Genomic DNA, 186,721 nt, shown 5'->3' on the forward strand with positions numbered 1-186,721 from the left:
TGGCATCAGGATCGTCAGAAGTTGCTAAGGTATCAGAAGCTGCCAGTAAGACATCACTGCCTTTACCGTACATACCGTTTAGTTTACTTTCGATCTGAGCCAATTCTGCGGCTTTTTCTGGCTGGTTAGCAGGAGCAGGTAAGGTTAATGCTAACTTAAGTAATTTCAGTTTGCGGGCGACGTCTGCAGGTAGTTCTAGGCCATCGAATTTTGATGCGCCATTGGCTAACTCAATACCCAATAATTTGTAGTCTTCGTTAGCTTTGGCTTCGATGAATTGAGTGTCTTCAGTAATAAAGTTAGAAGCAACCCAGGCTGCTTTGGCAATGTATTCATAATTGTCTTCCAAACGCTTTTCTGCGTCTGCAACAAATGCTGCGGCGTCTTCTGCCGTTGGGCCTTTAGGGGCAACGGGTTTTTCGGCGACTTTTTGCTCTGGTTGTTGGCAGCCGATCAAAGCGCCTGCGACAGCACCAGCAATGAGCCAGCGGCTAACTGCATGTGTTGTTTTTTTCATAACTCACCCACTGTGATTGTTTTTAGCTTCGCAAAGATTAACGGCATCAAGGTCATACATCAAGGCAGTATTATGGATTACTTACTTCATCGGACCTTATCTGATGGAGTTTTAACCAGAACCGATGGGTTTTTCTGGCAAACTTTTGGATTGGCTATTCTATGGCTAATGGAGAGGGGGACAAACGTTGCGTTACAGTAACTGGATGGTTAGCATAGGTGCTTATTCTATATCGAGTTGGATCCCTGTATGACTTTGCCAGGACCTGTCATGTTGGACTTAAAGTCCACCGACATTAGTGCAGAAGAAAAAGAAAAGTTAACCCACCCAAGTTGTGGGGGTGTCATATTGTTTGCGCGCAATATCGCAAGCCCTAAACAGGTCAGTGAATTGAATCAATCGATCAGGAACTTGAATTCATCGCTGCTCATTGCTGTCGATCAGGAAGGCGGACGTGTACAACGCCTAAAAGATGGCTACTCTTTACTACCAGCGTTGCGTTTGCTGGAGCAGCAGGCTCAAGATCATGATCAAGCCTTGTTATGGGCTTATCATCATGGACGCCTGATGGCCTTAGAGGTAATTGCATCGGGTTTTGATATCAGTTTTGCCCCCGTTCTTGATTTGGCCAGTGAAGATAGCCGTGTGATTGGCGATCGTGCTTTTCATGAGAATGTCGAAGCAATTATTCCTTTGGCGCAGGCCTACATACGCGGTATGGGGGAAGCGGGTATGAAGGCGACAGGTAAGCATTTTCCTGGGCATGGTACGGTACATGCGGATTCCCACGTAGAAATACCCGAGGATGATCGTCCTTTTGAGACCATTATGCGTCAGGATTTGAGGGTGTTTGCTGAATTGTCGCCACAACTGGCAGCGGTTATGCCTGCCCATGTGATTTATTCTCAGGTTGATTCTCAACCCGCTGGATTCTCACCCCATTGGATTCAAGAAATATTGCGCCGACGCTTATCCTTCGAAGGGGTGGTATTTAGTGATGATCTGTCGATGAAAGGTGCTGAGACCGCAGGCGATTATTGTCAGCGAGCGGAGAGTGCGTTAGAAGCCGGCTGCGATATGGTGTTGGTTTGTAATCAACCAGAAGAAGCCGAAAATGTTCTAGAATTTTGTGAGCAATACCCTTTTGCCGAAGACTCGGCAAAAAGAATTCAGTCAATGAAAGCCTCGGGTACTAAACTGGCTTTGAGTCAGCTCGCTGAATTATCACCCATGTGGCGCGAAAGTCATCAAATATTGGCTGCACAATTCGCACTCTAGCAGAGCAATCAGTGGCAGCCTATACCCAAAGTATTTCAAGGTGCAGTAGGCGGCCAGCACTTCGAAATATGACGGATATATTTAGGGTGAGATGCAGCAAAAGTTAAATAGAAAAATGTTTGGTTAAACATGTCGGTGCAGGAGAGTAAGGTGGAAGTAATTACTAAATGGTTGTACGACATTCAGGGTGAGTCAGCCTGGATGACTGAGATTTTTATTTTGGTTTTGCTGACGCTGATTTTAAGCTTTAGTTGGAGTATTTTTAGTCGCAAAGTGAGCGAAAAGTTTGACCGGACCAAAAACTTTTGGGATGACGCTCTGATCCTTGCCATGATAAGGCCGGTTAACTGGGCCATCTGGGTGATCGGCGTGAGTTATGCCATTGAACTTTCTCAATCAAACTATCTACAAGAAATTATTACTTTTAGTTTGGCCGGAGAAGATGCTCAGGTCGAAATTCGTGATGTGATTTTAATCGGTTTGTTTGGCTGGTTTTTAAACCGCTTTATTCGCCAGGTCGAAAAAAACATGGTGGTCGATCAAAAAGGGCGAGAGCGCGACGATCGTATTGACGAAACCACTATTTATGCCATCAGCAAATTGTTGCGGGTATCAGTCACCATTACCGTCACTCTGGTGATTTTACAAACGGTAGGGATCAGCATCAGCGCTGTTCTGGCTTTTGGTGGCATTGGTGGTATTGCAGTGGGTTTTGCCGCAAAAGATTTGCTGGCAAACTTTTTTGGTGGATTAATTATTTATCTGGATCGGCCTTTTGCTGTCGGCGACTGGGTCCGCAGCCCCGACCGAAACATCGAAGGAACGGTGGAGTATATAGGATGGCGTCAAACTCGTATTCGCACGTTTGATAAGCGACCTTTGTATGTTCCTAATGCTGTATTTAACAGCGTGGCTTTAGAAAATCCATCCCGCATGTCTCATCGACGTATTTACGAAACCATTGGTATTCGCTATCAGGATATTGGGCAGATGTCTGATATTGTGCAGGCGGTTAAAGCCATGTTGTCGGAACATCCAGAAATAGCGATTGACCAAACTATGATCGTTAACTTTAATAGTTTTGCGCCGTCTTCTGTCGACTTTTTTGTTTATACCTTTACCAAAACCACTAACTGGATCCGCTTTCACGAAATTAAACAGGACGTGTTATTAAAGATTGCGGATATTATTACGCAGCATGGCGCAGAAATGGCGTTTCCTACTTCAACGGTGCACTTGCAGATGGAGCCAGAACAATTGGCTCAATTGGGATCTGAATCGTAGAGAAGGGCATAGATAGCACTAGTGCTATCTATGCTTGTAACTTTGGGTAGACGGTTTAGGCTTTGTGAGTGACAGAGTGAATGACTTTGTCGAACTCAAAATACACCGTAAAGTCCTGATAAACCCAACGTGTAATCGGTGGCTCACCGACTGGCTGAAGAATTTGAGCTGGCTCACCATATTGAGAGCGTACCGAATCCATCGAGATGCCATGGCGCGGCGTGGACTGTTGTTGCCCTTGAGAACCGACTGGAACCGGCTCAGACTCTTCTGCGATGGCTAGCATTGGACCAGCTGCGATGACAGCCGCAATAATCCAGTTTTTCATAGTGGGATCCTCTCTGGTTTTTCTCCAAGCCTTTGGGCTCGTAGCTGCCTGGATTGCAGGCGGGTAATATGTTTTATCAATTCATCTTGATCATGATGATCGATATCTCGAAACTCGGTGGCGATAAGAAAACTGCCATTGTCTGATTGGCAACTCACTACTTCTGCCAGCGAGCTGAAACTAAAACACTCTGGAAACAAAACAATTTTGAGTCCCAGATGAGATTTTTCAGCTAATGCCTCGGGGTGGCGAAAACGTATGCCACCGCCGCTTATATTCACTTTCGTGGTTTTGAGGCTCTGCCCATGGTGTTTCACAATATATCGGGCTATCAGCTCAATCTTTTCGTTTTGCATTTTTAAATAATGACCAACCGAGCGATTTTTCTCAAAGATACTGCTTAAAGTTTGCGCGTTTTCACTATCGAGTTGGCGCAGTTCTCGCAGCATTTGGAACTCGGGTGGCATCTGGTCGTCAAAGCTCTGTCGCTTAGGTTGACCCGCCGCTGCATCGACCGGGAAAATCTGTAGAGATATTTCGTCGTCGATGCGATAAAAATCGCGGCGTTCTTGCTCTTGGGCCATGGTGGTTTCTCGCAAATAATCTTTGCACTCCACGCAGGCTGTCGTTAGCATAGAGCGCCATTGGCATAGTTAACTATACCTCTTCACTCAGTTTGAGTGCGAGGAAAATCGCGTCAGACCTTATTCGCCAAGGGCTTTACAAGGCTTTGACGATCATAATGGGAAATCTTATCGCGTATTTGCTGTTCTGTTAATATAATAGCTTAAAAATCTGTGATAACTTACTCAAAATTAGAGAGTTTTGTAAATATATTATGAAGTTTCCATTTTCCTGGTTTGTGGGTTTTCGCTATACGCGGGCCAAACGAACCAATCATTTTATTTCTTTTATCGCATTAGCGTCGATTATAGGGATTGCACTGGGTGTTATGGTGCTGATCACCGTATTGTCGGTAATGAATGGCTTTGAGCGTGAGCTTAGAGAACGTATTTTAGGCACTGTACCTCATGTCACTGTGGGCGTCAGGGGCGAAGATTTTGCCAATTGGCAAGAGTTGGGCGAGCAAATTAAGCAGATCCCCGATGTGGTGGCGGTGGCTCCCTATATTGATGCCAATGCCATGTTCCGTAATATGTCCACCACAAGCTATGGCCAAATGCGAGGCATCAACCCTGACGAAGAAACCAAAGTGTCGATCCTCAATGACTTTATGGTGCTCGGCGGGTTCGAGAAGCTTGAGCCTGGTAAGTTTGGCATTATCCTGGGGAGCGGTCTGGCGGCTTCTCTAGGTGTTTCTATGGGCGATAAAGTGACCGTTTTAGTAGCCGATGGGGCGACGGTATCACCGGCGGGTATTGCACCTCGCTATAAACGATTTACGGTGGTGGGCATTTTTGAGGTGCGCTCAGAAGCCGATGGTCGGGTCGCCATGGTCCATATTAATGATGCTGCCAAGCTTATGCGCAAAGGCGACAAAGTTGAGGCGGTACAGGTCAAAGTTCAAAACGTTCTGGATGCTCATGTGGTGGCGTCGCAGGTACGTGCCGCATTGGGCTTTAACTACTGGGTAAGTGACTGGAATCGAGTGTATGGCTCTTTATTCCGAGCCATAAAAATGGAAAAAACCATGATGTTTGTGCTGCTGACTCTGATTGTTGCAGTGGCCGCTTTTAACATCGTATCGACCATGGTGATGGTGGTGACCGATAAACAGTCGGATATTGCGATCTTACGTACCTTGGGGGCTTCTCCGGGTACTGTGATGAGAGTATTTATTGTACAGGGCAGTATCAACGGCGTGGTTGGGACACTATTTGGCGTCTTGTTTGGTGTGTTACTGACCCTCAATTTACCAGATATAGTGCAATTTTTAGAAAGTACTTTGAGTGTGTCTGTGGTACCTGCCGATGTGTATTTTATTGGCTTTTTGCCAACCCAGTTAGAAGTATCTGATGTCGTTAAAATTACGGTATCAGCTTTGTTAATGAGTGTAGTAGCCACCTTGTACCCAGCATGGCGTGCGGCTAAGACTAAGCCCGCGGAGGCCTTGCGTTATGAGTAATACTGTCATTTTAGAAAGCCGCAATGTGACCAAAACCTATACCGACGCAGGCAAAGAAGTGGTGGTGCTACAGGGCGTTGATTTGGATGTTAATCAGGGTGACAGCATTTCTATTGTGGGAAGCTCTGGTTCTGGAAAAAGCTCGTTGCTCCATGTGTTGGGAGGGCTTGATGTTCCAACAGACGGCGAGGTGCTGATCCATGGCAAAAACATCCACGAAATGAGTGCTAAACGTCAGGGTGACTGGCGCAATAAGCATTTAGGATTTGTTTATCAGTTTCATCACCTGTTGGCTGAATTCACCGCGCTAGAAAATGTCGCCATGCCGTTATTAATTCGAGGTATGGATGCTAAAAAAGCGAATGAACAGGCGGCCAATATGATTGAACAGGTCGGATTGCGTGAACGTCTTGAACATAAACCCTCGCAATTGTCCGGTGGTGAGCGTCAGCGTATTGCGATTGCTCGCGCTCTGGTGACTCGACCTGATTGCATTTTGGCGGATGAACCAACTGGTAATCTTGATTCAGATAATGCGCAAATGGTTTATGAGTTGATGCTGGATCTCAATCAAAAACTGGGAACCGCGTTAATCGTGGTGACTCATGACAGGGATTTAGCCGCTAAGGCGAATCGTCAACTTGAGTTGGTCGATGGTGTCTTGAACAAACACTAAAAAGCGGGATGCTTGATAAGCCCTTAAAGCTTGATGTTTTAAGGGCTTTTTTTGTGCTTAATGAGAAGTTTGTTTGTTACGTTTTAAGCGATTCTTGATACGGGTTTTCCACTGGCTGGCAACATGGATACGCCAAAATACGCGCATGCCTACATAAGCCAGGGCTGCGGCAACGATGCCGCAAATCAAACAACCCAGCAAAAAGGGCTCCCAAATAGAAAGCAAACCATCGCTGAGCCATTCCCAGGTAAATTCATCAGGGAATTCACCACCAGTATCGCCTAGAATCCAGGTGCCAACCAAATAGGCAAAACCAAAAATGACGGGCATCGTGATAGGGTTGGTGATCCACACCAGAGCGACCGACAGGGGTAAGTTCGCGCGGAACAGAATGGCGATACCTGCTGCCAGTGGCATTTGAAAAGGAACTGGAATGAAGGCGCAGAATAAACCAATAGCAAAAGCGTTGGCGACGGAGTAGCGAGTCAGATGCCAGAGTTGTGGATCATGAAGTAGCTTCCCAAAAATTTTTAAAAAGCGATGGCTTTTTATGGTTTCTGGGGCGGGCATGACGCGTTTAATGATTTTCTTTGGCATAAGGCTCCGTTTCTACTAGTGCTACGACTGAAAACTTTGCTATTGTAGCCGTGATGGTCGGGCTATAAAAGTCTATTGTGAGGTTTTTAACCCGGGTTTCACTCGCTCTATAGTGGTAGGCTGTCAAGCAACCATTGTAAGTGAGTTGGGTTTGGGACTGCTAAGGCCTGTTGTTATATATCCCAAGTATTTCAAGGTGCAGGTAGGCGGCCAGCAAGCGAATCCCCTGAGCTTAGGCACACTAAGTGATTGGGGTGAGTGCGCGCAGCGCTGCAACTTGAAAGGCGACGGGTATAAGTATAGAAGCTCGACGAGGATGTCGGGTCGTTGTTATCAAGGAATCGATGATGCGCTTGTTTGGCGTTGGTCTGCTCGTGGGTTGCTGCGGGTTATTGTTTGTTCATTCGTTGTGGTCTGTGTTAAGCCTCTGGGTGATTGCCGCGACTTTCCTGTTTTTTCTCTTCGGTTGTTTTCTTTCCAAACATTACAGAGTCCTGGCAACTTTGTGGCTTGGTATCTGTATCGGAATTTGCTGGAGTCAATATCGTGCTGATGTGGCCTTATCAAGTCGTTTGCCAGTGGTAGAAGAAGCACTGCTGATTCGAGTTGAAGCAAAAGTATGCTCTTTGGTTAAACACTATCCAAAACTTTCCAGCTTTGAACTTTGTGTGATCGACTGGTTAAGTGAGCCTTTGCCTATAAAAAAGTTGCGAGTGCGATGGTACCACCCAGATGATGAGCTTGAAGTGGGAGAGACGGCCGAATTTCTATTAAAAATAAAAACACCCTTAGGGCGAATGAATCCTGGTGCAACTGACGAAGAACGTTGGCGCTTATTGGCAGGCTTGGATGCTGAAGGTTATGTCAGAGACATTAAGTTAAGGCGTCCACCTGTTTTGTCTTTGTTGTCAGTGCGAGCAGAGTGGGTGAGCTTTATTGAACGGCTGACTATCCACAGTGAATTTCAAGGATGGCATCTGGCGTTAGTAGTGGGTGAACGTCATGGTTTAAAAAGCGCAGAAAAAGAGCGGCTAAAACATTCGGGTACTGCGCATCTTATTGCTATTTCGGGTTTACACGTAGGACTGATTTACGGTTGGAGCTTTTTAGTTTTTAGTACTTTGTGGCGTTTACTTCCTGGTCGCTGGTTAATATGGCCTGCTCATTCGGTGGCAATGTGCATCAGTTTATTGCTGGCTGGTCTTTATGCCTGGTCGGCGGGTTTATCATTACCCACTCAACGGGCAATGATTGCATTGAGTCTTTGGGTCATCGTTCAGATGTTGGGATTGCAATGGTCGCTCTCTCGTTTATTAGCGGTTACAGTGAGTTTGCTGCTGTTGTGGGAGCCAATGAGTGTGATGAGCGAGAGCTTCTGGCTTTCTTTAGTGGCGGTTTCGTTAATTTTTTTGTGCCTTGCTTTGTTTAAGCTGAGAGGTTGGCGCTTTTGGCTCCTGTTACAGGCAGTGATGTCGTTAGTAATGTCATTATTTGCTGCTCTCTTGTTTGGAGAGCTGTCTATTAACGCATTTTTGTCGAATATTATTGCTATTCCTCTGGTGTCGATGGTGTTGTTGCCATCAGAGATGATTACAGTGTTAGTGGCTTGCTTACAGGAGTCTTGGGGAATGTCGTTGTTAGTGGTGAACGACGTCATCATCGAAGGACTGAATGGCTATTTACGACAGATGAATCAATGGATACCTGCCTATTCTCTCTCGGTTGCTCAATCGATTGGTATTGGTGTGGTTGCACTCTTGTTACTTGGTTGGTGGACGCGAAAGATTCCGGTAGCTTTTGCGTTGATAACATCTTTAGTCATCGGGTTAGGTGGATGGAGTTGGCAGCAGTCGCAAGATAAGGGATTTTCTTTGCACGTTCTGGATGTAGGCCAGGGGCTGGCGGTTGTTGGGATCAGTTCTGAGTTGGTGTTTGTTTATGATACGGGAGATGCCAGTGCTCACTGGAGTGCAGCACAAAAATATCTGTTGCCGTTTTTGCGCAGTCGAGGTGTTAGCCATATTGATTTCTTGTTTATTAGCCATCGAGATCGTGATCATCGTGGAGGTCTACAAGTACTTCTGGATTCATTTTCGGTAGGACGCATTATTGAGGGCGAACAAAGTGAATTGCTTAATGCAGAACCCTGTGAAGGGGAGCTCAATGGTGACAACATTCAACTAAGCTGGCGGCAGATGCCTGCCCAAAGTCGCAATAATGCTTCCTGTCTATTAAAAGTCAGTGTGGCTGAGAGGCAGTGGTTGTTGACGGGTGATATTGAACGGCCAGCCGAAAAGTATTTTTTGCACCATTTTGCTGACTGGATACGGGCTGATGTTTTGTTGGTGCCTCATCATGGCAGTGCGACTTCATCAATGTCGGCATTTATTGAGGCGGTGGCGCCCGAGTGGGCGATTGTTTCTAGCGGTTATGCGAATCGATTTAAGCTCCCCAATAAAAAAGTCATGGAACGCTATCGCCAGAATGGGGTCAAAACCCTGAATACGTGGCGTAACGGTATGATTTCTATAAAGATTGATGAAAAAGGCAGCATTCTGATAGGAACTCATAGAACCGAATCACAAAATTTTTGGAACCATTCAATGGTTAGCAGCAATTAACCAATGACTGTGATACATTACGGCCATCATTCGTAGTTTATCCCTTATCGCAAAAGGCTTATTTAAGCACCAAGGTTATAAGGGGATTGTTGATTGTCTAGGCTATAGATGCGTCTAATAGCTAAGCTAGGAGTTTTTTGAGTGTTATTCGATATTATTGTTAATGGTGGCTGGATCATGTGGCCGCTGGTTTTATGTTCTATTGTTGCATTAGCGATTTGTGTTGAGCGTTTTTGGACACTAAGAAAGTCTCGTATTACACCCAAGCATTTGGTAGCTCAAGTTTGGGGTTGGATTAAAAATAACCAACTGGATAAAAAGAAGCTTAAAAGCTTAAAAGACTCGTCTCCTCTGGGTGAAATTTTGGCTGCTGGCATTGTAAATCATGCTCATGGTCGTGAAGTGATGAAAGAAGCTATCCGAGATTCTGGCCGCCAGGTAGTGGTACAGCTAGAACGCTTTTTAAACACTCTGGGTACGATTGCCGTGATTACTCCGCTGATGGGATTGTTAGGTACGGTTATCGGTATGATTAAAGTATTTACCGTCATTACTTCGCAAGGTATTGGTGATGCTAATGCGTTAGCTGGCGGGATTTCTGAAGCATTGTTAACCACTGCTGCTGGCTTATGTGTTGCTATCCCTGCACTGATTTTTCATCGTTACTTTGAGCGCAAAGTCGATGAGCTGGTTGTTGTGATGGAAGAAGAAGCATTGAAGATGGTTGAAGTGCTTCATGGTGAGCGTGAAGCGGTAGATAAGTAAGGTTGTCATTGTGTTTCATCAACGAAGAAAAAATGAAGTATCTGTCAACCTGACACCTTTGATTGATGTGGTGTTTTTGCTGCTGATCTTTTTTATGGTATCTGCCAGCTTTAATCGCGATACTCAAATTAAACTAGAATTACCTGAAGCGTCAGGTGATCCTATGGAAGCCTTGCCAGAACTCATCGAAATCAGTGTAGACAGTGAAGGCCGCTATTTTGTGAATGCCAAACCGGTTGTTAACACTCAGGTGGAGACCTTGGTAAAAGCCATTCAGCTGGTGGGTAAAGGTAATGATAAAATTCCTGTGATGATCAGTGCTGATGCCGGTGCGCCGTTCCAGTCAGTGATGACAGCAATGGACGCATCGCGAAAAGCAGGCTATTTTAATTTCTCTATGGCAACAAAACATCCGCAATCAAAGCAGTAACAACAGGCTTGCCGCAACAATGAAAAAACAATCTGGCTGGGATATTTATAAACGGCTGTTAGGGTATACCCGAAAGCACTTATGGGTGGCTGTGGCAGCCATTATCGCCACCATATTTTACGCACTGATTGAGGTCGGTATTATCAGTCAGTTCGAAAAATTGATTGATAGCGTACTGAAACAAAATAGCTCTGAGTTGTTTGTCTTTTCTGCGATTGTCTTTGTGATTGTGATCTTGTTGCGAGGCATTGCGTCTTTCTTCTCTGTTTATTGTATGGAGTGGATTGGACGACAAATCGTCTATGCTTTGCGGCTTGAACTGTTCGCTAAATATCTACGCTCTCCCGTTCGTTTTTTTGACCAACAACCGTCCGGTGAGTTGGTCTCTAAAATTACGTTTAATGCTGAGACGGTTTCTCAAGCGACCACCCAAGCTATTTCTATTTCTGTTAAAAGCGTTGCCTCGATTGTATTTGCCATCGGCAGTATGATGCTGATCAGTTGGTCACTGACGCTTATCTTCTTACTTGCTGCTCCTATCATTGCATTTGTGGTTAACGTGACAGCAAAGCGCTTTCGTAAAGTGAGTCGTGGCATTCAAGACAGCATGGGCGATGTGACTCAAATTGCTACCGAAGCGGTAGAAGGTATTCGTGTCATTAAAACTTATGGTGCCCAAAGTTACGAGCAGCAGCAGTTTGATCATTCTGCCAATATCAATCGTCAGCAATATATGAAAATGACGACGACCAAAGCCGTCAGTTCTCCTTTTATCCAACTGATTGCAGCCTTTGGATTTTCGATTGTTTTTGCCATCGCAGGTTTTCAGTTTGTTGATGGTAAATTTTCGGAAGGGCAGTTTGTTAGTTTCTTCTTATTGATTATGTACTTGATGAAACCTTTAAAAGATTTGTCGAGTGTTAATAGCATTTTGCAGCGTGGTATCGCAGGTGCAGAAAGCATTTTTGAAATCATTGATCACGAAGATGAAAAAGACTCTGGCACAGAGGTTATTGAGTCCGCACAGGGTGAGTTAAGTTTTGAGCAAGTCAACTTTGCTTATGCAAAGGATGGCGAAACGGTTATCAAAGACTTTTCGCTAGACATTAAAGCGGGCGAAACCGTTGCGTTAGTTGGGCCTTCAGGCAGTGGTAAATCCACTCTGGCTCAATTGTTATTGAAGTTTTATCATCCAACGAAAGGTTGCATTCGTCTTGATGGCCATGATTTAGAAACCCTTGAGCTGCAATCACTGCGCAAACAGTTCGCATTAGTATCACAAAACCTGGTGTTGTTTAATGATTCGGTGAAAGCCAATATTGCTTATGGCGAACTAGGCGATAAACCCGAAGCGGCACTTAATGATGCGATCGAGAGCGCTTATTTAAGTGATGTGATTGACAGTCTTGAAGAAGGAGTAGAAACAAACGTTGGTAACGCAGGCGCTCGTTTAAGTGGTGGCCAGCAGCAACGTATTGTTATCGCTCGCGCGTTATTAAAAGATGCACCGATTTTAATTTTGGACGAAGCGACGTCGGCGCTGGATAACGAGTCAGAAAAGAAAATTCAGCAGGCACTCGATCATCTGATGCAGGATCGAACCACTTTGGTTATTGCACATCGTCTCTCAACCATTGAGAGCGCTGATAAAATCGTCGTTCTAAAAGAAGGACAATTGGTAGAGCAGGGAACTCACCAAGAGCTGATGGCAATGGATGGCGAGTATAAAAAGCTTTATCAGTTGCAGTTTTCAGAAGTCTGATATGAGTCAAAAAATCGAAAACTTCTGGTATTCAAACTCACTCTGGAAGTGGTTGTTGTGGCCATTACATGGGCTACTCTGGCTGCTTACCATGGGACGTTTTTATGCCTATCGCCAAGGCTGGTTTAAGCAATATCAAAGCGCTAAACCAGTGGTGGTAGTGGGTAATATTTCTATTGGCGGCACAGGCAAAACACCATTCATTATCTGGTTAGTGAAGCAACTTCAAGAGCAAGGCATTTCTGCTGCGATTATTAGTCGCGGTTATGGTGGAAAAGCTGAAAGCTACCCATTAACACTTTCATCCGATACACGCGTTGAAGAATGCGGCGATGAGCCTTTTATGATGTATCAGCGTTTACACATTCCTATTGTGGTTGATCCTGTAAGAAGCCGTGCTTGCCAATATGTTGAGCAGCATTTTGATGTAGATGTGATTATTAGCGATGACGGTTTACAACATTACGCCTTGGCTCGACAAGTCGAGATCGTGATGATTGATGGTTTTCGTCATTTGGGTAATCGATTGCTGTTACCCTTTGGGCCTTTACGAGAACCTGCCGCGCGCTTGAAGTCTGCTTCTCTGGTTTTAATGAACAGTGGTGAGCCACGAGCGGATGTTAATCAGCTGTCCATTGCACCGGTTGCTTTGGTTAATATGGTATCGGGCGAGCGTTGCACCATCGAACAGTTACCTTTTCAAGAATGCTATGGGGTTTGTGGGATTGGTAATCCAAAGAAGTTTGAGCATACGCTTAATCAATTGCCCATTACTTTTTCGATGAAGACTTTTGCCGACCATCATCACTTTGAAGCGCAAGATTTTGCTGACTTAACTGACCAACCGATTATAATGACAGAAAAAGATGCCGAAAAATGTCGCGCCTATGCGCAAGATGACTGGTGGTATCTTGAAATTGATTTAGTACCTAATGAACAAGCCAGAGTGGTAATTGAGCACTGGCTGCAAGAAATAAAGAAGCGAGTAGGGCTATGAAAAGAGCACTAATAGATATTCTGGTTTGTCCTTTATGCAACGGCAAGCTGGTGTATAGCAAAGGAACCAATGAGCTGATCTGTAAATTTGATAAATTGGCTTTTGCTGTGAAAGAACAGTTTCCAGACATGTTAATCGAAGATGCTCGTAAACTTGAGCTGGAAGAAGTTGAACAGTTAACTTAATTAACACGCGAGTTTAGAACAATGACTTTTCATGTAATCATTCCTGCTCGTTACGCTTCTAGTCGTTTGCCGGGCAAACCATTAGCGATGATTGGTGATAAACCAATGATTCAATGGGTGTATGAGCAGGCACAGGCATCGGGAGCACAGTCCGTTGCTGTGGCGACGGATGATCAAAGGGTGTATGACGCCGTGCTCGATTTTGGCGGTGTGGCGGTTATGACTCGTGATGATCATGAGTCGGGTACTGACAGAATTCATGAAGCTTGCCAGTCACTTGGGCTGGAAGAGTCGGATATTGTTGTTAATGTTCAAGGTGATGAGCCTTTTATCCCACCAGAAGTGATTAGTCAGGTAGCTCAACTTATGTCTGCTCCAGACAGTGTGATGGCGACACTTTGTACTCCGATTGAAAGTGAAGAAGAACGTACGAACCCCAACGCTGTTAAAGTCGTGTTTTCTGAACGAGGTAAGGCGTTGTATTTTTCTCGTCATGCTATTCCTTATGATCGAGATCAAAGTATTGATGCCGATAAGCTTAACCAACATTATTTTCGTCATTTAGGGATTTACGCTTATCGTCGTTCTTTCTTGCAAGTTTTCGCGCAGTTAAAACCTTCGCGTTTGGAGTCGATTGAAAAGCTGGAGCAACTACGCGTATTAGAAAACGGTTTTAGCATCGAAATTGGCGTGGCTTCGGAAGCACCATTGGCAGGAGTTGATACCGCTGATGATCTCGAAACAGCACGGGCTTATGCTAAAAAATTATCATCTTGATAAGGCTTAGCTCGTTCTGTAACCGCAGTGATGAATGTTTCTACAAAGATGCAAAAATAGTTAAAAAAATGTGGGCTTTATGAGTTGTTTATCAATTATCTCATCTATATAATGCCGCCCGTACTTAGAACGTTCTTTTTTAAACCTCGCACAAGTGCGAGGTTTTTTTGTTCTTCGTATATCAACAACTTTATTTAGCCCGTAAACTTTTTCTTACGGGCTTTTTTTATGGTTGTCGTTTTTAAATTCGGTCTTGTTATTTCAGTTTATATAACACCAAACTTTCTTTGATATCTTCCGACCAACTGTATCCTCTATCCTTAGTATATACCCTAAGCATTTCGAAGTGCAGGTAGGCGGCAATCGAATCCCCTGAGTTTAGATGTACTAAGTGATTGGGGGAGTGCGCGTAGCCAACACCGCTGCACTTTGAAAGGCGACAGGTACAAACTCCCTGCTATACGTATTTTTCGTTTGAGTTGACGTTTGATATTTTGAAAGTAGTCTTATTCTCTTGGGAGACAACAAGTTATTTATGAGTAAAAAGCGGGATTATCCAGTAAAGTCTGTTGGCTTTTTACTTCTATAGGCTGAATAGTTTTTCGTCGTATTTGATATTGCCTATGCTATAGTGGAGGCCTGTGCTGATGGCGCTCAGTATTTTTTAATATCGTGATCATTATGAAACAAGACAAAGATAAAATTGTTGATATTCGCTCCGCGCGATCGAAAACTTCACCAAGCGGTAAATCTTCGGGTATTTCCGATAAAATTAAACATGGTATTTTATTGGTGATTGTTGGGATAATCGTGGGGTACGCTTTCTATTCTTATGATACTGGAACGGCGGTTACGCCCATGCGCGAGTTGCAAGAGCCTAAAACGTCCAGTGAAGGCGAACAAACCGTTGTGACTATTGCAGCGGATCGACAAGGGCATTTTATTTTTAGAGGAAGTATAAACGGGCTTCCGGTTAATTTTTTGTACGACACTGGCGCATCGTTTGTTGCTATTCCTGAATCGGTTGCCAAGCGTATAAAGGGCTTGGTACGCGGAGCTTCTTATTATACGCAGACCGCAAATGGTGAAGCCTTGTCTTATCAAACTTTGTTAGACTCTGTAACCGTTGGTGGTATTGAACTCAATCAGATAGAAGGGTCTATATCGACAGGATTAGAGGGTGATATTATTTTGTTGGGAAGTTCCTTTCTTAAGCATCTGGATATAGAACAAAAAGAAGGTAGATTGGTTCTTAAGCACACCCGTAAATTACATTAGACGCTATGCTGAGGTAAGTTTTGAAGCAGATTAGCCAGTGGTTCCAAACAATTCTAAAGGGGAGAGCACCGTTGACCGATCCTAATCGTGTAAGCGTATTATTTGTATGTATGGGCAATATTTGCCGTTCACCTTCAGCAGAAGGCGTGTTTGAAAAAATTGCTAAAGATTACGGAGTGTCCGTGCATGTTGATTCTGCGGGTACGGTTGCTCATCATATCGGAGAGTCTCCCGATCCTCGCTCTCAGTCGGCCGCTAAAAATCGTGGTTATGATTTGAGTAAAATCCGCTCGCGCAAGGTAAAAGAGAATGACTATGCTCTTTTTGATTATGTGCTTGCCATGGATCATGACAACTTAAGGTATTTAAAAAAGCACTGTCCCGCTGAGCATTCTCATAAAGTCTCGTTATTTCTTGATTTTGCTCCTGGCTGTGAAACTGACGAAGTTCCCGATCCTTACTACGGTTCGCTGAATGGATTTGATCGCGTGTTGGATTTAATTGAGGAGGCAGCGAAAGGGCTGGCTTTGCATATTCGTCAGAACGCTTAACTGCATTCGTCAGGATCAAAAAAGCCAGCGATTAAGCTGGCTTTTTTGTATCGAAAAGAAGCGATTAAGATTTATCGTCTTCTTTAACGGCATCAGTAGTCAGTGATGGTTCTTCACTTCTATCTGCTGTAACAGCTTCGCTGGTTTCGGCAGTACTTGCAGTAACTGCTTCTGTCGCTAACGCTGCAGGTTCATTGCTCACTGGCTCAGCAGGGGCTGCCTGAGGTACCTCTGATGTTGGTTGAGCCGCGACTTTGGGCTCGGGAGCCTGAGTAGTTGCCACAGGAGCAGGTGCTGGTTTTGACATCGGACTAAAGCTCGATGTCGTTGCCGAATCAGCTGCTTCTGATGTGAAAGGACCGTTACCTAAGTCTGACTTAATAAACGCAGAAAAATCGCTAGAAACCAACTCTCCAACTGCTTCAGGCTTTGCCATAGGCGATGTCGAATGGCCGACAATATTTTTGGCTGGCTCTGGCTGAGTTGATGGAGCAGCGGCTGGCTCTGGTTTGCTTTGAGGCTGAGGCTTCTCTGCTTTAGCAGCTTCAGGAGCCTTAGCAACCGGAGGCTTAGCTTCAACTTTTTCTACCACTTCTGCTTTCGGCTTATGCTCAGCTTCGACTCTAGCAGGAGCGCTGGCTTCTGCGGGTTGAGCTTGTGGCTGTTCTTTAGCTTCTGGCTGGGCCGGAGCAGGGGCTGGTGCCATTGGTTTATCTTTTTGAGCCTTTTGGGCTTCAGGGATAACGGCTACTGACTCCTGAGGTGTAACAACGGTTTCTTGCGTTGGCACTACCGATTCTTTTTGTTGCTTAGGCTTCTTTTCTGCTTGAGGTGCCTTATTTGCCTGAGGTGACTCTTGCTTCACATCTTTGGCTTCAAACACCGCTGCTTCATGAGACTGTGCCTTTTGGTTCTTCTCCTGTTGACGCTCTCGTTCTGCCAGCTTGCGATTTTTAGAACGCGCTTTGCTTTGCTCTTCGGAGCGCTCTTTACGCGACTGTCGCTCGCCTCTTGGAGCTTGCTCTTTCGGCTGCTGTTGGTTACGGCGATTACGGTTGTCTTGCTGACGGTTTTCACCCGCAGACTCTGCGTTATCACGTGACTGATTGCGTTTGCGATTATTCCGGTTACGGCCCTTACGCTCTTCGCGTTGCTGATCACCGCCTTTATCATGACGTTCATTTTGCTCGCCAGAACGTTCGTTACGACCTTTATTGTTTGGACGTGAACCCGGGCCACGACGCTTGCGTTGGTTTTGGTTGCGTTGACGCTTGCGGTTTTGGCCTTTGCGTTCTTGCTGTTTTTTGCTCTTTTTCTCTTCTTCACTCTCGCCAAAGAAGAAGTTAAGGATACGTTTAATCAAGCCTGGTTTGCTGGGCTCTTTAGTTTCTTTTTCCTTTTTCTTCTGCCGTGGTGCTGGTGCTGGAGGAGGAGCAATCGGCACTGTCATGTTCTGAACTGCGGGCTCTTCCGACGCCTGACGCGCTGCTGGTGCAACGTAAAGCTTAGGTTTATCACCTTCACCTTCTTCTTTATCAAGCTTCAACTCAAAACTGCGATGTTCAGTAACGTCGTCTTCTTTCAGACGTAGAATTTCAAAGTGAGGCGTTTCAAAGTCTGTATGAGGGATTAAAACCACTTTAACTTTTCGACGTTTCTCAATTGCGGCGATGATCTTACGCTTTTCGTTGAGAAGGAAAGTGGCGACTTCTACCGGAACAAAAGCCTGTACCTGACTGGTGGACTCTTTGATCGCTTCTTCTTCTACCAGACGGAAGATAGATAAAGATAAAGATTCGATACCGCGGATACGGCCTACACCGTTACAACGAGGGCAGGTATGTTGACTGGACTCGCCCAATGAAGGACGTAGACGCTGGCGCGACATTTCGAGCAGACCAAAGCGCGAGATGCGGCCAATTTGGACACGTGCGCGGTCTTGCTTTAAAGCTTCTTTTAATACGCTTTCGACTTCTCGTTGGTGCTTAACTGGAGTCATGTCGATAAAGTCAATAACGATCAAGCCGCCGATATCACGTAAACGCAGTTGGCGGGCAATTTCTTGAGCGGCTTCGATGTTCGTATTCAGAGCTGTCTCTTCGATATCTGAGCCTTTAGTTGCGCGGGCTGAGTTAATATCGATAGAAATCATGGCTTCGGTTGGGTCGATTACAATCGAGCCACCAGAAGGTAACTGGACTTCGCGCTGGAAGGCCGATTCGATTTGAGACTCAATCTGATAGCGGTTGAACAGCGGAATTTCGCGATCGGTGTAAAGCTTGATGCGGTTGACGAAGTCTGGGCGAATACGTTCAATGGTGTACTTGAGCTTCTCGTAGGCTTCTTGTTTATCAACTATCAGCTCGCCAATATCTGGGCGTAGGTAGTCACGAACAGCACGGTTTAGAACATGGCTCTCTTGGTGAATCAAGAAGGGCGCAGGGTCTTCGGCTTTATCGCAAATGTCTTTCCACAGGCTGAGCAAATTGCCCAGGTCCCATTGAAGTTCTTCGGCACTGCGGCCAACGCCAGCAGTACGAACAATACAACCCATACCTTGTGGAACCGTCATGCTACGTAAAGCATCACGCAATTCTTCGCGCTCTTCACCTTCGATTCGGCGAGAAATACCACCAGCACGTGGATTATTAGGCATTAAGACAACATAACATCCAGCCAGGCTGATAAAGGTGGTTAACGCTGCACCTTTTTGGCCACGCTCTTCTTTATCGATTTGAACAATCAGTTCCTGACCTTCTTGTACGGCGTCTTTAATGTTTAAACGACCACGTTGAGAAGGATCTTTAAAGTATTCGCGGGCAATTTCTTTAAGGGGAAGGAAACCATGGCGCTCAGCACCGTAATCAACAAACGCCGCTTCTAGGCTGGGTTCGATACGGGTGATTTTTCCTTTATAGATATTGGCTTTCTTTTGTTCACGACCGGTTGTTTCTATGTCCAGATCGTAGAGTTTTTGACCATCAACTAAAGCTACTCGCAACTCTTCTTGTTGGGTTGCATTGATGAGCATTCTTTTCATAAGATTTTATCTCTTTTCCTGTATTTTATGTGTTTTAGCAGGCCGAGATAGGTTAACTTTGGAGGACTGGCAGGTATACCTACAATACAAAAGTGCACGCCATCAAGTAAATTTGAAGGCGATCAAAGGCTAGGTAACATGTTGTAAACAAACAATTTAATTAGTCCCTTCAGTAGAGTCCTAATTAACGTTATTGCTTCGCTTAACAATAACGATATAGATCCTGCGTATTCGTCCTGGCAAAATAGGGTTAACCGTTTCGGTTGTGCCAATTAACGTTCAAATTGTGGTGCTTGGGGGGGGCTGGTTCCTGTGCGTTTCGGACAGCCTTTTCACATACCTTGGTATGTTACTCCTACAGTCTCATTATTGGGGGAAAGCAAACGGCTTTCAGACTGCGTCATTGCTAGATTGTATTGATAGATAAGTCGTATAGACTTAAATGGCGCACCACAATACAAAATATAGCAGGCTTGCAAAGTCTCATCAATTTATTTGTAAAAAAATGGTACACTATCAACTGGTTAAGTCTCTGATTTGAATGAATTTTGAACAATTTTAATAAAGTACAGCTTGTGACTGTCGAAGATGACATGGCAGGCCAGCGAATTGACAACTTTTTAATGGCGCGCCTTAAGGGAGTGCCACGCAGTCTGGTGTATCGAATTATCCGCAAGGGTGAAGTCAGAGTTAATAAAAAACGCATTAAGCCTGAATACAAATTACAGGCTCAGGATGCGGTTAGAATTCCGCCTGTTAAGGTGCCCGAAAAAGACGAGGTAACTATTTCTTCTGCGGGTCTTAACAAAATCCAGCAGCTGGAGAAGCACATCATTTTTGAGAATGATCGTGTGATGGTGATTAACAAACCATCAGGCATGGCGGTTCATGGTGGCAGCGGTTTGTCTTTTGGTGTGATAGAAGCCATGCGCCAATTGCGCCCACAAAGTAAGTTTATGGAACTGGTGCATCGATTAGACAAAGACACCAGTGGCTGTTTGTTGATTGCCAAAAAGCGCAGTGCACTACGTTTTCTTCATGAGCAACTGCGTAACAAAAAGCTATATAAAGAGTATGTGGCACTGGTCGATGGCCGTTGGCCAAAACGTACACGGGTTGTTGATGCGCCATTAGACAAAAATCACCTGCGTTCTGGTGAGCGGATCGTCAGAGTGTCTGAAGCGGGTAAACCGAGCCAGACGGAGTTTTCGATTGAACAGAATTTCGCTCGAGCCACTTTGGTAAAAGCCATGCCTATTACTGGCCGAACACATCAGATCCGTGTTCATGCTCAATTTGCTGGCTGTCCGCTGGCGGGTGACCCTAAATATGGCAACGAAGAGTTTGACCAATTTTTGAAAGCTACCTATGGATTTAAGCGTTTGTTCTTGCACGCACGTCAATTGAGTTTTAAAGATGCTCCAGATGGTAAAAAGATTACTGTAAAAGCAGAATACGACGACGCTCTTGCGAATCTTTTATCTGCGTTGGATTAGGCTTACTTAATGAAAACCGATTATCAGTTTGTGGTATTTGATTGGGACGGAACATTAATGGATTCTGCTCCCCGTATTGTCTCTTCAATGAGTGCGGCGGCTCGTCAACTGAGTTTGCCGGTTCCTTCTGATGATGATATTCGCCACATTATCGGTTTGAGTCTGGACGAAACCTTTAATGCTCTGTTTCCAGAAACGAATGAACAGCAAAGGACTGAGTTATTTGAAGCCTACCGTGAAGAGTATGTTACGGGTAACCCAACACCCACTCCACTGTTTAGAGATGCTGAGCACATACTGAAATCACTTAAAGAAAGAGGTTATCGCTTGGCGGTGGCTACTGGCAAAGGACGCCAGGGACTCGAACGTGTTTTTAGAGAGTCCGGAATAGGGCACTGGTTTGATGATTCTATCTGTGCTGGTGAGGCGGAGTCTAAGCCTCACCCAGATATGCTGCTGCAGTTATTGAGCCGTAACCAAATTGATGCTGATGCTACTTTAATGGTGGGTGATACCAGCCATGATTTATCCATGGCCGCAGCGGCGAATGTGGATGCGGTCGGTGTGTCTTTTGGTGCTCATGGTGTTGAAAAGCTAACACCTCACCAACCGCAGTTGATCATTGACCATTTGTCTCAGTTGCTGGATTGGCTGCATCCAGTATCGGATTGACGCCTAATTGACGTAGCCCGTTAGCGACAGCTATTAAAGGAAGACCAATCAATGAGCTAGGATCCTGGCTCTGGATTTCTTCAAACAGGCAAATGCCTAGTCCTTCGCATTTAAAGCTACCGGCGCAATCGAGTGGTTGTTCAATAGCAATATACTGATTGATTTCTTGTTCGCTCAGTGAGCGAAACTTGACGCTCACAGGGTCCAGATGAAAATAGCTCTGCTCGGTCTGAGTGTTCAACATATAAAGGCCGGTAAAGAAGTGAGCTTGATTACCCGATAAAAGCGTGAGCTGTTGACGTGCTTTTTGTTCAGTCCCAGGTTTGCTGAGAACTTTGGGTCCACAACAGGCAACCTGATCGGCGGCAATAATAATGGAAGGTTTGTCTGCTGAGCGCAGTTGTTCATAGACTGCCATGCATTTTTCTTTGGCCAGACGCAGACTTAATGGCTCTGGTTGTTCCGAAATAAGCGGGGTTTCATCGATGTTGGGACTAATGCAGGTCGCAAAAATACCGATCTGTTTGAGCAGGTTGGCACGGTAGACAGATGAAGAGGCGAGCACAATTCGATAATTCACTTAAAGAATCCTATGTATATAACTGATTTTATTGGCAACTTTTTAAAGCTTAAGCGATAAAAAAAGCCATGTCGACAAACTCGGTGTTTTCAGTCTTAAAAATAACAGGATTTCTTTGACCTTTCAGGCATTTAGCTATAGAATTGCGCGCTTATGCGTAATACAGATATCACATGGTCAATCAATCCAGCGAAGTTGGCAGACAGTTCGGCTTATACCGAACGCCATCTCACTGTTGCCCATTTTAAACGATTGGGCGAATATCTTGCCGATGATTCGGGAGAGATTTTTGTCCGATTTGATGGATTGCGTGGTGATGGTGGTTCCGGCAGACGGTTATTAAAGTGTCACTTAAACGCCAAGTTGGCGATGGAGTGTCAAACCAGTTTCCGTGCTGTGCCATTCGAAGTGGAAAAAGAAATAGTGTTTTGTCCGGTTTATAATGAAGAGGCAATGGCCTCGGTGCCGGAAGAATACGAAGCGGTTTTAATTGATGATGAAGTGCTTGATTTGCTAACGCTGGTTGAGGATGAATTAATCCTTTCCTTGCCCATAGCAGTTCATGCGCCAGACAGCCCATCTTCGATGAGGTTTGGTCCGGAAATCATTGAGGAAACACCAGATAAGCCTAATCCTTTCACTGTGTTGGAAGGGCTTAAGGCAAAAACAGATTCTAAAGACTGAAATTAGGAGATACGGTAATGGCTGTACAACAGAATCGTAAAACTCGTTCGAAGCGTGACATGCGTCGTTCACACGATGCTTTAACTGGTCCAACATTGTCAGAAGACAATACAACTGGTGAAACTCACCGCCGTCATCATATTACTGAAGACGGTTACTATCGTGGTCGCAAAGTTCTGTAATTCGTCTGAATAATTTGGCTATTTTGACGTTATCATGCTGTTTTATAATGCGAATGCATTAAAAATCCAGTTCGATAACTTCTGTTATTGTCTGAATTAAGCAGAACTTTGAAAACAATCACGTTAGCGATCGATTGTATGGGGGGCGACTATGGCCCTCCTATCTCTGTTGGTGCTGCTCTTATAGCACTAGAACAACACCCCCACCTTCATTTAAAACTCTTTGGCGATCAAGATCGCATCAAGCAAGAGCTTTCTCGCAGTTCTATTAATCTCTCTCAACGAGTCACCATTTGCCCAACCTCTGATGTTGTGTTGATGGATGATAAACCGTCTGTTGCCCTTCGCAGTAAGCGTGATTCTTCAATGCGTAAGGCAATAGAAGCCGTGCGAGATGGAGAAGCCGATGCTTGCGTCAGTGCAGGCAATACCGGAGCCTTAATGGCGCTGTCTCGGTTTATTATTAAGATGTTGCCTGGTATTGATCGTCCTGCAATTATTACTGCCATTCCTACCGCCAATGGTCATACGCACATGTTAGATTTAGGTGCGAATATTGACTGTGATTCTGAAACCTTATTTCAGTTCGGCATTATGGGCTCGGTTTTAGCGTCTGCGATTCATAATATTCCACGACCTACGGTTGGATTGTTGAATATTGGTGAAGAAGAAATTAAAGGTAATGATCAGGTCAAACAAGCTGCGGTACTATTGCAGAGCACCTCACATATCAATTACATTGGCTTTATTGAAGGCAATGATATTTTTGCTGGTAAATGCGACGTTGTAGTGACCGACGGATTTACAGGCAATAATGTATTGAAAGCCAGTGAAGGGGTTGTCCGACTGTTAGCAAGTCAGTTGCGTTCGGTATTTGAGCGTAATCGCTTTTATAAACTGGTCGGGCTTATGATCAAACCCATTTTAAAAACATTTAAAGACGAGATCGATCCAGATAAATATAATGGGGCAACCTTGATTGGTTTAAAAGGTATTGTGATCAAGAGTCATGGCGGTGCATCTATTACCGCCACCGTTAATGCTATTAATGAAGCGATTACGGAAGTTGAAAAAAACGTACCTCAAAGAATTGCTCAAGAAGTTGAAAACCTATTAATCGACAGGAGCTAATTTATGTATAGTCGTATTGTTGGTACAGGTAGCTACCTGCCAGAAAAAGTTCTAACGAATAAAGAACTGGAATCCATGGTGGAAACCAGTCACGAATGGATTGTTGAGCGAACCGGTATTCACCAACGTCACATTGCCGCCGAAGATGAAAGTGCTTCTGTGTTAGGTGCAAAGGCAGCAGAACGAGCAATCGAAGCTGCGGGTATCGATAAGAATGAAATCGATATGATCATTGTTGCAACAGCAACTTCTGATCGTTTGTTCCCAAGTACAGCCTGTTTTGTTGGTAAAAAATTAGGCCTGGAAGGTGTTGCTGCATTTGACGTGACTGCCGCTTGTGCTGGTTTTGTGTATGGAATGAGTATCGCTGATCAGTACATTCGTACAGGCAACAAGAAAAATATTTTGGTTATCGGCACCGAAGTCCTGTCTCGTATTCTCGACTGGGAAGATCGTACCACTTGTGTATTGTTTGGTGATGGTGCTGGGGCTGTGGTAATGTCCGCGTCCGAAGAGCAAGGCATTATGTCGACACATGTTCATGCTGATGGTAGCTACGTCGATTTACTGTACTCACCGAATATTATTCGCGGTCAAGAAGAAGGTTGTGTTCGCCCTAAAGTATTTATGAAGGGTAACGAAGTCTTTAAAGTCGCAGTAAGAACTTTGAGCAGTATCGTAGATGAAACCTTAACTGCCAACAATATGACCCGTGAAGACATTGACTGGCTGATTCCACACCAGGCCAATATTCGTATTATCCAGGCAACCGCTAAGAAATTACAGATGCCGATGGAACAAGTAATGGTCACCGTTAACGAGCATGGTAATACCTCTAGCGCGTCTATTCCTTTGGCATTAGACAAAGCGGTACGTGCAGGAACCATTAAGCGTGGTGAAACCTTGTTATTGGAAACCTTTGGTGGTGGTTTTGCCTGGGCATCAGCCTTATTAAAGCTCTGATTTTAGTCATTAGTGTCTGTTTGATAGCGATACGCCTCACATCGCGTATCGCCGAAATATAGCGAGTTAATAATAACAATGAATGATCAATTAGCGTTTATCTTCCCTGGGCAGGGTTCTCAAGCCGTCGCCATGTTATCCAGCTTTGCTGATAGTGACGTTGTCGCAGCGACCTTTAAAGAAGCGTCTGATGCGTTGGGTTACGACTTATGGGCATTGTGTCAGGAAGGACCGGATACTGAGCTTAATAAAACGGATAAGACTCAACCTGCTTTGTTGACCGCCAGTGTTGCTTTGTGGCGCTTATGGCAAGAGCAAACGAGTGTTCAGCCTTCAGTGTTAGCGGGTCATAGCTTGGGTGAATACAGCGCGCTTGTGTGTGCGGGTGTTTTCTCATTAGCTGATGCGGTTCAGTTGGTTGAAGCTCGTGGGCAGTTTATGCAACAAGCGGTTGCTGAAGGCAGTGGCAAGATGGCCGCTATTATTGGTCTGGACGACGCATTAATTGTTGAAGCCTGTAATGAGGCCGCTGAAGGAGAAGTGGTTTCTCCTGTGAATTACAACTCCCCAGGACAAGTGGTTATTGCTGGTAATGCGGATGCTGTTGAGCGTGCTATGGTGCTTTGTAAAGAAAAAGGTGCCAAAAAAGCGATGCCGCTAAAAGTCAGTGTTCCATCACACTGCGCTTTAATGTCTCCAGCCGCCGAAAAACTGGCCGAAAAACTGGCGTCGATTGCTTTTAACACGCCAAATGTTGCCGTTATTAATAATGTGGATGTTGCCAAAGCTTCTAGCGAAAGCGATATTCGCGACGCTTTGGTCCGCCAGTTGTTTAATCCTGTGCGCTGGACAGAAACCGTGCAAGTTATGAAAGAGCAGGGAATCACCACTTTGGTTGAAATGGGACCAGGCAAAGTACTTTCTGGATTAAACAAGCGAATTTCAAGAGAGCTTACCAGTTACTCCGTCGGTGAGAAAGAAGCTTTCGAAAAAGTGATTGAAGAACTAAAATAATGTCATTTCGCATCATTTCGACGCAAAATTAAGAGTTTTTGTCACATATTAATTTAACAATTGTTCGTTAAATTAACGCTGCGTTGTCTTCGATGAAAGGCGTATAATCTCAGTTTTTCTGAAAAGCTGAATAGTTAAAAAGAATAGTTTTGGGGAACCAACATGTCCGAAAACGCAAAATTAGCTTTAGTAACTGGGGCCAGTCGTGGCATTGGCCAAGCCATTGCGCTTACTTTAGGCCGAGAAGGCCATACAGTTATTGGAACTGCGACATCAGCAGCCGGTGCTGAAAAAATTTCTGCAACTTTACAGGAGGCAGGTGTCAAAGGAAAAGGCATGGTGGTTAATGTCGCCGAAGCCGATTCTATTGATCAACTGTTAGCTGACATCAAAACTGAATTTGGTGGCAGCCCTGAGATTTTGGTTAATAACGCGGGCATTACCCGTGACAACTTATTAATGCGTATGAAAGACGATGAGTGGGAAAGCATTTTGCAGACCAACCTTACATCGATTTATCGTCTTTCTAAAGCCTGTATGCGTGGCATGATGAAAGCGCGCTGGGGACGCATTGTGAATGTAGGCTCTGTAGTGGGTACCACAGGTAATCCTGGGCAGACTAACTACTCAGCAGCGAAAGCCGGAGTGATTGGCTTTTCTAAGTCTTTAGCGAAAGAGATCGGTGCCCGTGGCATCACTGTTAATGTGGTAGCTCCAGGTTTTATCGATACTGATATGACCAAGGCTTTAGAAGAAGATCAGCGTAGCGTGCTACAAAATCAGATTGCTCTAGGTCGGTTAGGTGACCCATCTGATATTGCTGAAGCCGTTTGCTTTTTAGCCTCTGATAAGGCGGGCTATATCACGGGTGAAACGCTTCACGTTAACGGCGGAATGAATATGGCTTAGTGCGATATTCTTTGTGAATTTATCGTATTAAGTGCTTGATTTTTATGTGTTATCAGACCGATAATGGCTGCCATATCTGGTCTGACCAACGTTTTTTTATAGGTTGTAGCTTGCAACTTATTTATGAATCAATAAACTAGCAGCGCAGCGAAGGCTGTGAATTTGGAGGAATAATTCAGTCATGAGTACTATTGAAGAGCGTGTAAAAAATATTGTTGTTGAACAACTAGGTGTTAAAGAAGAAGAAGTATCTAGCGAGTCGTCTTTTGTTGACGATTTAGGTGCAGACTCTTTGGACACTGTTGAATTGGTTATGGCTTTAGAAGAGGAATTCGATACTGAGATTCCTGATGAAGAAGCAGAGAAAATCAGCACTGTTCAAGCGGCAATTGACTACATCAAAGCGAATGTAGACAACGCTTAATTTATCCTCGTAACGGCTTTTGTCCGTAAGTTGATAAGAAAAAAAAGACTGTTATGGAAGCAAAAATGCTTTCGCAACGGTCTTTTTTGCATTTGGGAGTTAAATAAGTGAACGGTAAAAGAGTAGTGGTTACCGGGCTCGGTATGCTAAGCCCGGTTGGATTAAATGTTGAAGATACGTGGAAAAATATTTTAGCGGGTCAGAGTGGTGTCGAGGCCATTGAGTCTTTTGATGCATCGGCTTTTAACACTCGTTTTAGTGCGTCTGTCAAAGGATTTGATCCCACTGATTATTTATCGCCCAAAGAAGCGCGAAAGTTTGATCCATTTATTCAACTCGGTCTTGCTGCGAGTATTCAGGCGATCAAAGACAGCGGTATCGAAGTGGATGAGAGCAATGCCCATCGTATTGGTACTTGTGTCGGCTCTGGGATTGGCGGTTTGTCGACAACAGAAAAAAACATTGCTGCACTGAATAAGTCTGGGCCTCGAAAAGTATCGCCTTTTTACGTACCTGGCTCCATCATTAATATGATTTCTGGCCAGTTATCCATCATGTATGGGTTAAAAGGACCTAACATCTCTATTGTTACGGCATGTACTACTGGCGTTCATTCTATTGGGCATGCGGCCCGAATGATTGCCTATGGTGATGCGGATGTGATGGTGGCTGGTGGCGCAGAGATGGCGACTTGCCCAATCGGGATTGCTGGTTTTTCGGCAGCAAAAGCTTTGTCGACTCGTAACGACGAACCGCAAAAAGCCAGCCGTCCGTGGGATAAAGATCGCGATGGTTTTGTGTTGGGTGATGGTGCCGGTGTTTTAGTACTCGAAGAGTACGACATGGCGGTAAAACGTGGCGCAAAAATTTATGCCGAAGTGACAGGTTTTGGTATGAGTGGCGACGCTTACCACATGACATCACCTCCTGAAAATGGTGAAGGTGCAGCGGCAGCGATGCGCAACGCATTAAATGATGCAGGCGTAAACGCCGATCAAGTGGGCTACATCAATGCGCACGGAACTTCGACCAAAGCGGGCGATATTGCTGAATGCATTGCCATTAAATCGGTGATGGGAGAACATGCCAATAACGTGATGGTGAGTTCTACCAAGTCTATGATCGGGCATTTGCTGGGAGCAGCTGGAGCGGTTGAATCTTTATTTAGTATTTTGGCCATCCATGACGGTGCTATCCCGCCAACGATCAACTTAGACAACCCTGATGATGGTTGCGATTTAGACTTTGTTCCTCACGAAGCGCGTCAGCAAGCTGTGCAACATGTGTTGTGTAACAGTTTTGGTTTTGGCGGCACAAATGGCTCATTGTTGTTCAGTAAAGTTTAAAATCAGTTCTATTAAATGAACATTATTTTTTCTGATCAAGAAGAGGGAATAAGCCCGCTGGATCGTGGGCTTATTTATGGCGATGGTTTTTTTACTACGATGCGTATTCAAAACCATCGTCCATTATTTTGGGACGATCATATCTTTCGCATTCAAACATCTGCTCACCGATTATTATTTCCTGAACTAGAACTTGAGTTCCTGCAACAGCAATTGTTCCCCAATTTACCCAAAGAAGGGATTTGTCGATTATTATTCACGCGAGGAGATGGTCCCAGAGGTTATGCCATTCCCGCAGAGCCTAAGCCTAACTGCATCGTGATGTTAGCTCCCTTATCGACACAGTTACATTCAAAGGATATGCGCCAGTTAAAGGCGATGATTTGTCAAACCAGTGCAGGTATTAATGCCAGTTTGGCAGGTATTAAACACATCAATCGGCTAGATAATGTATTAGCTCGAACCGAAGTAGAGCAGGCTCTCTGCGACGAAGGATTGATGTTTGCTGGTGATTCTCTGGTTTGTGCCACTCAGGCCAATGTTTTTTGTGTTCGAGGTCAAGAGGTACTGACACCTAAGCTGCATCAGTATGGTGTTGACGGAATCATGAAAAAAAACATTTCGCGTTGGCTACAATCACTACAAATCCCCTTAATTGAGACTCAAATCACACGACAAATTCTTGAAGAGAGCGAGGAAGTTTTCCTTTCCAATTGTGTCTCTGGCATAATGAAGATTGCTCAATTAGAACAACTGGATTTTGAACAGCGGGTGGCCGAAGCGTCATCGGTTGCTCTTCAATTGCATCACCATTTCTTAAAGGCGTTATCAAATTTATGAAGTTAATGCTTCGTTATGCTCTTGGCATTATTTTACTCGGCTTGCTGTTGGTAGGAAGCTGGAGTTATTTTTCTTATCAGCAATTTATTGCTGAGCCTGTTGCTATTCAACATCCGATGACCTTTAAGCTTGCCAAAGGCGATAGCGGTTATCGAGTAATCAACAATTTGGTGAAACAAAACATTATTTCTCAACCGCGCTGGGCCAAGCTGTATTTGCAGATCAGTAAGAAGAATGGCCTAAAAGCGGGCACCTATCAGCTTCAGTCGGGTATGACGTTTCCGCAATTAATTGAGCTGTTTATTGACGGCAAAGAAATTCAGCATCAACTGACATTTATTGAAGGCTGGAATATTCATCAATTGCGACAATTTGTTAGCCAACAACCGACGCTAACTAAAGTGACCACTGACTGGACTGACGAACAATTACTGGAAGCCATTGGCGCGACAGAATCTCATTTGGAAGGTTTGTTTTTTCCTGATACCTATCATTTTCCAGAAGGCTATCGAGATATCGATTTGTATCAACGAGCCTATCAACGTTTAACACAAACCTTGGCCGAAGAATGGCAGCAGCGAGAAGCTGAGCTGCCCTATGAAAATGCTTATGAGGCCCTTATCATGGCATCCATTGTTGAAAAAGAAACCGGACGTGCCGAAGAGCGAGCTACTATCGCAGGCGTGTTTGTTCGACGCATGCAGAAACGTATGCGACTGCAAACAGACCCAACGGTTATTTATGGTATTGGTGCTGATTTTGATGGGGATATTAAGCGCGTTCATCTAAGAACCGACACGCCATACAATACTTATACCCGACATGGATTACCGCCGACGCCCATTGCGATAGTTGGTCGAGAGTCCATTCATGCGGCATTACATCCTGCGCCAGGAAAGGTGTTATACTTTGTGTCTCGAGGGGATGGTAGTCACCATTTTAGTGAAACTCTGCAAGAGCACAATGCAGCCGTCAGAAAGTATCAATTAAAACAAAAATGAAGCCTGGACAATTTATAACAATTGAAGGTGGTGAAGGCGTTGGCAAAACCACCAATATTCAGTTTGTAGAATCCTTATTGCAACAAGAAGGAATCGAATATCTCCTGACCCGCGAGCCGGGTGGAACTCCCTTCGCCGAAGAAATTCGCGAATTGCTGTTGGCTAAACGAGACGAAAATGTCAGCAGTGACGCTGAGCTGTTGTTGATGTTTGCTGCTCGTGCTCAACACGTAGCAGAAAAAATAAAACCAGCGTTAGCTAAAGGCTCCTGGGTTATCGGTGACCGATTTACTGATGCCAGTTTTGCTTATCAGGGCGGCGGGCGTGGGATTGATTGGGCGCGTATTGAACAGCTCGAACAATGGACTCTGCAATCTTTTAAACCTTGTTTTACTTTACTACTCGATGTCGATCCTCAAATTGGAATGCAGCGAGCGGCTAACCGTGGTGAGCTTGACCGGTTTGAGATAGAAAATCTCGAATTTTTTAATCAAGTCAGAGCGGGTTATCAACGTCGAGTTGCAGAAGATCCGGAGCGTTTTGCTTTGATAGATGCCAGCGTGTCATTAGAACAGGTGCAAGAGCAAATAAAAACGCAACTCTTGGCTTTTATAAAGCGTTCGAATCAGGATTAGCATTCATGCAATATTTTCCCTGGCATCAGGCCTCTCACCAACGATTAGCTGAATCTTATGAGCAGCAACGTTTACCTCATGGTTTACTTTTAATTGCGCGAGAGGGCAGTGGTAGTGACATCTTTGCGCGCCACTGGGCGGCATGGCTATTGTGTGAAGCTGAGCAGAAACCTTGTGGTCGTTGCAAGAGTTGTCAGCTGATCGAATCGCAAACTCATCCTGATTTTCATTGGTTGGGGATCGAAGAAGGCAAAAAGTCCATTTCTATTGATCAAGTTCGTGAACTGACCGTGAAGCTAAAAGAAAGCGCCAGCTTGAATCATTGGCGAGTTGCTGTGATTTATCAAGCTGAGCGGTTGACGGTTAATGGCTACAACGCTTTGCTAAAAACTTTAGAAGAGCCGGGCGGACATACTCAACTGCTATTGGTGGCAGGTGATAAGTCCCGTATACCCGCGACTATTTTGAGTCGTTGTCAGTTAATGGATATTAATGCTGCTCAAGATCAAACAACCGTCAACTGGTTACAACAGCAATGCCCACAAGCAAAAGAAGAAGACGTTCAGTTGGCTTTGGCCCTAAGTTATTATGCACCCTTAAAGGCGCAAGCCATCATCGAGCAGCATCTTCCTCAGTTCTTTGCGTTAACCGAAAATCTCGAAGCGATTTTGCGTCGACAGCTGCCGCCTATGGCCTTAGCGGAATTAAAAGAGTTGGATCCCGAGTCGCTACTAAGTTGGTGGGATTTTTTGATATGCCAGTTGCTGCGCAAGGGCATTGATGGCTCGTATAGCCAACAATATTCGTTAAATCGATGGTTTCAGCTTGCAGAAATCGTCTCGGAAAAGCTATTATTTCGATTAAGAGATGAATTGTTAGCTGTATTAAAAGAGGTTCAGAGTGGTGTAGCGCTTAACATGCCTATGCAACTGGATCATCTGGCCTCACAATGGATGCAGTGTGTAAAGAAGTGATTCGTGCTGATATGAGAAGGTTTAATGACTATAGTTGTTAAACGCATCAATGAAAGCGACGTGTCAAATAAGGTGAATAGTTAATAATGTCGACTCCTCCAAAAGCTGCACCTCGTCATGGGATTCTGTCTTTAACCATTAAAGATAAAGCAGTGCTTTATGCGGCCTATATGCCGTTTGTGCAAAATGGCGGCTTATTTATTCCTACCCATAAGCATTACAAGCTGGGTGACGAAGTCTTTATGCTACTGTCCTTGATGGACGAAAAAGAAAAGCTGCCCGTTGCCGGAAAGATTATCTGGGTAACGCCTAAGGGAGCACAAGGGAACAAAGCGGCAGGTATCGGCGTGCAGTTTTCTACGCAGGATAATGGTCAGGCTAGAACCAAAATAGAAACCTATTTGGCGGGCGCGTTACAGTCGGATCGTGCCACCCACACCATGTAAAACATCACTTAATTCTTTTTTATCTAATGTAAATCATCAGAACGAGCACACCTCCCCATTTTATTGAGGACTGCTTGTTCTGTTTGTTTTTGAATCTACTGGAACCTACTCCTATGATACTCGTCGATTCTCATTGTCATTTGGATCGTATTGATTTAAAACCCCATGGGGGCTCTTTGGCGAACGCCTTAAATTTTGCTCGTAGCCGTCATGTTGAACACTTTCTTTGTATTGCCACCGATCGTGGTAATTATTCGGAGGTGAAAGCCATCGCTGATGAACACGCCAATGTCCATTGTACTGTTGGTTTACATCCATTGTCTGAAGACCTCTCTACGGAAGAACTGTACGATTTTTTAGTGGCCGAGGCTCAGGCAGACAAGGTGGTTGCGATTGGTGAGACCGGACTCGACTATTTTTATGCAAAAGATACTGGAGCTGCTCAGGCTGAGAGCTTTAAGCTGCACATTGAAGCTTCTCGAGCGGCTGATTTGCCATTGATCATTCACACCCGCGAAGCGAAACAGGACACCTTGGATATGCTTGCTGGCGAACAGCGAGATAAACCCGGCGTTTTGCACTGTTTCACCGAAGACTGGGACATGGCGAAGCAAGCCATGGATATGGGTTTTTATATATCGATTTCTGGCATCGTGACTTTTCGTCAGGCCGATAATGTTCGAGAAGTTGCACGACAAGTACCGGCTGATCGTCTGCTTATAGAAACTGACAGTCCTTATCTTGCGCCTGTCCCTCATCGAGGCAAAAAGTGTGAGCCTTCTTTTGTGGCAGACACGGCTGAGTTTATGGCAGAGCTAAGAGGGGAGTCGGTTGAGCAATTGGCCGAGAACACTACCCGAAACTACTTTGAGCTGTTCAGTAAGATTTCGTCCGCACAATAAAAAAGGCTCCTTTTCAGGAGCCCCGCACTTGATGTGGGAATTGAGATTAACGACGTTTCCGGTAAGCCGCTAAACCAGCAATTCCCGACAGCAGGATGAACAAAGAACCAGGCTCTGGAACCGGAGTGGCCTGATACAACCAATCCATAGCGTTGTGATGGGTCAAATTCCAATTGCTGGAATCATTGGATTGAACAAAATCCATCGTAGCCGACAACCAACCAATGCCAACCCAGGGCCCACAACCAGCATGACCGTTACAACGGTGAGAATCGTCATCTAAGCGTCCCCCCATGTGCTCAACAAGGCCAATTGAGCTGTTCATATCAGACAAGTTGTCGCCGTTGAGGTCAACATCACTGAGTAATGTCAGCAGACCCCAGTTCGCTGTGTTATCGCCGCCTGAGTCACTGACTGACCAGCTACCATCTGGGTTAACGATGATATTGTCTGAATAAAGAAAATCTACATACCAGTCATATTCGGTAGGACGGGTGGGGCCAGTATCGATGCCGCCGTGCAGGGTACCGTAGATGTGAGCGGTACCGAGCGTCGTATCGACATCCATCCTCATATTATCAAAGGTGAAGGTCCATTCGGTGCTGCTGCCTGAACCAAACAAGCCGTCTAATCTTAAACCGTAGGTAGGTAATGCCTGATTACCATCAGGATGATCGGCGAGATCGAAACTGACAATAGTGGCGTGAGAGGAGATGGAAGCGAAAGCTATTGCGCTGATTGCCAGAAGTTTTTTCAGATTTTTTATCATCTTTTTACTCTCCGTATATTGTATTGAGATTTATGCGCTTTTTATGCCACTAAAAGTAAGTGTTTGAATATTGAGATATTTTGAGCGGCCTTATTAGAGCTCAAAAAACGTTCTGTTAAAAAAGCTGACAGGCCTATGTCTGATTGATTAGCAAGGATTTGATAAACATTTATCAATGGAGCAAAAGAGAGTAAGATTTTGCTAACTATTTGAAAATACTGACAATTGATTCTATTTAGACCCTGCTTTGCCCTTGTTTTTAACTGCGTCTTTTCCTCAAGCAGGGTAGTATGGAATCGTTATTTTTTGGTTGATGCGTTATCAACTGTTGCCGTAAGGCTTTTTATACCCGTCGCCTTTCAAGGTGCAGCGGTGTTGGCTGCGCGCACTCACCCCAATCACTTAGTCTATCTAAGCTCAGGGGACTCGCTTGCTGGCCGCCTACCTGCACCTTGAAATACTTTGGTTATATCTTTAAGTACATGTTGTGCAAGAAATGCAAGGAGTCGAGTTGTGAGTTATCAAACCCTTATTGGTCTGGCCGCCGCCGTATTCATAGGTACATCGGTTCAGGCACATGAAGAGCAGCGTAATGCAAACTGGTGCCCGAACGGGCAAATTGTGGAGTTAGCACAGATGGATATTCGCTATGCTTTGCTCAAACGTTTTGCTGAAGATGCTGGAGCCTGTGTGGTAGGGCCGCGCAGTTGTGGCCAATTTGATGATGATTATCTGGCAGCATTTGCAGCAGCTGATCATTACTGCCATGGCCTTAGAAGTGCCTCGGTTGTTGGTGAGTTACGCGCTACTTTTAATGCGCCTGCTTCGTTCAAACATCGCGAAACCCACCATCAGGACTACGACATCAGAGCTGGGCTTAACTTTACCTGTTCTGTCTGTGTCGAAATTGTTAGAGACACCATCCCCCCAGAACCGATTCATGAAGAGCGTCAGGTTCGTCAATAAAAGGGCAGAGGGCAGTCGTCTTTAGGCTAGAGAGCGTGTACGGACACTCTGCATAAACTCGTCGAGCTTATGTTTTAATCGACTGCGGTCGTCATCGGGCAATTCGCAGTGTGAGAGTATAAAGTGGCCTGTTCGTACCACTTCTCGCCAGCGTGGTTGCTTGGGAAGTTTATCCAGGTTCAGATAACGATCCATGGCGCGGGTGCGTAAACGGCCATCGTCGACGGTGACGCGCCAGATACCGGATTGCTCTGCCAGTTCGATGCGGGTTGTATTCGTGGTTTGTTCCCATAAGCTCACGCAAGAGAACATAAGGTCCACCAGATCAGCCCGAAAGTTCTGTTGCAGCGAGTCCGGTTGCACTCGCTTGTTCAGTTTTTCTAGACTCTGCTCAATGGTGGTCATTTCGTCTTTAATCGATGCATCGATGGTGAAGTTTTCTGGAGTGGCCTGGGCCAGTAACTCGTTAAGACGAGTCAGGGCTTTTTTGCCTGCATTCAGTTGCTGTAAAAACACTGGGCTTTGTGCCGATTTCTTTTGATTGAGTTCGCACAGGGTAAGAACCCAGATTTGCTGCTCAAGTTCTACCGGGGTTAACCAGGCCTCACAGGCCAGTTCTTGCTGTTGTTTGTGTTGGATATTGAGCTGTTCAATATGCTGCGGATCGCTATCTTCTGGAATCAACCCCGTCTGTTTATCATGTTTTAACCAATGAGAGAGTTCTTGTTGAACCAGCTCTTCAAAGCTATAGCCTGTTAGCTCGCACAGAGAGTGATTAACAAAGAGCACCTGTCCGCTGACATCCAGCGCCATTAAAGCTTCATTGCTGGTATCAAGCATAAACTGCAAGCGTTGTTGAGTGGTTCTTAGTTGATGTTCTGCCTCTTTGTGGTAGTCAACCTGATGTTGTAGCTCGTTGAGTTTTTGTTGGCTCTCAAACGCGCGTTGCTGATTACGGCGATGAAAATACCAGGCGACAAATGACAACGCCAGAGTCGCGCCTAACACAACGCTCAGCATAAGCCAGCGTTGTTGTTCTAAATGCAGATTATGAATTCGATTTTCTTGTTCTAGAGTACGGATGGTGTTTTCTTTTTCTCGTAACTCTAGTCGATTGCTGAGCTGAGCAATTTGTTTGTTATAGCTGGCTTCTAATTGCGCTTTGTAAATCACCTGATATTCTTCGGAGCGTTGCAGTGATTCTTCGAGCAGTCCCTGGGCTTTCAGCACTTGGATGAGCAGGGGATAGGCTTTCAGTAGTTGTTCGCGGTTTTCATGTTGAGTGTTGGCCGTTAGCGTACTCTCGAGATAGCGTTTGGCTTCATCGAATTGCTGTTGCTTGATATAGGCTTTAGCAAAAACGATATTGAGCGCGCCTTGTAAATGAGCATTGGCCAGAGTAGCTACTTGGTTTTGAGTGATTCTTAAAGTGGCAAAGGCTTTATCCAGATACCCATAATCGACATAGAGTTCTGACAATTGAGTCATTAGTCGGCTACTGTCGGCTAATGAAGGCAGCGACTTATAAAGCGCATTGGATTTTTTCATTAAGGCTTCAGCTTTATCGAACTGCTGATTGGCGGCATGTAACAGAGCAATGTTTTCTTGTGTATGGGCAATGCGACTTTTGTCATCTTGTAATAGATATTTTTGCAGCGCTCGTTGGTAATACTCCAGTGCTTTATCGTCATCTTCCATAATGCGAAAAACGTTACCAATATTATTCAATGTAACGGCGACTTTTTGTTCGAGGCCCAGGGCTTCCTTCTTTTGTAAACTTTGATAGAAAGCACTTAGCGATTGTTCAAAATCACCCAGCTGGCGATAGACGTTGCCAAGGTCGTTATAGGAATTGGCCAGCCATTCCTCATTTTCTTGTTGCTTGGCGAGTTGTAATCCCTGGTTAAAATGGTGTTGTGCATCGATGAACTGACCTTCACGATAGGCCAATATGCCAAGGCGGCGAGTGACTAAATATTGAAGTTCGTTATCTTTTTCGAATTGCTCTAAATGGGTGATGACTTCTAAGTAATTTTTGGCTTTGGCGTATTGGCCCTGGCGACGATAAGCATCGCTGAGTGCGACATTGAGTTCGACCCAGATTTTGGGATGAGTTTGCGCCGATGTTTGCTCGAGTTTTGCCTGACAGATCTCAAGCCCTTGCGCCAGTCGTGATTTGGTTAACGCTTTTTTGCAATCGGCAATACTGTTATCTGTATTGGCGTAGAGCCAATTTAAACTTGTGAGCAAATAAATAGTTATTAAAAAACGCATTGATAACCAGGGAATAGAAACCTAAAGGGAAGAGCTATTGTAAAGTTCCAAAAGAAACTTACAACGACAAAGTTCAGAATCTAGATAAAAAAACACCCAGGCCCTTTCGGGCGTCTGGGTTAGGGGAAGTTTGATTGATGGCCTCTCGCCATTTGATAATATAAAACTAGAACATACTGGGGGAAATACAAGCAATTTATACTCAAAAAGTAGAGATTTTTTAATTTTGTCGCACTGGCTCGTATTAGGTCTCTGGTTCTGCCCTGCAAATATCTATACGGTGAGTTATTTAATAAGGTTTAAAATTCTATTTTGAGATTTTGATTTTCACTGGTTTACGCTTCCTATCGATTTAAAGTCCCCACAGATTTGCTTTTCAAACTTCGCGCTTTTTGTATCGCTCTTTTATTTTGCCCGTTCAATGCTCAAGGAATCATCGTCATTGGCTAGCAAACCATCCTGATTCCAGGGCAGCTGGCGATAAGAGGGTTTGTCTTTGTCGCCCCAGAATGGAAACTTGATGATTTTAAAGTAGGGTGAGTAATCGAAATCGGCAGGAACAAATAAATTGGTATTACGTTTTATCAACTCAACCCGACCTTTACCCAGGGTTCTAAAACTCGGCAGTACGGGATATTGCACCGTTGCAAAGGCTTCGGCGAGCATGGATGAACAAACAGTACGGGTTGGCTCACCTGCATGATGACGGAAAAGCGAAGAGCGCCAACGTCGCGGGACGATAGTCCAGGGAAACATCAATCGAGCCAAATCGAGTAATTGGCGTACATTGTATGGGGTGCCCAGGCGGTCAATGGCATATTGAATGACTTTCTGAGCATCATCATGAGACAACTGTGCAGGTCGGCAGATGCGCAGGTTATCCTGCTGATAGATGGACAGAGGATTTACAATCGTACCCTGACCCAGTAGTCCTTCGATCATCCACTGGGTGGGACCGTCTTCGCAGCCTGCGGCGAGCAATTGTTCTCGCGCCTTAGGATCCTGTATGTCATGCAGACGGCCGATATAGAGAGCTGCGTGAGTCCAACGGCTCTGGGTAATGAGCTTGATGACCTCAGAGACTCGACTGCGTCCCTCTACTAATATGACGTCTCCAGGGCGTAGTCCGTAGCTTAGTTGTTCAAAATTACAATTGGTGAATTCGGGGTTAGGCGCTTCCTTATTCAGCCATTGTTCTGCCAGTTGTTTTAGTTTATTCAGCATATTTGATTAAATATCAGTAGGTTAAAATTCAGTCCCTTCAATAAATTATAGCTTATCCTGGTGAGAGTATGGATTCTGATAAAGAGCCTCTTGAGGTCTAAGATAGTGCCCGCAAAGACATAGAAATTTACAAAACTCCTTCACAAATTTTCAACTGCATCTTGAAAAATTCTCGATAACATAGCATATATACTCTATGTACTTGATTGAGCTGACATTACTGCTTAATTCGTAATCCCTGAAAAGGAGCAAAAATCAGGGAATTTTTGATAAAAATTAATCATCTTCTGAAGTCTTAGCTTTCCATCAGAGCATGCTCAAAGTGTGTGTAGCGTCTAAACTGGAGGTTAAGGGGGAAGGTGAGAAGTCCATTGAGCAGTATATTCTGGCTTTTTATCGTGTTCTCAAGCGCTGTATGAAACAAAGGTGCTATTTTGATGTCAGAGTTTGAGAACTGTGTTTTATAACGAATTCAAAAGATTATAGGATGTTTATGAAGTTTCATTTGCTAGCTATTGTTTCTTTGGCCGGTGCTTTGTCAGCATCTTCTCTGGCAGGCACGTCTGATACCCAGGCTGATGTATTAGCCAACGAAAAGTTGAAACCCGGCAAAAACCACCAAACTTCAAGTCGCTATATTGCTCACTTTTTGAGTGAAGGGCACTATCTAAAAACCCCCATTAAGAATAACGACGAGTTATCTGGCAAAATTCTGGATAAATACATCGAGCGTTATGATCCTAACCGCATTTATTTTTATCAGCAGGATATTCGGTCTTTTGAACGCTATCGACTGATGATGGATAACGTCATTGAGTCCGGTAATCTGCAATCCGTCTATGATATTCATTCTGTCTATAAGCAACGCCAGTTAGAGCGGTTTGATTTTGCAATAAAATTGCTCGACAAGCCTTTTGATTTCAAAAAAGATGAAGAGTTTATCTACGACAGAGAAGAGTTGGACTGGCCCTCTAGCGAAGCCGAAATGAACTTACTGTGGAAGCGTCGAGTGAAAGCTGATGCTTTGGCGTTAATGTTGGCCGAGAAAAACTGGGACGAAATTAAAGAGATATTAAGCAAACGCTACAATATGGCTAAGCGACGTATGGAGCAGATGAAAAGCGAAGACGTTTTCAGCGCTTATATGAACGCTTATGCGTTAACCATTGAGCCTCATGCTTCTTATTTGTCGCCTCGTGATGCCGAAAACTTTGATATCGAAATGAAGCTGTCTTTAGAAGGCATCGGCGCAATTTTGCAGGCAGACGATGTTTACACCAAAATCACCAAACTGGTCACTGGAGCACCTGCTGAAAAATCCAAGCAATTGAAGGAAGGTGACCGCATTGTGGGTGTTGGCCAGGCCGATGGCGAAATCAAAGATGTGATTAGCTGGCGTTTGGATGATGTGGTTTCTTTGATCCGTGGTGAAGCCGGCTCTGAGGTGCGTTTACAGGTATTACCTAAAGATGAGGTCATCGCTGGTGAAACCAAATTGGTTACTTTGGTTCGTGAAAAAGTAAAGCTGGAAGAACTATCGGCCAAATCCAAGGTGATTGAAATCGAGCAGGATGGAAAACCTCTGAAAATGGGTGTTATTTCTATCCCTAAGTTTTATGTCGACTGGGATGCAAAATTTGCGAATCGAAGCGACTACAAAAGCACCTCCCGAGATGTGAGAAAGTTTATTAAGCAGCTAGAAGCCGAAAACATCGACGGTCTTATTATCGATTTACGTAATAATGGCGGTGGTGCTTTAGACGAGGCGGTTGAGCTGACTGGATTGTTTATTGACTATGGCCCTGTGGTACAGCAACGTGATCAACGTGGTCGTATTACTGCTTTTTCTGACAGCGACCGTGGCGTTGCTTACAAGGGGGAGCTGGCCGTGTTGGTTAATGGTAACAGTGCCTCTGCTTCCGAAATTTTTGCTGGTGCGATTCAGGACTATGGCCGCGGAATTATCGTGGGAGAGCAAACCTTCGGTAAAGGAACCGTTCAATCTCTGGTTGACCTAAATCGTTTTCGTGGCGCTTCGGAAGGCAGCCTAGGTAAAGTAAAGTGGACGACTTCGAAGTTCTATCGAGTTTCTGGTGAAACCACTCAACATCGGGGCGTGGTACCTGATATTTCATTCCCTTCGGCCTTCTCTCGCGAAGAATACGGCGAGAGCGCTTATGACAATGCGTTAGTGTGGGATACGATTTCTGCCGCCAGCTTCAATAAAACGGGCAAACTGACGCCTTTTGTGGCCCAGCTAAAAAGTCGTCATCAACAACGTGCTAAGCAGAGCCTTGAGTTTGGCTTCCTGGCTGAAGATATTGAAGAGTTCCTTAAAAAGAAAGAGCGTAAGTCGGTGTCTCTTAATCTGGAGAAGCGTAAAAAGGAAATCGAAGAGAACAAATTGAGCCAGCTGGAGCGTGTTAATTCTCGTTTGAAAAAGAAAGGCATGAAACCTGTTGAGTCGCTGAAAGACTTCGATGATTCTGTGTTCGAAAAAGACGACTTTAGACTTGAAGAAACCGGCAATATTTTGGCCGACTTCATTACTCTAAAACATCGCAAAAAGCTTGCTGAACTTAAATAGTTGTCTACACTTTGTTCTTAAGATGTAGAAAAAGGAGGTGTTAAACACCTCCTTTTTTATTGTCTTCATAAATCTAAATGGATGACCTTTTGTGCGGCAGTTTCACAGCTGATCTTTATTTTAGTTAAAATTGGGTTAGCGAATGAGCGAAACATTTATTACCAGAATCTACGCAGATATCTTCTTTATTTTAGGTATCGCGGCGTTTTGTGCCATTTTTCTTCGTTTTAGCTATCGACTTAATTACCGTTTCTTAAGACTCTTTGCTCACAGCCTTGTTTTTGTTGCTCTGTATGTAGCCGCTGGATTGGCTGAAGCGCTCTTTGTTGTACAAAACAATGACCATCAAGCCATTCATGTCATTAATTTCTTTGGGCAGATGAGTTTGTATTTTCATCTTGCTTTGCTCCTCGCTGGTATCTATCAAATGAAGCTGGAGCGTAATATTGAGTTTTCATACATCAAACAAATTGTCTGGTTGGCCTTAGGTGTGAGTTTTGTGTGTGTAGTGCCTTATGCTAACGATCCTGATGGTGAGCTTATTCGGCGTGGTTTTCGTATTTTGGCACCAATGCTGTTGGTTGGCATTACCTTAATGGTGGCGTCGGTGCTGATTAAGTCTGATGATGTAGATAGTGATGTGACAGGCTTACCCTTGGTTAAGCTCTCACTGTTTGTGAGTGGGGTGGTTAAAGTCGCGACGGGCGGTATCGCCATGCTGTTACCTGGTGCCGCAGTGATTGCACCGTTATTTCAGGTGCTTAACTATCTTAGCTTGATTCTGGTGATGCTGACTGGTGTTGGTCTCATCATTTGGTTACTCGAATATCAAAAAAAGCAGAATGAAGAAGCGGAATCTAAGATCAATTTTTTAAGTTATCACGATCAGTTGACAGGCTTGTTTAATCGAAGCACTTTTATTAGTCGTCTGGGCCTGGCGATTTCTAGCTCTCCCGCGAAAACCTTCAAAACCATGATTGTGCTGATTGGTATTGACCAATTTAAGAGTATTAACGAGAGTCAAAATATATCGACAGGCGATTTGCTTTTGGTCTCTATTGCTGGACGGTTGCAAACGCAATGCCCAACGGCAACCAGTATCGCCCGAATTGCTGGCGATATTTTTGCGTTGATGTTTGAGCGCATTACTGAGCAGGAAACCTGCGAGCACCTTCTAGCTAAGGCACAAAAGGTTTTTGAGACACCTTTTACGCTTGATAGCAAACAGTATGCATTAAAAGCTTCTTACGGCATGGCCTTATATCCAGAACATGCTAATCAGGCAGAACAGTTGATAAAATGTGCCGAGCTCGCTCTATACAATGCGAAACGAGAAGGAGGGGACCAGTGCAGTGTCTATTTTGACTGGATGATTTCGGGGGCAGAAAAAGAATATGAGTTACAAGGCGAAATCATGCAAGCTTTCGAAAACGATGAGTTTGTTTTGTATTTTCAACCCATGCTGAATTTATCTTCCGACAGTATTCAGGGATTTGAAGTGCTGATTCGCTGGATGCACCCCAAACGAGGGCTGATTCCACCGAGCGAATTTTTGCCGTTGATGGAACGTTTAGGCATATTATCCAAGCTTGATAAGTTGGTGCTGAATAAGGCGATGGAAAGCATGTCAATTTGGAAGCATCAGTATAATGTCGATGCTTATGTGGCGGTTAATCTATCGCCTGAGCATTTTCAAAGTGATATTTTGATCAATGAATTGAGGCAATTACTCAAGATCCACGCGTTACCGGCGGATTCTTTGCAGCTTGAAATTACCGAAAACGCGGCCATTGTAAATATTGAATCGAGTATCATCGTTCTTCAAGCGTTACATGACATGGGTATCCTGGTGGCTTTGGATGACTTTGGTACGGGTTACTCGTCAATGAGCTATTTGCGTCAGTTGCCTGTTAACAAGATAAAAATTGATCGAACCTTTATTCAAGCGGTAGAAGAAGATCCTACCGCTGCCAGCATTGTTAAGGCCATTGCTGCCTTGACTTGTGGTTTAAATAAATACGTTGTCGCTGAAGGAATAGAAACGGAACAACAGCTTGAGTTTGTGAAAAAAACAGGTTGTTATGAGGCCCAAGGTTTTGGTATTTATAAGCCCATGGAATTTACTAAAGCAACCGAGTTATTGATGTATGAAAAACAGTCAGCTAAAGAGGGTTCTCAACTTTCTTCGCAAACAAAATAACCTTCTTTGGGGTGTTTGGTTGATAGCACTCAGTGGGCTAGCTAGTGCAACAGAAGTAAGGATTAAAACTAACTACGGCGATATTGATGTTCGTTTGTATGAAACCAAGGCACCCGTAACGACCAAAAACTTTCTTCACTATGTAAAAAGCGGGTTTTACGACGGTACCTTGTTTCATCGAGTAGTAAAAGATTTTGTTATTCAGGGTGGTGGTTATACCAAGACAAAAGACTACAAAGAAACCAGTCCTGCAATTATCAACGAAGCTAAGAATGGTCTGCGCAACTTACGTGGAACTCTCGCTATGGCTCGGGAATATGAAAAAGACACTGCGACTAGCCAATTCTTTATCAACTTAACTGACAATCAACATTTGGACCATCGTAGCGAAACTAATAGAGGATTTGGTTATAGTGTATTTGGAAAAGTGATAAAGGGCATGGAAGTGGTCGATAAAATTGCTGCTATCCCTACCGGAGCATCGGATCCCTTTGATGAAGAGTTTCCTGTATACCCGGTTATCATCCAAAAAGTGACAGTAAAACCAACAAGTTCAGAGACTAAATAATGGAGTGGAAGTACTGGTATAATAACTGGAGATAATTCATGGATGAATGCGGTTTTATGACACCTAAGCTTAACCTATAAAGCAGAAAGTAATATTTCAACAGAATGGCATTTTTGTTGTGCTTAAATGCTCTCTTACTAATGTGATAGTCGCATTCTATTACACTTAGAGTTTTTGCAAAAACAACGGTTTAGACTACGCTCTAATATGAATAAGTAGGGAATTGCAGGTCTCAACGCACCAGCTTTGTATGCTCGAGTCATCATCAGTTTACAGAGAAAGTTGAGCCTTTATGAATGGACATCTAATGTGTTGATTCTTAATTCTCTGAACAAACTAAAGTGAATTCATAGCAAGCCTTAGTGGGCGAGAATGGATTCACTTAACCGTGCCAGATTCAATGACAAACTTAAGCCATCAAACAATCAATGAGACCTCTACTGAAGCGCAAAAAGCCCTCAGGGTTTTGACGGCACTTTCGTTCAGTCCCATGTTGTTTCTTGATGATGACCGTTGCGTTGTTGAAGCAAATGAGATTTTATTGCAATGGTTGGGATATTCATCGGATGATCTTGTTGGCAAGTCTATCGATGAGTTTGTTAGCCCATCCTGTTGCGAGAAACTGAGTTGGTCATCTAATGACAGTTGCTTTCTTGACCCTGAAGAAGTGCTTCCTTTCGACCATATAAAAACCAAGAATAATAAGAAGGTTCATGCCATTGGCAAGCGTTCTATTGTTGATGCAAAAGGGCAAAGCTTTCTCGCTTTAACCTTAGAGCCTTTGAATAAAAAAAATGAAAGTGAAGTTGTATTTCAAGACTTGTTTTTTGAGCTACAACGACTTGTGCCTTTTGGTTTCGTACTTGTTAGTAGCAATGGCAGTATTAAAGAGGTAAGTCCCAAAGCAGAGCGCATTCTGGACTATGGCAGAAAGGACTTATTAGAGCAAAATATTGAGATTTTATTACCGGAGCATGTACGAGAAGAAAAGTCAGAGCTTCATCGTTGCTTTCGAGAGCTTAGCCAAAGCTCCGACGGAGATTATCGATGTGGAGAACTGGTTTTTCGTAAGAAAACGGGCGATCACATTTTTGCTGATGTCTCAATTAAGGACATTATTATTGGAGCTGCTCCTTATCTGGTTTTGTGTATCAGTGATATTACTCTGCGTAAGCAAAGTGAGTATCAGGTAACACAGCGGGGTGCTCAGTTAGATGATATGTTTGACTTAGCGCCTAACGCTATGATTATGATTGATGACAAAGGATTGATTCAACGTGTTAATAATATGTGCGTTAGTCTGTTTGGTTTTAAACATGATGAGTTGGTAGGAGAGCCTGTAGAAGTATTAGTTCCCGAAAAATATCGTGACCGACATTATGAGTTAAAAGAAGGCTATTTGCAGAGATCATCATCGGAACGCGGAATGCAGGCACGCAAAGTTAATATTTTGACTAAAGCTGGAGAGACAAAAGAAGCCGAAATTACTTTGTCTCCAGTCGAAATCGAAGGACTTATTTTTACGATGGCTTCTGTCGTTGATGTATCTGATCAGCGGCGTTTAGAACGTGAGGTCAGAAGCCGTACAGAAAAGCTTGACAAGATGGTCGAGCATTTAACCCATTCGAATCAGCAGTTGGAGCAGTTTGCTTTTGTTTGTTCTCATGACTTGCAAGAGCCTATTCGAATGGTTCAGAGTTTTAGCCAGTTATTAGCATCTCACTTAAAAGATCTGGATGAAAAAAGCGAGAAGTATTTGCACTTTATTGTTGATGGTGCCGAAAGGGCCCGCAATATGGTCAATGATGTTTTAACTTTCTCTCGTTTAGAGAAAGAGCAATTGCAATATGAAAAAGTACCTCTCGAAGAGCTTTTCCAAAGAATTTATCGTGTTATTTATGCATCACTTGAGCAAAAAGGTGGTGAGCTATCCTGGTCTGCAGAGCCTCCTGTTGTTGTAGGGGTTGCGACACAACTTGAGCAGCTTTTCCTTAACTTAATCTCAAATGGATTAAAGTTTAATAGTAGTAGCAAACCTGAAGTGTGTATCAGTGTCGTCTCGCAAGGAGATTATTGGAAAATAACAGTGGCTGATAACGGTATCGGTATATCCCCTCGCTATCATCAAAAAGTGTTTGAAATTTTTCAACGAGTCAACAAAAAGTCTGAGTTTCCTGGCACGGGTGTTGGCCTGGCTATTTGTCAAAAAATTGTTGAGCGCCATCATGGTGATATTCAAATTGAGTCAGAGGAAGGTAAGGGCACTAAGTTCCATATATTGTGGCCAAAGCGATCTGAAGCGGAAAATTTGACTTGTTCTGAGTCAAGGGGAGGAAAACAATGAACTCTCATTCTAAGGCCGTTAAAAACTCCGTCAAACTTCTCTTAGTAGAAGATAATCCTGGTGATATAGAGTTAGCTCGCCATGCATTCGAACATACTAATGTCGATATTGATGTCTATGTCGCCGAAGATGGTTGTGATGCCGTTGATTTTTTGCGTAAGGGAGAGGTGAGTTCATCGATACCTCGACCGGATTTAATCTTGCTTGATATTAATTTACCCAAAATGAATGGGTTTGAAACCTTAGAAAAAATTAAGAGTAACGAGAGCTTTAAGAGTATTCCTGTTGTGATGTTAACTTCATCCAGTTCTGTGAAGGATGTGAAAGCCAGTTATCAACGTCATGCAAATAGTTATTTAAATAAGCCTGTTAACCTGAGTGATTATCTTGGTATGGCTAATGAAGTGAGTGAGTTTTGGTTCAAGATCGCTCGGCTTCCAAAGAGTGAAAGTGATAAAGGGCAGGTCGCGTGAACAGTAGCATAAAAGATACGTGGTTAGCATATAGTTGCTTAGTAGACAGGCTGCCAATAAATGAAGTTCTTTATCGCGGGGATTTAAGTATTGGTTATATGTTGTTGCAACTATTCAAGGTGTCGTCAACCATCTTCATTGTCACAGATAATTTGGAGTTTAGAAGTGGTACGACAGTTATTTATTAAAGACAGTCATTGAGTACAATGTCTAGTAGTGAGCCGTAAGATATGGATAATGACAATACACACACACAAGTAACCTCTAGTTATTCGCATCTTGACTGTGCGGGTAAGAGTGACGATGCTCTTCAGCAGTTGATCTATTCTTTATCTCACGATTTAAGCGCGCCTTTGCGTCAAGTGAGTGGGTTTAGTGAGATGCTAAAGAGCACCTACACCAATGAATTAGATGATAAAGCGGTTAAGTGGTTTTCTTTTGTTATTGAAGGCAGCGAGAAAATGCACAGTATGCTTGACGCGCTGCTCATATATTCACGTATTTGGACGCAAGACTCTGTATTTGAAGAGATTGACTTAAAAAGCTTAATCGAATCGGAGTGGGCACGGTTAGCGGTCAGCTTTCGAGACAGAGACCGAGAGCGTAGTTTACACATTGATGACAATATGCCATCGATCATTGGCATTCGTGCTCAATGGAGTCAGCTGATATTTCATCTTTTGAGTAATTGTTTGAATTATACGCCACGTGACTATGAGTTAGTTATCGAGGTTAAATTGCTTCAAGATGGAGAAAATATCGGTATTGCTTTTGATGACAATGGCAAGGGTATTGATGCCAGGAAGCATGACCGCTACCGTCAATTATTTGCTCGGGGTGTTTCTGATAAAGAGTGTGCAGGTTTAGGAATGGGGCTGGCTTATGTCAGTCGAATTATCGAGCGTCATGGCGGAGAGCTGGTTTTAGACACTAGCGCAAATGGTGGGTTGTCAGCACAGTGCTGGTTAAAATCAGAATACAAAGTGGCTAAATAAATAGAATAATGATGACAAAAGAAGAACAGCTCTTTGAAGAGACTGACGATACATTTTTGATGGTGGAGGATGATCCTGCTGATGCGGAGCTATTTAGCTCGATGCTCAGTCGTGCCATGGGAGATAGTTGTAAAGTTGATTGCGTTGGCTCGATGCATCAAGCCTTAGATGTATTAAGCGATAGCCATTACTCTGCTCTCATTTTAGATATGAGACTACCAGATGGTGATGGCGTGGAGAACATCGAGAGAATACTAGACTGCAATCCGCACATTCCTATTGTAGTGCTGACGGGAGTAGATGAACCCAAGTTAGCATGTGATTCTTTTCAGTTAGGAGTTCAAGATTATTTACCGAAAGCAGACGTGACTCCAAAAAGTTTTGCTCGAGCGATTCGTCATGCGATGGAACGTAAAGATATTGAGTTGAACTTAAAGTCAGAGTTAGAAAGAAGCAGCAATAAAAACAAGCAGCTTGAACAGGCAACCAAGTATGACTTTTTAACTGGGGTTGCCAATCGCAACTTTTTTTATGAAGAGGTCGAAAGAGAGTTAGCCAGTGCCCAGCGACATCATCAGTACTTTGCTGTTTTGTATTTTGATTTAGATGGTTTTAAGCCAGTCAACGACCATTACGGTCATGCACTGGGTGATAAACTATTACAACAAGTTACCATGCGTACTCAAGCTGTTTTGCGGAAAGGTGACTTGTTGGCTCGGCTAGGTGGGGATGAGTTTGTGATTCTTTGCCGTCAGCTTGTCGAGCCTCCTAGCGCTTATTCGGTAGCAAAAAAAGTTTACTCAGCGCTATCTGCTCCTTTTATTATCGATGACCGTCATATCAAGATTGGTTGCAGTATTGGGATTGCTACATTTCCAGAAAGCCAGTCATTGTCAGAGCTCATGCGCCACTCAGATATTGCAATGTATGAAGCGAAACATAAACGAGAGCATTATATTCATTTTTATACTCAACGCTTAGATAAAGAACATACACGCAAGTTTGATGTTGAACGTTGCCTGGCAAAAGCCAATGTAGAACAAGAGTTTTATGTTGAGTTTCAACCTATTTTTGATGTTAAAACGGGGCGGGTTGTAGAAGCCGAAGCATTGTTACGCTGGTGCAGTCCTGAGTTAGGTATGGTGAGTCCTGTTGAGTTTATTGCCATCGCTGAGTCCATGCCCATTATCTATCCATTAACTGATTTAGTAATTGAAAAGGTTGCGACACTTTATCATAAACTCAAATCGGATAACGATCTTTTACGCTTTGCTATCAATTCAGGGAACCGTCAGTTAACGCATCATGACTTTGTTGACTATTTTGTTGGGCAGCTTGATGCTCATAGACTACCTCGGCAGTGTGTTTTTCTTGAAGCGGCTGAGCATCAAATGGTAGAGAACTTATGTACTACTCGCAGCCAAATATTATCTTTGCAAAAACTCGGGGTTTCGGTGTCTCTTGATGATTATGGTACGGCACTTTCTTCCATTTCTTTGTTGACCTTATTGCCTATTGAGCAGGTAAAGCTTGATCGTAGCTTGGTCAAGAACATTCATAACAACCAAAAGAATCAAGCAGTAGCGGCGGGCATTATTGAGATTGCTAAACGATTGGATATTACAGTGGTTGCAGAAGGCGTTGATAACCAGTCAGATCTTCGCACTTTGGCCGAGATGAACTGCGCTATGATTCAGGGATTCTTTTATGGAGCACCCGTCTCCGCAGAAGAAATTATTGATAACTTTGTTCAGTGCGAGCCTTTATTAGAGCGTCAAGACGTTACTCAATAAGCTGAAGCTTTTCTGATATAAAAAAGTCATATTTTTGTCACTTAGTCTATTTAATATTAACAATAGTCAGGCTTAATCCAACTATTGGAAATGAAAATGAATAGACGTGTTGTTATTACTGGCATGGGCCTTCTTAGCCCTCTTGGTGAAGGTGTTTCGGTAAACTGGGAGGCTTTGTTAGAAGGGCGGTCTGGAATAAGTAATATCAGCAAGTTCGATACTTCTGAGTTTCCCATCAAAATAGCTGGAGAGATTAAAAGTGACTTATTGGATCACTTTAGTGTTAAGGATAAAAAGAAAATTGATCCCTTTATTCAATATGCTCTCGTTGCAGCGAAAGAGGCGATAGCCGATGCAAATTTGACGCAAAAGGAAGGAGTGGGGGTTATCATTGGTTCTGGCCAGGGGGGAATTAATAATATTGAGGAACAACAGGCCAGAGTGCAGAGTGGTCGTTATAATCGAGTCACTCCCTATTTTATTCCATCATCGGTTATTGGCATGGCAGCGGGGCATGTATCAGCACACTTTGGTTTTGATGGTCCGAGCTATGGGGTCAGTTCGGCTTGTGCGACATCGGCTCATGCAATTATCGATGCCTGCAAAACCATCCGTCTGGGCGAAGCTGATGTCATGATTGCCGGTGGCAGTGAAGCCACTATCACACCTTTGTCCTTAGCGGGATTTGCTCGTATTAATGCATTGAGCCACCAGTTTGATACTCCAGAAACCGCCTCTCGACCTTTTGACCGTGAGCGAGATGGATTTGTTTCCAGTGAAGGTGCTGGCATCTTGGTTTTGGAAGAACTCGAATCAGCACTCCGTAGAAACGCGCCCATCTATGCCGAAATTGGCGGTTATGGTATGAGCTCAGATGCGTTTCATGCCACGGCACCTCATCCCGAAGCTCATGGACAAATTAAAGCGTTAGATAAAGCCCTGCGTTCTTCGAACACAAATGCCAAGCAGGTGGATTATATCAATGCGCACGGAACATCAACGGCTCTTAATGATCGTATTGAAACCAAAGCGATTAAAAAGACCTTTGGTGAGCACGCAAAAAAATTATCCATCAGTTCTACCAAGTCTATGACGGGGCACATGCTAGGGGCTGCAGGAGCAACGGAACTTATTTTTTCGGCGAAGACCATCGAAAAAGGAATCATTCCACCAACCATTAACTTGCATAATGCTGATCCGGATTGTGATCTGGATTACACACCTAATGAAGCTAAAACAAAAAACGTGGATGTGTGCTTATCAAACTCATTCGGATTTGGTGGTACCAATACTTCAATCCTCTTGAAAAAAGTATCTTAAGGATTCTGTGCTTTGCCAAATAGAAACAATGACTAAATATTTAACTTACCGCCCACAGCCTGTATTGGCACTTGCGAATCTTTGGTTGATAACCAAATAGCAATACCTATTTCTTGCGCTATGCTGGCGTCATATTTTGGTAAATGCATTTGCAACTCGAACTGATTATTTGTTCCTTTGCGTGTGGTTTGGCGTTTTTTAGCAATTTGAACAAAGTCATGCTCCAATGTGCGGCCATGATTTTCTCCAGCAGTGATATGATTTTTGATTCCAAAACCCAGAATGGCAATGTGAACGTCTAATTGAGTGGCCTGTATGTTTTGCGGAACAAAAACGATGCTTGCCTGATTACCTTTCAGATGCGCGGTGAGTGTGCCGACTTCTGGTAGTTCTAGTTGAGGTAAGGGGCGGCCACGAAAGAAGCCTCGCCATTCGTGACCTGCAAACACGATTCCTGGAGTATATACCGAATTGATCTGGCCTTGTTGTTTGTATGTTCTTTGGCGATTTGAATTTGCCCGGCTGGCTAAGGGATCGCGCCAGCCAATGTAATCCCAATAATCAACATGAAAAGCAACGGGAACATAATCGTGCCAAAGATTTTTATCCAGCTTTAAAAGACTGAACCAGCGATCAGCAGGAGGACAACTACTACAGCCTTCAGAAGTATAGAGCTCGAGTAAGGGTGTTTGCACAACCGTACTTTTGAGTTCTACAGCGTTCACGGTTATTGCTGATAGTAAGGACATTAAGACAAAAGGTTTTAGCATAGGTATGCAACTCTGTTAAACAATCGCTTTGTAATCTAGAGTCGCGTGATAAGGATTTATTACAGAATGAAGCCAAAACCAATGAATCGGACTTCATTGGTTTTGGTCGGGACAAATTAGGTAAGTGGAATTAATCCGCTTTTCTTAATTAACTTATGGCCTGCACGAGAACGCAGAAAGCGCAAGAAGAGGGTGTCGGCTTTTGAGCTGAGTTGATTTGCTTTGTTGTAGTATAGATTATAAGTTCGAGAGAGAGGATAACGACCACTGACCGCAGAGCGTGCGTTCGCATCAACAATCTGACCATTTATATTAAGGCTAACCGCTTTAATCTTGCTGTTCTTAAAATGCATTGGCGCATAGCTGATAGCTAATTTATCTTGTGCAACGCTATTAACCATTTCTGGAAAGCTAAATAATTCGATGGCAGCAGTAGAGTATTGGCCTTTGCACATGGCTTTCTTGGCAAACAATCCAGAAGTCCCCGAGGAGCTATCTCGTCTTACAGCATTGATGTTGCCACTGTAACCAATGTTTAAGTCATCCCAACGGCGAATGGTTGCTGTGCCACCACACTTAAGCTCATCCGAAAAAATGGCATCAATTTCTTGAATGCTAATACTATCAATCGGGTTACTGGCATTAACGATGATTTTGATAGGATCAATTGCCACACGGAATTTGGTAGGAGGGCTCTTATGTTGATCGATAAATGCCTGAGTTTCATCTGAGTTCATTACACGACTCATAGCCGCGATGTGAGCTTCTTGAGCCGTAAGTGCGATAGGACCGTGTTTTGACCCTTTTTCTCCAACTTGAATGGTTACATTGGGGTAGAAGCATTTGAACTCTGCAGCAGCTGCTTTAAGCAGTTTTGCCATGCTGTCAGAGCCTTCAATGATGACAGTGTCTTTAATAGAACCATTAATTATGTCACTTTTATTACAGTTAGAGTATACTGACAGTGACAGCAATGATCCGGCTAGTAAAGCGAAGTGTTTAAACAACAATTTGGTTATCATTAAACGTTACCTTTTACTACCAAGTGGGTATGAGTCTTAAGTCAAAAGCCGTCTTCAAGCAAACAAACTGACCTCTACTTTGGCATTTGTGGCGTAGTGCCGCCTATTCTATATGCATAAAGTATAGTCAAGCTTCTCTTTTTATCTCAGAAAAAATGTGCTTTTAGAAAGCCTCGCTATTTTGTGGGGCCGCGCAGGGTAACATATTGATCTTTTATAATAAAATACCGATGAGAGTGATAAATTAACAGTCATCGCCTGTTTTCTAACTTACAATACTCAAGGTGTGATTTTAATCACACTTTAAGATATCTCCATAAAAATCCTTAATTATCAAATAGCTAAAAGTAAGTCTGTAAAGTGTCTATTAGAGTTCTGTAATTGCAAGCTTATATGCTTCGCAAAGCTAACTTAGTGAACCGCTCAAGGTGTTAATGAGGAAATTAATATCTCAATTTATAAAGAATTGATCGCTTGTTAGTGAATGATATTGATAAATTCTGATGAACTCGATTATATACAGACTAGATTTGTAATATCGATGGTCATCAATATTTAAGAAGGAGTTGTGATGGATATTTTAGCTGGTCCTATTGTTAGGCGTGTTACGCAGAATCGAGTTTGTATCTGGTTGGCTACTAATACTACTGATGATTTGTCTTTAAAAATTTATCAGGGGCAGGATCAAGTGTGTGGTGTATCGGGTCAAGACGCCATTCAACAGTTTAAGGTCAGCGACAACCTAACTGTTTGGCTGTTGCAAGCTCGTCCAGTTAATCAACAAAGTTTTCCAAAAGACGAAGTGTTATTTTATGCCATTGAGCAAGATGAAAAAGAGATTCCTCTGGATGCTTTAGCGCTCAAAGGATTTTCTCGTCCTTCTTTTTTTATTGCCGAAAAAATGGAAACTTTTGCTCATGGTTCTTGCCGTAAACCTCATGGTGAAGCCTTTGACGACAATGACAATCCCGTTGCTTTAGATGCCTTGTCTCTGTTGGCAGGTGAGCTGGATGATACAGCAAATAATTTAGCAGAACGACCAGCGCTGATTTGTTTGACGGGCGATCAGGTTTATGCCGACGACGTGCAGGGCGATCTGGTGCGTTTGTTAGCGCAAAAAGCAACGGAGATCATGGGGACGGCTTTAGGTGTCCCCGGCATCATGAACCCTTCTGAGTTAGAGGTTAACGGGCGCATCAATCGACTCAAATCATTAACTACTGACGCTGGCCACAATCACCTTATCGGACTGGGTGAGTTTATCGCCATGTATCTATTTGCCTTTGGTAATGCTCAACAATGGCAGCTACCTTCTACTCAATTTGCCAAGGTTGAACAGGTTAAGCATTTTATTCAGGGGCTACCCGAGGTGCGTAGAGCCTTAGCGAATATTCCTGTTTACACTATTTTTGATGATCACGAAGTCACTGATGACTGGAACCTGAGTCGACGCTGGTATGAGGCGGTACGTGGCAATCCTACCAGTCGTCGTTTGGTATCTAATGCCTTAGCTTGCTATTGGTTGTTTCAGGGGTGGGGGAATGATCCTGATAATTTCCACAAAGATTTTTTTCAGTCTATCCGTTTGCATCTGGATAATCCAAAAGATGAAATTATTGGCGAGCGCTTTGATTTGCACATGTGGAAGTCGCGCGGATGGGGATATGCAGTTCCTACTGAGCCTCCCATTATTGCGGTTGATACGCGCACCCAAAGAAACTACATAGGCAAACGCGATCATGCCTGGTTGTTGGATCGTGTCGGCGCTGATGCAATGCGTATGGAGTGGACAAAACTGCAAACGCGCGCATTAACCAGTCCGCCGATTTTGTTAATCGGTACACCTGTCATGGGATTTCGTCCTATCGAATTTATTCAGGATGCAGCTTATCTATTGGGTGTCAGTAAAACAACGTTGGATATGGAGTCCTGGGTCGCCAATAAAGATGGCTTTGCCTATTTTATGGATACACTGTTGTTGCGCATGGGGTTGAATTCGGCCACCTTTATAGCTGGAGATGTACATTATTCATTCGTTAATAAAGGCTATTACGAGGCTGATGGAAAACGCCTCAACTGCATTCAGTTAACCAGTAGTGCCTTACACAACAGCCCAAACAAAGGTAAAGTTTTAAAATGGTTAGCGCATCCCGAGAAAGGTAAGCGAGAAAGTCATAAAGGATGGCGTCCTGCTTTTCAACCGGGGATTATTAAGCGCTGTATGTTACCTCTTTGCCAAAACACCAGTACTTATCCTATCTGGAAGTCAGAGGTAGAAGCTTTGCCCATGAGTCATAACGAAAAGGCCAAGTACATTACCAGTGTTCCTAATTTTGCTCTGATCAAAATTAATAAAAATAACGGTAAACCTGAGAGTCAGATTTTGATATCGGGCATGGACCGAAAGCAAAGGTTTGTATTTAATCTTCAGTGATCTTCATCAAGTTAATACGCTTGTTAATAGCAAATTGAAAATAGACTTAAAGCATTGAGTTCCTTGCTCAATGCTTTATTATTCAGTAACTATCTTTTTATTGTTTTTCCTCTGATATGACTGAACACAAAAAAGCCGTTATCTACGCGTTAACGGTGTTGGTTCTTGCTAGTTTTGCAGGTGTTACTGCCAAGTACTCTCTTAATAGTGTAAGTGCCATTACCTTTCTTTGGCTTCAGCTCACGATTGGTCTTGGATTGTTAACCTTCTATACCTTTGGTGTTCGAAAAGAGGTTTTTCCTCGCAAGATGGGCTTGAAAGTCTGGCTCATGGTTATTTTAATCGGTGTGGCAAACTTTACCATTGTGCGCACGTTTTTTATGTTAAGTCTTGAGTTGTTGCCAGTGACGACTCATACGTTTTTAGTCAATTTTGTTGGCATTGTGACTATGTTGATGAGCATTGTCATTATGAAGGAGCAACCCTCTCGCTGGCAGTGGTTGGGAGCGTTGTTAGCCTTGTCGGGTGTGTATCTGTTTTTGGGCGATGTTGCCGTTGCTGATAGTCGACTGGGCTTAGTTTATTTAGCGATTGGCGTGTTTTTTCTGGCATTGACTAATAACATCACCCGCAAATTGGTTAACGATCAATCTCACTCTTTATCGAGCCTAATGATTTCAACCATCGCACTGTGGATTGGGGGAGGGCCTGTTATCATCTATGGAATGATTATGGATGTTGATTCCATTAATCTGAGTTTAGAAAACTGGGCCATTATAGCTTTTAATGGATTGGTGAATATTGCTGTCGCATTGACGGTCTGGAATCACATACTCAAAACATTACGATCCTATGAGGCGAGCATTTTGGCCAGTTCTAGTATTATTTTTACGGCTCTAATGGCAATGCCCATATTAGGAGAGTTTCTGAATCTTTATCAAATTATTGGCGCTTTGGTGATGATGTCTGGCTTGTGGTTGGCGCAAATTCGTCGCCATAGCAAAGCAAAGTCAATATCTAAGGGCTAATAGAGTTATGTCTTCTCGTTGGTTGGTTTATGTAATCGAGTCTAGTGACGGTAGTTACTACACGGGCATTACCAATAATTTGCGGCGCCGATGGCAGCAACATACGAGTGGTAAAGGCGGTGCAAAGTATTTTCGTGGCCGACAGCCCAAAGCGGTTGTGTTTATTGAGTGGCAACAAGATCGCAGTGCTGCGAGTCGGCGAGAATATCAAATAAAGCAACTCACCCGCGTACAAAAAGAGAGCCTGGTTGAGTTGCAACAAGTGCCGGGGCAGGCGTATATACAATCATCAATGTTCAAGGTGTGTTTAGAGTGAGTTTTTTGCAACAGTTATCTTTGAGAGTGCAGGAGGCAAGAGCATTTGCAGTACAGCATCATGGTGAGCAACGCTATGGCTCGAGGCCTTATGTGTATCATCTCGATCAGGTGGCTTCGTTACTGGAGCCCTATGGAGACGATGCGCAGATAATTGGTTACCTGCACGATATTGTGGAAGATACTGATGTGAGCCTGCAAACATTAGGTACTCGATTTGGCGCGTTGATTGCGGAGTGTGTTGATATAGTGACAGACAAGCCGGGTCGCACACGCGCCGAAAGAAAAGAGCTAACCTATCAAATGATGGCGCAGGTGCAAGGTCATCATGAGCTGGCTCTTATCGTTAAGGCTGCTGATCGCTTGGCTAATGTAAAAGCCAGTGTGGCTGCACAACGTCTTGATCTTATGCAAACCTACTATGATGAAAGTTCTGCTTTTAAAAATGCTGCTTATCGTAAAGGTTTATGTGATGCTTACTGGCAACAACTCGATGACTTGTATAAGCAAATTGAAAGGGTTTTGGGAGTGAAAACAGATGGCTAAAGAGATAGAGCGAAAATTTTTGGTCGATATGGCGTTGCTTAAGACACTGCCGCAAGGCAAACGTATTGTTCAGGGCTATGTTCCTACTCAAGATCTGACGGTCGTAAGAGTACGCATTATGGCTGATCAAGCTTTTCTTACTCTTAAAGGCGCTAATCAAGGAATGACGCGAACTGAGTTTGAGTATGCTGTTCCGGTAGAAGATGCAGAACAGATGCTGGAGCAGTTTTGTCAGGGACAGATGATCGATAAAGTCCGCTATTGTATTCAGTTTGGCCAACATATTTGGGAGCTTGATGTGTTTGGCGGAGCCAATCAAGGGGTGGTGGTGGCAGAGGTAGAGTTGCAGTCTGAGACTGAAGAACCTGATTTGCCGGAGTGGGTGACTACTGAAGTGACCGGTGATCCTCGTTATTATAATTCTGCGCTGATGGAGCATCCCTTCTCTGAGTGGTAACTCTCGTTCATTACCCTTCGAATTCTTCTCATTTTTTACTGATATATCGACATTGAGGCACTGACGAAGGTGAGTGCCTTATTTCGCATTGCTATAAATTGAATTAAATATATTGTATGCAATATATTTAGGGTGTATTGTTTGAATCATGAACAGTCGCTTTTGCATTTAGCCTATGGGGGATCGGGATAAAAACCGATAGGGCATTGGCTAACAGGGTTGTTCATATCAAAGCAGGGCGAGGATAAGAACTTAAAAGTCGATACCCTTGAATTGCCCTGAAATAACAATAAGACTCACTTCCGAGGAGAAATAAAATGACGTTGCGTATTAAAGCAACGCATCTGCTCTCGTTATGCTTGTTATTTTCGAGTTTACTGGTGCAGGCAGGTGCATTTCATGATCAATCCATCTTAAAAAATACCCGAATAAAACAGAGTTCAATTAAAAAAACATCTTTGATAGCGCACAAAGTTGATATTGGAAACGTGTGCGGCACAGATAATAATTTACAGAACTGGTCTTTAATTCAGCAAGAGCATAAAGAGTTGCTTGCAAACAAACACAGTTTTGCCGCACAGCTCTTATCAGGACTAAAGTCTCGTTCACAAAAGATAAAGGCGATGGGTGATGGCGTTCCTGGACGCTATTATATTCCGGTGGTTGTTCATGTTTATGGTAATCATTTTAATTGCAACGGCGGTGGCGCTTGTTTAACTGACGAAAAAATTCAGGACGCATTAACACGCACTAATGAAGATTTCTTGGGGCTCAATACTCAGGATGGTCCTATTGCTGCAGAGTTTCAGGCTATTCGAGAGAATTTAAGTATCGAGTTTGTGTTAGCCAAACGAGACCCTGATGGCAATGCGACCAATGGCATTGTTCGTTATAACCGTGATCAATCGGGCTATGGCAATGGTTCAGGTTACGATACACAAATCGCGGCAGACGCCTGGGATAACTTTAAATACATGAATGTATTTATTATGCGTGATTTGTATGCCAATGGAGAAAGCAATAACTCTGGTGTGGCATGGTATCCACAGGTGTCAATGTCTCAGTCGGGTACCGCTCGGGTTGTGTACAACGGAAATTATCTTGGTTCTAATACCAATGAAAACTTTCGTTCTGTGTTAACTCACGAGTTTGGACATTGGCTGAATTTGCCTCATGTGTTTGATGGTGATGTCTGCTCTGTGCATCAAGAAGCATTTTGTGCAGCCACGGGTGATCGAGTTTGCGATACACCACAAATGAGTAGCAGTATTTTGCAAAACAATGCTACTAACTGTTTGGGACGAGCAACGAATACCGAAAACTTTATGCATTACTCTGATAACTATGCCATGTATACCCAAGGGCAAGTTAAGCGAATGGTCGCCGCATTGCACGGACCTGCGCGTGCTACTTTGTGGTCGAATGAAAATTTGATTGCTACAGGTTTGGCCGACCTCACCAGTGATGCCGATCATCCGTGGGATGGCTCTGGAGTTGATACCGTACCAGAAGGAGAAGTGTTAAAAACTGTTGATGGTATTAGTGGAAACAAAGGTGACAATGAAACTCATACCATTGATTTACCTAGTGGAACGGAAGCCGTTGCTTTTTATCTTGATGGGTATACTCAAGATCCTGATATGTATGTATCCAAAGGTTCTGCTCCCATAAAAGAAGGTGATAACTGGATTGCTGACTTTATTTCTTTTAGAGCCTCAGGACAACCCGAACTCGTTACCGTGACTGCGCCGTCTTCTAGCGAAACCTATTACACAACTATTGATGCTTACTCTGATTTTTCTAACGCCAAGCTGCAAGTGATTAGCGCTGACGATCCTACTTTGTGCGAAGGATGTGAACGCATATTTTTGCTGGAAGAAACCGGATTGTCTGCGCCGAAAGGAGAAGACCCTAAACGTTTTCAATTTGAAGTTCCAAGTGATGCACAAAAACTGATCGTAGTTATACCTGGAGGTTACGGAGGAGATGCAGACGGTAACAATGGCGACCCAGATTTATACGTCAGCATGAATCAGGTTCCTACGACGGATAATGCTGATTGTGGACCTTTTGCCGCACCTAAATTAAGTGAGTATTGTGAACTAGGTGCCGGGGGAGGGACTGCACATATTATGATAGTTCCTTTTATCGAGTACAGTGATGTTACTTTACAGGTCTATTATGAGCGTAGTGCTCATTCGGGTATACCTGTTGCAGAAGCTAATGGTCCTTACTCAGAGATTGTGAATCAGCCCATCAACTTTAGTAGTGCTGGCTCTGATGATAGTGATGGTGTTATTTCTGTTTATCATTGGGATTTTGGCGATGGTCAACAAAGCAATCAGCAAAACCCTGTACATACTTACACTGCGACGGGGGATTATGTTGCGACCTTAACGGTTACTGATGACAGTGGTTTAACTGCCAGTGATACAGCTCAGGTAACCATTGTTGCAGACAACTTGCCTCCCACTGCAAACGCAAATGGTCCTTATAATGCTTCTGTTAATCAAGCCATTAATTTTAGTAGTCAAGGATCAACGGATGCAGATGGTAGCATCGCAGAATATCATTGGGATTTTGGTGACGGTAATAGCAGCAACCAAGCCAATCCTCAGCATGCTTATTCTCAGGTTGGACAATTTCAGGCAACACTGACCGTGACAGATAATCTTGGCGCTACTGATATTAGTATCGCGGAAGTCAACGTTAGTGATATTGAGTATTGCACAGTGAGTGGCAACACGCGCTACGAATGGATCGCAAAAGTAAAAAGTGGCAGTTTCGAAAACTCGTCTGACAAAGAAGGTTATGGTGATTTTTCTTCAATGACTATGTCTTTAACCGAAGGCAATAACACGATTGAGCTGACCGCTGGTGGTAGCTATAGCGAACATTGGGCTGCCTGGATTGATCTTAATCGAGATGGTGAGTTCGATGCAGAAGGCGAAAAAGTTCTGGTGGATTTGTCGGGGCGCGATACCGTTGTGGGACAATTATTCTTGCCTGATGGTTCGGCAGGTATCACCACTCGAATGAGAATCGCGATGAAATATCACAGCGAAGCGAACGCTTCTTGTGGAGATATTGGAGACGGTGAAGTGGAAGATTATACCGTTTCTATTTCAGCGAGGATCAACACGCCGCCTGTTGCTAACGCCAATGGACCTTATACCGGTGTTGTTCAACAAGCGTTACGTTTTTCTAGCGATGGTTCGCATGATCCAGATGGGAGTATTCAAACCTACTTGTGGGAGTTTGGTGACGGTAATCAGAGCAATGAAGCCAGCCCTGAATACCGTTATGCCTCTAGTGGCAGTTTCACATTACGTTTGACTGTTACTGATAATGAAGGTGCCAGTCATTCGCAGGAAACAATGGTAACCATTAGTGATGGTGTTGCAACTTTGCCGAATGCATGTGCTGATCAGCAACCAATCACGGGAGGTCGTTTAACACCCGGTCAAGCTGCGTGTTTGGGTCAACAGGAAGTTATCTGGCTTTCGATCCCTGAGGTAAATCAGCATCAGAACATCGCCATTAGCACTGGGCATGGTCAGGGTAATCTGGACGTGTTTTATAAAAACGGTGGTTGGCCAAGCGAAACCGATTATGATGCTTCGTCAACCAATGCTGGGAATATTGAGTGTATTTATCGAAGTGCAGGTTCTCAATATTGGTCTTATTTAAAAGTTAGTGGAGTGACAACAGGGGCAACCATTTTGGTGGAGTTTGATTCTCCTGCGTGTTGACAATAAGGGCTTGAGCAGGTTGCAATCTTAAGTGGTTGCAACCTGTTTTTTACTCTATCGATTCCAATGTTTTTGCATTTCAATAAAAATAAAAGATGCCGTCCAGGTGATGAGTACCAAGCCTGTAAGTGCTTCTAATCCTGCCAGAAAACGCAGATTGCCTATGGGCGCGATATCACCAAAGCCTAGTGATGTGTAAGTCGTAAAAGAAAAATAAGCACAATCGAGCAGGGAACCATCAAAGGCTCCCGTTAAGTTGCCAAACCCACCATGTTGCATCATGAAGTAATAGCCGGCTGCAAACAGCCATACCTCAATGGCATGGGCACAGAGGCTCATAAGCAGGATGATGACGATAGCAAAACGAGAGGTGCTAACGTATTTGACCAGCAGGTTAGAGGTTCTGTTGAGCAGTTCGTAATGGACGAGTACCGCTGATGTGATGATCAAGCAATTGAGGATGATGGTTGCGAGCATCGTTGATTAGACTCCCGTCGTGCCATGAGCTAGGTAGAATGGCAATTCTTTTTATAAGGTAGTGTTCTTTTTAGTATATCCGCTTAAGTAGGGCAAACCTAGTTAAGTTGCTGGATTTTAAAGCAATTTGGTTGCTTACCGCTCAGCAATGTCATTAAATAGTAATTTATTGATTTTATTAGTTGACAACAACCGCTGGCATCAGCATAATTGCGCCCACTTCGCGCATGTAGCTCAGCTGGATAGAGTACCTGGCTACGAACCAGGCGGTCGGAGGTTCGAATCCTTCCATGCGCGCCAATTTAACAAGTTGATTTAGCTGAATTTTCTTGTGCTAGTGATTTGCCAAGGGGCATATTAGGGGCGGTAACCCCATTCGTTAATGTGTCACCTTTGCAAATTACCTTTTCTTCTAAAGCTTCACTGAATACATTATCAAATCTTGGCATATCCTTATTTATAATTTTTCCATAGTGTTTTCTTAACATTCTTTCTGAAGAATGACCCAGTTGATTAATGATCCAATTTGTTGGAAGTCCGTGTGTAATGGCTTGGCTTGCAAATGTGTGTCTGCCATTATTAAAACCTCGATGCCGAACTCCAATTCGCTTTAAAAAGCGGCCCCACCAGTTTCTTAAATTTCCTTCAAAGCAAGGTTTGTTTGTTCGAAAATTTCTGAACACTAATACACGCTTCATAACTTTTGGTTTATCTGTTGCTAATCGTTGTTTGACTACACAAGTTTCAGGAACATCATCAAAAGTGTGATTCATTTGCTCTAAAATAAATTTACGAGCAAGTGTAGGTATTTGAATAACTCGTTGTCTCTTTTTTACTTTAGGCACTCTCCATTCTTCTTTGTCGTTACGAATAACTTTTATTTCAGCAGTCCATTTTAGAAAGTCTATGTCTTCGTAAGCTAGGCCACTGGCTTCTGAAACAGCAAGTCCAGTGAAACACATAAAGCCAAATATGTTGAGTTCTTGTTCACGGTCAGGTGTTCTACTTTCTAAAATACGATTCACTTCATCCATGTCAAATGGATCTGGTGGCTCTTGATCATATTCTGGTACTTCCATTTCATGTGTTGGAACCTCTGAAATTACTTTTTGCAACAAAGCCTGTTCAAACACAGTTTTGGTTAAAGCAACAATACCATCTTTCGTTTTTCCTGCGAGATGTGCAAGCCCTCCATCTTCTTTAGCTTCAGTGAGCCACTTCTTTAACATCAATGGTTTAATATCAGAAATTTTTTCTTTTCCGAATCGTCGTTCCAGGTAACCTAGTTTGTATTCATAGTCTTCAAAGCTTGATTCTGATATCGTCGTTTTAATGAGGTCTTTATACTCCTTTATCTCTTCGTTGAGCGTTTTATCTTTGTTGTTAGTTTTGGACTCGGATTGAATGACTAAATCTTTTGGCTTAGAGTTTGGAAAGTAGTCATTCCAAACAAATGAGCCATCAAAGATCTTTCGCTTGGAAGTGGGTGCAGAGCCAATACTCTATGGCCTTGATGATATTGATGAAGATTGCACTATCATCGTAGAAGGAGAGATGGATAAGCTTGCACTGGAGGTGGCAGGATTTACAAATGTGGTTTCTCCGCCTCACGGTGCACCGCAACCGGATGCAAAAAACTATTCGAGTAAATTCGATTTTTTAGAAAACGACTTAGATACTATTCGCTCTGTTAAGCAATGGATTATCGCTGTTGATAACGATGAGGCTGGAAACAAACTTGAATATGAGCTGGCTAGAAGGTTGGGGCGAGAAAAGTGCCTAAAAGTTTCTTGGCCAAAGGGAATTAAAGACAGTAATCAATGCCTCGTTGAAAAAGGGATAGATTCACTTATTACAATTATCTGTGACGCGAAGCCATACCCTCTTCAAGGAGTGTTTACAGTCGAAGATTTATCCGATGAAGTTAACACGCTTTATAAACAAGGGCTACAGGGTGGTGTATCAACGGGTTATAGAAATCTCGATCAATTCTATACGGTCAAATTAAGTGACTGGACTGTAGTAACGGGAGTGCCAAACTCTGGAAAGTCAAATTTTGTTGATGCAGTCTGTATGAACTTGGCAAAGCTACATGGTTGGGCAATCGCGAATTTTTCACCAGAGAATCAACCTATTGAAGACCATATTGCTCGTATGTGTGAAAAGTATGTTGGGAAACCATTTAATAATAGTCGGGCGCAACGAATGACACATGATGAATTGGAGCAAGCGAAGGCATTCGTTAACGAACATTTTTTTTGGATACTGCCTGATGATGATAAAGACTGGACGATTGAACAAGTGTTGAAAGCGGCTGAACTGCTGATTTATCGAAAAGGAATAAAAGGGTTAGTCATTGATCCTTGGAATGAGCTGGAAATACCACCGAATAACCAGCTTTCTGAAACACAGTATATCAGTCAATCATTAAAAAGGATGCGTCAATTTGCGAGAAAACACGACATACATCTTTGGATAGTGGCTCATCCGCAAAAGCTTTATAAAGATAAAAATGGTAAATATCCAGTACCGACGCTTTATGATATATCGGGTTCTGCTCATTGGCGAAATAAAGCTGATAACGGAATAGTTATCTATCGTGACTTTGAAAATGACAACTTTATAATCGAAGTGATTGTTCAAAAAATACGATTCAAACAAGTGGGCAGATTAGGTACTGCTTACCTGGAATATAACCCCTTAACATCGTGTTATTCAGATAATCCGAGAATACCTATAAAAGAGGGTGGATTACATCGTCAGTATCATTAAGGAGGTGATGTGTTGGGATAAGTGTTAAAGGAACTGGGTATATGGGCGAAAGGAGGCCAAGGGATTATGCGCTGGCGCTTTATCAGTTGAGTGACAAGGAGATGAAAGAAGTTGCAGGGAAATTGAATATTCCACCGGAGTTAAAGCCTCTCGTATGGAAACATATTCAAAATTTTAGGAGAAACCAATGCCGAACGCATTGATAGTTGTTGTTTGTTTAATGGGAATGTTAATGGAAAAGGAACTAATGGGCTTGCTTGAGTCGAAACTAAAAAAACACGACTGGAGCTATATGTTTTCTGATGATAGGAAAGCCTATAAAAAAGGTCGTGAAGAGTCGATTGAAATTCAAAGTTTAATTCAAAAAACAGGAGCCGAAGGAAAGGAGTTGTTTTGTCAATATCAAAGGAGGTTTTGGCATTAATGGGCAAGAGACAGGAAGTCGAGTCGCAGCATCAACGTACCGTTATTGAGTGGGCTGACTTGGCAACTATTCAAGGAGTGAAAGTCGGAGAACATTTATTCGCAATACCCAACGGTGGACACCGACATATAGCCGTTGCTCGCAAGTTAAAGTTGGAAGGTGTGCGACCAGGAGTGCCGGATTTATTTCTGGCTATTTCAAAAGGTGGATTTCATGGATTGTTTATTGAAATGAAAGCACCCAAACCTCACAAGTCTACTGTTAGTCAATATCAAGTCGATTGGCAAGTGAGGCTAACAAGTCAAAACTATTGGGTGGTTGTGTGTTATGGCGCTGATGCAGCCATTCAGCAAATAAAAGATTATCTACAATTAAAGGAGTAATGATTAATGAATCCAGAAAGCATTTTAACGAAATTATCACAGCAATGTGTTTCTATCGAAGCACGAAGCGCAAATGGCGGTGGTGATGTTATTAGCCGTTCGGAATTTGCTTTTTGCATGGGCAGATTGCCTGAGCATGTCGATGCTATTTTGCGTTCCCGTTATTTACTGGAACAGTCTGACGATTATATTCAGGTCATTTCTGATGCCCTTTTTAATATGTTAGTCGAGGAGTTTTATGCTGAGCCAAATGAGCCTATTGCCAAACAACTGTGTACGGTAGTCGCTCATGAATATTTGAACCCTTTACGTTGTAATCGATGTAAAGGTAGGGGGAAGGTTCAAGGACGTGGCGGGAAGAAACATGATTGTAACCGTTGTAAGGGACGTGGCTTTAAAAAGCTGAGTATTGAACAAATCAAAGGTGAACTGGGGATTAAGCGTTACAAATGGGATATACAGTATAAAGAGATATATTCTGTGCTGAGCCGACAAATCGCCGCCTGGGAAACAATCGGGCTTTCACACATTAGCGAAAGACTTCATTAATCAAGGGCCAGAGTAATCTGGCCTTTTTTAAACGACCTCTAAAACTTTCTTTTTCATTCTAAATTCAATCAATTACCACTGTAGTAATAATGGTTAATGAGATTTGTGTATCGCATAATCTCATAAAACATGTATCTCAATTTAGGTAGCAAGTACGGTTGTTTTGATATTTCTCAATCATTAAAATCTCACTCGATTGCACACTGAATATAGCAATCACATATACATTATTCGCTTGGTCTACGCGGGAAATAATGAAGAGACAAAATTTAACTGAACTCTTAACGGAACTTTGTAACGGGGCTTTTTAATTAGGTTCAGTTATGTCGTTTTTTTGTCCTTAATATAGATTAAATGGAATTTTGGAGATTAATTAATGACACTATTTAAACGTGGGCGCACGCTCGCCTGTATGTTGGGGAGTATTGCACTGTTTTGTCAGTCGATGACATTCGCAGCCAATGTAACCGAAAGGAATGGAACGAGGGTAGAGGTCAATAAGACTTCTGAAAGCTACAGTCTAAATGTAAAACCAAATCTAAAATCAGTCGGGGATATTCAAAATCCAACCGTTCAAGATGTGATGGCATCAGGGCAGCTTGGCGGTATCCTTCATCCTAATCAAGATGCAAATCAAGCATCCCATTCATTAGAATTAACAGATAGTTTTGCCGTTCAAAATAGCGCGTTTGCTAAAGCTATGGACGAGTGGAATCTACACAATTATAAATACGCTTATTCTATGATGGATGAATATTTGCGGCGTTATCCTGATGGACTATGGGCTGGTGAAGCCGACTTGCATATGGGATGTGAGGCACGATTTAACGGTCGATATAGAGAAGCCAATGAAAGGTTTTCTCGCATTGTAAAGAAGTACGAAAATAACCGATTTGAAGGTGCTAGAAAGATAGCTGAAAAAGCTAAGAGTCGTTTAGCAGTTTTACGAGTGATGGAAAACAATCTTCCTGCCGCCGAAAAATTATTTGAGGAATTGTATAGTGATGGCAGTGATTGGCGACAACGGACCTATGCCAGCCAGTGGGTGCAGCGTATTGCTCGACTAAAGCAACAAGGTAGAAGTTTAGCCGACTGCGGAACACAAGCTTTAAGCCATGTCCTAGCGCAAAAAGGGTTAGAAAGTGAAGCTCAAACGGTTAAAGCTATGAAGCCTGAAGAGAATGAAGGCTTTACCATTCAGTCACTAAAAGACATTGCAGGAAAATATCAACAACCATTGACTGCCATGCATATTAAATCGTCAGATATAGAACGATTGCCATTACCTGCTATCGCTCATATTGATAGGCAAGACACCGGAGGTCTAGGCCATTACTGGATTATTGAGTCAGCCAGTGATAGTGAGGTGGTGGTTTACGACAAACAAAAGCAGCGTCGATTTAAACAAAGCTTGGAGGAGTTTGACCGCGAGTGGTCTGGACGCATGTTGGTTTTTGCCGAAGCAAATGGATTGCCTGGTACTGAATTGTCCTTTGAAGAAGCGTTAAGTGCTTATGGTGGCTGCTGTGGGATTCAACGACCAGAAGATGAGTTAGGGCCTCACTGTAAGTTTACCGCTCGCGGCTGTCCTAGATGGAGTGTTAACCCTGTTAATATGAACCTGTATGTGGCTGATACACCACTTTGGTACGAAACGCCTTATGGGCCTGATGTTGAAATCACAGTCAGCTACAATGCACAGTCTGCACTTGCTCAACATGAGCCAGTTGGCAACAAATGGATTCTTAATCTAAGTTCCTATGTAGTTGAAGACCCCGGCAATACCGTTACAGTCTTTATGCCCTCTGGTGAACGTAAGACTTTCACAAAAAATCACGACACTGGTAAGTATGATGCTGCTATTGGTGATTTAGAGGCTTTAACTAAAATATCTGAACAGCATTATCAATTGCGTTTTCAAGACGGTACGACTTATCACTATGCCATTCCATCTGGCACCCAATCACAACAACCTTTGTTAACGAAAATAACGGATACTCATGGCTTTTCATTGACACTAGGGTATAACGCCAGTATTCAATTAGTTTCATTGACGGATGCTCAACAGCGGGTAACAACTTTTGAATACAATGGTTCCGGTAAAATTAAGAAAGTAACGGACCCATTCCAACGCAGTGCTTTATTTGGTTATTCAAATGACGGTGACTTAACATCAATAACCGACATGGGCGGTTACACCTCTACACTTGAATATGATTCTAATAAGTATGTGACTTCAATTGACTTTCCAGACTTAGGGAAATATCAATTTATTCATGAGCCTTCTGATGGTGATAGTTCAGGCGGTACAGTTTACTATCCAGCGCCAGGAAAGCCAATGTGGGCGGCATACCGCTTAACCATCATCGACCCTGAGTTGAAGAAAACAGAATATCACTATGATGGTAATAATAAGTGGTGGATGGTCAAGCCAGAGCATTATATTGAGTATGTGGACGCTAATACAAACAATGAAAAGAATCCCAATCGAGTGCTTTTTGATGTGTCCAAGTTAAGTGACAGTCAGTCAGAAGTCAGTGCTCGTCGATATCCAGATAGCAGCAATTCTGGTCGAAGATTTGATAACAAGGGTAGGGTGATAGCAAACTGGCAAGCAGCAGGTGTGCGCCGTGATTATGAATATAATGCCAACAATCAAGTGGCCGTTATTCAGCGAAATGAGAATGAAGATACCAAGATTAATATAACTTATGCTGATGGCTTTTTGAATCTCCCTGCCACCATAACCTATCCAGTGAATGAGCATGGATATCAGCGAGTGGTTGAGTATGCTTATGATGCCAATTTCTTTATCGATACCATCACCGAGAAAAGCATCAAAGGTTCAAATGTAGAGAGTCGTGTCACGGATTTTACCGTCAATAATAAGGGGCAAATCATATCAGTCGATGGTCCTCGAGATGATGTGCAGGACATTACTCATATTACCTATTACGACTGTTCTCAGGGCGCTGCTTATTGTGGTCAAATTGAAACCGTCACAAATGCATTAGGTCATGTGACTCGTTTTTCTAACTACACACTGGATGGTAAGGCACAACTTATAGAGGAACCTAATGGTTTAACCACCCGCCTAACTTTCGATAATTTGGGACGCATTAAAACCTATACCCAAACGGATGCGACTGGAAACAATGATACACTCACACTCGCTTATCATGGTGTTAAGCGCATAAAGAGCATTACACATTCCAGTGGCCTTTCCATGCAGTATACCTATAAGGCTAATGGTGATATTGATACCATTACCAATAATGCGGGTGAGAAGATCGCTCTCAGTATAGATAAAAATGGCAATGTGACGGATGTCGATTTGTTTGATGCCTTGCATGTCAAAGTAGGTAAGCTTAAATATCAATATGATAACGGCGATAAGCTTCAATCTGTAAAGCGAAGTGATTCCCCTGGCGACACTCTAGAATATGATGGTTTTGGAGCTTTTGATGGATTAACGGATGCTCTTGGTAATCGTATTAATGTTGTTGTTAATGGCTTGAATCAAATTACAGAGTTTAATGTAGACTTTAAGGAAAGAATTGAGTTTAATTACGACTACACCGATAACCTGGTATCTGTATCCGATGGTGAAGGGCATTATACTGAGTACACCTACAATGGGTTTGGTGAAATTATCATACGACAAAGTGACAACACTGGAACAACTCTCTACCAGTACGATGCAGCAAGCAATCTAATTAATGTCACTGATGCACGAAACACACAAGCAATATTTACCTATGATGCCCTAAATCGAATCACGAAAGCAGACTATCCTGGGACCGCAGAAGATGTTGTTTATACATGGGATAACTCTGACAACGGCAACTATGGTACTGGACGATTGACATCGATTCAAGATGAGTCCGGTGATCAAGCTTTTGTTTATGACTCTGTAGGCCGTATGATTAAGCAAAGCCATACATTATATGGTGTTACTTTATCGACTCAGTACGCATACAACAATAAAGGACAACTGGAAACCTTAACTTATCCCAGTGGTACAGAAGTTCAGTTTCACTATGACGCATTAGGTCGCGTAGAGTCCGTTAAAAAAGGTAATCAAACATTAGCCAGTGATATACAATATCTACCTTCTGGTCCAATGAAGTCACTCACCTTTGGTAATCAACATACCTTTAGCCGTAACTACAACATTGATTATCGTTTAGAAGGGCTGACGCATTCTGATATCAGTGCTCAAAGTTTTGCTTATACCGCCAGAAATAACATGGTGTCAGTTAATGACTCTTTGAATGCAGCTTATAATCGTCATTTTCATTACGATGTTATGCACAGGCTGACGGGTGTTGAATATCCCAATCATTTTCAATCGCTGCGTTACAATCAAGCAGGCAATCGTTTAGGCATAGCAGAGTGTTTGAAGAACAGTTCAGATATGCAAACGTATCAAAACTGTCTTGAATATTTCAATACTCAGTTTACCAAATGTGACCAGTCCGGTTCATGTGTTGCAACACCTCGCTGTGACACACAAAATGATCCAAGTTGTGGTGGTGGAGATGGCGGCTCTGGCGGCGGAGATGATGGTTCCGGTGGTGGTGATCCTTCTCCAGATGATGTTTGTCCTAACCTGGATAATTTGTGCAGTATCATGCCTCCTGATGTTTGTCAGTCATATCGAGATTTTTGCGCAGCTAATGGTTATTCAGCAACGACTAACCCTGCTATTAGACTCATTGAAAAGGCGAATGCTCAAAGTGGTGTTACTTCGAGTCAGTCTACCGCAGTCAATCATCAATATACTCATTATGACTATGCTTTTGATGGGCAAGCGTTGAGTGCGGCCAGTCAAAACCTGATGACTTACGATGCTTCTGGCAACCTTCTTACTCGTGACAACGAAGTGTATGAATACAATCATCATGGTCGTTTGCGAAAGCTAACAACAGGTAGTGGTACATCGGAGTTTATTTATAACTCTCAAGGGTTACGAACGGTAAAAGTCGTTAACGGAGTTGCCACACTATATAGTTATGATTTAAACGGAAAACTGCTGGCAGAATATGATTCACAGGGGCAGGTAATTAAAGAGTACGTATACTTAAACAATGAGCCTTTGGGGTTAATTCAGAGTGATCAAACCTACTTTTATCATAATGACCATCAAGGAACGCCCATTGCTCTGACCAATCAGCAGAAAGGCGTTGTATGGCAAGCTCAATATGATGTATTTGGGAGTGCTAATATCTCAAATAATGGGATTGAAAATAATCTGCGATTTGCGGGACAATACTTCGATAGTGAGAGTGGGCTGCATTATAACTGGCATCGTTACTATGACCCTAAGTTGGGGCGCTACATAACGAGTGACCCTATCGGCCTTGCGGGTGGTATTAACACTTACGTTTACGCCTTAAATAATCCAGTTATGAATATCGATCCCACAGGTGAAGCTGTACCACTAATTCTGTGGGGGCTTGGTAGTGCTGCCCTGGACTTCGGAATTCAGATGGCGACTAACGGAGGGAATATTAAGTGTGTTCGTTGGTGGGAAGTAGGTCTGGCTGGTGCTATGGGAGCTTTTGGTGGAGCTTGGCATCGAGGATTGTTCAGGCATTCTGTGAGTGGCAAAAAATGGTTTGATTCGAGTAATGATTGGAATGCCGTTACTCAGCGATACCGCAGAGTGCAGGAAAGGATTAACAATAACCCAAGTGCAGACTGGGACGCGCATCATTGGCTAATATATAACAATGGTCGAGTAGCTAATGGGTTGCGTAGAGTTTTTGGTAACAGAGCTGATTATGTTATTAATCATCCCATAAACTTGAAACCTTTAGTTAGAAGGACTCATGAGCTAATTCATGGTACTGCACCAGGAGGTGCACAGTATGGCGGTTTAATGAGGTGGTGGCATGGAACACCTGAATGGGCAAAGATCGGTAAGTTGTCACTTGCCAGCGGAATATCCGCAGATTTGATTACTGATAAAAATGATTGTCAATGTAACTGACAAGGGGAAAGGAAAAATGAATTCATCGCAGATAAAAACACCATTTTGGGCACATGACTCCAAATGGTCATGGCTCTTAAATGATGTTTCAGAATTGAAAGAACCAGAAGAGTCATACTTAGACTCTGGTGAAGTTAGTCGAATAAAGATAATTGATAGTAATCTAAATCAGTATGAAGTCTCTGAAGTTTCTATAAAAGGCAAGTCTGGAATATTTGGGTGGAAGCCAGGTTATAAAGGACGCTATTTAAAAGTGGAGTTAAATCTTTCCCTGTGTAAGCGGTTACAATTAGACGAGGCAAAAGACTATATGATGAAGTTTGCTTCGCAGCATCCGGAAGTTTATTCGTCTGGTATAGGGATAGATGAACTAGCAAAGAGAATTAGAGAATCAAAAGATCCTAAATCTTTACTGTCTTCCTTTATATAAGTAGATAGAGGAAGTTGGTGCCTACACTCTGTGGGCACTTCAGGAAATATTAGCTATTGTTGGTAAAAGGCTAGGTGGTATTTATATCACCTAGAACTTTTACTGAGCTGATTAACTGGATTTTAATTTATCGTTAGTTCACTTGTTATCTAACTCTAGACAAAAGGAATGTCAAGAGTCCTAAGTTATTCTGCATTGCATAAAGGAATGTGCTCTTAATTGAGCGTGGATATGCTATTGCCAAAAAAATGTGATTGTATGGAAATTATTATGATTAAACACTTTTATTCTTCAAAAGAGTGGGAGCGACGGGTCGTACCTAAAGAAACTCAGTTACCTTTGAAAGCATCAGATGTGCAGGGCTTTTTGCTATCAGCATTGCCACATAAGTTTGGACCTTACTCTGTGATTAGTAGCTACTTTACTAGTATAAGGAGTGGGCCGGATTACTATAATACGCTCTGCGAAATAAGCCTGTATGAGTTAAATCAAGAGCGTGATGGTGGTGTTTTTCAGTTTTTCATTCGGTCAAAGAAGTTGACTCCAAGTTTAAAGCTAAATGAACTTAATGATAGCAATGAGGCTTTAGTAATAAATGGTTTGATTAGTTTGCAAATTTTTAAAAACTACCGGGGTGCAACTATCCCTCCAACACTAAATATTGTTGACAGGGTAGTGCACAAAAAATCTAAAGAAGAAATTTCTCATATTGAATACTATGAAATTTTTCGGGCGTTGCGGAGGGCAAAGGATGCTTACGTGAGAAAGCATAGAGATAAAAAAGTTAAGTCGTCAGAATGACTCAATAGGATAATGCCGTGTTCCATATAAATGTAATGATAGTGTTAATCGTCCTACTCGTTGTACTGACTTTATTAAGCGGGTTTAAACGTACTGTTTTCGTGTTGGGGTATGCCTATTTTCTAGCGTATTCGTTTGCATTTTGTCTTGATCGATGGGGTAGTGAGTTCGGAATGTTAAAGGTCGCTGCCTGGTATTGTGTGTTTGTTTTAGTTCAGGCTCTAGGCTACTGGCTGTGGCAATACCTTCAATATCGAAAGAAAATAAAACAAAGTAATACACGTCATAGACGTTAATTAATCTGTAAGGCTAAAGGTTCTTAAACATGCCTCAAGGACGAGGTTTTTATTACGCCGTGTGTGAATAAATACGATATGATGATTCTCGTTTGAACCAAACAGTGAATCTGGATATAGTCTCGCTATTGGACTGATCACACAACGGAAAATAATAAGGATAAATGATTGAATGAAAGCAACTATACATATAATAGGAGTATTGACGGGGTTACTCTTTTCATTCTCGTCACTAAATGCTCAGACACCTAACGAGTCAGTTTCTGCCAAGCTGTCCAAAGAATTAAGCGCAGCATATCGCAAAGGTATTTTTGAAGGAACCATAATCATTGCATCGAAAGGAAAGGCTGTTATTAAATCATCTTATGGCTTCTCTAACAGAAAATCTAAAGTACCTAATTCAGCGGAGACGATTTCTGATATTGGCTCTATTGCAAAAACATTTACCGCAGCGGCAATTTTGCAACTGGTATCAGAAGGAAAACTTAAGTTAAGCACAACTATTGGCGAAATACTCCCTAATGCGCCTAGTGAAAAACGGTCAATAACCATTAATGGATTACTGTCTCATCAATCAGGTTTTGAAAACTATCATACTGATAATGACTTTGATGATATGACTAAAAGCGAGGCATTAGAAAAAATATTTGCACTATCACTGCTTGCAAAAGAGGGGGAGAAAGTCGCTTACTCAAATGCTGCCTATACACTGTTAGCTGCAATCGTTGAAGAAGTGACTAGCATACCATTTCAAGAATACGTTCATAAGAGCCTACTGGCTCCACTAGGTCTAAAAAATACAGGGTTCTATGGTGATAGCTCTCTTTCAAAGAAAACGATTGCTAGAGGTTATGGCGGTTCAGATAGTGGAGAAACAACTTTTGAAAAAGGATTGTCCTGGGCGCTGATAGGACAGGGCGGTATGGTCGCATCCGGCAATGATTTATATCAATGGTTTTCTGCACTTTTAAATGGGAGGGTTTTTCCTGGTAACTCTAAAAATTTAGCGCTTATGAAGGCCAATGAAAAGTGGTTACTTGGCAATATCAGGCATTTCGACTCATGGGGAGCATTGAGCTATGTAGCTGGTGGTAGTACTGATTATGGTTACACATCACTCGTACAGTATCTTCCTGAAAGCGATACGGTCATCGTTCTACTTCTCAATAGCTATGGTCGAAAATACCGCAATGCGACTCACCAAAAGCTAAGCAAACACCATATCATCCCCTTACTGTTGTAAGACTAGCAATATGTAGAAAATGAAGTAACTCCATAGCTATAAACTCTTTGGGAGATATTTAAGGCTCATTTATCGACAGTTTGAAGATTTCTGCTAATCTTTTTAATTAAAGGGGGGAAGTCTAATGAAATTTTCACGGATTGTTGTTTTATTTATTTTGTCTCTTAGTTCGTCTCTGGCTTTATCCTATCAAATGTTCGCTGGCTTTGATGAGTTTTGCGGCTTACCTGTTATTGTTGGCCCTGATCCTGGTAGTGCGTCAGCTCGAAGAGATGCCTATGGAAATCCCATTATTCATGTTGACCCAAAGGTAATGAGTAACTGGACGATGTCGCGGCGTTTCGTAATTGCACACGAATGCGCGCACCACTTATTAGGACATACGAGTCAATTAGGAGCTTTGAAAAGATACTATGGCGGAACTAGGGAACAAGAGCTTGAGGCAGATTGCTGGGCTGCTCAACGTCTTTCAAAAGAAGGGTTTAATGTAGATATTGGAAGAACTGCGCTTAAGTATGCAAGTGAAGGCCATTTTTCGGCTGGAGGGTATCCTTCAGGTACAGAGCGAGCAATGAACATTTCTCATTGTGCCTCCATTGATGATGACGATAATTGGAGAAAGACTAGTTCGTGTCGATATCGAAGAGTCGCTGAAGAGTATCAAGATTATGAAGTGCGAGTACAAGCGGTGCAAGTGCCTTGTTCTCATTGTGGTTACAATGCCTGGGGCTACTATAGTTGCTATCATCCGTATGATATTATGAATCAACAGGTTCAAGTACCTGTCACAAAAACAAGAGTAGTTAGGAAGAAGGTTTGTGATTGACTTAGTGTTCGTTTTTCAAAAAGAATGACTCTCTAACTTAGAAGTTAACTTTGGCTCTAGATTATTGGAGGTGTAATGACTAGTAAAGTCGATTTTGAAAGCGTTGTTAATGATTTGTCCAAGCAAATAAAGATTTTAAATGGAATGGAGGATGATTATAAAAGAAGGATTGAAGAACTGGAAAGTAAGCAAACTGAACAGCTTCGAGCAATTGAAGAAGCCAATAGGAAAGCTAAAAGAGCGGAAGCGTCAGCTAAGGAAGCTGCAGAGAAATTAGAGTTAGCAAAGGAGTTTCAGCGTAAGCAATATGACTCACTTATTAAGGACCTTTTCAGTGAACCACAAAAAGACCTTGAAAATAGCATAAAAAAGCAATCAGCCATATCTACGAAAGTAACTTGGGTAACAGCATCGGTATCAATTATCATTACTGTAACTGTCTCCATGTTGTTTCAAGCTATTAATTCGTCATACGCCGACGACAGCAACGAAGAAATAAAATTGTTAGCTAGTGGCGTTACAAAACAAAATGAAAAATTAGAGAGTACCATTGCAAAGCTAAACGAAGAAATTGGCTCTGCTATTGAGCAAACAAAAGATAAAGTGACAGAGCTTTCAGAGAGTTCCGGTGATGGAAAAGTATCAGTTGAGAGTATCGAGGATATATTAAGTGTTGTTAGGAAGTTTGAAGAAGAGAATGGTTCAATAAATTCATTAAATGATGTTCGTCTTTTATATAAAATGAGGCTTAATCACTATAAGATTAAATATTATGAGCTTAACTACATATTGAGAGAGTCAAATATAAGAAGGCAATTACTTCCCAAGCTCAACTACTATTCTATCTGGGATAAACAGTTAGTTAGTTTATACAGCACCTGGTTAGTAAAGCTGGAGCCATTAGCTCACGATTTAACTGCCAACGAATACATGTATTATAGTCACTATAAGGAAAGTGATGACGCAACAGACTATGGTGGTTGGCATTTTCAAAGTGAAACTGTAGGCACTTTGAGGTCCAGATTGAAGCGTGAAAGGGCGAGAGTTTATCTAAGATTATGCATTAATGATGTCAAATTTGAAGGGAGCTTGCTCACTTGCCTTGGTATTAAATAAGAAAGCCTGGAATGATCAATAAACGAATTATTATCAGCTTTATTGAATCGACTCTTTAGAGTCACTAAAGAGTCGCGTAACTAAGTTACTAGGGACTACTAGCCATCACATTGTGGATTGCTTTCTGTTCCTGCTGGAACTTGCAAAGTGTGCTCGCGGCGTACCAAGGTAAAGGTATAATGTGGATTACCATCATCACCAGTAGTGACTCTAGTTTCCATATCGTATGAGTACCATATATAAGTATTCGTAGTATCTAAAAACGTTTGACCATGACAGCCTTGCCAACCATTACCAGCTCCAAAAGCACTTTGATGATCGCCAAAAGAGACTTCAAAACCTAATGCTTTAATGGCATCTTCCAGGTCTTTAAGTACGCATGGATCAGTTATTATATTAGAAGTATTGTTTGGAACAGTTCTGCCCCCTTGAGAGGTAAAAAAGCGTGACAATGGTATATTCGCACTAGGATTTGGATGTGCTCCAGCACCTACTGTACTTAGTCCATAATTTAAGACAGGAACAAATCCCCCACGAGGTTGAGAACGCACTAAATCAAATATTAAGCGACCGCCGTTACCAAAATAAGCAGTGGCAGTACCAGCTTCTTCATTAAATACAATATTAACCCCTAAACTGCCTCCCAATGGAACGCCAATACCAGCCGTAATACCTTGAACACTCGAATCAATTCCAGGCTGGTGAGCATTGGCCCTAGCTAGCATGTCTGAATCTATTTGGCCTCCAACTACTGACCTAAAATAGTCAAAAGGTGAACTGTAGTCATTGTTTAGATCACCACAAGAGCCATTAACTACAGGTTGGTAGTTATCAAATTTAAGCTTGGCTTTCTCAGCGGTGTAGCCTGTTATTTGAGCCAAGCTATCATTGATGTCAGCTCGCATTGCCTTTACCTGGTCACGCAAGGTTTGCATCTGACTAAAGTAAGTTCTGGATTGAGGGGATACAAATAAACTGTTTTGAATATAGGCTTGACGGTTTTTGGTATAAGCCATCACGACATATCCTTTATTGAAGCCTGTGCCTGTGTAATAGCTATAGAATGTAGTGTGAGAGGGTTCGCCTCCTTCTTCACTCATACAATCGTTTGCATCACAGTACAATCCTTTAAAGTCTGATAAAGCGCGGGCCTTAACAGTGTTCAAGTTGCAATCCAAGCATGCTGTAAACACCTTATCTGCGGCCCATAAAGAACCACCAGTAAATAATAGACACAGTAAAGTTAGATTCCTAATCATATTTTTCATTTTATATAGACTCTTTAAATTTAATTAAATGTATATGCAAATGCTCTATGTAGTGTGCTTTTGCTCTTTTTCCTAAAGAACTTATTTCTTAATGTCCTTTCCTTAAGGGGGGTAATAATATCAATGTGAGAATAGGTTCTCTATGCCAAGTTTGAGATAAATTAAATAAAAATAAAATTTTTTATAAGGATATGAAAAGCAGAGTAAAGTGCCTGGTGTTTGACCAAACTTCCTAGTTGATATTTTCTTTCTTATTGCTAACAAATTAATTGTTGATAAACTGTTCAAGCATACAAGTAGGGAAATAAGGTTATTTAACAGCTTTATCGCTTTAGATTATTAATTAGTGGTATTTAAGTAGTAGATAGCCTGTTTTTAATGTATGCACTACCGTTAATTAATAGTATGGAGAGAAAAACAATGAAAAGAATTGCTAGTGTTTTAACGCTTACTTTTATTATTTCTGGCTGTGCATCAATTGATTTCAACGTAGATTCAGAGAAAGATAAAGAAAAAGGTCTCGTATATTATGAGTCAAAACCTTATCTACTCTATTTAAAAACGGAGAAGTGCGAAACAACTGTTTCAGTTGTTTCAGTACCTGGAACAAAAAAGAAAATGAAGTTTAAAACAAATATGTTTGGTTCATCAGAGCACTCTGCCAAATTTTCTAATGGAATTATTACTGAGATAGGTCAAACGTCTGATAGTAAAGCATCAGAGCTTTTAACCTCTATAGCAGGGCTGAAAACTGCTGGAGTTCTCTCTGACCCAGGGCAAATGAAATGTGATCCAGTGGCAAGGATGATACCGATTAAAGATGGTGTCTTGGATGTGGATGATAATGTTGACATCATAAGCAAAATTATAAATAACCCTTAGTATAGTTGTAATTTTTCATGTTAGAGATTACTTCTTTGTCGAAATGAAAAAGCCCCTTTGCAGGGGCTTAGCATTAATTTAGTTTTTGTATCGCAGACCAGCCTTTTTCACTCCAGCAGACCTGAGATACACTTCGCCTGTGAATATATCCGTGTTGTGAAGCGCGATGAAGTATTAGGTTTTGTTCGTTAGTAAATAAACCACGACCGTTAGCTATCTTCATCGCTTCGGATAATTGAGCAAACTCATCATTTGTGAAGTCTGGTTGATTAAATACAACTTCCCACGTTAAAGGCCAGTCAGGGTGTATTGACTCAAAAACAGCTTTTTGATCATCCAAAGCTACACATCTGGCTTTCAAGATTCCACCAACTCCACTGGGAAAATAAGCAAATAATCCTACTCTAATTTCTTCAACGGTTAACTGTCGGTGATCCAAATGGGTCATTCTATGTAAGTTTAAAGTAGCCATTATTTATCCCCCAAAGTTGGCAGTTCAGGGACCACAACAATATTATAACGGTTGCCTACTGGTACATTCGGCTCGCCATCTTCTGACACGGTGTACCAATGAGCCTGTTTATCTTCGTCATAAACAATCACGAATAGTTCAGAAGTTTCTAGATTTTCGTAAATTCTACGTCCAGAGTCTGCATCATAAGCGTGAGGACGAACACCGATATTATCAGTGTGTCGTTCGTCTAACCTGGAGATTAAATTCAATGCTTCTTTATAAGATTTTACTTGTTCAATGGTGCATTCGTCTCCGCAAGTAAAGTGCACTTCATACTGATAATTTTCTATTGGAGTGATAGAGGTTTTGCCTTTTATAAATGTTGTTGAAATCATTACGCAACCTCCTGAGTTCTAGCTGGTAAAACGCGAAAATCTTCTTTCGGCAACTTAATTAAACCATCCGTTTCAGGGTTCGTTCCATAAATATAATCATCGTTTTCTGCTTCAATAATTATCTGGTAAGCAGGTAATTTAACATCTGAAACTTTTGGAATTGCACAGTGAATAAAGTTCATTTTTTAATCCTCTTAATTTGATTTGTTTTTTACATTGAGCAAGAGTGATTATAATGAAGAGAATCAGAGTGTCAAATAAAATATCCAATAAATACAAGGGGTTAAGTTCATTTTGGCAGTGTTAAAGCGGTGCGTTCGCAGTGTTGCCGCGACAAGATAAAGAAAGAAGTTAGAAGGTTAAGATAGAAGTATGAAGCTAGAAGATAGAAGTATGAAGCTAGAAGATTAGGGAATATGTAACATCCTACTCTGTACTTAAGATCATAACTAATTAAAAAACATCTAATACCTGCGAATCGAAAAAAAATGGAAAATGACAAAAAATATTGTTGAAGCTTTCAAAGCAATTGTGACAACGACAAAAACATTTTAAGACGATGATGCAACATAAACAAAATCGTTGAATACAGAGCAAAATAGAACGGTTACAAAGTGAATTTAAACAGCAACACAAATACATCAACCAATAGCCGCAAATTAAAATAAAAGCTGTATGATTGTTGATCAAAATGATTAAATATTTACATTGAATCCAGCTCCCCATCTGAAAGATGCCGGAATTTTTACGAGCGCGCGGGAGGCTGACCGAAAAAAAGGGAAAGATTTTGCCATTTTGACAGTAGGGAATTTGTTCTGAGAGTGAGGGAGAGTGCGGAGCGGGATGAATTGAAAAAGTTCAGAGTTGCCAAAGGGGGTACGGCGGGACCAGCAGGCGAGGGGTGGGGGCGTCTATGGAATATGGTCTTGTCAAAACGCAACTCATTTTTTAGTAACTATTCGTTGTGTTTAAGAGGTGCGGTGATATAATGGTTTTGCAAATCCTTTTATTTAGGTTTTTGCATTGAGCAGGGCCGGATTACTTAGGTAGTCTGGCCCATTTAATTTCTGGTTTCTGAAAATTTTTCCCGCCTAATTTTTTATCTTCAATTATACAGTTTTGTTATAGACTTTTATTGCTGCGGCCCAATGTGCAAATATGCACACTGCTTTCCAAAGCTTAATCAGAATAAATGTTTTTATTTAATTTTTAAATTGGGTATTTACAATTTCGACAAGAAGTGTCAAACTACTTCCCAAGAATCGAAAACTATATCTGATTCTTTCGCAGGGAAAATCCTGAACAAGCAAAAGCTCTGATGTTTCATAACTTCGGGGCTTTTTTTTCGCCTTCAAAAAATGCCAAATCAACAAGACTTCTTGAACAAAATGCTCAGCGATATTGAGCAGGAACGCTATCGCTCGGACAAAGATCGTCAGCGCATCACCACGCTAGAATCTGACCAAAAACACATGATGAAAGATTTACACGCCGTCACCAAGCGGCTCGATGCGTTAATTGAAGAACAGAAGCGAACGAATGAAGTATTAACCCGCTGGTAAGGACTGAGCGCGGGGATTGTTATTATTACGAGCGTGCTTTGGAGCGTTGGATTAACCGCCTATAAATTAATTTCAAAAGGATAATTATTTGATTTCGTTGAAGGACTCGACTGTCAAATTGACAGGGATGAGTTGCCAAACTGTGTTTGCGATTGTGGTAGCAGGGAGTATCTACCAAAGTTTTGATAAACCGCTTGTCATTACCAGTGCTAACGACGGGCATCATAGTAAAAACTCGAAACATTATAGGGGCGATGCTATCGACATTCGTACTCGGCATTTAACCTCAGAGGAAGAACAGGAAATTGTAACGCAATTACGTCATTGTTTAGGGAGGGATTACGATGTCGTTCAAGAAAGCAATCACATTCATATTGAATACGACCCTAAAAGGAGAGACTAAATTGAAGGATGATTCACCCACTAAAAAGCCGTTGCAATCGAAAACGATTTTAGTGTCACTCTTGCTCGCTGCGTTAGGAGCAATAGAATTAAAGTTCCCAATGCTGCGAGATTTGTTAGGCCAGTATTACGGCGTGTCTTATATGGTGATTGGAGGTGTAATGGCTTACCTTCGTAAAATCACTAATAAGCCGTTAGCTAAATGATTGTAGAAAAGGACATTGATGAGTCAAAAGTTTATACGCTGGATTGGTCAAACGAACTAGGGAATGACACCATAGAAGAAACGGACTTCGATGTAGGCAGTGAACTTAAATTGATGAATCAATGGCACAGCAATACTGAAACTAATGTGTTACTGGAAGGAGGGGCGGCGGGGAATATTTATCCCGTTGCCGCTCAAGTTTCTACAGTAGCCGGACGAGTTTTAGAAAAAGTCTTATTTGTTCAAGTGATTAAAAAGTAATGTCTAAATATAAACCAAAAACCACTTACATAAAGGAAGTGGCCGCAAAGATATGTGAGTTAATCGCTAATGGTGCAACGCTGGTTGATATTGATAAGGATAAATCACTACCAGCGCGCTCCACTATTTTCACCTGGCTTAAACAACAACCGGAGTTTGAAGCTATGTATGTTCGAGCGCGAGAGATGCAATCTGAATATTACGTGGATGAAATTGTCAGGCTAGGGGAAGAAGCCGAACAAGCCACATTGATTGATGAAAAAACCGGACGCGAAAAAGTGGACCACGGATTGGTCCAAGCGAAAAAGCTGCAAATTGATTCACTCAAATGGATTATGTGCCATCGAGCACCTAAAAAATTCGGACCTCGTGTGGAGGTGGAGCATACGGGTGATGTAAACGTGGGAATCATAGAGCGACTGGAACGCGCTAAAAACCGGAAGAAAGAAGAAACGGATTGAGCATGACGCTCATGAAAACATTAAACAAAAGTCAGGAGTAAAAACACCGATGCAACTTATCCCTTTTGAATTTGATGACCATAATATTCGAGTCATTGAGCAAGATGGCGAACCTTGGTTTGTTGCGAAAGATGTTGCAAGCACACTGGGGTATTCTAACCTGAGTCGTGATATTGCAAGGCACTGTAAGTCATTGAAAATATTAAAAAGTACCGAAACGGTACTTTTAGATATTCCGCCAAGAGGCTTACAAATTATTCCTGAGCGGGACGTCTATCGTTTAATCATGCGTTCAAAACTACCCAGTGCAGAAAAGTTTGAAAACTGGGTGGTATCGGAAGTATTACCGAGTATTCGCAAAACGGGCGCGTATGAAGTGGACCCCGCCAGTATTGATTATGAGAAAGCGCTGGAGATTGCATTGGATGCAACCCGAAAAGTGAAAGCTTTGGAACATCAGGTTGAAGTAGATAAGCCTAAAGTTCGTGCATTCGATCAGTTGGTTGATGCGAAAAACACATTAACCTTTCGAGAAGCTGCAAAGCGCTTAAGCGTTCGACCGAAAGAGTTAAAAATTTGGATGCTGAATAATGGTTGGATCTACCTGCACTCTGGTAGTGTTAAAACTGCGTACCAAGATAAGTTGAATGCGGGTTTATTGGTACACAAGTCTTACACAAAACTTGGCGCTCATGGTTACTGTGAAGTGTATTCGCAAGTCCGGGTGACTCCAAAAGGATTAGCCAAGTTATCACAGCACGATATTGCCAAGGAATGGGCGGTTGAGTGGTGGGATGAGCTTCAGGCCAGTTAAAGGAGTTTAGGCAAAGGATTGCCGAAAAATAATAAGGATATTTATTGAACTTAACCCCCGCTGATTATGAAAGTCAGTTGATTGAAACTATCGGAGAAATGTTCTTCGATCCTTACGCTTATGTGATGTTCGCGTTCGATTGGGGCGAGGGGGAGTTAGCAGAGTATGAAGGACCAGACGTTTGGCAGGAAGAATTATTAAAAGCCATACGTGATGGACTCATAAGCACCGATGAGGCGTTACGTTTTGCAACGTCAACGGGACACGGCGCAGGGAAATCTGCTCTAACCGCATGGATCATATTATGGGCCATGTCGACTCGCCCCAATCTGTCTGGGATAGTCACCGCAAACACAAAGAGTCAGCTCGAAACAAAAACATGGCGAGAGTTAGCGCTTTGGCACAAAAGAGCGATCAATCAACACTGGTTTAAGTGGACGGCAACAAAGTTTTATCACGCTGATCATCCTGAAACTTGGTTTGTTGCTGCGGTTCCTAATAGTGAACAAAACAGTGAGGCATTCGCAGGACTTCACGCTCGCTATGTGCTGGTGATTTATGATGAAGCCAGCGCAATCCCCGATAAGATTTGGGAGGTCACGGAAGGAGCCATGACGACCTCATGGGCGTTATGGATAACGTTCGGAAACCCAACTCGAAATACAGGACGTTTTCGAGAATGCTATGGACGGTTTGGGCATCGCTGGAATGGACGCAAAGTTGACACACGGACGTGTGCGATGGCCGACCAACGGCAAATCAGTCAATGGCTATCGGATTATGGCGAAGACAGTGACTTTTTCAGAGTACGTGTACGCGGGGAGTTTCCAAGAGCAGGCAGTAATCAATTTATTGCCACCGACTTGGTTGAAGCGGCCATGCTCAGATGTGTGCCGAAAGAGGTTTATTTTAACTTCCCTAAAAAAATCGGTGTGGACGTTGCACGATTTGGAGATGACCGAAGCGTCATTATTCGTCGTCAATGTGCAAAAGTTTGGGAGCCGTTAACATTTCGCGGTATCGACACAATGGAGCTGTGTGCCTATGTGGTGGACGAATTTAACCGCTGGGGTGGAGACGCGATTATTTATGTGGATGGCGTGGGGGTTGGAGGTCCGGTAGTAGACCGTTTACGTCAACTGGGATTACCCGTTGTCGATGTGCAGGCTGCGTCTTCATCCACTGAACGAACGCGCTATGCCAATATGCGAGCGGAACTGTGGGGACGATTAAGAGACTGGTTTCAGGATGAACCAGAACTACCTAATCTACCGGAACTCAAAGAGGATTTGATTGGCATTGAGTACGGCTTTAATAATCGAATGCAAATTCAATTAGAGCGTAAAGCCGATATGAAAAAGCGGGGGTTAGACTCTCCTGATATTGGGGATGCGTTAGCGGATAGCTTCGCTCCTGATATGCTTATTTCAGGTCGTGTCGTCGCACAGCCTATCAGACGAACTGCAAGAAGAGGATGGACTTAATTTAATGAATACTCAACAAGTGGACGTGAGTGATATTGTCAATAAGATGCGAGGGCTATTGTCTCGATTTGCAGCACCTCCTATTAAAAATGCAGATCAAGCTCATTGTTATTTTGAGAATGTAAAGGTGCAATATTCATCTCATTCGTCCGTCGTTGATTTTAGCTTTGAAACACAAGATGGATTGGAAGTTTCAATTGCCCTGGATTTTAACGAAGTGTTTAAAGAGTCCAGTTACATTGAACGAACGATGCAAAAACTTGTTTTATGTTTGGAGGATGCAAGGCGCAATTCTCAAGAGCAATCTAGAATAGTTCTTCACTAAATGCCAGGGCTACTACAAGTAAAATCCAACGCCGAGTTGGACAAGGAAGCGCAAAGCGCTATCGATTCGAAACTGAAAGCAGAGCAACCCACCGAATCCATTTCTGCATTGTCTGCTCATATACAACACGCATGGGACCAAAACAAGCGAGCGAAACACAGTGTTGAAAAACGTTTATTGATGTGTCTGCGCGCTCGCAATGGTGAATATGACGCAGCAACGAAAAGTGAAATTGATTCAATGGGTGGTAGCGACATTTACATGTTGCTTACGGCGACAAAAATTAGAGCGGCCACCAGTTGGGTTAGAGACATCATTCTTCCATCAAACAGTGACCGTCCTTGGGGATTGTCACCGACTCCAATTCCTAATTTACCGCCTACTGTTTTAGCATCGATTCGAGATCGTTTGATTGCTGAAATCGAACAGGAGTTAATGGGAGCAGAACAGCAGGGACGAGCCATTGAACCTGATGTGATGAAGCAACAGGTGATGCAACGTGCGGCGTTAATCATGGAAGACGTGAAGAAAGAAGCCGATAAACAAGCTCAAGTCGCCTGTGACAAAATGGAACTTCGCATTGATGACCAACTGAAAGAAGGAGGTTTCAATAGTGCATTGGAGCAGTTTGTTGATGATTTTTCCACATTCCCCACGGCGTTTATAAAAGGCCCCATCTACCGAAAAAAGAAAAGGCTTAAGTGGGGTAATGACCATCAACCCATTGTTGAAGATGAAGTCATTCCAGAGTTTGAACGGGTAAGTCCGTTTGATTTATATCCATCGCCTTATGCTGAAAGTATTGATGATGGTGAGTTAATTGAATTGATTCGCTTCTCACCTAAAACACTGTATGGATTGATAGGCGTAGAAGGATATAGCGAAACCAATATCAGGCAGGTGTTGGATAATTTTGGGCGCGAAGGATTTCATACACACTTATGGACAGACACCGAAAGAGCTGAGTTAGAGGGACAGGGGACGTTATCCCGTCAGGATGAGCGCACCATTGAGGCGCTTCATTACTGGGGAACGGCACAGGGACAAGTGCTATTGGAGTGGGGAATTGATCCTGAGTTGGTCGATGACCCAGTGGGTGAGTATGATATTGAAGCCATTAAAATTGGTCCTTACGTTATTCGCGCACAAATTAATCAAAACCCACTAGGTCAACGTCCGTATCAGGGTGCCTCGTTTCAAAATACGCCGGGTTCAATATGGGGTGTTGGCATTCCTGAGCTTATGGAAGATATACAGAGAGTATGCAACGCAACAGCACGCGCTTTGATTAATAACTTAGCTATTTCATCGGGACCACAAGTGATGGTACTGGCGGATATGATTGCAGAAGGTGCAGACGTCACCGAGATGTACCCCTGGAAAATCTGGCAGATGCGCTCTAATCCAATGGGGGGCGGCGCGCAAAACCCTATTCAATTTTTTCAGCCTAGCAGTAACGCGAATGAGTTGTTGAGTGTGTTTAAAGAATTTGAACTGCGGGCTGACGATGCGACCAACATTCCGAGATATACCTATGGCAATAGTTCAGTATCAGGGGCAGGGCGTACCGCCAGCGGATTATCCATGTTAATGGAGACAACGGGTAAGGGCATTAAAACTGCTATTGCTCATATTGATGTCAATCTTATTCGCCCACTGCTTACCAAGCTCTATAACGACAATATGATGTACGACTCTGACCCTGATATAAAAATGGATGCACAGGTCGTTGCGAAAGGAACAACAGCTTTGATTGCGAAAGATCAAGCTCAAGCCCGCCGGATGGAAATGCTGCAAATCACTGGTAATGATTTAGATATGCAAATTCTGGGCGTTGAAGGTCGAGCTAAAATCTTACGTGATTTATTTAAACATATGGATATGGAGGATTTCATACCGAGCGAAGAAGAGGTAATTAAAAAACTAAAAGAGCAACAACAAGCACAAGCCAGTCAGGTTAGTGAACAAGAGTTAAAGCAAGCCGAGTTAGAGTTGAAAGCCAAAGCGATAGAATCTGATAACGCGCTCAAAGCGAAAGACATCGACACGGACGCGAGGTTAAAAGCGCGAGAGTTAGAATTAAGACGAGAAATCGCATTGATTCAGAATGAACGGAGAGCGAAAGACTGATGGACGCTGCTAAATTGACAGAGCGCCAAAAACAGGCGTTACACCGACTGGTTTATAACGACGATTTCAAACTATTTTTAACGGCGCTGGAGGAAGACTTCCAGCGTCAAATTGAAACTTTATTGATAACGGATACCGCACAAGCAGGGAAGGGACAAGGCTATTGCTACGCCCTAAAACGGATTTTAGAAGTAGCAGAACGTTATCAAAAAACTGGGTAAATCCCTCTGCTTACCCATTATCGAATCCCAATACGTTCAATCACACAGTACTGAACGATTGAATCGACCTCTACAGGAGTTTAGATGAGTTATCCCCAAAGTGTAAGGAAGCAAGGCGAAGAATCAGAGCGCATTCAGCAACAACTATTAGGTGTGCCACAGGAAGAAAAAGCGGAAGCCGGAGCCGATAAACCCGATCCATCTTCTTCCAATGAACATGACCCAAGACAGGAAGACGCAACCTACTGGAAACATCGGTTCAGTGTGATGCAAGGTAAGTACAATGCAGAAGTGCCACGTTTGAAGCGACAGATTGAGCAATTAGAGCAGTCTGTGCAAAGCCTCAAAGAGTCGCCGCTATCGCAGTCACAAGCAAAGCCTTCACCTACTGAACCTTTGTTAACAGAGGAAGAACGTGAAGAGTACGGCGAGTTTGCTGAGCTAATTGATAAAGTCGCTGGCAGAATATCAGAGCGACAACCCGCGACCGTTCCACATTCAGAAACAGAACAACTTAAAAGTGAGTTGGAATCTCTGAAAAGTCGAACGGAGCAAAATGATATTAGTGACTTCTTCAAAGATGTTGAACGTGCCATACCTAACTGGGAAAGTGTCAACAATGACACTCAATTTCACCAGTGGTTGCAAGCGATAGAACCTTATACTGGACGCACTCGACAAGCCTTACTGGAAGAAGCACAACACAATCTGGATTCTGTGCGAGCCATCTCCTTCTTTGAAAACTTTTTAAGCTCTCAATCATCAACACCGATGTCGCCCTCTCGTGAAAACCTTCTACAACCTCAACGGTTAGCGAACGGTCAATCAAAGGGACAAGAACCTGTGATTTGGACCAGCGAGACGATTAATCAATTTTATTCTGACGTCAGACGAGGACAGTATCAGGGACGAGAGGATGAGCAACGGAAAATTGAGCAGGATATCCATTTAGCTTATACGCAAGGGAGAATCCGCTAAATACTAAACATTAAAAGGAATTTTAAATGCCAATCCCACTGGATACGGGATATGTCAATTATTCGGCAGAGGGAGCGAATAATGACAGTAAATTCATCCCTCAATTGTGGTCAGGAAAATTGGTTACCAAGTTCTATGACCGAACCATTTTTGGATCAATCGCTTCAACGGATTATGAAGGCGAAATTTCAGGCTACGGTGACAAGGTATTCATTCGAACCACTGCTGATATTGTTATCAAAGATTACCGAATCGGACAGACCCTTGATTACGAAACGCCTGAAAGTCCGAACATTGAGTTAAACATTGATCAAGCGAAATATTTTGCTTACAAATGTGATGATATCCATCGCCATCAAGCCGATATCAATCTGCTGGATAACTGGGCAGGTGATGCGTCAGAGCAAATGAAAATTGCTATCGACAAAGATATTTTGGCGTATGTGCCAACAGAAGTTCATGCGCACAACTCAGGCAACAGTGCAGGGCGTATCAGTGGCAACGTAGAAATGGGCGCGATGGATGGCAGTGGTGCAAGTGCCGTTCAACTCACCAAAGATAACATTGTTGAAAAAATCATTGATATGGGACTATTGCTTGATGAGCAAAGTGTACCTGAGTCGGGACGTTGGTTAGTGTTGCCTGCCTGGGCTTGTGCGTTGATCAAAAAGTCGGAGCTGAAAGATGCGAGCCTGACCGGAGATCGAGTCTCGATTGCACGTAACGGGCGAGTGGGCATGATTGACCGATTTCATTTGTACATGTCAAACAATGTGAGTTCTGGAGCCGATGGCTCTGTGACCGTATTTGATTTAATTGCAGGTCATAAAGCCGGACTCACCTTTGCGTCACAAATGACCAATATGGAAAGTCTGAAAAACCCTAATTCATTTGGTCAACTCGTTCGTGGTCTTAATGTTTATGGTCGCAAAGTGCTGAACGGGAAATACCTCGTTCACATGGTGGCTAGAAAATAATGGAAGGCCGGACATGTCCGGCCAAGTCAAAGGAGGTTGAATGCCACAGTACTTAAAAAGTATGGATACAGGGAAAATATTCAGTTTTTCCGAAGAGCGCGCCAAATTACCTAATATGCAACTCATTCATGAGTTTGACGAATTAAAAGGATTATCGAATGACTCTATTGAAAACTTAAGTTATTTATCGAAATCGGTCACGGAAATGACTAAACGAGAGTTGATTGCGTTTGCGTCTCATGAGTTTCAAGTGGTGTTAGATGGCGCTGATCCCAAAGCGGATTTATTAGAGCAAGTCACTCAACTGATGCAAGCGCGTGAAGCCAACGGATGATAGCGGCAGACATCATTGTCAGAGCAGCTCGATTGTTAATGGATGAGCAGTTTGAGGTGTTTTCCATTGGGGAATACCTCACCTATATCTCTGATGCACAGCGTACCATTCATAAACACCGACCGGATGCTAACTCAGTGAACATGGTCATGCGTTTGATTCCAGGCGCGAAACAGTCCATACCCACAGATGGTTATCGGCTGCTACGAGTCACACGCAATATGGGTGCTGATGGCAATACAATGGGAAGTGCGATTATCGAAGCGTCAAAAGCAACGTTTGATGCCGAGTTACCTCACTGGCCGACGATAACGGACAGTCGTATCCAACATTTTCTATTTGACGATATTGACCCCAAATCTTTCTATGTGTATCCCGCTATCGCTCAAGATGCATCTCACTATGTTGAGCTTATCTACTCTAAGACGCCAATGGAAATAGGGAGCACACGGCAATCATTAGAACTGCCGGACGAGTATGCCAATGCAATACTCAATTGGGTGCTATATCGCTGTTATACAAAAGAGAGTGTCGCGGCTCAAAATCTACAAAAAGCTCAAAGCTACTATCAACTTTTCGCCCAGGAGGTGAATGGCTCATTACAAATAGAGTGGGCAACGTCCGGCGAGCAGAAAACTTCTTAATTTATCATGGCTGATTTAATTGAATTAATACCGGATATTAAACCGGATGTTCCCACTGCGCCGGATTTGTCTATTCAGCGTTATTTAATCTTGAGCGCGATTGAATTTTTTAGAGAGTCGGAAGTTTGGAAAGTGGACCTAGACTCAATCGCGTTGGTTGAACATCAAAGTGATTATACGTTAACGGTTCCGAAGGATACGAGAACAACACACTTAAATAGTGCTGTGTTTGATGGAAGACGAAAACTGACTCACGTCACTAGTGAAAAGCTGAAAAGTTATCAACGATTAGCGAGCAGTCATGCGGCTCCATTGCTTATCAGTTTGAATGGCTCCGATATTTCATTATGGCCTACGCCGGATAAATATGTAGATGGAAAGTTTTTACAACTCACGGTGACGATTGTCCCCAAGTACATTACAGTCTCTATCCCTGATGAATTGCTGGAAGAATGGCGATTAGCATTAACTTATGGAGCGAAAAGCAAACTATTTCTATCACCGAAAAAAGAATGGACGGATATTAACCTTGCACAATACTACCAACAATTGTTTCGCTCAGAAATTCAGCGTGCCAAAGCTAAATCGATTGATAATGGGGGCGTGGGTGTTCGAGTCTCGAATCGATTCTTTTCTGGCTCTCGTAGACGAGTAAAAATGCATTCATGATAAAGATTGTAAAGTTTGTGGGTGTTGTTCCCCGTGTTGATAAGCGATTATTGACGGATAATCATGCTCAGGTCGCAGAAAATTGTCGGTTACTCTCAGGTGCGTTGGAAGCATGGAACGAACCAAAACTATCAGCAACCATTCAAAGTGCGGCCTCAACGATATATCGTTATCAGGACCGTTCATGGTTCGAATGGAACAAAACTGTAGATGTGGTTCGTAGTCCGGTGAATCGAGACATTTATAAACGAGTCTACTGGACAGGGGATGGCGAACCCAAGATGACGGTGAGTAATATTGCCGACAATAGTTCTGCACCATATCCTAACAATAGTTTTCGGTTAGGTGTTCCAAGCCCGTTAAATCCGCCAACGGTAGAGTTAGTCAATCCACAAGTTGATTTGCCCGCCGCCGATGCTGCCAAAGTTGAGGACAGGTTTTATTTATATACCTTTGTTTCAGCCTATGGTGAAGAAGGACCACCTAGCCGACCCTCTGCATTGATTGAATGGAACGAAACCAAAGATGTTTGGTTAAGCAATCTGCAAACGTCAATTTCAGGCGATTTCAACATAGCCGCCATTCGTGCTTATCGTACTAACGAAGGTCAGTATCAGTTTGTAAAAGAAATTCCTTTCGGACAAGCCACATCAAGAGACTCAAAGCTCTCTCAAGACTTGGGCGAATTATTACCGTCACTGAATTGGCTAATGCCGCCAGCGGATCTGGAGGGGTTAACGTCGATGAGTAATGGCGTGTTAGCAGGTTTTCGTGATAATCAGATTTGTTTTAGTGAACCGTTTCAGCCTCATGCTTGGCCAGAAGATTATCAACTCAGTGTCGATTTTGACATTGTGGGCTTAGGCACATTTGGCAATAACCTGGTCGTACTGACAAACGGATTTCCTTACGTCATTACAGGCAGTCACCCCAGTTCCTTTATCACAGAAAAAATAGAAGTGGCTCAAGCCTGTGTAAGCAAAAACAGTATTGTTTCAATGGATGCAGGCGTGATTTATGCCAGTCAGGACGGTTTGGTCAATGTGTCGTTTAATGGAACTCAGTGTTTTACCAAATCACTCTTTACCAAAGAAGAGTGGAGTAAGCTTAATCCATCTTCTATAAACGCTGCTTGGCATGATCAAAGATACATCGCTTTTTTTGAAAGTAACCAGGGCAATAAGGGGTTGATTATTGATCCTAAAGATCCGCAAGCGCTGACGTTTGTGGACGATTTTGCTCAAGCGCTTTTTCTCGATATCACACAAGACACGCTTTACTTTGCTCAAGCTAATGGAAATCAGATTTATGAATGGAATCATGGAGAAAACAAAAAACAATACCTATGGAAGTCGAAAGAATTTGTGCGACCTTATCCGGTTGCTTACTTTTTTGGGCAAGTCGATGCACAGTCTTATCCGTTAACGCTGCGGATTTATCAAGACGGTCAGTTAGCGGTAACTAAAGTGATAAAGGACTCAAAGCCTTTTCGACTGCCAGTTAAAAAAGCGACAAGGGCATGGGAGGTTGAAGTCAAAGGGCAGGCGACAATCAACACAATCTACTTAACGGAAACAATTAACGAACTCCAAAGGATGTGATGAAGCAAAACTATCGCGGTATTCCCGCGCTACCCACGTCGATATCACAAGATATACGGCGACCGCTTGAAGCGATTAAAGCGAATATGGAACGCATTACCGGGCAAGTCGGTAATAATCCCGTTGTGACGGTCAGGGACTTGCAAGACGTGACCACTTTTATTGGTCAAAATAATTTTCCCTTTAGTTCCTTCGAAGAAGCCTGGGAAGATAAAACCGCCGCCGATTGGATTCATCGAGAAGGGACTGGGCAACTATCATTCCCAAACAGTGGCATTGTTGGAGGACGAGTACTAAGAGCGGAAGGTTATTGCTGGCGAAGTGGTCCACGATTACTGCCCTATAATCCTTTGGGTTTATATACCCTTGAAGCACGAGTCAGAATGACTCAAGCACCGACGGATGGAACAAGAGATAAAGTGTATATCGGTGTCGAAGGTATAGCGTCTGATGGTGTGACACTGATTAATGCCAGTGGTGCAAATTCTTATACTGGTCAGCACTACATTGCGGCGGCTGGTTTTGAACTGGACCAAGTGCCTCTTGGTGAATGGGTCACATTGAAAGGTTACTTTAGTGGGTTAGGCGTTAGCGTTCGTTCGCCATCCATAAACCAAAACGAACCGTCACCTTTGTTTAATAGTGTTGTTTATTTTCGGCCCGTCTTTATTCTAAACGCCAATGAAGGCGATGGCGTGATGGAGTTAGACTATCTATCGGTCGGCTCCAATGCTCAAGGTTCGAGCGTTAACTTTAGTTTTTACCAAGATAATGAACCCGTTGGTTTTAATGTGGGTGATATCTGGTTTGATACGGACGATGGCAATCATCAATATTATTTTAATGGCTCAATATGGGTTAGTGTTCAAGACCAGAAATTGATTGAAGCGTTATCGGCGGCGGCTAATGCGTTGAGTGCCGCTGATGGAAAAATCAAAGCTTATTATCAAACAACACCGCCGAAAAATCCTGATGATAATATTGATGAAGGGGATTTGTGGTTTGATACGAATAACGGCAATCATATTTATCGTTGGGAAGCAAATACCTGGATAGATGCGCAAGACTCCAGTATTGCCGCTGCCATTTCATTGGCTAATGATGCACAAACCACTGCTGATGGAAAAGCCATCATACACTATGAAAGTGAAGCACCTTCGGGCAAGTCGATTGATGACCGTGGTGACCTTTGGGTTGATATCGACAACGACCATCGTGTGTATGTGTGGGATGGTTCAAATTGGCTTGTAGCTCAGGATTATATTGAAGCCAAAAATATTGCGACTCAAGCATTGGCACAAGCGGCTAATGCACAATCGACCGCCGATGGAAAAATCGTTACCTATTTTCAGGACTCCGAACCCGGTGATGGCAGTGTCGGTGATTTATGGTTTGATACGAACAATGCAAATAAAGTGTATCGTCATAATGGGAGTCATTGGGTATCAAGTGACGACAATCGTATTGCCCAAGCGATTAGTGATGCGCAAAGTGCTGTCACTATCGCGGATGGAAAAGCCATTGTGCATTATCAAACCACTGCACCGGGAGGGAAGAATGCATCCGACCAAGGTGATTTGTGGGTTGATACCAATGATAGCTATAAGCTTTATGTTTGGAAAGGGGCGCAGTGGGTTTTGTCGCAAGATTGGAGTGCTGCGAATCAAGCGGCTCAATCAGCAGCCACTGTTTATACTTTTAATACCCCTCAACAATTACCTCGTAATACCGATTATTCAGGCGCACTTAAATACCAATTTAATCCAGGGGATGAAGTAGGAACTGGATATTTAAGTGTAAAACTCGGTGATGCAGAAAGTGGCACACGAGTCAGTTTTAACGGACAAGAATTAGAGGGGTTTTCCAGTCCCGATAATGCAGAGCTTTGGTTTACCTTTCCCATTCAAGTCATTTCTGGAACAAATGAGGTTGCTCTTTGGTCAACAACGAATGATCTCGCTGTGTTAATCAGTATCGTAGTGACAGTGGGAGGTATTGGCGATCCACAAGCCATACTGGACGCACAGGCCGCACGAGCCATTGCGAACGATGCGTATACTCAGGCACAACAAGCGTTAGCCAACGCCGCGAATGCTCAAACCACGGCAGATGGGAAAATTGTTGCTTACTATCAAAGCTCTGAACCCACTAACGCGAGCATAGGTGACTTGTGGTTTGATACCGATGATGGCAATAAAATTTACCGCTTTGATGGTTCCGTTTGGTTATCGGCGCAAGATTCACAAATTGCACAAGCGATTAACAATGCACAATCGGCACAGACCACCGCTGATGGAAAAGCTAAGGTTTATTATCAAAATTTTGCTCCAACAGGTTTAATGCCTAGTGATGAAGGTGATTTATGGGTAGATCTCGACGATTACTTAAAACTATACGTCTGGAACGGAACAAATTGGATACTAGCGCAAGATTGGTATGCCGCATCGCAAACCGCCAATTGGAACCAAATTAACGGATTGCCACTGGACTGGTTGACTCAAAACTTACTGGATCTCAGTCAATGGACAATTGGACAGCAAGGCAATCATGGAGCGTTTCAATCCATCGGTTACAGCTCAGAAAACAAAGTGATTTTAGGCGTTGGCCCTTATGGACACTCAGAACCTCTGTGGCAATGTGGTGTTGATAGTCACAATGACGCTGATGGTGGCTGGAATCATACGGTTGATCGTTCACAAGGTTTTGATCCAAAGAAATCTTACCGCCTTACGGTATGGGCTAAGCAAACGAATAGTAACGGCAGTATATACATTGGGTGTGGTGATTCGTCCACCACTTATCTCAATGGCACAGATAATACCAATCCCTATTTTTGGTATGGTGATTTGCCTCAAAATAATAAATGGTATTTGTTAGTCGGCATTGTTCATGGTGAGGACTATACTGGCCCAGCGTCAGGTATTACCGGTGTCTATGATCCGGTTAATGGCCAAAAGGTACTCAGTGGCACTGAGTATATGAATAAATCTGGCGTTTCCTCTCAGGTGCATCGAGCGTATCTTTATTATTCTACCGATTTAACAAACTATGCCTGGTTTGCTCGTCCTCGAATGGATGTTCTGGATGGGAATGAACCCACACTTGAAGCATTAATGACAGCTAATGCCACCTTGAATATTCATCAAGACTGGAATGACATTAGTGGTAACGGATTACCGGATGATAACGCTACTCAGAATCAGATCTATCGGCAAGCCACTGCGCCCAATGGAACAACGGGTGATTTCTGGTATGACACAGATGATAGGTTGCTTTATGAGAATCAAAACGGTCAATGGTTTTTAATCGCCAACAGTTTTGATAGAACGAGTGATTTAGTTGATGATGCAGGGTATGCACTATCAGCACAATGGACGAACTTAACGGGTAGACCCGCTGATGGTTTAATCATGAATGCGCTTCAACAGTGGAGTGACGTTCAAAATCGTCCCGCCGATAACAACATTTTAAACAGTGTGGTGGAGGCGCGGTTAAATGCGTCTGTTTACTATCAATCAACGCAGCCAGGAAGCGCAAATATTGGTGATGTTTGGATTCGTTCATCGACAAGCCAAATGTATGTGTATCGCTCTGGAGGCTGGCACGCGGTGGGGGCTTCTCTTGCGATTACCTCTGCGAACATCGCTACCTTTATTGCTAATGGTGCGATAGGTAATGTGCAAATTGGGAACGCGGCTATAGGTGCGGCGAATATTCAGGATGGTTCCATTGTTCGTGCGAAAATAGCCAACGCTGCCATTGGCAACGCTCAAATAGATAATGCAGCGATTAACAACGCAAAAATTGCCGACTTAGCCGTATCCAATGCGAAAGTTGCCAGTTTATCCGCAACCAAGTTGACCGCTGGAACCATAGGCGCGCATACTGTGAATGTGGGAGATTCACGCATTGCGTTGGATGGTGCCAATAAGCGAATTGATATTCGCGACACAGCTAATCACCTGCGAGTTCGGTTAGGGAACGATGGCTCTGATTTTGGTCTGGAAGTTTTTAACAGCTCAGGACAAAAAGTTTTTGATGCGGATGGGATGATCACGCAATACGCACAGAACCCGACCTGGATTGCACATTATCCAACTACTAATAATATCACCTATCAATACGGGTATGTTTATCGAAGTACGCCGACTGGCCCCATTGAGGCGAAGTTAGGCATTAAGTTTGTTCGAGATAATGTAGGGAAAAATTATACGATTGCGTCCGTTGAAGGCAACGTTGCGGAACTAAAATCATCAGGAAGTAAAATATCCAGTTTCAACACTCAAATTTTCTACGATATCGAGAGTGCTGCTGCCACTCAATATCATATGTTTCGTATTTCGCAAGTGCCTAAGTTGACGGTGCGTAATGATCGCGTTGATTTCTCTGTACCTGCTAACTACACCTCGTCGATGCGTTATAAAAAACATTGGTTACCTTTAAGCAATGCGGAAGAGTTGATTTCTAACATTGAAGGCGGGACTGCAAAATGGCGAAGCCAAAAAAGAGGGCATGAACGGTTTATCTGCTTTAAAGCAGAAGAGGTAGCGAAGTACGAACCGTTAGCCGTAGGCTTTGATGAAAAAGGACGTCCTGACTCTATTAACTATAACGCCATTGTGGTTGCACAAAATGAGGTCATAAAAAAACAAAAGGAAAAAATTGAGGATTTGGAAAAGCGATTACAAAGGATTGAACAATGCCTAGTGGACTTACAACAGGCGGCATAGATTTAGACGACATCTTTTTGCCGTATACCAGTGGGCCTAAAGCGAGTCAAACGGGCTATCAAGTCAGTGGCTCGGATTTAGCCAATCGTTATGCGCCTTATACCAGTGGCGAAAAAGCGAGTGTTACCGGTTATCAAGTTGCTGGCAATGACCTTGCTAATATTTTTGCGAAATATGTTGAGGTTGGATTGAAAGGTGGGACCATCAGAGTCATTCGTTTTATGGGCAGGGCGCTCGGCAGTTGGATATTTAAAACTAACGGTGAGGTCGAAGCTCTCGGTGGTTTGGTCAATCCCCATGAAATTTGGCTACCATCAGGAAGCGCCAGTGATTATGACATTCGATTTACTCATTTATCAGGCAATACACCATCCGGTGTCTTTAATAGTTGGATGAATTTATCGAGAACACGGCGATTTACTTTATCAACGAATGGCAGCCACAAGACTTGTTCAGTGAGAGTGGAAATCAGAAAGGCTGGCGCAAATACGGTGTTGGTATTCAATGATTATCATATTCACGTAGAAGCGGCCCCCGCATAAGGAGAGTTATGAAGTTTACGGAAGTCCCCATCGAAGAATGTTGGGATGATATTAGGGAATGTGTCGAAAAAGTACAGAAAACCATTAACGCCAACTGGTCAAGTGATGATGTATTTGACTATTGCTATGAAGGTCACGCCGCTGTATTTGTTTGTGACGATGGATTTATTATTTTAGAGCCGAAGCTTGAGCCGTTTACGCACAAAAAGCAGCTCTTGTTATGGATAGCCTATGGTAAGAAAGGAAGGATTAATCTGACAGAAAAGTATGCTGATGACATTATGGCGATAGCTAAATCCATTGGTGCTGACAGTGTTATTGGTTGCAGTTCTCGTGCTGGCTGGTCGAAAAAAGCGATTGATGTAGGATGGCACTACTGCTATTCGGTTTATGAAAAGGAGGTGACTTAATGGGCGGCGGAGGAGGCGGTAGCGCTCGAATTGATGAAACGCCGGAAGAACAGAAGCTCGCTGAAATCGCGAAACAAAAATGGATAAGATACAAAGAGGAGTTTAGGCCGTTTGAAGACAAACTCTATTCAGAGCTGCGTATGGATGAAAGCGATCACAGAACAGCAAAAGGGATAAACACCGCGCATTTAAATCAGCAATACAATCAGGTTCAGCAACAGGTACAAGAGCAGCAACGAAGGCAGGGGACAAATCCCAATTCAGGCCGTTATAAAAAAGCGTTGGATAAAGTGTTTAATGCTCAATCCCAAGGAACCGCTTTTCAACAATCACAAACGGATTTGGATGTTGAAAATCAGCATTATCTGGGGTTGCAAAAAATGGTCAATATTGGGCGGGGTATTCAAGACGATTCCGAAGCCGGATTAATGACGGTCACGAATGATGCAGCTAATCAAGCGGCTCATCAGGCTGGGCTCGCCAGGAAGCAAACCAACAACAACGCATCCGGTTTTGGTCAGTTCGCAGGGATGGCAGCATCAGCCTGGGGGAATCTACGACAGAGTGAGGAGCAGTGATGCCTATTAATGACTGGGAAACTCAGTTCAATGAATGGAGTCGCGGCGATGACTTTCGTAACTTTATTTATAACAACACGAACAATGGAAGTTTAGGCGGTGGTGGTGGAATTCAGCCGCCTTCTATTAATCCGGTTAACGAGCCAGAAAACGAAGAAATAACGATGCAACAAATACTCAGTTATCTGGATAATCGTCTGGCGAATAACCCTGATAATGTTGGATATACCCCCACAGGAAACTATCAAGGAGAAAACTATTTTCCACATATTAATCCCAATGACGATGATTATGCCTCGAAAATTAGAGCGAACATTGCCGAACAAGAGTATCACGATTATCTGCAACGTTTTAAGCCGATGGAGCAGGAGTTGATGTGGTCCGTGGATAATCCATTGTTAAAAGCTATTGATCAATATCGAACCACATCGAATGTGCATTCGGCATATCTGAATACTAATGCACAAAAGAAACGCACGATGCAGCGTTATGGGTTGCAAGTGGATGGCACCAGCGTAAAAAACAATGTTATTGCTCGAAGTGCTGCGCTGGCTAAAGCGCGCAATGAAACTCGTCGAGCAGGCAAGCAAAGAGACATTAATATTATGGGAGGTGGACTCAATGCATCGGCATCGACTCGACTCACACAAGAAGGAGGCAGTTAATTGGCAGGATTAACCGGTTATGGACGACATACAGCGCAACAGTCCACACGCATGTGGGACCATTTGTCTAAAATGGAAACGCAGCGAAATCAACAAAATGAGCAAATAGAAGTCGCGGAAGATATGGCGAAACAGCAAAGTGTATCGACGGGTGCAGGCATGGGGGCGACGGTTGGCGCTTCAATGGCAACAGGTGCAGCTCAGGGTGCGCAGTTTGGGATTTATGGAGCGGCCATTGGTGCAGTCGTTGGGCTATTGGCCTACGAATTATTTTAAGGAGGTAATGTGGCAGGGTTTATGGATGGCTTTATGCAGGGCTATGAATTTACCGAAAGACAGTTTGACCGATATCGACAAAGAGAGCGACAAGATCAACTCGACCGCGAACGTCAGGAAGATCGGACGTTTAATAAAGATATGGCAAGCAAACAGCTTGGCCTACGGCAACGACAGGTTGAGTCTTCTGAAAAAAGTGCGGAAGTGAATCGCCAGTTAGGTGGCTTGCAGATGAAGCAAATTAATCAAAAAATGGAACATACCAAAGAAGATAGAGAGCGAGGCGATAAAAAGCGCGAGCTGGAAGCATCGATATACCGTGTACAATCGGCAGTGCAGGATTTAAAACAGGGAAAGCAAACCTCTTTAGATGAAAAAACGCTCGATACCTTACGCCCCTATTTGGATAAGGGCCGTTTTCAAGAAATGAATGAATTATCGAGTCGATTGCAAAACTTAAACTCCTTCCAAGATATTAACCAGCCGGATGTGTTGGAAGCCATTAACAAAAATACCACCTATGCCGAGCAAATTAAAAGACGTATCGGAAAAGATTTGATCGGTGAAGAAGGTACGATAGAAGATGTAGTGATTTCCAAAATTGTTCCTGGCTCTAAGGAAGGGACGGTAGGCTTTCAGTTAGATGTATTGGCGAAAAAGAAAGATGGGACAAGGTTTCAGACGCAAGTGTCAGCCACCAAAAATGGTGAAGTCTTAGAACTGCCCATTGAAACCGTAATGAACGATATTAAAGGGCGAACGTTGTTGCCAGTAGCTATGCGTGAAATGATGGCTGAATACATTGAAGTAGGGGGACAACTCCCACAGTCTCAAGGCCAGAAATGGCATTTAAAAGATGGTTGGTTTTTTGATGAAAAGTCAGGACGGCGAGAGTTTGTTGGCATTGATGGCAAAGGTGGTCAATCCAGCTCACGAGGGGGAACGGATAAGTTGTCAGGTAAAGCCGAAGAGTTAGCTTATCTGTTGTCAAAAGGATTGCCACTCGATGAAGCGATAAACAAAGTTTACACAGAGAGGGGACCGCATTTTCATGATGTGGTTTTAAAACGACTGAAATCTATCGGTCAAGAAAATGAATTGATGCCCAGTGATCAAAAGCTCTCACAAGACGAAATGTTAGGTATGGCCATTAAACAGGCTGAGCAAATTATGGCTGATCGCGAACCACAAGAGTCAACCGAATCAGATGGTGGGTTAACAGTTCCTCAAACTCAAAGACTGGAACAAAGAAAGCCAACACTTAAACATTTAAAACTCTTGCGAGCGAACCCTAAACTGCTACCTAAATTCATTGAAGCGTTTGGACTGAGTCAAGTACCCAAAGATATTCCTATCGGTCAATACGCGCCACAAACATATTCTGGTCTACCGACTAACTTTTAATTTAATCAGGACGAAATATGACAGAAAGACAGGATGAGTCTGTTCAAAATAAGGTTAATAACTATGTATTGGATGAACCCAACCCCTTTTTAGAATCCCAAGAGCAATACAACCCATTTCAAGATCCACAATACGATGATCCTGACCTCGATAAAATGAGTACGGGTGAATACTTTTCATTTTTGGGTGATCAGTTTTATGCTGGAATGCAGGATCATAAAGCGCGCTCACACTTTAGTTATGCACAAAGCCTTGTCTCCGATAGACCTATGAGTCTTGAGCAACTTAAACCTTACACACAAGATGGATATCTTACAGATCCAAAACTCCGTAAGTATGTAGATACGATGATGGTAGGCGAAGCTGATAATGAAACTCTTCATCAGCTATGGATGGATTTTGCACGAGACGATATTCTCAAAGCCGCTAGCAAAAGTTTAAATAAGGCCAGAGAACATCGAGCTATTGCTGCGGAGTACCCTTCTAGTAAACAAGCTCAAAATTTATTAGCGACTGAGGAGTTTTCTAAATCTGTCCAACAACTTGTTGAGTATCCTGGGTTAGTTGGAGAGGTTGGATCTCGTAGCGGATACACCTCAATAGTCACCGCTTTAACTGCCTTACCTGCTGCGGCAGTGCATCCAGCGTTAGGTGCAGTTGTGATGGGGGGGAGTTCGGCTAAAAATGAGTACACGAGCACAATTATTCAGGAGTTGGAAAAAAATGGTATTGATCCATTTAACTTGGAACAATTACAGGCGTCGCTAGATAATGAAGAGTTAATGGAGCCGATAATTAAAAAAGCAGCTATTCGAGGTGGTTTAGTTGGTTTCTTTGACGGTGTTTCTTTCGGTTTAGCCGGAAAAACGATGGCTCCAAAAGCTTTGGCAGGAACGGTTTCTGGAAAAGCGATTAATTTGTTTAATCAAATGGCTGTTCAAGGTTCAATGGGCGCAGGAGGTGAGTTATTTGCTCAATTAGCCACAGAGGATAAGGTCAAATTTGGACAGGTTGTAGCGGAATTTGCTGGGGAATATGTTACAGCACCGATAGACGTTACCATTGCGACTGCTGGCACCATTATACATGGGTTAGAAGAACAGGAGTATCGTGCTTTTGAGAAGTTAATGAATGATCAAGAGCTATCGAAAAATGATGAGCAAGTATTAAGAAATGCCATTCAGCGTGGTGTGAAAAAAGCGAATGTTCGTGTTGAGCCAACATTAGGTGAAATGGTTGTTGATGCCGATGAGTTGACTAACGAGTCTAATTTATCAGAGCCAGAGCAAGCATCATCATCCACGAAAGAAAACATTGAGCAAACAAAAACAGAAACAGAAACAGAAGCTCCAAACCCCATTGTTGAAGCAGTTGAAAAAGAAGTTGTATCGAGTGATGTTGAACTGAACAATAATTCAGAGCCAGAGCCAGAGCCAGAGCCAGAGCCAGAGCCAGAGCCAGAGCCAGAGCCAGAGCCAGAGCCAGAGCCAGAGCCAGAGCCAGAGCCAGAGCCAGAGCCGGAAGTCTATTCCGATGCTCAAAGCTTTTACCTAAAAGAGCTAGGTCAAAAAATCCCTTCGAAATCTAAGCTAAAAAAACATTTTCATTTAACAGCGGATGAAGTGAAGAATATTAGTGTTGATGACTTGAAAAGCAGAGTTGAGCAAGTTATCAAAACTAAGAAGCCGCTTGATTTATCTGATAATGTGAATCGAGCAATCAGTGAGCACTTCTTACAGTCTGGAGTCATAGAGCAAGATGTGTATCGAGAATCGCTTGCTGACTTAGAAGAGTCGAAAGTAGATTTAGATGATAGAAGTGATCTGGAGAATCCTGGCTCTGTGATAGCACCAGAAGTCGAGTTTTGGAAAAAGGAACTCGAAACCAATATCGGCAAAATAGATCGACATTATATTAATAGAAAGCTAAAGGAGAGGTCTAATACAAAATATCCTAAACCTGTTACTACCAACGAGGTAAAGGCGGTGCAGGAAGCTATTGAGGCGGGGTTAACTCATATTGGAAGGAATATTGTCGAACAAGGAAAAAGCCGCGAAGAGGTCTTTAGCAAGCTACTTAAGTTGATGGATGAACAGCCTAACCTTAATATCCGAACGACGACTTCGATAAAGAATCAAGCTTATTCAACGCCTTTACCTTTGGCCTATCTGACAGGCGTGTTAGCAGGGATTGATCAGTCAAAGTCTGTGATGGAGCCGACTGCTGGCAATGGCATGTTATTGGTTGCGCGTGGTAACAAAGTGAAAGGGATAATCGCAAATGAAATAGATTCAACACGCTACAAGCATTTACAGCATTTGCAGTACCCTGCTTCTCGACAAGATGCTTCGCAGTCATTTCATAAATCTTTTCATAAAGCATTCAGAAGTGTTGTGATGAATCCGCCTTTTGAAAAGTTAGAGAAGCCTGTGAGTATTGATGATTTCGAATTTAATAAACTCGACCACCTCATTGCCGCTCGTTCATTAGAAACAATGAGGGACGATGGCCGAGCTTCCATGATTATAGCGGCTAATAAAAAAGAAGGAAAACCCACAGGGCAAGATCGTGTCTTTTTTAACTGGTTATATTCAAATTACAATGTTGTTGATCATTTTGAAGTCAATGGGGAGCTGTATAAAAAGCAAGGCGCAGCTTGGCCACTGAGAATTATCTCTATTGAAGGACGACAAAAATCTGAGCGTTACTATCCTGTTAATCAAACCGTTCAACGCTATTCTGATTGGAATGAGATATTTGAACATGTCAATGATATTGTGCAGAAAAGGGAGGTTGAGCAGACTAAAACTGATTCTAGCGAAAGGAAGGAGAGTTTAAAGTCTAAGTCAGATAATAAAAAAAGTGATAACCAAGCTTCAAAGAAAAAGACACAACCCACACCGGAAAAGCAACCAACAACGGCGAAAGCGAATAAAGGGGTTAACAAGTCCCGGTATCAGGAAAGTTACCAGTCAAAAAGCGAGGGTGCTAATCAAGCGGTATTAACACCCACGGCAATGGCAAGCTCTATTCAAAAAGCGCTCTCTGAATTAGAGTTCCGAGTGGGAAATTTGGATGAGTTCGTAACGAAAGAACTGCAATACGATTCAGTCAATGAGACGCACCAGTATTTTATGGCGTTACAAGTCGATGCAATAGCAGCGTCAATTAATGCCATTAAAAACGAAAAAGCCGTGATCATTTCGGACCAAACAGGTATTGGGAAAGGAAGACAGGCCGCAGCGATTATTCGTTGGGCAAAGCTAAATGGATATGTGCCAGTTTTCGTCACCCAAAAACCAAATCTCTACACAGATATGTATTTCGAAGTGCAAGACATAGGCGATGAAGTAAAGCCGTTTATTTTGAATGATTCTGTAGGTATTTCAAAAAATGATGAAGTGATTGTCAAAAAAGTGTTTCCAGGCTCTAAAGTCAAAGAGCGGGATATGAGTCATATCGAAGATACTGGCTTTTTACCGGAAAGATTTGACTCTCTGTTTATGACCTACGACCAAGTAAAGCATCCTAGCTCAACAAAGCGCCGAAATATTTTAAGGAAGGTCGCACCGAATGCGGTTTTTGTTCTGGATGAGGCGCATACCGCTAGTGGTGAAAGTCAACTAGGTAAACTTTTTATGGAAGCATTAAGTGAGTCTAGAAGAGCGGTTTATTTGTCAGCAACCTGGGCAAAAAGACCAGACAATCTCCCACTGTACTTTTTAACCGATATCCAAGATGCGACTGATTCAATTGATCAGTTAATCGATGCTGTAAAACAAGGTGGACTGCCCCTGCAAACGGTCATATCGGGCGGGTTAAGCCAAGTTGGACAACTCTTTCGTCGTGAACGTGATTTGAGTGGAATAGAGATTGTAACCGAAGTTGATGAAAAAAATACTGAGCAGCATGAAGGGTTAAGCAATAAAATCAATAATGTCTTAAGAGCCATTGTTCAGGTGGACGAAATGGCAAGCGATGTATTGGTTGATGTCGTGTCGAAACAGAAAAATGGCGAAGACGGTCGAGGCGGCTTTGATATTAGCGGTGCTAAAAATAATATGCAGGTGCAAGTCGAGCATGCTCAGTTCAGCAGTCAGGTTCATAATTATGTTAAACAGATGTTGCTACTACTGAAAGCAGACGCCGCAGCCGATAGAGCCATCGAAGTTCATAAGAGAAATGAAAAGCCTGTTATTGTTCTGGATAATACAATGGGCAGTTTTCTACAAGACTATGTGAATACGCATGGCTTAAGTGTCGGTGATGTGATTGAAGGGATTGATTTTAAAGATGTGCTTTTTAATGTACTTCATAAAACTCGCAGCGTGAGTGTCAAGGAAGCGAACAGTAACAAGAGTCAATCTGAAGCAGTGTCCCTTGACTCGCTGCCCAAACATCTTCAAAGCGTCTATAAGGATATAGAGAAGAAAATCAGGCAAATCGATCTAACAGATTTACCCGTTTCACCGATAGACTGGATAAAGCATCGCTTACAAAAAGAGGGAGTGTCAGTAAAGGAGCTGACGGGTAGAACACACCGAATTGATTACAGTCAGACAGAAGCGGTTTACGATAGCCTCGATGCAGAAGAAGTGGCCAATCGTCGTCAATCAATCGATGAGTTTAATGATGGGGCATTGGATGCGCTGATTCTTAATCAAGCAGGCTCGACAGGATTATCAATACATTCTAGCGAGCGCTTTAAGGACCAGAAAGTTCGCCATATGATAATCGCGCAGGCTGCCGCCGACATAAATGTATTTATGCAAATGTTGGGTCGAGTCAATAGAACTGGACAGGTTGTACTACCGAAGTTCACACGATTAGAGCTTAATCTGCCTACTGAGATACGACCAGGAGCGGTACTGTCAAAGGCATTATCATCGCTGAATGCGAATACAACGGCTGATACTCAGTCATCTAACAGTGTGAAAAGTGAAGATTTTTTGAATCCTTATGGGGATATCGTCGTTTTCAACTACTTGAAAGAAAATGAGGAAGTGACTTATCAGTTAGGTTTGTCGAGTGTATTAAAACAAAAAAGTCCTGAGCGGGATTTAGCAAGGCGAGCAACGGGGCGCGTTCAATTGTTACCTATTTCTCAACAGAGGGAGTTTTATCAAGTCGTCGAGCAATCTTACAAGGAAGAAATTGAGCTTCGCAATAAATTAGGGACCAATGAACTAGAGCCGAAAACATTGAAACTGGACGCCAAAATCATTTCATCAGAAACCATTTATCAAGGAAAAAATCCTAGTTCGGTGTTTAGAAAAGATGTTGTTTTGCATCTGGCAGATGTTAAGAGATTGGGGAAACCACCCAAGCCGGAGGATATTCAAAAGGAACTCAATAAACGACTAAAGGATACTACTCCAGAACGAGAGCTAGATAAGTTCCAGAGTCAAATGGAAAGTGACTTGAGCTATGAAAATCTACTTAAAAAACGTATTGATAAGGCCAATCAAAAAGTTGAGGGAAAAGATTCTACCAAACTAACGGAAAAGGGGCTGTCTACTCTGCAAACTACGGTTGCACAAGCTGAATCAAAGCTAGCCACCTATCGAAAGAATAAAGCCGAAATTAATCAGCGACTAAAATCATCGACCATTGGGACTCATTTGAATATCGAAGTGGAAGGAGAGATATTAAACGCGATTATTTTAGATGTGAAATATACTCATAAGAAAAGTAAAGGAAACCCGTATTCGACAAGTAAAATCAAGTTCCGGTTGATGATTAACTCAGGTGCTCGTGAGCTTCATGTATCTTACAGTCAATTGTTTCCCCAGAGCGGTTTTGACCGTGAGGCGTTATGGAAAGGTACACTTAAATCGTCTGGGCTGGAAGCATTAGACGAGCTGTTCGACCCGGCTTTATCGGAGAACCTACGTGAAAAACGTTACATTGCTACAGGTAATCTATTGGCGGCGATGACCAGTGTGAAAAAGTCTGGACAAATTACACACTTTACAACCGCCGATGGCAGAACGATTCAAGGAGTGTTGTATCCGAGAAGTTTTAATCAGAAAACCGACCTTGCAACCAGTCGTCCGGTACGAACAGCGATAGAAGTGAGACGCATACTGGATAAAGTCAAAGGCACAGAGAATGCAAAGGTAGGGGTGGCTTCTAGTGGTGGTAAAGTGCGCTTGTCCTACAACCGACAAAATGAGTTTCGGATTTCTCTGAAAGGACAGAAGAAACGGAAGATGGAGATAGCCGAAGATGTAATTTTGAAGGACTACATTCAAAATGAGTTTGCTGGCAGTAATGGTGTTTTATCTGCCATAGTCAAACCTGAGTTTGAAATGGATGCTATCAACCGCATGCTCGAGCTTGAGTCTTTTTCGGTTCTTAAGTCGATTGATGAAGGGGAAAAGAAAACCATTAAAATCAAAGATTGGTATTTATCCAAATCACATATTGACAAGAAGCCTGATAAACCAATTGACAGACAAGTAGTTGAGCGAGTCGTTGAGGATTTTAAAAAGAAATACCAGGGAACGGCAAAAGTTAGAGTGGAAATTAAGAATAATCCAGAGCAAGTGTTTGGTGAAGAAGCGAGGCACGATATCATTCATTCCGCGTTTAACCCTAATCAAAACAAGCTTGTCATTTTTTCTGAAAACATCGAGAGCAAGCGCCATCTAAGACAGGTTTTGCAACATGAGCTGATAGTTCATTACGGGTTGAGGCAGCTTTTACCTATGACCACGTTCAATCGTATCAAGAGTCATATTTTAAAAAGTGACTTATTATCGGTTAGACGATTGTTACGGGAAATTAATTTCGACTATCAAGGGCTGACGATGAATGAGCTAGCAGAAGAAGCGTTAGCACGCTTGGCAGAGTCAGAACAAAGTCAGTTACAACAACTTTTTAATCAATTAGTTGTGACCATTCAAAAAGGTTTACGAAAAGCATGTGTTCTACAAGCACCTATCACACTGACTGAAATGAAGCAGTTAATCACACAATCTGCTGAACAACTCACGCAACCTGTGAATCTTTCTGAGGCCATTAGCGAGCAGCCAGTTATGATGAGCCGCAGGCGTCTGCGACAGCTTACTAAGAGTGGTATTTTTGAGTTGTCTAAGTCTGCATATCAAAATACTCTAAAAGCCGCTAATGAAATTAACCAGGCTCAAGTTTGGGCAAACATTCGCGATCAACATTTGGCCTTGGTTCCTACTCGCTATTTAAAAGACTATGCTCATAAAGATACGCATGGTATTGCGAGCTACATCAACGTTGAGCAAAAAATGTCAGGAAGACGAAGTGAGCTTCAACGACGAGCAGACAAAGTAGTTGATGGTTGGCATCGCTGGGCAGTTAAAAACGAAGAACAGCAAAAGTTACTGGCTGATTTAATGACGAAATCAACGATAGCTGGCGTGGACCCGTCAAAGCCGTATCAACCACTTTCTGATTGGGAAACCTTTAGAAGTCTCGAAAAAGAACTCAATGCAGATATCGAAAAATTTAAGAAGCTTGCAAAAGCCACACAAGGGAGCGAGCGCCAGCGAGAGTTTTATATCAAGATAGAACAAGCTGGAAAGAAATTGAGGGATGAAAAAGCGAAGGTCTTTCAGGAGATGAAAAGGGCCAAAGCAAAGCCTTTGATTGACAATCAATGGCGCTTATTATCTAAAGAGGCTCAAAACTGGTACACGACTGTGCGTGACGCTTATAAAAATCATGTCAATGAAATGCAGGCGGCTTTAGAAAAACGCATCGAGCAGGAGTTTATCGACGAGGAGCAGCCAAAGAAGTTAATTGACCTTCGAGCACTCTTTGAAAATTCTCGTGTCCAGGAGCCGTATTTTCCTTTGCCGAGATTTGGTGACTATTGGGGACTCACTCGCCAAAAAGTATTTACTGATGAGGGTGTCATGAAACCCGGACCAATCATTGAGTTTCAACTGTTTGAGAAGGAGTCGGATTGGAAAAGCTACATTGATGCGCAATCTCTCAATAATGAGGTGATTGTGGATGGCGGGAAAAACACTGAAGCACTTAAGGTGTTGGATAAAATCGACCCTGAGTTTGTTAAGACAGCGATGAATATCATTGATACCAAAGTTGGTAGTTTGGATGATAAAGCGAGAGCACAGGATGATATATGGCAACTCTACTTGATGACACTGCCAGACCTTTCAGTGCGAAAACATTTTATTCACCGAAAGAAAACCCAAGGGTGGCATCAGGACCAGATTCGAGCTTTTGCTAAACAAATGTTCCACGGCGCACATAATATCAGCCGCATTGAATATGGTGCGACATTGCAGAAGCTTTTGAAAGTTGCTCGCGAAGAACGAACGAATGTGCCGATTAAAGAACGGCCAAAATATTCAGGTGTAGTGACCGAGTTAATTAAACGCCATGACTGGATCATGAGTCCACGAGATTCCAGCTTTTCAGCGTTTGCTACGTCTGCGAGCTTTCTTTGGTATTTAGGGTTTAGTCCCGCAGCAGCCATGCTCAACATTACTCAGAATTTCTTAACAGGCTTGCCTATATTAGCGGCTAGAACACAATCGCTAATGAATGGCACTTCAACTGTTAAAGCTTGGGGGTTAGCTTCAAAAGAAATATTAAAGGCAAGTGGTCAGTTTGTCAGAGGTGCGCATGTTGATAAGCATTTGTCAGGAGATGAGCTTAAGGCGTTCAAACGTGCAGAAGCATGGGGGATTATTGATAAAACTCAATCAATGGAGTTGGCGCAGATAGCAGAGCATGGAGAAAGCTTCAATCAGAAAACTAAGCGAGTGATGGAATGGGCAGGCTTTCTGTTCCACCATGCCGAAAGGTACAATCGAGAAACGTCATTTATTGCTGGCTATAGGTTAGCTCGCCAAGCAGGTCGTAGTCACGATGGGGCTTTTGCGTTTGCAGTTGAGTTTGTTCAAGACAGTCACTTTAATTACTCAAACTCTAATCGCCCTCGAATAGCTCACAAGGACTCGCAAAAGTCGCATTTATTTTTAGACAACACTCTTTGAATATGGCCTACCGTCTTGCGCGTGATTTCCATAAAGCCATTCGAAAAGCGGATTACTCAAAGGAAGAGCGACAAGTTGCTAGACGTCAATTGACAGGTATTCTACTGATGCACACGTTAACGGGTGGCATTCGATTTGGGTTGCCCGTTGTATTTTTTGCGGCATCAATTATCGTTGAGGCATTTATGGATGATGAAGACGATCCTTTTGACCTGGAACATTGGTTGCGCTGGTTCCTAGCTCAAAATCTAGGTGAGTCAGGTTCCAGAGCAATAATGGATGGTGCAGTAAACTCAGCAACGCCTATTGATTTAGCATCACGAGTCAGTTTATCGAACCTGTGGCTAATGGACCATGAAAAGGAATCAAGTAATCGAGAGAAGTTTTCTGATTATTCGACACAGCTTCTTGGCCCCTTCTTTGGCATTTTCCAGCGTGCAGCGACGGGGCTTGATATGTTTGGTGAAGACAATTGGAGAGCAATGGACTATCTAACACCAAAAGCTGTACGAGATTTAAGTAAGGCCGCACGATTCGATAGTGAAGGCGTAACCAATATGAGAGGGGATGACATCATCTCTGATGAAAAAGTGACAGTACCGTTTTTAATCTCTCAAGCGATTGGTTTTACGCCCAGTGATCTAAGTGCTCAATACCGGGAAAATCAGTTTTTGAAAAATATTGATATAAGGTTGGCACGACGAAAGCGAAATTTATTCTTACGTTTTGCTGATGCTTTAGAATCTGGTGATAGCAGTGATTATGATTCAGTAATAGGTGATATCCAGGCATTCAATCAAAAGAATCCTGATATTCAAATTAGTGCACGTCAATTGCGTGTATCTATTCGTAACAAGCTGAGGAGCCATGCAACCCAAATGAACGGTGTATACGCAAATAAAAAGCTGTTAAATAGACTACGAAATGTGCAGTACATAGACTAATTTATTATTCTATAGCAATAAGAGTTGTAATAAAGATGGCTCAAATTCTGACTAATAAAGTGGTTTCGAATTTTGCTCATGTTCAAGAGGACTCTGGATGTCGAAGTTAAATAAGGTGGTTGGCAGTAGCATTTTTTGGGTTTTGTTAACGGGGTATGCCTATGCAATAAGTACGGCTAAATATCACGGTTATCTATCTTTGATGAAGCTAGACACAGATGTGATGGCAAGAGACTTCCACCAGATAGTATACAACGGGTTCGTGTTGAATTTTGGTTGGTTGTTTGGTTTTCTCTTAATGTATTATCTATTTAGTCCACTATATATGTTTGTGTTTTACCCGCTTATGGTTCGATATTCTTTCAAGCGAAAGCAAGTATATATAAGAAAGGGGTTAAGGTGGTTTTGGAGTGCAAACCGAAAGGAATATCCTCTTATTATAAATAAAGTTAGCGCGAACTCAATTAACTTGTTATTTTCAATTATTGCCCTTGTTTTTGTGATATCAATTCTTAAGTTTGAAAAGGAAGGTAAAGAAAGTGCAAGAGAAATGATGTGTTATTATTATGCTGCGCCCGAAGCAAGGAAAAATTTGAAGGTGGTCATCAATAATCAGCCTAAAGAGCTTGCAACTTTGGGGTGTGGAGCAAAAGTCTGTGCTGGCATTCACTGGGATACCCAGGAAGTCGAGTATTTCCCTAATGTAACTGGCGTTTATCACAGAGCCGATATTTTTGACATTCTAGGAAAACTTCATACAAGTAATAACGATACTTCACGCAAGAAAAGACAGGAAATAGCAGATAAGTATGAGTTGTGCATAAAGAAAAGTGTAGAAGAAAATTAAGTGCCATCAAGGAAGGCAACAATATTGTTATGTCATTTTCTCGGGGTGAACCCCTGTATTTATGGGTAAGAGTTGTATTTGCTAATATCATTTGGCATTTTCATAATACTTAGAGGTGGTTTGTTTCAAAGCTTTATGTTTCACTATGCACATGTCTGTTGGTGCAAGCAGTATCTTGTAAAATATCAAAATGGGATGTTGTTAGGGCTTGTTTTATGGAGGATTGTATTGTGGACATTTCGCAAGCTTCTTTATCAAATTTTTTAATCGAGAGAATCCGTGAGCGGTGTAAAGATTTAGCTAATTCTAATGAGGGGGAAGATTTTAACGGCCTTGCTAAAATCTTTCCAGTAGCTAGTCCCAGTGACATTCTGGAGTTAGAGCGAGATCTAGGGTTCGATATTCCTCACTTTTATGCTACGTTACTTACCGAAGTCGGAAATGGAGGTTTCGGGCCGGGATATGGTTTAGCTGGTACTAAAGTAGGAGCAAAGTCGGAGGACTACTATATTGCTGAACTCTATCATTATTTTCGAGAAAAGCCAGATGATGATCCTGGTTGGAGTTGGCCAGAAAAACTAATCCCAGCAGCGCATTTAGGTTGTGGGATGTATTGGTGCATTGATTGCCGTGATGAAAAAGGTAGGGTTATTTGGTTTGAGCCAAATCCACGCGAAGTAGACATGCCATTAAGTGAGTTTTTAATGCCCCTAACAGATTCAATTGAAGAATGGTTTCAAGGTTGGCTCAATGATATTGACTTTATGGAACCAGCCTATGAAAAATATTTTCCGAAGCATTATTTTGAATGATTTTTAATCTATAACAGCATGGTTAATGAAGGATAGTTAGGTAATGGGGATTGGATTCAATATGGATAGCTCAAAAGTCGTCTTATGAATTTATTATTGAGTGGAAACTTACTAGCTTCTTAGCTAATGATTTTAAAAAGAGGTGGTGTTTTGAAAGTAAGAGTATTATTTTTCGCATTGGTTGTTAACTTAGCGCATGGAAATGAGCTTTGTACATTGGTAAAAGGAGCTAAAATATTTGCTCAGGATAGTAGGCAAACTTATTTAGGCGACATTTCTAACGGATATCAAAGTAAATCGATTTTCAATGACTTCGGGACTTATGGCAATGAGTTTAGTTCTGAATCTATATGGAATGAATTTTCCAAGTTTGGTAATGAATTTAACCCTTATTCGCCATTTAACGAGTATTTAAGTGCGCCGCCTGTGATCATTAAAAATGGGGAGCTTTTAGGGTTTCTTTCGACAAACGAAAATATGAAAGGGGCCGTTTCTCCTAGTGTACTGAAAGCTTATTGTGAAGAGAAACTATGACTTTAGCACTTGACATTTTATAGGTGAGCTATAGTGCATTAGAGCTGTCTTGATGATCCTAGTAGAGCATCATCAAGATCATGTTGTTACTAAATTATCTAGGTTGTGAGAATGGTTTATAAGATTCTGATCCGATATTTCTTTGTGGTTGTGGGTGCAGTTGCTCTGTCAGTAGGTTCTTTTTTACTAGGAAAGACTTATCAATTTGTCGAATTCTCAGTAAGAACACAAGGTGTTGTCGTAGAGCATATCAAAGCGCATCGTGGCTATGCTGTCACCCCCCTTGTGGAGTTTCACTCTGATAGTGGGGAAAAAATTCGCTTTCAGGCAGGCGCGGCGTCTAGTCCACCGGCCTTTGATATAGGTGAAAAAGTATTAGTAATATACCCGTATCATCAGCCTGATAATGCAAACATTGATAGTTTCCGCACCTTATGGGTGGGACCTCTTGTTCCATTTTTTCTGGGGATTTGTTTTTTTACTGTAGGCATTCTGGCTGTTCGGTTTATGCAATGAATACTGATATCTCTTGAAAGCTAGCTCAAACAAGGTTTGATGTACTTTCAAGAAAATTCAAATGTTAGAAATTCAGCAGTTTAACTTGATATCCAGATAATCTAACAGTACTTTGTTCACTGCGGGAAATCAGTTGGAATTAGCTATGAGGTGACAATGAAGAAGGTTGAGTTGAACTTGCTGGATAATGCTGTGGATAGCCTGAATGAAGCATTGTCAAAGTATCAGCAGGGAAATGATGGAGACTTGAAAGCATTCAAATTTTCTGTGTTACATTTTTCTCATTTTTTTGAACTTATATTAAAGTATTACGTTTCATTATCTCATGAATTATTGATATACAAAAACCCGTTTTCCAAAAAAATATCAAAAGAAAACACGATTGGTATTTGGGATGCTGTACAGTTTTTGAAAAATGAGGGGCATGAATTTGATAGAGAGTTCATGGATGATCTGAAATGGTTTAAGGAGCTTAGGAATAATATTGAACACCATGAGTTTTCTCTTGATGTCGATTTGGCTAAGAAAGTGTTAGGACGATTAATGCAAACATTTAATGAGTTTGACTCGATCCTCGGGGAGGTTGATCTAAAGAGTAAAGTCACATCTGAGCTAATGGAACAATTTGATATTTTAGCTGACGAGTACAAGGCGAATGTTAGACGTGCTGTTGAACAAGCGAAAGAAGCTGGAGGCTTAGAAGAAGACTATTATTGCTCAGGGTGTGACCAAGCCGGTACATTATCCCTTAAGAATGGTATGTACATATGTCATTTTTGTGGGGAGGAATCAGTAGAAGTAGATTGTTGTGTATGTGGTGTGAGCTTCCCCAAAGATGAGTTGATGGTTTGGAATGATGATTCCGAACAGTATGTTGACTATATCTGTCAGGGATGTGAGAGTAGAATTCAAAATATGTAGCAGTATTCAGAAGGCAGTAATTCTGTATAGGGAAGTGACGACTAATTCAATTATATGGCATTTTTTGAGCCTTGGTATAGTGGAGTGTACGATACTTAGTTTTTTTATGGAGGCACTATATATTGTGTCAATGTCGACATATATTGCAATATATGTTACAATGGAACCCTACTGGTTGGGGAGAAAGCCCCAACCAGTAGGGTTCCAACAGATTTCAAACACCTGTTTAAAAAGTTCGAAAGCACTAATTTAAGTCCAGCTACAAAACAATTGATTAAGTTTTTCATTTCTGTTCTCCTAAGAAGTTTGGTAAGGGATTTAATTTTCGATTATATTTTACCACATTTTCTCATGTAAGTCATTGAATAATAAAGATTAAGGGGTGGTTTAAACCCCTTAAGGGAGCTGTGTTGGCGCATGCTTTTCGCTTAAAAAATTGTGCCAATAATCAAACACTTTTCCTTGTTATCAGTTCGTTATCAATTTAACGATTCTGCGAACTTACAAATAACAGGATTCGATTTTTCCGATTGTTTTAGTGGTTAAGATTGGGAATGCTATGTGCTTGTACCAGTAGTTATTTAGGGGCAGTATTAGGGGCAACTTAGGGGTACACTGAGGCATAAGGGGAAATAAGCTGAAATGGCTAACATATTGAATTTATTAGAATTAGGACACCTCCATGTGCCCTAATATGTCCTCATAGTCAATTCACGCAAGGTTCGAATCCTTCCATGCGCGCCATATTCTAAAAACCGGATATTCTTATCCGGTTTTTTTATGCCCAGGGTTTGGGTAAGTGGTTGATTGTTAAATTGAAATTAGGATGCATAGGCTTCTTTTATAGTATTTAAAGCCCTCTTTATTGCGCTTATTAAGTTTGATTCTATCTTGTACAGGTTAAAAGCGCTGAAAACCAAAGATGAATGCTGAATTACTAATGAGGGCTATTTTCTTGCCTGATGCTGGTATGAGGATTGTACAGTCAGAGATTGCATTATTGATTTCAAGCCGACAGTCATTCAATGGAAGGACATAAGTCGATTGTAATGGTAAAAATAGACTAAGTGGCGGTGCGCAACATGAGACGAAGCAAAAGACTCGAAAGAAGAAAGCTCTAGAGAAAAGTTGATCGATTCAGAGACGTTAAGCAGGATCGACTAGAAAACGTAATTCTCATCATTTCTCTTGTACCTCTGTCAACGAAGTTTTTTATTGATTTTCTTTATGATTTGTTTCTAGGGGATTTATTGATTGCAGTTATTGGAGTGATCGTTGTATTCAATGCGATTAAGAAACTTATCGAGATTAGAAAAATACTAAAGTCTATAGAGACAGGAGAATTTACGGAGAAAAAGGGGGCGGAAGGTGTTGCTGATTCGCGGGCTATGGATGTAGCCGATATTTGGGAGTAGCGTTTTGAGTGTTCTGGCAGCGTTCAAAAATTATTTTCTTAGGTTCTCTATTAAAAGTGGGAATGCGACCATAAATTGACTAGAGTTTAAAGCCGCTAAAAATATTTTTTACTCATAACAGTTACAAAGAGTTTTGCACAGAAACTGATGAGTCATAGCCCATGGTAGTAATCTACGGACACTCCGTTCATTAGAGGCTAATAAAGGCTTCAATAAGTAATCTACTAAGAATAAAATGGCTTCAGTTATTTAGTTGAATCGCCAAAAGTTTAATCCTGATATGTAGGCTATTGAGAAGTTGGGAAGAGAGTTTTCTACTGGCGATGAAATACCTTTCGCATAGGCGAAATAAAGATTTTTCTGAACTGGTTTAGTTGTAAAGCAGTTTGGCTGAACTGATACCCTGCAAACAACGTCGATAGAGTTTTTTGGCTCGTTGTCGAATGAGTTCGACAGGACCAATGACTCTACAGTAACGACTTTCCAAGGAATGAAGTTGTGTTAACCAATGATTGGTCTGTAGGTTGAGTCGTTCAAGCACAGCTTGAGTATCTTTCGGTATGGAAGCTTTATTGGGATGAACTAAGGCCTTGCCTGCCCATTCGACCAGATTGATGTAGTCCCTGTTCGATATGTTCTGAGTTATGTGTTTTACAGAGCCTGAAACAGGAAGTAAAGTTTCTTCGAGCGATTTGTCACTGGTTATGTCATTAAGTCGCTGTTTGATGGAAGTATGATGGGATTCCTCTAGCTTCTGAGTGATTTTTGCTCTGACCGGGTTGAGGTCCACATAGGCCATGCAGGAGAATACCGCTCCTTCGTCCAATAGGGCTTGAGAGGTATAACGAGACTGCCAGAACTTGCCATTGCAGTCATCTTCTTGATTACTGAGCTTAGCTAAGGGTTCATTCAATCGACTCATAAACCAGGAGAGGGAGCCGAGTCGTTGTCGATAGAGAGCGAGTGTTTTGGGTGAGTTCAAGATGGCCTGTTTTCGAAGAGTTCTTCTGAGGTCAGTTTTACTGGGATAAATAGCAAGCCAACGTTCAGCGACCTCATCATCGGTCAGTTGTAAAGGAGCTAATGGGGCGAGATACAACACAATATGATAATGATTACTCATGACGGCATAAGCATAGATATCCACAGAGAAGAGGGTGCTTAATTCGTTGATTCTCCTTTCAATCCAGTCTTTTCGATGGGAGTAGTCTTGTCCTGATTCTTCATTTATTCCACAGAGAAAGGCTCTGCGAACACAACGGGTGGTGCAATGATAAAATCCGGGTGAGTGGGTATCTACCAGTTCCTTTCTGGCGACGGTCATCCATGAGTTCCTTTGTTCTTATAAAGTCAGTGACATAGTGTCGAACCAAACTCCTTGAAGCTAGAGGAGAATATCGACTCATGTTGTAAGAGGAATCTTAATCTGGCTTGAGTTAAGTGCTATAGTTGGAGTGTCTGATAATTTTTTTACTTCTCCCAAACTAACTCATCCCTATTAAAGGAAAACCCCTGTTTCTCTAATGTGCCAACTAAGTGCTTATTGCCTTGAAATAAGTTTTCTTGAAGTGTTATCGAATCTATTCCTGCTTGATTACACATATCGCGGAAGTGAATTAAACTAAACTTTAGGCTTGGTTTAGCTGGTGGCTTTTTAAATACAAGAGAATTCAGGTGTTCCAAAGGGTCTAATTCTCGTAAATAGAGTGAAAAATTATTCTGCGTAGTGCTTCTTAAAATTCCATAAGCCTTATACCCATTTCTATAAGCATGAAAAAAAACACTTTTTTGATTAATGTCTCTTACAATTATTTTTAATAAATACAGCTGTCTTATGATATTTTCCTCAGCTTCTTTGATGAAGTATTTGATTTCAGAGACAGGGTATTCGTCACATATTAATATTTCATCAGAGTCACTTGGATATAAAATGCCAGAACTGAAAAATGCACCGTACAGCGAATATAATTCGTAATCACTTAAGGACTTGTACTTTTTCTTGGTTGCTTTGTAAAGAGTAAAGTTAACGCAGTTTTTACCTAGAAAGCTGTATATCTGAGAGGAAATTTTATCGCCATGTATGCTAATTGCAGAGTTGATTTGGCGAAGAATTTGATTACGTTCGTATTTAGTATAAAGCTTAGACATAGAATACCTCATATCGTTAGTTCATCTCGACCTTTCCTCTGCTCTAGATCGACGATATTCGGTTATCAATTTTGAAGTTAGATATTTATCAAGTATTTATAGTGCATTAGTCCACAAGGACTTTTGCCGTAGCAGAGGGCACCAGGCGTACACATCACCTCGTGGCCATGCTAAATCAATGCTCAATTAAAGTCAACGGTATAGTGTTGAGCCTAGCTCTTTTGAAGCTAGAGGAGAATATCGGGAGTTGGTGTGAGGGAGAGTTTAATGTGGCTTGAAAAAACCGTTATAGTTTGGATGTATTATGCCTTTGGTTTTCTTTTCCTTAAGCAGGTAGTAAAGTGGGGCTGTACATTAATGCATTTTATCTATGTGATTACTTAGGAAAAATAAAATGAATCAAGAAGATGCAATGAATTTATTACATCAGTTTCTACTAAATCCTGATCATGGCCATGGTGCACAATACGGATACGAGCTATATCTTCCCACTTTGTTGAGAAACCACTTGGAAGCAAATGGTGTGCAACAAGGACCAGATGTTGAACACCGAATAAGCCAATGTATTCCTGCTCTATATAGTGCTGCGTGGGAGTTTTGCCGTAGAGGAATAATAAGACCAGGAGTCAAAGAATTTAGGGGGCAGGCTACGGATGATGGAAATGCTGGTAATGGTTACTCTATTACTCCATTTGGAAGACAATGGCTAGCGGATGAGCAGCAAGATATATTCGTTCCGACAGAGCCTGAGCGATTTGGGCAACTATTAGCACGATTTAGAGAGAGTTTTGGTGAGGGATTTCATCAAAGAGCACAGCAAGCTGTTAGATGTTACGGAGCTCATGCCTATTTAGCGTCTTGTGCTATGTGCGGAGCTGCGGCAGAAAGCATTATGCTCAAAGTTGCTATAGAAAAAACTAATGCTGAGAATAAAGTATTGAAGATATATAGTAGAGCAAGAGGTCGAACAAATATCCAAAATATAATTATTGGAAAATTGAACAAGCCTATACAAGAACAATTTAAAGCTTTTACTGGATTACTTAATTATTGGCGAGATGAGACTGCACATGGTAAAGCATCAGAAATTGATGCAGATGAAGCTTTCACATCTTTGGCACTTCTCTTAAGATTTTCTCTCTTCGTGGAAGATGAGTGGGAAGATTTAACTAGAAATGAAGAGTAAGGATATCAGCAGACACTCCGTTTGCTAGTAGTTATACAGGGCTTCTTATTGTCAGATCCCTAATAAAAAGTAGGTTATAGTTCTTTCAAGAGACTGTTTATTGTTGGTAGGACTCTATTAACTCGGGAAGAGTGTTTTCTTTGGATGATAAGAACTTATTTAGCTGTAAAGCAACTTAGCCGAGCTGTTTTTTTCTGGCTGCGTCGATAAAGTTTTTGGGCTCTTTTTCGAGTCTGCTCGAACGGAGCCGTCGCTTGACAGTAAAGGTTTTCCTATGGAGAGTTGGTCGGTGAAACTGATATTCCAAATTCTCAAGAAGGATATGCTTCGTGGAAAAAAGAGTATGATACTGGTAATGCTAGAGTTTTTTCTATATCTATCGGGCAGTCTATAGAATATATGGAGCGTACGCTAAATAGTTAGGCGTACTGTCATTACATTTTGAGGAAGGGAAACAATGAGCATCAAGTAAGCTAGGTATGTTAATATTGGTTAAAATCAAAGGAGAACTTATTGAAAATTAAACTTGTAGCATTTCAACTGGATTTATTTTACGCATGGAAGAAGTATTTTGAAGGTGTTAACAATATTGAAGTCATTGATGGCGATATCTTAGAGTAAGAAGCCGATGCCATCGTCAGTCCTGCAAACAGTTTTGGCTATATGGACGGTGGGTTAGATCTTAAATACAGTCAGCATTTTGGTTGGGAGCTTGAGTCCAAAGTAAGATATAGACTAGAAAAAGAATACTATGGTGAAATACCCGTCGGTAACGCAATCATTATTGAAACTGACAACTCTCAAATTCCATTCCTTATTAGCGCTCCTACAATGCGAGTGCCTTCTGATGTAAGCAATACCGTAAACGCCTATCTGGCCTTTAAAGCCATTCTTCAATCGGTTAAGCAACATAACCAAATGAGCGGTAGAAAAATTCAAAGCATTTTATGTCCTGGCCTCGGTACTGGAGAAGGAAAAATGCCAGCGGAACTGTGTGCTAAACAAATGTATTTGGCCTATCAAACCGTTATTGGTGGAAATATCCTTAAAACAGGTGGGTTGGCAGGTGCTGTAAACCATCATTTAGAATTGTTAGGGGAAGTTAAAGGCGCATGAAAAATAGGGGTACTGGTGAGGTTTCGGACTCAGTTTTAACCTCTGTTGATCTCCTAAGGAGAGTCATTCAATTAAATCATGAAATTAGATAATTAAGCTGAAACTTAACTTCTATTCCCGTTACTAAGGCAGCGGCTGTATAAGGCCAGTGTCTATTAATCAATTTAGAAGTGTGAATATGAAATCAATGATTCAATTTTGTTTGTCCTATCTAAACCAATCTACCTATTGGAACAAAGCTGCTTTGTTTTTGGGTGTATGTTTTTCGACCAGTGTTTTGGCCGATCCTCAAGAGATCAATATTGATGAAATCAATACCGAAGAAGGATTGATAGAGTTAGCAACTAAGCTAGCACCTCAGTATCGTTTCCATCCTTATGAATACACATTCCCCATCTCTATGGAAGAGTTGCTAGAACACAGTGAAATCGTGTGGGATTTTGATAATTCTGTTAGTACCAATCCTACTCTGGAGCATCTAACCGGTGAGAAAGGAAAGAGTCTAAATAAAAGAAGTGACAAAGATTTCATGCGTTTTAAGCCAAGTGTTTTCGAGCATCGGCCCTTTGAAGCTGGACGTATAAAAAACACGCCTATTTATTTGACTACCAGAGAATCTGCTACACGACTTTACCTGGTTTACTCTATGTTAATGCCATTTAGTGATTGCCAGATTTTCCGTGCTAGAATTTTTAAGAAGTTTGAGGTTAATCATAATGCACGACGTCGCAACTTTGAATGGTGTAATGCAGCCAGACATTATGGAGACTGGGAAAACGCGGTAGTGGTTATCGACAAAACTTATCCTGCGAAAATTCTTGGCTTGGTCACATCGGCACATGGTCATGAAACCTTTACACCCTATGAGAAGCTAAACTGGTACCACGGTGATGGTGGCCATCATCCACGCATTCACGTGGCTTTAAATTCTCACGCTTTATACCCGATGGCCCCAGAGGGAACTCCTCAGGTACCTTTCCACTACACTTCTAAAGCGTCTGTTTTTAAACAGGTTGTCGATCTTTACAACAGTAACTCTGCTAGCCAACCTGTCTGGAAAATTGACTGGATGCAGACTATAGATTTGGTCACGGACAACGGTCAGTTAGTGAAATTCAGAGAGCCGCTGTACAAAAAAAATGGTGAGCCTGCGGTGATCTTGTGGAATTCCTGGAGAGAAAGCAAAAACAATCGTATTGAGTTGCTCGAAGATCGTAATCTCGAGAATTGGGAAGGTCGTTGGGGTCAAACCCGTCGTGTAGAAACCAATATGGGAAATCCCAGCGGTGATATTCCACATGTTGATGATGGTGCACTAAAAAGAACGGCTGATGATTTAAGAGGCCTCGTTAATTTTTATAATAGTGGCAATATTTATAAGGATGTTGAACTGCCTCGATACACATCGCCAAATTCACCTTGGGATTCTGGTTGGGCGAAGAAGAATGACTTCGGAAACGATTTTGCATTGGCTGAAGATAAGTATTACGCCGATAATGATGCACGAATTAAAACATTAACCATCGAAGTTGAAGATAGCAGTGATTTAATACTAAATGTTAAAAAACTCAAAGCCATTGGACAAAACAACTTGCACAAGTGGTCTGTGGCAATTCACCCTGACAGTTCGCGTTATCAAGGAAAGCATATTCGCCTTCAGCTAAACTCAAAGCTTTGGAACGACAACACTAATAAGTCTTTTGGTGGATTAATTGAAGGTCCTAAAGTAGGACTCAAGCTAGATGCACCTAAAACTAATACCGCGATAACGAAAGGCCGATTAGCGTTTAGACGTACTAATGGCGTTAACACTCTCGTTTATGTTAGAGATGAGGCTGATCTTAAAGGTGAGCACGACATCGTTTATCTTCCTATCATCAAACGTGATGGAACTGAGGTGACATATCGATTGGTTTACATCTTCAAGTCCTAATTATCCTTGATTATAAGAGGAGAGTTTCTTATTTTCCTTGTAAACCTCAAGCTCCCAGTCTTGCAAAAGGCTGGGAGCTTTCTTTTGTATCGCTCATTCTGCGACTTTCGAATCTGTAGATAATTTCTCCTATTTCCATACATAAATTGAGTCTTTAATCTGTCGCTCATATCAATTAAAAATAATGTCTTAATAGTTTTCCCTTCCTGAAATAGCCGTTGTGACTCCATCGAGAGCAACAGAGAGTGAAGATTAGAGCTCAAGTAAGCCTCATTTTAAAGCTTAATAATATCAATAGCTTAGGTTTGTCTTAACCTCGATTGGCGAAATAGTGCAAAAGATTGTCTGAATGGTGATAGTGGGCGCTCGTAACTTTTCTATAGACTTCATTGCTGTTGACAAAAGATGGGATTAGTCACTTCCATCGTCCTATAAATCTAAATTATTGATGTTCTTTTTTTGTTGTTGGCTAACGAATTTATCGTGATTAAGTTCGGATACTAAAGAATTAGGAAAGTGTATGTTAAAAAAAATAAAACAACTCTGTTTAATATCATTTATTTGTTTTAGCCCGGTGTTCCCCCTTGGATTATCCAGTGCCTGGGCTTTTTCAGATTGTCCCGAACCTTTGGCATTCTCTCCCGGTGAGCAAACAACAAAACAAAAGGCTCAATTAAAAAGTGGCAAAATCCAAGCCTTTTCCAACTGCAACAGTACACCGACAGAACCGACTAACATTTCTTATCCTGCTACCAGTAATAGTGGCAGCTTCACAGTTTTTTGGGATCCAAGTACCAGTTCGGTCAGTGAGTATCGACTAGAAGAACAAAAAAACAGCGGCGCCTGGGTTCAGGTTTATGTTGGCTCCACCTCTGTTAAAAACTTAACTGGTCGTAGTGACGGCAGTTATCGCTATCGAGTTAAAGCGTGTAACGGAGCCATTTGTAGTGGCTTTAATACGGGCACAACAACACTCACTGTAGGTAATACGCCAACTATTCCTGCCAGCCCAGCAAGTATCAACGCAACGTCAACCAGCTACACAGTTTCTTGAACAAAACCTTCTGGAACAGTAACCCACTACGACCTACAGGAGCGAGTGTCCAATGGTAGTTGGAATACCGTTGCCACTGGCACGACAGCCCTAAGCAAAAGCTTTAGTGGTAAAAGCAATAACACGAGTTATCAATATCGAGTAAGAGCCTGTAATCAATATTCCTGGGCATGTACCGATTACAGTGTACCTAATAGCGTAAAAGTAGAGTTAAAGCCAAGTGTGCCTGCGAAGCCCGCAAATATTAATTCCACCGCAAACAATTATACTGTGTCATGGACCAAACCAGCCGGGACCGTCACTTTTTATGATCTACAACAAAGAATCAATGGTGGAAACTGGTCAACGGTTGTGGTTAATACAACAGCGTTGTCAAAATCTTTTAGCAATAGACTTGATAACACGCTTTATGAATATCGAGTCAGGGCTTGTAACAGTTATACCTGGTCTTGTTCTGAATACAGTTCATCGAATACCGTTCGAGTAGAGTTTGTACCTTCGGTACCTGCAAAGCCTGGCGATATCAACTCTACTTCAACCAGCTATACCGTTAGTTGGACCAAGCCTTCTGGAACTGTTAACTACTATACATTACAAGAAAGAGTGGTTGGAGGCAGCTGGTCAACGATTGAAAGTAGTACGACATCTACTTCGAAAACTCTATCTGGTAAGGTTAATGGTACTGATTATGAATACCGTGTTTTAGCCTGTAATAGCTATTCTTGGTCTTGTTCTGCTTATAGTTCATCCAACCTTGTTAGAGTTCGATTAAAACCTTCGGTTCCGGCGGCTCCTGCTCGCCCATCAACAAGTACGGGCAGTGCCGTCATAAGTTGGAGCAAACCGGCTGGGTTGGTGTCTTACTATGATCTACAGAAACGCCTAAACAATACTGGCAGTTGGTTAACGGGTTCTAATGGCGTAACGACTACTTCGAGTACTTTGTCTGGTCTCACTGATGGTGTTTGGGATTTCAGAGTTCGAGCCTGTAACGATTTTTCCTGGGCATGCTCCAACTATAGTACTGAGTCGGCTGATAGCACAGTGCGGGTAAAGCCTTCTACGCCATCAGCGCCAATGGCTCCTTCTACTTCAACAGGAAATGCCATAGTAACCTGGAGTAGTGCAACGAATGCCACTTACTATGATCTTCAAAAACGAAATAACTCCGGCAGTTGGGTAACCGCAAAGTCAGGTGATACCGGGATCAGTGAAACCCTATCAGGACTAACCGATGGTAGTTGGGATTTTAGAATCAGAGCCTGTAATGGACACAGTTGGGCGTGCTCGGAGTACAGTAGTGCGTCGGCAAAAACGACGGTACGGCTTAGACCTTCTACGCCATCGAAACCGAATGATGTTAATTCTATTTCTACCAGTTACACAGTTTCATGGAGCAAGCCATCTGGTACTGTTACCTATTACGATTTGCAGGAGCGAGTAGCAGGCGGTAGTTGGTCAACCGTTGCAGGTCCAACAGCAGCCATTTCTCATTCGTTCTCTGGCAAAGTCAATGGGACTAACTATGAATATCAGGTTCGCGCTTGTAATGGGTTTTCGTGGTCATGCAGTTCCTATAGTCCTGCTAACAGCATTAAAGTTCGATTAAAACCTTCGGTTCCTGTTGCCCCTACACGCCCATCAACCAGTACAGGCAGTGCTGTCATCAGTTGGACTAAACCTGCTGGGTTAGTTTCTTATTACGATCTACAAAAACGTTTAAACAACACAGGAAGTTGGTTAACGGGAAGCGGTGGTGTAACAACCACGTCGAATACTTTATCGGGTCTAACCGATGGGGCATGGGATTTTAGAGTTCGTGCCTGTAATGAGTTTTCCTGGGCGTGCTCTGATTACAGTGCCGAGTCAGCTGATAGTACGGTGCGAATAATTCCTGCCACACCATCCGTGCCTATTGTGCCTGCTACTTCAACAGGCAGCGCTACTGTAAGTTGGGGGAGTGTGAGCGGAGCAACTTATTATGATCTTGAAAAACGTAACCGACTAGGCAGTTGGGAAACAGCTAAGTCACAGGCGATCGGAAATTCTCACAGCATATCTGGATTAACCGATGGTAACTGGGATTTTCAGGTAAGAGCTTGTAATGAGTTTTCCTGGGCTTGTTCGAGTTTTAGCGATGCGTCTTCAAAAGTCGTTGTATGGTTGAAACCTTCTACGCCGTCGAAGCCTGATGATATCAACTCAACCTCAAGCAGTTTTACGGTCAGTTGGACTAAGCCTGCTGGTACTGTCACCTATTATGATTTGCAGGAGCGTGTAGCGGGTGGTAACTGGAGCATGGCCGCTACGAATACAATCGGTTTAAGTAAAGTTTTAAGTGGAAAATTAGATAATACACTTTATGAATATCGGGTACGTGCCTGTAACGAACAATTCTGGTCTTGCTCAGAATACAGTGCACCAAATCAGGTGAGAGTTGAACTCAAACCTTCAGTACCAGGAAAGCCAACAGATATTAATTCTACGTCAACGAGCTATACCGTCAGTTGGAGTAAACCTTCGGGTAGTGTTTCTTTTTACAACTTACAAGAAAGAGTTAATAGTGGAAGCTGGGCAACCGTTGAGAGCAATACCACCAGTCTATCAAAAGCCTTCTCGTCAAAAGCTGATGGCAGCGATTATCAATATCGAGTACAGGCGTGTAATTCAAATTCTTGGGCGTGTTCTGACTATAGCTTAGCAAACACCGTTAGAGTTCGTTTAAAACCTTCTGCGCCCAGCGCGCCAACGAGCCCTTCAGAAAGTACGGGCAGTGCTACTATCAGCTGGACTAAACCCGCAGGCGTCGTAACTTATTATGATGTAGAAAAACGCTTAAATAATACTGGGAGCTGGTTGGCTGGAAGCAATGGCGTTGCGGCTCTTTCAAGTACCTTAACCAATTTAACCAATGGTGTTTGGGACTTCCGAGTCAGAGCCTGTAATGAATTTTCATGGGCGTGTTCCGCTTATAGTTCTGAGTCATCAGATACTATTGTTAGATCAATTCCTTCTACTCCAGCAGAACCGATAGTGCCTGCCACTTCTACGGGGAGTGCAGGAGTTGGCTGGATTGCTGTTACCAACGCGACTTATTACGATGTTCAAAAACGTTTGAACTCTGGCAGCTGGGAAACTGCAAAGCTGGGTGAGACAAATAACAGCGTCACTCTATCGGGATTAACAGATGGTCGTTGGGACTTTAGAGTCAAAGCCTGTAATGGAAACAGCTCTGCTTGTTCGAGTTACAGTGCTGCTTCGCTGCAAGTTGTCGTGCGGAGTCTTCCATCAACACCTGTCGCTCCTACCAGTCCTGCGACTAACACAAGTGGCAGTTACACCATCAGTTGGGCGAAGCCTGCTGGAACCGTAACTGTTTATGACTTACAAGAACGAAAAGATAATGGTGCTTGGACTGTTATCGACAGTGACACCACTTCTCTAAACAAAACCGTTTCTGCTAAGAGCAGCGGTAATTATGATTACCGTGTTCGAGCGTGTAACGAATTTGATTGGGCTTGCACCAATTATAGTAGTGTATCTTCCGACACTCAGGTTCGACGCATTCCTGCAACACCATCTATCAATCAACCCGCTGGCAGCGAAATGAGTTCTAATAGTTTTGTTGTCGCCTGGAACAGTATTGCAAAAGCAACCTACTATGAGCTTCAACAAAAAGTTGATAGCGCAAGCTGGACAACTTTAGCTGCGAATGAGACAAGCACCAGCTTTAGCGTTAATGTTGCGGCTAATGGAACTTATGAATATCGAGTCAAAGGGTGTAATGAGTTCAGTTGGTCATGCTCGAGTTACAGTGCTATTAAATCTATTTCAATAGTTTTATCTCCAGATTGGGCATCGAAAACGCCAACTGTTGTTCCTGACGCAACTTTCGTTGAACCCACTGTTCCAGCCAATGAAATTGTTGGTGCTGTTGAAGGCAGCGGCGGTGTTTCTGGTGGCTCAGCGTCTTACTCTATTCCAATTGCTATAGCACCAGGCCGAGCGGGCATGCAGCCCAATGTTGCTTTGAGTTATTCGTCTCGTGGTGGAAACGGTATTGTTGGTGTAGGTTGGTCTTTGAGTGCTGGTGGTGCTATCAGCCGTTGTTCTGCAACGGAAGCGCAAGATGGTTATACGGCTGCTCCTCAATACGATGCCACACGTGACCGTCTGTGTTTGAACGGTCAACGATTAATGAATGTAAGCGGAGCTTATGGTGCAAGTGGTACTGTTTATCGTACAGAAATCGATAGCTTTGCTCGAGTGACTCAATCTGGAAACATCAATTCGGCTAGCAGTTCATTTGTTGTGGAATACAAAAATGGCCGCAAAGCTTATTTTGGTACTACCAGTGATTCTCGTCACAGTGCAGATGGCGTCACCGAAGTAATGACCTGGGCAATTGCTAAAGAAGAAGATCCTGCGAGCAACAACATTACTTATCACTACGCTCATCGAGGAGAAGGGGAGTACACCTTAAACAACATTAAGTACACAGGATTTAATGGCAGTAGCGGTGATCGTTCAGTGGTCTTTGATTATGAAGACCGAAACAATGACTACCGAACTTTTTACACTGCAGGTGGTAAAACTCGTAGCACATTACGTCTTAAAAATATTCAAACCTATTATGGCGTGGAGTTAATTCGTCAGTACAACTTGAGCTACGGTGCGAAAAGCTTATCCAGTGGCCGTACTTTGTTACGCAGTGTAGAAGAGTGTGGTTATCTTGAAAGTGTTGCTCACTGCTTACCAAGCACTACCTTTGAGTGGCAGGAAGCGGCGCCTAAATATGTACTTGAAAAAGTGGAGTTCAACGACGGCGGAACTACTCATGCTGCTCATAACGCAGAGCTTATTGCCGATATTATTCCAAAAGCAGACATTAATGGTGACGGCACTAAAGACTGGCCAGCCAAAGACAGCAATTTCGACGGCGTACTTGATCAACAAGGATTTATGGTGAATGCCGAGTTGGGATTAAAAGCCAGACACTTAGAAGAATTCGGTGGTTGCTTCCATAAGTCATTGTTGAGTTTTAATCGCACTTGTATGGCTGCGGACTTTAATCAGGACGGAAAAACCGATGTCTTTAAGATCGATGATGGAAACTTATTGCTGCGCTATACCGGAACCACTCAATGGATAGACACGGGTATTGATCTGCCCCACGAAACAGAAAAAGTGATGAGCTTTACTGATTACAATGGTGATGGTTGGCCAGATATTGTAACTTTTGAAGCGGATGTTCAATGGGGAAGCCCACGGGTCTATTTATATCTTAATACTTTAAATTCCGCAGCGCCTTATGTGGCCAATAATGGTATTTACTTAACAACTTTACCAATTTTTACACCACCAGGCACTTTCGGTAGCAACGACTTTACTCGCACTATTGAGGAGGTCGGAGACATGGATGGTAATGGTACGCCTGACCTGATGATCTCTGCGACTTTAAGAAACGTGCAAGGGATGCCAAGGCCCTATCAATTGTTGTTGTCACAATCACAGACTAATGGCGGAATTACGTTCGATACCTATGAATTTAGCGGTTTCCATGGCACCAATGGGTTCGCTGTTTATGGTGAGGCCTATTTCTTCCATGACATTAATGGTGATGGGCTTCCTGATTGGATCAATGCATCTGCACCCAAGCTAAGTTATAAACTGAATTTAGGAGGGACGTTTGAATCGTCTTGGACTGATTTAGACATTTCGTTACCGACGCGTGATTATGCTTATGAGCTCACCATAGGTGAACCAAACTATTATTCATTGCCGAATATTGAAAAGACCGCGATGATGGATTACAACGGAGATGGCAAAGCAGAGTTGCTTTATGCTGACTCTGTAGTGGCCTCTGCCTGTTCGCGAGTGACTCATTATGGACACTCTGGATTAACCACTGAGTGGATGTGTGATGAAGAGTTATGGGGCTTGGCAGTTAAGCAGTCAATGACTCAAATTCCAGAGCCTATTGATGGAGCTCGTAAAGACGTTTCCGCGAGAAAATATAAAGCCATTTATTTTGATGAAAATGTTGATGGTAGCATCACAGCAAAAGTAAAAGAAACAGATATCATTGCGGCGCCAGTTGAGAAGTCAGTAATGGATGCTAATGGTGATGGACTGGTGGATATGGTCACTACTTTTACCTGTAAATTGGGTGTGAATAATTGCCAATTTAATAGCGATGCAAGTGATAATGGTGGCTCTCAACAGGATGCAAGTATTCTAGGAAAAACGGTTTACATCAACCGAAACATAGGGGCTTCTGCCGATGCGGAGAGCTATGAAATAACGGATGTTATCAAGACTGTGAGCAATGGATTAGGGTTTAAAAATCAATGGACTTACAAACCCTTAAGCAGCGACGCTTTTAGCACTAATCTTGAAGCTTTCTATAATGCGGATCACGATTACACCAACAGCATTTTGAACGCTAATGATCACAATTACTTCCATTTTGGATCATCGATGACTGTGGTTGCTGAGCATTGGGAGAGTAACGGAATTGGTGAGAGCTTAAATGCCACTCAATATAGGTACCGTGGCGCGGTTTACAACAATCAGGGGCGAGGCTTTCAGGGCTTTAGAACCGTTATCATGGATGGTCCAACTGGTGTTCGAGCGGTAACCGACTTCCACCAGAAGTTCCCGTTAACAGGGGCCGTTCAACGCGTGAAAACCTGTGCGAAAACGCCAGGGGATACCAATTGTTCTAATGGTTTACTCTCGGATCGTAATAATGGTTATTACGTAGTGGAGCCTGTAACAGGATCGACCTATTGGCCGATTGCTGCAAAAACTACCAACCAGATTTATGAACTTAATAGTGGTGGTTGGTTGTCAAAATCCATGAGTTATGTGGGATTAAGTAATCCAGGCAATGACTTATCTAACCTCTCACTTGCTAGTTCGGCTTACGATAGTTACGGGAATATTTTATCGTCGAGGAGTCGGTTAGATACTCGTTATGGTGTGAGAGCCAGTAAAACAGAATATGTCTATGATAGTCATGATATTAGTAACTGGTGGATAGATAAGCTTAAGACAACCAAAGTAACGACCGCTAAACTGAAAGGAGACAGTCGTTCGGTTTATGATGCCTCGTTAGATCGTAACAGGGTAGTGATAACTACTGTTGACTCATATGATACAAATACGCGAAAGCCTTCTGAGGTGACCGTTAAGCCTGGCTTTGGAAAGGGCAGTGTTGTAGAAACCATTTACAATGGTTACGGATTGCCAGTTTCCGCTTCCTCTAAAAATGAAGCGGGTAGCGAAGCTCGTCAGATCACCATGACTTACTCCTCTGATAATTATTTCGTCGAAACGATTACCACAGATATTGGCAAAAAAACTGTGATTACTGATGAGAAGTTTGGCAAGCCCTTAGTAATTACTGATGTGAATATTCTAGATCAGACTTTTGAGTATGATGCGTTCGGTCGATTACAAACCACAACTCGAGAAGGCGTGCCAGATTCCCATGTACGTTATGCTGTTTGTGATAACTGTGATGGTATTGGTAAACCCGATGTGGTTTACAAAGTCACTACCTATGCGGCAGGTTCTCCTCAAAACACCGAATATCGTGACAAACTAAATCGTGCCTTATTGATTTGTACTGAGGTATTTAATGGCTCGGAAGTTTATGCCCATGTAACCTATGACGATTTGGGGCGTAAAACCTTTGAGTCGGTACCCAGCGTTTCCACCTCGACTGTACTAGGAACCCGGTATACTCATGACATACTTGGCCGAACTACTAGCAAAACAACAGACCAAACGGTAGATCAGTCATTGCATACTGAGTATGAATATGGTTATGGAAATAACCCTCACCGTACTCGTATTAAAGTTAATGGTGGTGAGCAATATTTATATCGATTTTATAATGGAGCAGGGCAGTTAGTTCAAACCACCGATGCCCTTGGTGGCATTACACAGTATGCCTACGATGGTGCAGGTAATCCGATTGTATTGCAGGATGCTAATACAAAAGAGATTAAAGCCACTTACAATGACCTAGGGCAAAAGTTATGGGTTGAAGACCCTAATATGGGACGTACAACCTTTACTTATACCGATTTTGGAGAATTAGATACGAAAACCGATGCGTTGGGCAATATGACCGATTTTGATTATGATGGTTTGAGTCGTATTAGGAAAAGAGAGGTCTCTGGACCTAACGAAAACTCTATCAGTCAGTTTGAATATGACAACCCAACATTGGCAAGCGATAAGTGTTTAGGTTTTCCTTCGAAGGAATGGAAAGGGAATGAATTTGTACGCTCCTATCATTACAACAATCGTTGTCAGCTGATATCAACTAAAACAACCATAGATGGAAGTGATAGTTTTGAAGTGAAAACTCAATACGACAGTCACTATGGTAGGCCAAAAGCGATTGAATATCCGTCAGGACTAACAGTCGCCTATGAATACAGCAACGAAGGTTATTTGAAGCGTATTTATAATGCGGCGACGAATTATACTTACCAAGAAGTCACTGCTGTTGATGAGTTAGGAAATTGGACCCATACCAATGTAGCTGCGGCTAACGCAACCTTTACGCGGAGTTTCCATCCTGCTACTGGTCAGATGAAAGATACCGAATGGCTAAATGCTTCGCTCTCATATCAGAAGTTAGCTTACGCCTACAATGAATATGGCGACCTGAAACAGCAGACTGTGATTAATTCTGCAAATGAAGTATCAACAGAGTCTTATGTCTATGATGATTTACATCGTTTGATCTCAACATCCAGAAGTATACCAGGAGCACCGAATACACTAGATTATTTCTTTGCTTACGATGCCGTCGGTAATATTAAAAAGAAAACGGACTTTAGTGCCGATAGTGCCGATGCTTATTCTTACAATGTCGAACCACGAAGTGCTACGAATGGCTGGGCAGGACCTAATGCTGTTCGAACAGTAATGCTGGCTAATGGTGCGGGAGCTCGAACCTATAATTACGATAAAAATGGTAATCTTGTGAGTGATGGTATTCGCGCTATTTCCTACAATGCCTTTAATAAACCCACTCAAATAGAAGTAACAACGGGTACCATTAATACGGCATTGGATACGCAACCAACAAGTAGTAGTAGTGCCTCCATATTCTATGGCTCTGATCAAATGCGTTATAAAAAGGTCAAGTCTTTGAATGACGAGACCACGACTCATATCTATATTGATAAAATCTATGAGCGTGTTGTCAAAACAGTAAGTGGCGCTACGACAACGGAGCATAAAAGTTACGTTGGTGACATTGCGATAGTAGCAGAAATAGTAGATGGCAACGCAGAGACCAGTTTTGAAGCAACTTATTTCCATCGTGACCGCTTGGGGAGTATGACTGCAGAGTTAGATGAACTAGGGAATTTAAGAAAATCTCATAGCTTTGATGCTTTTGGTCGTCCGAGAAGTGAAAACATGAGTGATAAAACGCCGTTGCAACAATTACTTGGTGCCAGCACTAATCGTGGCTTTACAGACCATGAACATTTAGATGAGAGTCAGCTTATTCATATGAATGGACGAGCCTATGATTATAATCTAGGACGCTTCCTGAGCGTGGACCCTGTTATTCAGGAACCTGGTAATAGCCAATCGATGAATCCTTACTCCTACATTATGAATAACCCTCTATCAGGAACAGATCCTAGTGGCTATTCTGCAATGAAAGCACAAAAGGTTTGCTTTAATGCTTCAGACTTTATGTGCAAGTCGGTTGTAAGTGGGGTTCCTATTGTTGTTAAATTTGAAACTGAAGAAAGTAATGGTTCTACTGTAACAGCTACTAAAGAGCCCCCAAGTGAAGTAAGTAAGCCTTCGGAAATTAATAGTCCATCCGAGATTGCTAGTGAGAGCCCTACCGAACCAACAAAAGTTGAAGAAAAACCGAAAGAGAAGCCAAAAACAAAAGAGAAAAAGGAACCACATGGAAAAGTGATGAGAGACAATCCTCGAACGGAGGATGAAGATAAACAAATTGCAGATCTCAATGAAGAAATAAAAGCGTACGAAGAGTTGAGAGATCTTATTGTTAAACAAGAGAAAGCAATGACTCAAACGCTTCGTGATGATATGGATGAGCAAAAGATGGATGTTTTAAGTGATTCAACCTTGAGAGATGTAGAGCTGCCTGATCCTCTAGATGTCCCCTTTTTCATGGAGAGAGCACTAATGTTAACGATGGAATTTACATTTGATGAGCGAGTTAAAGGCATGCTGTATGAAGTTCGCAAGGGAATTGAAGAAAATCATATTCGGCCATTAATCGACAAGCGACTCGAGCTCAACTCTATAATTAGTGATCTGAAAGCTAAAAAGAGAGAGATAGCTGGTAGGTCTTTAGAGCGTTATAAACAAAGACGTAAAGAAAGAGGAAAGAGAATACAGGAAAAGCTTGATAGAATTTTAAAGCGAAAGAATAAGTCGAATTGACTTTAATTTTCTGAGTCAGCAATAGTTGGTGGCAATAGCACTTGCCGAAGTGTTGTTGCCACTTTACTCGCTAAGATAGTAATTTAGTAAACTTTCTAAGCGACTGAGATTCTAAGTTGAAGGGTATTTGAGGCTTTATAAGTGAAGAGCGGAACGAGTAAGAGCTTTTTTATGAGCGAATAACCAAATTATTATGGACAGTGAGCAGATACGAGTGCAGAACTCTATCTTAAGCACTGATTTTTTTCGATATGACCAAAAACAAAAAGTTCACCATTCCTGAATCTGATAGTCCATTTCTTAGTGGAATACTTTCTAGTATCGAAAAACGACGAAAATCTCTGAGATACAACTCTTGGTCGATGTCCCTTGAGCGAGTTGTTGAAGTTTATGAAGAAGGTAAGCTAGAGAAATTGGAGTTCAAGATTCAACCGTCAAGTCACAACGCCTGGTTGGAGGCAAGTCTGTGGGAGGACAGGTTTATTACTGTCAATTGCTGGGAGCGAACAAAGCAAAATAAATGGGATTGGTATCATGAAGGAAATCTGTTGCCCTTATTTGAGCCCAAATCTGTCATTGAAGCCATTGAGAATACTCGAAATGGCTTCAAATTGATGGGAGATAGATCTGAGCCAAATTTTTCGTCAATTTGGGGGTCTATGTTGGCTTCAGGACTTAAGTTAGTTTAATTATAATGGCCATCTGCACATCATATTATTAAGCATAAGAAAGGTACTGGGATGTTTACGAAAGAGAATATGGTCCCTGGGTTCATGCAGTTTTTAGAGAAGAAGGGGAAAAGGATAAAATAACTTGATAAGTGAGTTCTCAGAAGCGGATTTTACTGGCAACCAGGCCGATTTTGACTATCTTTTATTATAGGCAAGTAGAAGTTGCTGTTTTGGGACCCATCAAAGGAGTTTGACCTTGAAATTACTACGGTTTTTTATGATTGTGTGCGCTGTATCAGTGAGCCCTTTTTCTGCCGCAGATGCTAATGAAAAGCAATTGGTCGAAAAAGTAGCAAGCATTATGATTGAGAGTCATTCTCGTTATATTAATATTAACCTGCTATCCGAAATTTGCGCCTTGGATACCTCTTTGAATATCGACACCAAATCCCATGTTTTTGCTGAAGATTTAGACAATGCGCTGATGAATACCGCACGTGCGACTGGTGTTAAGAAGTTCGATGCTAACAAAGTGAAGGCACAAGCAGTAGAGCAGTTTGAGTCATTTATGAAAGGTCTGCGCTACGGAGGCTCGATTGCTGATAACTTTGTAAAAAGTAGAAACGTAAAGCTGTGCCCCAATGAAATCAAAACCATCGTGCTCCATGGCATTCATGATTTGCAGCAGCAACCTATGTATCTGGTGGATATAGAACAATAGTTTATCCTTCTTAATTATTCGAATACTAGCCCTATACAAATGTTATGGGGCTTTTCTTATTTACTGTAAGTATTCCATAATCTTTACTTGACACCTTCTCTGTAAATAATCCTTCTTGGTAGCCAATGAATCTTTTGATAGGGTGCTATCCAAACATGTAGCATTTCGTTATGTAGGGGTAAAGATGAAGTTGGGATTTTTGATGGCTATCTTAGTTCTGGGGAGCTCAGGCTCTTCGGCCGTTACGTTTCAAAAAATAGCTATTGAACATGAAGTAACATACAAAGATATAGTCAAGTGTGAACGAATGGGAGAAGATTCGCTTTCAGTCACTTTTAATAAGCAAGGCGTTGCAAAACTCAATCAACTTTTCTCTGAGTCTGGAAAAAAGTTGAATTTGGTCGTTGATGATAAGGTTGTATCCTCTGTGATGATTCAAGGCGTTATAAAGGATACTAAAACACTAACCTTTACAAGCAGCGTTAATACTTTATATAAAAGGTTTGAATGCCATCGATTTTTATAACGTAATGGATAAGTAATTAGTGACGTTTAACGACTTTGACTTATACAGTGCTAGCAGGGCCAACTTTCCGCAGGAAACTTTTGTCGACTTTAAAGTTGACTCTCTAAAGCTGGCAAAGCATTTAGATATCACGGATAGTTTAGGTATGCTATCTGTTGACCCTAAATACGCTAGGCAGTTGCTTCTAAAGGAACCTTCAGAGTTTCTGTCAGGGAGGGTTCCACTCTATGTTTGTGCCTGCTGTGCTGATTTATACTGCGGAGCTGTCACCGTTGCGGTAGAGCTGATTGATAATATGGTCGTCTGGAAGAACTTTGGATGGGAAGACCCAGACTCTCAGGATATTTCACAATCTGAATATATGGAACACACAGGGCCTTTTTATTTTGAAAAAAAGCCATATCGAAACGTTCTTTATCCTTATACTCGTTCCTGAAAGTATTCATTATCTACTGTCTGTTTATAAAAAGGAGTGCTCCTGTTTATGCTCAACAATAAAGAAGAAGCTTATCAACTACTGTCGTCTCTCGGGGCTCCTAAAGCGTTATTATTACATGTTCAACTGGTAGGAGAAGCGGCTGATATTTTGCTATCAGAATGCGCGAAACTACAGGTTCCACTCGATCAACAACTCGTTGAAGTCGGAGTGGCAATTCACGACGCGGGAAAAATACTTCATTCTAACGAGTTGAAAGAAAAAGGCGGTGAACATGAGCCTGCTGGTGAGAGGCTAATGCTCAGCAATGGCGCTTCTGTTGAACAAGCTCGTTGTTGTCTGTCCCATGCTCGCTATCAAGAAATGTTTGTGTCGTTAGAAGAGCTATTGATCGCTCTTGCCGATAAATTATGGAAAGGCAAACGAGTCGAGGAGCTTGAGCTGCGAGTTATCGATAAGATAGCAAAAACACTTGATAAAACACGGTGGGATATTTTTGAGCAGCTGGATAATTGTTTCGAAAGCATCGCTGCAGACGGTCTTGAGCGTCTTGCAAGAAGCCGAGTTTAAATTCATATCCAACAAGTAGTCACCCTAAGTCGTTTGGATACAAAGATGGCTTCAAAACTAATCGGCCACCATAACGAGCTTGGACTCAATCACAATTTCACTTAAACTCTCTGGCTTTCGATCTTCTGGTGGTTAAGGAATCTTAAATATGCCCACCCAACACAATCAATCCCCCTTGTATTTTATCCCTGGAACTCTCTGTGACGAACGTTTGTGGACCGAGTTATGGGAAGTGTTGGGAGACGATTATTCTTGTCATTCATTAACCATACCTTTGCTAGACAGTATCGATGATATTGCTCTGGGGTTAATCGACCAATTGCCATCTGAGCCTGTTGATTTGGTTGGGTTTTCTTTAGGTGGGTATCTGGCGGCATTAATGGCGGTAAAACATCCAGAGCGTATCCGTCGGCTGTGTGTATTATCCAATCACCCCGCAGCGCTGAATTCTATGGAGATCCGTCAACGAGAATTGAGTATCCAATATGCTAAAGCAGGGCAGTATCAGGGATTGAGTGACAAAAAGATCAAACAGTTAATCCATCGTTCAAAGCATCAAAATCTGGGAATTATAGACACCATACGAGCAATGGAGCAGCGAGCGGGTGTTGATACGCTTATCGGGCAACTGACCATTACCACCTTGAGGCCCGATTTAACCGCTGAATTATCCGGCAGCCAACACCCCATTCAATTTGCTTTTGGCGATCAGGATCCTTTGGTTCAACACTCTAAGATTAGTCGCATATGTGAGCAGAATTCTCAGATACAGATGGACATAGTGGAAGATACGGGCCACATGCTACCACTTGAGCAACCCTCAAAAACAGCCAATATTTTACGTAAGTTCTTTGTATAGCTATCAGGGTGGTGTTAGCTATTCTTCAATATTATCAATAGCTTGTGTATCACTTCATGTTATAGACTAAGCTATTATAGGTAGTGCGTAGCATCCAGGCTTTAATCGCTTGCGAATATCTATTTGATTGGCATCCAGAGCAGATTTTAGCTATCTTTTAGGTGAGTCATTCCGCGCCCACTTAAATACAAAAAACAGGAGCTTGACGTTGAAATTCTTAAAACCCTTACTAGCGGCTGCCGTTATCGCTGGATTTACAGTCCCTGCTACTGCGTCAGCGAATGATGAGCTGGCCAAAAATGTCGTGAGCATTATGATCGAAAACCACTCTCGTTTGATTAACATTAATCTGTTGTCAGAGATCTGTGCGATAGAAAAATACCTCGGCGTTGATGCGAGCTCTGATGCATTTAAAAAGCAGCTGAGCAAAAAAATTGCTCAAACGGCTGAATTGACTGGCGTTAAGAATTACAACGCAGATAAAGTAAGCGTCATGGTCACCGCGCAATTTCAGTCTTTTGTGAACGGTGTTCGTTATGGAGGCTTTATCGCAGACAATTTTATTAAAAGCAAAAATGCCAAAATTTGCACCAAAGAGATAAAAACAACGGTGATTGAAGGCATTAACACAATGCAAAAAGAGCCCTTATATCGATTGGAAGATGACAGCTAGGCTTTGATGAAAACAAATCATTAAGTTGTTTGTACTGCATGAGTGGTTTGAAAACACTGCTACAGCAATGGGACAACAAAGATCTCGACGTGTTGAGTGGTATTTACGCTGAGTATCACTCCTCATCACGCTTTGTTAGCTCATTGCTCAATTACCTGTCCGAAGGCTCGCTGCAAACAGCGGCTTCCTGGCTTTTGCTACATCATTTAGCGCAGGGGGCTAACCTTTCTAAAAAGCAGTCGCTTAAGTTATTTGAACAGATGAGCCATCTAGCACACTGGCAGTCCTGTTTGCACGTCTTACAAAGCATTCAATACCTATCCATTCCGTCAGATGGGGAATCGTTACTTTACTCCTTCGCTCGTGCTCAATTGGATTCCCCCAATAAATTTGTCCGCGCCTGGAGCTATGATGCTTTGATTCGTTTGGCCGATATCGAGTCAGACTATCGAGAAGAAGTTGCCTCCTTTGTCGCAATGGCGAACAGGGATGAAGCCGCATCGGTAAAAGCTCGAATTCGGCAACTGACAAAAGTTTGCCAATGGTGTGTGACGTCGGAGTAAGAATTTTTGCAGAGTCAAAAATCAACAAAAGCCTTACAATATAAAGCAATAGAGTAACAAAGTGACTTCACAAACGTCTCTTTAGCAACAAAAGGATAAATACACTAACTAACATTGAATGATACTTGCAGTTAAAGCGAGTTATCTTGGGGACATCGATGAAAACCTATCCATTCTTGCCACTCAAATTCACTACCTATTCAGAAAATCAGATGTTGGAACGCGCTAAAGCCTTCTATGAAAAAGTCAAACAACGTCGAACGGTGCGGGAGTTTTCGCCCGAGCCAATACCCCAGGAAGTGATAGAACAAGCTTTGTTGGCTGCAGGTACTGCGCCTAGCGGTGCCAATATGCAGCCGTGGCATTTTGTTGTTGTGAGTGACCCTGACAAGAAAGCACAAATAAGACAAGCTGCCGAAGCCGAAGAAAAAGAATTTTACCAACGTCGTGCATCTCAAGAATGGCTTGATGCACTTGCACCGCTAGGTACAGACGAACATAAACCATTTTTAGAAACAGCCCCGTACCTTATCGTTATTTTTGCCAAAAAATTCAGTTATACAGAACAGGGTGAAAAACGAAAAAACTACTATGTTTCTGAGTCTGTGGGGATCGCAACCGGGCTGCTCATAACGGCATTACATGAAGCGGGAGTGGCAACCTTGACTCACACTCCCAGCCCAATGAAGTTTCTAAACGAACTGCTGGGGCGTCCTGATACCGAAAGACCCTATATGATTCTGGTCGCGGGGTATCCTGACAAAGAGGCCAAAGTTCCTGACATCAGTAAGTTTGCTTTATCCGAAGTGGCGACCTTCGTATAGTCTCTTTGATGAGTTAGGTCGAGCTATCAAGAAAGTCGGCAGACTAGAGATGATTGGCCTAAACTCTTGTTAAGTAAGCCTGATTGAGACGTCGTCATTGGTCCAGAGAGTTCTCTGCTATTGCATCATTTTTCTGATCACTGTGTTGCTGAGTCAAAACTCAGCCGCTGATGAAGTGGTGGTTTCTGAAGCCCGTTTGAATCTGCAACCTTACCTCGAATATTACCGAGATGATGCTGGCGATGTTTCTTTAGGGCAAATCAAACTATTGCCTGATGAGCAGTGGGTGCAATCTAATCAGGAACGCATTAATATCGGTTTTGATGACTCAGTCTATTGGTTTCGTACCAAGCTCGTTATCAAGAGCGCTCAAGACCACATCCTTGTTATCAGCTATCCATTGTTGGATAACGTCGAAATCTTTACGTTTTACACGCACCGCACTTCGTCTCAACTCGCTGGCCACGCGCTGATGGGCGATCATTTGCCCTTTGCAGATCGTAGCATAAAGCATCGGCAGTTTATTACGCCACTAGGTGGAAGGCCAGGCGATCAAATTGATGTTTTTATCCGAGTACAAACTTCTGGAGCACTGCAGTTGCCGTTGTATGTGTGGCAAAAGGAGGCGTTTGTTCAGCAAGATAGTGTGACCTCATTAGTATTTGGTTTGTACTTTGGTGTGGTGCTGGTGATGGTTTTGTATAACTTCTTCATTTACGTGTCACTTCGAGATATTAGTTACCTGTATTACATTGGCGTGGTGGCGTCAACGGGGCTCTTTCAGTTTTGTTTTCATGGCTTTGCTTATCAATACTTTTGGACTGAATCGCCTCTTTGGCATGCTTATTCGGTCGCGATTTTCTCCATTCTCTCTACTTTGTTTGCCATGATGTTTGCACGACAATTTTTACGAACCAAAAGACATCATGATTGGGTGAATACCTTGTTTAATTGGGTCTTGATTCTGGTATTCATCATGTGTCTGCTTAGTCCGTTTTTGCCTTACAGTGTGAGCATTCGAATGTCACTAGTGGTTGGCTTCGTTGTGCCCTTAGTATTGGTCGTGGGTGGGGTAGTCCGTTCGTTGCAAGGAAATATCGCCGCTCGATATTTTACGGTGGCCTGGTTAGTTTTTGCCATTGGCACGGTGACTTTAGTCTTTGTGAAGCTAGGCTATCTAGAAAGTAACTTTGTGACAGAAAATTCGAGCCAAATTGGTTCGCTCATTGAGGTGATCTTGTTAGCCTTGGCTTTAGCACAGCGTTTTGCAGACGAGAGAGCAAAACGTTACGAAGCCCAGCAACAAGCTTTAACCAACGAAATTAAAGCCCGAGAAGCCAAAGAAAAAGCATTAACTATCCAGCAACAAACCAACGAAAAACTCGAAGTTCGAGTTAAAGAACGTACCGTTGAGTTAGAAGACACCATGAAGCAATTGTCTGAAGCCAACACTATGTTACGTAATTTAAGTGTCAAAGATGGATTAACCGGGATTAACAACCGCCGAGCATTTGATGAGCGATTTGAACTGGAATGGAAACGGGCTGTTCGCTCTCGTACTGATCTTTCTGTCGTCCTTATTGATATTGACTGGTTTAAGAAGCTCAACGACACCCATGGTCATTTGACGGGCGACGAGGCCTTAAAAGAAGTCGCCGACATGATCAACAGTGCTACCCGACGACCGGGCGATTTTGCTGCTCGATTTGGTGGTGAAGAGTTTGTCGTGTTACTGCCAGATACACGAGAACATGGTGCTGTGCATCTGGCGGATCATCTACGCAAGCGAATCGGCGATCTGGTCATCAGACACAACGATCTGCGCTTACAGGTCACTGTGAGTTGCGGTTGCAGCTCGGTACGACCAAGGGTAGGAGAGAGCGCTTCTTCATTGCTGGAGTGTGCCGATAAAGCGCTCTATGAAGCCAAGGAAAAAGGCCGAAACCGTGTGGAGTACCTTCCTTATCGACAATACAATGATTCAGCAGACACCCCGGCGAGCGACTCCGCTAATTGATGCTTCGACGGACACCCCGGTGAGGGGGATTCAGTTATCTATTGAACTAACAGACACCCTGGCGAGAGATTCTGCTCATTAACCGTTTAATTGGTGCATTTAGGGGCATTCAGCAGGTGCAATTGTGTTGTTTTCGATTTATTATCTCTTTACAAACAATTAGATGGCCGTAAAAGTTCTATCCTGATCGAGCTTTGAGCGATAGGGTGCCAGCTGGCGGTTTTGGGCTGCTGGCTCCATACAGGGACATGTTATTTACAGGTCATAAAAACAACAGGACATACATTTATGAAAACTCGCGCCGCTGTTGCCTTTGAAGCCGGAAAGCCGCTGGAGATTCTTGACGTTGATTTAGCTGGACCTAAAGAAGGGGAAGTATTGGTTCAGGTGGTTGCTTCGGGTGTTTGTCATACCGATGCTTATACACTGTCTGGTGCTGATCCTGAGGGGATTTTTCCATCGATTCTAGGGCATGAGGGCGGCGCTATCGTTGTTGAGGTAGGTCCTGGTGTTAAGAACTTAAAGCCTGGTGACCATGTAATCCCATTGTATGTTCCAGAGTGCGGTGAGTGTAATTTCTGTCACTCTAACAAAACCAACCTCTGCCAGTCGATCCGTACCACGCAAGGGCGGGGTGTGATGCCTGATGGTACATCGCGTTTTTCATATAAGGGTCAAACCTTGTTCCATTATATGGGGACTTCGACCTTTTCTGAGTACACCGTACTGCCCGAGATTTCATTAGCAAAAATTAACCCTGCTGCACCGCTGGATAAGGTGTGTTTGCTTGGTTGTGGTATCACCACTGGTATTGGCGCTGTGCAGAACACGGCAAAAGTAGAGCCCGGCTCAACCGTGGCGGTATTTGGCCTTGGTGGCATTGGTTTAAGTGTGATTCAAGGTGCTGTGATGGCGAAAGCCGAGCGCATTATTGCCGTTGATATTAATCCCAGCAAATTTGATATGGCCAAACAGTTAGGCGCGACAGACTGTGTGAATCCTAAAGATCACGACTTACCGATTCAAGAAGTACTGGTCGAGATGACCAACGGTGGCGTTGATTACTCCTTTGAGTGTGTCGGCAATGTCGAGTTGATGCGCTCTGCGCTCGAAGCCTGCCACAAAGGTTGGGGCACCAGCGTAATCATTGGTGTGGCTGGTGCAGGCCAAGAGATTGCGACGCGGCCATTTCAGCTAGTGACAGGCCGTACCTGGAAAGGAACGGCATTTGGCGGTGTTAAAGGACGTTCTCAGTTGCCAGGGTACGTTGACCAATATATGTCGGGTGATATCAACATTGATGATATGGTGACTTATACCATGCCATTAGAAGACATCAACAAAGCCTTTGATTTAATGCACGAAGGTAAATCGATTCGCTCGGTTATTAAGTTTTAATTGCGGTTGTTGAAAGAGAACTCAGAACCTATGAATTTGTTGTCAAAGATAAAGTGCTTTGAAGGCCATTGGCATCGTTATCAGCATGCTTCGCAGTCTTGCCAGTGCGACATGACCTTTTCTATTTTTTTGCCACCTCAAAGTGAACAGGGCAAAGTGCCGGTCCTTTACTGGTTGTCTGGATTAACCTGCAGTGATGAAAACTTTGTACAAAAAGCTCATGCGGAGTCTATTGCTGCCGAACTAGGTATGGCTATTGTTGTCTGTGATACCAGCCCTAGAGGGTGCAACATTGAAGGCGAAGATGATGACTGGGATTTTGGTAGTGCTGCGGGTTTTTATTTGAACGCAACGCAAAAACCTTGGTCTAATCATTACCGCATGTATGATTATGTGGTCGATGAATTGTGGCAACTGGTTAATGAACATTTTCCTGTGGATGCTAACCGCGCAGCGATAGCGGGTCATTCCATGGGAGGCCATGGCGCGCTAACCATTGCGCTAAAAAATCCGCAACAATATCGTTCGGTATCGGCTTTTGCTCCTATTTGCGCACCCATGGAATGTGCCTGGGGCGAGAAGGCGTTTACAAACTATTTGGGGCCCGATCGTGATAGTTGGAGCACCTATGATGCGTGTCAGTTAATAAAAAGCGGGCATAGGGTAGATTCGATGTTGGTCGAGCAAGGCGAAGCTGATGGTTTTCTGGCTGAACAACTGCTTCCAGAAAAATTGCAGCAGGCCTGTGAATCGGCACAGATTCCATTAAAGTTAAACCGTCGTGAAGGCTACGATCACAGTTACTTTTTTATAGCGAGTTTTATTGAGTCGCATTTTCGTTATCATGCTGCACAACTAAGTGCTTAACAACAAGAGTTATTTGTATGAAATTTGGTTTATTCATTGCTTTATTAAGTCTCAGCATTAAGGGATTTTGTGATGGTCAGGTGGTTATTCCTGAGCAATTTAATTTGTTAAGTATTAATGAACAGCCTTACGAGCAGGGGCTGTTAGAAAAAAACAAAATGTTGTCGTTTACCAGCGGTACACACAAAGTCACTTTGCAATACGAAGTGGTTATTGAGATTGACTCTGATGAACACGAGGTTGTTAAATCACAGCCCTTTGATGTGAAGTTTCGTATTGAAGACGGCAAGCGTTACGTAATTCATTCTCCTTACCATAGTGAACTTGATGCTGCTCAAAGCTTTGCAAAAAAACCGGACTATCAGATTCGAGTAGAAGAAATGACTCGCCAAGAAGTTAAAGCTATTGAAAAAGTTAATGAGATCCCTACGAAAGCGTTGGATAACTTGAAACATTGGTGGTTACAGGCGTCAGACGCAGAGAAAGCTCAGTTTAAGAAATGGATGAAGAAAAGTTAGTAAGTTTCTGCATTGATTATCATCTTAAAAGCCGATCTTAGATCGGCTTTTTTATAAATAACTATTAAAAAGTCCAACTATTTTGTGATAGAAAAACTATCATCTTCTACAACGCCTTGTACGTTCTTTTACTTCAAGTAAGCCCTTCCTGATTCTATATTGTTCTAAAAGAACAACTTTTCATCTCTTTATGTTACTTAAGTAATACACAAACATTAAGTTTCTAAGGAGGTTAGTTGTTATGCCTATTAATTTTTCATTGTTAGTCGATGAATATGCTGAACTTGCAAATATAGATACGATTCAATGGCAGCAGGGCAGCCACTTCTCTTTATCAGCAGAGAATATAGAGATTAATGTTGGTTTTATTGAAGAATCTAACAAAGTTGTTGTTGTTAGTTATCTTTCTGTATTTGCGAATGAATCGATTTACAAGAAGCTGTTGAAAGCGAACTTCGCTCTTCAGGACATTGAAATCGGATGTTTAGGTTTAACGCCACAAGGAGAGGTGACTCTGAACATTAAACAAGATGCTTCTCATTTAGATGCCGCAACTTTCGACCGCTGGATAACCCAGATTACTCAAGAAAGTCATCGTTGGAGAGAGTTATTGTCTCTACCGCAACTTATTGATGACGAAACTATTGTGCAGCAAGGCGACTCTTCCTGCGAAAACTTATTAAGAATATAATTAGGGAGCTATTAATTATGCAAATTTCAGTTGATTATAAATCGGTATTATTGTCAGCACAGTCAGAACAGACTTCTGTAAAAGAAGCGTTAAACCTGCCTCAAATGACCAGTAGCAAATCCATCAGAGAAAACTTTGTCGGCTCATTAAGCAACGACTATAAACTGGATCAAAAACTGACTTCTCAGTTTGTTGAAAGCGAAACGCCTCTGACAATTAGCTCAGCAAGAGAATTTTTCAAAACGGCGGCAGGGACTAAGAAAACGTCTCAAAATCTGGTTCAACCCCAAATTAACTTGAGCCCTAAGCCTAAATTTATACCTCAAAGTGAACCTAAAGCCGATATTGTGAAAGCTCAGGTTATTTTAGACCGATTTGATGAGAACTCTCATGATATCCCTAATCATTTACAATTTCGCTCATATAATGATGTGTTGACGTTAGTTAAAACCCTTCAGTTAGCACAGGATAAAATTGCATCCTTAGACAGCTCAGTTAAGCGATTGGAGCAGTCAATCGAATCCGAAAAATCTTATTACCAAGATAGGATTAACCGAAACAAAGAAGCAAAAGATCCTTTTATTAAAGGTTTGGAAAGAGATTTAAGCTTACTTAAGTTCGAAAGAAAACAGTTGATTCAAAATACACCGGATAAGAAAAAATCAAAGCAAAGCTATATTCAAAAGCGTGATGATTACAACCGAAGAATCAAAGATACAAGTGCAAAGTTAAGTAAGTTAAAAAACACCATGCAAAAAGAAAATGACAAGTGGGCAGATATTTGTAACCGCAAAGTATCTAAGTTACAAGTTAATTTAAGATCACAGATGACTGAACGAACTCGAATGGAGGCTTTAGTAAAACGAACCAATGATGCATTTGATAATCATGGTATTAAAGAAAATCACTTGAAAGCTGCAAAAGAGTGGAATGAGCTAAGCTACAAAGGTCATTTATTCACAGCGCCTATGATTATGGGAAGTTGGCATCAACATCTTCAGCCTCTTTACGACCCAACTGGAGACAGCGACAATGGGGTAGTGTCCACCAGCAAATATCAGAAGCAGGTAGATTACTTGTCAAAAGATTCTGTTGTAAATGGTCCAATTTTGAATATGCCCGATGAAGACTGGTCAGAGATTGGAAATCAGGCCTGGTTACAGGGTGCGTATAATCGAGGCAATATGTTTGTTATTAAGTCTCACTTAGAGCCCGAGATTGTTGAAGCTCATAATAAAGCGGCACTTTCTGGTAAAGATGAAGACTTAAAAGCTTATTATGACTTGATCATCAAAAGTGATAACACCGCGCTTTCTAAGCCTGCATCAGGAGGAAAGTTGGCCGCAAAGGGACTGTTAGTTCAAGACTCCGTGAAGAAAGGGCTATCGTTAGAGGGTGCATTACTTAAATTGAATGACCAGACGCTCGCAGATAAACTACGTAACAACAGTGATTTTTGTAACGCTTATAGGTTGGCTTTAGATGAGTATCAAAAAGTTGCTTCTAACGTTGGTCATGACCCAAAAGACTATATCGATCCATCAAATACTCGAGAGCAGGAAATTGAGTCTGATTTGGGTTTCAGTGGTGACTTCCAATCGAAGTTTGATGATTTGACTCGCTGGTTGCAGAGAGTTCCTGGTACTCGCTCTGAGTCTCTGGAACCGACATATTCCGCGATGGAATTGATCGATGCTGCTAAGCACGGTTACATTATTAATGAAACTTCAGGGGACCCTTCTGTTCAGTCAGAAGAAAATAGACAGACTTTGATGCCGCAGATAAAGTCATCTATCAATAAAGAAATTACTCATTAGTGAGCTATCAATCAGAGTTGAGTTATTCAACTCTGATTTTTCTTTATTAAAAAGCGAAAGTTATTGCTTAGGATCATCCGGTGTTAAGTCCAGATTCTCTTGCCAGGTGAGTCCTGGTGTCATCAAAATGGGAGCAGGGAAGTCAGCTAAAGTTGCCGAAAAATCTTCATCGGTTAATAGCATTGCGCCAACAACGGCGGCACGATCCAGAATGCGGCTTTCTCCTACACGGCCTCTTTGCCCCCAATCAACAACGTTAGTACCACTAGCAATAATGCCTACATCTGCCTGAATTTGATAACGGTGCTGCATCATGAATTGTTCAAACAAAATGGCGAAGTCTTCACGAGCGGTAAAAAAGCTTTTAAACAGCAAGCCGTTGTCTGGCTCAAAGAAAGGAATGATATCAGTGCTGGTGTAACCGCGCTCTAACTCTGTTGATGAGTTGCCCGCAAATTTAACACCAGCTAGTCCCTTCATGGCTGTCGAGGTAAGCTCTGTTAATGTTTCATTGCCTGACGTGACGTTTAACGAAGCCTGATGAACGGTTTGATCGCTGTCTAATGTTGCCCAAGTGCTAGGGGGAAAAGTGTCATTGGCATGGGCAAACTGGTGATAAAGTACTGGCGTTATGTCATGACGATAAAAATTTAATGGGCGAGCCTGGCGGAAGTTATACGGCCAGAAGAAGGTAACAAAGTCGTCGTTTTGCGTATAACGTGTCGGCATAAAAAATTGCAACGAGCCACCAAAAGCGGGAACGTTTTGTTCGAGTAAGGTGTCTCGCTCAGCAGGATTGCGCCACAAATCAGAAGGATCAAGATAAAGTGCGCCCGTATAGGACCAATAGAAAGATGGCTTGATATCGTAAGATAACACGATAACAGTGGCGGCTCTTGCCAAACGCTTAAAATCGTTTTCGGTGTCTTCGAGCTCTAAAAATTCTTTAAACGCATCACCCATCCATTGATGAGAAACCACCACCCGATTCATGACATCATCCAGCGTTGGGATAATAGTGTCTTGTCCTAGTAGAGGCAGATCGTTGAGCTTGCAGGACTCAATGAGTACATTGGAGTAAGCACAACCCACCAGCTTGTCGGCATAAGGCCCCGTTGGATTGTAAGGGCGAGTGTTGGCTGCCACTTTACCTAATGCTGCAGGAAACACCCCTTGATCATCAATCGTGATGTTTTCTACTAACACAAAAACCTGATCAGTGGCTGTGTTTTCGTCAGCATCTGTTACCGTGACTTCAAAAGTCAGCAGGGCATCCTGCTCCACTTCTGGCGAGACAAACTGCAGTACGCCGGAATTACCAAAAGTAATTTCTGCACTTGGCCCAGATATCTGCTGCCAGCTGTATGTGATACCCGCACCATTAGCAGAGTCAAAAGCTCGAATACTGCCCTTGGTTTGCTCAACCATCGCGTGATCAAGTCGTGCGTTAACGGTTAACGGCTCGGCAGCCACATCAAAGGCTTCAAAAGTGTATTGCTTGCTGTATTGATTATCTTCGCTGTCAGCGAAAGTTAGTTGGATGGTATGAATACCTGGCTCTGTCACATCAAAGCCAATGGCTTTCCTTTGGCTGGCTGCAATGTCCAGTTCGCTCAGGCCAGTAAGCTGTTCCCATCGAATATTTTTTACGGTTAAGCTGGGTGCTTCTAATACGAGCCCTACTGATTGACCGACATTCACCTGATTGTCTGCTGGTCCCGTGATTTTAAACGTTTCTACGGGGGGAGGGGGCGGTGGTGGAGGTGTCGGGTCATCGCTGTTGCTACAAGCTTGCAACAGAACGAGTAAGGGGGCCATCAGCAGTATTCGCATAACTTCACATACCTGTATTATTATTGAGCACTTTGCTTACGCTTTCTGGGTGTATTGCCAGATCCGCTCTGAGTGCTGTTATTTATTCCAAATCTATTGCTTATTGTAACGCGATTGGGGCAAAAATAAGAGTGTAAATTAATGATTGGAGCGGGTCTGAAATGAGGATATTGAGAATTACGCTACAGCGATAGCAAAGGAGGGTATCGCAGGCCTAGATGGTACGAGGCCTGCGGGGTAGATTAGCGTTCAAGCTTTTCTATTTTATTGGGTTTTCCGTCCCAATCTGCGGCATCCGGTAGTGGGTCGCTTTTTTCCGTAATGTTCGGCCAGGTCTGCGAAAGCTCTTCGTTGATTTCGATAAATTGTTTCATGTTATCTGGCACGTCATCTTCTTCGAAGATGGCTTCTGCCGGGCACTCAGGTTCGCACAGAGCGCAATCGATACACTCATCTGGGTTGATCACCAAAAAATTAGGGCCTTCATAAAAACAATCGACCGGGCATACCTCTACACAGTCAGTATATTTGCATTGAATGCAGTTATCTGTGACGACAAAAGCCATGAATATTATCTCCGAACTTCTTGTAATTGTTGCTGCCATTGATAGAGCAGGTCGAGTGCGTCGCGTGGACTCAACTGATCGATATCAACGGAGGTTAATTCCGAAACCACTTTTTCGTGGGTCAGGTTTTTCACGTTTGCCATCAATTGCTCGGCTGGGGTCGCAGATAGCTGAGCATGATGGGCGCTGTTTTCCAGTTGTTCCAGCTGAAATTTGGCGGCGGCAATAACGCTGGCAGGCAATCCTGCCATTTTACCGACCTGAATACCAAAACTCTGGCTGGCTGGTCCCTGGTGAACGCTGTGATCCAGTATAAAATCGTCGCCGTACTCTTGTGCGCCAAAATGAAGATTGATCACGCCGTCTTGTGAATCGGCTAGTTGTGTCATTTCAAAATAATGGGTCGCAAATAAAGTAAAAGCGCCGATGTTCTGATGAATATGTTCGGCAGTCGCCCAGGCCAGAGAAAGGCCATCAAAAGTGCTGGTGCCACGTCCAATTTCATCCATCAACACCAGACTATTTGGTGTTGCGTTATTCAGTATATGCGCTGTCTCGGTCATTTCAACCATAAAGGTTGAACGGCCACTGGCCAGATCGTCTGATGCGCCAATACGCGTAAAGATACGATCAATAGGCCCTACCTGTGCACTGTCAGCAGGCACAAAACTGCCGATATAGGTCAGCAGAGTAATCAGTGCTGTTTGCCGCATATAGGTCGACTTACCGCCCATGTTAGGGCCGGTAATGATCTGGGTGTTCTGGCTCTTATTCAAGTTAACGTTGTTGGCAATAAAAGGCTCAACCGTGTTCTCGACGACGGGATGGCGTCCCTGACATATATTAATAACTTTGTCAGATACCAGCTCAGGGCGCACATAGCGTGAAGTCAGGGCTTTGTCGGCAAAGCTTTGCAACACATCGAGAATCGCTACGGATTGAGACGATTCTTGCAGCTGGGCAACGTAAACTTGAATATCGGCAATGAGTTGCTGATAGAGTTCTTTTTCGAGCGCTAAAGCCTTCGACTTGGCCGATAAGACTTTTTCTTCGTATTCTTTGAGCTCAGGGGTGATAAAACGCTCGACATTTTTGAGCGTTTGTCGGCGAACGTAATGGGTGGGAGCTTGTTCACTCTGAGCACGAGAGATCTCGATGTAAAAACCGTGAACTTTGTTAAAGCCAACTTTTAAGGTGTGTAGGCCAAGCTCTTCTTTCTCGCGTTCTTCAAGCTTAACCAGAAAGTCATCGGCGTTAGCCGAGAGGGTTCTTAGCTCATCTAAATTGTCATTAAAGCCTGCTGCAATCACACCGCCATCGCGAACGACCACCGGTGGGTTTTCGATAACGGCTTTTTGCAGATGTTGGTGCAATTCTTCTAAAGCGTGAATCGACTGGTTGAGCTCACCGATATGTGGGCAATCGATTTCAGAAAGCAACAATTTGAGGGCATAGATTTCGACCAAACTATCGCGCAGGCGAGCCAAATCTCTTGGGCGAGCCGAACCGAGTGCAATACGAGTGGTGATACGCTCAATATCCGAAATCGCTTTGAGCTTTTCTTGAATCATCTCAAGCGAACTGGATTGTAAGCGCGAGACGATATCATGACGCTGGCGTATTTCGTTTTGATTGGCCAGTGGTTGATTCAACCAGGATTTTAACAGGCGCTTACCCATGGGATTGCAGGTATGGTCAATCACTTCAAACAGTGTATGAGTTTCGCTGCCTTGCAAGTTTTGCGTCAGTTCCAGATTGCGTCGTGTGGCCGAATCGATGCTGATGCAATCGTTTTTGGTATAGGGAATCAGACGGCTGATGTGGGGCAGAGCACCACGCTGAGTTTCTTCGGCGTATTGATAGATAGCACCTGCGGCTCCTATACCAACGCTAAGTGCGTCGCATCCCAAAGCAGCCATATTGGCGACTTCGAATTTACGACATAGAGTTGTGCGATTTTCATCGATATCAAAATAGTAATCCGGCAGAGCTTTACAACTATAGGGCAGATCATCCAGCTCGGTTTTTTCTGATGTTAACAATTCGGCTGGTGATAAACGCGCAAGCTCATTGAGTGCTTCGTCGATATGCTCACATTCACTCACCCAAAAGCGACCACCGGCTAAATCGAGCCAGGCTAAGCCAATGTTTTTCTTGGTCGGTAGGATAGCTGCCAACAACTGCACGTCGTGGCTGTCGAGCAGGGCTTCGTCGCTCACGGTCCCTGGTGTTAGAACACGTACAACTTTACGTTCAACTGGGCCTTTACTGGTGGCCGGATCGCCAATCTGCTCACAAATAGCAACGGATTGCCCCAGCTTGATTAAGCGGCTAAGGTAGGTATCGACCGCATGAAAGGGGACACCCGCCATTGGGATGGGCTCACCCGCTGACGCACCGCGCTTGGTGAGCGTGATATCGAGTAAATCGGCGGCTTTGATGGCATCATCATAAAACAGTTCATAAAAATCCCCCATCCGATAAAATAGCAATTCTTCGGGGTGAGCTGATTTGATTCCGAGATACTGTCGCATCATCGGAGTATGGGCTTTGGTTTCCGCCATTGTAGGAGCTTGTTCTGTTTTCATGGCGAGGATTGTAACTGAATCTGAACAGGGGTCACCACCCAAATTCACAATAAAATAAATGAGTTGCTTAAATGATGGACAAAATAGAGGATCTGGTCGAAAGCCTTGCACAAATAGCCGTCAATCGATCCATTCGAGTCGCGACCGCAGAGTCTTGCACTGGTGGCTGGATCAGCAAAACGTTAACAGATAGAGCAGGGAGCTCCCAATGGTTCGAATGCGGATTTACCACTTACAGCAATGAGGCAAAGCATGGAATGCTAGGAGTGGACTCTCAACTCATCGAACAATACGGCGCGGTATCAGAACCCGTGGTAGCAGCAATGACGGCGGGTGCATTAGCACGCTCTAACGCCACCATTGCGGTCGCCGTGAGTGGGGTCGCTGGTCCAGAGGGAGGAAGCCCGCAAAAACCCGTCGGGACCGTCTGGTTTAGCTGGCAAATCCAAGGCCAACCTGCCGAAACTCAACGCATTTTGTTCGATGGAGATCGAGAATCGGTTAGAAAACAAACGGTTTATCGGGCAATTGCTGGAATTGTCGAGAGAATTGCCGATTAGGGCTACCGTCACAGCAGGATTTTTGAAATAATTGGCCAGCCCCTGCAATCAATTTGTTAATACTCAAGTTTCCGCCATAGTGTGAACCATCAAACGATCTTGAGTTAACACCAATTTTATACAATATAATTTGGAGAAATAGATGGACGATAGTAAGAAGAAAGCGCTCGGTGCTGCCTTATCTCAGATTGAACGCCAATTTGGTAAAGGTTCAATCATGCGAATGGGTGAAGAGCAGGGGCCTCGGGATTTTGAAGTGATTTCGTCAGGCTCTATCAGCCTGGATATCGCACTCGGTGTGGGCGGCTTCCCTAAAGGCCGTATTATCGAAATTTATGGACCAGAGTCTTCTGGTAAAACCACCATTTCTTTGCAAGCCATTGCCTCTTGTCAGAAAGACGGCGGAACGGCTGCCTTTGTTGATGCAGAACATGCATTAGATCCTGTTTATGCCGAAAAGCTCGGCGTTAATCTAGATGACTTATTAGTCTCTCAGCCAGACACTGGTGAGCAAGCATTAGAAATCACCGATATGTTGGTGCGTTCTGGTGCGGTTGACCTGGTCGTTGTTGACTCGGTAGCGGCTTTGACGCCAAAGGCTGAAATCGAAGGTGATATGGGTGACACTCACGTTGGTTTGCAGGCACGACTGATGTCGCAAGCTTTACGTAAGTTAACTGGTAACATCCAGCGTGCTAACTGTACCGTTGTCTTTATCAACCAGATCCGTATGAAAATTGGTGTGATGTTTGGTAACCCAGAAACGACTACGGGTGGTAACGCACTTAAATTCTACTCTTCTGTTCGTTTGGACATTCGTCGTACAGGTGCGATTAAACAAGGTGATGAAGTGGTGGGTAACGAAACCCGCGTTAAGGTCGTGAAAAACAAAGTAGCACCTCCATTCCGTCAAGCTGACTTCCAGATTCTGTATGGTGAAGGCTCTTCATTAGAAGGTGAAATCATCGATCTGGGTGTTAAAGAGAACATCATTGATAAATCTGGTGCTTGGTATAGCTACAACGGCGATCGCATTGGCCAGGGCAAGATGAATGTGACTAATTTCTTAAAAGAAAATCCAGAAATTGCTCAGGAGCTTGAAGCGAAAGTGAGAGCTAAGTTGATGCCGAATTCTGCTGCTGCACAAGGTGAGGTAGCGGAAGAGATTGAAGGCTAAAACTCAACCAGACAGTGCTCGCCATCGTGCGATTGGGTTATTAACCCGGCGCGAGCACTCTCGTCGAGAACTCCATCAAAAGCTGCTACAAAAAGGTTACGTTGCCGAAGAGATTCAGTTAGCACTGGATGATCTGGAGCAACGTAATTGGTTAAGTGACGAGCGTTTTGCGGAGTCGTGGATTCGTTACCGAGCTGGACGATTGTATGGCCCGGCAAGAATTCGCATGGAATTAAAAGAAAAGGGCGTTGATAGTGCCATTATCGACGCTGCTTTTGCTGAGTCTGAAGTCGACTGGATCGAAAACGCAGTGCGAGTAAGAGAAAAAAAATACCGCAACGCGCCCAGTGACTGGAAAGAGAAAGCAAAACAACAACGATATTTGCAGTATCGTGGATTTTCCAACGATATTATCAATATTGTATTTGAAGAATATTAACTGAGTATTTCAATGGGGCATTATCGAGCGAGGTAATGTCGAGTTGTCATACTCATTTTTATAGTGACTGTATTTATTAAAATAAGGTGAAGCATGAACTTCATGACGAGCAACGAAATTAGAGAAGCATTTCTGGCCTATTTTGAAAGCAAACAACACACACGTGTTGCCAGTGCCTCTTTGATTCCTGCCAACGACAAAACGTTATTATTTACCAACGCTGGTATGGTGCCTTTTAAAGATTGTTTCTTAGGTACTGAACAACGTGGTTACACTCGAGCAACGTCATCGCAACGTTGTGTTCGTGCGGGTGGTAAGCATAACGATCTAGAAAACGTTGGTTACACAGCTCGTCATCACACCTTTTTTGAAATGTTAGGTAACTTCAGCTTTGGCGATTACTTTAAAGAAGACGCGATTCGTTTTGGTTGGGAGTTTTTAACCAAAACATTAGGTTTGCCCGAAGAAAAACTATGGGTAACCGTTTATAAAGACGATAAAGAAGCCGAAGATATCTGGTTCAACAAGATTGGCATCAATCAGGAACGTTTTTCTCGCCTGGGCGAAAAAGATAACTTCTGGTCCATGGGTGATACTGGTCCATGTGGACCCTGTTCCGAAATTTTTTATGACCACGGTGAAGATGTAGCCGGTGGTCCTCCAGGTTCTCCAGATGAAGACGGTGATCGTTATATCGAAATCTGGAATCTGGTATTCATGCAATTTAACCGCAGCGCTGATGGCAAAATGACACCATTGCCTAAACCTTCCGTCGATACCGGAATGGGACTAGAGCGTATTGCCGCGGTGATGCAAAAAGTTCATAGCAATTACGAAATCGATATGTTTGATGGTTTAATTAAAGCCATCGCTCAAGTGTTAAGCCTTACGGATACTGACCACAAATCTTTGCGAGTTATTGCTGATCACATTCGTTCTTGCGCATTCCTGATTATTGATGGTGTTGTACCAAGCAATCTTGATCAAGGTTACGTGTTACGTCGCATTATGCGTCGTGCAATTCGCCACGGTAACAAGTTAGGTGCCAATGAGCCTTTCTTCTATAAGCTCGTTAAACCGTTGGCAGAGCAGATGGGCGCAGCCTATCCAGAGCTGAATGAAAAATGCGAGCTGATCGAAAAGACGATTTTGCGCGAAGAAAAACAATTTGCTCGTACATTAGCAAATGGCTTAAAAGTGCTAGAGAAATCGTTGGAGACAATGGAAGGTACAGAAATTTCCGGTGAAGTACTTTTCTTGCTAAAAGGAACTTACGGATTCCCAGTTGATTTAACGGCTGATATTGCTCGTGAGCGTGGTTTGACCGTTGATGAGAAAGGCTTCTTAGAAGTTGAACAAAAAGAGAAAGATAAAAACGCTCAAAGTGAAGCGGGCGATAAGTTTGACGTTGACTACAACGATAATCTTGATCTGGATATCGAAACAGAATTTACGGGTTATGCAGCACTTGATGGCAACGCTAAAGCTGAGTTCTTACAAATGAACTCAGAATCCGTTGATTCTTTGTTAACGAATGAAGAAGGTTTGTTGTTTACCTCTCAGACTCCTTTTTATGCCGAGTCGGGTGGTCAGGTTGGCGATACCGGAAAAGTTACCTGGCAAGGTGGCGAAGCTTTGGTGTTAGACACAACCAAAGTCAATAAAGCCTTCGCTCATAAAGTAAAAGTATTAAGCGGTGAGTTAAACGTTAATACTGAGATTCATTTTAAAGTTGATGATGCAAAACGTGCAGCAACAGCAGCGAATCACTCGGCCACTCACTTACTACATGCTGCCTTGCGCAGTGTCTTGGGCGAGCATGTCACTCAGAAAGGTTCTTTGGTAGACGCACAACGTTTGCGTTTTGACTTTTCTCATCCTGAGCCTGTCACTGCCGAAGAAATGACGAAGATTGAAACTTTGGTGAATGCTGAGATTCGTAAAAACAATCCGGTGTCTGCTGATGTTATGTCGATGGATGCCGCCAAAGATAAAGGTGCCATGGCACTGTTTGGCGAAAAATACGGCGATGAAGTTCGCGTGTTAACCATGGGCGATTTCTCTATCGAATTATGTGGTGGAACTCACGTCGAGCGCACCGGAGATATTGGTACCTTCCGTTTGCTGTCTGAGACTGGTACCGCATCGGGTATTCGTCGTATTGAAGCCGTCGCGGGTGAGGGTGCATCGGAGTTTACCTTGCAACAAAACGATGCACTGCAAACATTAGGTGCTCAGTTAAAAACCGATGCGGGCAGTGTTCCAGAAAAAGTCTCTGCGCTACTCAACAAAAATAAAGACTTAGAAAAGCAAATTGAGCAACTGAAAGGCAAACTGGCGTCGTCGCAAGGCAGTGACTTGCTGAGTGAAGCTCAAGATGTACATGGTGTAAAAGTACTGGCAAAAGTATTGACCGATGTCGACAGCAAGTCGTTGCGCGACTTGATGGACCAGCTTAAAAACAAATTAGGTTCTGGTGTGATTGTGCTGGGTGTAGAAAACAACGGCAAAGCGAATCTGATTGCTGGGGTGACCAAAGACATTACTGCTCAAGTTAAAGCGGGTGATGTGATCAAAGTGGCCGCCGAAGTGGTAGGCGGACGCGGCGGTGGCCGTCCTGATATGGCTCAGGCTGGCGGTAGTGAACCAGAAAAATTACCTCAGGCGATTCAAGCGGCAACAGAGTATTTGGGCGAACAACTGAGTAACGCCTAATGACGCTGATCGTACAAAAGTATGGTGGTACATCGGTAGCTGATGTTGAATGCATTCAACGCGTTGCAAAACGCATTTTAAGCGCCTGTAGCGATCATCAGGTCGTTGTGGTTGTGTCGGCGATGGCAGGTGAGACCAATCGCCTGCTTGATTTGGCTCGGACCCTTCAGGAGCCGCCAGATTTCCGCGAGCTGGATGCCTTACTAGCCACAGGAGAGCAAGTGTCTGCAACCTTGTTGGCTTGTGCGTTGCAAAGCTTAGGGCAGCCAGCGCAAAGCCTTAATGCTTATCAGGCGGGTATTCTGACCAACAACGAGTTTGGTAAGGCGAAGATAGAGAATATCGATACCCAAGCCATCAGAAACGTGATTGAGGCCGGAAAGGTAGCCATAGTGGCGGGTTTTCAGGGCTCTGACTCCGACGGCAATGTGACTACACTAGGCCGTGGAGGCTCTGATACAACGGCTGTGGCATTGGCTGCCGCTCTTAAAGCTGATGAATGCCAGGTTTATACCGATGTGGATGGTGTTTACACCAGCGATCCACGAATAGTTAGCGATGCGCATCGTCTTGATCAGATAACTTTTGAAGAAATGCTTGAGTTGTCGGCGGTCGGTGCTAAAGTTTTGCAGACAAGGGCTGTAGAGTTTGCTGGTAAATATCGCGTACCGCTAAGGGTCTTATCTACTTTTGAAGAGGGACCAGGCACATTAATTTCTTACCAGGGCACTGATTTAGAGTCGCCCATGGTATCGGGGGTTGCCTTCCATCGCGAGCAAATTCGCGTGAATTTGACCGGTGTTATGGATAAACCGGGGCAAGCCGCCTTGATTTTGCGAACTTTTGCTCAACATAATGTTGAACTGGATATGTTAATTCATCACGCCAACAATAAAGGATTTACGGATTTCTCGTTTACCGTATCTCATGCGCACATTAACGAAGTGCCTGCTATTGTTGAATCACTGAAAGAGCATCTGGGCGATATTCAACTGAATATAGACCCGGGCATGTCAAAGGTGAGTATTGTGGGGGTGGGGCTACGTAGCCATAGCAATATCGCAGAAAAAATGTTTTCGACACTGGCTGACGAAGGCATCAATATTGAAGCGATTTCAACGGCAGAGACCAAGGTTTCGGTTGTTGTGTTGCAGAAATACTTAGAACTGGCTGTACGAAGTTTGCACTCGGCGTTCGACCTTGATGCAAAATTTGTACAAAATGTTCGAAAAAGCGTTAAAACTGAACAATAATAAAACGAAGTATTATATAATATCTCGTTTACATCAAGTGCTGTGAAATTGCCCCTTGTGTTGGGGGTAGGAGAAAGGAGAAATAGGATGCTAATTTTAACTCGTCGAGTCGGCGAAACTCTGATGATCGGTGATGACGTTACCGTTACTGTCTTAGGCGTAAAAGGTAACCAGGTCCGCATCGGCGTAAATGCCCCAAAAGAAATTTCTGTTCACCGTGAAGAAATTTATTTACGAATTCAACGTGAAAAAGAAATGTCTGGTAACGCTCACGAGTAATTTATTTGCTCGTATCATCCGGTAACTGTTCAGACGGATGGCTTCTTGTGAATGGATTTGTTTTGGACATGTGTCATTTTCTAACCGTTAGTGATCACTGTTTATACAAGTTTGATAGCAACTGGTAATAAGCTGAACAGTTCCAAATTTTTTTTAAGTTTTTTCTTGCATTTATAATTCAGTACGGTATTATTGCCGCCGCTGACGAGGAGAGATGGCCGAGCGGCTGAAGGCGCTCCCCTGCTAAGGGAGTATACGGTTTGTCCCGTATCGAGGGTTCGAATCCCTCTCTCTCCGCCAGTCTTAACAGACTGGTCCTCATCAGATTATACGATGCGCATGTAGCTCAGCTGGATAGAGTACCTGGCTACGAACCAGGCGGTCGGAGGTTCGAATCCTTCCATGCGCGCCATCTTCTAAAAGCCCTGTGTGATTCACACAGGGCTTTTTTTATGTCTGAATGAAATCCTATGGATGGAAAGTTATTTTGCTGCTACGAGGGGGTAAAGTAGACCCTTGTTAGGTCTTCAGATCGCTAGTCAAAGACAGATAAGAAATAATTATGTTTTATCTTGATGAAGTTTTTGACATCGATAAATCTATTGGCAGTATTAAATAATGTTTACCAGTCATCTTTCATTGCGAGCCAGTCGTATTTAACTAATATTTTATTACTAGTTTATAAAACCTCTCAGAGAACAACATGAACCTTATTTGCTCTAAAGCAGCCATGCTATTGGTTTTGTTTTTATGTATTGGTTGTAGTACTTCAAAGAAAAATTCAGCCCCTTCATCTCATGGGCTTGATGTTGTTAACTTAGGCGAAGCTTTAGGAATGTTAGATTTCTTTATCATTTCTACAAAACAGAATATCGACTCGTGCTGAACGCATTAGGTAAGGAGTTTGAACAGACCTTTGCTGATTGGCTTATCAAGGATGAGAAAGTTGTTAAAGCACTTAACCAAGCTCTCTCGCAACGTCCAGTTGGCCAAAATGACAAAGTTGTTTGGTTAAAGAGGTTCTGCAAACGCTTTTTTGAGGATTCTTTTAACCAATTAACAGATGAGTTAAAACTGGAGCATTGCAGAAAAAAAATAACTGAATTAAAACTAGGTAAAAGGCGAGAACAAATACCAAGAGCTTTTTATTTTTTAGATAATTTTGAAAACGATTGAGTTGTGGTTGAACTCTAAATAATCAATAGACTGGTAAATCTCTATTTGAGTTCATTGCTTTCCTGCAAACCTGTTCTCTTTTCATACAATAATGCCCATGCTAGTATAAAACTCGCTGTATAAATAAGTCTAATAACTATAATAATGTTGCGTGTATTACTCATCGATGACGACCAATCTTTATCTGATCTTCTAGCTCAGTATTTCCCTCAATATGACATTGAATATCACTACGCGTCTAACGCTAGTGAAGGCATCCGCTTGCTGCAAGCGAATGACTTTGATGTGTTAATCCTTGATATTATTTTGCCTGATCTGGACGGATTCAGTGTGTGCAAAAAAATTCGAGACTTATCGGATATTCCTATCATTATGTTGACGGGAAAAAACGAGCTTGTCGATAAAGTGGTTGGGTTTGAGCTAGGGGCTGATGATTATCTTACCAAACCCTTTGAACCCAGAGAGCTAGTGCTACGAATCAAGTCACTCAGTCGTCGCAAAGAGGGTGCACTAACAAAAGAATCCGCTCTTATTTTTGAGGAGTTAGAGATTTATCCGAATACCCTGGATGCTCAAAAAAAAGGCCATTCTTTAGAGTTATCTTCTATGGAATGTAGGACATTAGTATTCCTTGCAAAAAATTTAGACCGTGTGGTTTCTAAAGACGAAATTTCTGTTCATATTAAAGGATTCAAAGACAGTCCTTACTCCCGTTCGATTGATGTGCTTGTCAGCAGGTTAAGAGCAAAACTTCAGCGCCAAAATATGGATGCTAATTTAATAAAAACTGTGAAAGGCATTGGCTATAAGTTTACTGGCACGCCAGCAAGTTAAAGGGATAAGTCTTGAAGGTTGCTCTAAGAATTACATTAATATTTTTGGTCACACTGATAACGGTGATGGTAGTTTCTGTTGTTGTGATCAAAAATCAGGTGATTGGCAGTCAACGTCATCAAGAGCTGTTGCAGTTTTTGGCTCACTACACTCAGGTTATTGCTGACGATAAGGAAAGCTACCAAGAGTTACTTAACAAGTTTGGCAGTATCAAAGGGATTCGCTTGTTGTGTATAGAAGGGAATGAAGCCTATGCCTGTGGGGAAAGGGATAAAAGCGTATTATCATCATTGCACTTTACTAAAATAGAAAATACTCGTTCTGCTTATGCTCGAAATAGAAACGATATCTATTTTAGTGTTAGCAGAGGAGAGCACAATGTCTATTTTGAACTTAATGTTAAGCCAAGTGTACAGCCTGCGGTAATATTGGGTTATCTGTGTTTTCTTGTGGTTATGATTGGTAGCTGTTACTTCCTGGTTATGCGGACACTTAATCCGCTTAAAGGCCTCCACAGGGGGAGTGTCGCTCTTGGTGAAGGCAACCTGGATTATCGCTTCAACGAGCGCTCTGTCGGTGAGTTTGGCAAGTTAGGAAAAACCATGAACTGGATGGTCCAACAGTTCAATGAACTGCTGGTGGCTCGGCTTAATGTTTTGTTAGCCGTCAGTCATGATTTACGTGGGCCTATCAGCCGCATTAGAGTGGCTGCAGAGATGGTTGAACAAGATGGGATGCGTAAGGCTTTGGTCAAAGATGTTCGCCTGTTGGACGAGCTATTGTCTCAAATGATTGATAAGGAAAGACAGAAGGTATTAAGTAAAGATTTACGCTTTAAGCCTTCTGATATATCGAGCTTGATTCAACAAGTTATCGAATCGGAGTTTTTCGATCAAAAAAGTAAAATTTTGCTCGAAGTTCAATCAATCGAGCCTGCGGATTGGATCGTTCAGCTGGACGAAGAACAGATTCAAGTCGTTGTGAGAAATCTGCTTGAGAATGCGATTCGTCACTCGAATGATAAACCTGTTGTTATTCGACTGAATAAAGAAAGTGAATGGGTAAAAGTGGCTATTATAGACGAGGGCCAGGGTATCCATCAGGCTGATGCTTCAAAAATATTTGAAGCTTATTATCAAGGAAGTCAGGAAGACGTTGGTACAAGCGGCCATAGTGGAATGGGACTATTTTTATGCCACTCTATTATTAAAGCTCACAATGGAGACATTGCTGTTATCAGCGAGAAGGGAAAAGGCGCTCACATTACAGTGAAGCTTCCGGTTAACAGGCGTTAATAACCTTATAAATACTATTGTTTAAATTACACAAAAGATAGGTTTAACGAAACTATGTAACACTATGTTACATGACATTATTGCTCGAATGGTGTTTATTTTTTAGTAACAATTTTAAAGAGATAACACCATGAAAATGCTCACCGATAAACGACGTTTTTTTGTTCTAATTATTTTCATTTGCTTTACTTCTGGATTGCCAGCGATCCAGAAGGATCAATGGATGGAAACCGTATTTGAAGGCCGCGCAGATATCGCTCTTAATCAAATTGTTATGCCGGGTACCCACGATAGTGGCAGTTACCTGATCGGAGAGTACAACGAAGCGTTTGATTTGGTGGATGAGGAATGCAATGACTCCTTTTGGAGCGATTTCGCGATGGAGCTGGCTTTTTGGGTCACTAAAAACTGGGCTATTACGCAAACAAAAAGTTTTAAGCAACAGCTAGAAGGTGGGATTCGATATTTTGATTTGCGTGTAACAAGCGAAGATGGTGAGCCTTGGCTTTTTCATTGCGCACTGAGTATGCCGCTAGATGATGCTTTGGATGAAATTGAGTTGTTTGTTAGAAACCATCCTAAAGAAATTATCATTCTTGACTTTCAAACCATAGCCGCTGGTGACATGATCGATAATGTCCATGCTATGCTCCAAAATCGTTTTGAAAGTCTGCTGTTACCTAGTCACCAATTCAATCCTGCTTCTCGCTTAGAGAGTCTATGGAGCTCAGGTAAAAGTGTCATTGTTATCGCGAACGACAAAGACGGTGATAACAAGCCTGGACTACATACCTACGCATCGAATCGTTATTGGAATCGTAAGCAAACCTTAGAATCTAAGTGGGCGAACACCGACAGCGTCAGTCGCTTACAAGACAAAGTGACTCTGGCGATTAAGCAACGAGACCTTAACAAATTATCTGTGGCTCAAACGGTGTTGACTCCCGAAGGCGACGACAGTGACGTTCTATCGTTTGACTCGCTCATCGGTGATTATACCTTGCGTGATATGAACGATAAGGTGAGTGATAAAGTTCATCAATGGATGGGGGAGTGGAACTGCGAAGGTCTCCAACAAAACATCGTTATGGTTGATTTTTATCAAGATACGCAAATGGTGGAAACAGCTATAGGACTAAATAGTGAACTTGGTGATTATCTGAGTCAAGCACTAGCAGGCAGTGCAGAGAGCGATGATCAATTAGGTCATGCCCTTGCCAGTGGTGATTTCAATAATGATGGATATCAAGATTTGGTAATAGGCGTTCCACGAGAAGATATTGGAAGCATTCTTGATGCTGGAGCCATCAACATAATTTACGGTGGTAGCGAAGGTCTAGCCAATCGTGCTGGACAATGTCAAATCATTCATCAAAACAGCTCTGAGGTTGCGGGCTCTTCAAAGGCTGGCGATTATTTCGGTCATTCGTTGATTAGCGGTGATTTTAATGGTGATGGTTATTCCGATTTAGCCGTCGGTGTACCAGGCAAAGATGTCAGCGGATATTCAGACTCTGGTGCAGTGGTTATTCTTTTGGGCAGCGCTTCTGGTTTAGGTGGCAGTGGTTCGAAAGAAATTTATGAAGGGAGTATTGGTTTTTCGGGAAGCGTGAGATCGGGTGATCAATTTGGATTCAGCCTAACCAGTGCGGACTTTAATCGTGACGGTTATGGAGATTTGGCAATAGGAGCTCCTTATGACGACAGTGCGTTAGCCGATTCTGGTAGAGCTTTTGTGCTGTACGGTTCTCGTCATGGTCTTTCTAATTCTGCCGATAGCTGGTCTCAAGGGGTTGCTGGCATCAACGGAATGACTGAGTCCGGTGATTTGTTTGCTTATGCTTTAACAACAGGGGATTTTAATGGCGATGGATTTGATGACTTGGCTGTCGGTAACCCAGGAGAAGGAATTGGCTCAAAGAATAACGCGGGTTCGGTTAATGTCCTATATGGTAGTTACAATGGAGTTAACTCGATTAACGATCAAGACTGGCACCAGGACTCGACAGGCGTTCAAGGCACGGCAGAGTCAGGAGATCATTTTGGCCATGCCTTAAGCAGTGGGGATTTTGATGGCGATGGATTTGATGACTTGGCCATTGGAGTACCAGAAGAAAATGATGGTGAGGGATTGGTTCAAATTCTTTATGGACAATCTCAGCGGTTGAGCTCTGCCCGCAATCAAAAATGGCATCAAGATGTGAGTGGTATTAAAGGCACTGCAGAAGATGGTGACCGCTTTGGTTTTGCGTTAGCATCTGGCGACCTGAATGGTGATGGTTATGATGATCTGGCCATTGGTGTACCTTACGAAAACATTTCTAAAGCAGATAATAAAAATGAAGGAGAAGCTGCGGTACTTTATGGAACTAATACCGGCCTACATGAACAGGATGATCAAGAGTGGAATCAAGATACAAGCGGCATTAAAGGAGAGGCAGAAAAAAATGATTACTTTGGTTTTAGTTTGGTAATTGCTGACTTTGACGGTGATGGCTATGTCGACCTTGCTGTTGGTAGCCCCGGAGAAAATCTAGCTAAACATACAGAAGAAGGCTTAGTAAGCGTTATATACAGCGATAGGGCTGGTCTCACCAAACGAGACCAACTCTGGCACCAAAAAGAATAGTTCTTACGGGAGTTTGCTCTCCCGTACTCACCCTTATTTTACACTGCGACAGTACTAAGAATTTGCTCTGGGGCTTTGCTATGTCAAAAATAATTGTGAACCACAAAGCTCATTAACAAAACTCGACTGACAAAGTGTGAAAGAAGAGGCAATGCAATCAGGTGGTATGAATTGGCTCTAACAATGCCTGCTTATGCAGGGTAATAGTACTTTTCTATTAGGAGTTGCGTTATGAGTAATATTAGCTTTAAGAAGATTCTTTACGGGCTTGTCGTGACCATTGGATGTTACCAGCCGTTACAGGCTGCTACAGTAAAAATGGATGACGGCAATTCAATTAATACAGCATCCTGGATGACTGATACATTTATCGTTCATAACAAACCAGATGTTCCATTAAGAGAGTTAATGATTCCTGGCACACATGATAGCGGAACCTCTCAAGTCGCCGTTTTTAATGGGGTGACTGCGGTTGATGATTGTGACTCAGCTATCCTAGCTTATGGGCTCGAAATAACAACTCGATGGGCGCAGGCTCAAGATACAAGTGTATTGACTCAATTAAAAGACGGTATTCGCTACGTTGATTTACGAGTGGCCTGGGATGAAGATGATGAGTCCACGTGGATTATCCATTGTTATAAATCCGTAAGGCTGACGGCAGTTTTAGATGATTTAAAAACTTTTTCCTTAGATCATCCAAATGAAATCGTGATCGTTGATTTTCAATCTATCAAGATTGAGGAATCAGAAATGGGACAGTTTTACGATGAGTTGAAGAGCGTTTTCCCAAGTAATGAAACACCTCAGCTGCTCATTGATTCAAGCTCGGGGGTTAATAAGGGCAGTACCATAAAAGAGTTACAGGGACAGGCTGGCAATTTGCTCTTTCTAATGGGAGAGAAAGATGTGTCTGACTTGGACTCTCGATACCACTATAGAAAAGACTTTTTGAAAGATAAGTACGCGAACAGCTCTGACCCGAGTACCGTACAGGAAAAGGTTGAAGGTATTTTAGAAGAGTATGATTTGTCGAAGCTGACCAAAGTTCAAGCCGTATTAACTCCTCAAACTACAGATATTATTATGGGACTAGTAATATCTGATGAAAGTACTGCAGTAGTATGTTCAGCTTTCATTGTGTTTTGTCCTGAAGCTGCCATTGCATTAGGGGTTTACAAAGCTATCAAGTACTTTAAACCCAGCATTACTTTTCCCGATTCTTTAGAAGAATTAAGCGATGTCATCAAGAAAAAGGTCGTGAAGTGGGTTAAGGATTATCGTAAGAAAGGTTTGCGAACCAATATTGTAATTGCCGATTATTTTGAGAAGACGCACCTGGTTGAATACGCGATCCAAACCAATTACGGTTCGAACAATAAGAATGGAACACGCTTGGGAGATAAAAACGAGTACTTGAGCTCGGGTAGCAGTGGAGACTTCGATGGTAATGGCATTGACGATCTTGTTGTTAACGGTGGTTTAGTGGACGTTGATGGAAAAATCTATGCCGGTGAAGTAAGAGTGCTTTATGGTAAGTCTGGAGGTTTTGAGCAAGGGCAATATGATGAGCATGTGATTAATCAAGACACTTATGGAATCCCGGGGTTTGCCGAAGCCTACGATCATTTTGGCACTTATACTGCCAGCGGTGATTTTAATCACGATGGTTACGATGATCTGGCGATATCCATTCATAGTGAAGATCTAAATGCCGATATCGAAAATAGTTATCAAAGTCTGCTCGATTTAGGTTTGGAGCTGGGAGATATTGACGAATTAGATACCATTGATGACATCGATGGCAACTGGGTGATGGATTACGCTGAAGAGAATTATTTCCCCGATTGCGAAACTAACTCACTCAGTGAAGAAGACTGTCAGGACTATATTGAGCAACAAACGGATAGCCTGCTTGTGGCGATACAATCATACATCACCAAGAAGTCAGGCGCTGGTGCGATTGTTGTTGTCTATGGCAGTGAGTTAGGCTTAGACACCGAGACTAGCCAGCTTTGGCATCTTGATTCACCTGATGTTGTCGGTAGCACGGATTCAAGTGATAAATTCGGCAGCTTTCTTTCATCCGCTGACTTCAATGGCGATGGTTTTGATGATTTGGCAATCAGTGCTGAAGGTCGTGACGTAAAGCTTAACGATGGGACTACCTCATGGCGATCAGGGGCCGTGTTTATTCTTAAGGGTAGTTCTCAAGGTATAACGGGTGTAGGTAGTCAAGAATTACACTTAGGCGATACTGACAATGGGCTAGCAGGAAGCGCTGAACATGTTTCCTACATGGACGAAACAGGAACTGGTGACTTTAACAATGATGGTTATGATGACTTGGCTATTAGCGCCTCGTTTTATAACAGCGGCGGTGTATCAAAAAGCGGAGCCTTCGTTATTGTGTATGGTAGCCAGTCTGGGTTAGATGAAGGCAGCAGCTTGCTGGTTGATAGAGCCAACTATGGTGGATACATAGAGTCCGATTACTTCGGCGGAAATCCTGTGGTGGATGATGTTAATGGTGACGGCTTTGATGATTTAGCAGTGCGTAGCTTCTACGATTCGTCAGATAGCAAGAGTGGCGCCATTACCCTTATTCATGGTTCTGCAAACGGTCTGGATCTGAATAACTGGGGAGAATGGCATCAGGATGTATCTGGCATCGAGGGTGTCGCTGAACATGAGCAGGAGTACTTTGGCAGTGCGGCTCATTTAGTTGACATCAACGGTGATGGTTTTGCTGACCTGGTTGCTGGCAGTTCTAGTGAAGATCATGATACGACAGGGCACTCTAGTGCGGGCAGTATTAACGTTATCTTTGGTTCATCACTGGGGCTGACAGCTAATGGAAATCTTTATCTACATCAGGATCACATTGATAATATTAATCCAGTAGAGTCCTATGATTACTTTGGCTCTCATATCTTTTCTGGCGACTTCGATGGTAACGGGTTTCTAGATTTGGTTGTTGGTGCTCCAGGAGAAGACAATCCTGCCGTTCACAATGATGACGAAGGCATACTTCATATCATTATGCAGAACGATTCGGCTGGCATGGAGTTGACTACGGGCGTCGCTTGGGAGAAGTAGCGAAAGTCTAAGGCTTTAAAGAGAAGGGGCCTAAATTACTCTTCGGCCCCGCATAATAAATATCGGAAGCTAGATATTCTATACTGCACATGGCAGACATTAATTATCTACTGTGAGCAAAATCAACCTACCGAGCTGAGTAAAATATGCTTTCCAACAAAGAAAAAGTGCTGAAACTATTAAAAGGCATCGAGACAGGCGATCCTGACGCTGCTAGTGTTGTTAATGAACAAAAGTACGTACAGCATAACCCTCATACACATGAAGGGAGTATGGGGCTTGCGGAGCTGTTTAAGCAGTTGTCGAAGACTGGCCCAAAAGTAGAGATGATTCGGGTATTTGAGGATGGTGATTATGTCTTTGCACACATGCAATATGACTTTTCTAGCTTAAAAGCAGCCTTCGAAATTTTCCGCTTTGAAGACGGATATGCGGTTGAACATTGGGATAACATACAAACAGTAACCGCTTCTGGTTTTAATATTTGGGCTGGGGCTACAAAGGCCGAAGATATCCATCTAACGGAGTCTCATCGCGAATTTGTTCGTACTTATGTCAACGAAGTGCTTATTGATAGGCAATTTCAAAGGCTAGGAGAGTTCATTAATGATGATATATTTGTTCAGCACCACTCTGCAATGGGGGACAACCTAGGCTCCATTCGCAAAGCGATGGAAGATAAAGGAGTAATTTATACCCATCTGCATCGAGTTTTTGCGGAAGGGAATTTTGTGCTAGCTGCCTGTGAAGGGAAAATAAATGAACGGCACTGCTCGATTTATGACCTATATCGAGTGAGCGAAGGGCGGTTAGTCGAGCACTGGGATACAATAGAAGACATTCCGCCAGAATCGGAATGGAAGAATACAAACGGAAAATTCAACTATCCACTCTAAGAGATTAATAAATAATACATTTCACTTTGAAATAAATTCGAACTTAGTCGGGATTAGTCTATGCTTTTAGTAACTGAAGCAATCTCAGCCCGTCATCATGATACTGAGAGAAAGAATAACTCTAATCACACTGCTAATATTGGTAGGAGCTTTGGCCTTAGGCACGATGGGCGTGGCTTCGGCTGCTCAACAAAAAGATGAATCTTCAGAAGAAGTAGACCTCCTTTCCTTAGGTTTACGTGAGTTACTAGAGGTTCGAATCGTCTCTGCAACCAAAAGTCTCCAGTCCATTAATAAAGCGCCTGCTATTATCAGCGTCTTTAGCTCCAGTGATATTGAGCGGATGTCTGCGGGTTCACTCATAGACATTCTTCAATATGCGCCAGGTATCGAAACCAGCGTGGCACCTAATGGTTATTATCGCTTAGCCCTACGAGGGGAGCGACGACAAGGCGAGCTGTTGCTGCTGATAAATGGCATGAAGTTTAATAATTTTTATAATGGACAGGCTATTTTTGATTTGCCCGTTGGATTTATTGAGCGCGTTGAGATCATTCGTGGCCCTGGCTCGGCACTCTATGGAACCAATGCCATTGTCGGGGTGATTAATGTTATCACCAAAAAAGGTAAGCGCTCGGCAAATGTTGAACATGGTGTTGATGACCGATACGCGTTCGATCTCAATTACTCTCCAGAGGCAGAAAGCTGGGATCTATCTTTAGGTTTTTCTCTTTCCGATGGATCCGAGCAGTTTGCCCAGTCTTCTTCATCGGTTGGCATTAGCCCTCCCAGTTCTGGATTTACTCAACGCTTCGTGGAAGACGAGTTTATATCGTTTCGTTGGGACGATAACCGCCATTCACTTGATGTATTTGGCTTAAGAAGGAATCGAGGAGTATGGATTGGTTCTACCTTTGACTTTGGTACAGATTCAGACTTAAAAGAAACTCAAATTACCGCTAACTACAAAATAAAACATTCTTTTGAAGAAAAGGTCCAAACCTCGTCGAGCTTTAATTTTCGCTGGATTAATAACAACTCTCTGTATCAGGACCATCCTGATGGATTTGTTTCTAACAGTGGTCTCTTTATCGATGGTGCTTTAACGCAAGAAAAGTATCAGGGGGCAGAGGTTAACTACGAATATCAAATGAATCGAAAGTTATCTAACAAGACTTCCTTGCTACTTGGTGGTGTCGTTGAGTATCAAGATATTATTGAGTATGACTTGCAGCGCAACTATATAGTATCGGGGCTGGTTCCTCAGGCTGAATTTGGAAATTACGATAATGTCGATACGCAGCAAGAACGTGAAGAAAGAACTGTTGCTGCGTTGTTTTCGCAATTGATCCACCAACTGGACAACAACGAATACACATTAGGTCTTCGCATCGACCACTACAATGACTTTGGAACATCGATTAACCCTCGTATTGGTTGGACTTACTTGCCCGACGACAACTGGAGTTTTAAAGCCCTTTACGCTCAAGCATTTCGCGCTCCTACCTTTCAAGAACTTTATGATAATACCAGTGTTGGAGTTGAAGGAACTGCGAGTAATCCTTCGCTAAATGCCGAGTCGGTAGAAACTCTAGAGTTGGGAGGAGAATACCGTATTAGGCAACATATCATTCGCTTCAATTTTTTCTATACCGAAATTGAAGACATCATCGAAAGCTTTGATCCGTTTGGGCAGGGTGCGAGAGGACAATATCAGAATATCGGTCAAACTCAATCAGAAGGCATTGAGTTTGAGCTTAAAGGACACTTGAGCGATGCGTTAGAATATTTTGTTAACTGGGGGCAACATCAAACCGACTTCGAATGGAATCAAAGCAGCGTATTTGATTTGCAACGAACCTTTTTGGAGTCAAGAGGGGTCGCCAGATTACTGCATACTCCCCGTATTCGCATTAACACGGGTGTTTTTTATAAGAGTGCAGAGTGGGATGTTTTTGCGGGTTTACGGTATGGTGGTCGAAGTGCGGCTAATAAACGATCGGCACTGGAGGCTTTTCAAGACATAAACGAACCTGTGGTTATCGATGACTATTTGCACTTGGATTTTTCAGTAAGTTACAAACTAAACGAAAAGCTAAAGTTCAAACTGCATGCATTCAATTTGGGCAGTGATAAATTCTCTGATCCCGAAAGTTCTGTCAATATTGATCGATTTGGTGTTAAGGGGCTTGTTCAGCCTGGGCGTAGTTTTTTTGTTGCTGTTCGATATGAGTTATAAGTTATGAGAGTTCAAAGTATAATCGCTTATAGTTTTTATATCGCGTTAGGAATGTGCCTCATTAGTTGCGATGATCCTAATGCTATTCCTGATATCAGAGCCGGAGAAGATGTAGGCATCGGGTTTACCAGCGTTGGCCTAGACTTGAATACCATTGCGTTACGTACGCAGGAAGCTTTAGCTGGAAACCTGATTACTGATGCAATGCTGTATAAGTCGAGCCAGCTGGGTCATAACGTAGATTTTGCTATCACAAATGGTGGAGCCATTCGATTCAATTCGAATGTCTATCCTGATGGTATATTGCCACCTGGAGAAGTTACTCGTAGCGATCTGCTTGATATTTTACCATTTGATAATCGTATGGTGGTAATAACTGTGACAGGGGAAGAAGTAAAACAAATTTTAGAACGGAGTGTGGCAGACCTTCCCGATAATATATCTCCGGCAGGACAATTTATGCAGGTTTCTCGGGGTATTACTTTTACCGTTGATCTATTTAATGATGCTCAGATTATTGATACCAACCAAAATGTCCCTGTGATTATCTCTCCAGGCAGTCGAGTAGAAGCGATTATGATCAATGGCGCAGCCTATCAAGATCGTCAAGAATATGTCTTGGTCACAAACGAATTTGTCGCCTCGGGAGGCGATGGTTATGCCACGTTTGCTGCGATAGATGCATCTCGTAAGGTTACCCTTGATGTTCTCGATAGAGATGCTGTTGAGGATTATTTGACCGATAACTCTCCGGTTAGTCCTATTATAGAAAGTCGAATTAATTTAGTTCAGTAATATCGTCTAGCTAGAGCTTTTTGAAGAATAGTGTTAGATTGATGACGGTTTTATAATATCTAACAAGCTGTCTATGCAGGATGCGTTTGGCAGTGTTTATTAAAATGGAGCCAATATGAATGATTTTGTATGGGTGATGATTGCTATCATTGCTTTATTAAATTTAGGTGTTTCGATTTTTGTTGCCAGACGTCCCGATCTTGAGACTTTTCAGAAAGGAGCACAGATCTTCTTAGTATGGTTGATACCAGTGATAATGGCTTGTGTGGTACTTATTATTAATCGTGATAGTGACTCCAATTTAAAATTTAAGAAGAAAGTTGGTAATTCCGGTTTTGATAATACTGGTGGTGGGCCTGATTAGCTATTGTTAAATCTATTTATCTTTGCAGCGCTAATCAAACCTGATATATGTGATCAAGTCGGATTGGGAGAGACTGGATTGTATGTTATACATAGGCAATATGGATTTAGAACTAAAGTTTAGGAAGTAATATGAGCAACGACTATCAATACAAGGAACGAGAAGTAGAGCTCGATAAAGATCGAGAGTTTCGCCTGGGAGAAGGGAAGATAAGCGGCTATTGCTCGCTGTTTCTTGGTGTGATGAGCTTGTTGGCGGTATTAGCGTATTTGTATCCTTCATATCTTACCACCACAGAACTACGTCAGGCTTACGATGCTAAAGAACTTCAAGTCATTCTAAAATATGGTATGTACTTCTCCTTGTTCTTTGGAGTGCTTACCTTTGTGTTAGGTAAATATCGAAGAATGGGGACGGCTGGTATTCTTTTTACCTTAACGGCATTTGCACTTGGTGGATATACCATTCCAGTGGGGCCCGTTGAGGCAAAGACAATGTCTCTGGGTGTTGACTGGTTAATTCTGGCTTTCTTGGGCTCAGCATTTGTTTTTATGACATTGGAGAAGCTGTTTCCCAAGTATAAAAATCAGGTGATTTTAAGAAAAGAGTGGGGGCTCGATCTCTTCTATTTCTGTTTTAATCACTTGGCTATTTCTGCCATTCTTATTTTCGCTAATTATCATGCTGCACATTTTGATTGGGCAATCAGTCCAGACTTGCAGAAAACGATTCAATCGATTCCTGTCATCATACAAGTCGTGATTATTATTTTGTGTGCAGACTTTGTTTTGTATTGGGAGCATAGACTTTACCATGAGGTTAGGGTTTTATGGCCAGTCCATGCGGTTCACCATTCGGTGGAAACCATGGATTGGTTGGCTGGGTCTCGTGGTCACTTTATTCAAGTGTTCTCAGAACGAGCAATGGTTATGATCCCGTTGTATTTACTAGGGGCAGATAAAGCCGCCTTGGATATTTATGTGGCATTTGCAGCACTTCAAGCCGTACTTATTCATTGCAATGTCAAGATTCCCTTTGGCTTCTTAAAGTATATCTTTGTTACTCCGCAGTTTCACCACTGGCATCACAGCTCGGAGAAGCCAGCTATTGATACCAACTACTCAGCGCATCTAGTGGTATTTGATCGTCTGTTTGGTACTTACCACATGCCAAAAGAACATTGGCCTGCGGACTACGGCACGACCGTAAAACTACCGAATTCTTATATCGGACAGTTGATGTATCCTATAACTGCTTTATTGAAAAAGAAATCGTGAATATGGGAGCTAAGTCAATGAAACGAAGTATCTTGGTGATCTTTCTCGTGCTTGTTATTTCTGCTTGTTCAGATCCGGTGCCTGATGATAAGAAAGAGTATGTCGGTGAGTGGGAAGGCGAGAACATATACCTGCTTATCTTGGCTAATGGTCGCATAGAATATGAAAGAAGAGCAAATAGTGGCAATGTATCCATCGAAGCGCCTATTAAGGAGTTTGTTGGTGATGACTTTGTAGTGGGTATCTGGTTTTTTGACACGACGTTTAAGGTTTCCCAGCCTCCTAATGAGGAGGCTGGGGAATGGGTGATGGTTGTCGATGGTGTGCGGCTTGTGCGGAATTAGAAATGGCTTCTAACTGTCTTATATCACTTTAGGTTTTATAGTGAAGATATTTTACTTACTGGCTACTGTCTATTTCTCTTATGCAGTGTATAAGAATATAGCGGACAAAGGCGAGCATATTGTTTCAAAAATAATATGGTCCAGCCTTTTCTTACTTATTATTTTATTCTGTGTTTCAGAGTTGTTAGAGCTTGGAATATTCGAGCTGCCGCCGTATTGGAGCTTGGCCATCTGGGTTGCTTTTGGGTGTCTGTTTGAGTATGGCGTTCTGTATTATTATAAACGACGAAATGATAAATGGATTTCTGCTGAGTATTACATAATCAAAGCATCAGAGCTTCTGAGTCAGCCGGATTTGTTCGAGTACAGACGTAAGTCATTGGAAGAAAAGGACTCATCAAAGTGGAAAAAAGAAATTTTGGATGCAATGATTGCCCTTGAAGAACTGGCAAACGAAAAGGGTGCTAGTTCAGACTTTTGGCGACTTATGGAAAACGCTGCACTGGCCTTAGGAAAGAAGGAAAAGGTCAAGCTTTATAGCAAAACATTCCATGAAAAGCTTTGTGTATCGCCTCATAAAACACCTAATACTCTTAAAGAGTAATTTCGACTGGCTCTAACAGTGGTATAAGTAGAGATTTATTATCTATAAGGTGTGTTTATATCTTCTACTACACGTCGCAAAGCAATTTAGATAAGTAGGTTCTATGGAATATAAAGGTATATATGTTTGTCATGGTATGAAGCATCCAAGGCAGTTCTTTTTTGAGGGCAGCGAGGATCTGATAGAGTACTTTTTGAGTCGATCGCCCTATAGCTCATTTGAGAGCGATATTTCGATATTGGAGAACAGATATGTCGAAATTATGGATCAAAAGATCTATGAGTATTTGGTCAGTCATGATGGAGGTTTAAGTGGGAATTACTACCCCTATGTTTTTCATGCAACTTTAAAGGTTAGTGGAAGCCAGAGCATATATACTTCAAGCTCACTCAGTCGCTTTGACGAAATGGTGCTGGCTTACGAGGGGAAGCGTTACTTATTCTCGAGCGATGTTTCAAAGCCGCAGAAATAAATATAAGTCATTATCTAGAATGATTAAGCTACTAATGATGGAGAGTATGAGTGGCAATCGAGAAAGTTGAGGTTCTGAATATTGCTGAGTGCGTATGCAAAAGGCCTAAAATGTTTACAGCGACGGGTTCAATTGAAGAGATTGTGGCCTTTTTTTCCGGTTACGAATCTGCATCAATGTACAGCTCAAATGTTAAAGATATGTCTCCAGTAGAAGCTTTGAGTTGGATATCTTCTGAATGTGGGATTGAAGACAGATTTTCGTATGGTTTACCTCTCAATTATGTAGAGGTCGTAAAAAGTAGGTTCGGAACTTCAAGCAACTTGCTAGAGGAGCTCCTAAGCTACTTTTCAAGCTTAAAGCATAGTAGTACTTAAGTGTAAGGCTGAGTTTGTCGGAATAAGGCCTATATTTCGCATCCATGAAGGATTCAAACTGTTTTTGAAAAAGCAACACTTTCTCTGTAAAGTAGGATTATTCGAGAAATGTTGGATAAATAAGTGACTACTCTTAAACAAAAACTCGCAACAGCGTTAGGTATCTGGTTTGTTAACGTGTTAGTTGCGCTTTTATTTATGCGTTTTTCGCCTGTTTGTTATTCTTATGTGGATGAATCTTATACTTCTATCAGTGGTATTCTGATACTTGCACTACAAGTGCCTTTTTATTGGATATTTGGTTTTATTGTATTTGTTTTTATCTTTCCTATGAGTTTGATGGCTCTACTTAGCGATCTATCACTGATAGAGAAAGACAAAGGGTTTATTGCACAACTAGCTTACGTTTTTATGACTTTTGCAATATCGTTGTTTGGCTTGTATAAGTGGCGAGTGTTGTCGAGTAGGCAGAAGTGGGGGATTGTCTTGATTGTAAGTTTACTAATTAACCCCATTTTTCTGGAGTCGTTTTTTCTGTCAATGAGTGTATGAGTTTTAGGCTCATTAGCCTGTTTAGCTCGTTTATATCGAAAGACTTTGTGGTGTTTCTTTAATAAAGAGGTAGCTAGTGTTTCGAGTAATACTTTTAATGTTGGTAATGTGGACTTCAGAGTGTTTATGGGCGACAGCTCAAGTTCCCGATACATTATTATTTCAAGGAAAGACCCATGACTTGCACGTTAATCCATTAAGCCGGTTTTTTGAAGAAAACCCCGAATTAAAGCCTGAGAGTGAGGTGACGGTTACTTCTAACTGGAGAGGGTATGAGGCAACATTTTCTATTGTGAATGATCAACTCTACGTTAACGACATTACTGTTTTAAGAAAAGGCTTCTTTAAGTGGAATGACATTCGCGATGTTTCAGTTATTAGAGATGTATTTCCAGAAAAATTGGATAGAAGGCTAAAGTGGTACTCAGGATTGCTTATATCGCCAAAAGGAAAAGTAGTGAAGTATATTCACGGAGGCTATGCGTCTCAATTTGAGCGTTACCTTCTAATTCGAGTGAAAAAGGGCATTGTGACAGAATATGCCGAGATGACACTGGAACAGTGGAAGACCTATAAGCAAAGACAGTTTGAAGCTTACAAGCAAACCAAAGAATATCAAACCCTATACAGAGATATTGCGGCGGAGCTTCCTTCGTTTACAGATCAACAAGTAGAAGACGCTATTTTTCAGATGGAAGGTTATGTTCAGTCAGAGGAACTTCCTTTTAAAGAGAAAGGCAAGTGAGCTAGAGGTTATTGTGTGTAGCTATCAAAGGCTTTGTCTTAAAGACTAAAGCCTCTGGTATTTGTTCGTATACGAAAGATGACGGCTAGCTATAATGATTAAAGATCATTACAAAAGGCAATTCCGTATCGGTTCTCACCTGTAATATTATCTTTTTGATAGCTTTGGAAGTTATCAATTTCATGCCATTGTCCAGACGCATAGCTGCTCATATACCAGGTTGAACCATCTTCGTAGTGCACGATCACGCCTCTGCGATTATCACCCGATATATCTTTGATTCGACCTTGGATCGGAGAATGAATACTTGTCCATTGACCCGAGGCATAGTTGTTTATATAGGCAATTCGACTATTGGCTTCATCAGAAAAAGCAATTACACCATTTTTGTTATCGCCAGTAATACCCTTGATTCGTCCATGTGCAAAAGGAGCTCTACTAATTGAACGCCATTGATTGGCAGAGTAACTGTTCATATAGGCGATGGAAGAGCCATTATGTATCACTGGGCCATATCGGTTGTCGCCAGTTAAGCCTTGAATGATAAAAGGAGCTTCTCTTAGAGTTGTCCAACTATTCCTGGCGTAAGAGTTCATATATTTAACCACTTTAGCGTGACTTCCTTTACCCGCAACAATAGGACCGTACTGATTATTTCCTGACAAAAAGCCAACATCAATTTGAGGATCTTTTATTTTATTCCAGACTCCAGAAGAATACGATGTGATGTATTTAATAGTGCGGTTATTGTAACCTCCTGCTGCTATTATACCTTTGCGATTGTCGCCCGAAATAAGAGAACAGTTTAACCCTGGATTTGCTAAAAATACGGTGTCTCTAGAACTGTAACTATTTATATAACCAAAATTGCTCGCCGTGGCGGCGTGAGATAACCCTAGGCACAAGAGTGCACATGTTAACTTTTTCATAAAAAACTTTCCTTAATGATATGATTTTTCAATCAAACATGAGTGTTTCTATTGCTCATCCATATACGAACGGAGAGAAGTTAACATTTGCGTTTTTTATGCGTCAATTTAAATATTGAGATAACGCGAAGGGTTATATTTTAAAAGGATATATGTGGATTGAGAGTCGTGAATTTTTCAAGAAATATTTAAGTGAACACTCTGGTCTAAACACAAAGTGTTCACTGAAAAGTCAGCCTGCTTTCAAGCTAAAGATAGCAAAAACTTTAAACCGAGTTGGTTTATTAAGTCCTCAGCAATACCACCTGAAAACGTTTTTTCATTTACTGGTATATTATTTCTTTTAGTCTGTTCCAGAAAAGTAAATGTCATGCTTAAAGCTTCTTGGTCGTAGGTTAACAGTTGGTTAAACTTGGTGAGTAACTGTTGCAAATTAATATGTTTTAAGTGGGCAGAGATGGTTGTTACATTACTGGTCACGTGGACGCGTTCTTTTGGCGGCTTGTTATATTCTTCTTGAACATTAGGGGCAGCCAGAGAGCCTGCTATCATCACGATCTTCTTGATGAGCTTATTCATAGCTTTTTGAAAAGCACGCTCACTTTGCTTAAAGACGTTATTAATTTTATTTCCGTTTGCCGCAAACTGAGCATTGTATTGAACATTCGCTTGTTCTATAGCAACTTTACCAAGAAGCTCTAAGATAGCATGCATAATAATATCAAAGCTTTCTGCATTGTAATCTTCCATAGATTCTAGCTCGGCAATAATTTCTTCTGCCGTGAGCAGTTTATCTGCTGTTTTATCGTTACAATAGTCTGCATCGTCAATAACAATACAGCCACTGGCTACCGCCGACATAGAAAAGATGCTTAAGCCAAGTAGGCTTGCCATTGTTGGTTTTTTAAACTTCATTTAAGAACCCTTATCAGATTCTGTGTTAGTGTTACTTTGTGGTTCTAATTAATATGCTTATTGGTGTGAGTGGTGGCTTTATAGCGCACAGCTTATGCCAGTCACATTGGATAGCTTATTTATAGATTATGGAGATACTGTGGAGAATGTGGATATTTTTAGTAGGGGGCGAGAAAGAAGGCTCAAGTAACATCAAATGTGGTTATATTTTGTCTATTATCTAACTGGCTGGGTGAAAAAGGTGAATATGAAGCATGAATAAGTACAAAAAATATACTAATGAATTAAAGTCAGCCCTAAAACAGGTTTCTACGGAAGAGAAGGCCGAGTCGAGCCGCCGTTACTTCCCTAATGGCATTCATTGTATTGGCGTTAATGCCACGGATATTAAAACGATTATTGCTGATTTTCACAAGAGCCACTCAGAACTCAGCCCAGAGGAAGTTTTGGCGATTACCGAGGCGACACTTAAACAGGCTGAATATCATGAAGAAGTGATGGTCGCTTTCGGTTTGGTCACTAAATATGTGAAAAAGCACTACGATGATTCGTTGTTAGAACGATTTGAGTTTTGGCTCGAGCATTATGCGAGTAACTGGGCACAAACCGACGACCTGTGCATGAAAACGATTTATCAATTTATGTTGTCACGTCCACATTTGATTGAGCAGGTACAACGCTGGGGCCACTCAAAAGTCTCCTGGTGTCGTCGAGGGAACTGTGTTGTCTGGGTTAAATTTATTAACCGCAAGATAGGTAAGACGGTCTATGTGTTAGATAAGAAGCTTATTTTCAAGCAGTGTGATTTATTGTTAGAAGATGAAGACGAGTTCGTGCAGAAGGGAGTGGGCTGGTTGCTTAAGGTAACTGCTGCACATCATGAGAGTGATGTGATTAAATATATAAAGAAGAATGCTTCTAAGATGACTCGCGGGACTTTGCGGTACGCGATTGAGAAGATGGATAAAGAGATTAGAAAAGGGTTATTGGCATTGTCATGAGAGTGCGAAAAGCAACGCTAGAGGATCTTCCTTATCTGGTAGAGTTTACGGCTGAGGAAGCTCGAGAAGCTGAGGGTCTTGTTAAGATCCCTGAAACATTACAGAAGGGTATTCGAGCCGCTTTGAAAGATCCATCGATTGCTACTTATTGGGTTCTGGTTGATAAAGAAGATTCTCCAATAGGCAGCGTTTCTGTTGTGAAAGAGTGGAGTGACTGGAATGCAGGATATTACTGGTGGATTCAAAGTATGTTTTTGTCGAAGCCTTATCGAGGTAGAGGGCTCATGTCTACCTTATTAGATACCGTAAAGGCAGAGATGAGTGCCCAGAAGGGGCTTGAACTACGGCTGTACGTTCACAAAGATAATAGCACTGCTATTCGAGCTTATGAGCGAGCTAACTTTTCAAAGTCAGATTATGAAATCATGGTATTGAAAAGTTCGCATGCATCTTAGCCTTTTGATGCTTCGCTTAAGCATTATAAAAAAGTTGTTTAACAATATCATTTGAGAGCATGTTCAGCTTGCTTTGAGTATCATTGGCAGAAAGATTTGTGACGATAAATACTCCTATTTTTCGCTTTGGATAAAGAGCTAACCAGCTAGAAGTACCCAGTGAACCACCACTGTGATAGAGCATTGGGTTATCTGAGTCATACTGATACGTATTCCATAGATAAGCTCTTCCATTTCCGCTTTTGTTACCGGCTAAGAAAGTGTGTGACAAGGCAACCTCTGGATTTTTAGAAGTGAGCTGATAGTTAATATAGTGTGTCATGGACTCGATACTAGAAGTGAGTCCTCCACCGGCTCGAGAATAGGGACTCAGCAGTGGCATGACATCTCCAGTTTGGTTTCTGCCTTTGACGACATCGTCCAACCCTCGCTCTATGTATTGAAACTTTGTGTTAGTTTCTCCTGATTGAGCCATGATGTATTCTGCTAGCAGCGAATCTAGCGGTTGGTTATAGACGGATTCAAGTATATAGGCGATGAGCTTGGTTCCTGCACTTGAATACCGATATTCTTCACCTGGAACAGAGAGTAATTCGATTTTACTTAAATCATTAAAGAATTGCTCTTTTGAATAATTTGACATTTTTTCAAGCACTCGACCTTGTCGAACGTCTTCATCATTGAACACTAAATCTTTGGGGAGCCCACTAAGGTGGGTTGCGAGATGACGTAATGTAATTGGCTTGCTCGCCAGAGAGAGATTGCTATAAGTATGGGTACTGAGGTATCGACGTATATCGATATCTATGTCTACTTTGTTATCTAAGACGGCTTTAGCGAGTAACAGACCAACATAGGTTTTGGTGATGGATGCCAGCTCATAGATCGTTTGGTTGTTCGGTTTGCGACCATTATCGAGTTCACCAAAGTGGTATTGATAAGTTTTTCCATGGTTAACGATGACAACAGAAGCTACCTGTGCGTTTTCTTCGGCTAAAAACTCTTTCATTTCTGATTGAATGTAAGAGTCCATGCTAATGGAGCCTTCATTGGCGCATGAAGTTATCGAGAATAGAGCAATACAAAAAATTAACACCTGAATTTGTTGAGTCACACTGAGTCCCTTAATAAATGTTGTGAGCATTATTTAATGTTTCGAAAATAATATATCGTAAATGGACCGGACTTAAAAATTGATAAATGTCAGAGGGTGTTGTTAATTTGTAAATATTTTTTTTTAGGAGCGCAGAAGCTGAGTCGCTTCTGCGCAGGCCAGGTTTACTGTGCCTGAATCAGTCTGCTTGAGTCAGTTTATCTTGAGTTTTTGTTTCAAAGTCGCTGGCATCATGACGCTCGATAAGTTGTTCGCTTGGCTCTCCCCAACTTTTATTTACAATGCAACCACGTTTTACAGCGGCTCTTTCGTTGATTGCGTCGGCCCAACGATTAACGTGAGTGTAGGTGTGAGCTTCAAGAAACTCTGCGGCTTCATAGACTTTGTTTTTAACTAATGCGCCATACCAGGGCCAGATGGCGATATCAGCAATGGTGTAGTCGTCACCCGCGATGTAAGGGCGTTCAGCTAGCTGTCGATCTAGAACATCAAGTTGTCGTTTGATTTCCATGCTAAAGCGGTTGATGCAGTATTCTATTTTGATGGGCGAGTAAGTATAAAAATGCCCAAAGCCACCGCCGAGGTAGGGAGCACTGCCCATTTGCCAGAATAACCAAGAAAGACATTCTGTGCGCTGGGCGATATCGGTTGGGATGAGTGCGCCGAACTTTTCTGCAAGATAGAGCAGTATAGAGCCTGATTCAAAAACACGAGTAGGTGTTGGTGTACTGTGATCGATCAGTGCTGGGATTTTTGAGTTGGGGTTGGCTGCTACAAAACCACTGCCAAACTGATCGCCTTCGGTGATATCGATGAGATAGGCATCGTATTCTGCGCCAGTATGACCAAGGGCAAGCAGTTCTTCCAGCATGATGGTGACTTTAACACCGTTGGGCGTCGCAAGAGAGTAGAGCTGCAAGGGATGCTTACCAACAGGAAGCTCCTTATCATGGGTGCTGCCTGCAACGGGGCGGTTTATCTTGCCCCATTTGCCGTCTTGCTCAATGTGTTTCCAGACTTTGGGTGGTTCATAGTTCGATGTATCGCTCATGCGCTAGCCCTTAGTAGTTGAATAACCAAATGGATCAGACTCTTTAAAGGTTAGTTTATTACAGAAGCTGATAGACGTCTAAGCTGCATCACTCTGTGGCTATGTTGTTTGGGGGTTGGTTCTGGTTTGAGTTCGATTTATCAACTGAAGGCACAGTTGCATTCGAAAGGTGAACACCTACAACAGGGCTAATAATAAACTCGTCAATAATGAAGCGTAGGTTGCCTTTTAGATCTTCAAGGTATTCTGTTTGAGCCTGTAACTGATTGTTATCTGCATTGGCTAAATGCATCAGTCTTGCTTCAGCAGTGCTAAATTTGAGTTGTAAGGACTTCAGCTTAACAGAAATGTATGTTGGTGCTGTATGCGCTACGGCTTGTGTGAACTCTTTAATTCTCTTTCCCAGTTCAGAGTAGTCTTTTTTTAGCTCGGGTATTGTATGTTTAGATGCATTTAGGTTTGAGAGATTGCAGTCATTCAATACGACTCGTCCACTTTTTGAGCGGATTAAGCAGTGGCTATCTTGCCAGGTTAAGCGTTGAGGTGTGTGATGCCATTCGTTTTGACTGGTGTCGCAGTCGATAATGGCAAAGTTTGATTTGTTTGATGTTATGCAGGCCCCGCCACTGAATCCCCAAGGGTTCCAGTTTCTGTTCCAGTCGTCTTTAGCCATTTGAAGACGGCCATTTAGATGTAGCGTGAATTTATGGGCTGTGGTCTCACAGGCGTTTGCCCAAAAGATGCCGCCGCCTCGGTAATCAAGGCATGTAGTACTGTTTTCACTATTAGAGTTCAGCTGTAGTTTGCCGTCTTTTCTGAACTCCCAGGCTTGTTTTTCTGTTGCCTCCGATGAGGTGGGTAGCACTATAAAGCAGGCTAGGGCGAGGCTGATTAGTATGTTGACCATTGAAAACTTCATGATTTCTCTCGGTGTGTTGGTGTCGTTTTGAGAGTAATGTAAATGGCAATTATGGAGGGAGTGTGGATGTATTGGTTGGTTGATTTTTGAGCGGGTGAGAGGGGAGTTGAAGGCAGCTGAACTGCCTTCGCTCGATTAGGCTTTTACGCTGAGTCGATCAATTTCTACTTCGACCAGTTGTTGCATGTATTCAAGCAGAAAGTCGAAGCCTGCAATGGCGGCTTCTTTGATGGGTATATCAGAGCCGGGTGGTGTGAAACCGTATTGTATCACCGCTAACACATGCTGAATTTTAAAAAGGTTTTCTTCGAGTGATTCACCGATCATTAGTTGATTGAGCTGCTGCTGATCAAAGCGTGTGTTGTGAGAAAACGTTGCAGAGCTGGGTTTAACTTGTCTATCATTATCCATGTTTGGGTAACCTCTTTGCTAGGTTATCTGAACCGCGGGTTGAAGAGTGGCCGCTCTTTGGCCCGCACCTGTTAATCCAATTTTTAATGCTAACTGGATGAGTAGTTATTATATCAATATTGGATGGATTAGTAGAGTAGAAAGTGGAGTCTCATAACCGTTGTTTTAGGTTTGCTATGATTTAACTAATAGAGCATTGGAAGTTACTGTTTCCTAAAATACCACCATGTGATTTATTCCATTTTAAAGATGATCTGTAGGGATAGTTGTATTTGCAAATCTCATGAGTGAATTATTTTTTATTAAATATGGATTTGTTGGAATTTCTTCTTGAAAAGCCAGTTGTATCGGAGATATTTTCAGAGCATATAGGAATAGCGTAGTAGTTATTGCTGAGCTTTATTCGAGTACTTTATACGAGTTTCTCCGGCAGTCCGGTAGGCCACACATTAAGTAAGAAGTGAGGATGTGTGTAGAGATAACCTAGTAATCATAAGTTGGAAAAGAAATGGCAAAAATTAAAAAATTTCTAATTTCTGGTCTATTTTCAGAGAGAGATGTGGAAATAGAGTTTGATAGTAACGTCAAAATAATGGTGGCAGAGAACGGTCAAGGAAAGACAACTATTCTAAATGCTTTGTATGGGGTTTTATCGGGAGATTTGTTTCGTCTAGAAAACATTGAGTTTTCTTCAATGAGAGTCTGCTTTGATGACGGTGATGAGTTTAAAATAGATAAGGAGGAAATTGACTTTTATCCTAAACTCATAGGAAAGAACAAGTATTTGTTGAAGAATATAGAGATGACCTTAGGGAGAAGAGCTTTAGGAGAGCTACTAAAAGAATACCACTCATCTACTGAGGAGGAGTTTAGGAAAAGTGAAGTTCTTAAATATGCCTCTAATAAAATGGAGGTCTCTCCAGTATATATCAATCATATGCTTAGGGAGTCTGAAGGTGATAAAGATTTATCAATGTTTACTAAAGTCAGAGATGTATTAGATAAAATCCAATCAAAATTAAACTATAAAGTTGTTTATCTACCAACGTACAGAAGGGTAGAGCAAGATTTCAAAGAGCTGGGTTTGGAGGCTGAAAGTCTGGGAGAGATTAACAGTGAGTTTATAAATTTTGGTATGAGGGATATTGATAGTAAAATCAAGGAAATTACTAAGGAAATTCTTGAGTCATCAGTGGAGTGGTTTTCGAAAGTAAATGGAGAGATGTTGAGCCAGTTAATTGAAGGCTTCAATGTTAATGATGAATTGAGGGAGAGTATTAAGAATCCTGATGCGATAAAGATTGTTCTGGATCGGGTAGGTAGTAATATTGACGAACATTATAAAGAGAGAATTATAAATCTGATAGATAGTGGAGAGATATTTACTGGGCATGATCCATTGATTTATTTTATTGCAAACCTTTCAAAGGTTTACGAGCAGCAGAAAGATAACGATATTTGCATGCAGAACTTTACGAATGTGTGTAACAGATATTTAGGTGACAAAAAAATTGAGTATAATGAAAGTATGGTCACTATGGATATTGTTAGGAGAAAGAATAACAAAAGTGTTGGTATAGAGACATTATCCTCAGGAGAGAAGCAGATAATCTCGCTTTTTGCAAAGCTCTACCTTCAAAAAAATGATAATTTAGCATTGTTTTTTGATGAGCCTGAGTTATCGCTGTCTATGGAGTGGCAAAAGACGTTGCTGCCAGACATAGTGAACTCTAGTAAATGTGAGTTTTTATTTTGTGCTACTCACTCTCCCTTCATATTTGAAAATGAACTTGTTGAGCACACTGTAGACTTGGCAAGCTCAATAAGGGAGTTATGATGAGCAGAGTTGATAAGCTGAAACATGCGAGTGAATCTTATTCAGTAAAGTTCATGGAGTTTATTAGAGTTAGATCTAAGGATTCTAAAGTAGTAGTTTGCATATTTGAGGGAGAAGATGAGAAGTATTTTTCTCACAGGATATCGGAAGCGCTAGCGCCTGTAAAATGGTACTCAATAAATGCAGGAGGAAGAAAAAATGTTCTAGAGTTGTATCAAGTGATCATAAGTCACCCTGCTTATCGCGAATCTAGGTTTACTTGTTTTATAGATAGAGACTATGAGTATTGGTATGAAAATCCTGATCCTAGTAGAATATATGTGACTCCATGTTATTCAATTGAAAACCTATATATATCAGAAGAAAGCTTTATTAAGATTATAAGTTCAGAATTTGGTTTGGCAGAGTTTGGTGAAGAGTCAGGTGACTTTCAAACATGCCTGAAGTTGTTTAGAAGCTTTAAGAGAGAGTTGATTGAACACTTATCACAATTTAACTACTGGGTAAAAGCTCATCGAATAATGAACAAGAGTTCATCAGATATTTGTTCTTTAAATGTAAGAAACGTAAAGTTGTCACATTTAGTAAATATTGGACTGTCGGGAACTGGAAGAGTGTACGATACAAACAATATTTTGAGTGTCTTTAGAGATTATGAAGGTGGAGAAATATGTCCTGAGGCGCACAAGAAAGCTAAGTTAATCTTGTCTGAAAAAGATCCTGAAAGTGCCTTTCGAGGAAAACAGTTACTTGAATCTTTGAGAGTGTTCTTAACTTTATTAAAGAATGATAGGACTAAAGAAAATCCTAGCGTATTTTCTAAAAGAGGAACTGTTAAACTAAACTTGTCTAATGGGAATGTTATATCAGAGCTGTCTCAGTATGCGGCGACTCCAGAATGTTTCAACGATTTCATAAAATCATATAAGGCAATGTTAGCAGCATAGTTTCTAAATATAGGAGAAAATAATCTTCACCTAAATCAATTTGATATGATTTGAGGGCCTACTCTATCGGTAGTCAAAACGGAATGACTATGAGCTTTTACTAAGTTTCTAGTAGAAGCTTTTCTAAGAAAGTATAAGTTGTGCGTAGAGACTGCTGAAAACATAACTCTGTTATGTGAACAGACTTTTTTGCCGATAGATAGTCTTTATCCACTGATAATCGAAGCTTATATTTTCCACTTAAGGAATTCATCCCACCTAGAAAAACTTTCTGTTGAGTTAGAAAGGGTCGATCTTAGCAAGGATTTTTTTATCTATCCCAAAGGGAAACTAAAAAAGTGAATGATGAATCGATGTATGTTCCTGAAAACTCAGATTCCATAGTGTCAGCTTCCCCGTAAATGAGACAAAGCTAATTGGAGTTTTCTGAACTATGATAGTTTCAGGAGACAATCATGAAGAAATCAAAATTCTCAGAATCACAAATCGTTTCAATACACAAAGAAGCAGACTCAGGTATGAAAGTTGATGATGTTTGCCGCCAGCATGGCATCAGTAATGCCACTTATTACAACTGGAAAAGTAAGTATGGCGGAATGGAAGCATCTGACATCAAAAAGCTCAAAGAGCTTCAAGAAGAAAATGACCGGTTGAAGAAGATGTATGCAGAGTTGAGTTTAGAAAACCGAGCGTTTAAGGAGTTGTTCGAAAAAAAGGGTTGGTGACCGCTGAGAAACGAGAAGCGGCCTTAGACTTTGTAACAATGGGACTGAGTATTTCAAAGGCTTGCCAGTCCTTG

Annotated in this window: 159 protein-coding genes, 3 tRNA genes and 2 pseudogenes (1 of these 164 running past the window's edge); 136 read left to right on the forward strand and 28 right to left on the reverse strand. The window is 42.4% G+C overall.

What is annotated here, in order from left to right:
- Positions 1–517 carry the 5' end (the start) of a M2 family metallopeptidase gene (locus NH399_RS16275; protein ID WP_253041925.1) on the reverse strand. Its footprint begins 1,304 nt before the window's first position, so only the first 517 of its 1,821 coding nucleotides appear in the window; the start codon lies at positions 515–517; the stop codon falls past the left edge of the window.
- A 249-nt stretch (positions 518–766) separates the two neighbouring features.
- Between NH399_RS16275 and nagZ the strand changes: the two genes are divergently transcribed.
- Together nagZ and NH399_RS16285 are read left to right on the forward strand one after the other, a co-directional pair.
- Positions 767–1,795 carry a beta-N-acetylhexosaminidase gene (nagZ, locus tag NH399_RS16280; RefSeq protein WP_253041927.1) on the forward strand — a complete coding sequence of 343 codons (1,029 nt, stop codon included), beginning with the start codon at positions 767–769 and terminating at the stop codon, positions 1,793–1,795.
- Between the two features lie 150 nt (positions 1,796–1,945).
- The gene (locus NH399_RS16285; RefSeq protein WP_253041928.1) at positions 1,946–3,079 is read left to right on the forward strand and encodes a mechanosensitive ion channel domain-containing protein; all 1,134 of its coding nucleotides are present in this window, start codon (positions 1,946–1,948) and stop codon (positions 3,077–3,079) included.
- Between the two features lie 55 nt (positions 3,080–3,134).
- Here the strand turns inward: NH399_RS16285 and NH399_RS16290 are convergent, their stop codons facing one another.
- Together NH399_RS16290 and NH399_RS25975 are read right to left on the reverse strand one after the other, a co-directional pair.
- Positions 3,135–3,407, reverse strand: a complete 273-nt coding sequence (locus NH399_RS16290; RefSeq protein WP_253041930.1) for a hypothetical protein — start codon at positions 3,405–3,407, stop codon at positions 3,135–3,137.
- Complete coding sequence (locus NH399_RS25975) at positions 3,404–4,024, reverse strand: PilZ domain-containing protein (RefSeq protein WP_253041932.1); 621 nt, start codon at positions 4,022–4,024, stop codon at positions 3,404–3,406. The genes NH399_RS16290 and NH399_RS25975 overlap by 4 nt, the downstream gene beginning before the upstream one ends.
- Positions 4,025–4,245: 221 nt before the next feature.
- On the opposite strand from NH399_RS25975, the gene NH399_RS16300 reads away from it, so the two are divergent.
- Together NH399_RS16300 and lolD are read left to right on the forward strand one after the other, a co-directional pair.
- Positions 4,246–5,493 carry a lipoprotein-releasing ABC transporter permease subunit gene (locus tag NH399_RS16300; protein WP_253041934.1) on the forward strand — a complete coding sequence of 416 codons (1,248 nt, stop codon included), beginning with the start codon at positions 4,246–4,248 and terminating at the stop codon, positions 5,491–5,493.
- Positions 5,486–6,169: a lipoprotein-releasing ABC transporter ATP-binding protein LolD gene (gene lolD, locus NH399_RS16305; RefSeq protein ID WP_253041936.1), complete on the forward strand. Its 684-nt coding sequence runs from the start codon at positions 5,486–5,488 to the stop codon at positions 6,167–6,169. The genes NH399_RS16300 and lolD overlap by 8 nt, the downstream gene beginning before the upstream one ends.
- A gap of 57 nt (positions 6,170–6,226) precedes the next feature.
- Here lolD and NH399_RS16310 read toward each other — a convergent pair whose 3' ends face one another.
- Positions 6,227–6,766, reverse strand: coding sequence for a DUF2062 domain-containing protein (locus NH399_RS16310; RefSeq protein ID WP_253041938.1), 540 nt, complete (start codon positions 6,764–6,766; stop codon positions 6,227–6,229).
- A gap of 344 nt (positions 6,767–7,110) precedes the next feature.
- Here NH399_RS16310 and NH399_RS16315 point away from each other — a divergent pair, with 344 nt between their 5' ends.
- The 9 genes from NH399_RS16315 to NH399_RS16355 all read left to right on the forward strand — a co-directional run bounded on the left by NH399_RS16315 (position 7,111) and on the right by NH399_RS16355 (position 16,132).
- A complete protein-coding gene (locus NH399_RS16315) occupies positions 7,111–9,387 on the forward strand; it encodes a DNA internalization-related competence protein ComEC/Rec2 (protein ID WP_253041940.1) in 2,277 nt (758 codons plus the stop codon).
- Between the two features lie 177 nt (positions 9,388–9,564).
- Entirely contained in the window at positions 9,565–10,152 is a 588-nt protein-coding gene (locus NH399_RS16320; RefSeq protein ID WP_253042229.1) for a MotA/TolQ/ExbB proton channel family protein, read from the forward strand.
- A 10-nt stretch (positions 10,153–10,162) separates the two neighbouring features.
- The gene (locus NH399_RS16325; RefSeq protein ID WP_253041942.1) at positions 10,163–10,582 is read left to right on the forward strand and encodes a biopolymer transporter ExbD; all 420 of its coding nucleotides are present in this window, start codon (positions 10,163–10,165) and stop codon (positions 10,580–10,582) included.
- A gap of 19 nt (positions 10,583–10,601) precedes the next feature.
- On the forward strand, positions 10,602–12,344 hold the full coding sequence (gene msbA / locus NH399_RS16330; RefSeq protein WP_253041944.1) for a lipid A export permease/ATP-binding protein MsbA: 1,743 nt from the start codon (positions 10,602–10,604) through the stop codon (positions 12,342–12,344).
- A gap of 1 nt (position 12,345) precedes the next feature.
- A complete protein-coding gene (lpxK, locus tag NH399_RS16335) occupies positions 12,346–13,341 on the forward strand; it encodes a tetraacyldisaccharide 4'-kinase (protein WP_253041946.1) in 996 nt (331 codons plus the stop codon).
- A complete protein-coding gene (locus NH399_RS16340) occupies positions 13,338–13,526 on the forward strand; it encodes a Trm112 family protein (protein WP_253041948.1) in 189 nt (62 codons plus the stop codon). Before lpxK ends, NH399_RS16340 begins: the two co-directional genes overlap by 4 nt.
- A gap of 21 nt (positions 13,527–13,547) precedes the next feature.
- Positions 13,548–14,303, forward strand: coding sequence for a 3-deoxy-manno-octulosonate cytidylyltransferase (kdsB, locus tag NH399_RS16345; RefSeq protein ID WP_253041950.1), 756 nt, complete (start codon positions 13,548–13,550; stop codon positions 14,301–14,303).
- Positions 14,304–14,984: 681 nt separating this feature from the next.
- On the forward strand, positions 14,985–15,581 hold the full coding sequence (locus tag NH399_RS16350) for a TIGR02281 family clan AA aspartic protease (RefSeq protein ID WP_253041952.1): 597 nt from the start codon (positions 14,985–14,987) through the stop codon (positions 15,579–15,581).
- A 71-nt stretch (positions 15,582–15,652) separates the two neighbouring features.
- The gene (locus tag NH399_RS16355; protein ID WP_253041954.1) at positions 15,653–16,132 is read left to right on the forward strand and encodes a low molecular weight protein-tyrosine-phosphatase; all 480 of its coding nucleotides are present in this window, start codon (positions 15,653–15,655) and stop codon (positions 16,130–16,132) included.
- 64 nt (positions 16,133–16,196) lie between these two features.
- Here the strand turns inward: NH399_RS16355 and rne are convergent, their stop codons facing one another.
- Entirely contained in the window at positions 16,197–19,172 is a 2,976-nt protein-coding gene (rne, locus tag NH399_RS16360) for a ribonuclease E (RefSeq protein ID WP_253041956.1), read from the reverse strand.
- 548 nt (positions 19,173–19,720) lie between these two features.
- On the opposite strand from rne, the gene rluC reads away from it, so the two are divergent.
- Positions 19,721–20,668, forward strand: a complete 948-nt coding sequence (gene rluC / locus NH399_RS16365; protein WP_253041958.1) for a 23S rRNA pseudouridine(955/2504/2580) synthase RluC — start codon at positions 19,721–19,723, stop codon at positions 20,666–20,668.
- 9 nt (positions 20,669–20,677) lie between these two features.
- Positions 20,678–21,340, forward strand: a complete 663-nt coding sequence (locus tag NH399_RS16370; protein ID WP_253041960.1) for an HAD family hydrolase — start codon at positions 20,678–20,680, stop codon at positions 21,338–21,340.
- On the opposite strand, the gene NH399_RS16375 is transcribed toward NH399_RS16370, so the two are convergent.
- Positions 21,288–21,920 (reverse strand): Maf family nucleotide pyrophosphatase, encoded by a 633-nt coding sequence (locus NH399_RS16375; RefSeq protein WP_253041962.1) that lies wholly within the window; start codon positions 21,918–21,920, stop codon positions 21,288–21,290. The two genes, NH399_RS16370 and NH399_RS16375, sit on opposite strands and share 53 nt — an antisense overlap.
- Positions 21,921–22,073: 153 nt before the next feature.
- On the opposite strand from NH399_RS16375, the gene NH399_RS16380 reads away from it, so the two are divergent.
- The 14 genes from NH399_RS16380 to NH399_RS16445 all read left to right on the forward strand — a co-directional run bounded on the left by NH399_RS16380 (position 22,074) and on the right by NH399_RS16445 (position 33,371).
- Positions 22,074–22,604: a YceD family protein gene (locus NH399_RS16380; protein ID WP_253041964.1), complete on the forward strand. Its 531-nt coding sequence runs from the start codon at positions 22,074–22,076 to the stop codon at positions 22,602–22,604.
- Positions 22,605–22,621: 17 nt separating this feature from the next.
- The gene (rpmF, locus tag NH399_RS16385; RefSeq protein WP_253041966.1) at positions 22,622–22,786 is read left to right on the forward strand and encodes a 50S ribosomal protein L32; all 165 of its coding nucleotides are present in this window, start codon (positions 22,622–22,624) and stop codon (positions 22,784–22,786) included.
- 108 nt (positions 22,787–22,894) lie between these two features.
- On the forward strand, positions 22,895–23,917 hold the full coding sequence (gene plsX / locus NH399_RS16390) for a phosphate acyltransferase PlsX (RefSeq protein ID WP_253041968.1): 1,023 nt from the start codon (positions 22,895–22,897) through the stop codon (positions 23,915–23,917).
- 3 nt (positions 23,918–23,920) lie between these two features.
- Positions 23,921–24,880 carry a beta-ketoacyl-ACP synthase III gene (locus tag NH399_RS16395; RefSeq protein ID WP_253041970.1) on the forward strand — a complete coding sequence of 320 codons (960 nt, stop codon included), beginning with the start codon at positions 23,921–23,923 and terminating at the stop codon, positions 24,878–24,880.
- 78 nt (positions 24,881–24,958) lie between these two features.
- Complete coding sequence (gene fabD / locus NH399_RS16400) at positions 24,959–25,894, forward strand: ACP S-malonyltransferase (protein WP_253041972.1); 936 nt, start codon at positions 24,959–24,961, stop codon at positions 25,892–25,894.
- 162 nt (positions 25,895–26,056) lie between these two features.
- Positions 26,057–26,803, forward strand: coding sequence for a 3-oxoacyl-ACP reductase FabG (fabG, locus tag NH399_RS16405; protein ID WP_253041974.1), 747 nt, complete (start codon positions 26,057–26,059; stop codon positions 26,801–26,803).
- Between the two features lie 181 nt (positions 26,804–26,984).
- On the forward strand, positions 26,985–27,227 hold the full coding sequence (gene acpP, locus NH399_RS16410; protein WP_253041976.1) for an acyl carrier protein: 243 nt from the start codon (positions 26,985–26,987) through the stop codon (positions 27,225–27,227).
- Between the two features lie 107 nt (positions 27,228–27,334).
- Positions 27,335–28,573 carry a beta-ketoacyl-ACP synthase II gene (fabF, locus tag NH399_RS16415; protein WP_253041978.1) on the forward strand — a complete coding sequence of 413 codons (1,239 nt, stop codon included), beginning with the start codon at positions 27,335–27,337 and terminating at the stop codon, positions 28,571–28,573.
- Positions 28,574–28,588: 15 nt separating this feature from the next.
- Positions 28,589–29,413, forward strand: a complete 825-nt coding sequence (gene pabC, locus NH399_RS16420; RefSeq protein ID WP_253041980.1) for an aminodeoxychorismate lyase — start codon at positions 28,589–28,591, stop codon at positions 29,411–29,413.
- A complete protein-coding gene (mltG, locus tag NH399_RS16425; RefSeq protein ID WP_253041982.1) occupies positions 29,410–30,414 on the forward strand; it encodes an endolytic transglycosylase MltG in 1,005 nt (334 codons plus the stop codon). Before pabC ends, mltG begins: the two co-directional genes overlap by 4 nt.
- A complete protein-coding gene (tmk, locus tag NH399_RS16430) occupies positions 30,411–31,049 on the forward strand; it encodes a dTMP kinase (RefSeq protein ID WP_253041984.1) in 639 nt (212 codons plus the stop codon). Before mltG ends, tmk begins: the two co-directional genes overlap by 4 nt.
- A gap of 5 nt (positions 31,050–31,054) precedes the next feature.
- Positions 31,055–32,023 carry a DNA polymerase III subunit delta' gene (holB, locus tag NH399_RS16435; RefSeq protein ID WP_253041986.1) on the forward strand — a complete coding sequence of 323 codons (969 nt, stop codon included), beginning with the start codon at positions 31,055–31,057 and terminating at the stop codon, positions 32,021–32,023.
- Between the two features lie 86 nt (positions 32,024–32,109).
- Entirely contained in the window at positions 32,110–32,469 is a 360-nt protein-coding gene (locus tag NH399_RS16440; RefSeq protein WP_253041988.1) for a PilZ domain-containing protein, read from the forward strand.
- A 113-nt stretch (positions 32,470–32,582) separates the two neighbouring features.
- Entirely contained in the window at positions 32,583–33,371 is a 789-nt protein-coding gene (locus NH399_RS16445; RefSeq protein ID WP_253041990.1) for a TatD family hydrolase, read from the forward strand.
- Positions 33,372–33,417: 46 nt separating this feature from the next.
- Here the strand turns inward: NH399_RS16445 and NH399_RS16450 are convergent, their stop codons facing one another.
- On the reverse strand, positions 33,418–34,140 hold the full coding sequence (locus tag NH399_RS16450; RefSeq protein ID WP_253041992.1) for a PEP-CTERM sorting domain-containing protein: 723 nt from the start codon (positions 34,138–34,140) through the stop codon (positions 33,418–33,420).
- A 513-nt stretch (positions 34,141–34,653) separates the two neighbouring features.
- Here NH399_RS16450 and NH399_RS16455 point away from each other — a divergent pair.
- Positions 34,654–35,106: a hypothetical protein gene (locus NH399_RS16455; RefSeq protein WP_253041994.1), complete on the forward strand. Its 453-nt coding sequence runs from the start codon at positions 34,654–34,656 to the stop codon at positions 35,104–35,106.
- A 21-nt stretch (positions 35,107–35,127) separates the two neighbouring features.
- Here NH399_RS16455 and NH399_RS16460 read toward each other — a convergent pair whose 3' ends face one another.
- Positions 35,128–37,380 carry a tetratricopeptide repeat protein gene (locus NH399_RS16460; RefSeq protein ID WP_253041996.1) on the reverse strand — a complete coding sequence of 751 codons (2,253 nt, stop codon included), beginning with the start codon at positions 37,378–37,380 and terminating at the stop codon, positions 35,128–35,130.
- A gap of 405 nt (positions 37,381–37,785) precedes the next feature.
- Positions 37,786–38,604, reverse strand: a complete 819-nt coding sequence (locus NH399_RS16465) for a YiiX/YebB-like N1pC/P60 family cysteine hydrolase (protein ID WP_253041999.1) — start codon at positions 38,602–38,604, stop codon at positions 37,786–37,788.
- A gap of 487 nt (positions 38,605–39,091) precedes the next feature.
- Between NH399_RS16465 and NH399_RS16470 the strand changes: the two genes are divergently transcribed.
- The 8 genes from NH399_RS16470 to fabF (NH399_RS16505) all read left to right on the forward strand — a co-directional run bounded on the left by NH399_RS16470 (position 39,092) and on the right by fabF (NH399_RS16505) (position 50,884).
- A complete protein-coding gene (locus tag NH399_RS16470; protein ID WP_253042000.1) occupies positions 39,092–41,191 on the forward strand; it encodes a carboxy terminal-processing peptidase in 2,100 nt (699 codons plus the stop codon).
- A 142-nt stretch (positions 41,192–41,333) separates the two neighbouring features.
- Entirely contained in the window at positions 41,334–43,391 is a 2,058-nt protein-coding gene (locus NH399_RS16475; RefSeq protein WP_253042001.1) for a bifunctional diguanylate cyclase/phosphodiesterase, read from the forward strand.
- A 19-nt stretch (positions 43,392–43,410) separates the two neighbouring features.
- The gene (locus NH399_RS16480) at positions 43,411–43,959 is read left to right on the forward strand and encodes a peptidylprolyl isomerase (protein WP_256489606.1); all 549 of its coding nucleotides are present in this window, start codon (positions 43,411–43,413) and stop codon (positions 43,957–43,959) included.
- Between the two features lie 388 nt (positions 43,960–44,347).
- Positions 44,348–46,303, forward strand: coding sequence for a PAS domain S-box protein (locus tag NH399_RS16485; RefSeq protein WP_253042003.1), 1,956 nt, complete (start codon positions 44,348–44,350; stop codon positions 46,301–46,303).
- Positions 46,300–46,776, forward strand: coding sequence for a response regulator (locus NH399_RS16490; protein WP_253042005.1), 477 nt, complete (start codon positions 46,300–46,302; stop codon positions 46,774–46,776). Before NH399_RS16485 ends, NH399_RS16490 begins: the two co-directional genes overlap by 4 nt.
- Before the next feature lie 230 nt (positions 46,777–47,006).
- Positions 47,007–47,771: an ATP-binding protein gene (locus NH399_RS16495; RefSeq protein WP_253042007.1), complete on the forward strand. Its 765-nt coding sequence runs from the start codon at positions 47,007–47,009 to the stop codon at positions 47,769–47,771.
- 8 nt (positions 47,772–47,779) lie between these two features.
- Complete coding sequence (locus NH399_RS16500; RefSeq protein ID WP_253042009.1) at positions 47,780–49,564, forward strand: GGDEF domain-containing response regulator; 1,785 nt, start codon at positions 47,780–47,782, stop codon at positions 49,562–49,564.
- Between the two features lie 96 nt (positions 49,565–49,660).
- A complete protein-coding gene (gene fabF, locus NH399_RS16505; protein ID WP_253042011.1) occupies positions 49,661–50,884 on the forward strand; it encodes a beta-ketoacyl-ACP synthase II in 1,224 nt (407 codons plus the stop codon).
- A gap of 32 nt (positions 50,885–50,916) precedes the next feature.
- Here fabF (NH399_RS16505) and NH399_RS16510 read toward each other — a convergent pair whose 3' ends face one another.
- Together NH399_RS16510 and NH399_RS16515 are read right to left on the reverse strand one after the other, a co-directional pair.
- Complete coding sequence (locus NH399_RS16510; RefSeq protein WP_253042013.1) at positions 50,917–51,654, reverse strand: DUF1223 domain-containing protein; 738 nt, start codon at positions 51,652–51,654, stop codon at positions 50,917–50,919.
- A 116-nt stretch (positions 51,655–51,770) separates the two neighbouring features.
- Positions 51,771–52,676 carry a PstS family phosphate ABC transporter substrate-binding protein gene (locus NH399_RS16515; protein ID WP_253042014.1) on the reverse strand — a complete coding sequence of 302 codons (906 nt, stop codon included), beginning with the start codon at positions 52,674–52,676 and terminating at the stop codon, positions 51,771–51,773.
- Positions 52,677–53,247: 571 nt separating this feature from the next.
- Here NH399_RS16515 and NH399_RS16520 point away from each other — a divergent pair.
- From NH399_RS16520 to NH399_RS16545, 6 genes are all read left to right on the forward strand, one after another.
- Positions 53,248–55,110 (forward strand): alkaline phosphatase D family protein, encoded by a 1,863-nt coding sequence (locus tag NH399_RS16520; RefSeq protein WP_253042016.1) that lies wholly within the window; start codon positions 53,248–53,250, stop codon positions 55,108–55,110.
- Positions 55,111–55,226: 116 nt separating this feature from the next.
- Complete coding sequence (locus NH399_RS16525; RefSeq protein ID WP_253042018.1) at positions 55,227–56,138, forward strand: DMT family transporter; 912 nt, start codon at positions 55,227–55,229, stop codon at positions 56,136–56,138.
- A 7-nt stretch (positions 56,139–56,145) separates the two neighbouring features.
- Positions 56,146–56,454, forward strand: a complete 309-nt coding sequence (locus tag NH399_RS16530; RefSeq protein ID WP_253042020.1) for a GIY-YIG nuclease family protein — start codon at positions 56,146–56,148, stop codon at positions 56,452–56,454.
- Positions 56,451–56,999, forward strand: coding sequence for an HD domain-containing protein (locus NH399_RS16535; protein ID WP_253042022.1), 549 nt, complete (start codon positions 56,451–56,453; stop codon positions 56,997–56,999). The genes NH399_RS16530 and NH399_RS16535 overlap by 4 nt, the downstream gene beginning before the upstream one ends.
- Positions 56,992–57,456: a CYTH domain-containing protein gene (locus NH399_RS16540; protein ID WP_253042024.1), complete on the forward strand. Its 465-nt coding sequence runs from the start codon at positions 56,992–56,994 to the stop codon at positions 57,454–57,456. Before NH399_RS16535 ends, NH399_RS16540 begins: the two co-directional genes overlap by 8 nt.
- Positions 57,457–57,773: 317 nt before the next feature.
- A complete protein-coding gene (locus NH399_RS16545) occupies positions 57,774–61,208 on the forward strand; it encodes a PKD domain-containing protein (RefSeq protein ID WP_253042026.1) in 3,435 nt (1,144 codons plus the stop codon).
- Positions 61,209–61,262: 54 nt separating this feature from the next.
- Here NH399_RS16545 and NH399_RS16550 read toward each other — a convergent pair whose 3' ends face one another.
- Positions 61,263–61,685 carry a potassium channel family protein gene (locus NH399_RS16550; protein ID WP_253042028.1) on the reverse strand — a complete coding sequence of 141 codons (423 nt, stop codon included), beginning with the start codon at positions 61,683–61,685 and terminating at the stop codon, positions 61,263–61,265.
- 223 nt (positions 61,686–61,908) lie between these two features.
- Here NH399_RS16550 and NH399_RS16555 point away from each other — a divergent pair.
- A tRNA-Arg gene (locus NH399_RS16555) sits at positions 61,909–61,985 on the forward strand.
- Positions 61,986–61,987: 2 nt separating this feature from the next.
- On the opposite strand, the gene NH399_RS16560 is transcribed toward NH399_RS16555, so the two are convergent.
- Positions 61,988–62,914, reverse strand: a complete 927-nt coding sequence (locus NH399_RS16560; protein ID WP_253042030.1) for a tyrosine-type recombinase/integrase — start codon at positions 62,912–62,914, stop codon at positions 61,988–61,990.
- A 253-nt stretch (positions 62,915–63,167) separates the two neighbouring features.
- On the opposite strand from NH399_RS16560, the gene NH399_RS16565 reads away from it, so the two are divergent.
- The 11 genes from NH399_RS16565 (at position 63,168) to NH399_RS16615 (ending at position 76,520) form a co-directional block, all read left to right on the forward strand.
- Complete coding sequence (locus NH399_RS16565) at positions 63,168–64,457, forward strand: DnaB-like helicase C-terminal domain-containing protein (RefSeq protein WP_253042233.1); 1,290 nt, start codon at positions 63,168–63,170, stop codon at positions 64,455–64,457.
- Positions 64,458–64,644: 187 nt separating this feature from the next.
- Positions 64,645–64,881 carry a hypothetical protein gene (locus NH399_RS16570; protein WP_253042032.1) on the forward strand — a complete coding sequence of 79 codons (237 nt, stop codon included), beginning with the start codon at positions 64,645–64,647 and terminating at the stop codon, positions 64,879–64,881.
- Entirely contained in the window at positions 64,881–65,264 is a 384-nt protein-coding gene (locus tag NH399_RS16575; RefSeq protein ID WP_253042034.1) for a VRR-NUC domain-containing protein, read from the forward strand. Before NH399_RS16570 ends, NH399_RS16575 begins: the two co-directional genes overlap by 1 nt.
- Before the next feature lie 6 nt (positions 65,265–65,270).
- Complete coding sequence (locus NH399_RS16580; protein ID WP_253042036.1) at positions 65,271–65,813, forward strand: hypothetical protein; 543 nt, start codon at positions 65,271–65,273, stop codon at positions 65,811–65,813.
- A 376-nt stretch (positions 65,814–66,189) separates the two neighbouring features.
- A complete protein-coding gene (locus NH399_RS16585) occupies positions 66,190–71,808 on the forward strand; it encodes an RHS repeat-associated core domain-containing protein (protein WP_253042038.1) in 5,619 nt (1,872 codons plus the stop codon).
- A 16-nt stretch (positions 71,809–71,824) separates the two neighbouring features.
- Positions 71,825–72,238: a hypothetical protein gene (locus tag NH399_RS16590; protein ID WP_253042040.1), complete on the forward strand. Its 414-nt coding sequence runs from the start codon at positions 71,825–71,827 to the stop codon at positions 72,236–72,238.
- A 258-nt stretch (positions 72,239–72,496) separates the two neighbouring features.
- Positions 72,497–73,039 carry a hypothetical protein gene (locus tag NH399_RS16595; protein WP_253042042.1) on the forward strand — a complete coding sequence of 181 codons (543 nt, stop codon included), beginning with the start codon at positions 72,497–72,499 and terminating at the stop codon, positions 73,037–73,039.
- A 17-nt stretch (positions 73,040–73,056) separates the two neighbouring features.
- Complete coding sequence (locus tag NH399_RS16600) at positions 73,057–73,335, forward strand: hypothetical protein (RefSeq protein ID WP_253042044.1); 279 nt, start codon at positions 73,057–73,059, stop codon at positions 73,333–73,335.
- A gap of 172 nt (positions 73,336–73,507) precedes the next feature.
- The gene (locus NH399_RS16605) at positions 73,508–74,578 is read left to right on the forward strand and encodes a serine hydrolase (RefSeq protein ID WP_253042046.1); all 1,071 of its coding nucleotides are present in this window, start codon (positions 73,508–73,510) and stop codon (positions 74,576–74,578) included.
- Between the two features lie 124 nt (positions 74,579–74,702).
- Positions 74,703–75,404 carry a hypothetical protein gene (locus NH399_RS16610; RefSeq protein ID WP_253042048.1) on the forward strand — a complete coding sequence of 234 codons (702 nt, stop codon included), beginning with the start codon at positions 74,703–74,705 and terminating at the stop codon, positions 75,402–75,404.
- Between the two features lie 75 nt (positions 75,405–75,479).
- A complete protein-coding gene (locus NH399_RS16615) occupies positions 75,480–76,520 on the forward strand; it encodes a hypothetical protein (protein ID WP_253042050.1) in 1,041 nt (346 codons plus the stop codon).
- 98 nt (positions 76,521–76,618) lie between these two features.
- On the opposite strand, the gene NH399_RS16620 is transcribed toward NH399_RS16615, so the two are convergent.
- On the reverse strand, positions 76,619–77,686 hold the full coding sequence (locus tag NH399_RS16620; RefSeq protein WP_253042052.1) for a hypothetical protein: 1,068 nt from the start codon (positions 77,684–77,686) through the stop codon (positions 76,619–76,621).
- Positions 77,687–78,208: 522 nt separating this feature from the next.
- On the opposite strand from NH399_RS16620, the gene NH399_RS16625 reads away from it, so the two are divergent.
- Positions 78,209–78,670 (forward strand): hypothetical protein, encoded by a 462-nt coding sequence (locus NH399_RS16625; protein ID WP_253042054.1) that lies wholly within the window; start codon positions 78,209–78,211, stop codon positions 78,668–78,670.
- A gap of 73 nt (positions 78,671–78,743) precedes the next feature.
- On the opposite strand, the gene NH399_RS16630 is transcribed toward NH399_RS16625, so the two are convergent.
- From NH399_RS16630 to NH399_RS16640, 3 genes are read right to left on the reverse strand one after another with little or no spacing between them, the layout of a single operon-like run.
- On the reverse strand, positions 78,744–79,142 hold the full coding sequence (locus NH399_RS16630) for a hypothetical protein (protein WP_253042056.1): 399 nt from the start codon (positions 79,140–79,142) through the stop codon (positions 78,744–78,746).
- Entirely contained in the window at positions 79,142–79,519 is a 378-nt protein-coding gene (locus NH399_RS16635; protein ID WP_253042058.1) for a hypothetical protein, read from the reverse strand. The genes NH399_RS16630 and NH399_RS16635 overlap by 1 nt, the downstream gene beginning before the upstream one ends.
- Positions 79,519–79,701 carry a hypothetical protein gene (locus NH399_RS16640; RefSeq protein ID WP_253042060.1) on the reverse strand — a complete coding sequence of 61 codons (183 nt, stop codon included), beginning with the start codon at positions 79,699–79,701 and terminating at the stop codon, positions 79,519–79,521. Before NH399_RS16640 ends, NH399_RS16635 begins: the two co-directional genes overlap by 1 nt.
- 1,176 nt (positions 79,702–80,877) lie before the next feature.
- On the opposite strand from NH399_RS16640, the gene NH399_RS16645 reads away from it, so the two are divergent.
- From NH399_RS16645 to NH399_RS16790, 30 genes and pseudogenes are all read left to right on the forward strand, one after another.
- On the forward strand, positions 80,878–81,081 hold the full coding sequence (locus NH399_RS16645; RefSeq protein WP_253042062.1) for a hypothetical protein: 204 nt from the start codon (positions 80,878–80,880) through the stop codon (positions 81,079–81,081).
- Positions 81,082–81,208: 127 nt separating this feature from the next.
- Positions 81,209–81,484: a D-Ala-D-Ala carboxypeptidase family metallohydrolase gene (locus tag NH399_RS16650; RefSeq protein WP_253042064.1), complete on the forward strand. Its 276-nt coding sequence runs from the start codon at positions 81,209–81,211 to the stop codon at positions 81,482–81,484.
- 1 nt (position 81,485) lies between these two features.
- The gene (locus NH399_RS16655) at positions 81,486–81,689 is read left to right on the forward strand and encodes a hypothetical protein (protein WP_253042066.1); all 204 of its coding nucleotides are present in this window, start codon (positions 81,486–81,488) and stop codon (positions 81,687–81,689) included.
- Positions 81,686–81,949: a hypothetical protein gene (locus tag NH399_RS16660; protein WP_253042068.1), complete on the forward strand. Its 264-nt coding sequence runs from the start codon at positions 81,686–81,688 to the stop codon at positions 81,947–81,949. Before NH399_RS16655 ends, NH399_RS16660 begins: the two co-directional genes overlap by 4 nt.
- The gene (locus NH399_RS16665) at positions 81,949–82,410 is read left to right on the forward strand and encodes a hypothetical protein (protein ID WP_253042070.1); all 462 of its coding nucleotides are present in this window, start codon (positions 81,949–81,951) and stop codon (positions 82,408–82,410) included. Before NH399_RS16660 ends, NH399_RS16665 begins: the two co-directional genes overlap by 1 nt.
- A gap of 49 nt (positions 82,411–82,459) precedes the next feature.
- On the forward strand, positions 82,460–83,224 hold the full coding sequence (locus tag NH399_RS16670; protein WP_253042072.1) for a BRO family protein: 765 nt from the start codon (positions 82,460–82,462) through the stop codon (positions 83,222–83,224).
- 44 nt (positions 83,225–83,268) lie between these two features.
- Positions 83,269–84,708 (forward strand): terminase, encoded by a 1,440-nt coding sequence (locus NH399_RS16675; protein WP_253042074.1) that lies wholly within the window; start codon positions 83,269–83,271, stop codon positions 84,706–84,708.
- Positions 84,709–84,712: 4 nt separating this feature from the next.
- The gene (locus NH399_RS16680) at positions 84,713–85,033 is read left to right on the forward strand and encodes a hypothetical protein (RefSeq protein WP_253042076.1); all 321 of its coding nucleotides are present in this window, start codon (positions 84,713–84,715) and stop codon (positions 85,031–85,033) included.
- The gene (locus NH399_RS16685; RefSeq protein ID WP_253042078.1) at positions 85,034–87,163 is read left to right on the forward strand and encodes a hypothetical protein; all 2,130 of its coding nucleotides are present in this window, start codon (positions 85,034–85,036) and stop codon (positions 87,161–87,163) included.
- Positions 87,163–87,384 (forward strand): hypothetical protein, encoded by a 222-nt coding sequence (locus tag NH399_RS16690; RefSeq protein WP_253042080.1) that lies wholly within the window; start codon positions 87,163–87,165, stop codon positions 87,382–87,384. The genes NH399_RS16685 and NH399_RS16690 overlap by 1 nt, the downstream gene beginning before the upstream one ends.
- 84 nt (positions 87,385–87,468) lie before the next feature.
- Positions 87,469–88,362: a hypothetical protein gene (locus tag NH399_RS16695; protein WP_253042082.1), complete on the forward strand. Its 894-nt coding sequence runs from the start codon at positions 87,469–87,471 to the stop codon at positions 88,360–88,362.
- A gap of 26 nt (positions 88,363–88,388) precedes the next feature.
- Positions 88,389–89,339, forward strand: coding sequence for a hypothetical protein (locus tag NH399_RS16700; RefSeq protein WP_253042084.1), 951 nt, complete (start codon positions 88,389–88,391; stop codon positions 89,337–89,339).
- Positions 89,340–89,379: 40 nt separating this feature from the next.
- The gene (locus NH399_RS16705; protein WP_253042086.1) at positions 89,380–89,673 is read left to right on the forward strand and encodes a hypothetical protein; all 294 of its coding nucleotides are present in this window, start codon (positions 89,380–89,382) and stop codon (positions 89,671–89,673) included.
- Positions 89,670–90,317: a DUF6682 family protein gene (locus NH399_RS16710; protein WP_253042088.1), complete on the forward strand. Its 648-nt coding sequence runs from the start codon at positions 89,670–89,672 to the stop codon at positions 90,315–90,317. Before NH399_RS16705 ends, NH399_RS16710 begins: the two co-directional genes overlap by 4 nt.
- 6 nt (positions 90,318–90,323) lie before the next feature.
- Positions 90,324–90,986, forward strand: coding sequence for a hypothetical protein (locus NH399_RS16715; RefSeq protein ID WP_253042090.1), 663 nt, complete (start codon positions 90,324–90,326; stop codon positions 90,984–90,986).
- On the forward strand, positions 90,983–92,587 hold the full coding sequence (locus NH399_RS16720; protein ID WP_253042092.1) for a hypothetical protein: 1,605 nt from the start codon (positions 90,983–90,985) through the stop codon (positions 92,585–92,587). The genes NH399_RS16715 and NH399_RS16720 overlap by 4 nt, the downstream gene beginning before the upstream one ends.
- Positions 92,587–97,317 carry a hypothetical protein gene (locus NH399_RS16725; RefSeq protein WP_253042094.1) on the forward strand — a complete coding sequence of 1,577 codons (4,731 nt, stop codon included), beginning with the start codon at positions 92,587–92,589 and terminating at the stop codon, positions 97,315–97,317. The genes NH399_RS16720 and NH399_RS16725 overlap by 1 nt, the downstream gene beginning before the upstream one ends.
- On the forward strand, positions 97,287–97,859 hold the full coding sequence (locus tag NH399_RS16730) for a hypothetical protein (protein ID WP_253042096.1): 573 nt from the start codon (positions 97,287–97,289) through the stop codon (positions 97,857–97,859). Before NH399_RS16725 ends, NH399_RS16730 begins: the two co-directional genes overlap by 31 nt.
- Before the next feature lie 8 nt (positions 97,860–97,867).
- Positions 97,868–98,269, forward strand: coding sequence for a hypothetical protein (locus tag NH399_RS16735; RefSeq protein ID WP_253042098.1), 402 nt, complete (start codon positions 97,868–97,870; stop codon positions 98,267–98,269).
- Positions 98,269–98,847, forward strand: a complete 579-nt coding sequence (locus tag NH399_RS16740) for a hypothetical protein (protein ID WP_253042100.1) — start codon at positions 98,269–98,271, stop codon at positions 98,845–98,847. Before NH399_RS16735 ends, NH399_RS16740 begins: the two co-directional genes overlap by 1 nt.
- Complete coding sequence (locus NH399_RS16745) at positions 98,847–99,512, forward strand: hypothetical protein (protein WP_253042102.1); 666 nt, start codon at positions 98,847–98,849, stop codon at positions 99,510–99,512. The genes NH399_RS16740 and NH399_RS16745 overlap by 1 nt, the downstream gene beginning before the upstream one ends.
- Positions 99,513–99,788: a hypothetical protein gene (locus tag NH399_RS16750; RefSeq protein ID WP_253042104.1), complete on the forward strand. Its 276-nt coding sequence runs from the start codon at positions 99,513–99,515 to the stop codon at positions 99,786–99,788. It begins immediately after the preceding gene.
- A gap of 9 nt (positions 99,789–99,797) precedes the next feature.
- On the forward strand, positions 99,798–101,192 hold the full coding sequence (locus NH399_RS16755) for a hypothetical protein (RefSeq protein ID WP_253042106.1): 1,395 nt from the start codon (positions 99,798–99,800) through the stop codon (positions 101,190–101,192).
- Between the two features lie 3,134 nt (positions 101,193–104,326).
- A pseudogene (locus NH399_RS16760) lies at positions 104,327–111,141 on the forward strand (PLxRFG domain-containing protein).
- Positions 111,142–111,238: 97 nt separating this feature from the next.
- Positions 111,239–111,988, forward strand: coding sequence for a hypothetical protein (locus tag NH399_RS16765; protein ID WP_253042108.1), 750 nt, complete (start codon positions 111,239–111,241; stop codon positions 111,986–111,988).
- Between the two features lie 230 nt (positions 111,989–112,218).
- Positions 112,219–112,800 (forward strand): SMI1/KNR4 family protein, encoded by a 582-nt coding sequence (locus NH399_RS16770; RefSeq protein WP_253042110.1) that lies wholly within the window; start codon positions 112,219–112,221, stop codon positions 112,798–112,800.
- Positions 112,801–112,950: 150 nt separating this feature from the next.
- Entirely contained in the window at positions 112,951–113,334 is a 384-nt protein-coding gene (locus tag NH399_RS16775; protein WP_253042112.1) for a hypothetical protein, read from the forward strand.
- Between the two features lie 111 nt (positions 113,335–113,445).
- Positions 113,446–113,850 (forward strand): DUF3592 domain-containing protein, encoded by a 405-nt coding sequence (locus NH399_RS16780; RefSeq protein ID WP_253042114.1) that lies wholly within the window; start codon positions 113,446–113,448, stop codon positions 113,848–113,850.
- Positions 113,851–114,006: 156 nt separating this feature from the next.
- Positions 114,007–114,771, forward strand: coding sequence for a hypothetical protein (locus tag NH399_RS16785; RefSeq protein WP_253042116.1), 765 nt, complete (start codon positions 114,007–114,009; stop codon positions 114,769–114,771).
- Positions 114,772–116,021: 1,250 nt separating this feature from the next.
- A complete protein-coding gene (locus NH399_RS16790) occupies positions 116,022–116,186 on the forward strand; it encodes a hypothetical protein (RefSeq protein WP_253042118.1) in 165 nt (54 codons plus the stop codon).
- Between the two features lie 370 nt (positions 116,187–116,556).
- On the opposite strand, the gene NH399_RS16795 is transcribed toward NH399_RS16790, so the two are convergent.
- Together NH399_RS16795 and NH399_RS16800 are read right to left on the reverse strand one after the other, a co-directional pair.
- A complete protein-coding gene (locus NH399_RS16795) occupies positions 116,557–117,510 on the reverse strand; it encodes a transposase (protein WP_253042119.1) in 954 nt (317 codons plus the stop codon).
- 146 nt (positions 117,511–117,656) lie between these two features.
- Entirely contained in the window at positions 117,657–118,334 is a 678-nt protein-coding gene (locus NH399_RS16800) for a hypothetical protein (protein WP_253042120.1), read from the reverse strand.
- A 394-nt stretch (positions 118,335–118,728) separates the two neighbouring features.
- On the opposite strand from NH399_RS16800, the gene NH399_RS16805 reads away from it, so the two are divergent.
- The 20 genes from NH399_RS16805 (at position 118,729) to NH399_RS16900 (ending at position 147,235) form a co-directional block, all read left to right on the forward strand.
- Positions 118,729–119,520, forward strand: coding sequence for a hypothetical protein (locus NH399_RS16805; protein ID WP_253042122.1), 792 nt, complete (start codon positions 118,729–118,731; stop codon positions 119,518–119,520).
- A gap of 633 nt (positions 119,521–120,153) precedes the next feature.
- The gene (locus NH399_RS16810) at positions 120,154–120,636 is read left to right on the forward strand and encodes a macro domain-containing protein (RefSeq protein ID WP_371876091.1); all 483 of its coding nucleotides are present in this window, start codon (positions 120,154–120,156) and stop codon (positions 120,634–120,636) included.
- 178 nt (positions 120,637–120,814) lie between these two features.
- The gene (locus tag NH399_RS16815; RefSeq protein WP_253042126.1) at positions 120,815–122,569 is read left to right on the forward strand and encodes a hypothetical protein; all 1,755 of its coding nucleotides are present in this window, start codon (positions 120,815–120,817) and stop codon (positions 122,567–122,569) included.
- Positions 122,570–123,089: 520 nt separating this feature from the next.
- Positions 123,090–123,623, forward strand: a complete 534-nt coding sequence (locus tag NH399_RS16820; protein WP_253042128.1) for a fibronectin type III domain-containing protein — start codon at positions 123,090–123,092, stop codon at positions 123,621–123,623.
- A 45-nt stretch (positions 123,624–123,668) separates the two neighbouring features.
- A complete protein-coding gene (locus NH399_RS16825) occupies positions 123,669–134,084 on the forward strand; it encodes a fibronectin type III domain-containing protein (protein WP_253042130.1) in 10,416 nt (3,471 codons plus the stop codon).
- A gap of 251 nt (positions 134,085–134,335) precedes the next feature.
- On the forward strand, positions 134,336–134,773 hold the full coding sequence (locus tag NH399_RS16830; protein WP_253042132.1) for a hypothetical protein: 438 nt from the start codon (positions 134,336–134,338) through the stop codon (positions 134,771–134,773).
- Positions 134,774–135,011: 238 nt separating this feature from the next.
- On the forward strand, positions 135,012–135,476 hold the full coding sequence (locus NH399_RS16835; RefSeq protein ID WP_253042134.1) for a hypothetical protein: 465 nt from the start codon (positions 135,012–135,014) through the stop codon (positions 135,474–135,476).
- A 184-nt stretch (positions 135,477–135,660) separates the two neighbouring features.
- The gene (locus NH399_RS16840; RefSeq protein ID WP_253042136.1) at positions 135,661–136,002 is read left to right on the forward strand and encodes a hypothetical protein; all 342 of its coding nucleotides are present in this window, start codon (positions 135,661–135,663) and stop codon (positions 136,000–136,002) included.
- Positions 136,003–136,021: 19 nt separating this feature from the next.
- Positions 136,022–136,438 (forward strand): hypothetical protein, encoded by a 417-nt coding sequence (locus tag NH399_RS16845; protein WP_253042138.1) that lies wholly within the window; start codon positions 136,022–136,024, stop codon positions 136,436–136,438.
- 48 nt (positions 136,439–136,486) lie between these two features.
- Positions 136,487–137,008: an HD domain-containing protein gene (locus NH399_RS16850; RefSeq protein WP_253042140.1), complete on the forward strand. Its 522-nt coding sequence runs from the start codon at positions 136,487–136,489 to the stop codon at positions 137,006–137,008.
- Between the two features lie 148 nt (positions 137,009–137,156).
- Positions 137,157–137,867, forward strand: coding sequence for an alpha/beta fold hydrolase (locus NH399_RS16855; protein ID WP_253042142.1), 711 nt, complete (start codon positions 137,157–137,159; stop codon positions 137,865–137,867).
- A 208-nt stretch (positions 137,868–138,075) separates the two neighbouring features.
- Entirely contained in the window at positions 138,076–138,540 is a 465-nt protein-coding gene (locus tag NH399_RS16860; protein WP_253042144.1) for a hypothetical protein, read from the forward strand.
- A 38-nt stretch (positions 138,541–138,578) separates the two neighbouring features.
- On the forward strand, positions 138,579–139,103 hold the full coding sequence (locus NH399_RS16865; protein WP_253042146.1) for a hypothetical protein: 525 nt from the start codon (positions 138,579–138,581) through the stop codon (positions 139,101–139,103).
- Positions 139,104–139,261: 158 nt separating this feature from the next.
- A complete protein-coding gene (locus NH399_RS16870) occupies positions 139,262–139,927 on the forward strand; it encodes a nitroreductase family protein (protein ID WP_253042148.1) in 666 nt (221 codons plus the stop codon).
- 142 nt (positions 139,928–140,069) lie between these two features.
- Positions 140,070–141,944, forward strand: coding sequence for a 7TM diverse intracellular signaling domain-containing protein (locus tag NH399_RS16875; protein ID WP_253042150.1), 1,875 nt, complete (start codon positions 140,070–140,072; stop codon positions 141,942–141,944).
- Positions 141,945–142,232: 288 nt separating this feature from the next.
- A complete protein-coding gene (locus tag NH399_RS16880; protein ID WP_253042152.1) occupies positions 142,233–143,342 on the forward strand; it encodes an S-(hydroxymethyl)glutathione dehydrogenase/class III alcohol dehydrogenase in 1,110 nt (369 codons plus the stop codon).
- 30 nt (positions 143,343–143,372) lie between these two features.
- Positions 143,373–144,209 carry an S-formylglutathione hydrolase gene (gene fghA, locus NH399_RS16885; RefSeq protein ID WP_253042154.1) on the forward strand — a complete coding sequence of 279 codons (837 nt, stop codon included), beginning with the start codon at positions 143,373–143,375 and terminating at the stop codon, positions 144,207–144,209.
- A gap of 17 nt (positions 144,210–144,226) precedes the next feature.
- Positions 144,227–144,727: a DUF2057 family protein gene (locus NH399_RS16890; RefSeq protein WP_253042156.1), complete on the forward strand. Its 501-nt coding sequence runs from the start codon at positions 144,227–144,229 to the stop codon at positions 144,725–144,727.
- A 241-nt stretch (positions 144,728–144,968) separates the two neighbouring features.
- Entirely contained in the window at positions 144,969–145,418 is a 450-nt protein-coding gene (locus NH399_RS16895) for a type III secretion system chaperone (RefSeq protein WP_253042158.1), read from the forward strand.
- Between the two features lie 17 nt (positions 145,419–145,435).
- Positions 145,436–147,235: a hypothetical protein gene (locus tag NH399_RS16900; protein WP_253042160.1), complete on the forward strand. Its 1,800-nt coding sequence runs from the start codon at positions 145,436–145,438 to the stop codon at positions 147,233–147,235.
- 60 nt (positions 147,236–147,295) lie between these two features.
- Here the strand turns inward: NH399_RS16900 and NH399_RS16905 are convergent, their stop codons facing one another.
- The 3 genes from NH399_RS16905 to mutS all read right to left on the reverse strand — a co-directional run bounded on the left by NH399_RS16905 (position 147,296) and on the right by mutS (position 152,222).
- The gene (locus tag NH399_RS16905) at positions 147,296–149,068 is read right to left on the reverse strand and encodes a hypothetical protein (RefSeq protein ID WP_253042162.1); all 1,773 of its coding nucleotides are present in this window, start codon (positions 149,066–149,068) and stop codon (positions 147,296–147,298) included.
- Between the two features lie 242 nt (positions 149,069–149,310).
- Positions 149,311–149,634, reverse strand: a complete 324-nt coding sequence (gene fdxA, locus NH399_RS16910) for a ferredoxin FdxA (protein WP_253042164.1) — start codon at positions 149,632–149,634, stop codon at positions 149,311–149,313.
- Positions 149,635–149,639: 5 nt separating this feature from the next.
- The gene (mutS, locus tag NH399_RS16915) at positions 149,640–152,222 is read right to left on the reverse strand and encodes a DNA mismatch repair protein MutS (protein ID WP_253042166.1); all 2,583 of its coding nucleotides are present in this window, start codon (positions 152,220–152,222) and stop codon (positions 149,640–149,642) included.
- A 71-nt stretch (positions 152,223–152,293) separates the two neighbouring features.
- Here mutS and NH399_RS16920 point away from each other — a divergent pair, with 71 nt between their 5' ends.
- From NH399_RS16920 to NH399_RS17035, 24 genes are all read left to right on the forward strand, one after another.
- Positions 152,294–152,782 (forward strand): CinA family protein, encoded by a 489-nt coding sequence (locus NH399_RS16920; protein ID WP_253042168.1) that lies wholly within the window; start codon positions 152,294–152,296, stop codon positions 152,780–152,782.
- A gap of 142 nt (positions 152,783–152,924) precedes the next feature.
- Positions 152,925–153,959, forward strand: coding sequence for a recombinase RecA (recA, locus tag NH399_RS16925; RefSeq protein WP_253042170.1), 1,035 nt, complete (start codon positions 152,925–152,927; stop codon positions 153,957–153,959).
- Entirely contained in the window at positions 153,949–154,398 is a 450-nt protein-coding gene (gene recX / locus NH399_RS16930; RefSeq protein WP_253042172.1) for a recombination regulator RecX, read from the forward strand. Before recA ends, recX begins: the two co-directional genes overlap by 11 nt.
- A gap of 93 nt (positions 154,399–154,491) precedes the next feature.
- Positions 154,492–157,113 carry an alanine--tRNA ligase gene (alaS, locus tag NH399_RS16935; protein ID WP_371876089.1) on the forward strand — a complete coding sequence of 874 codons (2,622 nt, stop codon included), beginning with the start codon at positions 154,492–154,494 and terminating at the stop codon, positions 157,111–157,113.
- Entirely contained in the window at positions 157,113–158,366 is a 1,254-nt protein-coding gene (locus tag NH399_RS16940) for an aspartate kinase (protein ID WP_253042174.1), read from the forward strand. The genes alaS and NH399_RS16940 overlap by 1 nt, the downstream gene beginning before the upstream one ends.
- Before the next feature lie 87 nt (positions 158,367–158,453).
- The gene (csrA, locus tag NH399_RS16945) at positions 158,454–158,645 is read left to right on the forward strand and encodes a carbon storage regulator CsrA (protein WP_253042176.1); all 192 of its coding nucleotides are present in this window, start codon (positions 158,454–158,456) and stop codon (positions 158,643–158,645) included.
- A gap of 208 nt (positions 158,646–158,853) precedes the next feature.
- Positions 158,854–158,945, forward strand: a tRNA-Ser gene (locus NH399_RS16950).
- Between the two features lie 35 nt (positions 158,946–158,980).
- Positions 158,981–159,057: transfer RNA gene (locus tag NH399_RS16955), tRNA-Arg, on the forward strand.
- Positions 159,058–159,524: 467 nt separating this feature from the next.
- The gene (locus NH399_RS16960; protein ID WP_253042178.1) at positions 159,525–159,821 is read left to right on the forward strand and encodes a hypothetical protein; all 297 of its coding nucleotides are present in this window, start codon (positions 159,525–159,527) and stop codon (positions 159,819–159,821) included.
- 144 nt (positions 159,822–159,965) lie between these two features.
- Positions 159,966–160,655 carry a response regulator transcription factor gene (locus NH399_RS16965; RefSeq protein ID WP_253042180.1) on the forward strand — a complete coding sequence of 230 codons (690 nt, stop codon included), beginning with the start codon at positions 159,966–159,968 and terminating at the stop codon, positions 160,653–160,655.
- A gap of 11 nt (positions 160,656–160,666) precedes the next feature.
- Entirely contained in the window at positions 160,667–161,950 is a 1,284-nt protein-coding gene (locus tag NH399_RS16970; RefSeq protein WP_253042182.1) for a HAMP domain-containing sensor histidine kinase, read from the forward strand.
- A 130-nt stretch (positions 161,951–162,080) separates the two neighbouring features.
- Positions 162,081–164,579, forward strand: coding sequence for a phosphatidylinositol-specific phospholipase C domain-containing protein (locus NH399_RS16975; RefSeq protein WP_253042184.1), 2,499 nt, complete (start codon positions 162,081–162,083; stop codon positions 164,577–164,579).
- Between the two features lie 231 nt (positions 164,580–164,810).
- Complete coding sequence (locus tag NH399_RS16980; RefSeq protein ID WP_253042186.1) at positions 164,811–167,678, forward strand: FG-GAP-like repeat-containing protein; 2,868 nt, start codon at positions 164,811–164,813, stop codon at positions 167,676–167,678.
- A gap of 146 nt (positions 167,679–167,824) precedes the next feature.
- Positions 167,825–168,574, forward strand: coding sequence for a nuclear transport factor 2 family protein (locus tag NH399_RS16985; protein WP_253042188.1), 750 nt, complete (start codon positions 167,825–167,827; stop codon positions 168,572–168,574).
- Between the two features lie 151 nt (positions 168,575–168,725).
- Positions 168,726–170,813 (forward strand): TonB-dependent siderophore receptor, encoded by a 2,088-nt coding sequence (locus tag NH399_RS16990; RefSeq protein WP_253042190.1) that lies wholly within the window; start codon positions 168,726–168,728, stop codon positions 170,811–170,813.
- A gap of 3 nt (positions 170,814–170,816) precedes the next feature.
- On the forward strand, positions 170,817–171,608 hold the full coding sequence (locus NH399_RS16995; RefSeq protein WP_253042192.1) for a 5'-nucleotidase C-terminal domain-containing protein: 792 nt from the start codon (positions 170,817–170,819) through the stop codon (positions 171,606–171,608).
- A gap of 115 nt (positions 171,609–171,723) precedes the next feature.
- Positions 171,724–171,972, forward strand: a complete 249-nt coding sequence (locus NH399_RS17000) for a hypothetical protein (protein WP_253042194.1) — start codon at positions 171,724–171,726, stop codon at positions 171,970–171,972.
- 131 nt (positions 171,973–172,103) lie between these two features.
- Positions 172,104–173,249 (forward strand): sterol desaturase family protein, encoded by a 1,146-nt coding sequence (locus NH399_RS17005; protein WP_253042196.1) that lies wholly within the window; start codon positions 172,104–172,106, stop codon positions 173,247–173,249.
- Between the two features lie 17 nt (positions 173,250–173,266).
- A complete protein-coding gene (locus NH399_RS17010; RefSeq protein ID WP_253042198.1) occupies positions 173,267–173,593 on the forward strand; it encodes a membrane lipoprotein lipid attachment site-containing protein in 327 nt (108 codons plus the stop codon).
- 40 nt (positions 173,594–173,633) lie between these two features.
- Entirely contained in the window at positions 173,634–174,197 is a 564-nt protein-coding gene (locus tag NH399_RS17015) for a hypothetical protein (RefSeq protein ID WP_253042200.1), read from the forward strand.
- Between the two features lie 103 nt (positions 174,198–174,300).
- Positions 174,301–174,669 (forward strand): hypothetical protein, encoded by a 369-nt coding sequence (locus NH399_RS17020; RefSeq protein ID WP_253042201.1) that lies wholly within the window; start codon positions 174,301–174,303, stop codon positions 174,667–174,669.
- Positions 174,670–174,719: 50 nt separating this feature from the next.
- Positions 174,720–175,046 (forward strand): hypothetical protein, encoded by a 327-nt coding sequence (locus tag NH399_RS17025; RefSeq protein ID WP_253042203.1) that lies wholly within the window; start codon positions 174,720–174,722, stop codon positions 175,044–175,046.
- Between the two features lie 123 nt (positions 175,047–175,169).
- Positions 175,170–175,598 (forward strand): hypothetical protein, encoded by a 429-nt coding sequence (locus tag NH399_RS17030; protein WP_253042205.1) that lies wholly within the window; start codon positions 175,170–175,172, stop codon positions 175,596–175,598.
- A gap of 76 nt (positions 175,599–175,674) precedes the next feature.
- Positions 175,675–176,343 carry a hypothetical protein gene (locus NH399_RS17035; RefSeq protein WP_253042207.1) on the forward strand — a complete coding sequence of 223 codons (669 nt, stop codon included), beginning with the start codon at positions 175,675–175,677 and terminating at the stop codon, positions 176,341–176,343.
- A gap of 98 nt (positions 176,344–176,441) precedes the next feature.
- Here the strand turns inward: NH399_RS17035 and NH399_RS17040 are convergent, their stop codons facing one another.
- A complete protein-coding gene (locus NH399_RS17040; protein WP_253042209.1) occupies positions 176,442–177,272 on the reverse strand; it encodes a hypothetical protein in 831 nt (276 codons plus the stop codon).
- 243 nt (positions 177,273–177,515) lie between these two features.
- Positions 177,516–178,187 (reverse strand): hypothetical protein, encoded by a 672-nt coding sequence (locus NH399_RS17045; protein WP_253042211.1) that lies wholly within the window; start codon positions 178,185–178,187, stop codon positions 177,516–177,518.
- Between the two features lie 254 nt (positions 178,188–178,441).
- Between NH399_RS17045 and NH399_RS17050 the strand changes: the two genes are divergently transcribed.
- Together NH399_RS17050 and NH399_RS17055 are read left to right on the forward strand one after the other, a co-directional pair.
- A complete protein-coding gene (locus tag NH399_RS17050) occupies positions 178,442–179,188 on the forward strand; it encodes a DNA alkylation repair protein (RefSeq protein ID WP_253042213.1) in 747 nt (248 codons plus the stop codon).
- Positions 179,185–179,643, forward strand: a complete 459-nt coding sequence (locus tag NH399_RS17055) for a GNAT family N-acetyltransferase (RefSeq protein WP_253042215.1) — start codon at positions 179,185–179,187, stop codon at positions 179,641–179,643. The genes NH399_RS17050 and NH399_RS17055 overlap by 4 nt, the downstream gene beginning before the upstream one ends.
- A 16-nt stretch (positions 179,644–179,659) precedes the next feature.
- Here NH399_RS17055 and NH399_RS17060 read toward each other — a convergent pair whose 3' ends face one another.
- From NH399_RS17060 to NH399_RS17075, 4 genes are all read right to left on the reverse strand, one after another.
- Positions 179,660–180,787, reverse strand: a complete 1,128-nt coding sequence (locus tag NH399_RS17060; protein WP_253042217.1) for a serine hydrolase — start codon at positions 180,785–180,787, stop codon at positions 179,660–179,662.
- Positions 180,788–180,935: 148 nt separating this feature from the next.
- Positions 180,936–181,808, reverse strand: a complete 873-nt coding sequence (gene yghU / locus NH399_RS17065; RefSeq protein ID WP_253042219.1) for a glutathione-dependent disulfide-bond oxidoreductase — start codon at positions 181,806–181,808, stop codon at positions 180,936–180,938.
- Positions 181,809–181,896: 88 nt separating this feature from the next.
- Positions 181,897–182,727: a hypothetical protein gene (locus NH399_RS17070; protein WP_253042221.1), complete on the reverse strand. Its 831-nt coding sequence runs from the start codon at positions 182,725–182,727 to the stop codon at positions 181,897–181,899.
- A 135-nt stretch (positions 182,728–182,862) separates the two neighbouring features.
- The gene (locus NH399_RS17075; RefSeq protein WP_253042223.1) at positions 182,863–183,138 is read right to left on the reverse strand and encodes a hypothetical protein; all 276 of its coding nucleotides are present in this window, start codon (positions 183,136–183,138) and stop codon (positions 182,863–182,865) included.
- A 508-nt stretch (positions 183,139–183,646) separates the two neighbouring features.
- Here NH399_RS17075 and NH399_RS17080 point away from each other — a divergent pair.
- From NH399_RS17080 to NH399_RS17090, 3 genes and pseudogenes are all read left to right on the forward strand, one after another.
- A complete protein-coding gene (locus NH399_RS17080) occupies positions 183,647–184,975 on the forward strand; it encodes an AAA family ATPase (protein ID WP_253042225.1) in 1,329 nt (442 codons plus the stop codon).
- Positions 184,976–185,028: 53 nt separating this feature from the next.
- On the forward strand, positions 185,029–185,922 hold the full coding sequence (locus NH399_RS17085; RefSeq protein WP_253042227.1) for a DUF4435 domain-containing protein: 894 nt from the start codon (positions 185,029–185,031) through the stop codon (positions 185,920–185,922).
- A 455-nt stretch (positions 185,923–186,377) separates the two neighbouring features.
- A pseudogene (locus NH399_RS17090) lies at positions 186,378–186,721 on the forward strand (transposase); the annotation flags it as partial.

Source organism: Pleionea sp. CnH1-48 (assembly GCF_024124665.1).
Lineage (GTDB): Bacteria > Pseudomonadota > Gammaproteobacteria > Enterobacterales > Kangiellaceae > JAMXSB01.

Bases quoted from the DNA above. Each gene is read 5' to 3' on its own strand.
- nagZ (WP_253041927.1), top strand. From the start codon at position 767: ATGACTTTGCCAGGACCTGTCATGTTGGACTTAAAGTCCACCGACATT.
- NH399_RS16290 (WP_253041930.1), bottom strand. From the start codon at position 3,407: ATGAAAAACTGGATTATTGCGGCTGTCATCGCAGCTGGTCCAATGCTA.
- NH399_RS16300 (WP_253041934.1), top strand. From the start codon at position 4,246: ATGAAGTTTCCATTTTCCTGGTTTGTGGGTTTTCGCTATACGCGGGCC.
- lolD (WP_253041936.1), top strand. From the start codon at position 5,486: ATGAGTAATACTGTCATTTTAGAAAGCCGCAATGTGACCAAAACCTAT.
- NH399_RS16310 (WP_253041938.1), bottom strand. From the start codon at position 6,766: ATGCCAAAGAAAATCATTAAACGCGTCATGCCCGCCCCAGAAACCATA.
- NH399_RS16315 (WP_253041940.1), top strand. From the start codon at position 7,111: ATGATGCGCTTGTTTGGCGTTGGTCTGCTCGTGGGTTGCTGCGGGTTA.
- NH399_RS16320 (WP_253042229.1), top strand. From the start codon at position 9,565: ATGTGGCCGCTGGTTTTATGTTCTATTGTTGCATTAGCGATTTGTGTT.
- msbA (WP_253041944.1), top strand. From the start codon at position 10,602: ATGAAAAAACAATCTGGCTGGGATATTTATAAACGGCTGTTAGGGTAT.
- lpxK (WP_253041946.1), top strand. From the start codon at position 12,346: ATGAGTCAAAAAATCGAAAACTTCTGGTATTCAAACTCACTCTGGAAG.
- NH399_RS16340 (WP_253041948.1), top strand. From the start codon at position 13,338: ATGAAAAGAGCACTAATAGATATTCTGGTTTGTCCTTTATGCAACGGC.
- kdsB (WP_253041950.1), top strand. From the start codon at position 13,548: ATGACTTTTCATGTAATCATTCCTGCTCGTTACGCTTCTAGTCGTTTG.
- NH399_RS16350 (WP_253041952.1), top strand. From the start codon at position 14,985: ATGAAACAAGACAAAGATAAAATTGTTGATATTCGCTCCGCGCGATCG.
- rne (WP_253041956.1), bottom strand. From the start codon at position 19,172: ATGAAAAGAATGCTCATCAATGCAACCCAACAAGAAGAGTTGCGAGTA.
- NH399_RS16370 (WP_253041960.1), top strand. From the start codon at position 20,678: ATGAAAACCGATTATCAGTTTGTGGTATTTGATTGGGACGGAACATTA.
- NH399_RS16380 (WP_253041964.1), top strand. From the start codon at position 22,074: ATGCGTAATACAGATATCACATGGTCAATCAATCCAGCGAAGTTGGCA.
- rpmF (WP_253041966.1), top strand. From the start codon at position 22,622: ATGGCTGTACAACAGAATCGTAAAACTCGTTCGAAGCGTGACATGCGT.
- NH399_RS16395 (WP_253041970.1), top strand. From the start codon at position 23,921: ATGTATAGTCGTATTGTTGGTACAGGTAGCTACCTGCCAGAAAAAGTT.
- fabD (WP_253041972.1), top strand. From the start codon at position 24,959: ATGAATGATCAATTAGCGTTTATCTTCCCTGGGCAGGGTTCTCAAGCC.
- fabG (WP_253041974.1), top strand. From the start codon at position 26,057: ATGTCCGAAAACGCAAAATTAGCTTTAGTAACTGGGGCCAGTCGTGGC.
- acpP (WP_253041976.1), top strand. From the start codon at position 26,985: ATGAGTACTATTGAAGAGCGTGTAAAAAATATTGTTGTTGAACAACTA.
- pabC (WP_253041980.1), top strand. From the start codon at position 28,589: ATGAACATTATTTTTTCTGATCAAGAAGAGGGAATAAGCCCGCTGGAT.
- mltG (WP_253041982.1), top strand. From the start codon at position 29,410: ATGAAGTTAATGCTTCGTTATGCTCTTGGCATTATTTTACTCGGCTTG.
- tmk (WP_253041984.1), top strand. From the start codon at position 30,411: ATGAAGCCTGGACAATTTATAACAATTGAAGGTGGTGAAGGCGTTGGC.
- holB (WP_253041986.1), top strand. From the start codon at position 31,055: ATGCAATATTTTCCCTGGCATCAGGCCTCTCACCAACGATTAGCTGAA.
- NH399_RS16440 (WP_253041988.1), top strand. From the start codon at position 32,110: ATGTCGACTCCTCCAAAAGCTGCACCTCGTCATGGGATTCTGTCTTTA.
- NH399_RS16445 (WP_253041990.1), top strand. From the start codon at position 32,583: ATGATACTCGTCGATTCTCATTGTCATTTGGATCGTATTGATTTAAAA.
- NH399_RS16450 (WP_253041992.1), bottom strand. From the start codon at position 34,140: ATGATAAAAAATCTGAAAAAACTTCTGGCAATCAGCGCAATAGCTTTC.
- NH399_RS16460 (WP_253041996.1), bottom strand. From the start codon at position 37,380: ATGCGTTTTTTAATAACTATTTATTTGCTCACAAGTTTAAATTGGCTC.
- NH399_RS16465 (WP_253041999.1), bottom strand. From the start codon at position 38,604: ATGCTGAATAAACTAAAACAACTGGCAGAACAATGGCTGAATAAGGAA.
- NH399_RS16470 (WP_253042000.1), top strand. From the start codon at position 39,092: ATGTTTATGAAGTTTCATTTGCTAGCTATTGTTTCTTTGGCCGGTGCT.
- NH399_RS16475 (WP_253042001.1), top strand. From the start codon at position 41,334: ATGAGCGAAACATTTATTACCAGAATCTACGCAGATATCTTCTTTATT.
- NH399_RS16490 (WP_253042005.1), top strand. From the start codon at position 46,300: ATGAACTCTCATTCTAAGGCCGTTAAAAACTCCGTCAAACTTCTCTTA.
- NH399_RS16495 (WP_253042007.1), top strand. From the start codon at position 47,007: ATGGATAATGACAATACACACACACAAGTAACCTCTAGTTATTCGCAT.
- NH399_RS16500 (WP_253042009.1), top strand. From the start codon at position 47,780: ATGATGACAAAAGAAGAACAGCTCTTTGAAGAGACTGACGATACATTT.
- fabF (WP_253042011.1), top strand. From the start codon at position 49,661: ATGAATAGACGTGTTGTTATTACTGGCATGGGCCTTCTTAGCCCTCTT.
- NH399_RS16510 (WP_253042013.1), bottom strand. From the start codon at position 51,654: ATGCTAAAACCTTTTGTCTTAATGTCCTTACTATCAGCAATAACCGTG.
- NH399_RS16515 (WP_253042014.1), bottom strand. From the start codon at position 52,676: ATGATAACCAAATTGTTGTTTAAACACTTCGCTTTACTAGCCGGATCA.
- NH399_RS16520 (WP_253042016.1), top strand. From the start codon at position 53,248: ATGGATATTTTAGCTGGTCCTATTGTTAGGCGTGTTACGCAGAATCGA.
- NH399_RS16525 (WP_253042018.1), top strand. From the start codon at position 55,227: ATGACTGAACACAAAAAAGCCGTTATCTACGCGTTAACGGTGTTGGTT.
- NH399_RS16530 (WP_253042020.1), top strand. From the start codon at position 56,146: ATGTCTTCTCGTTGGTTGGTTTATGTAATCGAGTCTAGTGACGGTAGT.
- NH399_RS16540 (WP_253042024.1), top strand. From the start codon at position 56,992: ATGGCTAAAGAGATAGAGCGAAAATTTTTGGTCGATATGGCGTTGCTT.
- NH399_RS16545 (WP_253042026.1), top strand. From the start codon at position 57,774: ATGACGTTGCGTATTAAAGCAACGCATCTGCTCTCGTTATGCTTGTTA.
- NH399_RS16550 (WP_253042028.1), bottom strand. From the start codon at position 61,685: ATGCTCGCAACCATCATCCTCAATTGCTTGATCATCACATCAGCGGTA.
- NH399_RS16560 (WP_253042030.1), bottom strand. From the start codon at position 62,914: ATGTTAAAGAAGTGGCTCACTGAAGCTAAAGAAGATGGAGGGCTTGCA.
- NH399_RS16570 (WP_253042032.1), top strand. From the start codon at position 64,645: ATGCCGAACGCATTGATAGTTGTTGTTTGTTTAATGGGAATGTTAATG.
- NH399_RS16575 (WP_253042034.1), top strand. From the start codon at position 64,881: ATGGGCAAGAGACAGGAAGTCGAGTCGCAGCATCAACGTACCGTTATT.
- NH399_RS16580 (WP_253042036.1), top strand. From the start codon at position 65,271: ATGAATCCAGAAAGCATTTTAACGAAATTATCACAGCAATGTGTTTCT.
- NH399_RS16585 (WP_253042038.1), top strand. From the start codon at position 66,190: ATGACACTATTTAAACGTGGGCGCACGCTCGCCTGTATGTTGGGGAGT.
- NH399_RS16590 (WP_253042040.1), top strand. From the start codon at position 71,825: ATGAATTCATCGCAGATAAAAACACCATTTTGGGCACATGACTCCAAA.
- NH399_RS16595 (WP_253042042.1), top strand. From the start codon at position 72,497: ATGGAAATTATTATGATTAAACACTTTTATTCTTCAAAAGAGTGGGAG.
- NH399_RS16605 (WP_253042046.1), top strand. From the start codon at position 73,508: ATGAAAGCAACTATACATATAATAGGAGTATTGACGGGGTTACTCTTT.
- NH399_RS16610 (WP_253042048.1), top strand. From the start codon at position 74,703: ATGAAATTTTCACGGATTGTTGTTTTATTTATTTTGTCTCTTAGTTCG.
- NH399_RS16615 (WP_253042050.1), top strand. From the start codon at position 75,480: ATGACTAGTAAAGTCGATTTTGAAAGCGTTGTTAATGATTTGTCCAAG.
- NH399_RS16625 (WP_253042054.1), top strand. From the start codon at position 78,209: ATGAAAAGAATTGCTAGTGTTTTAACGCTTACTTTTATTATTTCTGGC.
- NH399_RS16630 (WP_253042056.1), bottom strand. From the start codon at position 79,142: ATGGCTACTTTAAACTTACATAGAATGACCCATTTGGATCACCGACAG.
- NH399_RS16635 (WP_253042058.1), bottom strand. From the start codon at position 79,519: ATGATTTCAACAACATTTATAAAAGGCAAAACCTCTATCACTCCAATA.
- NH399_RS16640 (WP_253042060.1), bottom strand. From the start codon at position 79,701: ATGAACTTTATTCACTGTGCAATTCCAAAAGTTTCAGATGTTAAATTA.
- NH399_RS16645 (WP_253042062.1), top strand. From the start codon at position 80,878: ATGCCAAATCAACAAGACTTCTTGAACAAAATGCTCAGCGATATTGAG.
- NH399_RS16650 (WP_253042064.1), top strand. From the start codon at position 81,209: ATGAGTTGCCAAACTGTGTTTGCGATTGTGGTAGCAGGGAGTATCTAC.
- NH399_RS16660 (WP_253042068.1), top strand. From the start codon at position 81,686: ATGATTGTAGAAAAGGACATTGATGAGTCAAAAGTTTATACGCTGGAT.
- NH399_RS16665 (WP_253042070.1), top strand. From the start codon at position 81,949: ATGTCTAAATATAAACCAAAAACCACTTACATAAAGGAAGTGGCCGCA.
- NH399_RS16670 (WP_253042072.1), top strand. From the start codon at position 82,460: ATGCAACTTATCCCTTTTGAATTTGATGACCATAATATTCGAGTCATT.
- NH399_RS16680 (WP_253042076.1), top strand. From the start codon at position 84,713: ATGAATACTCAACAAGTGGACGTGAGTGATATTGTCAATAAGATGCGA.
- NH399_RS16685 (WP_253042078.1), top strand. From the start codon at position 85,034: ATGCCAGGGCTACTACAAGTAAAATCCAACGCCGAGTTGGACAAGGAA.
- NH399_RS16690 (WP_253042080.1), top strand. From the start codon at position 87,163: ATGGACGCTGCTAAATTGACAGAGCGCCAAAAACAGGCGTTACACCGA.
- NH399_RS16695 (WP_253042082.1), top strand. From the start codon at position 87,469: ATGAGTTATCCCCAAAGTGTAAGGAAGCAAGGCGAAGAATCAGAGCGC.
- NH399_RS16700 (WP_253042084.1), top strand. From the start codon at position 88,389: ATGCCAATCCCACTGGATACGGGATATGTCAATTATTCGGCAGAGGGA.
- NH399_RS16705 (WP_253042086.1), top strand. From the start codon at position 89,380: ATGCCACAGTACTTAAAAAGTATGGATACAGGGAAAATATTCAGTTTT.
- NH399_RS16710 (WP_253042088.1), top strand. From the start codon at position 89,670: ATGATAGCGGCAGACATCATTGTCAGAGCAGCTCGATTGTTAATGGAT.
- NH399_RS16715 (WP_253042090.1), top strand. From the start codon at position 90,324: ATGGCTGATTTAATTGAATTAATACCGGATATTAAACCGGATGTTCCC.
- NH399_RS16720 (WP_253042092.1), top strand. From the start codon at position 90,983: ATGATAAAGATTGTAAAGTTTGTGGGTGTTGTTCCCCGTGTTGATAAG.
- NH399_RS16725 (WP_253042094.1), top strand. From the start codon at position 92,587: ATGAAGCAAAACTATCGCGGTATTCCCGCGCTACCCACGTCGATATCA.
- NH399_RS16730 (WP_253042096.1), top strand. From the start codon at position 97,287: ATGCCTAGTGGACTTACAACAGGCGGCATAGATTTAGACGACATCTTT.
- NH399_RS16735 (WP_253042098.1), top strand. From the start codon at position 97,868: ATGAAGTTTACGGAAGTCCCCATCGAAGAATGTTGGGATGATATTAGG.
- NH399_RS16740 (WP_253042100.1), top strand. From the start codon at position 98,269: ATGGGCGGCGGAGGAGGCGGTAGCGCTCGAATTGATGAAACGCCGGAA.
- NH399_RS16745 (WP_253042102.1), top strand. From the start codon at position 98,847: ATGCCTATTAATGACTGGGAAACTCAGTTCAATGAATGGAGTCGCGGC.
- NH399_RS16765 (WP_253042108.1), top strand. From the start codon at position 111,239: ATGTCGAAGTTAAATAAGGTGGTTGGCAGTAGCATTTTTTGGGTTTTG.
- NH399_RS16780 (WP_253042114.1), top strand. From the start codon at position 113,446: ATGGTTTATAAGATTCTGATCCGATATTTCTTTGTGGTTGTGGGTGCA.
- NH399_RS16785 (WP_253042116.1), top strand. From the start codon at position 114,007: ATGAAGAAGGTTGAGTTGAACTTGCTGGATAATGCTGTGGATAGCCTG.
- NH399_RS16795 (WP_253042119.1), bottom strand. From the start codon at position 117,510: ATGACCGTCGCCAGAAAGGAACTGGTAGATACCCACTCACCCGGATTT.
- NH399_RS16800 (WP_253042120.1), bottom strand. From the start codon at position 118,334: ATGTCTAAGCTTTATACTAAATACGAACGTAATCAAATTCTTCGCCAA.
- NH399_RS16805 (WP_253042122.1), top strand. From the start codon at position 118,729: ATGAATCAAGAAGATGCAATGAATTTATTACATCAGTTTCTACTAAAT.
- NH399_RS16815 (WP_253042126.1), top strand. From the start codon at position 120,815: ATGAAATCAATGATTCAATTTTGTTTGTCCTATCTAAACCAATCTACC.
- NH399_RS16820 (WP_253042128.1), top strand. From the start codon at position 123,090: ATGTTAAAAAAAATAAAACAACTCTGTTTAATATCATTTATTTGTTTT.
- NH399_RS16830 (WP_253042132.1), top strand. From the start codon at position 134,336: ATGACCAAAAACAAAAAGTTCACCATTCCTGAATCTGATAGTCCATTT.
- NH399_RS16840 (WP_253042136.1), top strand. From the start codon at position 135,661: ATGAAGTTGGGATTTTTGATGGCTATCTTAGTTCTGGGGAGCTCAGGC.
- NH399_RS16850 (WP_253042140.1), top strand. From the start codon at position 136,487: ATGCTCAACAATAAAGAAGAAGCTTATCAACTACTGTCGTCTCTCGGG.
- NH399_RS16855 (WP_253042142.1), top strand. From the start codon at position 137,157: ATGCCCACCCAACACAATCAATCCCCCTTGTATTTTATCCCTGGAACT.
- NH399_RS16865 (WP_253042146.1), top strand. From the start codon at position 138,579: ATGAGTGGTTTGAAAACACTGCTACAGCAATGGGACAACAAAGATCTC.
- NH399_RS16870 (WP_253042148.1), top strand. From the start codon at position 139,262: ATGAAAACCTATCCATTCTTGCCACTCAAATTCACTACCTATTCAGAA.
- NH399_RS16880 (WP_253042152.1), top strand. From the start codon at position 142,233: ATGAAAACTCGCGCCGCTGTTGCCTTTGAAGCCGGAAAGCCGCTGGAG.
- fghA (WP_253042154.1), top strand. From the start codon at position 143,373: ATGAATTTGTTGTCAAAGATAAAGTGCTTTGAAGGCCATTGGCATCGT.
- NH399_RS16890 (WP_253042156.1), top strand. From the start codon at position 144,227: ATGAAATTTGGTTTATTCATTGCTTTATTAAGTCTCAGCATTAAGGGA.
- NH399_RS16895 (WP_253042158.1), top strand. From the start codon at position 144,969: ATGCCTATTAATTTTTCATTGTTAGTCGATGAATATGCTGAACTTGCA.
- NH399_RS16900 (WP_253042160.1), top strand. From the start codon at position 145,436: ATGCAAATTTCAGTTGATTATAAATCGGTATTATTGTCAGCACAGTCA.
- NH399_RS16905 (WP_253042162.1), bottom strand. From the start codon at position 149,068: ATGCGAATACTGCTGATGGCCCCCTTACTCGTTCTGTTGCAAGCTTGT.
- fdxA (WP_253042164.1), bottom strand. From the start codon at position 149,634: ATGGCTTTTGTCGTCACAGATAACTGCATTCAATGCAAATATACTGAC.
- mutS (WP_253042166.1), bottom strand. From the start codon at position 152,222: ATGAAAACAGAACAAGCTCCTACAATGGCGGAAACCAAAGCCCATACT.
- NH399_RS16920 (WP_253042168.1), top strand. From the start codon at position 152,294: ATGATGGACAAAATAGAGGATCTGGTCGAAAGCCTTGCACAAATAGCC.
- recA (WP_253042170.1), top strand. From the start codon at position 152,925: ATGGACGATAGTAAGAAGAAAGCGCTCGGTGCTGCCTTATCTCAGATT.
- alaS (WP_371876089.1), top strand. From the start codon at position 154,492: ATGAACTTCATGACGAGCAACGAAATTAGAGAAGCATTTCTGGCCTAT.
- NH399_RS16940 (WP_253042174.1), top strand. From the start codon at position 157,113: ATGACGCTGATCGTACAAAAGTATGGTGGTACATCGGTAGCTGATGTT.
- csrA (WP_253042176.1), top strand. From the start codon at position 158,454: ATGCTAATTTTAACTCGTCGAGTCGGCGAAACTCTGATGATCGGTGAT.
- NH399_RS16965 (WP_253042180.1), top strand. From the start codon at position 159,966: ATGTTGCGTGTATTACTCATCGATGACGACCAATCTTTATCTGATCTT.
- NH399_RS16975 (WP_253042184.1), top strand. From the start codon at position 162,081: ATGAAAATGCTCACCGATAAACGACGTTTTTTTGTTCTAATTATTTTC.
- NH399_RS16980 (WP_253042186.1), top strand. From the start codon at position 164,811: ATGAGTAATATTAGCTTTAAGAAGATTCTTTACGGGCTTGTCGTGACC.
- NH399_RS16985 (WP_253042188.1), top strand. From the start codon at position 167,825: ATGCTTTCCAACAAAGAAAAAGTGCTGAAACTATTAAAAGGCATCGAG.
- NH399_RS16995 (WP_253042192.1), top strand. From the start codon at position 170,817: ATGAGAGTTCAAAGTATAATCGCTTATAGTTTTTATATCGCGTTAGGA.
- NH399_RS17000 (WP_253042194.1), top strand. From the start codon at position 171,724: ATGAATGATTTTGTATGGGTGATGATTGCTATCATTGCTTTATTAAAT.
- NH399_RS17005 (WP_253042196.1), top strand. From the start codon at position 172,104: ATGAGCAACGACTATCAATACAAGGAACGAGAAGTAGAGCTCGATAAA.
- NH399_RS17010 (WP_253042198.1), top strand. From the start codon at position 173,267: ATGAAACGAAGTATCTTGGTGATCTTTCTCGTGCTTGTTATTTCTGCT.
- NH399_RS17020 (WP_253042201.1), top strand. From the start codon at position 174,301: ATGGAATATAAAGGTATATATGTTTGTCATGGTATGAAGCATCCAAGG.
- NH399_RS17040 (WP_253042209.1), bottom strand. From the start codon at position 177,272: ATGAAAAAGTTAACATGTGCACTCTTGTGCCTAGGGTTATCTCACGCC.
- NH399_RS17045 (WP_253042211.1), bottom strand. From the start codon at position 178,187: ATGAAGTTTAAAAAACCAACAATGGCAAGCCTACTTGGCTTAAGCATC.
- NH399_RS17050 (WP_253042213.1), top strand. From the start codon at position 178,442: ATGAATAAGTACAAAAAATATACTAATGAATTAAAGTCAGCCCTAAAA.
- NH399_RS17055 (WP_253042215.1), top strand. From the start codon at position 179,185: ATGAGAGTGCGAAAAGCAACGCTAGAGGATCTTCCTTATCTGGTAGAG.
- NH399_RS17060 (WP_253042217.1), bottom strand. From the start codon at position 180,787: ATGCTCACAACATTTATTAAGGGACTCAGTGTGACTCAACAAATTCAG.
- yghU (WP_253042219.1), bottom strand. From the start codon at position 181,808: ATGAGCGATACATCGAACTATGAACCACCCAAAGTCTGGAAACACATT.
- NH399_RS17070 (WP_253042221.1), bottom strand. From the start codon at position 182,727: ATGAAGTTTTCAATGGTCAACATACTAATCAGCCTCGCCCTAGCCTGC.
- NH399_RS17075 (WP_253042223.1), bottom strand. From the start codon at position 183,138: ATGGATAATGATAGACAAGTTAAACCCAGCTCTGCAACGTTTTCTCAC.
- NH399_RS17080 (WP_253042225.1), top strand. From the start codon at position 183,647: ATGGCAAAAATTAAAAAATTTCTAATTTCTGGTCTATTTTCAGAGAGA.
- NH399_RS17085 (WP_253042227.1), top strand. From the start codon at position 185,029: ATGGAGTTTATTAGAGTTAGATCTAAGGATTCTAAAGTAGTAGTTTGC.